This is a genomic window from Peribacillus sp. FSL R5-0717, from assembly GCF_038002945.1.
Taxonomy (GTDB): Bacteria; Bacillota; Bacilli; order Bacillales; family DSM-1321; genus Peribacillus; species Peribacillus frigoritolerans.
Genome location: NZ_JBBOOF010000001.1, coordinates 2652887 through 2875000, shown reverse-complemented (window position 1 = coordinate 2875000; position 222114 = coordinate 2652887). Strand labels below are relative to the sequence as shown.

198 protein-coding genes, 31 tRNA genes, 16 rRNA genes, 1 pseudogene, 1 riboswitch and 2 other annotated features (2 of these 249 only partly in view) are annotated in these 222114 nt (G+C 42.6%); of the genes and pseudogenes, 31 read left to right on the top strand and 215 right to left on the bottom strand.

Going from position 1 to position 222114, the window contains the following annotated elements:
- From NYE65_RS14140 to NYE65_RS14080, 13 genes are all read right to left on the bottom strand, one after another.
- Positions 1 to 1545: ribosomal RNA gene (locus NYE65_RS14140) — 16S ribosomal RNA — on the bottom strand (it extends 6 nt beyond the left edge of the window).
- A 95-nt stretch (positions 1546 to 1640) separates the two neighbouring features.
- Positions 1641 to 1714: transfer RNA gene (locus NYE65_RS14135), tRNA-Gly, on the bottom strand.
- Between the two features lie 33 nt (positions 1715 to 1747).
- Positions 1748 to 1824, bottom strand: a tRNA-Pro gene (locus NYE65_RS14130).
- A 7-nt stretch (positions 1825 to 1831) separates the two neighbouring features.
- Positions 1832 to 1908: transfer RNA gene (locus NYE65_RS14125), tRNA-Arg, on the bottom strand.
- Positions 1909 to 1926: 18 nt separating this feature from the next.
- Positions 1927 to 2012: transfer RNA gene (locus tag NYE65_RS14120), tRNA-Leu, on the bottom strand.
- Between the two features lie 59 nt (positions 2013 to 2071).
- A tRNA-Leu gene (locus NYE65_RS14115) sits at positions 2072 to 2153 on the bottom strand.
- A gap of 9 nt (positions 2154 to 2162) precedes the next feature.
- Positions 2163 to 2238 (bottom strand) — tRNA-Lys (locus tag NYE65_RS14110).
- Positions 2239 to 2248: 10 nt separating this feature from the next.
- Positions 2249 to 2323 (bottom strand) — tRNA-Gln (locus NYE65_RS14105).
- Positions 2324 to 2404: 81 nt separating this feature from the next.
- Positions 2405 to 2480: transfer RNA gene (locus NYE65_RS14100), tRNA-Asp, on the bottom strand.
- A gap of 25 nt (positions 2481 to 2505) precedes the next feature.
- Positions 2506 to 2577: transfer RNA gene (locus NYE65_RS14095), tRNA-Glu, on the bottom strand.
- A 20-nt stretch (positions 2578 to 2597) separates the two neighbouring features.
- Positions 2598 to 2688 (bottom strand) — tRNA-Ser (locus NYE65_RS14090).
- A 7-nt stretch (positions 2689 to 2695) separates the two neighbouring features.
- Positions 2696 to 2770 (bottom strand) — tRNA-Asn (locus NYE65_RS14085).
- 132 nt (positions 2771 to 2902) lie between these two features.
- Complete coding sequence (locus NYE65_RS14080; RefSeq protein ID WP_328175692.1) at positions 2903 to 3382, bottom strand: SprT family protein; 480 nt, start codon at positions 3380 to 3382, stop codon at positions 2903 to 2905.
- A gap of 83 nt (positions 3383 to 3465) precedes the next feature.
- Here NYE65_RS14080 and cmpA point away from each other — a divergent pair, with 83 nt between their 5' ends.
- The gene (gene cmpA / locus NYE65_RS14075) at positions 3466 to 3585 is read left to right on the top strand and encodes a cortex morphogenetic protein CmpA (RefSeq protein ID WP_089364909.1); all 120 of its coding nucleotides are present in this window, start codon (positions 3466 to 3468) and stop codon (positions 3583 to 3585) included.
- A gap of 74 nt (positions 3586 to 3659) precedes the next feature.
- On the opposite strand, the gene NYE65_RS14070 is transcribed toward cmpA, so the two are convergent.
- The 14 genes from NYE65_RS14070 to acpS all read right to left on the bottom strand — a co-directional run bounded on the left by NYE65_RS14070 (position 3660) and on the right by acpS (position 15004).
- Entirely contained in the window at positions 3660 to 5843 is a 2184-nt protein-coding gene (locus NYE65_RS14070) for a Tex family protein (RefSeq protein WP_340861089.1), read from the bottom strand.
- Positions 5844 to 5935: 92 nt separating this feature from the next.
- Entirely contained in the window at positions 5936 to 6547 is a 612-nt protein-coding gene (locus tag NYE65_RS14065) for a PP2C family serine/threonine-protein phosphatase (RefSeq protein WP_222620049.1), read from the bottom strand.
- Positions 6544 to 7332, bottom strand: a complete 789-nt coding sequence (sigB, locus tag NYE65_RS14060) for an RNA polymerase sigma factor SigB (protein WP_034306363.1) — start codon at positions 7330 to 7332, stop codon at positions 6544 to 6546. Before sigB ends, NYE65_RS14065 begins: the two co-directional genes overlap by 4 nt.
- On the bottom strand, positions 7310 to 7783 hold the full coding sequence (rsbW, locus tag NYE65_RS14055) for an anti-sigma B factor RsbW (protein WP_034306366.1): 474 nt from the start codon (positions 7781 to 7783) through the stop codon (positions 7310 to 7312). Before rsbW ends, sigB begins: the two co-directional genes overlap by 23 nt.
- The gene (locus NYE65_RS14050) at positions 7780 to 8112 is read right to left on the bottom strand and encodes an anti-sigma factor antagonist (RefSeq protein WP_034306369.1); all 333 of its coding nucleotides are present in this window, start codon (positions 8110 to 8112) and stop codon (positions 7780 to 7782) included. Before NYE65_RS14050 ends, rsbW begins: the two co-directional genes overlap by 4 nt.
- Positions 8113 to 8171: 59 nt before the next feature.
- Positions 8172 to 9182, bottom strand: a complete 1011-nt coding sequence (locus tag NYE65_RS14045; protein WP_034306371.1) for a PP2C family protein-serine/threonine phosphatase — start codon at positions 9180 to 9182, stop codon at positions 8172 to 8174.
- 9 nt (positions 9183 to 9191) lie between these two features.
- A complete protein-coding gene (locus NYE65_RS14040; protein WP_048682056.1) occupies positions 9192 to 9593 on the bottom strand; it encodes an anti-sigma regulatory factor in 402 nt (133 codons plus the stop codon).
- Positions 9594 to 9596: 3 nt separating this feature from the next.
- Positions 9597 to 9953: an STAS domain-containing protein gene (locus NYE65_RS14035; protein ID WP_048682053.1), complete on the bottom strand. Its 357-nt coding sequence runs from the start codon at positions 9951 to 9953 to the stop codon at positions 9597 to 9599.
- Positions 9954 to 9955: 2 nt separating this feature from the next.
- Positions 9956 to 10783: an RsbT co-antagonist protein RsbRA gene (locus NYE65_RS14030; protein ID WP_048682050.1), complete on the bottom strand. Its 828-nt coding sequence runs from the start codon at positions 10781 to 10783 to the stop codon at positions 9956 to 9958.
- Between the two features lie 416 nt (positions 10784 to 11199).
- On the bottom strand, positions 11200 to 11550 hold the full coding sequence (locus NYE65_RS14025) for a type II toxin-antitoxin system PemK/MazF family toxin (protein ID WP_034306610.1): 351 nt from the start codon (positions 11548 to 11550) through the stop codon (positions 11200 to 11202).
- Between the two features lie 7 nt (positions 11551 to 11557).
- Complete coding sequence (locus NYE65_RS14020) at positions 11558 to 11839, bottom strand: CopG family ribbon-helix-helix protein (RefSeq protein WP_034306380.1); 282 nt, start codon at positions 11837 to 11839, stop codon at positions 11558 to 11560.
- A 160-nt stretch (positions 11840 to 11999) separates the two neighbouring features.
- Entirely contained in the window at positions 12000 to 13187 is a 1188-nt protein-coding gene (alr, locus tag NYE65_RS14015) for an alanine racemase (RefSeq protein WP_340861088.1), read from the bottom strand.
- Positions 13188 to 13406: 219 nt separating this feature from the next.
- Positions 13407 to 14411, bottom strand: coding sequence for a LolA family protein (locus tag NYE65_RS14010; protein WP_053537120.1), 1005 nt, complete (start codon positions 14409 to 14411; stop codon positions 13407 to 13409).
- A gap of 242 nt (positions 14412 to 14653) precedes the next feature.
- Positions 14654 to 15004 (bottom strand): holo-ACP synthase, encoded by a 351-nt coding sequence (acpS, locus tag NYE65_RS14005; RefSeq protein WP_034306384.1) that lies wholly within the window; start codon positions 15002 to 15004, stop codon positions 14654 to 14656.
- A 109-nt stretch (positions 15005 to 15113) separates the two neighbouring features.
- Between acpS and NYE65_RS14000 the strand changes: the two genes are divergently transcribed.
- Complete coding sequence (locus NYE65_RS14000) at positions 15114 to 15704, top strand: rhomboid family intramembrane serine protease (protein WP_328175695.1); 591 nt, start codon at positions 15114 to 15116, stop codon at positions 15702 to 15704.
- Between the two features lie 26 nt (positions 15705 to 15730).
- Here NYE65_RS14000 and NYE65_RS13995 read toward each other — a convergent pair whose 3' ends face one another.
- The 3 genes from NYE65_RS13995 to NYE65_RS13985 form a co-directional block, all read right to left on the bottom strand.
- Positions 15731 to 17194: a PH domain-containing protein gene (locus NYE65_RS13995; protein ID WP_340861087.1), complete on the bottom strand. Its 1464-nt coding sequence runs from the start codon at positions 17192 to 17194 to the stop codon at positions 15731 to 15733.
- The gene (locus NYE65_RS13990; RefSeq protein ID WP_445670450.1) at positions 17187 to 17660 is read right to left on the bottom strand and encodes a PH domain-containing protein; all 474 of its coding nucleotides are present in this window, start codon (positions 17658 to 17660) and stop codon (positions 17187 to 17189) included. Before NYE65_RS13990 ends, NYE65_RS13995 begins: the two co-directional genes overlap by 8 nt.
- Positions 17661 to 17871: 211 nt before the next feature.
- Complete coding sequence (locus NYE65_RS13985) at positions 17872 to 19371, bottom strand: DEAD/DEAH box helicase (RefSeq protein WP_309078786.1); 1500 nt, start codon at positions 19369 to 19371, stop codon at positions 17872 to 17874.
- 1231 nt (positions 19372 to 20602) lie between these two features.
- Here NYE65_RS13985 and NYE65_RS13980 point away from each other — a divergent pair.
- On the top strand, positions 20603 to 21754 hold the full coding sequence (locus tag NYE65_RS13980; protein WP_340861085.1) for a PP2C family protein-serine/threonine phosphatase: 1152 nt from the start codon (positions 20603 to 20605) through the stop codon (positions 21752 to 21754).
- Positions 21755 to 21805: 51 nt separating this feature from the next.
- Here the strand turns inward: NYE65_RS13980 and NYE65_RS13975 are convergent, their stop codons facing one another.
- The 3 genes from NYE65_RS13975 to NYE65_RS13965 all read right to left on the bottom strand — a co-directional run bounded on the left by NYE65_RS13975 (position 21806) and on the right by NYE65_RS13965 (position 25770).
- Positions 21806 to 23188 (bottom strand): UDP-N-acetylmuramoyl-tripeptide--D-alanyl-D-alanine ligase, encoded by a 1383-nt coding sequence (locus tag NYE65_RS13975; protein WP_098864638.1) that lies wholly within the window; start codon positions 23186 to 23188, stop codon positions 21806 to 21808.
- 152 nt (positions 23189 to 23340) lie between these two features.
- Positions 23341 to 24423, bottom strand: a complete 1083-nt coding sequence (locus NYE65_RS13970) for a D-alanine--D-alanine ligase (protein WP_191930799.1) — start codon at positions 24421 to 24423, stop codon at positions 23341 to 23343.
- Positions 24424 to 24987: 564 nt separating this feature from the next.
- Positions 24988 to 25770 (bottom strand): hypothetical protein, encoded by a 783-nt coding sequence (locus NYE65_RS13965; RefSeq protein WP_034306401.1) that lies wholly within the window; start codon positions 25768 to 25770, stop codon positions 24988 to 24990.
- A 341-nt stretch (positions 25771 to 26111) separates the two neighbouring features.
- On the opposite strand from NYE65_RS13965, the gene NYE65_RS13960 reads away from it, so the two are divergent.
- Positions 26112 to 26273 carry a hypothetical protein gene (locus NYE65_RS13960; protein ID WP_340861084.1) on the top strand — a complete coding sequence of 54 codons (162 nt, stop codon included), beginning with the start codon at positions 26112 to 26114 and terminating at the stop codon, positions 26271 to 26273.
- A gap of 69 nt (positions 26274 to 26342) precedes the next feature.
- Here the strand turns inward: NYE65_RS13960 and NYE65_RS13955 are convergent, their stop codons facing one another.
- The 5 genes from NYE65_RS13955 to NYE65_RS13935 form a co-directional block, all read right to left on the bottom strand.
- Entirely contained in the window at positions 26343 to 27602 is a 1260-nt protein-coding gene (locus tag NYE65_RS13955) for a cation:dicarboxylate symporter family transporter (protein WP_264640037.1), read from the bottom strand.
- Positions 27603 to 27774: 172 nt separating this feature from the next.
- A riboswitch (cyclic di-AMP (ydaO/yuaA leader) is annotated at positions 27775 to 27922 on the bottom strand.
- Between the two features lie 199 nt (positions 27923 to 28121).
- Entirely contained in the window at positions 28122 to 29381 is a 1260-nt protein-coding gene (locus NYE65_RS13950; RefSeq protein ID WP_340861083.1) for an efflux RND transporter periplasmic adaptor subunit, read from the bottom strand.
- Between the two features lie 14 nt (positions 29382 to 29395).
- Entirely contained in the window at positions 29396 to 30058 is a 663-nt protein-coding gene (locus NYE65_RS13945; protein WP_034306409.1) for a hypothetical protein, read from the bottom strand.
- Between the two features lie 128 nt (positions 30059 to 30186).
- Positions 30187 to 31080: a YegS/Rv2252/BmrU family lipid kinase gene (locus tag NYE65_RS13940; RefSeq protein WP_340861082.1), complete on the bottom strand. Its 894-nt coding sequence runs from the start codon at positions 31078 to 31080 to the stop codon at positions 30187 to 30189.
- A gap of 131 nt (positions 31081 to 31211) precedes the next feature.
- Positions 31212 to 32090: a TetR/AcrR family transcriptional regulator gene (locus NYE65_RS13935; RefSeq protein ID WP_340861081.1), complete on the bottom strand. Its 879-nt coding sequence runs from the start codon at positions 32088 to 32090 to the stop codon at positions 31212 to 31214.
- A gap of 189 nt (positions 32091 to 32279) precedes the next feature.
- On the opposite strand from NYE65_RS13935, the gene NYE65_RS13930 reads away from it, so the two are divergent.
- On the top strand, positions 32280 to 35411 hold the full coding sequence (locus tag NYE65_RS13930; RefSeq protein ID WP_340861080.1) for an efflux RND transporter permease subunit: 3132 nt from the start codon (positions 32280 to 32282) through the stop codon (positions 35409 to 35411).
- Positions 35412 to 35625: 214 nt separating this feature from the next.
- On the opposite strand, the gene NYE65_RS13925 is transcribed toward NYE65_RS13930, so the two are convergent.
- The 4 genes from NYE65_RS13925 to NYE65_RS13910 all read right to left on the bottom strand — a co-directional run bounded on the left by NYE65_RS13925 (position 35626) and on the right by NYE65_RS13910 (position 41561).
- A complete protein-coding gene (locus NYE65_RS13925; RefSeq protein ID WP_340861079.1) occupies positions 35626 to 36465 on the bottom strand; it encodes a tyrosine-type recombinase/integrase in 840 nt (279 codons plus the stop codon).
- 256 nt (positions 36466 to 36721) lie between these two features.
- Positions 36722 to 36837: ribosomal RNA gene (rrf, locus tag NYE65_RS13920) — 5S ribosomal RNA — on the bottom strand.
- Positions 36838 to 36901: 64 nt separating this feature from the next.
- Positions 36902 to 39834, bottom strand: a 23S ribosomal RNA gene (locus tag NYE65_RS13915).
- 176 nt (positions 39835 to 40010) lie between these two features.
- Positions 40011 to 41561, bottom strand: a 16S ribosomal RNA gene (locus NYE65_RS13910).
- Positions 41562 to 42116: 555 nt separating this feature from the next.
- Between NYE65_RS13910 and NYE65_RS27245 the strand changes: the two genes are divergently transcribed.
- Positions 42117 to 42254 (top strand): DUF3951 domain-containing protein, encoded by a 138-nt coding sequence (locus NYE65_RS27245; protein ID WP_363929317.1) that lies wholly within the window; start codon positions 42117 to 42119, stop codon positions 42252 to 42254.
- Between the two features lie 185 nt (positions 42255 to 42439).
- Here the strand turns inward: NYE65_RS27245 and rrf (NYE65_RS13905) are convergent.
- From rrf (NYE65_RS13905) to NYE65_RS13895, 3 genes are all read right to left on the bottom strand, one after another.
- Positions 42440 to 42555 (bottom strand): 5S ribosomal RNA (gene rrf / locus NYE65_RS13905).
- Between the two features lie 64 nt (positions 42556 to 42619).
- Positions 42620 to 45552 (bottom strand): 23S ribosomal RNA (locus NYE65_RS13900).
- A gap of 176 nt (positions 45553 to 45728) precedes the next feature.
- Positions 45729 to 47279 (bottom strand): 16S ribosomal RNA (locus NYE65_RS13895).
- Together the 16S, 23S and 5S rRNA genes form the textbook arrangement of a ribosomal RNA operon.
- Positions 47280 to 47902: 623 nt before the next feature.
- On the opposite strand from NYE65_RS13895, the gene NYE65_RS13890 reads away from it, so the two are divergent.
- Both NYE65_RS13890 and NYE65_RS13885 read left to right on the top strand, forming a co-directional pair.
- Complete coding sequence (locus NYE65_RS13890; RefSeq protein WP_340861078.1) at positions 47903 to 48661, top strand: alpha/beta hydrolase; 759 nt, start codon at positions 47903 to 47905, stop codon at positions 48659 to 48661.
- A gap of 79 nt (positions 48662 to 48740) precedes the next feature.
- Complete coding sequence (locus tag NYE65_RS13885) at positions 48741 to 48911, top strand: CsbD family protein (RefSeq protein WP_096340795.1); 171 nt, start codon at positions 48741 to 48743, stop codon at positions 48909 to 48911.
- A 111-nt stretch (positions 48912 to 49022) separates the two neighbouring features.
- Here the strand turns inward: NYE65_RS13885 and NYE65_RS13880 are convergent, their stop codons facing one another.
- From NYE65_RS13880 to NYE65_RS13860, 5 genes are all read right to left on the bottom strand, one after another.
- Entirely contained in the window at positions 49023 to 50165 is a 1143-nt protein-coding gene (locus NYE65_RS13880; RefSeq protein ID WP_328177948.1) for a PP2C family protein-serine/threonine phosphatase, read from the bottom strand.
- A 278-nt stretch (positions 50166 to 50443) separates the two neighbouring features.
- On the bottom strand, positions 50444 to 51277 hold the full coding sequence (locus NYE65_RS13875) for a CheR family methyltransferase (RefSeq protein ID WP_340861077.1): 834 nt from the start codon (positions 51275 to 51277) through the stop codon (positions 50444 to 50446).
- 32 nt (positions 51278 to 51309) lie between these two features.
- Positions 51310 to 54111 carry a response regulator gene (locus NYE65_RS13870; protein ID WP_340861076.1) on the bottom strand — a complete coding sequence of 934 codons (2802 nt, stop codon included), beginning with the start codon at positions 54109 to 54111 and terminating at the stop codon, positions 51310 to 51312.
- Positions 54112 to 54397: 286 nt separating this feature from the next.
- Entirely contained in the window at positions 54398 to 55696 is a 1299-nt protein-coding gene (locus NYE65_RS13865) for a hemolysin family protein (protein WP_340861075.1), read from the bottom strand.
- Between the two features lie 196 nt (positions 55697 to 55892).
- Positions 55893 to 56348, bottom strand: coding sequence for a MerR family transcriptional regulator (locus tag NYE65_RS13860; protein ID WP_328177945.1), 456 nt, complete (start codon positions 56346 to 56348; stop codon positions 55893 to 55895).
- A gap of 583 nt (positions 56349 to 56931) precedes the next feature.
- On the opposite strand from NYE65_RS13860, the gene NYE65_RS13855 reads away from it, so the two are divergent.
- Positions 56932 to 57357 carry a DUF4395 domain-containing protein gene (locus NYE65_RS13855; protein WP_340861074.1) on the top strand — a complete coding sequence of 142 codons (426 nt, stop codon included), beginning with the start codon at positions 56932 to 56934 and terminating at the stop codon, positions 57355 to 57357.
- Between the two features lie 42 nt (positions 57358 to 57399).
- Here the strand turns inward: NYE65_RS13855 and NYE65_RS13850 are convergent, their stop codons facing one another.
- The 4 genes from NYE65_RS13850 to NYE65_RS13835 form a co-directional block, all read right to left on the bottom strand.
- Complete coding sequence (locus NYE65_RS13850) at positions 57400 to 59154, bottom strand: FTR1 family protein (RefSeq protein ID WP_340861073.1); 1755 nt, start codon at positions 59152 to 59154, stop codon at positions 57400 to 57402.
- Positions 59155 to 59240: 86 nt separating this feature from the next.
- Positions 59241 to 60527: an iron uptake transporter deferrochelatase/peroxidase subunit gene (gene efeB, locus NYE65_RS13845; protein ID WP_063574503.1), complete on the bottom strand. Its 1287-nt coding sequence runs from the start codon at positions 60525 to 60527 to the stop codon at positions 59241 to 59243.
- Positions 60528 to 61373, bottom strand: coding sequence for an iron uptake system protein EfeO (gene efeO / locus NYE65_RS13840; protein WP_340861072.1), 846 nt, complete (start codon positions 61371 to 61373; stop codon positions 60528 to 60530).
- A gap of 188 nt (positions 61374 to 61561) precedes the next feature.
- Entirely contained in the window at positions 61562 to 62041 is a 480-nt protein-coding gene (locus NYE65_RS13835; protein WP_328177942.1) for a MarR family winged helix-turn-helix transcriptional regulator, read from the bottom strand.
- Between the two features lie 130 nt (positions 62042 to 62171).
- Between NYE65_RS13835 and NYE65_RS13830 the strand changes: the two genes are divergently transcribed.
- Both NYE65_RS13830 and NYE65_RS13825 read left to right on the top strand, forming a co-directional pair.
- A complete protein-coding gene (locus NYE65_RS13830; RefSeq protein ID WP_340861071.1) occupies positions 62172 to 63686 on the top strand; it encodes an MDR family MFS transporter in 1515 nt (504 codons plus the stop codon).
- A 139-nt stretch (positions 63687 to 63825) separates the two neighbouring features.
- A complete protein-coding gene (locus tag NYE65_RS13825; protein ID WP_340861070.1) occupies positions 63826 to 64524 on the top strand; it encodes an SGNH/GDSL hydrolase family protein in 699 nt (232 codons plus the stop codon).
- Between the two features lie 34 nt (positions 64525 to 64558).
- Here NYE65_RS13825 and def read toward each other — a convergent pair whose 3' ends face one another.
- Positions 64559 to 65137 (bottom strand): peptide deformylase, encoded by a 579-nt coding sequence (gene def, locus NYE65_RS13820; RefSeq protein WP_048688779.1) that lies wholly within the window; start codon positions 65135 to 65137, stop codon positions 64559 to 64561.
- A 250-nt stretch (positions 65138 to 65387) separates the two neighbouring features.
- Here def and NYE65_RS13815 point away from each other — a divergent pair, with 250 nt between their 5' ends.
- Positions 65388 to 67121, top strand: a complete 1734-nt coding sequence (locus NYE65_RS13815) for an AAA family ATPase (RefSeq protein WP_340861069.1) — start codon at positions 65388 to 65390, stop codon at positions 67119 to 67121.
- Positions 67122 to 67262: 141 nt separating this feature from the next.
- Here NYE65_RS13815 and NYE65_RS13810 read toward each other — a convergent pair whose 3' ends face one another.
- The gene (locus NYE65_RS13810) at positions 67263 to 68693 is read right to left on the bottom strand and encodes a DHA2 family efflux MFS transporter permease subunit (protein WP_340861068.1); all 1431 of its coding nucleotides are present in this window, start codon (positions 68691 to 68693) and stop codon (positions 67263 to 67265) included.
- Positions 68694 to 69139: 446 nt separating this feature from the next.
- On the bottom strand, positions 69140 to 71050 hold the full coding sequence (gene nagE, locus NYE65_RS13805; RefSeq protein WP_328177937.1) for an N-acetylglucosamine-specific PTS transporter subunit IIBC: 1911 nt from the start codon (positions 71048 to 71050) through the stop codon (positions 69140 to 69142).
- A gap of 305 nt (positions 71051 to 71355) precedes the next feature.
- Here nagE and nagA point away from each other — a divergent pair, with 305 nt between their 5' ends.
- The 4 genes from nagA to NYE65_RS13785 all read left to right on the top strand — a co-directional run bounded on the left by nagA (position 71356) and on the right by NYE65_RS13785 (position 74791).
- Positions 71356 to 72534, top strand: coding sequence for an N-acetylglucosamine-6-phosphate deacetylase (nagA, locus tag NYE65_RS13800; RefSeq protein ID WP_328177936.1), 1179 nt, complete (start codon positions 71356 to 71358; stop codon positions 72532 to 72534).
- Entirely contained in the window at positions 72534 to 73268 is a 735-nt protein-coding gene (gene nagB / locus NYE65_RS13795; RefSeq protein WP_034304857.1) for a glucosamine-6-phosphate deaminase, read from the top strand. Before nagA ends, nagB begins: the two co-directional genes overlap by 1 nt.
- A gap of 14 nt (positions 73269 to 73282) precedes the next feature.
- A complete protein-coding gene (locus NYE65_RS13790) occupies positions 73283 to 74005 on the top strand; it encodes a GntR family transcriptional regulator (RefSeq protein ID WP_034304859.1) in 723 nt (240 codons plus the stop codon).
- A gap of 63 nt (positions 74006 to 74068) precedes the next feature.
- Positions 74069 to 74791 (top strand): SIS domain-containing protein, encoded by a 723-nt coding sequence (locus tag NYE65_RS13785; RefSeq protein ID WP_034304861.1) that lies wholly within the window; start codon positions 74069 to 74071, stop codon positions 74789 to 74791.
- 671 nt (positions 74792 to 75462) lie between these two features.
- Here the strand turns inward: NYE65_RS13785 and NYE65_RS13780 are convergent.
- Both NYE65_RS13780 and NYE65_RS13775 read right to left on the bottom strand, forming a co-directional pair.
- Positions 75463 to 78579 (bottom strand): MMPL family transporter, encoded by a 3117-nt coding sequence (locus tag NYE65_RS13780; protein WP_340861067.1) that lies wholly within the window; start codon positions 78577 to 78579, stop codon positions 75463 to 75465.
- Positions 78576 to 79043 (bottom strand): MarR family winged helix-turn-helix transcriptional regulator, encoded by a 468-nt coding sequence (locus NYE65_RS13775; RefSeq protein ID WP_340861066.1) that lies wholly within the window; start codon positions 79041 to 79043, stop codon positions 78576 to 78578. The genes NYE65_RS13780 and NYE65_RS13775 overlap by 4 nt, the downstream gene beginning before the upstream one ends.
- 169 nt (positions 79044 to 79212) lie before the next feature.
- On the opposite strand from NYE65_RS13775, the gene NYE65_RS13770 reads away from it, so the two are divergent.
- Complete coding sequence (locus NYE65_RS13770; RefSeq protein WP_057276337.1) at positions 79213 to 79737, top strand: hypothetical protein; 525 nt, start codon at positions 79213 to 79215, stop codon at positions 79735 to 79737.
- A gap of 355 nt (positions 79738 to 80092) precedes the next feature.
- Here the strand turns inward: NYE65_RS13770 and NYE65_RS13765 are convergent, their stop codons facing one another.
- The 10 genes from NYE65_RS13765 to NYE65_RS13720 form a co-directional block, all read right to left on the bottom strand.
- Positions 80093 to 80983 carry a peptidylprolyl isomerase gene (locus tag NYE65_RS13765; protein ID WP_340861065.1) on the bottom strand — a complete coding sequence of 297 codons (891 nt, stop codon included), beginning with the start codon at positions 80981 to 80983 and terminating at the stop codon, positions 80093 to 80095.
- A 319-nt stretch (positions 80984 to 81302) separates the two neighbouring features.
- Positions 81303 to 82376, bottom strand: coding sequence for an ABC transporter substrate-binding protein (locus NYE65_RS13760; protein ID WP_328177931.1), 1074 nt, complete (start codon positions 82374 to 82376; stop codon positions 81303 to 81305).
- Positions 82373 to 83176 carry an ABC transporter permease gene (locus tag NYE65_RS13755; protein WP_340861064.1) on the bottom strand — a complete coding sequence of 268 codons (804 nt, stop codon included), beginning with the start codon at positions 83174 to 83176 and terminating at the stop codon, positions 82373 to 82375. Before NYE65_RS13755 ends, NYE65_RS13760 begins: the two co-directional genes overlap by 4 nt.
- Before the next feature lies 1 nt (position 83177).
- The gene (locus NYE65_RS13750; protein WP_340861063.1) at positions 83178 to 83981 is read right to left on the bottom strand and encodes an ABC transporter permease; all 804 of its coding nucleotides are present in this window, start codon (positions 83979 to 83981) and stop codon (positions 83178 to 83180) included.
- Complete coding sequence (locus NYE65_RS13745; protein ID WP_034304875.1) at positions 83971 to 85080, bottom strand: ABC transporter ATP-binding protein; 1110 nt, start codon at positions 85078 to 85080, stop codon at positions 83971 to 83973. The genes NYE65_RS13750 and NYE65_RS13745 overlap by 11 nt, the downstream gene beginning before the upstream one ends.
- Positions 85081 to 85141: 61 nt before the next feature.
- The gene (locus NYE65_RS13740; RefSeq protein WP_328177929.1) at positions 85142 to 85684 is read right to left on the bottom strand and encodes a helix-turn-helix domain-containing protein; all 543 of its coding nucleotides are present in this window, start codon (positions 85682 to 85684) and stop codon (positions 85142 to 85144) included.
- Between the two features lie 170 nt (positions 85685 to 85854).
- Complete coding sequence (locus tag NYE65_RS13735; RefSeq protein ID WP_340861062.1) at positions 85855 to 87240, bottom strand: protoporphyrinogen oxidase; 1386 nt, start codon at positions 87238 to 87240, stop codon at positions 85855 to 85857.
- Positions 87241 to 87418: 178 nt separating this feature from the next.
- Positions 87419 to 87931, bottom strand: coding sequence for a GNAT family N-acetyltransferase (locus NYE65_RS13730; RefSeq protein ID WP_057276340.1), 513 nt, complete (start codon positions 87929 to 87931; stop codon positions 87419 to 87421).
- A gap of 120 nt (positions 87932 to 88051) precedes the next feature.
- Complete coding sequence (locus NYE65_RS13725) at positions 88052 to 90085, bottom strand: Na+/H+ antiporter (RefSeq protein ID WP_098185300.1); 2034 nt, start codon at positions 90083 to 90085, stop codon at positions 88052 to 88054.
- A 234-nt stretch (positions 90086 to 90319) separates the two neighbouring features.
- A complete protein-coding gene (locus tag NYE65_RS13720) occupies positions 90320 to 91210 on the bottom strand; it encodes a diacylglycerol/lipid kinase family protein (RefSeq protein WP_340861061.1) in 891 nt (296 codons plus the stop codon).
- Between the two features lie 476 nt (positions 91211 to 91686).
- Between NYE65_RS13720 and yhfH (NYE65_RS13715) the strand changes: the two genes are divergently transcribed.
- From yhfH (NYE65_RS13715) to yhfH (NYE65_RS13695), 5 genes are read left to right on the top strand one after another with little or no spacing between them, the layout of a single operon-like run.
- On the top strand, positions 91687 to 91821 hold the full coding sequence (gene yhfH, locus NYE65_RS13715) for a protein YhfH (protein WP_258249957.1): 135 nt from the start codon (positions 91687 to 91689) through the stop codon (positions 91819 to 91821).
- Positions 91822 to 91864: 43 nt separating this feature from the next.
- Positions 91865 to 92002: a protein YhfH gene (gene yhfH / locus NYE65_RS13710; RefSeq protein WP_082162914.1), complete on the top strand. Its 138-nt coding sequence runs from the start codon at positions 91865 to 91867 to the stop codon at positions 92000 to 92002.
- A gap of 29 nt (positions 92003 to 92031) precedes the next feature.
- Positions 92032 to 92169, top strand: a complete 138-nt coding sequence (gene yhfH, locus NYE65_RS13705) for a protein YhfH (RefSeq protein WP_082196596.1) — start codon at positions 92032 to 92034, stop codon at positions 92167 to 92169.
- A gap of 25 nt (positions 92170 to 92194) precedes the next feature.
- Positions 92195 to 92332, top strand: coding sequence for a protein YhfH (gene yhfH / locus NYE65_RS13700; protein WP_340861060.1), 138 nt, complete (start codon positions 92195 to 92197; stop codon positions 92330 to 92332).
- A 28-nt stretch (positions 92333 to 92360) separates the two neighbouring features.
- Positions 92361 to 92501: a protein YhfH gene (yhfH, locus tag NYE65_RS13695; RefSeq protein WP_082201098.1), complete on the top strand. Its 141-nt coding sequence runs from the start codon at positions 92361 to 92363 to the stop codon at positions 92499 to 92501.
- Between the two features lie 127 nt (positions 92502 to 92628).
- On the opposite strand, the gene NYE65_RS13690 is transcribed toward yhfH (NYE65_RS13695), so the two are convergent.
- The 15 genes from NYE65_RS13690 to NYE65_RS13620 form a co-directional block, all read right to left on the bottom strand.
- Positions 92629 to 94263, bottom strand: a complete 1635-nt coding sequence (locus tag NYE65_RS13690) for a PucR family transcriptional regulator (RefSeq protein WP_328177925.1) — start codon at positions 94261 to 94263, stop codon at positions 92629 to 92631.
- Between the two features lie 157 nt (positions 94264 to 94420).
- Positions 94421 to 94639: a hypothetical protein gene (locus tag NYE65_RS13685; protein ID WP_034304894.1), complete on the bottom strand. Its 219-nt coding sequence runs from the start codon at positions 94637 to 94639 to the stop codon at positions 94421 to 94423.
- A 16-nt stretch (positions 94640 to 94655) separates the two neighbouring features.
- Positions 94656 to 96140, bottom strand: coding sequence for an NCS1 family transporter (locus tag NYE65_RS13680; RefSeq protein ID WP_340861059.1), 1485 nt, complete (start codon positions 96138 to 96140; stop codon positions 94656 to 94658).
- 41 nt (positions 96141 to 96181) lie between these two features.
- Positions 96182 to 97600, bottom strand: coding sequence for a dihydropyrimidinase (gene hydA / locus NYE65_RS13675; protein ID WP_340861058.1), 1419 nt, complete (start codon positions 97598 to 97600; stop codon positions 96182 to 96184).
- Between the two features lie 14 nt (positions 97601 to 97614).
- Positions 97615 to 98901: an NAD-dependent dihydropyrimidine dehydrogenase subunit PreA gene (gene preA / locus NYE65_RS13670; RefSeq protein WP_328177923.1), complete on the bottom strand. Its 1287-nt coding sequence runs from the start codon at positions 98899 to 98901 to the stop codon at positions 97615 to 97617.
- A 27-nt stretch (positions 98902 to 98928) separates the two neighbouring features.
- Complete coding sequence (locus NYE65_RS13665; RefSeq protein ID WP_445670449.1) at positions 98929 to 100287, bottom strand: NAD(P)-dependent oxidoreductase; 1359 nt, start codon at positions 100285 to 100287, stop codon at positions 98929 to 98931.
- Between the two features lie 712 nt (positions 100288 to 100999).
- Positions 101000 to 102265 (bottom strand): GTPase HflX, encoded by a 1266-nt coding sequence (gene hflX, locus NYE65_RS13660; RefSeq protein ID WP_034304908.1) that lies wholly within the window; start codon positions 102263 to 102265, stop codon positions 101000 to 101002.
- A gap of 271 nt (positions 102266 to 102536) precedes the next feature.
- Positions 102537 to 104660 carry a heavy metal translocating P-type ATPase gene (locus NYE65_RS13655; protein ID WP_340861056.1) on the bottom strand — a complete coding sequence of 708 codons (2124 nt, stop codon included), beginning with the start codon at positions 104658 to 104660 and terminating at the stop codon, positions 102537 to 102539.
- Positions 104653 to 105024: an ArsR/SmtB family transcription factor gene (locus NYE65_RS13650; protein WP_230134312.1), complete on the bottom strand. Its 372-nt coding sequence runs from the start codon at positions 105022 to 105024 to the stop codon at positions 104653 to 104655. Before NYE65_RS13650 ends, NYE65_RS13655 begins: the two co-directional genes overlap by 8 nt.
- Before the next feature lie 476 nt (positions 105025 to 105500).
- A complete protein-coding gene (locus NYE65_RS13645) occupies positions 105501 to 105701 on the bottom strand; it encodes a cold-shock protein (RefSeq protein WP_034304915.1) in 201 nt (66 codons plus the stop codon).
- 564 nt (positions 105702 to 106265) lie between these two features.
- On the bottom strand, positions 106266 to 106646 hold the full coding sequence (locus NYE65_RS13640; protein ID WP_340861055.1) for a hypothetical protein: 381 nt from the start codon (positions 106644 to 106646) through the stop codon (positions 106266 to 106268).
- A gap of 36 nt (positions 106647 to 106682) precedes the next feature.
- On the bottom strand, positions 106683 to 106856 hold the full coding sequence (locus NYE65_RS13635; protein ID WP_340861054.1) for a methyl-accepting chemotaxis protein: 174 nt from the start codon (positions 106854 to 106856) through the stop codon (positions 106683 to 106685).
- Complete coding sequence (locus tag NYE65_RS13630) at positions 106853 to 107659, bottom strand: methyl-accepting chemotaxis protein (protein WP_340861053.1); 807 nt, start codon at positions 107657 to 107659, stop codon at positions 106853 to 106855. The genes NYE65_RS13635 and NYE65_RS13630 overlap by 4 nt, the downstream gene beginning before the upstream one ends.
- Positions 107643 to 107948: a hypothetical protein gene (locus NYE65_RS13625; protein WP_340861052.1), complete on the bottom strand. Its 306-nt coding sequence runs from the start codon at positions 107946 to 107948 to the stop codon at positions 107643 to 107645. The genes NYE65_RS13630 and NYE65_RS13625 overlap by 17 nt, the downstream gene beginning before the upstream one ends.
- 13 nt (positions 107949 to 107961) lie before the next feature.
- Positions 107962 to 109131, bottom strand: coding sequence for an ATP-grasp domain-containing protein (locus tag NYE65_RS13620; protein ID WP_340861051.1), 1170 nt, complete (start codon positions 109129 to 109131; stop codon positions 107962 to 107964).
- A gap of 354 nt (positions 109132 to 109485) precedes the next feature.
- Between NYE65_RS13620 and NYE65_RS13615 the strand changes: the two genes are divergently transcribed.
- Genes NYE65_RS13615 through NYE65_RS13605 form a run of 3 tightly spaced genes read left to right on the top strand, consistent with a single transcriptional unit; the run spans position 109486 to position 112972 of the window.
- Entirely contained in the window at positions 109486 to 111243 is a 1758-nt protein-coding gene (locus NYE65_RS13615; protein WP_340861050.1) for an ABC transporter ATP-binding protein, read from the top strand.
- 23 nt (positions 111244 to 111266) lie between these two features.
- On the top strand, positions 111267 to 111941 hold the full coding sequence (locus NYE65_RS13610; protein WP_340861049.1) for a response regulator transcription factor: 675 nt from the start codon (positions 111267 to 111269) through the stop codon (positions 111939 to 111941).
- Complete coding sequence (locus NYE65_RS13605; RefSeq protein ID WP_340861048.1) at positions 111938 to 112972, top strand: sensor histidine kinase; 1035 nt, start codon at positions 111938 to 111940, stop codon at positions 112970 to 112972. The genes NYE65_RS13610 and NYE65_RS13605 overlap by 4 nt, the downstream gene beginning before the upstream one ends.
- A 111-nt stretch (positions 112973 to 113083) precedes the next feature.
- Here the strand turns inward: NYE65_RS13605 and NYE65_RS13600 are convergent, their stop codons facing one another.
- The 7 genes from NYE65_RS13600 to sigW form a co-directional block, all read right to left on the bottom strand.
- Complete coding sequence (locus tag NYE65_RS13600; protein WP_340861047.1) at positions 113084 to 113455, bottom strand: iron chaperone; 372 nt, start codon at positions 113453 to 113455, stop codon at positions 113084 to 113086.
- A 311-nt stretch (positions 113456 to 113766) separates the two neighbouring features.
- On the bottom strand, positions 113767 to 115569 hold the full coding sequence (glmS, locus tag NYE65_RS13595) for a glutamine--fructose-6-phosphate transaminase (isomerizing) (RefSeq protein ID WP_034304927.1): 1803 nt from the start codon (positions 115567 to 115569) through the stop codon (positions 113767 to 113769).
- 466 nt (positions 115570 to 116035) lie between these two features.
- The gene (glmM, locus tag NYE65_RS13590; protein WP_063574534.1) at positions 116036 to 117385 is read right to left on the bottom strand and encodes a phosphoglucosamine mutase; all 1350 of its coding nucleotides are present in this window, start codon (positions 117383 to 117385) and stop codon (positions 116036 to 116038) included.
- Between the two features lie 56 nt (positions 117386 to 117441).
- Complete coding sequence (locus tag NYE65_RS13585) at positions 117442 to 118809, bottom strand: CdaR family protein (RefSeq protein WP_340861046.1); 1368 nt, start codon at positions 118807 to 118809, stop codon at positions 117442 to 117444.
- The gene (gene cdaA / locus NYE65_RS13580; RefSeq protein ID WP_034304935.1) at positions 118802 to 119626 is read right to left on the bottom strand and encodes a diadenylate cyclase CdaA; all 825 of its coding nucleotides are present in this window, start codon (positions 119624 to 119626) and stop codon (positions 118802 to 118804) included. Before cdaA ends, NYE65_RS13585 begins: the two co-directional genes overlap by 8 nt.
- 220 nt (positions 119627 to 119846) lie before the next feature.
- Positions 119847 to 120470, bottom strand: a complete 624-nt coding sequence (locus NYE65_RS13575; protein ID WP_264640007.1) for an anti-sigma factor family protein — start codon at positions 120468 to 120470, stop codon at positions 119847 to 119849.
- Between the two features lie 16 nt (positions 120471 to 120486).
- Positions 120487 to 121050 (bottom strand): RNA polymerase sigma factor SigW, encoded by a 564-nt coding sequence (gene sigW, locus NYE65_RS13570; protein WP_048685727.1) that lies wholly within the window; start codon positions 121048 to 121050, stop codon positions 120487 to 120489.
- A gap of 172 nt (positions 121051 to 121222) precedes the next feature.
- Between sigW and NYE65_RS13565 the strand changes: the two genes are divergently transcribed.
- A complete protein-coding gene (locus NYE65_RS13565) occupies positions 121223 to 121408 on the top strand; it encodes an aspartyl-phosphate phosphatase Spo0E family protein (RefSeq protein ID WP_034304941.1) in 186 nt (61 codons plus the stop codon).
- A 137-nt stretch (positions 121409 to 121545) separates the two neighbouring features.
- Here the strand turns inward: NYE65_RS13565 and rocF are convergent, their stop codons facing one another.
- The 14 genes from rocF to NYE65_RS13495 form a co-directional block, all read right to left on the bottom strand.
- Positions 121546 to 122448: an arginase gene (gene rocF, locus NYE65_RS13560; RefSeq protein WP_057276360.1), complete on the bottom strand. Its 903-nt coding sequence runs from the start codon at positions 122446 to 122448 to the stop codon at positions 121546 to 121548.
- Positions 122449 to 122656: 208 nt separating this feature from the next.
- Positions 122657 to 122732, bottom strand: a tRNA-Ala gene (locus tag NYE65_RS13555).
- Between the two features lie 21 nt (positions 122733 to 122753).
- A tRNA-Gly gene (locus NYE65_RS13550) sits at positions 122754 to 122825 on the bottom strand.
- A gap of 3 nt (positions 122826 to 122828) precedes the next feature.
- Positions 122829 to 122903 (bottom strand) — tRNA-Gln (locus NYE65_RS13545).
- Between the two features lie 104 nt (positions 122904 to 123007).
- Positions 123008 to 123091: transfer RNA gene (locus NYE65_RS13540), tRNA-Tyr, on the bottom strand.
- A gap of 18 nt (positions 123092 to 123109) precedes the next feature.
- Positions 123110 to 123185 (bottom strand) — tRNA-Thr (locus tag NYE65_RS13535).
- Between the two features lie 15 nt (positions 123186 to 123200).
- A tRNA-Val gene (locus NYE65_RS13530) sits at positions 123201 to 123276 on the bottom strand.
- A gap of 17 nt (positions 123277 to 123293) precedes the next feature.
- A tRNA-Glu gene (locus tag NYE65_RS13525) sits at positions 123294 to 123368 on the bottom strand.
- Between the two features lie 32 nt (positions 123369 to 123400).
- Positions 123401 to 123473 (bottom strand) — tRNA-Thr (locus tag NYE65_RS13520).
- 3 nt (positions 123474 to 123476) lie between these two features.
- Positions 123477 to 123551 (bottom strand) — tRNA-Asn (locus tag NYE65_RS13515).
- Positions 123552 to 123595: 44 nt separating this feature from the next.
- Positions 123596 to 123711, bottom strand: a 5S ribosomal RNA gene (gene rrf, locus NYE65_RS13510).
- A 72-nt stretch (positions 123712 to 123783) separates the two neighbouring features.
- A 23S ribosomal RNA gene (locus NYE65_RS13505) occupies positions 123784 to 126716 on the bottom strand.
- A gap of 175 nt (positions 126717 to 126891) precedes the next feature.
- Positions 126892 to 128442: ribosomal RNA gene (locus tag NYE65_RS13500) — 16S ribosomal RNA — on the bottom strand.
- 278 nt (positions 128443 to 128720) lie between these two features.
- A complete protein-coding gene (locus tag NYE65_RS13495) occupies positions 128721 to 128957 on the bottom strand; it encodes a hypothetical protein (protein ID WP_048677931.1) in 237 nt (78 codons plus the stop codon).
- Between the two features lie 132 nt (positions 128958 to 129089).
- Between NYE65_RS13495 and pdaB the strand changes: the two genes are divergently transcribed.
- Positions 129090 to 129842 (top strand): polysaccharide deacetylase family sporulation protein PdaB, encoded by a 753-nt coding sequence (gene pdaB / locus NYE65_RS13490; protein ID WP_034304945.1) that lies wholly within the window; start codon positions 129090 to 129092, stop codon positions 129840 to 129842.
- 93 nt (positions 129843 to 129935) lie between these two features.
- On the opposite strand, the gene NYE65_RS13485 is transcribed toward pdaB, so the two are convergent.
- A complete protein-coding gene (locus NYE65_RS13485; protein WP_340861045.1) occupies positions 129936 to 130616 on the bottom strand; it encodes a KinB-signaling pathway activation protein in 681 nt (226 codons plus the stop codon).
- A gap of 137 nt (positions 130617 to 130753) precedes the next feature.
- Here NYE65_RS13485 and gerD point away from each other — a divergent pair, with 137 nt between their 5' ends.
- On the top strand, positions 130754 to 131314 hold the full coding sequence (gerD, locus tag NYE65_RS13480; protein ID WP_034304948.1) for a spore germination lipoprotein GerD: 561 nt from the start codon (positions 130754 to 130756) through the stop codon (positions 131312 to 131314).
- A gap of 45 nt (positions 131315 to 131359) precedes the next feature.
- Here the strand turns inward: gerD and NYE65_RS13475 are convergent, their stop codons facing one another.
- The 5 genes from NYE65_RS13475 to NYE65_RS13455 form a co-directional block, all read right to left on the bottom strand.
- On the bottom strand, positions 131360 to 132418 hold the full coding sequence (locus NYE65_RS13475; protein ID WP_328178430.1) for an Mrp/NBP35 family ATP-binding protein: 1059 nt from the start codon (positions 132416 to 132418) through the stop codon (positions 131360 to 131362).
- A gap of 139 nt (positions 132419 to 132557) precedes the next feature.
- Positions 132558 to 133274: an N-acetylmuramoyl-L-alanine amidase CwlD gene (cwlD, locus tag NYE65_RS13470; RefSeq protein WP_034304950.1), complete on the bottom strand. Its 717-nt coding sequence runs from the start codon at positions 133272 to 133274 to the stop codon at positions 132558 to 132560.
- A gap of 82 nt (positions 133275 to 133356) precedes the next feature.
- On the bottom strand, positions 133357 to 133782 hold the full coding sequence (locus NYE65_RS13465; protein WP_034304952.1) for a DUF2521 family protein: 426 nt from the start codon (positions 133780 to 133782) through the stop codon (positions 133357 to 133359).
- Between the two features lie 543 nt (positions 133783 to 134325).
- Positions 134326 to 134856, bottom strand: coding sequence for an ECF transporter S component (locus tag NYE65_RS13460; RefSeq protein WP_328178429.1), 531 nt, complete (start codon positions 134854 to 134856; stop codon positions 134326 to 134328).
- Positions 134857 to 135152: 296 nt separating this feature from the next.
- Positions 135153 to 135701 (bottom strand): TetR/AcrR family transcriptional regulator, encoded by a 549-nt coding sequence (locus NYE65_RS13455; RefSeq protein WP_340861044.1) that lies wholly within the window; start codon positions 135699 to 135701, stop codon positions 135153 to 135155.
- Between the two features lie 169 nt (positions 135702 to 135870).
- On the opposite strand from NYE65_RS13455, the gene NYE65_RS13450 reads away from it, so the two are divergent.
- On the top strand, positions 135871 to 137328 hold the full coding sequence (locus NYE65_RS13450; protein WP_340861043.1) for a DHA2 family efflux MFS transporter permease subunit: 1458 nt from the start codon (positions 135871 to 135873) through the stop codon (positions 137326 to 137328).
- A 63-nt stretch (positions 137329 to 137391) separates the two neighbouring features.
- Here the strand turns inward: NYE65_RS13450 and rpsI are convergent, their stop codons facing one another.
- The 98 genes and pseudogenes from rpsI to spoIIE all read right to left on the bottom strand — a co-directional run bounded on the left by rpsI (position 137392) and on the right by spoIIE (position 219215).
- A complete protein-coding gene (rpsI, locus tag NYE65_RS13445) occupies positions 137392 to 137784 on the bottom strand; it encodes a 30S ribosomal protein S9 (protein ID WP_034304957.1) in 393 nt (130 codons plus the stop codon).
- 20 nt (positions 137785 to 137804) lie between these two features.
- On the bottom strand, positions 137805 to 138242 hold the full coding sequence (gene rplM, locus NYE65_RS13440; protein ID WP_034304960.1) for a 50S ribosomal protein L13: 438 nt from the start codon (positions 138240 to 138242) through the stop codon (positions 137805 to 137807).
- A gap of 267 nt (positions 138243 to 138509) precedes the next feature.
- Positions 138510 to 139250 carry a tRNA pseudouridine(38-40) synthase TruA gene (gene truA / locus NYE65_RS13435; protein ID WP_340861042.1) on the bottom strand — a complete coding sequence of 247 codons (741 nt, stop codon included), beginning with the start codon at positions 139248 to 139250 and terminating at the stop codon, positions 138510 to 138512.
- Positions 139251 to 139264: 14 nt separating this feature from the next.
- Positions 139265 to 140062: an energy-coupling factor transporter transmembrane component T family protein gene (locus NYE65_RS13430; protein ID WP_268592673.1), complete on the bottom strand. Its 798-nt coding sequence runs from the start codon at positions 140060 to 140062 to the stop codon at positions 139265 to 139267.
- The gene (locus NYE65_RS13425) at positions 140062 to 140928 is read right to left on the bottom strand and encodes an energy-coupling factor ABC transporter ATP-binding protein (protein WP_053537046.1); all 867 of its coding nucleotides are present in this window, start codon (positions 140926 to 140928) and stop codon (positions 140062 to 140064) included. Before NYE65_RS13425 ends, NYE65_RS13430 begins: the two co-directional genes overlap by 1 nt.
- Positions 140904 to 141743 carry an energy-coupling factor ABC transporter ATP-binding protein gene (locus NYE65_RS13420; protein ID WP_034304970.1) on the bottom strand — a complete coding sequence of 280 codons (840 nt, stop codon included), beginning with the start codon at positions 141741 to 141743 and terminating at the stop codon, positions 140904 to 140906. The genes NYE65_RS13425 and NYE65_RS13420 overlap by 25 nt, the downstream gene beginning before the upstream one ends.
- Before the next feature lie 365 nt (positions 141744 to 142108).
- Complete coding sequence (gene rplQ / locus NYE65_RS13415) at positions 142109 to 142471, bottom strand: 50S ribosomal protein L17 (RefSeq protein WP_034304973.1); 363 nt, start codon at positions 142469 to 142471, stop codon at positions 142109 to 142111.
- Between the two features lie 83 nt (positions 142472 to 142554).
- Positions 142555 to 143499, bottom strand: coding sequence for a DNA-directed RNA polymerase subunit alpha (locus tag NYE65_RS13410; RefSeq protein WP_034304976.1), 945 nt, complete (start codon positions 143497 to 143499; stop codon positions 142555 to 142557).
- A 177-nt stretch (positions 143500 to 143676) separates the two neighbouring features.
- Positions 143677 to 144066 carry a 30S ribosomal protein S11 gene (gene rpsK / locus NYE65_RS13405; protein WP_028390438.1) on the bottom strand — a complete coding sequence of 130 codons (390 nt, stop codon included), beginning with the start codon at positions 144064 to 144066 and terminating at the stop codon, positions 143677 to 143679.
- A 22-nt stretch (positions 144067 to 144088) separates the two neighbouring features.
- Positions 144089 to 144454 carry a 30S ribosomal protein S13 gene (gene rpsM, locus NYE65_RS13400; RefSeq protein WP_034304978.1) on the bottom strand — a complete coding sequence of 122 codons (366 nt, stop codon included), beginning with the start codon at positions 144452 to 144454 and terminating at the stop codon, positions 144089 to 144091.
- 22 nt (positions 144455 to 144476) lie between these two features.
- Complete coding sequence (gene rpmJ / locus NYE65_RS13395) at positions 144477 to 144590, bottom strand: 50S ribosomal protein L36 (RefSeq protein ID WP_003156543.1); 114 nt, start codon at positions 144588 to 144590, stop codon at positions 144477 to 144479.
- Positions 144591 to 144630: 40 nt separating this feature from the next.
- Positions 144631 to 144849 carry a translation initiation factor IF-1 gene (gene infA / locus NYE65_RS13390; protein WP_028390440.1) on the bottom strand — a complete coding sequence of 73 codons (219 nt, stop codon included), beginning with the start codon at positions 144847 to 144849 and terminating at the stop codon, positions 144631 to 144633.
- A gap of 42 nt (positions 144850 to 144891) precedes the next feature.
- Positions 144892 to 145343 (bottom strand): annotated as a pseudogene (locus NYE65_RS13385) (M24 family metallopeptidase); the annotation flags it as partial.
- A gap of 71 nt (positions 145344 to 145414) precedes the next feature.
- The gene (locus NYE65_RS13380) at positions 145415 to 146068 is read right to left on the bottom strand and encodes an adenylate kinase (protein WP_048677894.1); all 654 of its coding nucleotides are present in this window, start codon (positions 146066 to 146068) and stop codon (positions 145415 to 145417) included.
- Between the two features lie 58 nt (positions 146069 to 146126).
- Positions 146127 to 147422, bottom strand: a complete 1296-nt coding sequence (gene secY, locus NYE65_RS13375; protein ID WP_034304981.1) for a preprotein translocase subunit SecY — start codon at positions 147420 to 147422, stop codon at positions 146127 to 146129.
- Positions 147422 to 147862, bottom strand: coding sequence for a 50S ribosomal protein L15 (rplO, locus tag NYE65_RS13370; protein ID WP_034304982.1), 441 nt, complete (start codon positions 147860 to 147862; stop codon positions 147422 to 147424). Before rplO ends, secY begins: the two co-directional genes overlap by 1 nt.
- A 32-nt stretch (positions 147863 to 147894) precedes the next feature.
- Positions 147895 to 148077, bottom strand: a complete 183-nt coding sequence (gene rpmD / locus NYE65_RS13365) for a 50S ribosomal protein L30 (protein WP_034304984.1) — start codon at positions 148075 to 148077, stop codon at positions 147895 to 147897.
- A gap of 16 nt (positions 148078 to 148093) precedes the next feature.
- Complete coding sequence (gene rpsE, locus NYE65_RS13360; protein WP_034304987.1) at positions 148094 to 148594, bottom strand: 30S ribosomal protein S5; 501 nt, start codon at positions 148592 to 148594, stop codon at positions 148094 to 148096.
- A gap of 22 nt (positions 148595 to 148616) precedes the next feature.
- A complete protein-coding gene (rplR, locus tag NYE65_RS13355; protein WP_034304989.1) occupies positions 148617 to 148979 on the bottom strand; it encodes a 50S ribosomal protein L18 in 363 nt (120 codons plus the stop codon).
- A gap of 32 nt (positions 148980 to 149011) precedes the next feature.
- Positions 149012 to 149548, bottom strand: a complete 537-nt coding sequence (rplF, locus tag NYE65_RS13350) for a 50S ribosomal protein L6 (protein WP_048677892.1) — start codon at positions 149546 to 149548, stop codon at positions 149012 to 149014.
- A gap of 30 nt (positions 149549 to 149578) precedes the next feature.
- Complete coding sequence (gene rpsH, locus NYE65_RS13345) at positions 149579 to 149977, bottom strand: 30S ribosomal protein S8 (RefSeq protein ID WP_034304995.1); 399 nt, start codon at positions 149975 to 149977, stop codon at positions 149579 to 149581.
- Positions 149978 to 150007: 30 nt separating this feature from the next.
- On the bottom strand, positions 150008 to 150193 hold the full coding sequence (locus NYE65_RS13340; RefSeq protein ID WP_034304998.1) for a type Z 30S ribosomal protein S14: 186 nt from the start codon (positions 150191 to 150193) through the stop codon (positions 150008 to 150010).
- Positions 150194 to 150218: 25 nt separating this feature from the next.
- A complete protein-coding gene (gene rplE, locus NYE65_RS13335; protein ID WP_048677889.1) occupies positions 150219 to 150758 on the bottom strand; it encodes a 50S ribosomal protein L5 in 540 nt (179 codons plus the stop codon).
- Between the two features lie 29 nt (positions 150759 to 150787).
- Positions 150788 to 151099: a 50S ribosomal protein L24 gene (gene rplX / locus NYE65_RS13330; RefSeq protein WP_034305002.1), complete on the bottom strand. Its 312-nt coding sequence runs from the start codon at positions 151097 to 151099 to the stop codon at positions 150788 to 150790.
- A gap of 43 nt (positions 151100 to 151142) precedes the next feature.
- Positions 151143 to 151511 (bottom strand): 50S ribosomal protein L14, encoded by a 369-nt coding sequence (gene rplN / locus NYE65_RS13325; protein WP_034305005.1) that lies wholly within the window; start codon positions 151509 to 151511, stop codon positions 151143 to 151145.
- A gap of 41 nt (positions 151512 to 151552) precedes the next feature.
- Entirely contained in the window at positions 151553 to 151816 is a 264-nt protein-coding gene (rpsQ, locus tag NYE65_RS13320; RefSeq protein WP_048677887.1) for a 30S ribosomal protein S17, read from the bottom strand.
- A gap of 18 nt (positions 151817 to 151834) precedes the next feature.
- Positions 151835 to 152038: a 50S ribosomal protein L29 gene (gene rpmC / locus NYE65_RS13315; RefSeq protein WP_034305010.1), complete on the bottom strand. Its 204-nt coding sequence runs from the start codon at positions 152036 to 152038 to the stop codon at positions 151835 to 151837.
- The gene (gene rplP / locus NYE65_RS13310; protein ID WP_034305012.1) at positions 152028 to 152462 is read right to left on the bottom strand and encodes a 50S ribosomal protein L16; all 435 of its coding nucleotides are present in this window, start codon (positions 152460 to 152462) and stop codon (positions 152028 to 152030) included. The genes rpmC and rplP overlap by 11 nt, the downstream gene beginning before the upstream one ends.
- A 1-nt stretch (position 152463) precedes the next feature.
- On the bottom strand, positions 152464 to 153120 hold the full coding sequence (gene rpsC / locus NYE65_RS13305; protein WP_034305014.1) for a 30S ribosomal protein S3: 657 nt from the start codon (positions 153118 to 153120) through the stop codon (positions 152464 to 152466).
- Positions 153121 to 153123: 3 nt separating this feature from the next.
- Positions 153124 to 153465 (bottom strand): 50S ribosomal protein L22, encoded by a 342-nt coding sequence (rplV, locus tag NYE65_RS13300; protein ID WP_034305017.1) that lies wholly within the window; start codon positions 153463 to 153465, stop codon positions 153124 to 153126.
- 17 nt (positions 153466 to 153482) lie between these two features.
- Complete coding sequence (gene rpsS / locus NYE65_RS13295; RefSeq protein WP_034305018.1) at positions 153483 to 153761, bottom strand: 30S ribosomal protein S19; 279 nt, start codon at positions 153759 to 153761, stop codon at positions 153483 to 153485.
- A 60-nt stretch (positions 153762 to 153821) separates the two neighbouring features.
- A complete protein-coding gene (gene rplB / locus NYE65_RS13290) occupies positions 153822 to 154652 on the bottom strand; it encodes a 50S ribosomal protein L2 (protein ID WP_034305021.1) in 831 nt (276 codons plus the stop codon).
- A 26-nt stretch (positions 154653 to 154678) separates the two neighbouring features.
- The gene (gene rplW / locus NYE65_RS13285) at positions 154679 to 154963 is read right to left on the bottom strand and encodes a 50S ribosomal protein L23 (protein ID WP_034305023.1); all 285 of its coding nucleotides are present in this window, start codon (positions 154961 to 154963) and stop codon (positions 154679 to 154681) included.
- Positions 154963 to 155586, bottom strand: coding sequence for a 50S ribosomal protein L4 (gene rplD, locus NYE65_RS13280; RefSeq protein WP_034305025.1), 624 nt, complete (start codon positions 155584 to 155586; stop codon positions 154963 to 154965). The genes rplW and rplD overlap by 1 nt, the downstream gene beginning before the upstream one ends.
- Before the next feature lie 25 nt (positions 155587 to 155611).
- Positions 155612 to 156241, bottom strand: coding sequence for a 50S ribosomal protein L3 (gene rplC, locus NYE65_RS13275; protein ID WP_048677885.1), 630 nt, complete (start codon positions 156239 to 156241; stop codon positions 155612 to 155614).
- A 40-nt stretch (positions 156242 to 156281) separates the two neighbouring features.
- Complete coding sequence (gene rpsJ / locus NYE65_RS13270; protein ID WP_019244375.1) at positions 156282 to 156590, bottom strand: 30S ribosomal protein S10; 309 nt, start codon at positions 156588 to 156590, stop codon at positions 156282 to 156284.
- A gap of 409 nt (positions 156591 to 156999) precedes the next feature.
- A complete protein-coding gene (gene tuf, locus NYE65_RS13265) occupies positions 157000 to 158187 on the bottom strand; it encodes an elongation factor Tu (protein ID WP_048677883.1) in 1188 nt (395 codons plus the stop codon).
- Positions 158188 to 158308: 121 nt separating this feature from the next.
- Positions 158309 to 160387 (bottom strand): elongation factor G, encoded by a 2079-nt coding sequence (gene fusA / locus NYE65_RS13260; protein ID WP_048677880.1) that lies wholly within the window; start codon positions 160385 to 160387, stop codon positions 158309 to 158311.
- Between the two features lie 44 nt (positions 160388 to 160431).
- The gene (gene rpsG / locus NYE65_RS13255) at positions 160432 to 160902 is read right to left on the bottom strand and encodes a 30S ribosomal protein S7 (protein ID WP_048677878.1); all 471 of its coding nucleotides are present in this window, start codon (positions 160900 to 160902) and stop codon (positions 160432 to 160434) included.
- A 41-nt stretch (positions 160903 to 160943) separates the two neighbouring features.
- Positions 160944 to 161366, bottom strand: coding sequence for a 30S ribosomal protein S12 (gene rpsL / locus NYE65_RS13250; protein WP_034305038.1), 423 nt, complete (start codon positions 161364 to 161366; stop codon positions 160944 to 160946).
- A gap of 104 nt (positions 161367 to 161470) precedes the next feature.
- Positions 161471 to 161719: a 50S ribosomal protein L7ae-like protein gene (locus NYE65_RS13245; RefSeq protein ID WP_034305040.1), complete on the bottom strand. Its 249-nt coding sequence runs from the start codon at positions 161717 to 161719 to the stop codon at positions 161471 to 161473.
- A 296-nt stretch (positions 161720 to 162015) separates the two neighbouring features.
- The gene (gene rpoC, locus NYE65_RS13240; RefSeq protein WP_053537043.1) at positions 162016 to 165612 is read right to left on the bottom strand and encodes a DNA-directed RNA polymerase subunit beta'; all 3597 of its coding nucleotides are present in this window, start codon (positions 165610 to 165612) and stop codon (positions 162016 to 162018) included.
- Between the two features lie 185 nt (positions 165613 to 165797).
- Entirely contained in the window at positions 165798 to 169367 is a 3570-nt protein-coding gene (gene rpoB, locus NYE65_RS13235; RefSeq protein WP_048677874.1) for a DNA-directed RNA polymerase subunit beta, read from the bottom strand.
- A gap of 238 nt (positions 169368 to 169605) precedes the next feature.
- On the bottom strand, positions 169606 to 170211 hold the full coding sequence (locus NYE65_RS13230; protein ID WP_063577540.1) for a class I SAM-dependent methyltransferase: 606 nt from the start codon (positions 170209 to 170211) through the stop codon (positions 169606 to 169608).
- Between the two features lie 195 nt (positions 170212 to 170406).
- The gene (gene rplL, locus NYE65_RS13225) at positions 170407 to 170766 is read right to left on the bottom strand and encodes a 50S ribosomal protein L7/L12 (protein WP_048677872.1); all 360 of its coding nucleotides are present in this window, start codon (positions 170764 to 170766) and stop codon (positions 170407 to 170409) included.
- Between the two features lie 62 nt (positions 170767 to 170828).
- Positions 170829 to 171329 carry a 50S ribosomal protein L10 gene (rplJ, locus tag NYE65_RS13220; RefSeq protein WP_048677870.1) on the bottom strand — a complete coding sequence of 167 codons (501 nt, stop codon included), beginning with the start codon at positions 171327 to 171329 and terminating at the stop codon, positions 170829 to 170831.
- 39 nt (positions 171330 to 171368) lie between these two features.
- Positions 171369 to 171519 (bottom strand) — a sequence feature (ribosomal protein L10 leader region).
- Between the two features lie 50 nt (positions 171520 to 171569).
- Positions 171570 to 172262, bottom strand: a complete 693-nt coding sequence (rplA, locus tag NYE65_RS13215) for a 50S ribosomal protein L1 (protein WP_048677868.1) — start codon at positions 172260 to 172262, stop codon at positions 171570 to 171572.
- A 104-nt stretch (positions 172263 to 172366) separates the two neighbouring features.
- Entirely contained in the window at positions 172367 to 172792 is a 426-nt protein-coding gene (gene rplK, locus NYE65_RS13210; protein ID WP_034305057.1) for a 50S ribosomal protein L11, read from the bottom strand.
- Between the two features lie 174 nt (positions 172793 to 172966).
- Positions 172967 to 173500 (bottom strand): transcription termination/antitermination protein NusG, encoded by a 534-nt coding sequence (gene nusG / locus NYE65_RS13205; protein ID WP_048677866.1) that lies wholly within the window; start codon positions 173498 to 173500, stop codon positions 172967 to 172969.
- Between the two features lie 258 nt (positions 173501 to 173758).
- Positions 173759 to 173941, bottom strand: a complete 183-nt coding sequence (gene secE, locus NYE65_RS13200; protein ID WP_034305062.1) for a preprotein translocase subunit SecE — start codon at positions 173939 to 173941, stop codon at positions 173759 to 173761.
- Positions 173942 to 173991: 50 nt separating this feature from the next.
- The gene (gene rpmG, locus NYE65_RS13195) at positions 173992 to 174141 is read right to left on the bottom strand and encodes a 50S ribosomal protein L33 (protein WP_072273931.1); all 150 of its coding nucleotides are present in this window, start codon (positions 174139 to 174141) and stop codon (positions 173992 to 173994) included.
- Positions 174142 to 174334: 193 nt separating this feature from the next.
- Positions 174335 to 174967: an RNA polymerase sporulation sigma factor SigH gene (sigH, locus tag NYE65_RS13190; protein ID WP_094246690.1), complete on the bottom strand. Its 633-nt coding sequence runs from the start codon at positions 174965 to 174967 to the stop codon at positions 174335 to 174337.
- A gap of 85 nt (positions 174968 to 175052) precedes the next feature.
- The gene (locus NYE65_RS13185) at positions 175053 to 175562 is read right to left on the bottom strand and encodes an NYN domain-containing protein (protein WP_034305067.1); all 510 of its coding nucleotides are present in this window, start codon (positions 175560 to 175562) and stop codon (positions 175053 to 175055) included.
- Between the two features lie 4 nt (positions 175563 to 175566).
- Positions 175567 to 176310, bottom strand: coding sequence for a 23S rRNA (guanosine(2251)-2'-O)-methyltransferase RlmB (rlmB, locus tag NYE65_RS13180; RefSeq protein ID WP_034305069.1), 744 nt, complete (start codon positions 176308 to 176310; stop codon positions 175567 to 175569).
- Positions 176307 to 176729, bottom strand: coding sequence for a Mini-ribonuclease 3 (locus tag NYE65_RS13175; RefSeq protein WP_034305071.1), 423 nt, complete (start codon positions 176727 to 176729; stop codon positions 176307 to 176309). Before NYE65_RS13175 ends, rlmB begins: the two co-directional genes overlap by 4 nt.
- A 3-nt stretch (positions 176730 to 176732) precedes the next feature.
- The gene (gene cysS / locus NYE65_RS13170) at positions 176733 to 178130 is read right to left on the bottom strand and encodes a cysteine--tRNA ligase (RefSeq protein WP_328178426.1); all 1398 of its coding nucleotides are present in this window, start codon (positions 178128 to 178130) and stop codon (positions 176733 to 176735) included.
- Between the two features lies 1 nt (position 178131).
- A complete protein-coding gene (gene cysE, locus NYE65_RS13165; protein WP_034305073.1) occupies positions 178132 to 178782 on the bottom strand; it encodes a serine O-acetyltransferase in 651 nt (216 codons plus the stop codon).
- An 85-nt stretch (positions 178783 to 178867) separates the two neighbouring features.
- Positions 178868 to 179117: a binding site (T-box leader), on the bottom strand.
- Positions 179118 to 179159: 42 nt separating this feature from the next.
- Complete coding sequence (gene gltX, locus NYE65_RS13160) at positions 179160 to 180617, bottom strand: glutamate--tRNA ligase (protein WP_340861041.1); 1458 nt, start codon at positions 180615 to 180617, stop codon at positions 179160 to 179162.
- Between the two features lie 89 nt (positions 180618 to 180706).
- On the bottom strand, positions 180707 to 181186 hold the full coding sequence (gene ispF / locus NYE65_RS13155) for a 2-C-methyl-D-erythritol 2,4-cyclodiphosphate synthase (protein WP_057276469.1): 480 nt from the start codon (positions 181184 to 181186) through the stop codon (positions 180707 to 180709).
- A gap of 14 nt (positions 181187 to 181200) precedes the next feature.
- On the bottom strand, positions 181201 to 181890 hold the full coding sequence (ispD, locus tag NYE65_RS13150) for a 2-C-methyl-D-erythritol 4-phosphate cytidylyltransferase (RefSeq protein ID WP_098865953.1): 690 nt from the start codon (positions 181888 to 181890) through the stop codon (positions 181201 to 181203).
- A gap of 21 nt (positions 181891 to 181911) precedes the next feature.
- The gene (locus tag NYE65_RS13145; protein WP_328178424.1) at positions 181912 to 183009 is read right to left on the bottom strand and encodes a PIN/TRAM domain-containing protein; all 1098 of its coding nucleotides are present in this window, start codon (positions 183007 to 183009) and stop codon (positions 181912 to 181914) included.
- 224 nt (positions 183010 to 183233) lie between these two features.
- Entirely contained in the window at positions 183234 to 184307 is a 1074-nt protein-coding gene (gene disA, locus NYE65_RS13140; RefSeq protein WP_034305085.1) for a DNA integrity scanning diadenylate cyclase DisA, read from the bottom strand.
- Positions 184308 to 184309: 2 nt separating this feature from the next.
- Positions 184310 to 185698 carry a DNA repair protein RadA gene (radA, locus tag NYE65_RS13135; RefSeq protein ID WP_053537036.1) on the bottom strand — a complete coding sequence of 463 codons (1389 nt, stop codon included), beginning with the start codon at positions 185696 to 185698 and terminating at the stop codon, positions 184310 to 184312.
- Positions 185699 to 185896: 198 nt separating this feature from the next.
- A complete protein-coding gene (gene clpC, locus NYE65_RS13130) occupies positions 185897 to 188338 on the bottom strand; it encodes an ATP-dependent protease ATP-binding subunit ClpC (protein ID WP_034305090.1) in 2442 nt (813 codons plus the stop codon).
- Between the two features lie 130 nt (positions 188339 to 188468).
- Complete coding sequence (locus tag NYE65_RS13125) at positions 188469 to 189545, bottom strand: protein arginine kinase (RefSeq protein WP_034305092.1); 1077 nt, start codon at positions 189543 to 189545, stop codon at positions 188469 to 188471.
- Positions 189542 to 190093 (bottom strand): UvrB/UvrC motif-containing protein, encoded by a 552-nt coding sequence (locus NYE65_RS13120; RefSeq protein WP_340861040.1) that lies wholly within the window; start codon positions 190091 to 190093, stop codon positions 189542 to 189544. Before NYE65_RS13120 ends, NYE65_RS13125 begins: the two co-directional genes overlap by 4 nt.
- A 21-nt stretch (positions 190094 to 190114) precedes the next feature.
- A complete protein-coding gene (locus NYE65_RS13115) occupies positions 190115 to 190576 on the bottom strand; it encodes a CtsR family transcriptional regulator (RefSeq protein WP_034305095.1) in 462 nt (153 codons plus the stop codon).
- A 360-nt stretch (positions 190577 to 190936) separates the two neighbouring features.
- Positions 190937 to 191052, bottom strand: a 5S ribosomal RNA gene (rrf, locus tag NYE65_RS13110).
- Positions 191053 to 191116: 64 nt separating this feature from the next.
- Positions 191117 to 194049, bottom strand: a 23S ribosomal RNA gene (locus NYE65_RS13105).
- A 176-nt stretch (positions 194050 to 194225) separates the two neighbouring features.
- Positions 194226 to 195776: ribosomal RNA gene (locus NYE65_RS13100) — 16S ribosomal RNA — on the bottom strand.
- A gap of 158 nt (positions 195777 to 195934) precedes the next feature.
- Positions 195935 to 196010 (bottom strand) — tRNA-Ala (locus NYE65_RS13095).
- Positions 196011 to 196021: 11 nt separating this feature from the next.
- Positions 196022 to 196098: transfer RNA gene (locus tag NYE65_RS13090), tRNA-Pro, on the bottom strand.
- Between the two features lie 8 nt (positions 196099 to 196106).
- A tRNA-Arg gene (locus NYE65_RS13085) sits at positions 196107 to 196183 on the bottom strand.
- Positions 196184 to 196192: 9 nt separating this feature from the next.
- A tRNA-Leu gene (locus tag NYE65_RS13080) sits at positions 196193 to 196281 on the bottom strand.
- Positions 196282 to 196293: 12 nt separating this feature from the next.
- A tRNA-Gly gene (locus NYE65_RS13075) sits at positions 196294 to 196368 on the bottom strand.
- 5 nt (positions 196369 to 196373) lie between these two features.
- Positions 196374 to 196455, bottom strand: a tRNA-Leu gene (locus NYE65_RS13070).
- 9 nt (positions 196456 to 196464) lie between these two features.
- A tRNA-Lys gene (locus tag NYE65_RS13065) sits at positions 196465 to 196540 on the bottom strand.
- A gap of 42 nt (positions 196541 to 196582) precedes the next feature.
- Positions 196583 to 196658: transfer RNA gene (locus NYE65_RS13060), tRNA-Thr, on the bottom strand.
- Positions 196659 to 196669: 11 nt separating this feature from the next.
- Positions 196670 to 196745 (bottom strand) — tRNA-Val (locus tag NYE65_RS13055).
- Between the two features lie 10 nt (positions 196746 to 196755).
- Positions 196756 to 196871, bottom strand: a 5S ribosomal RNA gene (gene rrf / locus NYE65_RS13050).
- A gap of 64 nt (positions 196872 to 196935) precedes the next feature.
- Positions 196936 to 199868 (bottom strand): 23S ribosomal RNA (locus tag NYE65_RS13045).
- 176 nt (positions 199869 to 200044) lie between these two features.
- Positions 200045 to 201595, bottom strand: a 16S ribosomal RNA gene (locus tag NYE65_RS13040).
- Between the two features lie 423 nt (positions 201596 to 202018).
- The gene (gene lysS / locus NYE65_RS13035) at positions 202019 to 203518 is read right to left on the bottom strand and encodes a lysine--tRNA ligase (protein WP_268592865.1); all 1500 of its coding nucleotides are present in this window, start codon (positions 203516 to 203518) and stop codon (positions 202019 to 202021) included.
- Positions 203519 to 203706: 188 nt separating this feature from the next.
- Positions 203707 to 204705 (bottom strand): tRNA dihydrouridine synthase DusB, encoded by a 999-nt coding sequence (dusB, locus tag NYE65_RS13030; RefSeq protein WP_340861039.1) that lies wholly within the window; start codon positions 204703 to 204705, stop codon positions 203707 to 203709.
- Positions 204706 to 204729: 24 nt separating this feature from the next.
- Positions 204730 to 204942 (bottom strand): helix-turn-helix domain-containing protein, encoded by a 213-nt coding sequence (locus NYE65_RS13025; protein WP_328178535.1) that lies wholly within the window; start codon positions 204940 to 204942, stop codon positions 204730 to 204732.
- Positions 204894 to 205421, bottom strand: a complete 528-nt coding sequence (folK, locus tag NYE65_RS13020; protein WP_034316285.1) for a 2-amino-4-hydroxy-6-hydroxymethyldihydropteridine diphosphokinase — start codon at positions 205419 to 205421, stop codon at positions 204894 to 204896. The genes NYE65_RS13025 and folK overlap by 49 nt, the downstream gene beginning before the upstream one ends.
- Positions 205422 to 205423: 2 nt before the next feature.
- Positions 205424 to 205783 (bottom strand): dihydroneopterin aldolase, encoded by a 360-nt coding sequence (gene folB / locus NYE65_RS13015; protein ID WP_095679957.1) that lies wholly within the window; start codon positions 205781 to 205783, stop codon positions 205424 to 205426.
- Between the two features lies 1 nt (position 205784).
- The gene (gene folP, locus NYE65_RS13010) at positions 205785 to 206621 is read right to left on the bottom strand and encodes a dihydropteroate synthase (protein ID WP_340861038.1); all 837 of its coding nucleotides are present in this window, start codon (positions 206619 to 206621) and stop codon (positions 205785 to 205787) included.
- Between the two features lie 163 nt (positions 206622 to 206784).
- Positions 206785 to 207711, bottom strand: a complete 927-nt coding sequence (gene cysK / locus NYE65_RS13005; protein WP_034316291.1) for a cysteine synthase A — start codon at positions 207709 to 207711, stop codon at positions 206785 to 206787.
- Positions 207712 to 207841: 130 nt separating this feature from the next.
- On the bottom strand, positions 207842 to 208738 hold the full coding sequence (locus NYE65_RS13000; RefSeq protein WP_340861037.1) for a peptidyl-prolyl cis-trans isomerase: 897 nt from the start codon (positions 208736 to 208738) through the stop codon (positions 207842 to 207844).
- Positions 208739 to 208756: 18 nt separating this feature from the next.
- Entirely contained in the window at positions 208757 to 209638 is an 882-nt protein-coding gene (gene hslO / locus NYE65_RS12995) for an Hsp33 family molecular chaperone HslO (protein ID WP_034316295.1), read from the bottom strand.
- A 26-nt stretch (positions 209639 to 209664) separates the two neighbouring features.
- On the bottom strand, positions 209665 to 210444 hold the full coding sequence (locus NYE65_RS12990; RefSeq protein WP_034316297.1) for a type III pantothenate kinase: 780 nt from the start codon (positions 210442 to 210444) through the stop codon (positions 209665 to 209667).
- Positions 210445 to 210609: 165 nt separating this feature from the next.
- Positions 210610 to 212670: an ATP-dependent zinc metalloprotease FtsH gene (gene ftsH, locus NYE65_RS12985; protein WP_340861036.1), complete on the bottom strand. Its 2061-nt coding sequence runs from the start codon at positions 212668 to 212670 to the stop codon at positions 210610 to 210612.
- A 117-nt stretch (positions 212671 to 212787) separates the two neighbouring features.
- A complete protein-coding gene (hpt, locus tag NYE65_RS12980) occupies positions 212788 to 213327 on the bottom strand; it encodes a hypoxanthine phosphoribosyltransferase (protein WP_034316382.1) in 540 nt (179 codons plus the stop codon).
- Positions 213328 to 213359: 32 nt separating this feature from the next.
- On the bottom strand, positions 213360 to 214754 hold the full coding sequence (tilS, locus tag NYE65_RS12975; protein ID WP_340861035.1) for a tRNA lysidine(34) synthetase TilS: 1395 nt from the start codon (positions 214752 to 214754) through the stop codon (positions 213360 to 213362).
- Between the two features lie 93 nt (positions 214755 to 214847).
- On the bottom strand, positions 214848 to 215846 hold the full coding sequence (locus NYE65_RS12970) for a protein kinase domain-containing protein (protein ID WP_445670414.1): 999 nt from the start codon (positions 215844 to 215846) through the stop codon (positions 214848 to 214850).
- Entirely contained in the window at positions 215812 to 216549 is a 738-nt protein-coding gene (locus NYE65_RS12965) for a VWA domain-containing protein (RefSeq protein ID WP_034316300.1), read from the bottom strand. Before NYE65_RS12965 ends, NYE65_RS12970 begins: the two co-directional genes overlap by 35 nt.
- A gap of 191 nt (positions 216550 to 216740) precedes the next feature.
- Positions 216741 to 219215: a stage II sporulation protein E gene (gene spoIIE, locus NYE65_RS12960; protein ID WP_057276507.1), complete on the bottom strand. Its 2475-nt coding sequence runs from the start codon at positions 219213 to 219215 to the stop codon at positions 216741 to 216743.
- A 327-nt stretch (positions 219216 to 219542) separates the two neighbouring features.
- Here spoIIE and NYE65_RS12955 point away from each other — a divergent pair.
- Both NYE65_RS12955 and NYE65_RS12950 read left to right on the top strand, forming a co-directional pair.
- Positions 219543 to 219616: transfer RNA gene (locus NYE65_RS12955), tRNA-Met, on the top strand.
- Positions 219617 to 219636: 20 nt separating this feature from the next.
- Positions 219637 to 219708: transfer RNA gene (locus NYE65_RS12950), tRNA-Glu, on the top strand.
- 166 nt (positions 219709 to 219874) lie between these two features.
- On the opposite strand, the gene NYE65_RS12945 is transcribed toward NYE65_RS12950, so the two are convergent.
- The 6 genes from NYE65_RS12945 to mazG form a co-directional block, all read right to left on the bottom strand.
- Positions 219875 to 220330, bottom strand: coding sequence for a S1 domain-containing RNA-binding protein (locus NYE65_RS12945; RefSeq protein WP_034316303.1), 456 nt, complete (start codon positions 220328 to 220330; stop codon positions 219875 to 219877).
- 81 nt (positions 220331 to 220411) lie between these two features.
- A complete protein-coding gene (locus NYE65_RS12940) occupies positions 220412 to 220798 on the bottom strand; it encodes an FtsB family cell division protein (RefSeq protein ID WP_034316305.1) in 387 nt (128 codons plus the stop codon).
- Positions 220799 to 220811: 13 nt separating this feature from the next.
- Positions 220812 to 221444, bottom strand: coding sequence for a spore cortex biosynthesis protein YabQ (gene yabQ, locus NYE65_RS12935; RefSeq protein WP_057276506.1), 633 nt, complete (start codon positions 221442 to 221444; stop codon positions 220812 to 220814).
- Positions 221441 to 221749 carry a sporulation protein YabP gene (gene yabP / locus NYE65_RS12930; RefSeq protein WP_034316308.1) on the bottom strand — a complete coding sequence of 103 codons (309 nt, stop codon included), beginning with the start codon at positions 221747 to 221749 and terminating at the stop codon, positions 221441 to 221443. Before yabP ends, yabQ begins: the two co-directional genes overlap by 4 nt.
- Positions 221750 to 221825: 76 nt before the next feature.
- A complete protein-coding gene (locus tag NYE65_RS12925; RefSeq protein ID WP_034316386.1) occupies positions 221826 to 222089 on the bottom strand; it encodes an RNA-binding S4 domain-containing protein in 264 nt (87 codons plus the stop codon).
- Between the two features lie 23 nt (positions 222090 to 222112).
- Positions 222113 to 222114: a 2-nt sliver of a nucleoside triphosphate pyrophosphohydrolase gene (gene mazG / locus NYE65_RS12920; RefSeq protein WP_340861034.1), read on the bottom strand. The gene runs 1471 nt beyond the window's last position; just 2 of its 1473 coding nucleotides fall inside the window; its start codon lies off the right edge, out of view; its stop codon straddles the right edge of the window (only 2 of its three bases are visible, at positions 222113 to 222114).

The following is a 222114-nucleotide window of genomic DNA, read 5'->3' as shown; positions in this document are numbered from 1 at the left end:
GGTGATCCAGCCGCACCTTCCGATACGGCTACCTTGTTACGACTTCACCCCAATCATCTGTCCCACCTTAGGCGGCTGGCTCCATGAAGGTTACCTCACCGACTTCGGGTGTTACAAACTCTCGTGGTGTGACGGGCGGTGTGTACAAGGCCCGGGAACGTATTCACCGCGGCATGCTGATCCGCGATTACTAGCGATTCCGGCTTCATGCAGGCGAGTTGCAGCCTGCAATCCGAACTGAGAATGGCTTTATGGGATTCGCTTACCTTCGCAGGTTTGCAGCCCTTTGTACCATCCATTGTAGCACGTGTGTAGCCCAGGTCATAAGGGGCATGATGATTTGACGTCATCCCCACCTTCCTCCGGTTTGTCACCGGCAGTCACCTTAGAGTGCCCAACTGAATGCTGGCAACTAAGATCAAGGGTTGCGCTCGTTGCGGGACTTAACCCAACATCTCACGACACGAGCTGACGACAACCATGCACCACCTGTCACTCTGTCCCCCGAAGGGGAAAGCCCTATCTCTAGGGTTGTCAGAGGATGTCAAGACCTGGTAAGGTTCTTCGCGTTGCTTCGAATTAAACCACATGCTCCACCGCTTGTGCGGGCCCCCGTCAATTCCTTTGAGTTTCAGCCTTGCGGCCGTACTCCCCAGGCGGAGTGCTTAATGCGTTAGCTGCAGCACTAAAGGGCGGAAACCCTCTAACACTTAGCACTCATCGTTTACGGCGTGGACTACCAGGGTATCTAATCCTGTTTGCTCCCCACGCTTTCGCGCCTCAGTGTCAGTTACAGACCAGAAAGTCGCCTTCGCCACTGGTGTTCCTCCAAATCTCTACGCATTTCACCGCTACACTTGGAATTCCACTTTCCTCTTCTGCACTCAAGTTCCCCAGTTTCCAATGACCCTCCACGGTTGAGCCGTGGGCTTTCACATCAGACTTAAGGAACCACCTGCGCGCGCTTTACGCCCAATAATTCCGGACAACGCTTGCCACCTACGTATTACCGCGGCTGCTGGCACGTAGTTAGCCGTGGCTTTCTGGTTAGGTACCGTCAAGGTACCAGCAGTTACTCTGGTACTTGTTCTTCCCTAACAACAGAACTTTACGACCCGAAGGCCTTCTTCGTTCACGCGGCGTTGCTCCGTCAGACTTTCGTCCATTGCGGAAGATTCCCTACTGCTGCCTCCCGTAGGAGTCTGGGCCGTGTCTCAGTCCCAGTGTGGCCGATCACCCTCTCAGGTCGGCTACGCATCGTCGCCTTGGTGAGCCATTACCTCACCAACTAGCTAATGCGCCGCGGGCCCATCTATAAGTGACAGCGTAAACCGTCTTTCCATCTTCTCTCATGCGAGAAAAGAACGTATCCGGTATTAGCTCCGGTTTCCCGAAGTTATCCCAGTCTTATAGGCAGGTTGCCCACGTGTTACTCACCCGTCCGCCGCTAATCTCAGGGAGCAAGCTCCCGTCGATTCGCTCGACTTGCATGTATTAGGCACGCCGCCAGCGTTCGTCCTGAGCCAGGATCAAACTCTCCGAAGAAATGTTTGACTTGCTCATTTGCTTTTTTGATAGTGTGTGCTCACTTAAAATTTAACGTTGGCGCTTTGTTTTGTTCAGTTTTCAAAGAGCAATAATGGAGCGGGTGAAGAGAATCGAACTCTCATCATCAGCTTGGAAGGCTGAGGTTTTACCACTAAACTACACCCGCATTTAATTTTAAAGTATTTTCAGAAAGAAAGAATGGTCGGGAAGACAGGATTCGAACCTGCGACCCCTTGGTCCCAAACCAAGTGCTCTACCAAGCTGAGCTACTTCCCGTAAAATATGGTGCGCCCGGCGGGAGTCGAACCTACAACCTTCTGATTCGTAGTCAGATGCTCTATCCAATTGAGCTACGGGCGCTAATTTCTATGATGTTATTGGTGCGGCCGAGAGGAGTCGAACCTCCACGGGGTTTCCCCCACTAGGCCCTCAACCTAGCGCGTCTGCCATTCCGCCACGACCGCGAAAGCGACTTTGTAAGTTTAACACCTTTTCAACTTGATGTCAAGAAGAAAAATATCAGTGCGGGTGAAGGGACTTGAACCCCCACGCCTTGCGGCGCCAGATCCTAAGTCTGGTGCGTCTGCCAATTCCGCCACACCCGCGAAAATAAATGGTGAGCCATGAAGGATTCGAACCTTCGACCCTCTGATTAAAAGTCAGATGCTCTACCAACTGAGCTAATGGCTCTAAATAAAAATGGCTGGGCTAGAAGGGATCGAACCTTCGCATGACGGAATCAAAATCCGTTGCCTTACCGCTTGGCTATAGCCCAATATTTAAACACTAATTAACAACCAGGATAATATTATATCACGATAATATTTATTTGGCAAGTGTTTTTTTAAGAAAAAAATGGCGGTCCCGACGGGAATCGAACCCGCGATCTCCTGCGTGACAGGCAGGCATGTTAACCGCTACACCACGGGACCAGTATTTTTATTTTGTATAAGAAAGTGACCCATACGGGATTCGAACCCGTGTTACCGCCGTGAAAGGGCGGTGTCTTAACCGCTTGACCAATGGGCCTTGATATAAAAATATGTAACTGGCGGAGAAGGAGGGATTTGAACCCTCGCGCCGCTTACGCGACCTACACCCTTAGCAGGGGCGCCTCTTCAGCCTCTTGAGTACTTCCCCAAAAAAATGGCTCCGCAGGTAGGACTCGAACCTACGACCGTTCGGTTAACAGCCGAATGCTCTACCACTGAGCTACTGCGGAATAATGAAAATTGGGTTCCTTTTTCACGCTCAAGGACCTTAGTGTTTGTCGTTAAGGACAAGTTGTTATCTTGTCGACTCTTATGATTATAAAGAGGTTGCAACCTAAAGTCAAGAGTTCTTTTGTGTTTTTTTATTTTTTTGTTTTTTGCTCCTTAAACCCTTGGTAAATCAATGTTCCACGACATTTACCACAAACGAAACGGGTAGTGTCGATTCGTTTTTTTCTTATATATACCTGCTGACAGTCTTCACATTTATATTGAATTATATTCATCTTTTTCTTTAATTGGTTAGATGGCAGCGGCTCGCAAAATCTCGGTGCCCCCACTTTTTTGAGTAAATGCTTAAAGTCCGCATCACGATGCTGGTACCCCTTCTTCTCGATGTGTAGATGGTAATGGCACAATTCATGCTTAATGATTCCAATCATTTCTTCCACACCGCGTTCATCAAGATACTTCTTATTTATTTCTATATTGTGTGAACGGAGCAAGTATCGTCCTCCTGTTGTCCGGAGACGCGGATTAAAACTCGCTTGGTGTCTAAAGACCTTTTTAAAGTCTTTCAACGAAATTTCTTCTACTAGTTTTTGCAATTGACGATTATCCATTTCCCCCTCCCTTTCCTTGGTAACATGACAACCCATTATAACATAGACTAATAATACAATAGGAAACTAAGGGAGGAAAAGCTATGCCTAATTGGTTCCAGAATCAAATCCGCAAAGCCTTTTATGAAAAGGATTATTATCAAGTGAAGATGTTGAATCAATGCTGGTTTTTTTATCAAAAGAAAGAAAGTCTCAGATTATAGATTCGACATTGTTCCAAATATAAATACATCATTTCAAAAAAACCCCTTCTAATATAGAAGGAGCTTACCTTAGGCTAGTTTTGATCCTTTGGCTCGAGCATCGTTAAAGATACCCTTTGCTTTTGGGAGTCAACTAGTTCGACCCAGACTGTGACAACATCCCCAACGGCAACTACATCCAATGGGTGCTTTACAAACCGGTTGCTCAGTTTAGAAATATGCACCAGTCCATCCTGTTTAACACCGATGTCCACAAAGGCACCAAAATCCACAACATTCCTCACTGTACCTTGTAACTCCATCCCAGTTTGCAGATCCTCCATTTTTAGTACATCCTGCTTAAGCAGCGGTTTTGATAACTCATCCCGAGGATCTCTTCCCGGTTTCATCAAATCATCAATGATATCTTTGATCGTAATTTCCCCAATTTCCAATTCATTGACCAAATCAGCAGGATTTAGCTTACCTAACTCTTCATTCAGTGCATCACTGCCTAAATCCTCAGATGTGAAACCCATTTTCTTCAATAATTTATTCACGGCACTGTAGTTCTCAGGATGTATCGCGGTTTGATCTAAAGGTTCATCTCCATTAATGATACGTAAGAATCCTATACATTGTTCATATGTTTTGGCACCAAGCCGGGGAATCTTCTTTAATTCCTTCCTGCTTTGAAATTTCCCTTCCACTTCCCTTTTCTTCACGATATTTTGAGCAACCGATTTTGATAAACCAGCTACATATTGTAAGAGAGACGATGAAGCGGTATTGACATTAACACCCACCTGGTTAACAGCTGTTTCCACTACAAAGGTGAGGGATTCCGTTAACTTTTTCTGAGACACATCATGTTGATACTGGCCTACCCCCACAGATTGCGGATCAATTTTAACAAGTTCAGCAAGGGGATCTTGAAGCCTTCTGCCTATCGAAACTGCGCTTCTCTGTTCAACTTGAAGATCCGGAAACTCTTCACGTGCTATATCTGAAGCTGAATACACACTGGCTCCCGCTTCATTAACAATGATATATGAAATGTTCCCTTTCACTTCTTTTAAAATATCTGCAATGAATTGCTCTGATTCACGTGATGCCGTTCCATTGCCGATTGCCACGATCTCAACCGAGAACCGCTGAAGTATATCGATCGTTTTTTCACGGGCAGCATGAAGTTTCGCAGCAGGAGGATGCGGATAGATTACACTGATATCAAGTACCTTTCCGGTTTCATCAATGACAGCGAGCTTACAGCCAGTCCTATATGCCGGATCTAAAGCGAGGACCACTTTTCCTTTAAGCGGAGGCTGCAAGAGCAGGTTCCGGAGGTTTTCAGAGAAAATGTGGATAGCTTGATCCTCCGCTTTTTCCGTCAGCTCTTTTCTGATCTCCCGCTCTACAGAAGGCATGATTAAACGCTTAAGTCCATCCTCTATCGCAGATTTAAGTACAACTTGGGCTTCAGATTTGTTATTTTTAATGATTTTACGTTCCAGATGACCAACGATGACTTCAGTCCGGGGCTGAATGGAGATTCGCAAAACCTCTTCCTTTTCACCTCTATTCAGCGCCAACACCCGATGAGGTACGATTCTTTGAACCGGCTCCTCATACTCATAGTACATTTCGAAGATTTTTTTCTCGTCCTTCTCTTCATTTTTCACAGTTGAAATCACTTTTCCAGCTTTGAAAATTTCGGCCCTTATCCACTTCCTTAATTCTGCATCATCGGAAATATGTTCAGCTATGATGTCCTGCGCACCTGCAATAGCCTCTTCAATAGAAGGAACTTCTTTTTCTCCCGATATGAATTCGGCTGCTTTTTCGCTGACTCGAGGATGCATTTGACATTCCAAAAGCCAATTGGCCAGTGGTTCAAGCCCCTTTTCTTTAGCAACTGTCGCTTTCGTTCTCCTTTTTTGTTTGAATGGCCTGTATAAATCCTCGACTTCCTGCAGTTTTGTTGCCTTTTCGATTTGTTTTGTTAATTCTTCCGTCAATTTCCCCTGTTCACCAATTGAACGAGTAACTTCCGCTTTCCTCTGGCCAAGGTTTTCTAGATAATTCCATCTTTCCATAATGGAACGAATCTGCACTTCATCAAGTGAACCCGTCATTTCTTTTCTATACCGTGCAATAAAAGGGACAGTATTGCCCTCTTGCAGCATCTGTATGACGTTTTGAACTTGATGATTTTTCAAAGTCAGCTCATTGGATATTTGTTTTATCAATTCTTTTAATGTATCTTCTACAACGATCATTTTGTTTACCTCCAACCTTTTGCTCTAATATATATAGTCTAGCAAATGAGCGATGAAGTTGCGAATTCCATACAAAAAAGCTCACTTCCGAATTATGGCGAAAGTAAGCTTCCTAAAATGAAAGTTGTATCATCTGCAGTTAATGGACTGCTTTTTAATATGCATTGGGCGTTCTTATCGATAGGGACCAGCCTTTTTAAAAAAGACTTAGCTCCCTTAAGTTCCAAACCATCGGAATGAAGAATGAATTTAGCATTTGGTTCATATTTGTATCTTTGCGTCCTGTATTTTTGTTTCCTGCCGGATAAATACCCTGTAACAGGTAAAGGGTAAACGAGTTTATCGTCGTTTGGATTATACAGGAAAAAGCGAATATTGCCCACTGAACTGTATACAAATTCATTCTTATCATAAAAGATTTTCAAAATGGAAACGGCTGCCCCCCGTTTATCGACTAAAACTTGATTGCACACTGCCATTAGTGCTTCCACATCCAACTCATGATTACGTTTAACTTCCTCGATGACGGCATGGGAGGAATCGTATGCATTTTTCCCGCTGCCTAGCCCATCTGCCAGGACACATACAAAGTATTCTTCCGTATGAAGAAAAAAGTAATCATCACCACAGTAAACCATCCCGTTTTTAGACGATTGTGAGACAAGGACTTCTATTTTTTCTCCCCTTAGAATATCTTTGATCACTGAATTAACTCCGAGTTTTCAGCATTAATGGCTTCTTGAAGTTTCTTGATCGCGCGGCGTTGGAGCCTTGACACATGCATTTGGGAAATCCCAAGCTTATCGCCAGCTTCTTTCTGGCTTAAATTCTCTAAATAAGTATGTTGAATGATCATCTTTTCACGGTCACTCAGCACATGAAGCACCTTTTCAAGCACAAGACGCTGATTGACCTTTTCAAAACCTTCATCGACATTTCCGAATATATCAAGCAATGTGACAGTGCCGCCATCAGAATCCGCCTCAATAGAATGATCCACGGATAAAGCTTGATAGCTTTTTCCCATTTCCATCGCCTCTAAAACTTCTTCCTCGGTCACGCCAATACTATCGGCTATTTCATCTATTCTTGGTGAACGGTGCAGAGTTGTCGTTAACTCCTCGACAGTCACCCTGATTTTCGGACCTAGTTCCTTAATTCTCCTTGGCACATGGACACTCCATGTTTTGTCACGAAGGAACCTTTTGATTTCCCCGATAATAGTGGGGACGGCAAATGCCTCAAAGCTCTTACCGAAAGATTCATCATATCGTCGAATGGCACCTAATAGACCAATCATGCCGACTTGGGAGATATCCTCCTGAAATGATTTCCCTTTCGCATACTTACGGGAGATTGTTTCAACCAAACTTTTATAATGGATGACGAGATTACTCTGCGCTTCTTCATCTTGATTCTGCTGGTAAGCTCTGATCCATTCATTTACCTGTTCTCTTTGTGCCTGATTAGGTTGAGACTGTTTTTGCATCCATCTCCACCTGCTCTCCTTCTAAAAACTTAGTCATAAATACAGTAACCCCATCATGCTGATGAATTTTTACATCATCCATCAGAGTTTCAATAAGGTAAAGACCCAAGCCTCCTTCTCTCAAAAGTTCGACTTTTTGTCCATTTTCGTATGGACCTAGCCCTTGACGAACCTCCTCGAAATTACAGCTCTTACCACTATCGGAAACCATGACCTCCAAACGGTCAGGATAAAGGCCGAAACTTACTTTCACTTCACCTTTTTCAGAATCCTTGTATGCATGCTGTACCGCATTTGTACAAGCCTCACTGGTAGCGATTTTCAAATCCTCTATTTCATCATACGCAAATCCCATCCGGCTTCCAATTCCAGAAAGCGTTAAACGAATGACACCGATGAATTCTGGTTTTGCAGGTATTTTCATTTCGATGTAATCATATACTTGACTCATTCTAACCCACCCTCTGTACCACTTTTTATATCAATGATATCTGCAAGACCTGTTATATCAAATAAACGTCGTAACCTTTCCGATAATCCAACTAACGTGAACTCGCCATTATGTGCCCTAACACTTTTAAAAGCACCGACAAATACCCCAAGTCCCGTACTATCCATATACGAAACTTCAGTTAAATCAATAGTAATCGAAACATTTTCCTGCTCTGAAATTGGAAATAGTGATTCTCTTAGTTTCGGCGCAGTATAAGCATCGATTTCACCTTTTAGTTTTACATTAAATTCAGTATTCAATTCATTAACATCTACTGTTATATTCATCCTTGACCCACCTCTTCAAATCCTCTTCATTCCTATATCTATACCCAGCAGTAACAATGCTAAACATTTGATTTTAAAATTATTAATGTAAAATCATCCCTCAGTTGGAAGTTCTGCATTTTCTCCAATTGTTTATATATATTATTCACCATTTCCTGGGCTTGCAAATGCATATTTTTTTTAATCAAACCAATAAGCGTTTCTCTTTCTATGAACCCATCATTCGTGCGGCACTCCGTTACTCCGTCAGATAATAGAATGATCATGTCGCCACGATTCACCGTTTTTTCATATTGGCGATACCTTGTTTTTTTATCAACGCCAAGCAACAAGCCCTTTGCATCCAAATCGCTAAAAGTACCTGTAGCTGCGTCATAGTAAAATCCAGGTTCATGTCCGGCTGAAGCATAGGAAAATTGCCTGTCATGCGGATCATATAAACCATAGAACATGGTTATGAACATGCTTGGATCAACATTATGCTCCACAACCCGGTTCAAGCTCTCAAGTACACTTTTCGGTTCATGACGATGCTCCGGAAGACTGTCCATCGCATATTTGATCATCGACATGCACAGCGCAGCAGGGATCCCTTTTCCTATGACATCGGCTATCCCAACACCTATACGCTCATTTTCATCCTGGACGAAGTGATAGTAATCCCCGTTCATCTGCCTCGCAGGAACACTGATCGCCCCAATTTCAAGAGCTTTGATATCAGGTATTTCCGTTTCCAAAAGAGTATGTTGAACGTTTGCCGCTATCTCGATTTCCGTTTTCAATTCCTGCTGTTGATGTCTGAGGCTTTGATGTTCACGGTATGCAATGCCGTAGCCCATCATGACTTCTAGCAGAAAATCGAAAGAATCCAATACTTTTCCCGGTAATTCCGGGTAAAGTTCCATTAAGTTATTTTTATGCATACTTATGATTTCTTCTGGAGATATATTGTATTTGATATGTAGGCGGCTAATCTTCTGCCCTTGATAGAGTGCCTGCTCATTTTGGTCTTTAAGATAAGTAGAAAGCGCCTCATGATACTTTTTCTCCATGTTCTCCCTAATATCCATAGTCCCCCCCTAACGGAGCCATTTCGTCGCGATAATCTTAGTCCCTTCACCTGGTATCGATTCAATATCAAAGTCATCCATTAAACGTTTGGCTCCAGGAAGGCCTGCCCCCAGCCCCCCTGAGGTGGTATATCCATCTTCCATGACTCTGCGGATATCCTCAATTCCCGGCCCTTGGTCTTCTGCAATGATTTTCAATCCTGACTTCCCATTTATATTTAGCTTTTCTATGCTAACACTGCCTTGTCCAGCATATAGGTATATGTTTCGGGCCAATTCGCTAATGGCCGTTGTGATTCTGGCCTGGTCTACAGTACCGAACCCCAACTCTTTAGCGACATTTCTTCCGAGCTGCCTTGCAGCTACGATGTCCCATTCATTTATGATTTTTACGCAGGATTGGAACTCCATTCTTTAATCCCCCAATTCCTGTTGTAATTTCTCCAGGCCTTTCTCTAAGTCTAATGCTGTCAGAACATCATCGAGACTAATTCCTAGTTCAATCAATGTTATGGCAACAGCAGGCTGGATTCCCGTAATTACAACTTTGGCCCCCATAAGCTTAGACATGCTAAAGACATCGCCTAATACCTTTGCGATAAAAGAATCAATAAAATCTATTGAGGTAATATCTATAACAACGCCATTCGCGCTTGTTTCATGAATCTTATGCAGTAAATCCTCTTGAAATTGAAGAGCTGTCACATCATCCAATTCCCACTGTATAGAGACTAACAAGCAGTCATAAAGCTTTAATATCGGAATCCTCATACTTATCCCTCCACCTTTACGATCTTACGGCTCGTTAATTCCAACGCAACTTCTATCCCTTTTTTCAACGTATTTTTTGTAATCACTTCATTTAAATTAATGCCAAGATTAACGATGGTTTGAGCTATTTCAGGGCGGATGCCGCATAGTATACATTTGGCGCCCACTAATCGGACTGCTTCCGCTGCTTGAATGATATGGTGGGCAACCATGGTATCCACGACCGGCACGCCCGTAATATCAATAAGAACGACTTCAGATCTATGCTTAACCACGCCAGTCAACAGGTTTTCCATTATCTGTTTGGCACGTTCCGTATCAATCGTACCAATCAGCGGCATTACCGTAATTCCTTCCAATACAGGAATGAGCGGTGCCGAAAGTTCTTGCAACGCTATTTTTTGCATGGAAACGGTTCTTTCCCAAGTTTGAGTATATATATTGACTATTTCATTATTTATCGGTGTCGCCCATTTATCCAAATGGTTAACGAGATTGACTTGATTATCAGGAGTAACGAGACCCTTTTCCACCATCCCATTAATGACAATTAACGTGAACTTATGAAGTCCTTCATTGACGAAAGTAAGAGGCCATCCCAATTGGACGACTTTCTCGGCAAAATCTGAAAGCTTCAATGTGAATTCCTTGTTTTTACTATCAACGTTCGTGATGATCATATCTATAAATTCACTGCTCGTTTGCGTGAACATTCGATCTGAGACAACTTTAATTAATCTTTCGTCCGTACTTTCCTTCATGATGCCCATCCACTCAGTAAGGATGTAATCTTGATTTTGCTTAATAAAATCGTAAACCAATTGATTCATAATATCCTCCCATTCTAACACAATTGCTATGTTTCCCTGTCCACGTCACAAGGATGTTAACTAACTGTAATGTTATTTCCATTTGGATTTCCTTCGAGTTTCTCCACTGCACTTTTGCTTTTTTTAGGTATTTACAACATAACTACATACCCGAAATTCAGGTAAGAAAAACATAAATTAATGAAAAGTTAGGGAGATACCATAAAAAACAATGACATTCCATCCAATATCTAACTGTATAATGTTTTTATTCGTCAAATTTTTCATATTTCCTCCCTGTTTACTTTTTGGACACATGTTTATGTTATTTCATAAAAAAAAAACACGATTCCCACAGTACAGGAATCGTGCCATCTAAATAATATCAAGAATGATTTGTATTATAATAACGCCCGGTTTAACGGGAAAAATTTTCTTTAAAACTCAATGAGGCCTAAACTTATTTGCAAAGCTTCATTGACTTTTTGCATCATCGGTTCGTCAAGATGCGTAATTTTATCAGTTAAACGCTGCTTATCGATTGTCCGGATCTGTTCTAATAAAATGACGGAATCCCGTTCGAATCCGTACTTTTTTGCATTAATCTCAACATGTGTAGGCAATTTCGCTTTTTGAATTTGAGCTGTAATGGCTGCCACGATCACAGTCGGACTAAAGCGATTACCAATATCGTTTTGTAAAATTAGTACCGGACGGGTTCCACCCTGCTCTGAACCGACTACCGGGGAAAGGTCTGCGAAGTATACGTCACCACGCTTAACAACAATCAATGGCTCAGCCTCCGCTAACTAATCGTTCAACGCAATGACCAGCCTCGAATTCAGCCTGGAAGGCTTCAGAAGCAATCGTTAAATTAATGGCCGCCATTTCAATATAACCGCGTTTCATCGATTCACGAAACTCTTTCTTTTTACGTTCGCGAAGATACATTTTTGTGGCACGATAAATAAATTCACTGCGATTCACATTTTCCTCACTCGCATACCCGTCTAACTCTGTTAAAAAATTTTGAGGTAATCGAATTAATATCTCTCTTGTTGCGCTGGATTCAGACACAAACATACACCTCCACCATCACTACACACCTTTATTATATATCCTTTTCAATATTACCATTAAAATGCCTATCTGCAAAGAGTATATTCTATTCTCAATCCTATTATCAGCATAATAAAGGAAATCTTATTCACAATCTTAGGATTTTTTTACAATCCGCTCATTCCAAAATGAAGTTGCGTATATGATTCACCTGATTGTCTTTCAAATATATGCGGGGCACTCTTGCTCCTATCATGCATGTCACCTCATAGTTGATCGTTTCCAGTTTTTCCGCTATCTCATCGACAGTAATCGATTCATCCCCATCATTCCCGATTAATGTGACCACAGTTCCTACAGGGTATGGTCCAGGCAGCTTAATCATGCATTGATCCATGCAAATCCTTCCGACTATGGGCACTCTTTTTCCATCCACAAGAACTTCCTGACCTTGCAGCTTACGGATCCAGCCGTCAGCATATCCGATTGGCAAAGTTCCAATCCATTCATCACCTTCAGCCGTATAAGTCGCTCCATAGCTAACGCTTTCACCCTTAGCAAGCTGTTTAACCGCGACCATCTCCGTTCTCAATGATATAGCCTGTTTTAATGGAAATGGCAATATCGGCTTCATCTCCATGGAAGGACTCAAACCATACATGGAAATCCCCATTCTTACTGCATTCCATTCTGAATCGGTGAACCTTAAAGAAGCTGCACTATTGGCTGCATGAACATATTCCGGCTTTCCCGTCAATTCGGAAAGCATCCCTTTAAAAAAGGCAAGCTGCTTTTCATATAAGTCTGTCTTCATTTCATCCGCAGTCGCGAAATGAGTGAATATCCCTTGGAAATTGAAACAAGTTTCCCTCTTAAGCAAACTTTCCATTTTCATGAGTTGACCTTTATCTCGAATGCCGATCCTCCCCATGCCGCTATCCACTTTTACATGGACTTGCAAAACTTGTCCCGGTTTCAACAAATCCTTTGCCTTCTCCAACCATGCTTCATCGAAAACCGTCACGGAAATCCCATGCTCGGCAGCAAGCGCTGCACTTTCAGGCCTAGAAGCCCCAAGGACAAGAATCGGAGCCAATATACCTTTATTCCGTAAGGCAAGAGCCTCATCCAAAAAAGCTACACTTAAAAAATCCGCCCCCGCATCAAGCGCCGTTTTAGCCACTTCATAGTCCCCGTGGCCATAAGCATTGGCTTTGACGACAGCGAAAAGACTAACGCCCTTTTTCAGACTTTTTTTCATTGAAGAGATATTTTCAAAAATATTATCCAAATTTACTTCTGTCCACGTATCTCGATGAAATACTTTCGTTTCCAAGACCTTTTCCTTCTTTCCTATACTCACCATAAGATTCTTCCCAGTAGCGAAGTTTTCGTTTCATTATAGGACCATTCTATAACCAACCGCTAGAAAGATAAAGTGCTTTTTCACCTTGATCCTCATTTCCCGGCTGCCAGCCTAAATCAAATAATGGGTTAAAAAAGGTCAACAAGCCGCTTCCCCGCCTATCCTTCCCAGAAGAAAACCTTCGTAAGGAGACGGGAAAAATCAGCTTGTTATGTAATCCTATTTGACTGGATCTTCCCCAACCGAACGGGCGACTTCTATCATCTCTTCCTGTGACAAATCCTTTGATGCTAGCATGTAATCGACACCTTCAAAAGTCCATGCAATCGTATTTCCCGTCATGGCCCCGACAGTATAACCCAAATCAACAGGTTCTCCATTCACATTCGTCGAAACGGAAGTTTGGACTACCTCAGCTTTTTCCTGAACTAATGTAAAACTTTTTGTACCCTCATAGGTCAAAACGACACGTTCTCCCTTTTCCGTCGTAATTTCTTTTTCTTCCGTTAAATTCATATCGCCAATATTTTCAGGGTATTTCACTGCAAACCCCTCATTTTGGACTTCTGCCATAACGGGAGCTTCAAGTTGGGCACTTGTCATGTTTTTCTTCATGTCAAATGAATCTTTATCAAAACTCGTATCGAATTTTACTTTTGAGAATTCAACAAGAACCAAAGCGGTCCTATCAGGGTCCATGACTTTTACACTGACTGGGGATAAATCCTTTTTGTTTATAGTAATCTCTTGATATGGCAACATTTTATTGTTTTGGTAGCGCGTTTTCGTTTCAAAGACATAGTGTTTATCCGTTTCTTTATATGTCGCACTTTTATCTTCCGTAATGTCTTTCACCAACGACTCGAACAAATAGGCCTGACTGCTGTTCTCCGGCCACTCGCTTTGAAATTTAAAACTTTTATTCAAAGCAGGCGTCAAAACGTATACACCATCATCATTTTTCAAAATCATCTGGCTTTGATCTTTCTCTTCATTTTTCAGATTCACGCGGTAAAAAGAAGGGTCCTTATGCCAAATCTCCACATTATACACTTGAGGTTCCGTCCCCATCTTTAATGTCATCTTCGCGTTAGCTTTATATCCTTTCATTTCACCAAGCTTCTCATTCAATTCACTCACTACGTCACTCTGCGATTTTTGGCCGCAAGCAGAAAGAGCAAGCAAGAGCATGATCCCTGCAAAAAGCATTACCATCTTCTTCATCTTTTCAACCCCTTTTTGTCATTTGAACGTAAAAGGGAGAGGAAAAGGCAGGATCCGGACATTGGCTCGACTGATGTCTTAAATTCCTCAGTATTTTAGACAGGACCATTTCTCGATCCGGCTAAAAACTTTTCGAGAGCACCTACTCTGCCATGTACCTTTTACCGGGCCTTGTCTCCCTATAGCACTAAATGTATATGAGACAACCTTAAGGTTTATGACCCGATTGGACAAAACTCCACTCACCCTTCAATTACGACTTGAGCAACCGCATAATCCCTGCTATGGCTAATCGAAAGGTGGACCCCTTTAGAAAACGGCTTTGAAATCACCGGCTTTCCTTTATCATCCGAGATGATTTCAATATCCAAAAAGGATAAGTGTTTACCGATCCCTGTACCGTTCGCTTTTGAAAAAGCCTCCTTTGCCGCAAAACGGCCAGCAAAATACTCGACCTTCCTTCTTCCATTTAACTTTTCGAAAATCAAGATTTCACTTTCCGTCAATATACGCTCCTTTAAACGGGGTTGCCGATTAATCAATGTTTCCATTCTATCCAACTCAGTAATGTCCACGCCTATACCTTTAATCACTTTGACACCTCTTCTATTAATTTAATAAGTTGCATATCATTAGGAGGACTCTTTTACCTGAAAATGATAATATTGTATCTAATTAAAAAACGATATATAGGAGGAATTTATGTTTACAAGAACAGAAAGCTTCCGCGAATATGCAAATTCTTATCGAGCTGTAACTGTACTCATACTCATTATGATGCTTGTATTCGTTCTCGTCCTTTTCCCCGCATTTCCCGGCAATTTACTCTTTTATTATGGCACAGGTGTGAATTTATACATCGCTGATGGACAATGGTGGCGTTTGATCACCCCCATCTTTCTACATAGCACGTTTACACATTTACTGTTTAATGGATTCTCACTTGCCATCTTTGGTCCATTCCTGGAGAAATTACTTGGGGCCTTCAAGTTTTCAATCTTCTTTTTATCGACAGGGATCCTTGCCAATATCGCAACCTTCCTGATTAACCCACTGACATATAACCACGTAGGTGCTAGCGGAGCAATTTTTGGTTTACTCGGATTCTTTCTATACCTTGTACTGTTCAATAAAACCAATTTTACTAACAACGAAAGAAATACAGTATATACATTGACCGGAATTGCCATTATCATGACTTTCATCCAGCCGCAGATCAACGTTGTCGGACATTTGGCTGGAATGGCAACCGGCTTTTTAACAGCTCCATTATTCTTAAGAAAAAAATGGTAGGCCAAACAGCCGACTCTTCCTTTCAATCATTGGGAGTCGACTGCTTTTTTAGGTGAATACCAAGATTTAATTATTAGGCAATCCTTTTCTTCCACATCAGCAACCATACCGACCCGGGAGGTAATTCCTGATTTAATCGATGCTGTAATGGTGGCTAATTCTTTTCGATTCTGAAACCAGCTTTTTTTATATGTGATTGATTGAATTCTGCTTCTCTGCATGATCAATGTTTGCTTCGAGAAAAAACGGCTGCTCAATAGCAATAAATTCCCTTCTATGCTCCAACCTGCATCTCTATATTGCATGTATGCCCAAAAAATCGCCAACGGTACAAGCAAGAAGGACAGATAACCCCAAGGTCTGAAAAACCATACCAAGGCACCGATGATCGGGATAAGGTATAGAAACTTTCGAAACACATACCTGGAAAGTGCACGCTTGGGTATTGGTTTCATCTCCGTATCCGTTTCATAAACCGGTAAAATTTCCAGGATTTTTCCCTGTAAATGCTTCTTTCTGATTAAAGGGAACAGCATGATGGAAAGACTTTCTTTATCTTCCATGCTCCCTCCCGCATATTCAATATAAACCGTCGCCAATCCCAATGGCTTTCGAATTAAATTCTCCATGATCCGGATACCTTGAATTTTATGGATAGGGATTGTCAGTCGTCTTTTCTCGAGAAGCCCCCTGGAAATAACGATCTCCTCATCCGTTTTTATCACGGTAAAGGAAGCGTATTTAATTACCATACTTAATGTGGCCAGTACATAAACCGCCAATAAAGCCACAAGGGCAAACAAGGTCAGAATGAAGGTCCCCATTTCAATAAAATCTTCATAATCCTTAAATATTCTCTGAAAAGGTATCATTTCATCGAACTGTGAAATAAAAGCGACTGCCCCGGATAGGAAAACACCTACCGCTCCCGAAGTGGCAGCCATAGCGAATAACTGCGGCAGCGTCTGCTTAAAAACGGAAGATGATTTTGCAACAATTTCATTATCCGCGACTTCATCTTTATCCCTATCAAATGGGTTATACGCATTTTTTTCCTCACTTATATAAGCATTGATTCGATCCGCATCACTTTTCCTTATGGCTGATAATACGGCATCCGCCTGAGACCCGCCTGCCGTTTCAATATTCAGCTTCACCAGGCTGAATACCCTCTGGATGATGCCCTCTGATATATCTATGCTATGAATCCGATCAAACTTTATATACCGTTTCTTCCTTACGAATACCCCGGACTCAATTCTGAATTCTCCATCTTCTATCCGATATGTAAAGCGTAACCATTGCAAGAATGCATTCCCTATAATCAAAAGTATAATAATGGCAATGACCAGCGGTTGTATCCATCCGGGAATTCCTTCATTCTTCCCAGGAATGACGACCACTAATAAAAAAGGGATGACTAACTCCTTAATCGATTTAATGATGTTAAGCAATACAGCTATGGGGTGAAGCCTTTTAGGATCAGACATCTTCTTCCTCCACACTTGCCATTCTCGAAATATAATGCCGCAATTCATCCGCCTCTGCAAGGTCCAAGGCAGGGATAACATGAAGAGTCGCTGCAGTGGAAATTTCAACGGAGGCTAAATCGTATTTTCTTAATAATGGCCCTTGCTTCGTTTCAACATGCTGAACCCTTATCATGGGTATGAGTGTTCTTTTAATGATGAAAATACCACTTTGGATATCAATTTCAGTATTTCTTACTTCGTAACGCCACCTCTTCCATTTAACCGACGGAATCAGAAAGATGGCCAGATAGGATTGAATTGTCGAAAATAGGACCAACACGCCAATCACCCAATATGTCCAATCAAAAATGATTGTAAGCACGAGTACGGCGATGCTTATAATCCAGGTTATTGAACAGCTTATAAGACCACTGATTTTCCATACGGTTAAGGCCTTATTCGATATACGATTTTCAGGTTCCATGTGCTTCTCCTCTTCCGGACAGGTAATGCTAATTGAATCATCATCATCCATCCTTGCTTTCATCCATTATACTATATTTAAATACTGGAAATTAACCCCTTTTCAAACAATAGCTGGAGCATTCCATCCAAAAACCGCGGATACCTTTCATGAAGAAGTTGGAGATGCACATAAAAAAATGCCGCTCAAATGAGCGGCATTCCCAATTCAATTAAATCTTATTAGTTTTTTCTCTTTTTTGGCTCGTGCTGCGGTTTCCGTAACCATTCGATTTACGGTTCGTGCTTGGGCGTTTCCCTGATCCGCTGCCGTAATCTTTTCTGCCTGAAGAACTGCGGCCATTGCGCTGTCTGTTGCCAGAAGATCCGCTTCCTCCGCGATTGCGACGCATTGGAGATGGAGATTCTTCCGTTAACTTGATAGGCGTTTGATCCGGTTCTTTTGTCATTGATTTAAGCATGGCTGCAACTAAATCCGCTGCGCTATGTTTTTGCAATAACTCTTCCGCTTGACCAAGATATAAAGTTAAATCCTCATTCTCGATTGTATTAAGGATTTTTTCCGTTACTGCTTTTTGTTGACCTTCCAACGCTTCAGTTAACGTAGGAGTCTTAAGTTTCTCCATACGTTTTTTCGTTGTATGTTCAACTGCATGCAGTTGACCTCTTTCTCTTGGTGTTACAAACGTAATGGCTATACCATGTTTACCCGCACGTCCTGTACGTCCAATACGGTGAACGTAGCTTTCCGGATCTTGAGGGATATCAAAGTTGTATACGTGAGTAACGCCGGAAATATCAAGTCCACGTGCAGCAACGTCAGTAGCAACGAGCACATCGATGCTGCGGTCTTTGAACTTTTTCAATACAGAAAGGCGTTTTGCCTGGCTAAGGTCACCATGAATGCCTTCAGCCATATAACCGCGGATATTCAATGCAGATGCCAATTCATCTACACGGCGTTTCGTACGTCCGAAGACGATCGCAAGATCCGGTGTTTGAATATCGAAAAGGCGTGCAAGTGTATCGAATTTTTCACTTTCTTTTAACTCCAAGTAATATTGTTCGATACGATCCACTGTCATTTCTTTTGCTTTTACACGTACAAGAACAGGTTCCCGCATGAATCTTTCGGCAATTTTACGGATCGGATCAGGCATTGTAGCTGAGAAAAGCAATGTTTGCCTTTCGTCAGGAACCGTTGAAAGGATCAATTCGATATCCTCAATGAATCCCATGTTAAGCATTTCATCCGCTTCATCAAGAACTACAGTGTGAACTCCGCCTAATTTAATATTTTTACGTTTGATATGGTCTAAAAGACGACCAGGCGTACCAACGATAATATGTGGTTTTTTCTTTAAAGCACGGATTTGACGGTCGATGTCTTGTCCACCATAAACTGCAAGTACACGAGCGCGTTTTCCGTAACCAAGCTTGAAAAGTTCCTCGGAAACTTGAATCGCAAGCTCACGTGTAGGTGCGATGACGATCCCTTGCACGTTTTCGTTATTGATATCGATGTTTTCCATCAATGGAATACCGAATGCTGCTGTTTTACCTGTTCCTGTTTGCGCTTGACCGATTATATCTTTACCTTCAAGTGCTAGAGGTATCGTTTGGGATTGAATCGGGCTCGCTTCCTCAAATCCCATTTTTTCTATTGATTTCATGGACGTTCTATCTAATCCTAATTCGCTAAACAATGTCAATGTTTTCGTACTCCTTTTTATATCGTAAATTTACACGTGCATTCATGGATCATGCACAGATGTTTTAGTTCAAATCCTCATCATCATGACGGATGTTCTTCTTTATCTCTTAATAAAAAGTTTATCATTATCACCTAAAAGTATGTCTGCCTTTTAGTTCAAATGAACTCAATATGATTTTTTAAAAAGGAAATATACCAGTACGGACATTCACTGGCATTTTTAATTTCGCGCACGTGTAAACTTATCATTAACCTACGCTCATCTTTTTAAAAGTACATGTAACCAAAATTAAATTCAATATGGAAAATTAAAAGTAGCATAAACGGTGTTTGACCGTTTTATTCAGGTGAGGGCTGCTGCACCTATTATTCATCAAACTTAAAAAGGCTGGATGAACAAAACTTGACGAGAGCCAAGATTCTTATACAAAACAGGCCCGGTGCGTTGAGGATTTGCAGAAGTGGAAAAGCGCTAAAAATGCGGCTTGATTCCCTAATAGCTACTAAAGCCGCCAAGAGATGCAGCTTTTATATATGACCAGACGCGCGGCCTATTTAATCTAAAATAATCTCAAGAATGAACTCATGAAACATGTAAGAACATACAATTTTGTTGCCTCAACCTGATTAATTTAAATAATCATCAATGATAAGACATTTAAACTCATACTCATATTACCATTTTCAAACTGTTAATGCAATAAAGGATATCGCCCCATTCAGAGTTACTAAAACTTTAGATCGTTTTAAAAACGGTTAAATTGGATATCTCCACCTGATAATTGTGCAGCTGATTTATTCAACAGAATTACCTTAGTTACTATAACCTATCATGCGTAAGTGGATTCAGACTGCAAACGACAGTTGGCTTAAGGAATCCAGTTGGGAGGATTTCAGTAACCTATTCCTGTTTTAAAATAACGGTTCGGGATAGACCATTCCAAACCACTAACTATATTCATGTGAATTTTTCACAAAACGAACATCCATTTATATATGATATGAGTTTAAATCAAATAGTTTCAACAAACCTTTTTCAAGAAAAATTAAATCTAACGATAACCCCCTTCCACGATTACCCCCGTTGGAGGAAAGGGCTTATCACGAATGAATTTCCAGGTATATGGGATCATTCATTTTTCGAAAATTTCATCTTTTTTTGTAAAAATTATAGTAAATTAGTCTAAATGCAGTATGATTGACCTATCAACAAATCAACGGGGGGTTATATGAACATATTCACAATAGATGTTCCTTTATGTAAGGATTTTGGTCGAATCTTAAAGAAAATGAACAAGAAAGTCACTTTTTTGGAGGATCCACTCAATCAAAGTCATCTATTCGAAGATTCATCGGACTTAATGAAATCATTATTTATTTTGCCTTTGCACATATCAACAGATTCTTGGCAGCAAACTTCTTTATTTGCCTTAGCTGAATCTCACGAAATCCCTATCTTATTCATTTACAAACGCACTTTAGGAATGGAGCCCCCTCAGGCCTTACCGGAAAAGACCTTTTATGAAACCATGGCAGTCCCTGCCGATTCAGTAGAAGTCCGGATTAAATTAAAGTCACTCAAAAACATCAGCATGCAATTGTTTTCGGCAAAAATGAAGGGGCAAGAGCTTGAAAAGATACACCAAAAATCAGCAAGGAGCCTGCGAATTGCAAAGGGGATTCAACTTTCAAGTTTACCTTTGTCGATCAATAATGATGATATAGAGGTCAAAGGCCTTTTTCAGCCTTCGAGTGAGCTTTCTGGGGATTTATTTTACTGGGCGGAGGTCGGCGACAGGATATATGGCTTCATCATGATCGATGTATTTGGAAAAGGTATTCACACAGCACTTATAAACATGTCCATAAGGACTTTGATGCCCGACCTTATCAAACGGGTAAAAGACCCCATTTACATAACAGAGGAACTGGGCAAACATATTCGGGACCTATTTCAAGGAGTTAATCGGGAAAACAAAAAACATGCTCGTATTACAGCCTTCATCGCATACGTGAATACAAAGGATCGACTCATCGAATATGTGAACTACGGACTTCCTTCGGCCTTTTTGTATTCCCCATGCACCAATCAAATTCTCAACTTAAACGAAGGGGCCACCCCAAGCGGACTGATCCCCGAATTGCCCATAAAAAAAATAGTCTTTCACTATGAACCAGGAAGCCGTTTCATCATCTATACAGACGGACTGTCTAAAACGCCCACACCTTCCGCCATTGACCGATCTGACAATATCGAGAGGGAATTCATTGAAAATGTCCATCTCGATACAAATGACCTTCTTCAGGAGCTATTGGTCTCAAGGATGAGGCATTCAGTGATTAACGATGACATCTGCATTATAGCCGGGACACTGTTTTAAAGACAATAAAAGAGGCCGTTTCAATAAAAGAAACGGCCTTTTCTTTATTTTTTATTTTTGTAGAGCTTGAACTACTTCCTCCAGCTTCATGCCCCTGGAAGCTTTAACAAGTATGATGTCATTTTCCTGTGTGGACGACTTAAGTTCCTCTATAAGCTCCTGCTTATCTTGAAAAGGGCGAACCTGCTCCGATGAAAAAGACTTGCTCGCTCCCTTGGCAATAAACTCGGCTAAAGGTCCATATGTGAAAATCTTATCAATCCGCTCATTGGAAATCAATTCACCAATTTTCGTATGAAAGTCTTTTTCCTGCGGCCCTAACTCCAACATATCTCCCAATACAAGGATCTTATTCTCGAATCCAGATAAGCCCTCAACCAACTCCACTGCCGCCTTGACTGAAGTTGGACTGGCATTATATGCATCATTGATGATTTTCTGCCCTTTTGCGCCTTCAACCAATTCCATCCTCATATTAGTCAACTGAATGGTCGATAGGCCTTTACGGATCGAAGAATCATCCACATTGAATTCTTTAGCAACCAAGATGGCCGCCAACGCATTAAGAACATTATGATGACCTAACACAGGTATCTCATAACCGATCTCCTTATCACCGCTTGCGATTGTAAACGTGGTACTGTCCGCCCCTTGGCTAATGGCCTGTGGATATAAATCATTTTCTTCCGTACGTCCAAAAGATATTACGTTTAAATCAGGAAAATCCTTTTTGATCCGATTGCGAAGCAATGGTTCATCACCATGATATATCAGCGTTCCATCTTTCGCCAAACCTTCGACAATTTCCAACTTCGCATTCGCGATTTCCTCGCGTGATCCTAAATCCAATAAGTGTGATTCACCGATATTGGTAATGATCGCTACATCAGGCTTTGCCATTTTGGATAAGAACTCGATTTCACCGCGGCTGCTCATCCCCATTTCCAAAACAGCCGCTTCCGTATCCTGTGCCATAGAAAGTATCGTTAGCGGCAAACCTAAATGATTATTGAAGTTTCCATTGGTTTTATGAACCTTATAGGCAGTGGCCAGCAGCGCAGCGGTCATATCTTTCGTAGTGGTCTTACCATTGCTCCCTGTTATCCCAATGACTTTTATATTCAACTCCTGGCGGTAAGAACGCGCCAATTGCTGAAGTGCTTTCTCAGTGTTTTCGACAATGATTATCGGTAAATCATCAGGAGGATTCGGAACATCCCTTTGCCAAAAGGAAGCTGCAGCCCCTTGCGCTAAAGCCTGCTTGACATACTCATGGCCGTCAACCTTCTCTCCCTTAAGCGGAATGAACAAACATCCTTCCTTAACCGTTCTTGAATCGATGGTAACCCCATTAATTCCTTTGGACTGGAATGGACTGATATCATTCAATCCCTCTGCCATTTCATGTACTTGTTTTAACGTTCTCTTTATCATTTTGTTCCTCCTACATTCATCGAACCGTTAATCGCTCTCCGTTAACCAAACGAAGCAGAAACCAGTTTAAATCGCACCGGTTCCTGCTGATTGGAATCCATCAAATCAAGGCATGATGGATTGTGGAGTTTACTGATACTTTACCTGCATGATCAAACTGTATATTTGATTTGTTGTTTTTCCTGATGACGTTCCAAGGCAAGTTTCACGAGTGTTTCAATTAACGCTGGATAGTCGACACCTGTGTGCTTCCACAATAACGGAAACATGCTGAAAGGAGTAAACCCAGGCATTGTATTCACTTCATTAATATAGATTTGCCCCTCATGCGTCAAGAAGAAATCTGCGCGGACCAATCCAGAGCAATCCAATGACTTAAAGGCAGTAATGGCCATTTCGGATAAAGCTGCATACTCGCTTTCCGTTATCTCCGCCGGAATGACCATCGCTGAATTACCGTCTACATATTTTGCTGAATAATCATAGAAGGCAAAATCTTTCTTAGGGATGATTTCGCCTGCCACTGAACAAGACGGTTCATCATTACCAAGAATACCAAACTCGAGTTCACGAGCAATGACCCCTTCTTCAATGATGATCTTCCGATCGAATTGAAAAGCTTCCGCTACCGCTTTTTCCAGTTCATCAGCATCATTACATTTGCTGATACCGACACTTGAACCTAAATTGGCAGGTTTGACAAAACAAGGGTACCCCAATTCATCCGCTACCTTTTTGATGGCACTTTCAGTATTCTTCTCCCATTCGGAACGAATGAACCAAGTGTATTTCACTTGAGGAAGTCCTGCCTGGGCAAAAATGTTTTTCATGATGACCTTATCCATTCCTGCTGAAGAAGCTAAAACGCCATTCCCTACATAAGGAAGGTTCAACAGTTCCAGCATCCCTTGTACGGTTCCATCTTCTCCATTCGGTCCGTGAAGCAATGGGAAAATTACGTCATACCCTGTTGATTCACTATTTTCATCAGTTGAATGTGCTTGCAAGGCAAGAGGCGAGCTCGATTTTTCCGGTGAAAATGTCAAAGCCTCCACGTTCTCGGCAGGACCTGTTAACTTTGGTCCATTAATCCATGAACCATCTTTTGTTATGTAAATCGGATATATATCAAACTTTGCTAAATCGAGAGCTTTAATGACCGCTAAAGCCGTCTGCATAGAAACCTCATGCTCCGCAGATTTTCCACCATAAAGCAAACCAAGTTTAGTTTTCATGAGTTATTACCCTCCAATATTCTTTTAACCATGTTCATTGTATCACTTTACACTAAAACGGATAAAGCGAAACTTCCATCATTGAGGCTTTTCCAATGATTACTATTTTGCAAAACACAGAATAAAACTGCCATATCCTGTGGCAACTCCTGTGCTAGCACATCCTGTGTGGCGCAATCGGGCATTTACAGGCTGTTGGCTCACCACATTTCTTTTTCATTACATTTATCATCAGGCCTCCTTACAGCCTGTTAATGCGGGGTAAAGCGAAACTTCCATCATTGTGGCTTTTCCAATGATGGTTAGTTGAGCCAATCGGGCATTTACAGGCTGTTGGCTCACCACATTTCTTTTTCATTACATTTATCATCAGGCCTCCTTACAGCCTGTTAATGCGGGGTAAAGCGAAACTTCCATTATTGTGGCTTTTACAATGATTACTATTTTGCAAAACACAGAATAAAACTGCCATATCCTGTGAACACCTCTACGTTTCCCTCTCTTATCTTTTATGCATGAGACGGTAAGTCTTACACCTAAAAAGTTCAAAGACTTCAAATAAAATCAGGAGGATGGTGTATTTTTAATAACACTTTCCCAAATCTTCTCTTTTCGATTGAAGATAATAAATGCATCGGGCTCCTTACTATCTCTATCCGAAAAGGAATCATGCATTTCATCCATGTTTAAATAATCCCCTACGACCCATGCCGGTATCTCAATTTTCGTTCTAGTATACTTAACATCCCGAAAGGAAAAAACGAGCCCCTCTGCCAGAATATGAGCCAAGGAAACGATGATTTCTGCAGGAATCGCCGTCAGCTCTTTTTTCTTTCTGATTCCAAGCCACGTCCTCTCTACTTTTAACGGCTCCAGCTTTAGCGGAATCAGACTTCCTAACATCATATAATATGTCGAAAGAGAACGAAAATAAATTTTATTGAACCAGCCATCATCCTGGGCCAGGTACACAAATTGGTTATTCAATTTACGGAAAAACGGGGGATCAAGATGGGTTTTGGCGTGTCCTAAATATAATAGTTCCGCTATTTCCCTTCCATCCAATTCATCCAGCCCTTCCGCTTCTTCAAAATCAATCCAACAGAAATCTCCATATGCCCGGACATTTTCTTTAACGAGCTTCGCAATAGCTTCAGATGAAGCGCTCTCAAGCAGGACATTCAAATTGTATTCCCCACCATCGAATTGATGTTTCAATAATAAAATCGAATCCAATGTATACGGAAGCGAATTGACGAATTCACGAAAATTGAGTCCATTAAAAAGGACAAACCGTTCGGAAGCCTGCATATACATGTATAAGATATCATTACTTTCATTCTTCATAACCTGATCCCCTCCGAGCTCTCAATCAATAATGTTATTTTATCAAACTTTTGGAGTTTCACGTAAGTTATATAACCCCAATATTAATCATCATCATCTGTATCAGGTAAATAACATGAATCAAAGTCCATATTAACCAATAGGAAAAAATATAGGGATTTGAAGAATGGATCATAAATTGTTTTATCACTCATTAACTCGTTTCATAGGGCCGCTTCCCTATTTGCTTATGTATCCCAAACTCAAAATGACCGACATTAGCTTTGAAAACAAATCAACTGTATTTTAAAGCCTGAAGGTAGTTTCATTTCACAACACATGACCTTCTGGGCCGAGAGGAAATGATTTGGTTTTGGGGTAAACAAGATGAAAGGCTTTATGAATTTGGGGGTATTTTGACATCCGGGAAGACACGTCAAGAAGGTTGTTTCCTCCATAAAACAATTCAACTTGAAGTGCTTGAGTATCTGAAGGAAGCAGAGTTTACAGTCATCGAGAAATAAGAAAGCGCTATTTCATTCAAAAAATAAATAAAAAAATCCAGAGTGACATTTCACTCTGGATTTTTTGTATTAAGAAACTTGTTCTAGTTCTTTTTTGGAAGGAGGGTTGAATTGACCTTCCCATTTAGAGATAACGATTGCCGCAAGTGAATTACCGATAACGTTTACCACTGTACGTCCCATATCAAGAATACGGTCGATACCGGCAATAAATGCTAGACCTTCAATAGGAATACCGACAGTTCCCAATGTCGCTAAAAGAACTACGAAAGATACACCTGGTACACCCGCAATCCCCTTGGAAGTGATCATCAACACTAGCATCAGCGTAATTTGCTCATACGCGCTTAAATCGATTCCATACATTTGAGCGATGAAGATAGCTGCTAACGCTTGGTATAATGTAGAACCATCAAGGTTAAAGGAGTATCCAGTCGGAATAACAAATGTAGCAATATGTTTCGGACATCCCGCTTTCTCCATTTTTTCCATGATTTTCGGAAGAACCGCTTCTGAACTTGCAGTAGAGAAAGCAAGAACCAATTCTTCTTTCAGAAGTTTAATCAAAGTAAAGATATTGAATCCTACAAACTTTGCAATAAGACCCAGAATGACAATTACAAAGAAGATCATTGTTCCGTAAACAGAAAGCGCTAACTTTCCTAACGGAATCAAAGATTCCAAGCCGAACTTGGAGATAGTCACACCGATTAGTGCAAATACACCGATAGGAGCGAATTTCATGACCATGTTAGTTAGGTAGAACATTCCTTCTGCTACACCTTGGAAGAAGCGGAATACCGGTTTACCCTTTTCACCGATGGCCGCAATACTTAGTCCAAACAACACGGAGAAGAAAATGATCGCTAGCATATCGCCTTCTACCATGGCTTTAACTGGATTGGATGGCACGATGTGTACAAGTGTATCTACGAACGATTCATGCTGCTTAGTTTCTGCTGTATCAACATATGTGGAGATATCAGTTTGTTCCAGGTTATTCATATTCACACCAGCACCAGGCTGGATGATATTCGCTGAAATTAAACCAACAGCAATCGCTATCATAGTTACGACAACAAAGTATGATAATGATTTAGCACCTAGTTTTCCTACCGCTTTTAAGTCACCTACACCGGCAACTGCAACGATAAGGCTGGATACGATGATCGGCACTACGATCATTTTAATCATTCGTAGGAAAATGTCTCCGAATGGCTGTAAAAAGTTTTGGGCCGACTCATTACCATAAAAAATGGCACCAACGATAATCCCTAGAATTAAACCAATGAAAATTTGGCTAGCTAAACTTAGTTTGAATTTCTTCATTTACTTTCCTCACCTTCCATAAAGTCTTTGATGCAAAAACATTTTTGTCTCGGTAAGGGAAACAAGATACTAATAAAAGAAAGTAATTTTTCTTTTTTTGAAAAACTCTGTCTTTACGCCGAAAAAAAAGACACTTCATGTGTCGATTTCTTATAGGCGTGAATATTCACACATGTTCCCTTGAAGACGCTGACGAGGTTAGCTGTCGGGTTAGGATTGGAAACACAAAAAGCCCTTTCATTTCTGAATTCACCCCTAGCGGATAAAATCCACAAAAATGGGTCCCCCGTTCTTGGAATAAGATTAAGCGAGTTAACTTATAATAAAATATTATACTAAAAATGATAATCTGTAAATATTTATTCGCATCCGTTCTAGAAAAAGGTCTTTGAATATGTCTGAATATTCTGTATTAATAGCTATTCTATCTATAATTACGCTTCCCGATTTTTAATCACTTAAGTTATATTGATATAATTAATAAATAATTTGACATCACCTCTCTTGTGAAAAAAGCGGTTATTTTTCCAGAATGCCAAGTAACAGGTATCTTACTTTTTCCCTAGAGGTGAATTTTTTATAAGTTCCAGCTTTCACTTTTTCAAATTGAATCGGGGTAATAAAATAAGAATGGTTCTTCACTGCCACATTCGGCATCAGGAGGATGACGTCACCTACAGACGGTCCCTTTATGATTTCCTGCTTCCCTTCAGCCTTAAGACCTTTTGTAATGTAATGTTTATCCACATGGCCTTTATTCGTCAACTTGTAAATATAAGGATGCTTTTGGTATTGTACCGCCTCTATCGGTATGGAGGGTACACCGGCTTTCTCATTGGTTATTACAGTAAGATTCACTTTCGATCCCACCAACAGAGGTTCCGTTTCTTCGCCTTCCGGTTCGATTAAAGCCTGAAATGGAAATCTGTTATCTTTTTTTAATGATGGCTCTTCAGCGGGATAGGAATGGATACGGCCTATCGTCCCTTTCAATGCCTTTTTTGAATCAGAGGAACTTGCTTTTATAGTCATGCCCACTTCAGCCTTTTTCATTTCCTCTCCGGAGAAATACCCTTCAATTGCCATGTTTGTCGAAACGATGGATATAATGGGATTATCAAGGTTTTTATTGATATTTTTAACGATACCATCAGCCTCGCTCGTCGTCACAATTGCACTGGACTGCTCCTCAATCGAACTTAATTTAGCGTCAAGCATTTTCACTTTTTCATCCAACCTGTTTTTTTCTAGTTCCTGCTTGTACATTTCTTGCTCAATGTTACTTTTAATAAGATCTGAAGAGCTTGTCGTTATATCAATATTCAAGTTTTTTTCCACCGATTCATCAATTGCCGCTTCAGGTTCACTGGTCACGTTCCCCTGATAAGACCTCAACTTCCCTATGTATTCCTCAATCCCTGCCATTTCCCCCTCAGCTGCCGTTTTCTCCGCTTCCAAACTCGCTTTAAGCGCATCAAGTTCGGTCGCCGTATACTCAAACAACGAGGAGCCAGCCGTAACCGAATCGCCTTCTTTTACAAGGAATTTCTTAAAATCATTTTTCTTGGCATCAAAATAGATATCATACTCTTCTACTGGTTTAATTACCCCATTTGTTTGAATAGTATCCGTAATTGTATCTTTTTTTACCTTAGTCCAGTTTTCAACGAAAACCGTCCGCTCCACTTTGCTTTCTTTTTTTTCAATAAGGTATAAGTTAACGGTTATTAACACTATCGACGCAATGGAGACCGCCGCTATTTTCCAGTTACCGCTCATTCATTTCACCCGCTTTATACAAATACGCCTACTTGGATGTATCCTAAAAAGGCTTTAACAAACCATGTGGCCAAATAGAATAGAACAATCATTAAAAGGACCAAATAATTATTACGTTCTGTAAATTCCTTTAAATAAAAATATTGCAGAGCAATAATGAGAAATTGAAAAATGGTAATTTCACTGAAAAAGTGAATGAAATAATCACTTCTGAGAAAATACTGACTGATGATCCCCAATGAAAAAGGATTGGCATCGCTGCCTATATCCATTAAAACGAATAAGGGAATCAATAATGTTTTTTCCACTAATTGCAGGCCAAAAAGAATCATTTGAACGATAACTAATTTTATATAGGGGATATCAGTAACGATCCAAAAGAATAGAGCTGCTAAAAATATGTATATGGAAGGGTGGATTATTCCTGTTATTATATTGCCGCTCAAAATCAGCAACTTTGCTGCTTCGAATTCATTGGCGCTCATCTTCGTGATTTCTTTGGAAAATGATTCTGAACCAATGCCAAAATATCCCCCAACGGCGAATACTATAAGACTAAGAAAATATATAAATATTAATTTCAATCCAAGCTTTGTGACTGCCTCTGCATTTTGCAGCTGATAACGACTCCGATAAGGCTGTAAAATGCCCTTTAACAATCCGACCTGGTACACCATAATTGGTCCTCCTGCAAAAAATGATATATCATCATACATTTTATCCTATTTTGGGAACAATTGCAGAAATAAGGAATGAATATACAAAAAAAACACATAAGCCTTTCCCTTTAAATAGAATCCCCACATTAATTTGGTGTTAATACCGACAAATGGTGGGCAAGGACTTTAATGCGTGAAGGAGTTTGCCTATAGTTCTCTCCATCCATATCCACATCAAGCGGCCTCTTGGATTCAATAGTCAAGGTACCTGCTTGTAAATAAGTCACCCCAGAGTCAGAACTCATATTTTGAGTCCATGAACGTTTCATCGCTATTATTTCTAAAAATGCACCAAGGCTTGCATTTTCCAAGATGGCAACGCCAAAGAGCCCTTCGTCTGGTCTAATCATGGGAAAGGGCAATAAATTAGTGCCGATAAAACAACCATTCAAGACCAAAACCATAACTGCTTCCCCTTCAATGAAATCCCCATCATATTCCACTTTATAAGGAAAGGGAGCACTCTCACCAATTATCCTTACAGCGCTTAATAAATATCCTATCTTTCCGAACCTGCTTTTTTCCTGCTCATCAATATTATTTGAAGCATCTGAAATAAGCCCAACTCCCCAGAAATTGGAAAAATAATCATTATTGGACTTACCAATATCAATTGGACGAACCTTACCGTTTATTAATGCTTCCGCAGCTTGACGAACATTTTGAGGAATCTTTAATGTCCTGGCGAAGTCATTGCAAGTCCCTCCAGGTAAAATCCCAAACAACGGCCGCCTCTGAAGGGGTGAAAGGCCATTTACACACTCATGTACCGTTCCATCTCCTCCCAATACGAAAACTACATCCATTTCTTCACCATATTCCAAACAATAACGGCATGCATCGCCTTTTTGCTTTGTTTGTAGAATGAGAAACTCATCAATATGTGGAGCTAATACCGGAAGACACCCTCCTAGATTCCTTTTGAGTTTATCATTCCCTGCATTTTTATTATAAATCAGCATTCCCTTTTTCCATCGCATGATTCCAGCCCCCATATTATTGAAAGAATTGTCTTCTTCCCATCACTTTTTACTTTTTCCTAAATCTCCGTTTTTAAATCTCATTAAAAATTTAAATGAAAAAGAGGCTTTCGCCCCTTTCAGTAAAGTCTTCATATATTCAGCAAATAATCCTTCATCAATAAGATAAGCTTTGAACACAAGGGGCTTCTTTTTTCATTTTTTTCCAAAAATAACAAAAGACTTTCCAAGATGATTGAGCTTGGCCTAACCTTTGAAAATTCTTCTTGGAGTGCCTTTAAAGCTTCCGTAATTTTACCTGTTTCCATTCCCTCTTCTTTACGTGTTTCCACTTCCAGCATCCTGGCGATAATCGAATGGATTTCTTCTTTTGGGCTCATATCCCGCATCGAGCAACCTGGTAGGGGAAATTGTTTCAATAATGGATCTTCCATGTTCTCCAGACTTGTGACAATGGAATCCATCCGGTTCAATATGAAGCTAGGTAACAATTCTACATCGAAAGCATTTTGTTTCCTGATCAATATTCCGATATATCCTTTGAAAAGCGAATCTAAAATAATGGTGCAATCGGGCAGAAGATCAGATGAAAGTCCCGGGTATAACTCAATGATTTTACGCTTGAACCAAATCAAGCCCTCTTCATGGATATAATGTAAAAATCCATCTAGTTCCTTGCTGATATGAACCATTTGTTCCTGCATCATCATTTGAATCAAGTTGGTATTTCCCGTCATATGCTCAATGTGAACAGTGATCTGCCTCATGAATTTGTCTTTACTGGACAATGAAGCATCGAGTTCAAGATCAAGTAATGAGTCTGTCAACGCTTCATAATAAAATTTAAAAATGGAGACTAGTAATTCCTCCTTCGATTTAAAATAATTATAAAAGGACCCTTTTGCTATCCCGCATTTTTCAACAATTTCCTGAACCGAAGTTGCATGATAGCCTTTCTCCGCGAAAAGCTCCACAGACTTATCTATGATCATCTTATTTTTTTCTTTCATCAAATTCATCCTATCTCTTAAAATTGTCCACTGGTGACCAACGGGTCACATCCTCCAAATTGTATCCCAAAACCCTTGAAATCACAACGTTAGCACTAACGGATATTATCTATTGCAATCATAATCCATATACTATATATTTGAGTTTGTGACCGACTGGTCACAATTTTATGTATGGAGGGTACAAGCTTGAATTCAATAATTAAATTTTCATTAAAGAATAAATTGGCAATCTGGTTGCTTACCATCATCATCGTTGCAGCTGGTTTATACTCCGGTTTAAACATGAAACAAGAAACCATACCAAGTATCTCCACTCCTTTAATAAGCATCTCCACTGTTTATCCTGGAGCTGCACCTGAAGAAGTAGCAGATAAGCTCACAGACCAGATTGAGCTAAAAGTAACAAATTTGCCAGGAGTCGAATTAGTCAGTTCTTCGTCCATGGCCAATGCCTCTTCCATCCAATTACAATATGATTATGATACGGATATGGATGATGCAGTAAAAGAAGTGAAAGAAGCTTTAGAGAAATTGGAACTGCCAGAGGGAGTAGATGACCCGAGCGTATCTAAATTAGAATTAAACGCTTTTCCTGTCGTCGCACTCAGTGTAACAGATAAGGCTTCTGATTTACCAGCCCTTACAAAAAATGTCGAAGAAGTGTTAGTGCCTAAACTTGAAGGAATTGACGGCGTGACATCCGTATCCATTTCCGGACAGCAAGTAAATGAAGGAAGCCTTGTATTTGACCAGGACAAGATGGCTCAATACGGGCTCGATGAAGAAACCGTAAAGAAGGTTATCCAGGCTGCAAACGTCAGTATGCCACTTGGCATATATAACTTTGATGATAAAGAGAAAACGATCGTTGTGGATGGAAACATTTCCACATTAAAGGACCTGAAAAATATAAAGATACCTTTAACCGGCGGCCCGAAAACAGGAGCGCCAGCACAAACTGGACAGGAAACCAATCAATTATCTCCTGAAATGGAAACAGGTCCTGCCCAACTGCAAAATGTGAAATTATCAGATATTGCCGATGTTAAAATTACCGGTAAGGCTGAATCGATTTCAAGAACAAACGGTAGCGAATCGATTGGAATCCAGGTTACAAGATCACCTGATGCCGATACAGTTGCAATCGTCGATGAAGTAAATGAAGAAGCATCGAATTTCAAAGAAGAGTTTAATGGGGTAAGTGTACACACTACTCTCGATCAAGCTAAACCGATTAAAGATTCCGTTGAAACCATGATCAGCAAGGCACTCTTCGGCTGTCTGTTTGCCGTCATTGTTATCATGCTGTTCCTTAGGAACTTTAAAACGACTCTCATTTCCGTCATTTCGATTCCATTATCCCTGTTAGCAGCCCTTTTAGTGCTTAAACAAATGGATATTTCATTGAATGTCATGACACTTGGGGCCATGACCGTTGCGATTGGCCGAGTCGTCGATGACTCCATTGTCGTCATAGAAAATATTTATAGAAGAATGGCTTTAAAAGGCGAACAATTAAAAGGCGGCGAATTAATACGATCCGCCACTAAGGAAATGTTCATCCCCATCCTTTCATCGACAATCGTTACTGTAGCCGTATACCTGCCTTTAGCAAGCGTTACAGGGCCTGTCGGGGAACTATTCACGCCATTCGCCTTAACAATGGTGTTTGCATTAGTCGCTTCATTAATAATCGCCATCACACTTGTTCCGGCAATGGCAGACTCTTTATTTAAAAAGGGACTATCTAAAAAAGAATTAAAATCACATGAAGAAAAACCAAGCAAACTATCAGCATTCTATCGAAAATCACTGGATTGGTCATTAAACCATAAACTAATCACTTTCGGCACAGCCATTGTATTATTAGTTGGCAGTTTATTCCTAATCCCAAGCATCGGTGTAAGCTTCATGCCTGCAGATGAAGAAAAAACGATCATCGTCACTTACACTCCCGCACCTGGAGAGTTAAAAGAGGATATTGAAAAGCAAACAGAAAAAGTGGAAAAATACTTCATGGATAAAGACGATGTGAAGACCGTTCAATACACACTTGGCGAAAGCATGATGGGCGGAGGCATGATGGGCGGCTCGAGTAACTCGGCTCTCTTCTATGTACTCTATGACGAAGACACCGAAAATTTTGGGGACAAAAAAGAAACCGTCATAAAAGAATTAACTGAACTTGATTCACCTGGAACATGGAAACAACAAGATTTCACATCAACATCAAGCAACGAGACCACTCTGTTTGTTTACGGAAATACACAAAAGGATATTGAACCGGTAATTGATGATATTCAAAATATCATGAAGAAAAATAAAGATTTAAAAGATGTTGATACAAGTCTTTTAGATGCTTATGAGCAATACACTCTAGTTGCAGACCAAGAAAAGCTAAGCGACCTTGGACTGACAGCTGCACAAATTGGCATGTCCATCGCCAATACGAATAAGGATGATGCTTTAACTACCATTAAGAAAGATGGAGAAGAAGTCAAAGTATATGTCGAGACAAAAGAAACGACATTCGAAGACAAAAAAGATCTAGAGAATACGAAAATTTCTTCTCCAATGGGAATGGAAATCCCATTGAAAGAGCTTGTTAAAATCGAAGAAGGCAAAGCTTCCGATACAATCAGCCGCCGCGATGGAAAAATTTATGCCGACGTGTCTGCAACAATCAAATCGGATGATGTGGCAGCAGTGACAGCTGAGGTACAGAAGGAAGTTGATAAATTAGATCTTCCTGCAAGCATCTCTATAGACTACGGCGGAGTGACGGAAGATATCCAAGAATCATTCACTCAACTTGGTATTGCTATGTTAGCGGCAGTTGCTATCGTATACTTTGTCCTAGTGGTTACTTTCCATGGTGGTTTAGCACCAATAGCCATTCTCTTCTCCTTACCATTTACGGTAATCGGGGCATTGGCAGGGCTATTCATTGCAGGTGAGACCATCAGCGTTTCGGCAATGATGGGTGTCCTGATGCTTATAGGTATCGTCGTGACCAATGCCATCGTATTAGTGGACCGTGTTATCAAGAATGAAGAATCCGGGCTATCTACCCGGGAATCTTTACTCGAGGCAGGATCCACCCGTCTACGCCCTATCCTGATGACTGCCCTTGCCACAATCGGCGCTTTAATACCTTTGGCAATCGGTGCGGAAGGCAGTGGATTAATATCACAAGGTTTGGGAATTACCGTTATCGGCGGACTGGTGAGTTCTACATTGCTAACACTTGTAATAGTGCCGGTAGTATATGAATTTATAATGAAAATAGGTAAAAAGAAGAAAAAAACAGTTAAGTAACGAAAAAAAAGAAGAGGGGATTCCTTATTTCAGGTATCCCCTCTTTTTTGATTCAACAATTCATCAATATGTTCGGTCCTTTTGACTGAACTATATTCCTCTTCTTTCAACCTCCCATCTCTAAAGACAAAACGTCCTATTCGTCATTTCCAAGGAATCTGTTTGTTTAAACAAAAAAAGGAAAGATCTCTCTTCCCTTTTTCATTTCTTTATATTAGTGTTTCGTGAAAGTTTGATCTATCGCATTTGCCAGATCCAGCGATTTTTCTTTTAGATAACGCTTCGTTACGTTTAAATCTTTATGACCGGCAAGCTTTGATATCGTTTGTATATCTATTCCATTATCCACTAACCTTTGACAAAAAGTATGTCGCAGTTTATGCGGATGCACATTGTATTTTTTCAATATATATTGAACTGACCTCGGAGTGATCCTTTGATTATAGCTTGAGATGAATAACGGATCTGCTTTTTCTTTTAAAGAAAAAAGATAATTTTGTACATGTTGAATTGCCGATATCGTAAGGGGTACGGATCTGTCGATTTCACCTTTTGCGTTCCGGACAAGTATATAATTCCGATCTGTTTCCATGATGACGTCACGGCCATTTAAGTCACATAATTCGGAGACACGAATTCCAGTATGTAACAAAAGGTAGACGATGGCAATGTTCCTTAGATTCCCTTCTGCTTCTATATCTCTTAACAGTATCTGCTGCTCATCGAGGCTTAAAGTTTCAGGTACCTCAAGCTTGTGCTCCTTAACTTTACGTTCCACAGAAAGCATCACTTGCGGTTTACCTAAAAATTTAAAGAAGACATTTAATGCGATATAGTGTTTTTCGATTGTCCCTGGGCTTTTCTTGCAATTTTCTAAATTATCAAGATAACCCTGAACATCTTCAGAATGGATCTCCATCAATATCTTTTGTGTCTGGTCACAAAACTGTGAAAGGACACCAGTATACGTTTTGATCGTATTAGCTGATTTGCCTTGGTCTCTCAACCATTCAGCAAACGAAAAAATCATTTCATCTTTAGCAGAGGTATCCATCGGCTATTCCCCCAATGACAGTTTCAGAACTATGTTAAGTTTAACATATATCCCTACAGAAACGAAGAATTCTGTCCCTTTGTCTTAAACTGATATGGATAAGACAGATAGCTATAGAAATTCAGATGCATTAATAGTATGTCCTACCATTTATCCTGCATATAACTTTCTTTATGGTCTATAACAGGTTTAAATAATAAGCACTGAAGATAACGAGCTCAAAAAAGACCAGCCGGATGGCTGGTCTTTTCAAATGGCTTGGCGGCGTCCTACTCTCACAGGGGGAAACCCCCAACTACCATCGGCGCTGAAGAGCTTAACTGCCGTGTTCGGAATGGGAACGGGTGTGACCTCTTCGCTATCGCCACCAAACATAAAAGGAACGTTGTTCCTTCAAAACTAGATAATAAGAAGGTATTTCATTTTTTAAAAAGCGTTGGTTAAGTCCTCGATCTATTAGTATCAGTCAGCTCCACATGTCACCATGCTTCCACCTCTGACCTATCAACCTGATCATCTTTCAGGGATCTTACTAGCTTGCGCCATGGGAAATCTCATCTTGAGGGGGGCTTCATGCTTAGATGCTTTCAGCACTTATCCCGTCCGCACGTAGCTACCCAGCTATGCCTTTGGCAAGACAACTGGTACACCAGCGGTGCGTCCATCCCGGTCCTCTCGTACTAAGGACAGCTCCTCTCAAATTTCCTGCGCCCGCGACGGATAGGGACCGAACTGTCTCACGACGTTCTGAACCCAGCTCGCGTACCGCTTTAATGGGCGAACAGCCCAACCCTTGGGACCGACTACAGCCCCAGGATGCGATGAGCCGACATCGAGGTGCCAAACCTCCCCGTCGATGTGGACTCTTGGGGGAGATAAGCCTGTTATCCCCGGGGTAGCTTTTATCCGTTGAGCGATGGCCCTTCCATGCGGAACCACCGGATCACTAAGCCCGACTTTCGTCCCTGCTCGACTTGTAGGTCTCGCAGTCAAGCTCCCTTGTGCCTTTACACTCTACGAATGATTTCCAACCATTCTGAGGGAACCTTTGGGCGCCTCCGTTACTCTTTAGGAGGCGACCGCCCCAGTCAAACTGCCCACCTGACACTGTCTCCCACCCCGATAAGGGGCGCGGGTTAGAATTTCAATACAGCCAGGGTAGTATCCCACCAACGCCTCCACCGAAGCTGGCGCTCCGGCTTCTCAGGCTCCTACCTATCCTGTACAAGCTGTACCAAAATTCAATATCAGGCTGCAGTAAAGCTCCACGGGGTCTTTCCGTCCTGTCGCGGGTAACCTGCATCTTCACAGGTACTATAATTTCACCGAGTCTCTCGTTGAGACAGTGCCCAGATCGTTACACCTTTCGTGCGGGTCGGAACTTACCCGACAAGGAATTTCGCTACCTTAGGACCGTTATAGTTACGGCCGCCGTTTACTGGGGCTTCGGTTCAAAGCTTCGCTTGCGCTAACCTCTCCCCTTAACCTTCCAGCACCGGGCAGGTGTCAGCCCCTATACTTCGCCTTGCGGCTTCGCAGAGACCTGTGTTTTTGCTAAACAGTCGCCTGGGCCTATTCACTGCGGCTTTTCTGGGCTATTCACCCTAAAAAGCACCCCTTCTCCCGAAGTTACGGGGTCATTTTGCCGAGTTCCTTAACGAGAGTTCTCTCGCACACCTTAGGATTCTCTCCTCGCCTACCTGTGTCGGTTTGCGGTACGGGCACCTTACATCTCACTAGAGGCTTTTCTTGGCAGCGTGGAATCAGGAACTTCGGTACTATATTTCCCTCGCCATCACAGCTCCGCCTTAATGGAAACGGGATTTGCCTCGTTTCCGGCCTAACTGCTTGGACGCGCATATCCAACAGCGCGCTTACCCTATCCTTCTGCGTCCCCCCATCGTTCAAACGATGTATAGGTGGTACAGGAATATCAACCTGTTGTCCATCGCCTACGCCTTTCGGCCTCGGCTTAGGTCCCGACTAACCCTGAGCGGACGAGCCTTCCTCAGGAAACCTTAGGCATTCGGTGGAAGGGATTCTCACCCTTCTTTCGCTACTCATACCGGCATTCTCACTTCTAAGCGCTCCACCAGTCCTTCCGGTCTGACTTCAACGCCCTTAGAACGCTCTCCTACCATCGACACCATACGGTGTCAATCCACAGCTTCGGTGATACGTTTAGCCCCGGTACATTTTCGGCGCGGAGTCACTCGACCAGTGAGCTATTACGCACTCTTTAAATGGTGGCTGCTTCTAAGCCAACATCCTGGTTGTCTAAGCAACTCCACATCCTTTTCCACTTAACGTATACTTTGGGACCTTAGCTGGTGGTCTGGGCTGTTTCCCTTTCGACTACGGATCTTATCACTCGCAGTCTGACTCCCAAGAATAAGTATTTGGCATTCGGAGTTTGACTGAATTCGGTAACCCGTTGGGGGCCCCTAGTCCAATCAGTGCTCTACCTCCAATACTCTCATCTTGAGGCTAGCCCTAAAGCTATTTCGGAGAGAACCAGCTATCTCCAGGTTCGATTGGAATTTCTCCGCTACCCACACCTCATCCCCGCACTTTTCAACGTGCGTGGGTTCGGGCCTCCATTCAGTGTTACCTGAACTTCACCCTGGACATGGGTAGATCACCTGGTTTCGGGTCTACGACCTCATACTCATTCGCCCTATTCAGACTCGCTTTCGCTGCGGCTCCGTCTCATCAACTTAACCTCGCATGAAATCGTAACTCGCCGGTTCATTCTACAAAAGGCACGCCATTACCCATTAACGGGCTTTGACTACTTGTAGGCACACGGTTTCAGGATCTATTTCACTCCCCTTCCGGGGTGCTTTTCACCTTTCCCTCACGGTACTGGTTCACTATCGGTCACTAGGGAGTATTTAGCCTTGGGAGATGGTCCTCCCTGCTTCCGACGGGATTTCTCGTGTCCCGCCGTACTCAGGATCCACTCAGGAGGGAACGAAGTTTCAACTACAGGGTTTTTACCTTCTTCGACGGACCTTTCCAGGTCGCTTCATTTACCCCGTTCCTTTGTAACTCCATGTTGAGTGTCCTACAACCCCAAGAGGCAAGCCTCTTGGTTTGGGCTAATTCCGTTTCGCTCGCCGCTACTCAGGAAATCGCGTTTGCTTTCTCTTCCTCCGGGTACTTAGATGTTTCAGTTCCCCGGGTCTGCCTTCAGTACCCTATGTATTCAGGTAAAGATACTGTTCCATTACGAACAGTGGGTTTCCCCATTCGGAAATCTCCGGATCAAAGCTTACTTACAGCTCCCCGAAGCATATCGGTGTTAGTCCCGTCCTTCATCGGCTCCTAGTGCCAAGGCATCCACCGTGCGCCCTTTCTAACTTAACCGTTAAAAAAGATCTTACAGATGCTTTGAAAAAAATTAATTGCCTTCTATCTATTATCTAGTTTTCAAGGAACAAAGCAGAAAGAATCCATCACATCGTGATGTTTGTCTTTCCTATTTGAATGAATTACTCATTCAAAACTGAACAAAACAAAAGCGCTCTCGTAATTATCCTTAGAAAGGAGGTGATCCAGCCGCACCTTCCGATACGGCTACCTTGTTACGACTTCACCCCAATCATCTGTCCCACCTTAGGCGGCTGGCTCCATGAAGGTTACCTCACCGACTTCGGGTGTTACAAACTCTCGTGGTGTGACGGGCGGTGTGTACAAGGCCCGGGAACGTATTCACCGCGGCATGCTGATCCGCGATTACTAGCGATTCCGGCTTCATGCAGGCGAGTTGCAGCCTGCAATCCGAACTGAGAATGGCTTTATGGGATTCGCTTACCTTCGCAGGTTTGCAGCCCTTTGTACCATCCATTGTAGCACGTGTGTAGCCCAGGTCATAAGGGGCATGATGATTTGACGTCATCCCCACCTTCCTCCGGTTTGTCACCGGCAGTCACCTTAGAGTGCCCAACTGAATGCTGGCAACTAAGATCAAGGGTTGCGCTCGTTGCGGGACTTAACCCAACATCTCACGACACGAGCTGACGACAACCATGCACCACCTGTCACTCTGTCCCCCGAAGGGGAAAGCCCTATCTCTAGGGTTGTCAGAGGATGTCAAGACCTGGTAAGGTTCTTCGCGTTGCTTCGAATTAAACCACATGCTCCACCGCTTGTGCGGGCCCCCGTCAATTCCTTTGAGTTTCAGCCTTGCGGCCGTACTCCCCAGGCGGAGTGCTTAATGCGTTAGCTGCAGCACTAAAGGGCGGAAACCCTCTAACACTTAGCACTCATCGTTTACGGCGTGGACTACCAGGGTATCTAATCCTGTTTGCTCCCCACGCTTTCGCGCCTCAGTGTCAGTTACAGACCAGAAAGTCGCCTTCGCCACTGGTGTTCCTCCAAATCTCTACGCATTTCACCGCTACACTTGGAATTCCACTTTCCTCTTCTGCACTCAAGTTCCCCAGTTTCCAATGACCCTCCACGGTTGAGCCGTGGGCTTTCACATCAGACTTAAGGAACCACCTGCGCGCGCTTTACGCCCAATAATTCCGGACAACGCTTGCCACCTACGTATTACCGCGGCTGCTGGCACGTAGTTAGCCGTGGCTTTCTGGTTAGGTACCGTCAAGGTACCAGCAGTTACTCTGGTACTTGTTCTTCCCTAACAACAGAACTTTACGACCCGAAGGCCTTCTTCGTTCACGCGGCGTTGCTCCGTCAGACTTTCGTCCATTGCGGAAGATTCCCTACTGCTGCCTCCCGTAGGAGTCTGGGCCGTGTCTCAGTCCCAGTGTGGCCGATCACCCTCTCAGGTCGGCTACGCATCGTCGCCTTGGTGAGCCATTACCTCACCAACTAGCTAATGCGCCGCGGGCCCATCTATAAGTGACAGCGTAAACCGTCTTTCCATCTTCTCTCATGCGAGAAAAGAACGTATCCGGTATTAGCTCCGGTTTCCCGAAGTTATCCCAGTCTTATAGGCAGGTTGCCCACGTGTTACTCACCCGTCCGCCGCTAATCTCAGGGAGCAAGCTCCCATCGATTCGCTCGACTTGCATGTATTAGGCACGCCGCCAGCGTTCGTCCTGAGCCAGGATCAAACTCTCCGAAGAAATGTTTGACTTGCTCATTTGCTTTTTTGATAGTGTGTGCTCACTTAAAATTTAACGTTGGCGCTTTGTTTTGTTCAGTTTTCAAAGAGCAATCTCCACAATCGTTCTTTCGAACGGCTGTTTATTCATCATAACATCTTATTGATTAGTTGTCAACTTCTACGAAGTTTTTAACTTATTTTAAATCGCTGTGTTTTTCAGCGACCATTTCATCTTATCATTTTCATAGTAAGAAGTCAATAGTTATTATTTCTTTCAGCAATCAGCCAAAAGCGATGATGTTTTTGCGTTTGTCTTAGTTGGTGCTTATTTATATTAATCCTTTCCCACCATTAAGTCAACACATTTCACAATAAATAATTCTTTTTCTTAAAGTTAGGTGAAGAATGCTTCAAGATCCTTTTTACTAGTTGGACAGATCTGAAGGTATCCCTGCAAAACCTTAATGATTTTTATTTTTTGCGCTGTTTTCGTAAAGATCGTTGTTTTGAACAAAGGGATAGTAGGGGATATAGTGAGATGAAGTAGTAAGCAATCTTTTTAAGGAGTAATTAAATGGCATATGCTTATAGTCCATTTGTTATTACTGTAATATGCTTTGTTTGTTATCGGCTGATTAAAAAGAAATCAGCACCTTCAAATAGATACACACCTTATGATGACATCACAATGGAAATTAAAGATGACATATAAAACCGTTACAGGATACTACAAATCACCACATTCAATATGAAGAGAAATCGAATAACGACAAGACCATTTAAACAGCCTTTAATTATGTGTGCAAGAAAGCGGCACTGTATGCGAAAAAAGATGGCTGTTTCCATGACCTTATGAACACAAAAAAAGATCAGCCCGATGGCTGATCTTTTTAAATGGCTTGGCGGCGTCCTACTCTCACAGGGGGAAACCCCCAACTACCATCGGCGCTGACGAGCTTAACTGCCGTGTTCGGAATGGGAACGGGTGTGACCTCTTCGCTATCGCCACCAAACATAAAAGGAACGTTGTTCCTTCAAAACTAGATAATAAGAAGGTATTTCATTTTTTAAAAAGCGTTGGTTAAGTCCTCGATCTATTAGTATCAGTCAGCTCCACATGTCACCATGCTTCCACCTCTGACCTATCAACCTGATCATCTTTCAGGGATCTTACTAGCTTGCGCCATGGGAAATCTCATCTTGAGGGGGGCTTCATGCTTAGATGCTTTCAGCACTTATCCCGTCCGCACGTAGCTACCCAGCTATGCCTTTGGCAAGACAACTGGTACACCAGCGGTGCGTCCATCCCGGTCCTCTCGTACTAAGGACAGCTCCTCTCAAATTTCCTGCGCCCGCGACGGATAGGGACCGAACTGTCTCACGACGTTCTGAACCCAGCTCGCGTACCGCTTTAATGGGCGAACAGCCCAACCCTTGGGACCGACTACAGCCCCAGGATGCGATGAGCCGACATCGAGGTGCCAAACCTCCCCGTCGATGTGGACTCTTGGGGGAGATAAGCCTGTTATCCCCGGGGTAGCTTTTATCCGTTGAGCGATGGCCCTTCCATGCGGAACCACCGGATCACTAAGCCCGACTTTCGTCCCTGCTCGACTTGTAGGTCTCGCAGTCAAGCTCCCTTGTGCCTTTACACTCTACGAATGATTTCCAACCATTCTGAGGGAACCTTTGGGCGCCTCCGTTACTCTTTAGGAGGCGACCGCCCCAGTCAAACTGCCCACCTGACACTGTCTCCCACCCCGATAAGGGGCGCGGGTTAGAATTTCAATACAGCCAGGGTAGTATCCCACCAACGCCTCCACCGAAGCTGGCGCTCCGGCTTCTCAGGCTCCTACCTATCCTGTACAAGCTGTACCAAAATTCAATATCAGGCTGCAGTAAAGCTCCACGGGGTCTTTCCGTCCTGTCGCGGGTAACCTGCATCTTCACAGGTACTATAATTTCACCGAGTCTCTCGTTGAGACAGTGCCCAGATCGTTACACCTTTCGTGCGGGTCGGAACTTACCCGACAAGGAATTTCGCTACCTTAGGACCGTTATAGTTACGGCCGCCGTTTACTGGGGCTTCGGTTCAAAGCTTCGCTTGCGCTAACCTCTCCCCTTAACCTTCCAGCACCGGGCAGGTGTCAGCCCCTATACTTCGCCTTGCGGCTTCGCAGAGACCTGTGTTTTTGCTAAACAGTCGCCTGGGCCTATTCACTGCGGCTTTTCTGGGCTATTCACCCTAAAAAGCACCCCTTCTCCCGAAGTTACGGGGTCATTTTGCCGAGTTCCTTAACGAGAGTTCTCTCGCACACCTTAGGATTCTCTCCTCGCCTACCTGTGTCGGTTTGCGGTACGGGCACCTTACATCTCACTAGAGGCTTTTCTTGGCAGCGTGGAATCAGGAACTTCGGTACTATATTTCCCTCGCCATCACAGCTCCGCCTTAATGGAAACGGGATTTGCCTCGTTTCCGGCCTAACTGCTTGGACGCGCATATCCAACAGCGCGCTTACCCTATCCTTCTGCGTCCCCCCATCGTTCAAACGATGTATAGGTGGTACAGGAATATCAACCTGTTGTCCATCGCCTACGCCTTTCGGCCTCGGCTTAGGTCCCGACTAACCCTGAGCGGACGAGCCTTCCTCAGGAAACCTTAGGCATTCGGTGGAAGGGATTCTCACCCTTCTTTCGCTACTCATACCGGCATTCTCACTTCTAAGCGCTCCACCAGTCCTTCCGGTCTGACTTCAACGCCCTTAGAACGCTCTCCTACCATCGACACCATACGGTGTCAATCCACAGCTTCGGTGATACGTTTAGCCCCGGTACATTTTCGGCGCGGAGTCACTCGACCAGTGAGCTATTACGCACTCTTTAAATGGTGGCTGCTTCTAAGCCAACATCCTGGTTGTCTAAGCAACTCCACATCCTTTTCCACTTAACGTATACTTTGGGACCTTAGCTGGTGGTCTGGGCTGTTTCCCTTTCGACTACGGATCTTATCACTCGCAGTCTGACTCCCAAGAATAAGTATTTGGCATTCGGAGTTTGACTGAATTCGGTAACCCGTTGGGGGCCCCTAGTCCAATCAGTGCTCTACCTCCAATACTCTCATCTTGAGGCTAGCCCTAAAGCTATTTCGGAGAGAACCAGCTATCTCCAGGTTCGATTGGAATTTCTCCGCTACCCACACCTCATCCCCGCACTTTTCAACGTGCGTGGGTTCGGGCCTCCATTCAGTGTTACCTGAACTTCACCCTGGACATGGGTAGATCACCTGGTTTCGGGTCTACGACCTCATACTCATTCGCCCTATTCAGACTCGCTTTCGCTGCGGCTCCGTCTCATCAACTTAACCTCGCATGAAATCGTAACTCGCCGGTTCATTCTACAAAAGGCACGCCATTACCCATTAACGGGCTTTGACTACTTGTAGGCACACGGTTTCAGGATCTATTTCACTCCCCTTCCGGGGTGCTTTTCACCTTTCCCTCACGGTACTGGTTCACTATCGGTCACTAGGGAGTATTTAGCCTTGGGAGATGGTCCTCCCTGCTTCCGACGGGATTTCTCGTGTCCCGCCGTACTCAGGATCCACTCAGGAGGGAACGAAGTTTCAACTACAGGGTTTTTACCTTCTTCGACGGACCTTTCCAGGTCGCTTCATTTACCCCGTTCCTTTGTAACTCCATGTTGAGTGTCCTACAACCCCAAGAGGCAAGCCTCTTGGTTTGGGCTAATTCCGTTTCGCTCGCCGCTACTCAGGAAATCGCGTTTGCTTTCTCTTCCTCCGGGTACTTAGATGTTTCAGTTCCCCGGGTCTGCCTTCAGTACCCTATGTATTCAGGTAAAGATACTGTTCCATTACGAACAGTGGGTTTCCCCATTCGGAAATCTCCGGATCAAAGCTTACTTACAGCTCCCCGAAGCATATCGGTGTTAGTCCCGTCCTTCATCGGCTCCTAGTGCCAAGGCATCCACCGTGCGCCCTTTCTAACTTAACCGTTAAAAAAGATCTTACAGATGCTTTGAAAAAAATTAATTGCCTTCTATCTATTATCTAGTTTTCAAGGAACAAAGCAGAAAGAATCCATCACATCGTGATGTTTGTCTTTCCTATTTGAATGAATTACTCATTCAAAACTGAACAAAACAAAAGCGCTCTCGTAATTATCCTTAGAAAGGAGGTGATCCAGCCGCACCTTCCGATACGGCTACCTTGTTACGACTTCACCCCAATCATCTGTCCCACCTTAGGCGGCTGGCTCCATGAAGGTTACCTCACCGACTTCGGGTGTTACAAACTCTCGTGGTGTGACGGGCGGTGTGTACAAGGCCCGGGAACGTATTCACCGCGGCATGCTGATCCGCGATTACTAGCGATTCCGGCTTCATGCAGGCGAGTTGCAGCCTGCAATCCGAACTGAGAATGGCTTTATGGGATTCGCTTACCTTCGCAGGTTTGCAGCCCTTTGTACCATCCATTGTAGCACGTGTGTAGCCCAGGTCATAAGGGGCATGATGATTTGACGTCATCCCCACCTTCCTCCGGTTTGTCACCGGCAGTCACCTTAGAGTGCCCAACTGAATGCTGGCAACTAAGATCAAGGGTTGCGCTCGTTGCGGGACTTAACCCAACATCTCACGACACGAGCTGACGACAACCATGCACCACCTGTCACTCTGTCCCCCGAAGGGGAAAGCCCTATCTCTAGGGTTGTCAGAGGATGTCAAGACCTGGTAAGGTTCTTCGCGTTGCTTCGAATTAAACCACATGCTCCACCGCTTGTGCGGGCCCCCGTCAATTCCTTTGAGTTTCAGCCTTGCGGCCGTACTCCCCAGGCGGAGTGCTTAATGCGTTAGCTGCAGCACTAAAGGGCGGAAACCCTCTAACACTTAGCACTCATCGTTTACGGCGTGGACTACCAGGGTATCTAATCCTGTTTGCTCCCCACGCTTTCGCGCCTCAGTGTCAGTTACAGACCAGAAAGTCGCCTTCGCCACTGGTGTTCCTCCAAATCTCTACGCATTTCACCGCTACACTTGGAATTCCACTTTCCTCTTCTGCACTCAAGTTCCCCAGTTTCCAATGACCCTCCACGGTTGAGCCGTGGGCTTTCACATCAGACTTAAGGAACCACCTGCGCGCGCTTTACGCCCAATAATTCCGGACAACGCTTGCCACCTACGTATTACCGCGGCTGCTGGCACGTAGTTAGCCGTGGCTTTCTGGTTAGGTACCGTCAAGGTACCAGCAGTTACTCTGGTACTTGTTCTTCCCTAACAACAGAACTTTACGACCCGAAGGCCTTCTTCGTTCACGCGGCGTTGCTCCGTCAGACTTTCGTCCATTGCGGAAGATTCCCTACTGCTGCCTCCCGTAGGAGTCTGGGCCGTGTCTCAGTCCCAGTGTGGCCGATCACCCTCTCAGGTCGGCTACGCATCGTCGCCTTGGTGAGCCATTACCTCACCAACTAGCTAATGCGCCGCGGGCCCATCTATAAGTGACAGCGTAAACCGTCTTTCCATCTTCTCTCATGCGAGAAAAGAACGTATCCGGTATTAGCTCCGGTTTCCCGAAGTTATCCCAGTCTTATAGGCAGGTTGCCCACGTGTTACTCACCCGTCCGCCGCTAATCTCAGGGAGCAAGCTCCCATCGATTCGCTCGACTTGCATGTATTAGGCACGCCGCCAGCGTTCGTCCTGAGCCAGGATCAAACTCTCCGAAGAAATGTTTGACTTGCTCATTTGCTTTTTTGATAGTGTGTGCTCACTTAAAATTTAACGTTGGCGCTTTGTTTTGTTCAGTTTTCAAAGAGCAATCTCCACAATCGTTCTTTCGAACGGCTGTTTATTCATCATAACATCTTATTGATTAGTTGTCAACTTCTACGAAGTTTTTAACTTATTTTAAATCGCTGTGTTTTTCAGCGACCATTTCATCTTATCATTTTCATAGTAAGAAGTCAATAGTTATTATTTCTTTCAGCAACCTGCCAAAAGCAATGAAGTTTTTTGCATGTCTTAGTTGGTGCTTATTTATATTAATCCCATTTCACTTTAAAGTCAATGCTTTTTCTCCATTTCTTATATTTATATATTACCGGTGATTAGCATCTTCAGTTTATCAACAATTTCAAGACAGCACTTATATAATAGAAAGACGAAAATGACCTGATAATTATCTTTATATCCTTTTGATGCTCTTAATAATAGTGAAGTTTTGGAACATAACCAAGTTGACTTCATAATTTTCATTATGCTATTATATAACCAAGTAAAATAATCGGAATAGTTAATTTTATTAAAACCTTCTATTAACAAAACTTAGCTAAATCAAAGGAGATGGGAATATGACAGCAGCAATGGTAATACCAGGTGCGGAATCTTTTTTCTTACCCGGCAATTCTATCGGCATCCTTATTTGCCATGGTTTTAACGGAACGCCACAAAGCGTAAGGTATTTAGGTGAAAAATTTGCCGCCAAAGGCTTTACTGTCTTCGCTCCTCGACTGGCAGGCCACGGAACGGATGAATATGAAATGGAAACAAGTCATTATCAGGAATGGATACAAGATGTTGAAATGGCTTATGCAAAATTAAAGCGAACCTGCACCCATGTTTTCGCCATCGGACAATCTATGGGAGGCGCCCTTGTTCTCGATTTAGCGACAAAATTGGCTTGTGATGGAATTCTTACTATCAACGCCGCTCTCCAAGTTCCTGAATATGAAAGATATCGTAACCAATCGGTTCCACGCTTCATTCCCGAAGGCAAGCCTGACATAAAAGACGATATACCTAAAGAAATCACATATGACCAAGTTCCGTCAAAAGCGATTAATCAATTGCTTGATATAATGAAACATACCAGCCAAAAACTAATAGACGTTTCGTGCCCGATTCTTATCTTCCATTCACCAGAAGACCACGTTGTACCGGACTCGTGTTCCTATCAGATTTACGATACTGTCATGTCCGGTGATAAAGAGATGGTGCGCCTTGAAAATTCATATCATGTGGCGTCGTTGGATCATGACAAAGATCATATCATTGAACATTCCTATCAGTTCGTTCAAAGGTTAAGTAAAAGGGAAATAATCGCTTCTTAAAACTCCTATCTCCATAAATCAGGTTTACCCATTCACTTCATGGGTAAATACAGTATATAAAGAAAAAGGAGGTAACATAATGAGCGGTTTATCAGACAAAGTAAAGAGTGCTGTAAATAAAGTTAAAGGTGAAACGAAAGACCAAGTCGGAAACGCGAAAAATGATCCTCACTTACAAGCAGAAGGTAAAGTCGATAAATTAAAAGGCAATCTCCAAGATGGCATTAGTAAATTGAAAAATGACCGTTAATTGCAAATAGCTGAATACAGGAATCACTCTCTTAACGAACATTCTCATTTCATATAAAAGTGACCCCCCTTTTATAGAGAAGAGGCGGCAGATGATCTGCCGCCTCCTTCTTCAATTCGCTTGAATAACCACAACACACATATCATCAGGTTGATCTTGCTGCATTTCAGGTGACATCAAAAAATCGATAGGGGGAGATTCTTTACAATCAAACCATCTTGTCGAGACCACTTCTTTTATTTGGTCGAGCCCTTCCGTCCCTTCTCGATCTATTGCTTCCATGACTCCATCCGTAAATAGCATAAGCTGAATCTTCTCTTCATAATGAATCACGGATTTCTCTATTTTCATCTCGGTGAAGAAACCAACAGGACATGTCCCTTTTGAAAGGGAGACCACTTTTCCATCGTCCATTAAAGCAAATCCAGGAGGATGTCCGGCATTTACATATTCCACTGTCTTTTGCTCTGTATCAATGATCATATAAATAGCGGTAAAATAATAATGCACTTGATTATCATCTTTATTAAGGGTACTCATCCAGCGATTCATTTCATTTATTACTGACACTGGGTCCGAATGGGTCCTGATGGCATCCCTCAATACGGAGGATATGAACATACACACAAGTGAGGCGGATATGCCATGCCCCATCATATCCAACAGGATGATCCCATACCGATTTTCATCAATGCGGTGCCAATAGTACATATCCCCTGCTAATTTATTCGCAGGTAAGTATGATGCCCTTATAGTTAAGTGGTCATTTATAATGGGTTCACTTAATAAGCTGCTTTGAACCTGCATGGAAAGATCCAATTCATTGCGGATTTTTTCATCCTGCATTTTATGCCAATCTTTTTCATATTTAAGTCTTAACCCCACACGAATCCTCGCAAGTAAATCTATTTTATTGATGGGCTTCATTATATAATCAATTCCGCCAACATCAAGTGCCTCGGCCACCTTGTTTGAATCTTCAAGGGCGGTCACAAAAATGACGGGAATATCTCTAAGGTGAGGAATACTTTGAAGTCTCCTGCACGCCTCTATCCCATCGATCTCCGGCATCATGATATCAAGCAGAATGATATCAACTGAAGTCTCTTTAGGTTGCGGACTATCCACCTGTAAATATTCAAACATCTCAACAGCTGAAGTTAATGATAGAAAATCCGTATAGCCAGCTCGTTTTAGAATTTTCTCTATAACGAAAAGGTTAACCTGGTTATCATCTACGATTAAAATCGTCATTCTTTCATTCCCCTTTTGGCTTATATCGAGCGGCAACATTTATCTTTTTTATATGGAACAGTACTTATATAAAGCTCCCTTAACAGGGATTTTTCCATTATATTATAACGAAGTTCAGTCTCTTTTAATAATAATAAACTGCAGTCGAGATTCTGCATGGAGACCAACTCATTATATATACCCCTTCTTATGATGCCTTAAACATAGTGAAGCAAAAAAAATGAAAAATAATTTAATCAAAAAAGAAAGAGTCCGCATAAATGCGAACTCTTTCTTTTTTACAGTTTCCGATAAATCCGTTCCTTTGAATCAAAGTCCTCATAATCCTGCGAAAAGGATGAGGTATGAAGAGTTTCCTTGCTGCCGACCGCAAGGAAGCCATCTTTACAAAGACTGTCATAAAACAACTGATTAACATAGGTCTGTAATTCACCGGTAAAATAAATCATCACATTCCGGCACATGATGATATGGAACTCATTGAACGAACCATCAGTAACTAAATTATGCTGGAAAAACACAATGTTTTTAAGGAGACCCGAATCAAGATAAGCATTTTGATAATCGGTTGTATAATACTCCGAAAATTCCTGGTTACCTCCAGCTTGCAGATAGTTTTTCGTATAAGACTGCATTCTATTTAAAGGTAATATCCCTTTTTCCGCATGACGGAGGACTTCATCATTCATATCAGTGGCATAAATCCTCGCCTTATCATAAAGTCCCTCCTCCTTGAGGATGATCGCCATGGAAAAGGCTTCTTCACCGGTTGAACATCCCGCATGCCAAATTCTGATTTCAGGAAGTTTTTTCAGGAGCGGTACAATATTTAAACGAAAGGCTTTAAAGAAATCCGGATCGCGAAACATTTCAGTGACATTTATTGAAAAATCTCTCAATAGCTTCTCGACATACCCTTTTTCATATAAAACCATTTCAATCATTCCGCTAATCCTGCGAACATGGTCCAGCCTCATTCTATTTTCAACTCTTCTTTTTATTGAAGAACGCATATATTTACGAAAGTCAAAGCCAGAAACGGAATAAATGGCCTCTAGCAATAATTCGATTTCTAAATCTTCTCTTTCTTCAATCGTTAAAGTATCCTTCATGAAAATCCTTCCTCACCCATACTATCAATCAATCAATTAGTCAGCCATACTCTTAGGACTGATAGCAGCTGATCCAATTTTAATGGTTTGCTGACATAATCGGAAGCGCCGGCCTTCAGGCATTTTTCCCTATCGCCTTTCATCGCTTTCGCAGTTAACGCGATGATTGGAAGATCCTCGAATTTACTTTGCTCGCGAATTCTGGTCATCGTTTCGTAACCGTCCATACCCGGCATCATGATATCCATCAATATAACATCTATATTGTTACCTTTTTCAAGGAGTTCCAAACATTCAAAGCCGTTTTCAGCTGTAAGAATTTCCATCCCCTCATGCTTCAGCGCATTTTTCAGGGCAAATATATTGCGGTGATCATCATCGACGACCAGTACTGTTTTATTGCAGAAAGGTTTGGCCTTATCCCGATCTTCTTCATCCATCATACCTGCATCCGGTTCTCCCTGATCGCCAAAAGGCGCGGCAGAATCATCGTGGTTAGCTGCTGCCACTTCCGGAGAAGCAGCTATTGCTTCGTCGACATTTTTGAAGCCCTCTGGCATGCTTGGAATAAAGAAAGTAAAGGTACTGCCTTGCCCTTCTTCACTATCTACAATGACCCAGCCTCCCAGAAGTTTGGCAAACTCCCGGCAAATCGATAGCCCAAGTCCTGTACCGCCATATTTTCTCATTGTAGCTCCGTCACCTTGCTGGAATGCTTCAAAGATAAGCTTTTGCTTCTCTTTTGATATTCCGATGCCAGTATCCGTCACCTTAATTTCAACCCAATTGCTCGCTCCTTTTGTCTGTATCCATTGTGCTACATTTTCTTCATCAGCTTTTTTGATTTGGACAGAAACAGAACCTTTTTCCGTGAATTTAAATGCATTGGATAGCAGGTTTTTCAAAATTTGCTGGAAGCGCTGTTCATCCGTAAAGAAAATATCCGGAACGTTTTTACTTTTTTCGATTATAAAGTCAATATTCTTTTTCTTCGCTACATGATCGAAGTTACGGTGCAATAACTCAGGAAGCTCACTCAGATTCATTTCATCAAAGACCACTTCAAGCTTTCCGACTTCAACTTTTGATAAATCCAAAATGTCATTGATCAACGTTAATAAGTCTTGACCTGATGAATTAATGACACGAGCGAATTCCTGTTGCTCTTCATTTAATTTACTATCATTAGGATCTGAAAGCATTTCCGATAAAATCAGGATACTATTGAGCGGTGTCCGCAATTCATGGGACATATTTGCCATGAATTCCGATTTATATTTTGAGCTTAACTTCAATTCTTCCGCTTGTTTTTCAAGATTCAGTTTAGCGACTTGAAGCTCTTTCGATTTTTCTTCCGTTTCACGATTTCTCTCTTCCAATTGTTCATTGATCATACGCAACTCTTCAGCCTGTGTTTGCAGTTCCTCCGATTGGGCTTGCATTTCCTCTGACTGTGATTGCAATTCTTCCGATTGAGCCTGTAACTCTTCAGTCTGTGCCTGTGATTCTTTCAATAAACGCTCTATTTCCATCCGGCCCTCAACATTATTGATCGTGATGCCCAGAGTATCAAGAACCTGGTTCAGGAACGTTTTTTGCAGCTTCGTAAAGGCCTCCAAACTCGCCAGTTCAACCATCGCCACCACTTCATCCTCAAAAATGACTGGCGCAATGACAATGCTTTTCGGGTTGACTTCCCCCAATCCTGTCGTAACCAATTGGAAATCCTCAGGGATATCTTCGATGACTTTGGATTTCTTTTCAAGGGCGCATTGACCGATCAAACCTTCGCCAAGACGGAATTCACGCCTGCCTGAATCTTCGCCATCTCCAGCAAAGCTGGCAAGCTTCACAAAGCGCATATCCACACCCTCACCCCGTTTGACGTAAAAAGCTCCAATTGAAGCTCCCATCATCGGTGCAAGTCTTGTAATGAACCGGTCAGCTAGGACTTCCACATCAACAATGCGCTGATACATGGTAGCTATATCTGCCACACGGGTCTGAATCCAGTTCTGTTCACTGATCTTTTCAGTGAAATCTTTTTCTTTTTGGTTATAGATTTCAAGCGATTCCGCCATATCATTGAACGATTTCGCTATATCCCCAATTTCATCAGTGGTCCGAACCGGAATTCTTGGAATGACCGACAAATTTTTAAAATCGATATTTTTGATGACCTTCGTAATCGATTGCAGATCTTTCGATGTGCTCCGAATCATCCAAACAACCGTTACGGAAATGACCAAAATGCTGAGAATAACCGCAAAAATTACAAAACCGATCATATCTTCATAGGTTTGTTTCGAATTACTTAAGGTATCTTTCATGACACCTTCTTGGTAATCCTTAAATTCATCCATCGTACTGATGACTTTCGTTCGTTTTTCCCTTTGGTCATCCATCAGGCTTGAAAGATTATCAGAAGAGTTTCCCGATTTTATCTTTTGGATGAGCTCAGCCTCCGTTATGGAGTAAGAAGCATATTGGGTCTCGAACTCTTTCAATAGCTGCTTCGCTTTCGCCTTATTTAACGAACCTGATAACCCGGCAATTTTTGATTCAATCAGATTATGATTTTTATTGATGATTTCGAGGCTCTCTGCTCTTTCTTCTTTATTTGCATCATTAGCTGCAAACAAAATCTCACGGTCCGACCTAGAAAAAAGCTGACGGATTTCCATCGAAGCTTGAACCTTTTCATAGCGATTTTCAACTATTTCAGTCATGCTGCTCTTTAAATTGTTCAGCGTAATCATCATGAATGAAAGTAAAATAGCCAAGAAAAGCAAGATCAAACCAAATCCCAACATTTGCTTTTTCTTAAAACCCATTTTCCCGCCCACCTTCAATACTTATTTATACCAGCCCGAAATAGCGGCATTGCAAAATACCAGAACTCACCTTATATTCTTTCAAATGATATATAGATAGTTTCATTGTTCAAAATCAATTTTAACATTTTCCAAGCTAAAATGGTTACCTACACTATCATTTTACATGAATTCCTTTTCCAATTAAGTAACAGTCTGCCTTACCATTGTCATAAACACCCAAATGAATGGTTCGTACAAAATAAAAGCCGAAAGTTTTCACTTTCGGCTTTTGGTGTGATCCTGTTTATATAATCTTCTTCACTTCAACATATAAAACATGGTGGCCGTCCATTTCCTTTACAGTAAATTCATATCCGGCGTATTCAATTCTATCTCCGACAGCAATTTCAAATCTGCCTGTCAGGAACCATCCACCCAATGTATCGATATCTTCCTCCGGCAAATCGATCGCAAGGGTATCATTGACATCTTCAACCAATGTTTTAGCATCGAATACATAATGCCCTTCATCAATTTTTTGAATGAGCGGACGTTCATCCTGATCAAATTCATCACGGATTTCCCCGACGATTTCTTCAAGGATGTCTTCAACCGTTACAAGACCAGCTGTTCCGCCATATTCATCGGTCAAAACTGCCATATGGATCCTTTCCTTCTGCATTTTTAGCAGCAGATCATGAATGGCGATCGTTTCAAGAACACGGATGATGGGTGTTACAAAGGAATCCACCGTTAAAGCCGTTACATTATCTTCTGTAATCGTCGCTGTATAAAGGCGTTTGATATTGACCATTCCCACGACATTGTCTTTATCACCTTCTATGACCGGATACCTTGTGTACTGTTCTTCCTGAATCAGTTCAACAACTTCCAATAATGGCATGCCTTTTTCGATAACGGTCATTTCCGTACGCGGAACCATGATTTCATTGGCAATGCGCTCATCAAATTCAAATATTTGATTGACATATTTGTATTCCGATTGGTTGATCTCACCGCTTTTATAGCTTTCCGATAAAATGATGCGCAGCTCTTCTTCGGAATGGGCCATTTCGGACTCGGAAGCAGGCTTTAATCCGAACATGCCCGTCAGGAGACGTGCAGAACCATTCAGTAACCAAATGAATGGGTACAAAATGCGGTAAAAGAGAATTAATGGCTTTGCAAATAGCAAGGTTACCTCTTCTGCCTTTTGAATCGCAACTGTTTTCGGTGCGAGTTCGCCGACTACAACATGAAGGAATGTCACGGAACCGAACGCGATCAGGAACGAGATGATGTGACTTACAGATTCCTCTAATCCCCATTTAGTGAACAATGGTTTTAAGATTGCCTCGACCGTCGGTTCACCCAACACCCCTAAACCTAAGGCTGTTACTGTAATCCCCAATTGACAGGCAGATAAATACTCATCGATATGCGATGTCACTTTCTTGGCTGCGAGGGCATTTCTATGCCCTTCTTCAATTAATTGATTGATCCGGGAACTTCTGACTTTCACGATTGCAAATTCCGAGGCAACGAAAAATGCGGTTAATGCTATTAATGCAGCTACTGCCAATAATTTTATAAAAATCTCCAATATGTGCGGGTTCTCCATATAGTTCCAATCCTACTGTTCTTCGGATTAGACATATATGGCTTAATCCCAAGCACCTCCTGTATAAATGGTTATTTTCGTTTAATAAGCATTTTTGCCTTATAACATGAACCAAAACCATTTAGCCTATATCGTTACTATGCACCTTTGTGCATAAAACTATAGAGATAAATTTTAATCATACGAGCAACACTAGTAATGATTGGATCAAGGCCATGCTTTCACGGGATATCTGTTTTTTTAGAAGAAGCTCACTTTTTCCGTCCTTTTCAATCAAGCTGATGAATTCCTGAAGTTCTTCGTTCAGGCCATCCATTTTATTCTTGAGCTGAAGACCTTTTGCCTCAATTACTGATGCGGCTTCCTTATCCTTTTTAAGTATTTCTTTAATATCTTCCAATGAAAAATTTTCTCTTTTGTATCCTTCGATACGGCGGAGCCTTTCAAGTTCACCGACTGAATAATAACGGTAATTAGAGGCGGAACGTTCTGCTTTAAGCAAGCCAAGATTCGTATAATAATCTACGGTTCGTTTCGTAACATTCGCCATTTCCGCCAACTCGCCAATTTTTAAAGTCTCGTTCCCAACATAGCCCCTCCTAACCGTCACGTTATGGTTTAGACAAATCTTCATGACGTTTTATTCTATTCTATAATCGTACATTATTTTAATTGAAATGAAAAATATTTATTATGCTCTTTACCCCTTATTGGAAAAATAAAAACCGATTAATTGAATAATCGGTTCATTTTTTGAGAGTGTATAGAGTATGAACGCTGATTGGTTTTCCGCGGTCGGTCCGGGAGCCTCGAACAACCGCTCCAATCAACTTTGTTTTAAAATTAAGATGGAACCCTTTTTATCTACAAACTCAAACCGATTAATGGTTTAGTTTATGATCTATTCCAGTGGAGTTTATTTTTTGTTTTAACTGAGAGTTGATTGCTCAGTATCTTAGGACCGCACTGGCATAGGGAAGAATGCTTTAGCTTTTTTATTGGTGTTCCACATGTTTCACAAACTTTTGCTACCATTTATACTGTCCTCCTAACTTTTGTTTTATGATAAATATATTATACTACTTCCATAATGATAATCAATACTAAATTAAAATAATTATAAATAAGGACACCTTTTATTTTATTAACCTTTCTCTTCACAAGTGATTAAAATAAGGATAAAATATAATAAAACACATAAGGAAGGTTGGTATTATATGACGAGTGAAATTCGTTCCATTCCCCGTCCCTTAGTACGTACAAATCAATGGGTCATTTTGTTAAGCGCAGCCACCGCCTTATTGACGGGACAAATATGGATATTAGCCATTCCTTTAACAGCGGGGCTTTTGGGTCTTCTCTTTAATTTCAATCCAGTGATGCGTCTGGCAAAGCTCTTTCTTAAAAAGAAACCGTCCGATTATATTCCTGAAGATTATTCACAGCAACTATTCAACCAGGCAATAGCAGTCGTTTGCTTAGGACTTGGATTCACTTCTTTTTTGCTTGGTTGGAATGTTACCGGTTATATATTTACCTTGATGGTCGGAGTGGCTTCACTCATAGCCATTCTTGGATTCTGCATCGGCTGCTTCATCCTTTATCAATGGAAGCAATATTCCTATCGCCGATCACTACGCTAATAGCACACATAAATGGGACTGACATTCGTCAGTCCCATTTTATTATTCGGTTGCACGTAAGGAATTACTCTTTTTGACCCAAATGGCGGCCAATGCAATCAGCAATAATAATACAGCTTGCGGCACCAGCGTTTCCATTGTTGGATAAAGACCTATCGTTTCTGCAAATGGGAAGGAGCTGATCGTATTTGTCTGTATCACTTGAGAAACCTGAAGTGAGTGGATGGAGACTCCAAGAATCTTGAAAGCCAAGGCATATATGAGTATCGTTGCCACTTTAAAGAATAGGGTCATCGGTAATTTCACACTGTACCGCAGCATGATGAAACCAATTACCACTAAAATGAGGAAGGCAAGGAAAATCCCGCTCAGCAGCTGCTTTAATTCCATATAAGGAGCCATTCCAGCATAAAAGATAATCGTCTCGGCACCTTCACGGAAGATGGATAGAAAACTGATTAAAGCGAAAGAGATGATGCTCCCCGTCGCAATGGCTTGGTTCATTTGCTTGCTGATATATCGGTTCCATGCATGGACGTTCGATTTACTATGAAGCCAAAGACCAATTGTCAACATCATCAATACGGCTATTATCCCAGTGATTCCCTCAATATATTCCCGGCTTGAAGCAGCCGTGATCTGAGAGAAAACGATATTGATTATGACCGCCAATATGGAACTGGCAACTAACCCCGCACCAACTCCTGTCCAAATCCATTTTTGTTTGTCCGCTTGCCCGATTTTCTTTAGGAAAGACAGCAATGTAGCTACAATCAAGAGTGCTTCCAATCCTTCACGTAAAAGGATCAGAGCTGCATCCCATGTTGTATAACCCGTATCCTCAATTAAAGGGAGTAACCTTGTGTTTAAATTGGTTACGATTCCCTTTGCTTCATCCGCCTTTACATTTTTCGATTGCAATAGGCTGATTGCGGTCGGGACCTTCGTTTCCATATCGCTGTAAAGTTTGCTGTCCCTTGTGGAAACCTCCCCTTCTACATTAGGCCAAATTGTTAAGATTTCATTTAGCTTATCAACGGCAGAATCGATTTCATCCTTTTCAATATCCGTTGCACTTCCTTGTAAAAGTTGTGTTACATCCCCAAGTGAATAGGTGTTCTTCTGGCTTCCTACTTCAACTTTACCAGCAAGGAAATCCTCGATTAAACCCTTCAATTCAGTTAGACTTTTTTGGGCTTTTTCCGGATCAGGTGGGTCTTGGGTAATCGCTATCCGCACAAAGGCCATTTTCGTTTCGAACTCACCATATGTAGCAACACTTTTCTCCCTGACAATGACCTCTGCATCGGTCCATTGATTCAGGAGATTGGTATATTGAACTTTAGCTTGATCAAAGTCACCTTCAGTTATCAAAGCCTCCAACTTATCTATTAATGGAAGTATCGCTTGTAACCGTTCTTTATAGTCAGTCTTGTCAACAGGGTTTTCGTTTGTATCATAAATAACAAGCGTACTTGATAATGCCGATAATCGCTTTTTGATTTCATCTGTGGAGGCTCGGTCGCTCACAGCACGTTTTACTGCGGATAGCTTCTCGTCGACTTTCCTCGCACTTTCGCTGTCCGTTTTTATCGTTTTCCAATCTTGCTCGAATCGCTCGATATTTTTCGATACTTCCTCAAGGTCGCCTGATTTCACCTTCATTAAACTATCGCCAATATAAACAAAGAGCTGATCATGGTTTTCACCCGCCGAAACCATCTTAATATCAGTCGAAAGAAATAAAAGACTGACGACTAAAACAAATATTCCACTCTTCCATCTAGAAACGGTCATAGTGGTCCCTCCTTATTCATGAACTAAAATCGCCAACTGGATAATATCCATGCTGGCGATTTTCACATCCTCATTTGAAATGATATTTATCCAAAAAGGGAATCCCCGATATAGCCACCCTTTTTCACACCTGGTAAACAAGCGAACATGGCACTGCCCCTGTGTACGATATATTCGTTGAGCTTATCATTCTTTGCCAGTCGCTCTTGTATCGGTATGAATTGTTTACTTGGGTTTCGCTGAAAACAAATGAATAGCAAGCCTGCATTGAAGCTCCCTGTTTTGGGATCCATTCCATCTGCATATGAATATGGACGCCGCAATATCTTTGCTTTTCCGTCCCCTCTGGAGAGACTTACATGTGAATCTTCTGGAATGATCCGGTTTCCATTTGGGTCTTTAGCTTCGAGATCCACGGTATCGAACTCATTTTTCATTCCTAGTGGAGCTCCACTGTCGCGATGACGGCCAAACGTATTTTCTTGTTCTTTCAAAATAGTCCGGTCCCAAACTTCAATGTACATCTGGATTCGCCGCACCACCATATAACTGCCTCCAACAAGCCAGTCAGGACCGTCCTCGCCCTTCACCCAAACATGCTCATTCATTTCATTATTATCATTCGTATCCGGATTGACGGTCCCATCCTTAAACCCGAAAAGGTTACGTGGTGTCGTTTTTTGTGAATCGGCTTGCTTAGTCCGTTGAAAACCTGTTTGTGCCCAATGAATGATCGCTTTCCCTCTGCCGATCCTCACTAAGTTCCGGACGGCATGGAAAGCCACTTGAAGATCATCTGCACATGCTTGAATACAAATATCCCCACCGCTCCATTCTTCTTCTAAAGCATCTAAAGGGAATTGGGGCAGGTCCTTTAATTCAGCAGGTCTTTTTGATTTCAAACCAAATCGATCTTTGCCATCCTTCGAAAACAGGGTCGGACCCACTCCAAAAGTGATCGTTAAATTGGAAGGTGATAATTCTTTCGCTTCCCCCGTATCCTTTGGGGGCATATTCGTATTAAGTGATGTATCACCAATCAAATTCCCCGCTGTCATCTGAGCCGCAGCCTCTGTCCAATCCTTGAATAACTGGATTAAGTCTGATCTTTTATCCGTGGTTACTTCCAATGACGCGAAGTAAAGGTTATCTTGCGCTTCAGTGGTGATACCAGCTTGATGTGCTCCATAAAAAGGTACAATATCCTTAGTTTGTCCCTTCGCCTTTTGTTCAGAAAGTGTCAGCAGCCCGCCAAATCCGGATGCTCCTATCACGACTCCGATTCCACCCACTCCTGCCGTTTTCAGCATGTTACGACGACTCACCTTTTTTGTAAAAAGTCCGGTTTCATCTTTCGGCGTATGTTCTTTCAATTAAGATTCCTCCGTTACAATCCCTATTTGCGAAAGTGGTTCAGCCAATGCATCAATTGCTTGACTTAACTCTTTGACTTCAGATTCCTTTAAATCCGTATATGAGATGTATCCATCCCCTTCTTTATGCTTTTCAAGCAAGTCGTATACACCGTCAAAACGTTGTTGGATTTCCGCAGCAAGCTTCGCATCCTTTTCTTTCAGCGCTGGAGTAAGCAGTTCATAGATCTTCTCTGCACCTTCAACATTAGCCACGAAATCATATAAATCAGTATGGGAGTATCGGTCCTCTTCTCCTGTCACTTTACTTGTTGAAACTTCATTCAATAAATCCACCGCACCCGTGATCAACAAATCGGGTGTAACCTCAACCGTTTCAACTTTGGCCCGAAGCAAATTGACATCACTCATTAATTGATCTGCAAACTTTTCGTATCCTTTCGTTGTATTTTCTTGCCATAACCCCATTTCAATCCTATGGTAACCGCCCCATTCTTCATCTTTGACATCCCCTTTACGCGCATCTATTTTGGGATCAAGATCGCCAAAAACTTCAGCGATGGGTTCCGCTCTTTCATAATGCATCCGTGCTGGTGCGTATAATTCCTTCGCCTTTTCAATATCACCGGCAGATACGGCAGTGGTGAATTCTTCCGTTGCGTTTACGAACTCTTCTATTTCACCAATGGCATATTCCCGGTACTCGCTAGATACACCATCAAGCTTACTCGCACTCACTTCTTTGGCATTATCACCTGCCGGCTTGACTTCTTCCTTTTCCTGCGCACAGCCAAATAATAGGCTGGTTGATAGTAAGACCGCTAATGACGCCTTTGCTTTTTTCATAGTGTATTCTCCCTTTGAAATGATTTGTAGATTCATATTAACAGATAATGAAAATCATTATCAATATATATTTTAATGGAAACAGACATTGTTCATTCTCTTCCAAAATATTTAACTCTATCCTTTTTCCTTACGCAGGATAAGTAGCTCCCAGCTGGCTAAAAATAAAAAGGCAGCCTACATATCAGCTACCTTTGACGCTCACTCATTAACTTGTCATTTTCTTTATCCATGATTTTTGTGATTTCCTCAACAAATTGATTGATCAATATTAGCTCTTGCTCATTATAAGCTGAGCATAATTCTTTTGTGGCCATGGAGAGCGATTGATAGTGCGATTTAATTTGTTCCTGCCTTTCCGGTATCGGCATAATCATGACCTTTCTTCCGTCCAATTGATCTCGTTCCCTTTTAACATAACCCGATTTCTCAAGGCGATTGATCAGTGCCGTAACCGAACCCGTGCTCAATCCTGTAATTTTGGATAATTCACCAGCGGTAATCGGTCCTGTTTCATTCAATATTTCAGCACTCTTTAAGTCCGTATGGGACACCCCTATTTTCTGGGCCATATTTTGTTGAAATAAAACGGATCTCATTCCATACCGCTGCAATCTGTGTGTTAAACTCTCTAACAGAGCTGAATTAAACCTATTATCGCTTGACATAAAATGCCACCCCTTTTACACTTGAATTTATCTTGATTATCAAGATAAATGTTTTGTTTCATCTTAACGTTTACCCTTCAACCATGTAAAGGAAAATTCATGAGCTGGTTGATATGAAGGAGGAAAATAAATGAACGTTCAAAAAAAACAAAAATTCATTGTTGCCGGTTTACTACTGGGTATCCTGATGTCAGCAATGGATAATACGATTGTTGCGACTGCGATGGGAACGATCGTTTCTGATTTAGGCGGATTTGATAAGTTTGTATGGGTGACATCTGCCTATATGGTCGCCACGATGGCAAGTATGCCGATATTCGGTAAGCTTTCGGATATGTATGGAAGAAAGAGGTTTTTTATTTTCGGACTTATAGTCTTTTTGATTGGTTCCGCATTATGCGGCATGGCTCAGAGCATAGTGCAGTTAAGTATCTTCCGTGCAATCCAAGGGATTGGCGGAGGCGCCTTGATGCCTATTGCCTTTACGATTATTTTTGATATTTTCCCACCTGAAAAACGGGGAAAATTAACTGGCCTTTTCGGTGCTGTATTTGGGGCATCAAGCGTATTGGGACCACTTTTAGGTGCTTATATTACTGAATACTCCAGCTGGCACTGGATTTTCTACGTCAATGTTCCGATTGGAATCATTTCTTTATTTTTCATCTGGAATTATTACAAGGAGTCACCCAACACCCAGGAGCAAAAAATTGATTGGGGTGGCGCAGCAACTCTCGTCATAGCCGTTATCAGCTTAATGTTCGCTCTTGAACTAGGCGGGGAGTATGGTTGGAGTTCCTCTCCCATCATAGGCCTGTTTGCCAGTTTTGCGGTTTTCTTCGTTTCATTTTTCTTTTTCGAAAAAAGAGCAAAAGATCCAATCATTTCATTATGGCTGTTTAAAAGGCGATTATTTGCTTCTTCTCAAATTTTAGCCATTCTTTATGGCGGTACATTCATTATTTTAACCGTCTATATCCCGATTTTCGTGCAGGCAGTTTACGGTGGTTCCGCAACAAATGCCGGACTGATCCTAACTCCCATGATGCTTGGTTCTGTATTCGGCAGTGCAATTGGCGGGATATTCAATACAAAGACAAGCTTTCGCAACTTAATGACGATTTCCGTCATCTGTTATTTTGCAGGTATGCTTCTATTAGGGACCATCACCCCTGATACCAGCAGGACTTTATTAACTTTGTACATGATTCTGACTGGATTTGGCATGGGCTTTTCTTTCTCCCTTTTGCCTATTGCGTCCATTCACAACTTGGAACCTAGATTCAGAGGGTCGGCCAATTCAACAAACTCATTCCTCCGTTCATTTGGGATGACACTCGGTGTAACGATTTATGGAGCGATTCAGACCAATGTATTCCAAAGTAAAATGACGGATGCATTTAAAGGAATGCAAGGAGGTCCGAATACAGCCGGCTTGATGGAGGACCCACGCCAGCTCTTCCAATCGGATGCACGTGCCGAGATTCCGGACTTTATCCTGGATAAAATCGTTCATGCGATGTCCGATTCGATTTCATTCATCTTCACCTTGGCCCTCATTCCGATCGGTCTTGCTGCCATCACTGTTTTCTTCATGGGAAAAACAAGGGTGGAAACACCTTCAAAAAAGGAATCCTTACAATAAACAAAAAGCGCTGCACTCCCAGCGCTTTTTGTATTTTCATCTCCCTTCTATAAAGGAGGTGAAGATTGCCGAAATATCATTCCACTACTAAAATATAAGTAACACGTTCACATACCGAGGTGAGAAGTTTGAAGATCGTATGTTTTGGAGACCCAGAGGCATCTCTTATGTTAGGGGGCGCCTTCGCATCATTAAAGAAAATTATCCAAACTCTTTAGCTAAGCTAACAGAATCTTTGCCATTCGTCGAAGTTTTGAATAAAGGGGTTTTCAATGATAACTCCGACCTGTTGGTTAGCCGGATCGAGAAAGACGTCATGTCGGAAAATCCCGATATCGTATTAATAGAGGTCGGTGGAAATGACTGTAACTTCCATTGGGACGAAGTAGCCAAGAATCCAGAAGGTGACCATGAGCCCATCGTTCCAATCGAACGCTACATGGAAAATGTCACACAACTTGTCAAGCAGGTTCAGGACAAGCATATAACCCCTTTCCTTTTAACTCTTCCGCCACTGGACTCTGCCAGATATTACAGATCCAGATCCATCGCCGATAAGTTCGGTCATTCAATCGGGCATTTCGTTTCCCATGTCGGAGGTATTGAACATTGGCATGGGATGTATAATCGCCAATTGAAAAGCCTTGCAGAGGAACTAAAGGTGCCTTTGATCGACGTCCGTTCCCATATTAAATCCTCCGGTGACTTGGGTCCCTTGATTAGCGATGATGGCATCCACCTCACTTCAGAAGGATACCAGCAAATGAGCCTGGCCATTTTCAGTGATTTGCTGAAGCATATGGAAGAAAATCTGTTTCCTAAAGCCATAAAACGGTAAAAAGGCAAAGCATGGCGCTTTGCCTTTTTGGGTTTCACAGACTTTTCACTTCCACGTTTTCCGGAAGCTTGAAAGGGTTTTCGGTATTGATCCGGTCATAAAACATCATCCCGTTCAAATGATCTAGCTCATGTTGAAACACGATTGCAGCAAACCCCTTCAGCCGCATCTCTATTTCCTCACCATTACCGTCCAAAGCTTTGATTTTAACCCGTTCATAACGCGGTACATATCCTTTAATATCACGGTCGACAGAAAGGCAGCCTTCACTTTGCGGTAAATAGATCATTGTGGCCGAGTGGCTGATGATTTTCGGATTCACAAGGGCATATTCAAACAGCTTCCCCTTTTCGTCGGGGAAATACATGACGAACATGCGTTTATTCAAGCCTATCTGATTGGCAGACAACCCAACTCCTTCACGCAAGTTAAACTTCTTTTGGAGTTTTGGATCCTGACTGTTTTTCAGGTATTGCATCATGCATTCCAGCGTTTCACGATCTTCATCCGAAATCGGCAGGCTAACTTCATCCGTTACCTGGCGCAGAATGGGATCCCCTTCTCTAACGATATCCTTCATCGTAATCATATAGTCTTTTATAAATTTACTCATAGAACTTCACACTCTTCTACCATTTTATTTTTTCATGACTTAGACCATTTCACTTTAGCATTTCGCATTTAAAAAGTCTAATATCCCGGATAGATTAAATATTTCTAAATTCCGGACTCTTTAAACTCTCATACATAAGTGTTATTTCTTTCCTTTAACATTATTTACCTTTAATTTAAGGTACAAAGACCTATAGATTACATGTTTAAAAATTTTATACTGAATATATATACTTAAAGGAGATGAAAAATTGAACTCGAACTCTAAATTAGTTTCGAAATTGCTGCCGTTCCTTACGGCTCTCATTGTGATAATTGCTGGAATCAGTTGGTATGCTGTTACTAAGTCAAAGGATATGGTCATTCCTTTTTCATCGGTGGAAAAAACGATTAAAGCCCAAAATGGAGCTCTTGTCACCATTGAAGAAAAAAGAAATGGCACTCTTCACATCTCCACACCAGATGGAGAATACGTTTCAAGTATTCCTCCCAACAGTCAAATGATCAATAAACTTGTCGAAACTTATAACGTTCAATATTCTTTTTCATCAACTAATAAATCAGCATTATGGATTTTAGGCGGGTTAATGGCAGCCCTCGTCACAACCGGTGTCATTATACAGAAAAAATCAAAGGGCGGATTGCGGATCGGCAGCAAAAAACAAAGCCTTTCCACCCCAAAACCCCTGCCAGAGATAACTTTGGATGATGTAGGCGGTTTGCAATCCGAAATCAAACAGGAGATCCTTCAGACACTTACTACACTAAAGGAACCTGAACGTTCAGCTAAAATTGGAATTAAGCCGCCTCAAGGCATTTTATTATACGGCCCTCCTGGAACGGGGAAAACGCTGCTTGCACAGGCAATTGCAAAAGAGCTTGGTGCAAACTTCTTCTCAACGAGCGGTTCAGCCTTCAACGAAATGTTTGTTGGAGTCGGTGCAGCCCGTGTCCGCAGCCTTTTCCAAAATGCACGTAAACAATCGCCAGCTGTCATTTTCATCGATGAAGTGGATGCATTGGCTGGTAAAAGGAAACCCCACGGCGGGGAAGAAGGCGAAAAAACGTTAACCGAACTGCTTGTCCAATTGGATGGGGGCCATCCAAATGAAGGCATTTTATTCATTGCAGCGACCAACCGGAAAGATATGCTCGATGAGGCATTTCTACGTCCGGGCAGGATCGATTTCTCTTTCCAAGTCCCACTTCCGGATACACAAGGAAGAAAGGAAATCATCGATATCCATACGAAGGGAAAGCGTCTAGCGACAGATGTCCTGGCTTCCCTGGATGAGTTGGCTGAAAGTACATCCGGTTTCTCCGGCGCTGACTTAAGCTCCCTGTTCGATACTGCCTCACGTCATGCCCTGAGGAATGAACAGGATATGATTCGTAAACAGGATCTTGATTACGCGATTGACCGTACGATACTTGGAGCGACATCACGTACTTTGAATGATGCGGATACGAAGCGGCGTGTGGCCATTCATGAAAGTGGACATGCCCTGATTGCTGCTTTGACAAAGCCTGGCTCCGTTAGAAAGGCGACCATCATTCCGCGTGGGGAAGCCCTTGGATATGTAGCGCCGATACCAAAAGAGCTCCATCTGGCAACAGCCAGTGAATTGCTCGATCAAGTCAAAATGATTTTGGCAGGCGGCGTGGCGGAAAGAATGTATCTAGGGGAACATAGCATAGGTGTAGGCGGAGATGTACAGCAGGCGAAACATCTGCTGGAACAAATGGTCGATACCGGAATGCTTCAAGATGGATTCACCCTCACCTTCAATAAAGGTGAGAAGGAGCAAAAGATGCAGGAACTATTCACGAAAGCGATTCAGGAAACGGAAATGTTGATTGACTCGAATCGCCTACAGTATGAAGAGCTCGTTGAAGAGTTATTGAAAAAAGAGACACTTGAGGGATCTGAAGTTCAGCGTATCGTTGACGCTTCGGAAATAACCGGTATATGCTCGAATGCATAACGTGTTTAAAAGACTAGAGCCTGTTCGAATCGAACAGGATCTTTTTTATATACGGCAGTGAGCCGCAAGCCAATCTTTAATTAATATCATGTATGCAGTGCAGTCCCTTTACAGCTAGAAAAATGAAAGTGAGGTCACTGGTTATCCGCTGCTCACCTGTTTTACATCTAGGGATTTAGCCATATGCTGTTTCGGTATCTTGGCCTTAAAATCATCCTTTTTCAAACGCATCGCAAATAATAAGGCTATGACGAGCAAAGCCACAGAACCTAGGAAAGCAAATTCATAGGATATTAAATTAACATGGTGCTCCCCATTCGTTCCTATCGAGCTAGTGCCCACTTCCCCCAGAATGCTTGCTAGGATGGCTACACCAATGGCAGAGCCAATCCGGTTTTGGACATTGAACAATGTGGCCGCCATTCCCATCGAAGCAGAGTTGATATTGGTGAAAGTGGAAAACTGTACGGCCACAACAGTATGTCCCAAACAGATACCGACACTAAATAATAAGGCACGAAGGAACCAGGGGTTGGCTGTCGGCCCGACAATGCTGATTAATGTATAAATGATGATTGTACCAAGCAGCCCTATCCGGATCACCTGAAGTATGCCCAGTTTCTTCGTAGTCCAAGGCATCATCCGGGAGGCCACCATCAAACCTATAGCTTCCGGGAAAGTGGTCAGCCCGCTTTCTAAAGCAGAAGCATGAAGCGAACTTTGATACATTAACGGGAACACGAAGAGCATCCCCAATAAGCCCGCCATTGAAAATAATGAAATGATGCCCAATGTCCGAAACAATCGATCGGATAATAAACGCAAATCAAGCATCGGTTCGTTCACTCGCAGCTCCAATAAAATAAATGAGAGAACAAGAACTGCACCGATAATTCCTGTATACATGATAACGGGGGAACCCCATCCTTTAGATGGCCCTATGCTCATTGCATACATCAGCATGGAAAAGCCTGCAGCTGACAATAAGAATCCTGGAATGTCCAATCTGCCAGCAGTTGATTCTTTATTTTCTTTTAAAAACCATACACCGAATATCAGGACCATAATTCCGAAAGGGACATTTATATAAAATGCCCAACGCCAAGACAGCTGCTCCGCAAGGAATCCGCCAACAATCGGACCAATAGCTGGTGCGAATGCTATGGGAAGCACAAGGGAACGGGACACCTTTGGGCGTTCTTCAACAGAGAACGTTCTAAATAATATGGCCATTCCAACTGGTGTCAGGATCCCGCCTCCTGCCCCCTGCAAAACCCTGAACAAATTCAAGGTTTGAAGATTATTAGCGAATCCGCATAAAAAGGAGGCTGCCGTAAAGACACCCAATGCCATCAAGAAGATTTTCTTGGTTCCAAAACGATCCCCAAGCCAACCAGCTACCGGAAGGAATACCGCCAGGCTTACTAAATATCCAACATTAATGCCACTGGCTGAAGAGGGATCAAGGTTAAATTCACTACTGATCGTTGGCAGGATTACATTGACAATCGTCCCGTCCATCGAAACCATGAACATCGCTATGACATAAACGATGCTAACTACTATTTTCATAATTTTTTCAAATTCTTGATAGTGAATGTTTATTAGCAATCTCCTAGCGCAACTAATAATGATAATCATTATCAATCATAATCTGCAGGTAATGATATATATTTATAACTTACTGGTCAAGTGCCTTCCGTGGATTTACTGAGAAAGTCCTATTTCTTACCAGTCACATTTCTCTTCAAAGCACCAAACCAACACCTCCAACTCCTCAGGTATGGTTTCCATCTGAATTTTATAACATAGTTGATTGGAACGAGACTCCTGCGGGAAAAGCGCGTCTAGGGGGACCCCGTAGGTTCAAGCCGAGAAGGCTCCTCGACCGCCCGCGGAAAGCGAGTGCCTGGAATGGAAATCAACATCCAAATTGTACAAGCCATAAAAAAACTGCAGGCAAACTCACTTTTAAAGTCTAAAGGGATGTCGACAAGTCGACATCCCTTTTTACAAATTTATAGTTTTTCCAACTGGATGATATCTGGTGTATTTTGTTTCTGGATCCCTGACTTTTGCAACTTCACTGCCGTTCCTTCAGGTAAGTTAGTGAATATAATAGGAGTGACCGTTGATGGTGCATTCCGTTTAATGAAGTCTAAATCAATTTCCAAAAGAGGTGTTCCCTTTGTTATTCTTTGACCTTCTTGAACAAGAGCTCTAAACCCTTCTCCGTTTAATTTAACTGTATCCAAACCAACATGGATCAGAATTTCCAGACCATTATCCATTTTCAATCCCAGTGCATGATTTGTCGGGAAGATACTTAGCACTTCCCCATCGATTGGAGATACTAGTTTTCCGTTGACTGGCTCGATAGCAAAGCCATCCCCCATCATTTTCATGGCAAACACTTGATCGGGAACTTGTTCTATCGGTATAATGGTTCCTTCAATTGGAAGGACAAAGTCATTTGCACCCAAAGCTTGGTTTTCCTCTACTATATCCTCTGCCACTTGTGCAGATGGACTTGTTTTCACTTGGCTTGGGTCGACTCCATCCTTGACAAGCTGTTTCATTGCATTTGCAACGAATTCAACATTCGTTCCAACAATGACCTGTACACTCGATTTATTCAACTTCATGACACCGCGGGCACCATGCCGTTTTAAGGCTGCTTCATTCACATTTCCTGAATCGGCCACTTGTAAACGCAAGCGTGTTGCACAGTTATCAATTAGCTTTATATTCTCTTTACCGCCAAGATCTTGAATGAAAAGCGATCCCATATCGGTATATTTATCCCCTGTTTTCACAATAGTTTCTTCTTCCACTTCTTCCTCATCGTCTTCACGGCCAGGTGTTTTTAAATCCATGATCTTGATGACAAAATAGAAAATCACGAAGTAAACTGCCGCGTATACCAATCCAATCGGGATTAACCATAGCGGTTTTTGCGCAATACCAAAGTTCAAGAAATAATCAATGGCTCCTGCGGAGAATCCAAACCCATGATGGATATCCAATATAACAGCAAGTGCCAGAGAGACCCCGGTTAAAAGGGCATGTATTACATATAACACCGGTGCGATGAACATGAAAAGAAATTCAATCGGTTCAGTGATTCCTGTAAGGAAAGAAGTGAAAGCCAATCCAACAAGCATCCCCGTCACCAATTTACGTTTCTCTTTCTTAGCAGCTGCAATCATTGCTAATGCCGCAGCTGGAAGACCGAACATCATGATCGGGAAAAAGCCGGTCATGAAGGGTCCAGCAGACGGGTCCCCTGCGAAGAAACGATTTATATCACCTGTCGCTCCATTGTACTCACCAAAGACGAACCAAACCATACTATTCAAAACATGATGCAATCCTACTGGAAGCAATAAGCGATTCAATACGCCGAATACGCCAGCACCCAATGCCCCTGCACCTGTAATCCAGTCACCGACACTATTTATTACATCTTGAATCGGAGGCCACACAAAACCGAATATTCCCGCAAGTATGATCATCGCAAGCGAAGTGATGATCGGGACGAATCGTTTCCCTGAAAAGAATCCAAGCCATTCAGGGAGTCTTATGTCGGAGTATCTATTATATAGAAGAGCGGCAACTATCCCCGATATAATACCGCCTAAAACAGCCATGTTGATTTCTTTATCAATCGCTTGTGTACCATTCGTTAATACAAAGTATCCAACAAGGCCTGATAATGCCGCAGCGCCACTTCCATCTTTGGATAATCCAATCGCTATTCCCAAGGCGAACAATATCGCAAGGTTATCGAATATCGCCTTTCCAGCTGCGGCAATAAAGGCAATATCAAGTAAATCCGGTTGCCCTAAACGAAGCAATAACGCGGCTGCTGGTAAAACGGCAATCGGTAACATTAAAGCTTTCCCAATCTTTTGTAAAAAATTTAACATCGAACTCATCTCCCTTGTACCTAACTTCTTTGATCAACAACAAGATGTATTAAGCGTTTTCATTTTATCAATATAATAACTTTTCTTTGGGATTATACTAGCACAGAAAATATATAGATGTCTATACCAATTTACTTGTAAATATACTATATTCTTCGAAAACATAGTAAAAATATCATTTTTGTTCTTGATACTCCCTAACTGGTCTAGACAACTTTTAATAAAAACGATAAAATGAGGGCAAAATATATGAGACCATTTCATGACTCATTCATTAAGTTTTACTTTCATAAAGGAGATTATGTATGAAAACATTCATTATTAATAATCTGATGGTTCACAGCGAAAAGGAAACATACAAAAATGGCTACATTAAAGTCGTGGATGGAAAAATTGCCGAAGTTGGTCCAGCCAGCCAATACAAACAGGACGATGATGCCAAGGTGATTACTCTTTCACCGGATTATCAGGTAATTCCCGGTGCCATCGACATTCATATTCACGGAGCATCCAATTCCGATGCAATGGATGCCACACATGACGCATTATCCACAATGGCAAAGACCCTTCCTAAAGAAGGAACCACCAGCTTTCTGGCCACTACAATGACCCAATCCACCCAAGCCATTGAATCAGCACTTCTTAATGCTGGTAAATATATCGAAAATCAAACTCAGGAAAATGCTGAAATAGTTGGAGTTCATTTAGAAGGTCCTTTCATTTCACCGGCCCGTAAAGGAGCACAGCCTGAGGATTATATCGTTGACCCTGATGTCACTCTATTTAAAAGATGGCAGGAAATGGCCGAAAATCAGATCAAGCTTGTAACGCTTGCTCCTGAACAACCGAACGGATTAGATCTTGCCGCCCACTTAAGGGGAACTGGCGTCGTCGCCTCCATCGGCCATTCAGATGCAACATATGACCAAATAGATGAAGCAATCCAGGCAGGGACTACCCACGTTACACATCTTTATAATGGGATGCGTGGACTCCATCACCGCGAACCTGGCGTTTTGGGAGCTGCTTATCTTCGAGATGAGCTATATGTTGAACTTATTGCTGACGGCATTCACTGCAGGCCGGAAATGATCAAGCTCGCATATGACCAAATTACCAGCGAACGAATGATACTGATAACGGACTCACTTCGTGCCAAATGGCTTGAAAAGGGAACCTATGATTTAGGTGGTCAGCCTGTTAATGTTGACGAAACGAAAGCAACGCTTTCAGACGGCACACTAGCCGGCAGTATATTGAAAATGAACGATGCCATCAAGAACACAATGGAATATACCGGCTGTTCCATGACTGACATTATAAAAATGACTGCGGAAAACCCTGCCAAACAACTTCGGATTTTTGACAGAAAAGGAAGCATCCAAGTCGGCAAAGACGCAGATCTTGTAATATTGAATGACCGCTTGGACGTTGAAATGACTTTCTGCAGAGGAAATTTAGCTTTTAAAAAGGAGAATGTATAATGAATATCATACAAGTGCAGGACTACACGGAAATGAGCCGGACAGCCGCAGAAATAGTGATCGGAAAAGTCAAAGGAAATCCGAATATCAAATTGGGCCTTGCAACAGGCGGCACCCCTAAAGGAATGTACGATAATTTGATTGAAGATCACGTGCGTAATCATACTTCATATGAACATGTAACATCTTTTAACCTTGACGAGTATATCGGCTTAAAACCAAATGATCCAAACAGTTACCATTTTTATATGGATGATTCCTTATTCACTCACATCAATATAAATAAAGAGCGTACTCACCTGCCTAATGGCACAGCCGATGACACGAATGGAGAATGTCAACGGTATGACGAAATGATTGATTCCGTGGGGGGGATCGATCTTCAGATACTTGGCATTGGCCAAAATGGCCATATTGGTTTTAATGAACCTGGAACTTCCTTCACATCCGGTACACATGTCGTGACACTTGAAGATTCGACGCGCCAAGCGAATGCACGTTATTTCGACTCCATAGACGAAGTTCCGACACATGCCGTTACGATGGGCATTTCAACAATCATGAAAAGCAAAGAAATTCTGCTGCTGATTTCTGGTGAAGAAAAAGCCGAAACACTGAAGAAATTGATACACGGTGACATTTCAGAGGAATTTCCTGCATCTATCCTAAAAAAACATAATAGTGTTACAATTATCGCAGACCAAAAAGCGTTATCCGGAGTGATAATACCCTAAAGGAGCGAAAGTCGATGATTGATAAAAACTCACCTCTTCCGATTTATTTTCAAATCGAAGAACAAATAAAAAGAAAAATAGAAAACGGTGAGTTCCAAGCGCACGATGCCCTTCCATCTGAACGTGAATATGCCGAGCAATTCGAAATTAGCCGGATGACCGTCCGCCAAGCCATAAATAATTTGGTGAATGACGGATACTTATACCGTCAGAAAGGAAGGGGAACCTTTGTCGCCGATAAGAAATTGGAGCAGCAGCTCAATGGGCTGACCAGTTTTACCGAGGACATGAAGGCCAGGGGATTAAACCCAAGCAGCAAGCTGCTGAGCTTTGAAATCATTCCGGCTGATAAGAAGATTGCCAGTGAATTGCACATTTCCCTTTATGCTCCCGTTTATGAAATAAAACGCATTCGGTTGGCTGATGATGTTCCAATGGCGCTCGAGACCGTGTACATGTCTGCCAATTTAATTAAAGGATTAACGGAAGAAATCATTAACCTTTCCCTTTACCAATATGTGGAGAACTACGTCAAACTAAAGATAGACTATGCTTCACAAACGTTGGAATCATCGATTGCTTCTGAATTGGAAGTGACCCATTTAGCAATTCCAAAGCACTCACCCATATTATTCATTCAAAGGAATACGTTCTTAATAGACGGAACTCCCCTTGAATATGTTAAATCGGCTTATCGTGCGGACAGGTATAAGTTCACTATCAACATAAGCAGATAAAATGGAATATTTTCATCACTATAGTCTTTTAATTGCCAAAGGTAATCGGAGGGTGTCACATATATGAACTCATACTTTGAAGAAGTGCAGGCTTTACTCACAATTGTGGGAGAACAGGAAAAGCAATCAATTAAGGAATCTGTGAAACATATCTCAAAAGCAGTCATGTCGGATGGGATCATCCATTTATTCGGAAGCGGACACTCCCACATTTTGACCGAAGAGGTATTCTACCGGGCTGGTGGGTTAGCCGCAATTCGTCCAATTTTCGTTGAAGATCTAATGCTTTTTAAAGGAGCTTCAAGATCATCCCAACTTGAACGCCAAAATGACCTATCAGAGAAATTCATGCATGATGAAGATATCCGTCCTGGTGATGTTTGTATTGTCATTTCGTCATCCGGCGTAAATCCCGTTCCGATAGATGTAGCCACTATCGCAAAAGAAAAAGGGGCATTCGTTATTGGACTAACATCACCGGAGTATGCAAAAAGTTGTTCTTCACGGCATAAACAGAAGCATTATCTCCACGATGTCGTTGATTTGGTCATAGACAATCATATTGCCAAAGGTGACACATTACTGAAATCAAATAATATACCTTTTGGTTCCGGATCGACCGTGGTCGGGGCCGTTCTCCTCAATATGGTTTTCACGCAAGTCATCCAAACGATTATTGAATCAGGGGAAACCCCTCCCGTATTCCTAAGCAGTAATATCGAAGGGGCAGATGAACACAATCAAAAGATCATCGCCAAATATAAAACAAGAATCCCCCAATTATGAAATGGAATACATATTTTTTTGTTTCGGAAGTTTATTTCTTACTGTAGGCAAACTCCATCGAGTTGGTCTACAGTTTTTTTGAGAGTTTGGAAGTTGAGCGTTGAATTCCACTGCAGGCACTCGCTTTCCGCAGGCGGTCTGGGGTCCCGGGGAGCCTCCTCGGCGTTTGCGCCTGCCTGCGGTGTCTCCCCTGCACTCGTATTCCCGCAGGAGTCTCGCACCTTCCGTTCCAGTCAACGGAGTTTTAGTAATTAGACAGAACTCCATGGGCCAACAATCTTTCTGCAACTTTTATTGAAACGCTTTTCCATCCCCTCTTAACTAAAAGTTTCATTTAACGAATGAGTGCAGGGCATGTATTTGTTGATTCCACACATTCGTTTCATGCACCAGCAGACCATAACAGATTTGTGTTGTAGACGATAGTAACACCGATTGAGAAAATTGTTAAACCTGAAGCTGTTGAAGATGCAGCTTACAAAACCAGTACGCCTGATTATCTGTATGATGGAACTTATGATTGTCATTCTTCCCCCACCGGGCGAGCTTTTAAATCCATTTCCCATTTTATAATCATTCAAAAAGGGTTTCGGAATTGGAGCATTCCGAAACCCTTTTGTCTACAGTCTGGAGGCATCCGAATGGAGGCCTTCTTTATTTTATATTCCCTTTTATTCCTTATTTTTTAAAAACGGCCACCAATTCGCGTTTCCAAACGTTGCAACCATCACTGGAATAAACAATGGCAAGATGACAAACGCATATAAAGCAAGCCCCACCAATATTAATGTGGCTATCTCCAAGAGCGATAAAACGCCTGCTGGCATCATGGCAGCAAAGGTTCCGCCCAGAATGACAGCCGCCGAGATGATCACTGTTCCCATTTTTCTCATGGACAGCAACATCGCTTCCTTGACCGGCTTATCTTTCCACTCGTTAAAGCGATCCATCAAGAAAATGCTATAGTCAATGCCAAGAGCAATCAAGATGACGAAGGCAAAGAAAGGAACTGCCCAGCCGATGCCGGCATACCCGAGAATATTTACAAAAATCAACTCTGTAATGGCTGCCGCTGTATAATAAGTCAAAACGAGCGACACAATCAAATAGACAGGCATGATCAAGGATCGCAGCATGAAAAAGAGAATGATTGCAATACCTGACAGCATCAAAACGACCGTCCTTGAGAAATCCTTCCCAGACATCATGCCCAAGTCATGATGTGTACTTGTGATTCCCCCTATCGCCACCTGCGCGTTTTCAAGCTTTGTATCTTTCGTTACTCTTTCAACGGTTGCCTCAATCGAATCAATTTGCTCGATTGCATCATTGGAATAAGGATTCGCCTTGAATACCACATCCATGGTCATGGTTTTACCATCTTCAGATAAATACGCATTCAATGCTTCCCCGAATTCTTCGCTTTCCACTACTTCTTTGGGAATGTACATGCCTGTTACCGTTTTATCCGTTTTTGCCAGCCCTGATAAATAACCCTGTGCGGACGATAGTCCATCATGGACTTCATTCAGACCATCCGCACTTTCATTTAAGCCCTCAGTCAAATCAGTAAGCTGCCCGCCCAGGCTTGAAAAACCATTTAGGAGTTCTTGCTGCCCATTACTTAAGCTAGTAAGGCCTCCTTTAAATCCTGACAGATTATTTATGACTTCCCCCTGACCATTAGCCATGGTGCTTAGACCCTTTTGTAAATTGTCAACGCCTGAAATCAATTGGTTCAGGCCCTCCCCAAGAGAATTTTGACCCTTTACGATTTCTTCCATATTTTCATTCGCCGTATTCAAACCGCCGGACACTGAACCAAGATTCCTATTGAGCTCTGAAAGGCCTGCTGCCATGGGCTCCAAGCCACCCTGTGCCCCATGCACTGTTTGCTTGATCGTTTGATAGGACTGATCAGCCTGTAATTCTGGATGAGTGGCTTCCATTTGCTCAAAAGAAGGATTTAAACCGGCAAGGCTTTGTGATACACCCGTAAGGTTAGTTTGGATTTCTTTATATTGACCTGTGAGCTCACTTAACCCATTAGCTGATTGTTTATAGCCTTCGAGAAGCTGTCCGCTTCCGGTGGCGAGCTTATCCAAGTTTGCCTTGACCTCATTCAATCCGTTTTTTATGTCCCCGGTTCCTGAAGACCCATCACGAATGCCTGCTTCAATGCTTGTTAACGCCTTCTCCACCTGACCTACGCCGCTCTTTAATTCATTGGTCCCGGATATGAGTCCCCCTATTCCGTCCGTCGCTTGCTTCAATCGCGGTCCTGAATCGGAAAGCTCACTGCCTGCCGTTTTCAATCCATCGCTGATTTGTTTAATCCCTTCATTTCCTTCCCCGATTCCCTTTTCCAAGGTTTCGGCCTGGTTCGCTACAAATAAATCCTTAATCGGTTCACCTGTCGGGCGGGTCATGGATCGAACTACATCGACTTCATCCACCTTGACTACTTCCTGGCTGATTTTTTCAGCAAGTGCGACGTACTCTTCCGAATCCATGCGTTCGTCATTCTTTATGACAATCTGTGTTGGCATCGATTGTCCCGGTCCGAATTCATCGGAAATGATATTAAATGCCATGATGGAAGGAACATCATCCCCCGCTTCTTCAAGTGAGTTATATGAAATCTTCCCATCATACATAAACAAAAAAGGAACACAGACGATTGCAACAATCAGCAGCGCCAACAATGGGCGGTACAAGGAGAAGTTACCGAGAATTCCCCATAGTTTACTTTCACTATGCTCAAGTTTCCCTTTTGCCGGCCAGAATAGCTTTTTGCCAAGAACCGCCATGAAAAATGGAACGATCGTATAAAGGGCGATCATTAAAATGAAGACCCCTATGGCAACAGCCGCCGCAGATTGATAGAGCTTAAAAGTAGAAAAACCGATTGCCGCAAAACCAATCATTACGGTCAGCCCACTGAAGAAGATAGTCTTACCGGCAGTTCGGTACGTCTCAACGATCGCTTCAGGCAAGGACTCCTGTGACGATAGCTCCTCCTTGAAACGACTAAGCAGCAGGATGCAATAATCAGTCCCGATCCCAAATAAAATACCTACCAGGAATATTTGGGTGTAAGACGAAATCGGAAAGTCCCATTTATCCACCAGGAATGAGACGATGGATTGTGAGCATAAATAAGTGAAACCTACCGTTACCAACGGAATGATCGGTGCCACCACTGAACGGAAGACTATCAGCAATACAGCCAGAATGAAGACCACCGTGATGCCTTCAGTTTTCTTCAGCCCCTCTTGGGAATTGGCATTAAGATCTTCATCGATCATCCAGCTGCTTGTATAATAATGCTCGACATCCACTTGTTCCAACTCTTTATAAAGGGCATCGATCACTTCCTTAGCTTCCCGGTCCCCCTTGACCATCGTGATGGATGTCAAAACCGTTGATTCATTCTCCGAGACCAACTGACCTTTTAGCGAGGGCTCTTTAAAATGAGTCATGACCTCTTTAATGCCAAGCTCCGCTTTATTCTTTTCAAGCTTTTGGATCGCTGCCTCGATCTCTTTCAATTCCGGGGAAGTCAGCTTCTTATCACCATGAAATACGAGAGCCACTTGTGACTCATCCTTATCCTGGATCTCTTTCATTAGCTCATTGGCCATCCCAGAGGAATACTCTGCCGGTACATCCAGCTGGCCCTTATTCCGGACAAGCTCCGCCATATTCGGTGCCGCAAACAATAAACCTGCCGTAATGGCAACCCAAGCGATAATGACCAGCCATCTTCCCTTTATGATCCTCCTCATTTATATTCCTCCCATTCCTCATTCTTCATTTGAATGAAAATTTGTGAAAGCTTCTCATATGTATCAAGGAATTTAACAATCTCTTCATAATCGAATTTCGTCATGATGCTCTCTACCAATTTATGAATCTTATTTTCCGTTTCCTTTAACAACGATTCCCCCTCTTTGGAAAGCTTCAAATGGAAGACCCTTCGGTCAACCTGGTCCTGTTCCCGTTCTATCAATCCTTTGCCTTCCAGCCTGTTGATGTTGGACGTGACGGCACTCTTATTAATATAAAAGGCATCACTGATTTCCGTCGATGTACACAACTGCTGTTGTTGAATGAACCGTAAAGTATAGTATTGTTCGTTCGTCAGCACATCACAAATCTGATCTTTTATTAAAAGCTCCCCCATCTTATTGACATAGAAAGAAACCTTCATATATCGATCAATCAATCCAGAAACTTTTTCATTCGTCATCGTTGCACCTCTCAAAAAGTAGTTCAGTCATTTAACTATATGTAGAGTACTATTGTTTTATTTATCATGTCAATCCCATGATAGTTTATTATTTCCAGTTTAACTTATGGTAAATAAGGGAAAACCCAAAATAAGAAAACAATCTACTATTCTAAAGGAGGAAATATAAATGACTCAAACAACTATCGAAACTCAAACGAATAGCAAACTTTTAAAAGGGATTCTAATCGGGGGGCTTGTCGGCGGTGCATTGACCTTGCTCGACTCCAACACGAGAAATAAAGTAAAGCGATCTGCCATCCTTTTAAAAGACAACTCCATGAATATGATTGAACAGGTCAAGGAAAATCCCGGCGAAATGAAGGAACAGATGGTATCAGGAGTCAAAGGGGCAACGGAGACGATTAAAGAGGCAATCAATGACGTTGAAACACTATATGAAACCGTCAATGAAGACGTGGTGGGTAAAGTATCCGAAGTAAAGGATATCTCCACTGATGCCCTTGGTACAGCGAAGGACGCAACAAGTGAATTAAAAGACATCAGTTCAAAAGTGGTCGTTGCCGGTAAACAGCTGAAAGAAACGCCAGCACAATCATTGAAATCAAATAATGATAAAGGTGAAAAAGAGAGTGATGAAATCGTTAAAAAATCAGGATTATCCAATCAAAAATCCATCTCATCCAACTTCTAATATATAAAAAAGCTGAGGCATTATGCCTCAGCTTTTTTTGTAGAGAAAATGGGCCCGGAAAATGTGCGTTTCATCAAATGAAGTTCCCGAACAACCAAAACAACACCTTCAACTAAATAGGGATGGTTTTATCTAAATTTAAAAACAGAGTTGATTGGAGTCAAAGGTACGAGACTCCTGCGGGAAAAGCGCGTCTAAGGGAGACCCCGCAGGCGCATGCCGAGGAGGCTCCACGACCGCCCGCGGAAAGCGAGTGCCTGAAGCGGAAATCAACATCCAAACCGTACAAGCCATAATAAAAGCTGAGGCATTTTGCCTCAGCTTCTTTGTTTCGGAATATCCTTCACTTGATACCTTAGTTAGAGTCCTCCAATTTATTCGTTATATCATGGTCTTTTTTCACTTCGGCTAACCAAACTGGATATTCCTCTTGTAATCTTTCAGAAAGAAGCGTTTCTTTAATTACTTCTTTACTGTCTTCTAAATTAGCTTTTTTTGCTTCCTTCTTACCGGTTACTTTTATGATATGGTACCCATATTCGGTTTTGACTGGATCACTGACTTTATTTATATCAAGATCAAAGGCAACATCTTCAAACTCTTCCACCATATCACCTTTTCCAAAATACCCCAGGCTCCCACCGTTATCCGCCGTTTCAGTATCAGTGGAATATTCAGCTGCCAACTTAGCAAAATCACCGCCTGCCGCAAGTTCTTTCGCAACCTTTTTAGCCGTTTTTTCGTCTTCGACTAAAATATGACTAGCTTCCACTTGTTCCGCTTGAGCAAATGTATCTTTATTATCTTCAAAATACGTACTGATTTCATCGTCCGTTACAGTAATTCTCGGTTCGACCAATTTTTTCGTTTGCAGGTAAACCACGATGTCCTTTTTTAAAGCATCCATTGAAGAACCGCTTGCTTCCAATTGTTCTTTTAACGACTTTTCATCACCATAGGACTCCACCATAACATCGATTTCTTTCTGGATTTCTTCATCCTTAATTTTGATTCCTGCTTTTTCCGCTTCCAATTCCACCAATTTATTCGTAATTAACAGGTCTAAAGTATCTGCTCCGTACCCTGCAACAAGCGCGTCATACAGCTCATCCTCATTGATTTTCTCGCCATCGATACTCGCAATTGTCTTATCCATGGACGAAATCATCGCAAATGCCATGATCCCGGCAATGATTAAAATGCCCCCTGCCCAAATATATGCCTTCGTGCTTTTTAATAGTTTCATGAATAGTCTCCCTTAAGTTTTCTATTATGATAGCTTGTAAATATTAATTAATCCTTAAGACTTTAACTTAACCTTCAATATGTATGAACTCTATCATTATACTAACATACTTATATCTCTGCAGATATTTTAAAGCATTTCATTCTGTTATGGATTTACATTAAATTTTGGATGATTATAACAAAAAACAGTATTATACCGTTATATCATCTTGATATATAGGTAACAGAGTGTAATTCGGCTTTCACTCGTAAGTTTCGAGCAAACGAAAAAGCATGGTGTACGGAGTGAATTCCTACACCATGCTTTATTTATTTTGTTATTTACGATGCATCTTGAATTCAAGGAAGAGTTCATTGTAACGGGCCAAATTTTTCTTCCCAAGGTTTTCGTACACTTCCAGTTTCTTCGTCAGTTCAGGTGATGGATAGAAACGTTCATCCTTAACCACTTCTTCAGGCATATATTTAAGTGCTTCTTTATTAGGTGTCGAGTAACTTACATATTCAGCATTTTGAGCTGCAACTTTCGGGTCCAGCATGAAGTTGATGAACTGGTGGGCCGCATCGACATTTTTCGTTGTTTTCGGGATGACCATATTATCAAACCATAAATTGGACCCCTCTTTTGGAACAACGTATTCGAGATCTTCATTTTCAGCCATGATTTCAGAAGCAACTCCCGACCAAACAAGGCCAATCGCCGCCTCCTGGGCTTCCAATAGCATGCGGCTTTCATCTCCCACTATCGCTTTAATATTCGGGGTGAGGGCATCAAGTTTGGTTTTTGCCTCTTGAAGGTGTTCTTCATCTGTATCATTCAATGAATAATTCAAAGAGTTCAGACCCATACCCATCACTTCTCTAGCGCCATCCGTCAAAAGGATTTCATTTTTTAAATCTTTATCCCATAAATCCGCCCAGGCCGTTATTTTTTTGCCACCGAGCATCTTGGAATTGTAAACAATTCCAACCGTTCCCCAGAAGTACGGGACGGAATATTTATTCTCCGGATCGAATGGCAGATCGATGAATCGCTCATCGATATTTTTCAAATTCGGAAGCTTGGAATGATCCAAGGGAACCAGCAAGTCTTCTTGCCTCATCTTATCGATCATATACTCAGACGGAATGGCAATATCATAAGTGGTACCGCCCTGTTCAATTTTAGTCATCATGGCCTCATTCGAATCGAACGTCTCATAAATGACCTTTATACCTGTTTCTTCTTCAAAACGTTCGATTAGATCCGTATCGATGTAATCGCCCCAATTATAGATGGTAAGCGTATTGCTGCTCGTAAATCCCTGCGCTGAATTCAATCTTGAAATCGCATATAACAGCAAAGCGGATACGAGGGAAATGAGCAAAAACATTTGGAGAAGCCTTTTCATCGTTTCCCCCCCATTCCCGTTTGCCTAACACGTTGAGTTATAAAGTAATAGACGACAACCAACAGCAGTGTCACGACGAACAGCAGTGTCGATAGTGCATTGATATTCAATGAAATTCCACGGCGGGCCAATGAATAGATTTCCACGGAAAGAGTGGAGAAACCATTACCGGTCACAAAGAACGTTACCGCAAAATCATCAAGTGAATAAGTCAATGCCATAAAAAAACCAGCAAAGATACCTGGCAAGATGTATGGAAGGATGACTTTCGTCAATACATCCCACCGGCTTGCCCCTAAATCTCGGGCGGCATCAATTAAAGTAGGGCTCATTTCCTGAAGTTTCGGAAGGACCAGCAGCACAACGATTGGGATACTGAAGGCGACATGTGACAACAGTACCGAGTAGAATCCAAGCTTGATCCCGGCCATTGTGAATAAAATCAGGAAGGAAGCACCGATGATCACATCGGGACTGACAATCAATACATTATTCAATGACAATACCGTATTCTTAGCTTTACTGCTCGTAAAGGAGCGAATTCCAATTGCCCCTATTACCCCGATGATCGTTGCGATCAGTGCAGATAATAAAGCTATCACAAGTGTATTCAATACAATGATCAACAGCCTCGTATCTTGGAACAGCTCCTTGTACCACTCCATCGTGAACCCTTTAAAGTCATACATCGTTCCACCGCTGTTAAAAGAGTAAAAGACTAAAAAGAAAATCGGTCCATAGAGAATGAGAAAAATCAAAACGAGAAACGCTTTTGATATTGGTGATAATTTATTGCCCAATTTACACACCCTGCTTTCGGTTACCCGTTACAAACATAATCAGGAACATTATAATAATCAAAAATACCGCGATCGTGGAACCCATTCCCCAATCCTGTGTTACAAGGAAATGCTGCTCGATAGCAGTACCAAGCGTAATGACTCGGTTACCGGCAATCAATCTTGTAAGCATGAACAATGAAAGTGCTGGGATGAAGACTACTTGGCATCCCGTCTTTACCCCATCTAACGTCAATGGAAAAATGACACGGCGGAATGTCATCCATCGGGACGCTCCCAAGTCATTGGCCGCATCCAAAAGGGTGGGATTCATTTCATCAAGCGCATTGAATATCGGTAAAATCATAAACGGGATGAAAATATAAACCGAAACGAATATGAAGCTGAAATCCGTAAAGAGAATCTGCTGCTTTCCGATTCCTACCGCCTCAAGAAATCCATTCGCCACACCATACGTGCCAAAAATCCCAATGAAGGCATAAGCCTTCAAAAGTAAATTAATCCAGGAAGGCACGATAATCAGCAAAAGCCACAACTTCTTATGCTTGGTTTTCGTTAACAAATAGGCTGTCGGGTAAGCGACTAAAAGGGATATTCCCGTAATCAGGAATGCATACCAAAATGAGCTTATTGTCATTTTTAAATATACTGGCGTAAAGAACTTTTGATAGTTAATCAATGATAAATTGCCTTCAATGTCAAAGAAGGAATAGTAAAGGATTAACAAAATGGGTGCGATCACGAATAAAGCAATCCATAAGACATAGGGTATGAAGTAAATATTACGGGATATTTTATTCTTCATGACTTTCCCCATCATGATACGCTTCCAGACGCTTATCGAATTCTTCTTCAGTTTCACCCAATCGCATGACATGGATCGACTCCGGTTCGAAATAAAGACCTATTTCATCTCCGACTGCCACTTTTTTCGTTGATTGAACAAGCCATTCATTTCCATCATGGTCATAACAGCTGATTTCATAATGAACACCGCGAAATAGCTGGGAGTCCACCCGAACTTGCAGTTTTCCGCGATCGACGGAAGTAATCTCTAAATCTTCCGGGCGGATGACAATATCGACAGCTTCATTACTGTTCAATCCTTGGTCAACACACTCGAACTGCCTGCCGACGAATTCCACGAGGTAATCTTCAATCATTTTTCCTTTTACAATATTGGACTCACCGATGAAATCGGCAACGAATCGATTCAGCGGTTCATCATAAATATCCGTAGGGGTCCCGCTTTGCTGGATTTTCCCTTTGTTAAGGACAAAAATCTCATCTGACATCGCTAATGCTTCCTCTTGGTCATGAGTGACGAAGATAAACGTGATTCCCAGCCTCTGTTGCAGCTCCCGCAATTCATATTGCATTTCTGTACGCAATTTCAGATCGAGGGCAGATAGCGGTTCATCCAGGAGGATGACTTCAGGTTCATTAACAATAGCCCTCGCAATCGCTACCCGTTGCCGCTGACCGCCGGACATTTCCCTGATCTCCCGTTTTTCATACCCCTCCAAATTAACAAAGCTGAGGGCTTCCTTCACCTTGATTTCCACTTCCGAATTCTTCATTTTTTTGATCCGAAGACCAAATGCTACATTTTCAAACACATTTAAATGCGGAAACAGTGCATAATCTTGAAATACCGTATTCACTTGCCTTTTATTGGCTGGCACATCATTGATCTTTTTCCCTTCAAAGTAAATATCACCTTTGGAAGCTTCCGTAAATCCGGCAATCAAACGTAGGATCGTGGTCTTCCCACATCCGGAAGGACCCAATAGCGTATAGAACTTCCCTCTCTCGATTTCAAAACTAACATTATCGAGAACCACCGTTTCATCATCAAATTGCTTCGTAACCTGATCGAAGCGTATTATATTCCCATTTGCCATAGCTTCTTCCCTCTCTCCATTCCCTTACTCATCAATCTTCAACGATTGCATTTTTTGAATTCTATAAGTATGATTCCGTCACCACGAGTAATAACTCGGACGGACCTTCAAAATCATTGATGATTTGATGTTCATCTGAAGCATGAAAATAAATCGATTCCCCTGCCTTGACGAAATACGTATGTGTCCCTAGCTTTACAATGACTCTTCCGCTTAATACATACCCGAATGTTTCCGACAAGGATGGTTCAAATTGTTTGAACTCCCCTTTTTCATGGAGAGTCAGGCGAATAGGTTCCATTTCCTTTTCATTCGATTCAGGCACGAGCCACTGAATTTGGTATCCCCGTTCTTCATCGATGAAAAATGTTTGTGCTTCTTCTTCATACACTACTTTTTGGACTTGATCCTCATCATCGAAGAACTGTTTCGGCTTGCAGCCGAGTACTTCTAAAATATTGAAAAGAGTTTCAATCGAAGGGGAACTAAGATCCCTTTCCAACTGTGAAATATACCCTTTGCTTAAATCCGTTCTTTCGCCCAATTCTTCCTGGGTCAATCCTTTTTTCAAGCGAAGGTTCTTTATTTTTTTTCCAATTTGCATTCCATAACCCTCAATCGGTTTACTTATAGTAAACACACAGTAGATAAAGTTTTATATAAGTAAACTTTCAGTTTAATTTTACCAATATCATTATACAGGAAATGCCGGAAACTTCAAACGGAATTTCCGGCATTGATAAAAAAAAGGACTGCCGCCTGGCAGTCCCCCTTTTACAACTTCAGACATATCTCTTCCGCTTTCTTTTCCCCATCAGCAATACAATCCGGGATTCCGACTCCATTGTATGAACAGCCCGCAAGTAAAACATTCGGATAATTCTCGGAGATTTTCGCCTCCAGTGATTGAACGATTTGAGGATGTTTAATATGGTAGTTCGGCATATTTTCATGCCATTTCGTCACTTCACTCGTAATTGGATTCCCAGAAATGCTTAGACTGTTCATAATATCGTGTAAAGCCACAGAGATCAATTCCTGTTTTGTAAGGGACTGTAATCGTTCATAGTCCGGACTAGAGCTTTTATAAAAAAGCCTTACCAAAAGCTGACTGTTTTCAGAAGTATGCTCCCATTTCCGGCTTGTCCAGGTGCATGCATTACAGATCAAATCACTATTATCGCCTGCAATGAAACCTGTCCCGTCTTTAGGAAGCATGCTGTCCGGGATATCGAATCCAAGATAAACGCTAATCATCGAACTATTGATCAAGCCGTTGAAATCCTCATCCAACTCCCGATCCCCCAATAATTTCTGGGCAATTGTATGCGGTGTACTCAATACGATAAAGTCCGTTTCCAGCGTTTCACCGTTTGCCAATGTAATGATGTACGCCTCATCATTTCTTCCGATTTTATCTACACTGACCCCTTTTAATATCTCGACCATATCGAGGCTTTTCTCTATTCTTTCTACCAATGTTGATAAGCCATTTTTAAACGAAAGGAACTTCTTATTTCCCTTGCTTTTGTATTTCTGCTTATTTTCCGATAGACCTCGTATTATACTGCCATATTCATTTTTATAATCCAGCATCTCTGGCAGTGTTTTGGCAATGGTCAATTCATTTAATTTTCCTGAGTATACACCTGATAGGACAGGCGATATCTGCTTTTGCACCAATTCCTTGCCTAAGAAACTTTCAAGAAATAATCCGATGGAGTCATTCTTCGTAAATGTCTCATTTTTTGTGTAGAAATCCTTTAAGGCGTCGACCTTACCTTGGGCGGAAACCAAATCACTTTTGGCCAGTGACTCCAGGCTCATTGGTATTCCGAATAGGGCATCTTCGGGGATTCCCTTCAACATCCCATCTGTATGAATGAATGATTTTCCCGTCGCATTATAGACGACTTGGTCCTCCAGGTTCAATTCTTTAAGAAATGGCTGTATATTCTGTTTCCTGGCGACGATCGAATCGGCACCCGCTTCAATTTTAAAAGGACCATCGTGCACAGTCCTTATTTTACCGCCTAGTTCCTCATTTCCTTCTATTAATATTAATCGTACGGAGAGACTCCTCGCTTTAACTGTCTTTTGTAAATAATACATGGTTGATAAACCGGTAATGCCTCCACCTACAACTACGACTGTTTTCATTAGGACTACACCTCGATTAAGATTTTGCAATAAGTAAAGTGTACCATAAGGCAGCGGCATTATTAAAAGCAGCCCTTCTAAAATCTTCGGTTACATAACGAAACCTGTAACAAATTGGACAAAAAAGACTTCCCCTTTTGGAAAAGTCCATTAGCCAATTTCATTTGTTATTCCTCCCTTATTCGATATCCTTGTTCCCCATATCCAATCTATATTCCATTATCTCCATCAACCCGCTTCTGCCTTCCTTCTGAATGCCTGTATCCTGAAACCCCGATTTCGCATAAAGCGTTTTTGCGTTCACGTTCATGAAGTCCACTGCCAGAATGATTGAATCCTTGTTTGGAAAAATCCCTTTTGCGAATTCCGGAAGGATTTGCAAGGCTTTCTTTCCAATCCCTTTTCCCTGATGTTTTTGATCAACAAGGAATCCCCGGAGTAAAATCGCTTTTTTATCGCTGGTGAAAGGGTCGGTGTTTTCGCCAATGTGTAAAACGAAAAAGCCAACTGGGATACCATCGGCCAATATTACGAAAGGGTGCCTGTCGCAATCTTCCCGGCAATATTTTAGTGACTCTTCCGGCAGAGCTGAAAAAGGAGTTTGTGTATTCGGTAAATAAAACTGGGAAAGCTGGTGAAGGTGTTCCGGTATATAAGGCGTTAAAGTTATGGTCTCGATTTCCTTTTCCATTAAGCACACTCTCTTTCATCAATTATTGAATACAATAATGATTCGATGCCCTGTCCGATATTCCCTTCACAAACCGTAAGGAGCACTGCCGAATATATCGACAGTGCTCCTTCTGTATAATCAATGTGTATTTTCATTGATAGTGAGTGCTTCCCGTAAATTGATTTGCTGGCGGAGTATGTTGGCAACATCACGGGAGATTTGTCGTTTTTCAAACATATCCTGCACTTCGTCCCGTTCTGCCTGGATCGCTTTATAGAACAGCTCCCTTTCATACTCAACCATTTTACTCGGGGTACTGCCTCTGTTCTCACGTTTGCATTTTAAAATCAACACTTTATACTCGTCTATGATCATCGAGGATGTCTTATGATTATCGGCTGTAATTCCGGCCTGTATCTCTTGGATGGCGGCTTTATACATCCTGATTTTAAGATCCCTGACCTTTTCCAATCTCTTAAGATTGATTTTTCTTATTTCACTTTTATTAGGGAAAAATAATTTTAAAACCCTCAGCATACTTCTCCTGAACAGCGTTACTGACCTAAAAAAACGGAACTTCAGTCGATTTGTTACGGCACCTTCCATACGCTGGATATATTCCTTGCATATATACGCCGTCTCCCGGTCCACTTTTTCATCCTTAATGAGTTTATCCAGGAATCTTTGCTCTGCTTCAAGGGCCTTGAAGCGAAGATCCTTCTCTTCTTCCCTTAATGCGGCCGGTTCTTTCTCCTGTTCTACATAGGACAGTTCATTGATCTTGGTACAATACCTGGAAATGATCGACAAAGCCGCTTCTCGGTTTTCATCTGTCATTTGGGACTCAATCACCCGTATAGCGGCTTGATGTGAGTGGATGGCAGCAGCTTTCGTTCTGTCAGCCTGCTTATCCACCACTTCCTCTTCTTCCGACCGTGCCACGATTGGCAGAAATACACTCGCAACAATCAGTGTCAGCAATATGACACCTGCTGCAATGAAAATGATTAATGAACGCTCAGGAAAAGGACTTCCATCTGCCAACACATATGGAATCGAGAACGAACCCGCTAACGTTACAGCTCCGCGAACTCCGGAAATGGTAATTATCCCGGCCGCTTTGAAGTCCGGTTTTTGGGCTCCCGCTTTTTTCGTCATCCAGCCAATCGACCAGGCAGCCGTAAGCCAAATGAATCGTAAAGCGAAAAGGAAAAGTGTAATGATCACGATATAAAGGATCACTTGTCCATTATTGAAGGCTGGATCTTGAAAGATCGTTTTCGCAACGCTTGGGATTTGCAAGCCAAGCAAAACGAATACAAGACCATTCAATACATATAAAATGACGGACCATGTACTCTTTGAAACGACTTGAAGTTCCACTGTTGGTGAAATTTCCCGATCTCGTTCAATGGCATGGACAATTCCCCCAGCCACGACTGCCAAAATCCCAGAAAGGTGGAAATGTTCCACAGCGAGGAAAATAATAAAAGGAGTCAGGATTTGGATAAGCATATGCATCGTGACATCTTCCATCCCTAAACGGCGAAGAAATACACGAAGCCTGATAATGATGAAAGCTAGTATGGCTCCACCAACAAACCCACCAATTGCAATCCATATGAAACTGAAGGTTGCGTCGACTAAGGAGAAAACACCAGTGACTGTAGCTGCAACGGCAAACTTAAAGGCGACTAAACCTGAGGCATCATTCATCAGCCCTTCGCCTTCGAGAAGGTGCATGATGCTCTTAGGCAATTTGACCCGACTCGCCAAAGCGCTTACTGCCACTACATCCGTAGGTGACAAAATGGCCGCCAAAGCGAATGCTGCCGGCAATGGTATCGAAGGGATCATCCAATTAATTAAATACCCGCCTGCCCAAACCGTTATGAATACGAGGCCCAGTGCAAGCATCAGAATGGGTGCTCTCAACTTCCATAGTGCTGTTCGGGGTACATTTTTGCCATCATTGAACAATAGGGGTGCGATGAATAATAGCAAAAATAATTCCGTCTCCATCTCAACATGCATACCCAGGGGTAAAAGTGCCAATATGACACCAAGTGCTATTTGTATTAATGGTACAGGTATAAAGGGTATAAAATGGTTAATTACATTAGACACTCCTATCAATATAAGAAGGGCTAATATAACAAGAAAAAACTCCATACGAACATCAAACTTCCTCTCTCATCTATAATCATAAATATAAGCGTAACATATTTATACCCAGTCAATCATGCATTAACTATTCTAACCTGGAATCCTTCTGAATAATGATACCTTTTATCAAAAGCGAAGAAGCTTACGTTGTGTACGATGAACACCCGCAAAGAAAAAAGCTGATTGGCTAAACCATGATCAGCTTTTCCAACATGATGAATGAAATGGGAACTAATCGAATCATTTAGTTCCCGGGACGAATAGACGAAGATGTTTATGCAGTACATTTGCCTGGAAAGGAAGAAGAATGCCTTCATCGCCATCGATATTGACTGCAAGTTCCTCTGACGTGGTTAAATGGAGCTTGGATGTTTTAATATATTCGACTTCGTCATTCCCCATGATCTCCCCCCTGATCAAACTGGGAATGATCTTGACGATGAGAGGAAGAGATAAATCCTTAATGATGAATGTGTGCAGCTTTCCATCATTCACTTCCGCCTCTGGTGCAAGTTGTTCAAAACCGCCGACGGAGTTAGTCATGGTTGCAATTAGTAAATGAGCCTCCCCCATCCACTTCCCGTGATCATGTTCAACCGTTAAAGGAAACGGAGTCTTTTTAATGATCGCTTTTGCTCCTTCAATGAAATAGGCAAAAGACCCAAGACGGGTTTTTTGTTCAACGGAAACATTATAGGTGGCCTCCGCGATTGCCCCTACCGCCAACACATTCATGAAGTAACGTTCATTGACCTTTCCTATGTCCGATTCCTTAATATGCATATCCTTCAAGGTCTCGATGGCTACATTGGGATTCAGTGGTATTCCCAAAGACCTGGCGAAATCATTGATGGTTCCTAGTGGAATGATACCGAAGATAGGCCGATGCTGCTGCTCGCCCAAGCCATTCACTATCTCGTTCACCGTTCCATCACCACCCATGGAAATGACAGCATCGAATCTTTCTGCACAGGCCTCCTTTGCAAAACCCGTCGCATCGCCCTCTCCTTCCGTTTTACGAACGCATACCTCATCAAAAAGTTCCCCTAGTGCCTTTTCTGCTTTCGGCAAAATCTTCCCTGCCTTTTCCTTGCCTGAAGATGGATTGACGATAATCATCGCTTTCGACATATGCTACCTCCCATTATTGTACTTCTACTAGCAAGTTACCTCTTTACTGAAGTATTAAAACCATCCAGACAGGAACTTACATATAAATCGCTGCCGTTTGGATATTGCTGACATTTTAGAACAAGTTCTTTTATGTTACATCGACTGTGAGGCATTCAATGATCACCCAACCTCCTGTTTCCCATCTGTTATATTAATGCCCCACTCAACACATTGAAAATTGTTTGTCCGTTTCACTCCCTGATTGTTTTTTCGTTTTATAAAAAGCATTATTTCTTTCATTTCCTACTTGCCGTGGAGAAAAATAAAAAAATATACAGATGATAAATCCCATTCCAATAGGGTTTTCACACTATGGGTGAAAAAAATTTCAAATTTTCTGTAAAATACCTATACATTTTCCAGATTCGGGTATATACTGTATTATAACAACAAGCAAACAACAAAAACTGTACTACAAGGAGGGGGAGCGAGACATGCAAGCAAATCAATCAGATTTACTCATAATCGATTCATTTAAACATTGCCCGGAATGTGGTGAAACACATGTGGACCATTCAAATTCCTATCTGATGGAATGCGATCGCTGCCTTTCCAAACGTGAAGAATAAAGCGGCCGGAAAATATATCTAACATTAAAAGGAGGAAATCATCATGCAAATGAAAAAATCCATTGAGTTTTTTAACAATATCCCTGCTAAACATTGCCCTGAGTGCGGTGACCATATTATCGAGCATGCTGAATCCTACTTAATGGAATGTGACCGCTGCCTTTCCAGACGCGAAGACTGATTAAACCGAATCTAAAAGGAGGAACCATCATGCAAACTATAAATCCACTGGAATTCTTCAGGACACTGCCGCCTAAACAATGTACGGAGTGCGGAACCCATATCACTGAACAAGCTGAATCTTACTTGATGGAATGTGACCACTGCCTTTCCAAACGCGAAGACTGAAACCAAATCATAAGGAGGAATCATCATGCAAACCAAAAAACCACTGGAATTCTTCAGGACACTGCCGCCTAAACAATGTTCGGAATGCGGGACCCATATCATTGAACAAGCTGAATCCTATCTCTTGGAATGTGACCGCTGCCTTTCCAAACACGAAGACTGATTAAACCAAATCATAAGGAGGAATCACCATGCAAACCAAAAACCCATTGGAATTCTTCAGGACACTGCCGCCTAAACAATGTTCGGAATGCGGGACCCATATCATTGAACAAGCTGAATCCTACCTCTTGGAATGTGACCGCTGCCTTTCCAAAAAAGATGAATATTAATAAAAGATGCTGACATCAAGGTGCTATATAGGCCATTTTGATGTCAGCATTAACCTTGTTATCTGCCTCCCTTTCCTTGCATTCAAAAAAGGATGTCCCCTGGACACCCTTCAGTCTTACTATCTTTTCATCTCCCAATATATTTATCTACATACTTCCCGCTGATCTTCCTGCTGCTGTATTGTAAGAAGTCCAATGCAAAAATCATGAATTCAAGGCCCAGACGCTTATCGGAACGCATAAAATCAGAACCTAGCAGTTTCTCCAATTTTTCAAGCCTATGATATAACGTTTGCCGGACAATGAATAATTGTTTTGATGTTTCCTGTTTAGAACCGTTACAGGCAAGGTATGTCTTCAGGGTAGGCATTAGCTCTCCATTGTTTTGCTTGTCGTATTCAATGACAGGACCTAAATATTCATATACCGTTTCCTCCAGATTTCCATGCTTATTTATGAGTGAAATCATGCGATGCATATGTAAGTCCTGATAAAAGAAGCTCCTGTCATCCTCTGGCAATGTATCCTGAAGCAGCAACGTCTCACGGGCCGTTTCATAACTTTTATAAATCTCACTTAACCTGTGAACATGCTTACCAAAACCAATCGAAAGCAGCCCCATACGATTACGCCCGCTTACATCCATTTTCATGATTCGATCCAGCGCGTTTGTAACCCTTGATTTCCAATCTTCGGATGAACGATTATCACCTAAAATAAAAACAAGATGCTGATGTATTTCCATGGAAAATATCTGAAAGCCGTACTGTTCAAAAACAGTTCTAAACATTATCTTAAAATAGGTTCCATCTAATTTTGCGGAATTTTTATTATACTTTGGGTGTTGTTTGCAAATGCAAACAATTCCGCCATCCAACTGCATTTTCGGATCAATATAGGAAAGCCTTTCCCGGATCGCTTCGTCACTATATTCACCTTCAATCCAATTTGTAAGCCATATACTTTCTTCCGACATTTTCTTTTCTTCTATATATAACTCCCTTAATAGATGCTGTGCCAATGCGGTAGCCGTTCGATCCAAGATCAATGAATCAAAATCAGTCAACTCCCTGCCGTTGCTGCTGATGAGCAGTTCCGCATAATTTTCGCCAAGCACTTGTATCGGCTGTCCAAGAACGGTTTTATCCAATTTACGCTTCTCTTCATATATGTCCGCTACCATTTGATAGGTTGTTTTTTTCTTTATTTTTGGAATGCTGGCTATATCATTTTCATTAAAGATAAGAATAACCTGTACATTTAAATAGCTGTGGAGAAATTTTAGAATTGGTTCATAATGGTCAATTTCGAGGAGATTTTTATTTAACTGCTGTGAGTAGTTTTCTAAGTTGGAGATCATCTGATATTGTTTATTGATGATAAGGGAATGTATATCCTGCGTGATTTCCACGAAAGGGACTTCTTCATGAAATAGGATGATAGGGAATTGCCGTTCATTAGCGAGATCGATGGCACATTGCGGCACTGCCATGGTGTTGGCGCCAATCTCTATACAGAGTCCAGCTGCATCGCATTCTATTAACTGTCTTAAGCAGGATAGAAATGTGTCATCGCAGTCTTTCCACCCTAAACCGGTAGTCAGTATCAGTTCGTTTCCATTTAACAAATGGCTGATTTGCGTGACTTCCATGCAGTGGACCCACTTCACTTGACGTTTTATCCCACTGCTGCCTGCAATTATATCCGTCAGATTAAAATGCTTGCGTGTTAGAATTTCCTCGATTGTAATCGATGTATTCATCCAGCCACATCCTTTTATAAAACTGCTTTAAAATCTATTATAAACGGACACCCCTTAAATCTCCAGACACTTGTCAGAAAATCTAACGTCAAAATTCTACAAAAAACTCGAACAAAAAGGACCCATTCGTGAGGAATAGGCCCGGTCCGTAACTTACTCAATTCAATTTTTTTTTGAAAAGCAATGTAGAGAAGTATTTCCTACCTTCCGGGGTTTTGATGTTCAATTGCTTCCATTCCTGCTTCGTTCCTTCAATCAGTTCAAAATCGAGAAAAGCTCCACTTAAACTTTCGGAAACCCGGGTGATTCGATATCCTCTTTCAAGCAAAAAATCGATTTGTTCCCTTTCTAAGCGATACTCTTGATATTCGGACATTTCCATTCCCCCTTTTTCAAACGTTCTTCTTGCCGGTCGAAGCCGTAAAAACCATCTCTACCTCAAGTTCTGGACCTTTTCCGATTATCCAATCCCTTCCAACTGAAATTCCTAAATATTTCTCATCGCTCGGATCGATGATTTCAGCTTGTTCATATCGCTTGAACCACCAATACTTAGCTAATATAAAATAACTAGCACCGCCGAGAAGAAAACCGATAATAAACGAATAATTTGATAAAACCGTGGCACCGATTCCTCCAATCACCCAAGAAATGATTCCTGCCCAATTCACTCCATTCAAGTACTTATACTGGCCTTCACTTTCATAAAGTTCTTGTACATTCACTCTCCGTTTACGAAGGAAATAGTAATCCGCTACCAGGATGCCGACAATGGATGCCAGGATTCCACCTATTATTAATAAAACTTCTATGATGATGCCGAACAGGCTCCATGGCTGAACTACTATCCCAATAACCCCCGCTACAACGACTCCCGCCCAAAATGGCATTTTAGGGCCCATGACATTGGAGAAAATGGTAGCTGCGGGAATGACATTGGCCGTAGTATTCGTCGACCATTGAGCAAATACGATCATGATCAAAAGGACGCCGAGGGCAATTCCGCTTGCTGATCCCTGTATGGCAACTACAGGGTCATAATTGGAAACAGCCATATAAGAAACCGCTCCGATAATCACCATGAACGTCTGGGTGATGGGATAGGTGATAATATTCCCAATTATTTGCCCCTTATTGCGTTTGAACCAATTTTTTTCATTTTTTGGTGCCTTTATATAGCGGGAAAGCGTCGGCATATCTGCAGTCAATGTGCCCCAAAATCCCATATTTGCCATAATGACGACCATGAAAGCCGTTGCGGCGGCCCCGCCAGTGACCGGACTTTCAATCCAGGACCATACCTCCCTTCCTTGGGCCACAGCCTGATCGGATAGGGTGAAATACATCCATCCAGAAATTAGAATGATGACGGGCGCCGCCAAGTCGGCGAATCGTTCAATCGACTTTATTCCCATTGCCGTGTTGACTAATTGTAAAACGGCAAAAACGAGGAAGCAGATAAACCAATTATCAAAGTCAAAAAGAGTTGTAAAGATAGCGTTCATTGCAGTGGCTCCAAAGTAAGTATTGAGGCCGAACCAGCATGACGCTACAAAACCGCGCACAACCGAAGGGATGTGGGTGCCAATCGTACCGAACGGCGCCCTCATATAGACTGGAAATGATATTCCATGTTCAACACCGATATCCCCTGTCATTGTCATCAAAAAGCCGAGAACCACACAGGCAATGACCGTTGCAAGAACGACCCAGCCTAAGGATAAACTTTGAACACCGTTCCCACCGATCGCGAAGGCAGCCAATACTACAGCCATGCCAACCCAAATGAACCCAAATCCGGCTGCACTTATGTTTTTCTCACTATGAGGTATAGGCAGCAAATCGGGAGACTTTAAATAATCTTTCTTCTCACTCATAAAAATCCCCCTAATTTAATTTGCAAGATTCCTTACCGAAGTCAGACTGTAAGCTTTTTCCCGGTATCCGGCTTCAACGCCGAATTATATTTTGCCCGTTTCAAGAATTGGCCTTTTCCAGCTTCGCCCACAAATTGTTTGTCTTTAATGACGAATTGACCTCTCGATAAAACGGAAACCGGCTCACCCGTAATTTCCATACCCTCAAACGCATTATAATCCACCGCCATGTGATGAGTATCTGCAGAAATGGCCCTTTCAACCTTCGGGTCAAAAATGACAATATCAGCATCCGAGCCTACGGCAATCGTCCCTTTCTTAGGGAATAATCCAAATAGTTTGGCAGCACGTGTAGAGGTCATGTCGACGAATTGATTCAAGGTAATGCGCTCTTTCATGACCCCTTCAGAAAAGAGGATACTCATGCGGTCCTCTATCGTTGGGCCGCCGTTCGGTATTTTCGTGAAATCTTCACGTCCAAGTTCCTTCTGTCCCTTAAAGTCAAAAGAGCATTGATCGGAGCCGATCGTTTGCAGCTGCCCCGTTTTCAAAGCATTCCATAGCACTTCCTGGTTTTTCTTCTCCCTTAACGGCGGGGACCATACATACTTAGATCCTTCAAAATGGGGCTTTTCAAGATAAGACTGGTCAAGAACCAAATATTGCGGACAAGTCTCACCCCAAATATCCACCCCTTTATTCCTTGCCTCAGTGATCTTTTCAATCGCATCTTCACAGGTGACATGAACGACATAGAGCTGGCCATTTGCCATTTCCGTCAGTTTAGCTGCACGTCCAGTTGCTTCCCCTTCAAGCTCCGGAGGCCTTGTTAATGCATGGTAAATTGGATCAGTGTTCCCTTCGGCAAGCGCCTGCTTTGTAAGATAATCGATGACATCACCATTTTCAGCATGAACCATAACAAGTGCGCCAAGTTCCTTTGCTTGCAACAAAGTGCGGTATAGCGTGGCATCATCAGCTTGAAAAACATTCTTGTAAGCCATGAATACTTTAAAGGACGAAATCCCTTCATTATCGATGATACTTGGCAACTCAGCCAATACTTCATCATTAATCTCACTGATCATTAAATGAAAACCATAATCTATGGCCGCCTTTTCATTGGCCTTTTCATGCCATGTTTCAATTGCTTTCTTTAAAGGCACCCCTTTTTCGGTCAGGCAAAAATCGATGATCGTTGTCGTGCCTCCATATGCAGCAGCGATTGTACCTGTTTCATAATCATCCTTTGTCGTTGTCCCGCCAAACGGCATATCGAGATGGGTATGCGGATCTATGCCCCCCGGAAAAATATATGCGCCTTTTGCATCAATGATTTCAGCCCCCTCAGCCGACAGGTCCTTGCCAATCATGGCAATCTTCTCATTTTCAATCAATATATCCGCTTGATACGTATCTAAAGCCGTTGCAATCGTTCCATTTTTAATGATTTTCTTCATATTCGACCCCTCCATCATTTTACGAAATCAACACTTTCACTGCTTATGCCCCCAAGGAACGATTGGCGTTCATTCCACGTCATTGGCGGCAATTCATTTGTCAATTCGATCATATCGATCGCCCCATCGGCCGGACAGACGATCGAGCAAAGATTACAGCCTACGCAATCATCTTCGCGCACTCTCAAAAATGAGCTGCCTGACGTGTCCTTTAACATATCTATACATTGATGCGATGTATCTTCACACGCAATATGGCATTTATTGCAGTTAATGCACACATCATTATTAATGCGCGCAACGACCTTATAATTAAGATCTAAGTTCCCCCAGTCGGAATAGCGCGGTACGGACTTACCGACAATATCCATTACGGAGGATATCCCTTTTTCATCAAGATAATTGGACAGTCCATCGATCAAGTCTTCAACTATTCTAAAACCGTGATGCATGGCAGCTGTGCAAATTTGCACTCCAGTCGAACCCATCAGCAAAAATTCCACCGTATCCTGCCAATTTGAAATGCCGCCAATTCCCGAAATGGGAACATTGATCATTTTATTCCTTGCACACTCTGCCACCATATTCAAAGCAATCGGCTTCACAGCTGGACCGCAATACCCTCCGTGAGCACCCTTGCCGCCTACATGGGGAATCGTATTCCATGAATGGATATCCACTCCTGCCAAGCTGTTGATCGTATTGATCATGCTTATTGCATCCGCACCGCCGCGCACCGCCGCTTCAGCCGTAACCGTAATGTCGGTTATATTGGGTGTAAGCTTGACGATGACGGGCTTGGATGCAGCTTCCTTCGCCCAGTATGTTTGCTTTTCAACCAGTTCTGGAACCTGTCCCGAAGCAGCTCCCATCCCACGCTCAGCCATACCGTGCGGGCAGCCAAAGTTCAACTCGTAACCATCGACCCCTACATCTTCTATGCGCTTGATGATCTCATGCCACTTTTCCTGTTGTGGCTCCACCATCACCGATGCAATGATTGCATGATCAGGGAATCTCTTCTTCGTTTCATATATTTCCTTCAGATTCACTTCCAGCGGACGGTCCGTTATCAATTCTATATTGTTGAACCCGGCAACTCTTTGTCCATTAAAACTGACCGCTGCAAAACGTGATGAGACATTCAGGATGGGGTCACCCAATGTCTTCCAAACAGCTCCTCCCCAGCCAGCTTCAAATGCACGCTGAACTTGATAACCCGAATTAGTAGGTGGTGCTGAAGCAAGCCAAAAAGGATTGGGAGATTTAATACCTGCAAGATCAATTGATAAATCAGCCATGATAAGCCTCCTATTTTTCATAGTTATTTAAGCAATATCCACCGCTCCGCCCATCAAAATCGAATCAATTTCATAGGCTGTCTTTTTCCCTTGCTGGGCAGCTGAAACAACCATTGCCTCACCTTGGCCTTTTCCGAAGATCACGTCACCGCACGCAAAGATCTTTTCATTCGATGTCCTGTAGGAATCACCCTCCAATGTCACGACGCCATCATCATGTTGAATGCCGAACTGTTCAATCAATCCTATATACCTGGATTGGCCTATGGCACGAATGACGCCATCGACCGGAATGACGAACTCTGATCCGGTAATTTGGACTGGACGGCGCCGGCCATCTTCACCTGCCTCGCTAAGCACCATTTTTACGCACTCGATACCAGTTACCTGACCGCTTTCATCCGATAGGATCCTGGAGGGGGCAGTCAGCCAGTGAAAACCGACACCTTCTTGTTTGGCAAACTCATACTCAAAATCATAGGCAGTCATTTCCTTTTGGGTACGACGATAAATAATGCTCACCTGTTCGGCGCCCAGGCGAATAGAACAGGTCGCGGCATCGATCGCCGTGTTTCCAGCCCCAATCACCGCCATCTTCTTCCCAATGAATTTATCAGTGATTGTCCCTGTTTTCGTTGTCTTTACGAAATCGATTGCATCATAAACTTCAGCTAAATCCTCCCCTTCAATCCCAAGCTTAGGAACATCGGACATGCCTATCGCTAAAATGACCGCATCATGGTCGGCAGTCAGCTGATTTGCGGAAACATCCACCCCGACCCGTGTATTCGTTTTAATATCAACATCCAAACTCTTTACTTGTTCGACTTCCCAATAAGAAATGCTCTGAGGTAAACGGAACGATACAATTCCGTAAGTATTTAATCCGCCTGGATTCTTTTCAGCTTCGAAAATGGTTACACTGTAGCCAAGCAAGGCTAACTCCCTTGCTGCAGACAAACCCGCCGGACCGCTTCCTACAATGGCAACTTTTTTGCCATTCTTCTTCCCGGCCTTGAATAGGGCTTGTTTATTTTGGATGGCCCAATCTGTGGAATAACGCTGGAGATTGCCGATCATGATCGGCTTTGTAGAATGGTTCAGGACACATGCCCCCTCACATAACTCTTCAGTCGGACATACCCGCGCACAGCTGGCACCGACAGGATTGGCCGTCATGATTGTCTTGGCCGACCCTTTAAAATTACCTGAAGCTATCTTCTTGATAAAACCGGGAATATCTATTCCGGTCGGACAGGCTTGGATACATGGGGCATCATAGCAGTATAAACATCGATTCGATTCTTCCAAAGCTTCCCTTGGGGATAATCCCCTCTCCGCTTCCTGAAAGTTAATCTCTAGACCACCTTTTAACGGGCTCGTCATACTCATCCACTATTTCTCCTTCCAAACATTTATTTTTGAAAAATAAAAAGGGAGGAATTGCGTGCATTCTCTCTACTGTCCTCATATTTAAACGATTGAAAGCATTGCCAACATGGTTTCCATCCATTTAATCACCTAACAAGTCATGGCGATTTCCCAGCCAAGAATCTCTCATTTTGTTTATTATTTTCTCTCTCATTCTCTCACTGGCCACGCCCGGTCCCTGTTTCCTTCAAACACAAAAAGCCCCCCCTACTAATCTTAAAAACTCAAATCCTGATTATAAATCAGAGAATTGAGTATTCTTTATTCTATAATGTTGAAAAGCAAGTTACATTATACAAAGTGTAAAGTATTTCCAGGCACTAAATTTGCAATATGTAATATCCATGTTATATTTCCTAACAATAAGTGATAAGCCTCGTCATTTTTCTACATCCAAACTTACTTTTCATCATACTTACTGATATTTTTGGCTGATTTGTTCCGATTACCTGCTTATCAACACTTTGTCCACATAAAAAAAAGCCCAGAAACGAAAATTCTTGGTTTCCTGGGTCTTTTCACATTTATCCACAACTTATTCACATATTATATGGTGTTATTCTCTTTGTTTTTGCAGAACAGAGGCACTTCACCAAAAGTTATCCACATTAACGAATCGAATTTTCCACTTATCAACAACCCATTAAAAATTTATTAACAAGCAGGTTCATTCCGGATGTATAACGTATCGTTTATATTTCTCATAATCCGTTTTCTTGCACTCAAGCTTTATTCGATAACCGATTGCCTCATATTCTGTTTCCGTTATGTGACCATTTTCATTGAAATAAGAAACCAGCTGCCCTTGGTCAAATGGAATCAGCATTTCACAGTGGGTATAGTCGACAAAAATATGCTTGCGAATTTGATTTATCAATTCCTCGATGCCAACTTTGTTTTTTGCTGACATATATACAGAGCCACGATTCACCTGAGGGATATCCAAATCAGTAAGGTCCGCTTTATTATACGCAAAGATCGTCGGAATCCCTTTAATGCCTATATCGTTTAAAGTCTTTTCCGTTATCTCTATTTGCTGCTCATGATTAGGATTGGAAAAATCGACAACATGGATCAACAGATCCGCTTCTACCACTTCTTCCAATGTGGATCGGAATGCCTTCACTAGATGATGCGGCAATTTAGACACAAATCCCACCGTATCCGTCAATAAGAATTCCTTTTTATCCGGCAGCGGAATGTTTCGGACGGACGTCTCAAGCGTAGCGAACAGCATATCCTTCTCCAACACCTGCTTTTCGGCAGTTGGATGGAACATCTCAATCAGTGCATTCATGATCGAAGATTTACCTGCATTGGTATAACCGACTAAGGATACGACTGGGATGGCATTCTTTTTCCGCTGTTTCCTCTGCGTTTGCCTGTGTGCAACAAGGTCTTCCAGTTCTTTATTCAAAACACTTATATTTTCCTCGATCCTCCTGCGGTCAAGCTCTAACTGCTTTTCACCTGCTCCTTTGTTTGTACCGACCCCGCCGCTCTGACGCCCTAGTGACTCCCTTAAACCAACGAGACGCGGGAGCATATACTGCAGCTTTGCCACTTCTACCTGAAGCTGTGCTTCCTTCGTTTTCGCCCGATGCGCAAAAATATCCAGAATCAAGATTGTCCGGTCAATCACCTTGCAATCCATGTCCCTCTCAAGATTACGAAGTTGCGAAGGGGAGAGCTGGTCATTAAAAATGACGACATTAGCTTCTTTATGCTCAACGAGATTTTTCACTTCCTCGATCTTCCCGGTACCGATAAAATGTGATGAGTTCACCCGATGCAAATTTTGTGTGATGGTCCCTGCAACCTCTACCTCACATGCTTCCGTTAAATTGGCCAATTCCTCCATCGAATACTCAAAATCCTTTGAACCGTTGAGATTGACTCCAACCAAAATTGCCCTCTGCTGTAATTCCATCATTTCAAATCCCTTCCGTACATACCTTACTCCCTATATTATACTTAAACAAACTGTCATGCTGCCTAAAAGCGAGCCACATTGTAGCATACCAGGCATCGCTTGCATAAAGGTTGCTGCCCTTAGCAAAGTGTTTTTATTGGACTTCCTTTTACTTTCAACAAAAAATATGACGACCGACTATTTTTTTCAAAGTTTCACATGAAACAATTGGAAAGCTCAAAATAAAAGCTCCCTGGTGCACCTTAAGATGCACCAGGGAGCCCATATTATTCTATTCTTTTATTCTCAATAACCTAAGACTGTTCAATGTAACTAATAGCGTCGCACCCATGTCGGCAAAAATCGCCATCCAAAGTGTTAACCAGCCCGGCGCTATCAATAATAAGGCCAGGACTTTAATCACCAATGAGAACGTGATGTTCTGCTTAATGATTTTTAATGTTTTGCGGCTTAAGCGGATTGTATAAGGCAGCTTCGATAAGTCATCACCCATCAAGGCAATATCGGCTGTTTCAAGGGCCGTATCCGTGCCCGCACCGCCCATTGCGATTCCTACCGTGGAAGCTGCCAAGGCCGGAGCATCATTGACACCATCTCCTACCATGGCCACTCGATCGTATTTTTGTTTCCATCGTTTGATGATGGTCAATTTATCCTGCGGCAATAGCTCCGCCTCAATCTCATGAACGCCAGCTGCCGCTCCAATCGCATTTGCCGTTCCGATATTATCGCCAGTCAGCATGATCATTTTTTCAATGCCCAAAGCATGCAGTTTCCGAATGGCTTCCCTACTGCTTTCCCTTATTTCATCAGACACCGCGATGAGTGCCAGGAGCTTCACTTGATCGCCAAGCACCATCACCGTTTTCCCTGTATTTTGATAGCCACTGATTAATTTAAGCACATCATCAGAGAAAACGAAACCTGCCTCTTCCACAAAAAGGTGGGGTTTACCAATGTAATAGATTTCTTGATTGATTTTCCCTTTTATCCCTTTACCGGTGATCGCAGTGAAATCCTCTACCAATAAAGAATGATAGTCCACGCCGTAGGTTTCCGCCTTTTGAAGAATGGCCGTGGCAAGGGGATGCTGTGATCTGCTTTCTAAAGCAGCGGCGATGGCCAGCACGTCCTGTTCATTCAACACATCAGATAACACTTTGAAATCGGTCACCTCAGGTACGCCCTTTGTTAAAGTACCCGTTTTATCAAACGCGATTGCCTTTAAGGCTCCAGCTTCCTCCAAATGGACCCCGCCTTTAATCAGCACACCGTGTTTCGCAGCATTTCCGATTGCTGTCACGATGGCGATGGGCGTGGAAATGACCAAAGCACAAGGACAGCCGACAACCAGTACAGCCAATCCCCGATAAATCCATTCACTCCAATCCCCGTTCATCACGATCGGGGGTAATACCGCAATGGCCAGGGCAATGAGCATGATGGCCGGCGTATAAAATTTCGCGAATTTATCCACGAAGGCTTGGGAAGGAGCCTTTTCGGCCTGTGCTTCTTCAACAAGGTGGATGATTTTTGCGATCGTCGTATCCTCGACCCGCTTCGTGACCTCCACTTCGAGCAGCCCTTCACCATTTAGGGTTCCGGCAAATACTTCACCCTCAACCGTTTTAAAAACCGGCTCGGATTCACCAGTAATGGCTGCTTGATTAAGTGTCGAGGCGCCCTTCATGATCCGGCCATCCATTGCAAGCTTTTGACCAGGTTTAACGATCATGATGTCGCCCACTTCAACCTCATCAACAGCAACCATCATTTCATGATGCCCTCTAATGATCAAAGCTTCTTTAGGTGCGATGTTCATTAATGATTCGATGGAATTACGCGCCTTATCCATCGAATATTTTTCTAATGCTTCACTTATCGCAAATAGAATGACGACGGTCGCGCCCTCGCCCCATTCACCAAGCACGGCCGCCCCGATGATGGCAACCGTCATAAGGGTGTGCATATCAAAGCGAAGCCTTACAAGGTTTTTCAAACCATTGACAAATAATGAATATCCTCCAACTACGATTGCAGCTGCATAACCGATTACCGGCATGATGCTTCCATCAGCATATCGCTTATCCAATATCCAGCTGACCAGCAATATGATAACCGAAAACACCACTTTAATATTTTCTTTTTGCTTCCAAAATGGTTCCTTTTGAGTTGCCTGTTCCTGTTCACCGCGGATCTTCAGGTTATCGAAAGCTCCCGCCTTTTCAATCTGTTCAATGGTCGCGCTGCCCTGTACCGATATCTTCGAGGCGCCAAAGTTGATTTTGGCATCCTTCACACCCTCTAGTTCACGGACATTGTTCTCGAACTTAGCCGCACAATTCGTGCAGGATAGACCCTGGATACGATATGTTTTCATTGGGGATTCAGCCATCGACCCTTACCTCCTGCTGATGTTCTAATGCAATGAGAATCAATTGCTTAATATGGTGATCATCCAAAGAATAAAAAGCCAACTTACCTTCTTTTCGATATTTTACGATTGCATGTTTATAAAGGGTACGAAGATGGTGTGACGTCGTCGCCATCGAAGCACCAATGATATTGGCAAGATCGCACACACACAATTCCTCGTCCGTACAGAGCGCATAAGCTATCTTCGCCCTATTTTCATCGCCTATAACCTTAAACAGCTTCGACATGCTGGATATATCCACCTGGGCCATTTCCCCTTGAATGCGATTGACCTTCACTTCATCATGCAGGTGAACATCACATATATCTTTCAGTTCCGTCATCTTCTCACACCTCTCATTCAAATCTTTGTTTGATTATAATATAACATAATTCCCTGAATATTCAAATCCATATTTGAATGTATAAGAATCTTTTCCCCTTCCCAAAGAAATTAATGAAAATGCTCATATGTTTTTATATGTGGGCCATCGTTTTTTTGTTTCCCTTTTTGCTAACAAAAAGGTCATGCTGCCCTCTTCCCTGATCTTCAGCAAAAAAAAGAAGGGACAAATTCCTTTACGTCCCTTCAATCAATGATTTCAGTAATTACCTATCGTTACCTTGATACGTATAATATATTTAATTTAGTATTTTATAGAAAAACTATGATATACTTAGTCAAACCTTTTTAAGCGTTTTACTTTACTTGTACCATTTACCCTGCTTATCGTTTAGCAGGGTTTTTTGTCATGTATTTTCACAAAACAAAAAAAAGACGGACCCTTTAAAAAGGATCCGTCTTTTTTTGTTATCGAAATTATGCTTTTTGAACGTTAGAAGCTTGAGGTCCGCGTTGACCTTGTTCTACTTCAAAAGTAACTTCTTGGCCTTCGTCTAAAGATTTGAAACCTTCGCTTTGGATAGCTGAGAAATGTACGAATACGTCGTCTCCGTTTTCGCGTTCGATGAATCCAAAACCTTTTTCTGCGTTAAACCATTTTACTTTACCTTGTTCCATTGTTGTTGCCTCCTAGTGCATCTAAGCACAATGTATTACTATCCTTGCTCTAAGTCATCATCGAAAACGAAAAGTAGTACTTTTAGTATCCTTAGTACCGAACAAAAATAATTAAGACTAAGCATAACATTAAATGGTAGCGATTGCAAATAGTTTGGGGAAACTTTTTTCCAGCAATTTTTAATACTCTCTAAATTCTATAAAAAAAGCAGTAATGAAAGTGACTCTATCTATTACACATGAACTCTTACATACATACATACATTCATCCAAACAAAAACCTCTCGTTTACTAATTTAAAGAGGTTTCATAGTGTAGATAAACTCGATATTTTCTACATTTTTTTGAGGGGGTGTAAAACGGAACGTTGATTTCCCCTCCGGGCGGTCCTCCCTCGACGCGCTTAGCGCTGTGGGGTCTCCCTTGGACCCGCTTTCCCGCAGGAGTCTCGAACACCCGCTCCAATCAACTATGTTTAAAAACTCAGATAGAACCCATTTTGTCTCCAAAAACCTCCCGTAAACAAAATTAAGAAAGGTCTTTGTAGATGTTTACATCAAATATTTATTTTTCCGTAATGAACTTTTCCACCATTTCTTCTAAAATCGCCGATTCTTTTGCTAAATCTTCATTTTGTTCCTTCAATCCAGCCATTATGGTACTTTGTTGAATGGCAGCTGCCGAGATTTGCTCCGTTGTTGCGACTCCTTCTTCGGAAATCGCCGCAATTTCCTGTATGGATGCCAGGCTTTCATCCGAAGACTCATTGATTTTTTTCGAATGGGCGGCCAATTGTTCTGTGCCTTTCAGCAATTTCTCTACGGATTCGAATATCTTATTGAAAATCTCGCCATTGTTTTCCACTAAGGAAACACCATTTAGTATATCCTGAAAACTCTCATCATTATTTTGGATGACTTTGGCTGTTTGTTCATTAATCCGCATGATCGATTCTGAAATGATATCGGTGGATTCATCGGTTTACACAGCCAATTTTTGCACCTCTTGAGCGACTACGGCAAAACCTCTGCCAGCATCACCCGCCCGTGCCGCTTCTATGGCTGCATTCAGGGACAGCAGGTTCGTTTGGGAAGCAACCACCCTTATTAAGCCAATCACTTCATTTATCTTCACTACATCCTCTTCCAGGCTCACAAATTGGCTTTATTCGCTTGGCCGTTTTCCATGATTTTATCCATCTGGCTCGTTACATCTTGCACTTGTTTACTCCCTTGTTCAGCAAGTGTATTTGCATGCATCGTAAATTCATTCATTTCATTCGTTTGCTCGTTCATTAAACGGATCGTATCCGTTAAGTCACTGATCATATTGGAAATCCGGTCAATATGATGGGCACGTTCTTCCGAAGCCTTTGCTTCTTCCGTTGTCCCCGTCACTATCTGGCCATAGGATTCCACCATCTCTTCAAAGGATTTCTGAATGGAAACTGTCGTTTGATTCATCGTTTGTGCGTGTTCACGGACATTCTGGATAATATGGGACAAACTTAATCTCATATCTTCGAATCCATTTGACAAATCGCCAATCTCATCCTCTCTGCCAACGGGAATCGATTTACTTAAGTCCCCTTTTGCCATTTCATTCGTGTAACCAACTAGTTCATTGACGGGTCCCGAGATCTTTTTCCCGATGACAACGGCGCATAGCACACCCAATATAACAGCACTTGCAAGAAATAAGATATTATAGAATATCATTGTGCTTTTCAATTCATCAATGAAGCTTGCATCCATATCGATTCCGACAATCGCGTCCGTTCCTTCGATTGGCGTAAAGTACGACTTATGTGTTCCCCACTTATCTTTATATATTTCACTCAAGACGTCTTCGCTTGCATTTATCGATTTTGCCTGTTCCGGTGTGAAGGGGGATTCCACCATATAGTCATCGCTGCCGCTCAAGGCTACAATCATGTCGGCATCATTCAACATAAACATATTCAATTCCCTTTTTATCTTCAACAAAGGCATCCAGTTTCCGCTTAATCTCTTCGCCCCGTTCAGAAGCCTTGTTTATCAAAGTGGGATTGAGGCTCGCTGCTAAACTGTGGGCATTTTCAGAAAGGCGATCATCGAATTGCGGAAGGACATTCCCATTGATCATTTTATTAGTAATATAGGAAAAGCAAAGGCCCATGGCCCCTGCGAAAATCACGAAAGGAATAATGTAAAACAAGAATAGTTTTGCCACTAGAGATTTTTTAGGATTCAGCTTTGAAAATCTCATTTCCATGCCCCCCTTAGTTGAAAACCAGGTGTTTTATAGTCAAATATGGTATTAAATCCAAATGAAGCAATTGGAGATTTTCATTCAAATCCTCACTTCTATAAAAGATGATGGCCACGCTCCGGTCATTTTGAAAAGGAAGCTGCCTATATTCCAACACATGTTCGAATTCATGACGAAGTCCATCATGATCAATACGTGCAACATCTTCCGGATTTATTTCAAGTGGAACCTCTGCAAAGAAAAAGCTATATATTCGATCGTCCATCTCTTCCAACATTCGATTCCAATCGGGTTTCGTTCCTGAAAAATAATGTTCATACATATTCATTCCATAGGCATGGTAACCTAGATCCGTTGTACCCGCCCCAGCAAAACGCAGGGGATTGATTTCGATGGGTATCACCCGGCTTCCCTTTTTGCGGATTTCAAAGTGTACAGGATAATTCCTAAGCGGAAGGACCGTTTGGATATTCTTCATGAACTTCAGTGCATCATGATAGATTTCATCAATGGCCAACTTCGAAGTATAATAAATTCGATCGGAAGTATCGTAATCATCCTTGAATGATCGTTTGAAGACATTCAAAATGACCGGTTCACCATCTTGATTGTAATAACCATCAATGGCATACTCTTCACCCTGAATCCACTCTTCTATCAAAACGGTCTGGGATCCGACCACTTCTGAATCATATAATCCACCCGAATGAAGTAAATCCGCTTTAAGCTGGTTCACGGCTATATCCCAATCCTGTTCATTCTTGACTTTGTGCACACCTACACTGGAATAGCCAATATTGGGTTTGATAACTACCGGAAACGGTATTTGATTTATATCCAGCTCACTTATCATGGATAAATCGATATCTTGGAAATAGAAATCAGGATATAAAGATTTCGTCAAATTTCGCACCTGGCTCTTATCCTTCAATAACTTTGACCAAATGTATTCATTGCTATCCGGTTGAAAATGCCCTAGTAGTGTTATGCCATTTTCAGAGTTTGTAAGAATTCTTTTGTCCATATCCATGGACTTGAAAAATTCTGTATCCTTTTGAATGTTTAGCTTTTCTGATGTTAATGTGTCTCCCCATTGACCTTGTTCCAATACTGGGATTTGCTGTTCCTCTAACACCTTTAGAAGAATTGGCGACATAATCGACTCATTCAAAATAATCATTTTTTCCACCTAACTTGTACTGTTTTTTGTATCTCCATATTTAATCGGTTAAAACCGGTAAGTTTTTAGCTTATATAGGTATTTATTATTTAAAATCAAGATATCACTATATCTTTTTACCTATCAGTCATAAACTTGAGATCCTTACACATATTCCTTACCGTTAACCATCGAATATTTAATTTCCTTGTATCTTCATAAAAAAAAGCAAACACTATTTTAAGTGTCCGCCATATTTTTGCAAATTTATCATTCAGAAAAGGTTCACCAAAATTTTCGTGGAATAACTAAGACTCGTTCATATTTAATTCATAACTTCTTTATATACTTCTCTGTAATGAAAATAGAGAAAGGATGTATTTACATATGTCAGAAGCAAAAAAACAAAAAGGATGGCGCCAGTTCGTTCGATTGGTTCAACAAACGAAGCCTTCCAAACTAATGATAGGGATTGCATTAGCATTAAGCCTAGGCACAACAGGTGTAGCTTTATTAGTCCCATTATTCACAAAAAATCTAATCAATGATTTTTCAGTCAGTTCACTAAACGCTGAAAGAATCACACTTCTCGTTGTTGCCATCATTGTTCAAGCATTGGCCAGTGGATTTTCCATCTATTTATTAAATCGGATCGGTCAATCCGTAGTGGCAGGTATCCGCGATCAACTATGGAAAAAATTACTTGTATTGCCCGTGAGTTATTTTGATGATCATCCATCGGGGGAAACAGTCAGCCGAATGACAAATGATACAACTGTAGTGAAGGGATTAATCTCTGAACATCTCTCTAATTTCGTTACAGGAATCATTTCCATCGTAGGTTCCATGATCGTGTTATTCGTACTGGATTGGAAAATGACATTATTGATGTTCACTGCAATTCCGCTCTCTGTTTTGATATTAATGCCGTTAGGGAAAAAAATGCACAAAATATCAAAAGGGATGCAGGACGAGACAGCAAGCTTCACCGCAGTCCTTCAGCAGGTTCTAACGGAAATACGTCTTGTTAAAGCATCAAATGCAGAAGCTTTGGAATATCAAAATGGCCAAAAAGGAATCCAGAAATTATTTCAATTCGGATTGAAAGAGGCAAAAATCCAAGCGTTGATTGCGCCGCTAATGAGTTTTGTCATGATGGCATTACTGGTCCTGATTTTAGGTTATGGGGGAATGCGTGTTTCTTCAGGAGCACTGACTGCTGGGGCTTTAGTTGCTTTCATCATGTATCTTTTCCAAATAATCATGCCAATGGCTCAATTGGCCAGTTTCTTTACACAATTCCAAAAAGCAACGGGTGCAACAGAGCGCATCATTTCCATTCTGGATTCTGTGGAGGAAGAAGATGCGAAGCAGCCCGTTCAAAATATGAGTCAATCCATCAGCGTGGATCACCTGAACTATAGTTACAATAATGGAGAACAGGTACTTAAAGATATAAGCTTTAACGTTGAGGCCGGTAAGGTCACTGCAATAGTCGGCCCAAGCGGCAGCGGAAAAACGACCCTTTTTTCATTATTCGAGCGTTTCTACAAACCACAGGAAGGATCCATATCCATAGGCGGGACATCCATAAATGATTTCACACTGCTTTCATGGAGAAGCCAGATTGGATATGTTTCACAAGAAAGCCCGATTGTATCCGGTACAATTCGAGATAATATTTGTTATGGCATCAATCGGGATATAACAGATGATGAATTAAATCAAGTGGCTAAAATGGCGTATGCAGATCAATTCATTTCTGAGCTTCCGAACGGATATGATACAGAGGTCGGTGAAAGGGGCATGAAATTATCAGGCGGTCAAAGACAAAGAATTGCAATCGCCCGTGCATTTTTAAGAAACCCGAAAATATTAATGCTGGATGAGGCTACCTCCAGCCTGGACAGCAAATCAGAAAAAGTGGTTCAACAGGCATTAAATCACTTAATGAAAGGAAGAACAACAATAGTCATCGCCCACCGCCTATCGACCGTTATCGGTTCGGATCAAATCATCTTTCTTGAAAAAGGGAAAATAACAGGCAGCGGAACACATAAAGAGCTATATAATACGCACTCATTATATCGCGAATTTGCTGAACAGCAGTTGCACAAGCTTGAACTAGCCTAATTCGCCGAAAGGAAAGAAGAAGGATGACAAAAATATTGATAGTCGATGATGATGCACATATTCGCGAACTTATAAACCTGTTGTTAAGAAAAGAAGGCTTTAATCTATATGAAGCGTCAGATGGAATGCAAGCATTGAAAGTAATGGAAAAAGTGAAAATCGATTTGGCAGTCATCGATATAATGATGCCTAACATGGATGGATGGCAATTATGCAAAGAGTTACGGGAATTTAGTGATATCCCCATTTTAATGCTGACTGCAAAAGGGGAAACAACGCAAAAAGTAAAAGGATTCGGGCTTGGGGCAGATGATTATCTTGTAAAGCCATTTGAACCGATCGAATTGGTTCTTAGAATAAAGGCATTATTAAAACGGTATAAAATCACTATTTCACAAACATTAAATATCGGCGAATTAAAGATGAATCGTAACACGCATGAAATGTCATTCAAAGAACAGGAATATACGATTCCATTAAAAGAATTCGAATTGCTGTTTAAATTAGCAAGCTATCCTGGAAAAACTTTTTCCAGGGAAGATCTTATCGAAGACATTTGGGGCTATGATTATGAAGGTGATGAACGAACTGTCGATGTTCATATAAAAAGAGTGAGGGAACGGTTTCCTGAATCGGAATTCCCCTTCCGGATTAAAACGATTTGGGGATTGGGCTACCGTTTGGAGATAACGAGATGAGAGGCAATCGATTTTTCAAACAAATGCTTGGCATGCTGTTTTTTGTAACGTTTATTTCAATTTCCTTTTCCGCCGGGTACTATATCATTGAGCTTTTGCCCTTAAGGTTAACCAATTATGTTCGGTATCTGGCTACAATCGTGACAAGCATCGCAATCATGATATTAATTGGTCACCTTATCCATGCTATCCATCATAATAAACGGGTAAATATTTACCTAGAAATCATAGATGCCTTAAGGAAAATAGCAAATGGCGATTATAATGTACAACTGGATTTTAATATGGACAAGAGAAACGAAATGACCGATATCATTAACCACTTCAATCACATGGCCAAACAATTGAAGCAAATGGAAGAAATGCGGCAGGAGTTCATCTCTAACGTCTCACATGAAATACAGTCGCCCCTTACCTCCATTGTAGGATTTGCCCAAGCACTTCAATTTAATAAGCTGACAATCGAAGAACGAAATCATTATCTTCATATAATAGAGACAGAGAGCAGGAGATTATCCAAATTAAGTGATAACCTTCTAAAGCTTACATCCCTTGAATCCGAGCATCATCCTTTTGAAAGGACAGATTTCCGGCTGGATCAGCAAATACGGACCATTATTTTGGCTTGTGAACCCGCTTGGTTGGACAAAGAACTCGAATTGGACATAGCCTTGGAAAAGATTCCAATAGTGGCAGACCAGGATTTGATGAGCCAAGTATGGACAAATTTAATACACAATAGCATCAAATTCACCCGCCATCGCGGAAAGATCACGATTCGATTACAACAGATTGATAGCCTGGCATCCATAACGATATCCGACAATGGAATCGGCATTTCCGAAACCGACCAGTTCCATATATTCGAGCGATTCTATAAAGCCGACCTGGCAAGGGAACGCTCAAAAAGCGGCAGCGGTTTAGGACTATCCATCGTGAAAAAGATTATAGAGATGCATGAAGGGAACATATCCGTGAAAAGCGAACTCGAAAAGGGAACGACCTTCACCATTCTGCTTCCTATTTCGTAAAAGATTTTGTCATTTTGAAGTTTATTCAAAATCATAGGTAATAAAAAAACAGCTACAATGGCAGCTGTTTTTTTATAATCTATTTGTTGGTTTTCACCCTTAATAATTTTATTATTTTCGCCAAAAAGTTGAACAGTCTGCTTTATCAAAAATATTATACTCAATCATTTTCTCAAGTAATGAGTAATCAACCGGACTGTCCCACTTGATGCGTACCAACTGCTTGGTGTGATCATAGCCAGCCTGCACGATTACATCAGAGAAGTGATCGATCCCTGCCTTTTCAGGAGCAACAGCCAAATGATGTTTGGCTACGCTAAAGCCAATAATATATGTGTCATGATCGGTAAACATAGGCTGATTCCACGCAATCTTCGGCATTAGATTTGGAAATTTCCTAGTTACCCAAGCCAGGACTTCTTCCGTTCGTTCCCTATGTTGCGGGTTATCCATATTCGCTAAAAATTCTGCAAAGACTTCCATGCTATTCTCTCCTAAATAAAAAAATTTTATGAAGAATTCATTTTCAACATCACCTAAATTTAATGCCAATATGGGTTTCTTTCAATATGCACCATAGGAATATCATTACATTCTTCTAATGGATGCCATGACTACCTACTGATGGATTTGATAGATTTCATTACACTGCACACCGATTCATATTACCTCAGTCTTCTAATCCCTTGAGAGGTTCTCGTTGTTTTAAACATAAAAAATACCCCTTTGGCTAATCATAGCCAAAGGGGTAAAGCTTCGCAACTTTTTATAATCTACATTGCATTCATTCCAACTTACTCAACCGTTACACTTTTCGCGAGATTACGCGGTTTATCCACGTCACATTCGCGGTGCAAGGCTGCGTAGTAGGCAATGAGCTGCAGCGGGATAACAGAGATAAGGGGTGTTAATAGTTCATTCACTTCCGGGATGACGAAACGGTCATCCTCTTCTTCCAGACCCTTCATGGAAATGATGCAAGGGTTGGCGCCACGGGCAACCACTTCCTTCACATTACCACGGATGCTTAGGTTGACGCCTGCTTGAGTAGCAAGGGCTATGACAGGTGTACCTTCTTCAATCAAGGCAATCGTTCCATGTTTAAGCTCTCCGCCAGCAAAGCCTTCCGCCTGGATGTAAGAAATCTCCTTCAGCTTAAGTGCCCCTTCAAGTACAACATAGTAGTCAAGGGAACGGCCGATGAAGAAGCAGTTTCTCGTAACGGACAAATATTCACGGGCGATGTCTTCCATCTCTTCTTTCGAATCACATAGTGCTTCCATAGCCGTCGCAACGATTCCAAGCTCTTTTACAAGGTCGAAACCGTACTCCATGTTACGGAATTGGCCAGTTACATTCGCCAAGATGGATAAGACTGCCACTTGGGCTGTGTAGGCCTTTGTAGAGGCTACGGCAATTTCAGGACCTGCATGCAGCAAGAGCGTATAATCCGCTTCACGTGACAATGTAGAGCCAGGTACGTTCGTGATGGTCAGGGCTTTATGACCAAGCGCTTTGATGGACACTAACACGGCACGGCTATCTGCAGTTTCACCACTTTGTGAAATGAAGATGAATAGCGGTTTTTTCGATAATAACGGCATATTGTAAGTGAATTCCGATGCCACATGGACCTCAACCGGAATTTCAGTCATTTTTTCGATGAATTGCTTACCAATCAACCCTGCATGATAGCTAGTTCCGCAAGCGATGATATAAATACGGTCAGCCTCACTTACGGCTTCAGTAATGTTATAGTCGATTGCAAGTTTACCTTCTTCATTTTGGTATGCTTGAATGATTTTACGTATTACGGCTGGCTGCTCGTCGACTTCCTTGAGCATATAGTGAGGATACGTACCTTTTTCAATATCACTTGCATCCAGTTCAGCCGTGTAAGGAGCACGCATGACTTCTTCGTTGGAAAGGTTCTTGATCGTTACCTTTTCATTTGTCACGATAACCATTTCCTTATCCATCAGTTCAAGGAATTGATCTGTGACTTGCAGCATCGCCATTGCATCCGAAGCGACAACGTTAAAGTCTTTTCCGACACCGATCAGCAGCGGGCTTTTATTTTTGGCGACTAAGATGGTTTCATCATTTTCAGCATCCAATAGGGCAATGGCATATGAACCCTCTAATAGAGTGAGTGTTTGACGGAACGCCTCTTCCACTTCCATACCCTCGTTCACGAACTTCTCTATGAGTTGAACGATGACTTCCGTATCCGTTTCACTTTTAAAGGCAACATCCTTCAAATATTCACGTTTTAGAATCGCATAGTTTTCAATGACACCATTATGAACTAAAGTCAATCGACCTGAATTACTTTGGTGAGGATGGGCATTTTCACGGCTTGGCACACCATGTGTAGCCCAGCGCGTATGTCCAATTCCGGTATGCGCCATAGTATTTTCATCCACGGCTGCTCGTAAGTCCGCTATTCTTCCCTTTTCCTTAAAGATTGTCACTCCTGCTTCATTTCTCACAGCAATCCCTGAAGAGTCATAACCGCGGTATTCAAGTTTTTCAAGACCTTTTAATAAAATTTCCTTTGCATCGTTAAGTCCAATATATCCAACAATTCCACACATAATTTCTGTTCCTCCAACCGATTCGAGGGAACAGGAATGCACGGGGGCATCCCTGCCCCCTCATCTCTGATATATATTTTTATAAAGGAAATGCCCTAAAGCACTTTTTCCCATTGTGCATTTCCGACCCTTTGTGCAGTAAGTTGCCCTACTGTTTTAAGATTGGAATTACTGCGGCTGTGCACTTCAGCCGGGAGGTATCCGCCGATCATTCGATAAACCTCCTCCTCGTCAACTAAGTCATTTCTCGTCCAGACTCAGTTCAGGCGCTTTTGTGAATCCATTCTCTCCTTGCCTACCCTCCTTTTTAAAACCAACCATTTTTAGAAAATGAGTTGTAAATCAGGATAATCATACCTTAAACAAGGGACATAGGTCAATTCTTAATTACCTTTACCAACAAAAAAGACTTCTTTATAAAAATATGCATAAAAGGAAATTTCGTTCCTTTTATGCATAGGATTAGTTATTCGTTCATTCCCATTTCCGCTCTTACAACTGCGACGATGCGCTCTACATAATTAGTGCATTCCTCAGCTGTCGGTGCTTCAGCCATAACACGGACTAGAGGTTCAGTACCGGATGGTCTCACCAAAATGCGGCCGTTTCCGTTCATTTCCCCTTCGACTGCCTTGATGACTTCCTGTACCTTTTCATTATCTGTTACTGCGTGTTTATCGGTAACTCTGACATTGACCAGCGTTTGTGGATATTTCTTCATCTCGCCAGCGAGCTCGGATAAGGTTTTTTGGGTGTCGCTCATGATGTTCACAAGCTGCAAGCCCGTCAATAAGCCATCTCCTGTCGTGTTATAGTCCAGGAAGATGATATGTCCGGATTGCTCTCCGCCAAGGTTATAGCCGCCTTTACGCATCTCCTCGACCACATAGCGATCCCCCACTGCCGTCTGGGCGCTTTGTATACCATGCTCTTCAAGACCTTTATAAAAACCAAGGTTGCTCATGATCGTAGAAACCACTGTTCCCTGTTTCAAACGGTTATTATCTTTCAAGTATTTCGCACAGATATACATGATTTGGTCGCCGTCCACTATATTTCCTTTTTCATCTATTGCAATGACGCGGTCTCCGTCGCCATCAAATGCAAGCCCAACATCCGCACCTTTTTCTTTTAAGAATTCAGCAAGTGCCTCAGGGTGGGTGGAACCTACCTTATCATTAATGTTCAAGCCATTGGGCGATGCCCCCATTGTAGAGATGTCTGCATCAAGATCTGCAAACAAATGCATGGCCAAGGCAGATGTAGCCCCATGTGCACAATCAAGAGCAACATGAATGCCTGTAAAATCTTCATCCACTGATTGTTTCAAATACTGGAGATACTTTTGCCCTCCTTCGAAATAATCGTTCAAATGGCCTAAATCTCCGCCAACCGGGCGTGGAAGCTCATCCTTTTCCTTATCTAATAGTGCTTCAATTTCCGCTTCTTGATCATCGGATAACTTAAATCCATCCGGTCCAAAGAATTTAATGCCATTATCCGCTACCGGATTATGCGAAGCGGAGATCATGACACCTGCTTCAGCACTTAAGGCCTTTGTTAAATAGGCTACTCCCGGTGTCGAAATGACACCCAGGCGCATCACTTCAGCCCCAATGGATAAAAGACCTGCAACAAGCGCACCTTCCAGCATTTCACCTGAAATACGAGTATCGCGCCCTATAAGCACTTTGGGTTTTTCTGTATTTCTAGTAAGAACGTAGCCACCAAAACGGCCTAGTTTAAATGCCAACTCCGGTGTTAACTCGCTATTCGCTATACCCCTTACTCCGTCTGTTCCAAAATATTTACCCATCTTTATCGCTCCTTCTTCGAATCGTTACTGAATTTAATGATGATGTTAAAGGAAGGTCATGTCTCTTCGTCTTTTTGTGTGATGGTGACCGAAACCGTTTTAGAATCCAGTTCCCATTCCACTCCCTCAGGCACTGTTACCGCCAGATCCACATCATGCGTACCTTCATCTAAATTACTCACATCTACTGTAAGATTAATGTCGTCTTTAGTTATTTTCTTCAAATCATCCGCCTCACCAAGCAAAGTGATGCTGGTTACATCGGATTCCAATTCAGCATCTTGGTCATCCTGTATGCCCACAGGAACTATTTGTATATTGTTGAAAGTTTTGGACTCAATGGCAGCCGGTTCATCTTCTTCTTCTGGTTCTGGTTTTTCTTCGACTACTTGTTCTTCTTGTTTTTGTTCGTTTTCTGGTTCTTCCTCTTCCACGACTGGCTCTGCATTCTCTTCATCTACATCAACTTTTTCTGTACGAATCTTGACCTGCGCCTTACCCAAGGACATTTTTTGTACACTATCCGGTTTATTAAGATCGAGTTCCAGTTCTGTATCACCATCAATTTTCGAGATATTTACAGGAAGATTTATTTCATCTATTTTCTCCAGGCTCGTTTCCGAACCAAATAAGGTGACCTCTTTTGGATCGACACTTATACTCGTGATCCTGATTCCATCCTTTGCCTTGCCTGTTTGCTTCGGTGCTATCGACACCGTCTTGGAAGGAATACTCACTTTTAAGGAAACGGCAACAGAAGATGGCTCGATTGTCACATCCAGCTTATTCAAATCCCTGTCCAAGGCTTTAACGGTTGCCTTGCTGTTCACCGTTTCGTTAAGTCCCTTACTTATTTCAAGGTTTGCCTTTACATAGGAAATTTGTTCAATTGCATCTTTAGCACCCGTTATTTTAACAGTTTTCGGGCTGACTGTTGGCTGACCGGCTGTATACCCCTCTTCAAGTAAAGAGCTGTTATACTCGGCCTCAACGGAGAATTCCTTCGTCACCCGTTCCTGCACGTTGACCTCCGCATATTCCGGATCGATCGTCGCCACTAACTTTTCATTCAAATCACTTATTTTAAATGTGACAGTTCTGTCCCCCATTGAGATTGCAGGATCAGAAAGGTCAACATACACTTTAAAATCCCTTTGGTTTTTCGCATTAATCAATAGGCTTTTTGCTCCCTTAAGAGTAACATCAACTGTTTCAGGCACCCCGCTCACCACTAGATTCTCACGGTCATAGTACACTTCAACCGGTACATTTTCGATGGTCTCCGTACTGATTTCAGGGGCAGTCGATAAACCAAGGGATTTTTTATCCGACTCCATCTCAAAGTTAATGGAAATGAACAAAAGTGCTGCCAAGGCAAAAGCTACGATTCTCATAAACCAAGCGCTATTGGTGAATTTATCCATTCTTTTTCCCCCTCCAGTTAAAGATGCTTGAGGAAGTTGATTTGATATTTTCCACTACCAGTTCACTTGTAAGCATGGCCCTAAATGATTCTTGATTCAAATCCCGGTAAAGTTCACCGTTTTTAGTGACGGATATTCCTCCCGTTTCTTCTGATACGACAATCGTCAGACTATCCGTAACTTCACTCATGCCTATGGCTGCCCTATGCCGTGTGCCAAGTTCCTTTGATATGAATGGACTCTCCGATAATGGCAAATAGCAAGCGGCAGCTGCCACCTGGTTATTTTGTAAAATAACTGCACCATCATGGAGCGGCGTATTAGGGATGAAGATATTAATGAGCAGTTCTGAAGAAATATAGGATTTCAGGGGTATCCCCGTTTCAACATAATCTCCCAGCTCCGTACCTTTTTCTATCGTAATCAAGGCACCAATCCGCCTTTTTGCCATATAGGTGGACGCCTTTAGGATTTCCTCGACTAAACGCTCTTGCTGATTCTCTTCTGGAACGGTGCCCCTTGCAAAGAGCTTCCCGCGTCCTAATTGTTCAAGTGCCCTTCTCAGTTCAGGTTGAAAAATGACGAGAATTGCCAATACTCCCCAATTCATGACTTGTGCCATTAACCATCCGAGTGTATTGAAACCAAACAGGTTGCTTAAGCTTTTTACAATGACAATTACAAAAATTCCTTTTAGCAGCTGAATAGCCTTCGTGCCTCGAATAATAGTTAACAATTTATATATCACAAACCATACAAGGAGAATATCAATGAAATTTACTACATAGTCCCAAACAGTCAAATTGGTTAAAGACATGTTGTTTCCTCCAGTCAGTATTACTCCAAATACCAATAACAATCTTTATTTACAATAACCTTAATAGTATACCATTTTTTAAATGATTCATCTAAAAACTAGTGTGAGAAATTTACACAGGAAAAAAGAACCATTAAAAATGGTTCACCTACCTTTAAAAAATAAAGCTGGGCGAAGTCATCGTAAATCAAAAACGATGCCCCTGCCCAGCTTCTATTCCTTATTCCTTTTTCTCCTCTTTGGCAGGAACCAACGAGGTTGCAGTGTCCTTCACTTTATACCACATCCACTCAAAAGCTTGGTCAATAACATGGATGCTTCCAGTCACATTACCTGCTTTAGACATATACTTATGCCCATTTATGACTGTCACATCTCCCTCTACTTCACCATCTATTTGAATATTACCATTTTGAACTACCACATTTCCCTTGATTGTCTCACCCTCAGGCACAATAACCGTTTCACCTTCGACCACTAAGTTAGGCTGCTTTGAAACTGAAAAATGTTCGTCCTGATTATAAGTGGAAAAAACAGATCCTGTCATCAATATGATGAACATCGCTGCCGCTGTCATGAAAGGATGGCTTTTGAACCAACGTTTGGCACCTGTTGTTTTCGTTTCCTTTGGCAATTGAGCCATAACCCTCGCTGTAAAATCATCCGGGGCCTTTATATGGGAAGTGCTTTGTACAAGAGCGACCGCCTTTTTCATTTCATGAAAGTAATCCCGGCATTCAGCACAGTCATGCAAGTGCTCCCGTAAAACTTCTTTATGCTCCGGTTTGATGTCCTCATCTAAATAATCATGCATATATTCAATGATTTCCTCATGGCAGTTCATTTTTCTCACCTTCTTTTTATAAATGGCGTAGTTGTTTACGCAAGGCTTCGCGACCGCGATGTATCCTCGTCTTAACCGTACCGACCGGCAAATCGAGTATCTCACTGATTTCCTTTAGAGATAACTCTTCAATATACTTCAATACGATTACCGATCGGTATTTCTCGGGCAATTTCATTATTTCCACTTGAATGGTTTCCTGCAGTTCTAATGATTCAACCTCTTCCTCGGGTTTCGCCATATCCGATGCAATTTGGGAATACATATTCAATCCCTCTGTTCCTGCCACCTCTGCATCCAGATAGTAGTCCGGTTTTTTCTTGCGAAGCCGGTCAATACAAAGATTGGTCGCAATCCGATATAACCATGTAGAAAATTTCATTGTTATATTGAAACTTCGAATGTTCACGTAGGCCCTTACAAAGGCCTCTTGAGCCAAATCTTCTGCTTCTTGCCTGTTTCCGAGCATCCTGAAACATATTTGGAAAACTTTGTCCTTGTAAATTTCGACAATTTCCCCAAAGGCATTATGGTCTCCTTTTAATACTTGATTAATTCTCTCTTTAATGAGTGCATCCATTTTCCGGTATTACCCCCGCTCATGCGGCTATACGATTACTACGAATCGTAAGCTGAAAGGTTTCAAAAATTTAATACATTAATTTTAACAAAGTTTTACATTTTATGTTTAAGAAAAAAAAAACAGGGCTATATAGTAAGAAATTGTAAAATCCAAAGGAGTGATTCTCTATATGAGTACTGAACAAATTTTAGACCATATTGAACAATGCAGACAGAAAATGATGTTTTTGGCTTCCCGTTCTTCCATGGTGGATAATGAAGTTATTGAAGTTAGCAGCAAACTGGATTCTTTAATCATTCAATACATCCATTTAACTAAAAACGGAGATCTCATGGACAGACGTGCTCTCAAGTGAATATGGATAGAAGATTGCTACCATTTATCTATAGATATGTTTCTGTTACATACACCCTGGTAAATAAACCTACGTCTTCTAGCATATAAAAAACAGTAACCCATTACAAGCCGGTTACTGTTTCTTTTAATTATTAGTTATAATAATTTTTCTCCAAATAGCGAACCCATTAAGGCCACGGCAACGATTGCCGTTTTATTTCGCTCATCTAAAATGGGATTCACTTCAACGAATTCAGCGGATGTAATCAAGTTGGATTCCGCAAGCATTTCCATGGCCAAATGACTTTCCCGATAACTTATACCACCAATCACCGGGGTCCCGACTCCGGGTGCATCTGCTGGGTCCACTCCATCCAAATCCAGTGAAAGGTGGACGCCATCCGTTCTTTCCCTTAAATAATCAATGCATTCTTCCATGACCCGTGTCATTCCCAACCGGTCGATCTCATGCATCGTGAATACTTTAATCCCTTTCTCACGGATAAGTTCCTTTTCCCCTTCATCCAATGACCTCGCTCCAATGATTACGATGTTTTCCGGTTTCACTTTTGGAGCAAAACCATGTATATTGATCAGGTCCGGATGGCCAATCCCAATACTGACAGCCAAGGGCATCCCGTGTATATTTCCTGATGGTGAAGTATCTTCCGTATTTAAATCGCCATGTGCATCGTACCAAATCACACCTAGATTCTCATAGTGCTTTGCGACTCCTGCCAGTGTGCCTATCGCTATTGAATGGTCTCCTCCCAATACAAGCGGAAAGGAACCTTCTTCTATTATTTCATCAACTCTTGTAGCTAACTGGGTGTTACCTTTTGCTACAAGCTGTAAGTTTTTTAAATTTGTCCCGGGCTCATCTGCATTTTCAGGACGCCCTACAATTATATCCCCTAAATCCTCTACTTCTATATTCAACTTTTCAAGACGCTCGACAATCTCTGCGCAGCGGATGGCACTAGGTCCCATATCCACCCCTCGCCTTGCTTGACCAAGGTCCATGGGCAATCCGATGACGGAAATTTTCTGAATAGACATACAATTCCCCCTTTCCACCATTTTATATCGTATATGCCAATTGGTTCAACTCGACATTTCCATGTATAAAGATGCACGTTTTCCGATAACATATGTTTTTTGTGAAAAAATATCTTTCTGGGGATTAGTTTACCCAACTATGCCTTAAACAAAAAAAAGCCTTAAACCATTTTTGGCTTAAGACGTAAGTTTTGGTGTATGTAGTTGATGGTGGAGCCTAGCGGGATCGAACCGCTGACCTCCTGCGTGCAAGGCAGGCGCTCTCCCAGCTGAGCTAAGGCCCCTAAGGAATTTAAAATATATTAAGCGGAAGACGGGATTCGAACCCGCGACCCCAACCTTGGCAAGGTTGTATTCTACCACTGAACTACTTCCGCAAATGGCTGGGCTAGAAGGGATCGAACCTTCGCATGACGGAATCAAAATCCGTTGCCTTACCGCTTGGCTATAGCCCAATATATAATATGCAATGATTAATGTACAACAAAATAAAAAGGTGGTAATCATATATTTCCCCAATACAGAGAATATATAACTGATCCACAGGATTTTATTAAAATGGTGGAGGGGGGCAGATTCGAACTGCCGAACCCGAAGGAGCGGATTTACAGTCCGCCGCGTTTAGCCACTTCGCTACCCCTCCGCAATATATGGTTGTAAATGGTGCCGGCAAGAGGACTTGAACCCCCAACCTACTGATTACAAGTCAGTTGCTCTACCAGTTGAGCTACACCGGCAAGTAAAGAATAAAATGGTGGAGGATGACGGGATCGAACCGCCGACCCTCTGCTTGTAAGGCAGATGCTCTCCCAGCTGAGCTAATCCTCCGGATTAATGATTTAAAATGGTGACCCGTACGGGATTCGAACCCGTGTTACCGCCGTGAAAGGGCGGTGTCTTAACCGCTTGACCAACGGGCCGAACTGTTTTTTGGTTCATAGATAGATTGGGAAGCTCCCAAGCGGATTCGAACCGCTGACCTCTTCCTTACCATGGAAGTGCTCTACCTACTGAGCTATGGAAGCATATGGCTCCGCAGGTAGGACTCGAACCTACGACCGTTCGGTTAACAGCCGAATGCTCTACCACTGAGCTACTGCGGAATAATATAATGTTTCCTAAAACCCATTAAAGATTTAAATGAACAGCCTGGCAACGTCCTACTCTCACAGGGGGAAACCCCCAACTACCATCGGCGCTGAAGAACTTAACTTCCGTGTTCGGAATGGGAACGGGTGTGACCTCTTCGCCATCATTGCCAGACTATATTCATTTTTGAAGAATTCATTCCTTCAAAACTAGATAATAAGAAGGTATTTCATTTTTTTAAAAGCGTTGGTTAAGTCCTCGATCTATTAGTATCAGTCAGCTCCACATGTCACCATGCTTCCACCTCTGACCTATCAACCTGATCATCTTTCAGGGATCTTACTAGCTTGCGCCATGGGAAATCTCATCTTGAGGGGGGCTTCATGCTTAGATGCTTTCAGCACTTATCCCGTCCGCACGTAGCTACCCAGCTATGCCTTTGGCAAGACAACTGGTACACCAGCGGTGCGTCCATCCCGGTCCTCTCGTACTAAGGACAGCTCCTCTCAAATTTCCTGCGCCCGCGACGGATAGGGACCGAACTGTCTCACGACGTTCTGAACCCAGCTCGCGTACCGCTTTAATGGGCGAACAGCCCAACCCTTGGGACCGACTACAGCCCCAGGATGCGATGAGCCGACATCGAGGTGCCAAACCTCCCCGTCGATGTGGACTCTTGGGGGAGATAAGCCTGTTATCCCCGGGGTAGCTTTTATCCGTTGAGCGATGGCCCTTCCATGCGGAACCACCGGATCACTAAGCCCGACTTTCGTCCCTGCTCGACTTGTAGGTCTCGCAGTCAAGCTCCCTTGTGCCTTTACACTCTACGAATGATTTCCAACCATTCTGAGGGAACCTTTGGGCGCCTCCGTTACTCTTTAGGAGGCGACCGCCCCAGTCAAACTGCCCACCTGACACTGTCTCCCACCCCGATAAGGGGCGCGGGTTAGAATTTCAATACAGCCAGGGTAGTATCCCACCAACGCCTCCACCGAAGCTGGCGCTCCGGCTTCTCAGGCTCCTACCTATCCTGTACAAGCTGTACCAAAATTCAATATCAGGCTGCAGTAAAGCTCCACGGGGTCTTTCCGTCCTGTCGCGGGTAACCTGCATCTTCACAGGTACTATAATTTCACCGAGTCTCTCGTTGAGACAGTGCCCAGATCGTTACACCTTTCGTGCGGGTCGGAACTTACCCGACAAGGAATTTCGCTACCTTAGGACCGTTATAGTTACGGCCGCCGTTTACTGGGGCTTCGGTTCAAAGCTTCGCTTGCGCTAACCTCTCCCCTTAACCTTCCAGCACCGGGCAGGTGTCAGCCCCTATACTTCGCCTTGCGGCTTCGCAGAGACCTGTGTTTTTGCTAAACAGTCGCCTGGGCCTATTCACTGCGGCTTTTCTGGGCTATTCACCCTAAAAAGCACCCCTTCTCCCGAAGTTACGGGGTCATTTTGCCGAGTTCCTTAACGAGAGTTCTCTCGCACACCTTAGGATTCTCTCCTCGCCTACCTGTGTCGGTTTGCGGTACGGGCACCTTACATCTCACTAGAGGCTTTTCTTGGCAGCGTGGAATCAGGAACTTCGGTACTATATTTCCCTCGCCATCACAGCTCCGCCTTAATGGAAACGGGATTTGCCTCGTTTCCGGCCTAACTGCTTGGACGCGCATATCCAACAGCGCGCTTACCCTATCCTTCTGCGTCCCCCCATCGTTCAAACGATGTATAGGTGGTACAGGAATATCAACCTGTTGTCCATCGCCTACGCCTTTCGGCCTCGGCTTAGGTCCCGACTAACCCTGAGCGGACGAGCCTTCCTCAGGAAACCTTAGGCATTCGGTGGAAGGGATTCTCACCCTTCTTTCGCTACTCATACCGGCATTCTCACTTCTAAGCGCTCCACCAGTCCTTCCGGTCTGACTTCAACGCCCTTAGAACGCTCTCCTACCATCGACACCATACGGTGTCAATCCACAGCTTCGGTGATACGTTTAGCCCCGGTACATTTTCGGCGCGGAGTCACTCGACCAGTGAGCTATTACGCACTCTTTAAATGGTGGCTGCTTCTAAGCCAACATCCTGGTTGTCTAAGCAACTCCACATCCTTTTCCACTTAACGTATACTTTGGGACCTTAGCTGGTGGTCTGGGCTGTTTCCCTTTCGACTACGGATCTTATCACTCGCAGTCTGACTCCCAAGAATAAGTATTTGGCATTCGGAGTTTGACTGAATTCGGTAACCCGTTGGGGGCCCCTAGTCCAATCAGTGCTCTACCTCCAATACTCTCATCTTGAGGCTAGCCCTAAAGCTATTTCGGAGAGAACCAGCTATCTCCAGGTTCGATTGGAATTTCTCCGCTACCCACACCTCATCCCCGCACTTTTCAACGTGCGTGGGTTCGGGCCTCCATTCAGTGTTACCTGAACTTCACCCTGGACATGGGTAGATCACCTGGTTTCGGGTCTACGACCTCATACTCATTCGCCCTATTCAGACTCGCTTTCGCTGCGGCTCCGTCTCATCAACTTAACCTCGCATGAAATCGTAACTCGCCGGTTCATTCTACAAAAGGCACGCCATTACCCATTAACGGGCTTTGACTACTTGTAGGCACACGGTTTCAGGATCTATTTCACTCCCCTTCCGGGGTGCTTTTCACCTTTCCCTCACGGTACTGGTTCACTATCGGTCACTAGGGAGTATTTAGCCTTGGGAGATGGTCCTCCCTGCTTCCGACGGGATTTCTCGTGTCCCGCCGTACTCAGGATCCACTCAGGAGGGAACGAAGTTTCAACTACAGGGTTTTTACCTTCTTCGACGGACCTTTCCAGGTCGCTTCATTTACCCCGTTCCTTTGTAACTCCATGTTGAGTGTCCTACAACCCCAAGAGGCAAGCCTCTTGGTTTGGGCTAATTCCGTTTCGCTCGCCGCTACTCAGGAAATCGCGTTTGCTTTCTCTTCCTCCGGGTACTTAGATGTTTCAGTTCCCCGGGTCTGCCTTCAGTACCCTATGTATTCAGGTAAAGATACTGTTCCATTACGAACAGTGGGTTTCCCCATTCGGAAATCTCCGGATCAAAGCTTACTTACAGCTCCCCGAAGCATATCGGTGTTAGTCCCGTCCTTCATCGGCTCCTAGTGCCAAGGCATCCACCGTGCGCCCTTTCTAACTTAACCGTTAAAAAAGATCTTACAGATGCTTTGAAAAAAATTAATTGCCTTCTATCTATTATCTAGTTTTCAAGGAACAAAGCAGAAAGAATCCATCACATCGTGATGTTCGTCTTCCTATTTGAATGAATTACTCATTCAAAACTGAACAAAACAAAAGCGCTCTCGTAATTATCCTTAGAAAGGAGGTGATCCAGCCGCACCTTCCGATACGGCTACCTTGTTACGACTTCACCCCAATCATCTGTCCCACCTTAGGCGGCTGGCTCCATGAAGGTTACCTCACCGACTTCGGGTGTTACAAACTCTCGTGGTGTGACGGGCGGTGTGTACAAGGCCCGGGAACGTATTCACCGCGGCATGCTGATCCGCGATTACTAGCGATTCCGGCTTCATGCAGGCGAGTTGCAGCCTGCAATCCGAACTGAGAATGGCTTTATGGGATTCGCTTACCTTCGCAGGTTTGCAGCCCTTTGTACCATCCATTGTAGCACGTGTGTAGCCCAGGTCATAAGGGGCATGATGATTTGACGTCATCCCCACCTTCCTCCGGTTTGTCACCGGCAGTCACCTTAGAGTGCCCAACTGAATGCTGGCAACTAAGATCAAGGGTTGCGCTCGTTGCGGGACTTAACCCAACATCTCACGACACGAGCTGACGACAACCATGCACCACCTGTCACTCTGTCCCCCGAAGGGGAAAGCCCTATCTCTAGGGTTGTCAGAGGATGTCAAGACCTGGTAAGGTTCTTCGCGTTGCTTCGAATTAAACCACATGCTCCACCGCTTGTGCGGGCCCCCGTCAATTCCTTTGAGTTTCAGCCTTGCGGCCGTACTCCCCAGGCGGAGTGCTTAATGCGTTAGCTGCAGCACTAAAGGGCGGAAACCCTCTAACACTTAGCACTCATCGTTTACGGCGTGGACTACCAGGGTATCTAATCCTGTTTGCTCCCCACGCTTTCGCGCCTCAGTGTCAGTTACAGACCAGAAAGTCGCCTTCGCCACTGGTGTTCCTCCAAATCTCTACGCATTTCACCGCTACACTTGGAATTCCACTTTCCTCTTCTGCACTCAAGTTCCCCAGTTTCCAATGACCCTCCACGGTTGAGCCGTGGGCTTTCACATCAGACTTAAGGAACCACCTGCGCGCGCTTTACGCCCAATAATTCCGGACAACGCTTGCCACCTACGTATTACCGCGGCTGCTGGCACGTAGTTAGCCGTGGCTTTCTGGTTAGGTACCGTCAAGGTACCAGCAGTTACTCTGGTACTTGTTCTTCCCTAACAACAGAACTTTACGACCCGAAGGCCTTCTTCGTTCACGCGGCGTTGCTCCGTCAGACTTTCGTCCATTGCGGAAGATTCCCTACTGCTGCCTCCCGTAGGAGTCTGGGCCGTGTCTCAGTCCCAGTGTGGCCGATCACCCTCTCAGGTCGGCTACGCATCGTCGCCTTGGTGAGCCATTACCTCACCAACTAGCTAATGCGCCGCGGGCCCATCTATAAGTGACAGCGTAAACCGTCTTTCCATCTTCTCTCATGCGAGAAAAGAACGTATCCGGTATTAGCTCCGGTTTCCCGAAGTTATCCCAGTCTTATAGGCAGGTTGCCCACGTGTTACTCACCCGTCCGCCGCTAATCTCAGGGAGCAAGCTCCCGTCGATTCGCTCGACTTGCATGTATTAGGCACGCCGCCAGCGTTCGTCCTGAGCCAGGATCAAACTCTCCGAAGAAATGTTTGACTTGCTCATTTGCTTTTTTGATAGTGTGTGCTCACTTAAAATTTAACGTTGGCGCTTTGTTTTGTTCAGTTTTCAAAGAGCAATTTGTTCGCCGTCTCTCTTAGCGACTTTAATATCTTAACATCTTATTACCACTTCGTCAATAACTTTTTTTAAAAAAGTTTTTATCATTCTTTTTCAAATGCTTTGACGTTGCAGCAACTTTTATAATATACCAGCGTATAAATCAATAGTCAATAGGTTTTTTGAATTTAATTCATTTTTAAATTTCATGACTGATTCCACTTGGATAAATTCGATTTCCCCTTCATATACATTAGGATTTCCTCCTCGGTGCTCACCCTTTTAAACAGCCTGAAAAGGATGTTATATTTCTCGTTTATTGCCCTTTTGACTATGTGGTCGATTCTGTCATCCTGCAAATCGAATAGTATTTCATCCATCTCTCTTTTTAAAAGGTACTCCAATTCCATTTTTTCTTTGTCATTGATCAATAAACCGAGCATGGTTCACACCTCCATCAGACATCTTTCCCCATTCCCATCAATTTTATGAATTTTCAACCCGTTTTTTTGCATAACAATAATCCTCGCGCATAAATTTGAAGACAAGAGTACTTTGGACAAGGGGATGGATTAATGAAATTTTTCATGGTGCTTCAAGCCAAGAACATCAAGTATTATTCGTTAATTTTGCTTACCGCACTTTTTACCGCTTGGTTTCTTTTTGTACAAAACATTCTTCATGCCCCCGTTTTTTCAACGGAAGATGGGCCGAAAGCGGTTTATAAAGGGGAAAAGAATGTTGCGATCACGTTCAATATTGGCTGGGGTGATGAGAAAGCCGCTCCGATAATAGAGACATTAAAAAGAGAAAAGATTAAATCGGCCACTTTTTTCCTTTCGGGATCCTGGGCAGAACGCCACCCTGACATAGTAGCTGAAATTGTGAAAGAAGGATATGAAATCGGCATGCTTGGTTACGATTATAAGGATTATACCGAAATGGAAGATCAAGAAATCATCCGGGATATTTCTAAAGCCCAGGAAGCATTTAAAAAACTTAATGTAAAGAATATAGAACTTTTACGCGCTCCCACCGGCCACTTTGATAAACGACTCTTGAAGATCAGTGAGAAATTCGGATATACCGTTGTCCATTGGAGCATCGATTCGAAGGATTGGACCAATCCAGGTGTGGATCGGATCATACAGAACATCACCAAGGCCCAAAAAGGTGATATCATTTTATTACATGCTTCAGACTCAGCAAAACAAACGAATAAAGCATTACCGGAGTTATTAAGTGAACTTCGATCAAAAAATTTAAACTTCGTTAACGTTTCAGAGATGATTTCCAATTCCTCGGCAAGCAGTGAGGAAGTCCGCTAACTTAAAAAACTGCGTACTAATGGTCTTCCTGAACCTTTAGTACGCAGTTTTTCTGTTTTGACTTCTTTATGTAAGGTCCGGCCAACATATTGGTTAGCTGCCTTTACCTAATTGACCGGCTTTCATCTTTCCCTTTGCTGGAGTTTGCTTACGCTCTCTTCTATCGGCCAATTCCTTTTGTGAAATTTCAATCAATTTGCCAAGGACCAATAATTGATAAGCATTGCAGACTAGCAATGGAAACAGCATGAAGTAAAGCCAGCCTTCATCATTGGTTTTCAGGACAGGTACCCACTCCAATACCGTGACCACGACCATGAAAAACAAGGCCGGTATGAAAGACTGTTTATTCGTTTGTTTCATTTTGAAATAAGCTGTAATAAGCCCTGCGGCCAATACAACCAATGCTAACACGATATACGAACTGATTCCCTCGCCTGAACCAAAGCTAAGATATCGCAGGTAAACAAGATCGAATACAACAAAAAGAATGAGTACAAGTTGAACGGCATTCCATAAGGAAGCGCTTTTAAATATCCCCAGACCAAAACGATGTATTGTTAAATAGGCAAAAAAGCCGGCTTGGCTTATGACACTGAAAATTAATCCAACACCGAATAACCAAATAAAAGTTGATAGGATGGCACTGACTTCAAAAGAAGAAAAATAAGGCTTAAACTCACTCCATCGAGCCAAGAACCCTACAACTCCGCCAGTTAAGCCACCTATAAGCAATGTTGTTAAAAACAATTTAACTAAATTACGGCTGTTCATTGTTTTCCTCCATACATTTCTATTTCATATCCTTAATTGTACCAACCAAATTTGGAAAAATCCACTTATTCCACCAAGGAATAATATCGCCGATTGGAACCATATTAACAGTAAGAAGGATGAAAGGGGCCCTGCGTATGAGAGTGGGAGTTGCTTTGCTTTTCACGTCATTCTTACTCGTTTGTTCCGGTTGTGCTCAAAATGGGGCAGGCGGAGAAAAAATGGAGTACGAAGAGACAAAGAAAATGGTCGTTGATATCTTGAAGACAGATGATGGAAAAAAGGCCATCCAGGATATCATTACTGATGATAAAACGAAAGCTGAACTCATTATGGATTCGGATGCCATTAAGAAATCCATTGAAGATATGGTCACTTCAGATAAAGGGAAGGAATTTTGGAAAAAGACATTCAATGATCCTGAATTTGCTTCCGCTTATGCTAAAGCATTAGAAGACGAACATAAAAAGGTATTGAAGGACTTAACTGCTGATCCTCAGTATCGTGGAATGCTCATGGAAATAATGAAAGAACCGGATATGGAAAAAGAAATGAATAAATTATTAAAAACCAAGGAAATGCGATCGGTCTATAAAGAGCTGATCATCGAGACCATGGAAAGCCCTCTCGTCCAAGCGAAAATGCAAGAGAAATTGGATAAAGCAGCCACAAAGGCGGCCGAGAAGGAGAAAAAGTAAAAAGAATGAAAAAAGGCTGATTCCCAATCGGAATCAGCCTTCTTTTTATTGCAGTTTTTCAATGACCTTTTTAGCAATATCTTCGTAAATCCTGCCAAGCCTATGGTCCGCTGCGTAAATGGATGGAGCAAAGTCCTCTTCGTTCCAATCTGGCTGTTGCAGGGGAAGTTGACCTAAAACTTCTGTACGAAGCTCTTCTGCAAGCTTCTTTCCGCCGCCTTTTCCGAATACATATTCCTTTTCACCGGTCGTTTTACTTTCGAAAAATGACATATTCTCTATGACACCAATGACTTCGTGTTCTGTCTTGATGGCCATGGCACCAGCTCTTGCAGCAACGAAGGCTGCAGTCGGATGCGGTGTCGTAACAATGATTTCTTTACATGAAGGGAGCATCGTATGCACGTCCAATGCAACATCGCCTGTACCCGGCGGTAAGTCAAGGACCAAATAGTCCAAATCTCCCCATTCCACTTCATTAAAGAAACTGTTAAGCATTTTACCCAGCATTGGCCCTCTCCAGATGATCGGCGCGTTATCCTCTACAAAAAAGCCCATTGAGATAACTTGAACGCCAAACCGTTCTACAGGAATGATTTTTTCCCCGCGAACAACCGGTCGTTTTGTTATCCCCATCATATCAGGTACGCTGAATCCGTAAATATCGGCATCAACCAGTCCGACCTTTTTGCCTAGACGAGCAAGTGAAGTGGCAAAATTCACTGAGATCGTAGATTTTCCCACTCCGCCTTTACCACTGGCGATCGCGATGAATTGAGTCTTACTGTTAGGTCCAAGCAAACCTTGGTCCGTCTCACCCTGGGGAATGCTTTCACGATGCTTGGCTAATTCCTCTTCTGAAAGTTCCGTGAAACGGATGCCTACCGATTCCGCTCCGTTCGTTTTCAGCAAGTCCACAACTTCGGATTGCATTTGCATTTGCTCGGCAGTCCCCGTTTTCGCAATCGCAAGTTTAACGCTTACATGATTCTTTTCAGGTTTTATTTTGATTTCTATAATTCCATTTGTCTCTTCAAGGTTTTTATGTAGAAAAGGGTCTTTAAGATCCTTTAATAAATTCAGTACTTTCTCTTCTGTTAACAAGTCGAGCACCCCTTTGAATTTTATTTTCCCATTTTTCAGTATAACATATTACCGAAAGAAAACTTATTATCTGCCTTGTATGCTGGGCCAGATTATTTCCCCATGATAAAAAGGCCTTGTACCTTACAAGACCCCGACATCACTCGTCATCCGATAGTTTTTCTTCTGTGAAGTACCGTAAAATCCCCATATAAATTGAACTGGCAATCTTTTCCTGGTATTTATCGCTGATAAGGCGTTCCCTTTCCTCAGAATTGGAAAGAAAGCCAATTTCCACAAGCGCTCCTGGTTTCTTAGCATAATTCATCAAATACACATGATTGATCGTTCTTGCATCACGCTTTGTATTTTCCAGGTTTCTGATGATTTCAGTCTGAATGAATTTAGCCACCTGTTCATTCTCCTCAAACCTGCTTGTATAAAAGGTTTGGGCACCTTTCGATGACGCCGATGGAAAAGAGTTCAGATGAATGCTTAAGAATAAGTCCGCTTCCGAATCATTGATCATTTTAACCCGATTCCGTAAGTCCTCCTGTTTTCGCTGCCGGATCCCCTTTGTATTACCCTGTGCAAGATCCTCATCCTTCTCACGGGTCATGATGACAAGTGCACCTTGTTCCTGCAAATAGTCCCTGACCTTTAATGAAACGGAAAGGGCAATTTCCTTTTCCATTATCTCTTGTACATTTGCCCCGCCGTCCATTCCCCCGTGACCTGCATCAAGAATGATGACCTTCCCTGCCAACGGAAGGTTCCAGGAGTCCCAAGAATCATCTTCTACGAATTTAAAAGTCACAATTAAAAAAAGGACAAACAACCCCATTGCGATTCCTGTATATTTCAGCTTTCTGCGCATGACCGTTCCCCTTCCATGATCTCTCTACTAAAAAGTATGGGACAAACCATGGAATTAGAACAAGGAATGGGATTTTGCCTTCTTAATGCAGTTTCATTTTATATCGTTTCTCTCCAGTCTTAAAACCGTCCAGCCACCAATCGCCTACAAATCCTTCACAACAATAAAACAATCCTTCATCGAAAGCGTTATTCGCTGTAACTTCCCGCCAATACAAAATGAAGTTAAAAAGAGTATCGACCAAAAACTTCTCTTCCTTCCAGCACCTGGACCTGACATCATCTTCCGACTCCCCATAATAGCCAAACTTACTATAGTTCGCTCCTAATAAATAAGCTTCGATGGCAACATCGAAGTAGCCTTCCTCCAAAACATCCATCAAATCCTGACCGAAGTAACGCTGAATCCTCCCCTTCATATCCTCGATAGAAAGTTCCCTGAGCAACCTGCGTTCGAACTTCAATTGCCTTTCCCTTTGCATCTCCTGTAAACCTAATATCACAGCCATAATTCACCTCCGGGGCAATTCCCCATTTCCCAAAATTATTTCCCAAGACATAATTTAGTTTTAGCGTTCTATTTTGAACCATTCATTTATTCCATTGGCAAAAAATAATGAGGATAGGTTCAACAGGTAATTCAAATGCCTTTCATATGCTATCTTCCATAAGAAGCTGAAAAGGACAGCCCAAACATTTCGGATGATATTTACTCGCAGAAAAAATTGATACTATCACCCGTAACCCGTAAATTCAGGATGCTACCCGAGGCGGACCTTGCGACTTGGGCAGCTCACTGTGCATGATCACACCTGATTATTCATGTCGTGTTCTTACTTAAATTCAAGCAAGCTTTGTGATCTATCGATAAAAAGGACATCCGTGGTAAACGGATGTCCTTTTCTAACATGATATTACATTTTATAATAGCGAATTTATTTAAATACATACCCACTTAGCAGGATGAACTGCCAGAGGTTCATAAAGCACAGTACAATATCCAGTCGCTGGTGCTACACAAAGTTGGAATGGCTTCCTATATTCGTTTCACTTTAAATCTCTCCAGCCCTTTTCTTTAATCGGCCAGCTAGAGGCACGACGATTATTCCGGCTATTACGACCTGCATTACGTTTCCGGGGATGGAGCCGAATGGCTGGATCCAGTTACCGTAAAGGATAACTTCAGTAAAATAATAGCCCACGATTTTTATGATCAATGCAACGGCAACGGCCAAAGTGTATACAAGTTCTCTTTTGCCCGGTACCTTTTCGGATATAAGGCCGGCTAGAAAGCCCATTGCTCCGACGATGACGAATGTAAATGGTGCCCATGCTGCCCAACCAGAGAATAGATCGAAGAAGGCCATACCGAAGGCGCCTGCTATCGCCCCTGTTTTTTTGCCATATACCAAGGCTGCTATAAAAAGGGGAACATTGCCCAAATGGACCAGGCCGCCGTTACCCATTATTGGGAGCTTGATGTTAATGAACATTGTCGCTACAAGGGTTAACGCAATGAATAGTGCATTGATGACCAAGGCTTTTGTTTTAGTTGTTTCAATCGGTGAGTATGTTGAATTCATATGAAGTCCTCTTTCTTTTTTTAAGTATTATCATACTCCTAAACAGAGACTTAATAAATATCGATTTTACAAATAATTCTGTATTCCACAACTAAACTCAAGTGTAAACAAATGGTACCTGCCATCCCCAACATCCAAAGCACCCTCCCCACGGCGTTAAATCGTTTTGTGGGCTGGAGGCTGGGAAGGATTTATATCATGACGCAGAAGAGTTCATGGAGCGTGATGTGGGTCATATTATACCCGGTCATTAAAAGGACTTAATGAAATTCAAATTCATTCTAACGGATTAAGAATCATTGCACTCTGTACATTAAATAAATTTGATTGGCAATATAATCCGAACTAAAATGAAGCCCCTTTCTTAACCACCATATTATAATGCCTACCAATGAGGCCGTTTTAATGTCAATATCAACATAATCAGTAGGTAAATCCTTCTTGGTATTCTTCCTTCTTATTTCTACTAATTGCTTTAATAATGAAAACAATTGTTCTTCAAACTGATTCGTTTTAAATAAAATAAGTAAATAATTTCGATGGATATATAAATAATCAAGCAATTGTGTTAGCTGTTGTTTTTCCGATAGGTCTTTAGCATGTATTAAAGCAAATATTTTCTCAGATAGCTCATTTAGAATCTCATCGGTGATTTGCGTTAATAAATCTTGAATATCCTGATAATGCAGGTAAAATGTTGTCCGATTCAGCCCTGCTTTGGCTGCGATTTCCCGTACCGTTAAATTCGAAATAATGGGGTCCTCGCATAAGAGAGCAATGACAGCGTCTTTAAACATTTCCCTTGAGCGAATTGTACGAGGATCTTCTTTTTTAGGTATAGACATTTTAATCTCCTTTATAGATTTTCTCTAACTTTCTCAACAGCATATATTTCTATGTCGATTAGTGAACATTTTCAAGAAAACTGTTCATGGTAAGTAACATATATTTTTGTTACCATCGATTTTATCGACACGGTGTTGAGAATGCAAGTCAAAAATGAAGGGGTTTACGATGGACATTACTGAAAGAAATAAAAAAATTTTATTAATTGTACTGATTGCCGGCTGTTTTTTATCAACATTAAATCAGACTTTATTAAATGTTGCATTGAGTGGATTAATGGAAGTATTTGATGTAACGGCTGCAACTGTACAATGGTTATCTACAGGGTTTATGCTAGTGAACGGTGTTTTAGTGCCAATCACTGCCTTTTTAATGCAACGGTTTACAACAAGGCAGCTTTTTATTAGCTCGATGTTCTTTTTGTTCATCGGTTCTGTACTTTGCGCATGTGCAGGGAATTTTGGCGTGCTGTTAACGGGCAGAATGATTCAAGCAATCGGTGCCGGGATTATTATACCTCTAATGATGACGGTTATTTTATATTTATATCCTAGCGAAAAGCGCGGAAGCATCATGGGGACAATCGGCTTTGCGATAATTTTTGCCCCGGCCATAGCCCCGACCTTATCTGGTTTTATCATGGAATATGTTTCATGGAGATGGCTATTCATTGGGTTAATCCCATTCTTACTAATCGTCATCGTTCTAGCGTTCAAATATTTAATGAATGTTGCAGAGACAACAAAAGCAAAATTGGATGCCACAAGTGTCATTTTATCAACGATTGGTTTCGGCTGTATATTATTTGGATTTAGTAGCGCAGGAAGCAAGGGATGGGATGATCCCGTTATCATCACTGCAATAATCGTCGGAATGATCGTGTCGACTCTATTCTGTTTACGTCAAATGAAATCGAGCGACCCACTATTAAATTTAACTGTATTCAAGTATAAAGTTTTCACGCTTACATCCTTCATCAATGTACTAATTACGATGATCATGTATGCGGATTTAATCCTTTTACCAATCTTCTTGCAAAATGGACGAGGTTTTACAGCATTTGAAGCAGGTTTACTGCTATTACCCGGAGCTGTGATTAATGCCTTCTTATCCCCTGTCACAGGTAAAATGTTTGATAAATACGGTCCTAAACCACTCTTTATTACAGGTTTGGTATTCATCATTGTTGCGATGTGGGGAGTCATAGATATAAGCGAATCAACGACGTATATCTATATCATGATTCGTACCATAATATTACGAATTGGTTTGAGCTTCATTACCATGCCATTAAATACAGCAGGGTTGAATGCTTTACCAAGAGAATTGAGTTCCCATGGTTCAGCTGTAAATAATACCATTCGCCAATTGTCAGGCGCCATCGGAACAGCAGTTATCATCACGGTATATACAACGCAGGCAACATCACATGCCTCTGAGCTATCAATGGAAAATGAAAACATTACAGCTATACGACTAGAGGCATCAGCTTCCATCCTTGGCTCAAGTGATGCCTATGTTTTCATGCTAGCCTTATCTTTTGTGGCATTAATAATTACATGCTTCATGCCGAAAAAAGCCACAATCAAAAAAAGTGAAGGTGAATCTCAAAACCAAGATTGTTAATATTTCGGTCAAAAAAAGACCCCCAACCAATATGGTTGAGAGCCTTTCGAAACGGTAATAGAATTAACGTTTTGAGAACTGAGGTGCACGACGTGCGCCTTTAAGACCGTATTTTTTACGTTCTTTCATACGTGGGTCACGAGTTAGTAAACCAGCAGTTTTAAGAGATGGACGGTATTCTGGATCAACTTGTAGCAATGCACGAGCGATACCGTGACGGATTGCTCCAGCTTGACCAGTATATCCACCACCGCTAACGTTTACTAGAACGTCGTAATTTCCAGTAGTTTCTGTTGCAACTAGTGGTTGGTTAACAACTTCACGTAATGCTGCAAAAGGAATATATTCATTGATGTCACGACCGTTAATAACGATGCGACCTTCGCCTGGTACTAAACGTACTCGAGCTACTGAGCTCTTACGGCGACCAGTACCATAATATTGAACTTGTGCCAAGATAGTAACCTCCTTAGTAATTATCCGCGTAATTCGTATACTTCTGGTTGTTGAGCAGCGTGTGGGTGCTCAGCTCCAGCGTATACGTGTAATTTTTTGTAGATTTGACGACCAAGAGAATTCTTTGGAAGCATACCTTTGATAGCAAGTTCAAGCATTCTCTCAGGGTAGTTTGTACGCATTTCAAGAGCAGTTCTAGTTTTAAGACCGCCTGGATGCATAGTGTGACGGTAATAAATTTTGTCAGTCAATTTTTTACCAGTCAAATGGATTTTTTCAACATTGATAAGAATTACATGATCACCAGTGTCAATGTTCGGTGTAAAAGTTGGTTTATGTTTACCACGTAAGATGGATGCTACTTCAGTAGAAAGGCGACCCAAAGTTTTGCCTTCAGCGTCAATCACATACCATTTACGTTCTACTTCATTAGCTTTCGCCATAAATGTCGTACGCATGGTTAACCTCCTAAAAAACTTTTTAATTTTTTATATTTATTTTCAATCACAATAAACTTCCGGGGCTTATCGTGGGATTAAAATACATACCATATTATATTAACTTCTCCCAGATTCATTGTCAAGGGAATGTTACACTAGGATAAGTTGTCTATAAAACACTCTCTGCAACTCCAGGAAAAGCTCAGTATCGCATCAAACCGCTCCATTACTGATTTCAGCCCATTACCCATTTGTAAAAAAACTGGTATCACTTTGAAAATATTTTTATTTGTAAAATACTTTCCATAAATACAAGCCTTGGGCAGGGGCTGTTTTCCCTGCAAAGCTGCGGTCCTTCTTGTCCAAAATCCCTCTCATATCATGGGGTGACATCTTGCCGCTGCCGACATCCAGGAGCGTCCCAACCAAGATACGCACCATATTATATAAAAAGCCTTCGCCAACGAAGCGGAAAACCAGGTAATCATCGCTCTCTTCAAAATCCATTTCTTTTATGGTTCGAACTTTATCGACCACTTCCGTTTTTGCCGAACAAAAACTTGTAAAGTCATGTGTCCCTATCAAATAGGAGATTGCTTCCCTCATCGCCTTCACATTTAAAGGGTATGGATAATGATAGGCGTAATTCCGCTTAAACGGATCCCGCAGGTTCGAACGGGCTACGATATAACGGTACTCTTTCCCAGTAGTATGGAACCTCGCATGAAAATCGTCAGGCACGATATCGACTTCCAGAGCGATGATATCGGTCGGAAGAAGCGCGCTGAACGCCTTTATCCAATTTTCAGTAGGGAATGTAAGGGGCGACTCAAAGTGAAGTACCTGCCCCTTTGCATGGACCCCTGAGTCTGTCCTGCCTGAAGCAGTCACTTTTATAATTGTGCCTTTATGCATTTGGGCCAAGACTGCCTCGAATTCACTTTGTATGGTGCGTTTCTCAGGCTGCACCTGATAGCCAGCAAAATCCGTGCCGTCATAAGCGATCACACATTTATATTTTGGCATAGTTCTCTTCCTTATTATGAACGTAATAAAAATAACATGACCGTTAGAACACCTATTGAGACCATCAAAAGACTATCACTCGTCTTCCAGTTCAATTGGCGATATTTCGTGCGGCCTTCCCCGCCACGGTATCCTCTTGATTCCATGGCAGTTGCCAATTCCTCGGCCCGTTTGAACGAACTGACAAATAAAGGAACCAGCAGAGGTACAATCGATTTAACCCTGTCCTTTATCGGGCCAGATGAAAAGTCAACGCCCCTTGCAGTTTGGGCCTTCATGATTTTTTCCGTTTCCTCCATTAGCGTCGGGATGAATCGAAGGGCAATGGACATCATCAATGCCAGTTCATGTACAGGCATCTTCCACTTTTTCAAAGGTCCCAACAGCTCTTCCATCCCGTCTGTAATGGATATCGGGGATGTCGTCAAAGTTAAAAGTGACGTAACAAGGATTAGTAAAGTAAATCTAATGGATATGAAAAAACCTTGAATCAAACCGCCTTCATAGATTTCAAACCAACCGTATTCAAAAAGCAATTCCCCTTCCTTCGTAAACAATATATGGAGAAGGAATGTAAATACGATCAAGAAAAAGATTGGCTTCAACCCATTATAAAGATAGCGAAGCGGTATTTTGGAAAGACTGATCATAAGGATGGTGAATACAGCAAGCAAACCGTAAGAAACGACATTATTCGCCAAAAAGACGACACAAACAAACAGGAACACGAGGAGCAGTTTAGCCCTTGGGTCCATCTTGTGCATCAATGAATTTGCAGGGACATAACGCCCGATAATCATTTTATCCAGCATCAGCGGTTCCCCCGTTTCATGGCTTTATCTATTTCTATCGCTAAATCACCGATATTAAGACATGGATGATCAAATCGAACACCAAGTTCCTTCTGGAGCTTTAGCTGAAAGCGGACCGTATCAGGAACATCCAGGCCTAGCTCCATTAATTGTTCCGGCTCTGAGAAAATTTCCTGGGGGGTTCCTTTTTTGAACACCGTACCCTTATGCATGATGATGATGTCATCCGCGTACTTGGCTGCATCCTCCATGCTATGGGTCACCAGAATCGTTGAAATGCCCCTTGCTTTATGCAGATCATAAAACATATCCATGATTTCTTTGCGTCCTCGCGGATCCAGTCCCGCTGTGGGCTCATCAAGGACCAATACTTCCGGTTCCATGGCAAGTACCCCAGCGATGGCCACCCGTCGCATTTGTCCGCCGGATAAGTCGAATGGAGACTTTTCAAGAACTTCCTCATTCAATCCGACTTGCGCGATGGCTTTCCTGGCCAGTTTCTTTGCATCGATTTCAGAAACGCCAAAATTCATAGGACCGAAACATATATCCTTTTCAACCGTTTCATCAAATAACTGATGTTCCGGAAACTGAAAAACAATTCCGACCTTTTGTCTTATTGGCCGCAAAGCCTTTTCTTTTCTTCCTGCTTCAATCGTCCGATCCCCAATGAAAACCCGACCCTTCGTCGGTTTTAAAAGAGCATTCAAATGCTGCAGTAGAGTGGATTTCCCGGACCCTGTATGCCCGATGATTGCGGTATAGGTTCCCGGCTCCATTGAAATATTGACATCATGAAGGGCTAGATGTTCAAAAGGAGTATTCACCTGATAGCGGTATTCTACATCATCGAGTGTAATTCGCATAAATCCTTCACCAACTCTTCCTCTGTCAAATGCCCATCAACTACACGAACACCATTTTTTTGTAACTCCTTGGTTAGTTTCACTGAAAAGGGAATATCCAGACCAAGAGCAATCAATTCTTCCTCTAACTCAAAAATATCCTGAGGCGAACCTTCACGATATAACCGACCTTGGTTCATGACTATCATTCGATCAGCTTTCGCAGCTTCCTCAAGATCATGGGTGATTGATATGACAGTGATCTCGTTTTCCTGTTTTAATTCCCTAACTGTTTCAAGCACTTCTTCACGGCCTCTTGGGTCAAGCATGGAGGTTGCTTCATCTAAGATGATTATGTCTGGCTGCAAGGCTATTACACCTGCAATGGCCACTCTTTGCTTTTGACCGCCGGATAGATGGTGCGGCTCTTGATTAAGAAAGGCATTCATCTTAACCTTATTTAACGCACCATGAACACGCTCCACCATAACCTGCTGAGAAACACCGGCGTTTTCTAAACCAAAAGCCACATCATCCTGAACTGTAGTGCCTACAAATTGATTATCTGGGTTTTGAAAAACCATGCCAATTTTCTGGCGTACATCCCAAACGGATTCTTCTGTCAAAAGTTGATCATTAATCGTAATGGTACCTGAGTTAGCGAACTGAAGGCCATTCAATAACTTCGCTAATGTCGACTTGCCAGAACCATTATGTCCGACAATCGCTAGCCACTCCCCTTGATGAATATCAAAAGAAACATCATCCAAGGCGTTTCGAGACTGACCCTCATATTTAAAAACAATATTATTTAAAGAAACCAGCTTCTTCACCATGTGGCCCTCCTCATCCTCGACTGCACTCGCCTAAACTAAGCTCTGCTCACTCAATATAAATATAGTAGTTTTTCCTTCTGAAAATATAAAAAAACGCTGCACCCCTTCCACCGAAAGAATTTTCGGTAAATTAAGAGCAGCTAACAGCGGGCCTGTTACGAAAAACAGGTTATCTTATAATCGCTTATCAAAAGCGGGAAGGGATGCTTGAGCTAGACGTGAAGGCTCCCTGCTGATACAGGTTCCGCCAGCCATCGTAACACTCAATGCGAATTTCTAAAATACAGAATTTCTATTTAAAAAAAGAAAAAGGGCATAGAACAAGTGAGTATATTCATTTGTCCCGCCCTTTTTCATCGTTGTTATTAAACTAATTCAATAACCACGACTGGTGCACCGTCACCGCGGCGTGGACCAACTTTCATGATACGAGTGTATCCACCTTGACGTTCTTCATAACGTGGAGCCACGTCACTGAATAGTTTTTGAAGGGCATCTGTGCCATTCTCAGCGTCAGCGATTTCGTTACGGATGAAAGATGCAGCTTGACGGCGTGCATGCAAGTCACCACGTTTACCAAGAGTGATCATTTTATCTACTACAGAACGTAATTCTTTTGCACGTGCTTCAGTAGTTTCAATGCGCTCATGGATAATAAGATCCGTAGCTAAATCACGAAGTAATGCTTTACGTTGTGCGCTAGTGCGTCCTAACTTTCTGTAACCCATTAGAGATTCCCTCCTTTGTTGAAGTTCTATATTGTGTGTCAATAACAAGGCTCACAACATAATGGATTGATTCCGCCATGTTATCAGTCGTCTTTACGAAGACCTAAGCCTAATTCTTCTAGTTTCGCTTTCACTTCTTCAAGTGATTTACGACCTAGATTACGTACTTTCATCATATCTTCTTCCGTTTTATGAGCTAGCTCTTGAACGGTATTGATTCCAGCACGTTTCAAGCAGTTGTAAGAACGAACAGAAAGGTCTAATTCTTCGATCGTCATCTCAAGAACTTTTTCTTTTTGATCTTCTTCTTTTTCAACCATGATTTCAGCATTTTGAGCTTCATCGGTTAAACCAACAAAGATATTTAAATGCTCTGTTAAAATCTTAGCTCCAAGTGCTACCGCTTCTTGCGGACCAGTACTGCCATCAGTCCAAACATCAAACGTTAACTTGTCAAAGTTAGACAACTGTCCAACACGTGTATTTTCAACTTGGAAAGATACGCGTGAAACCGGAGTGTAAAGAGCATCGATTGGAATTACACCAATTGGCTGGTCTTCTCTCTTGTTTTGAACAGCAGGAGTGTAGCCGCGGCCGCGACGTGCAGATAAACGCATACGCATATGACCGTTTTTACCAATTGTAGCAATATATAAATCCGGATTAAGAATTTCTACATCACTATCATGAGTGATATCAGCAGCCGTGATGACTCCGTCACCCTGAACGTCAATTTCCAGCGTCTTCTCTTCATCAGAGTAAATCTTAAGAGCTAGTTTTTTCACATTAAGAATGATAGATGTTACATCTTCCACGACGCCTTCAATTGTTGAGAACTCATGTAGCACTCCATCAATTTGTATAGCTGTGACAGCAGCACCTGGGAGTGAGGATAAAAGAATACGACGTAAGGAGTTACCCAATGTAGTACCATACCCACGCTCTAGTGGCTCTACGACGAATTTACCGTACTTGGTATCGTCGTTGATTTCAACCGTTTCGATTTTTGGTTTTTCTATTTCGATCATCAATAAACCCTCCTTCAAAACGTCAAAACCCCGGCAAGTAAACAAAGTCACTTAAACCGAAATTCCCCATGTATACGTTCCCGCTGTGCGCAACAACTGAAAATTAATCCTCTGTAAGAACGCAAACTCAGTATTATATCCCATTATTGACAGGAATACAAAATCTATACAGAAAAATTAAACACGGCGACGTTTTGGTGGACGGCATCCGTTATGTGGAACTGGAGTTACATCTTTAATTGCAGTTACTTCTAGGCCAGCAGCTTGAAGTGCACGAATGGCAGCCTCACGTCCAGCACCAGGTCCTTTAACTGTAACTTCAAGAGTTTTCATACCATGTTCAATTGATGTTTTAGCAGCTGTTTCAGCAGCCATTTGTGCAGCAAATGGAGTGGATTTACGAGATCCACGGAATCCTAGAGCTCCAGCACTTGACCAAGAAATAGCATTACCATGAGAGTCAGTGATCGTAACGATAGTGTTATTGAATGTTGAACGAATATGTGCAATACCAGTTTCTATATTCTTTTTCACACGACGTTTACGTGTATTAGTTTTACGTGCCATGAAAAGTAACCTCCTTTACTAATTATTTTTTCTTGTTAGCTACAGTACGACGAGGTCCTTTACGCGTACGAGCATTGTTTTTTGTATTTTGACCGCGAACAGGAAGACCACGACGGTGACGTAAACCACGGTAAGAACCGATTTCCATTAAACGTTTGATGTTTAGGGAGATTTCACGACGAAGGTCGCCTTCTACTTTAAGCTTGTCAATGATATCACGAATTTTGTTCAATTCGTCTTCCGTTAAGTCACGAACGCGAGTTTCTTCAGAAACGCCTGCTTCTGCAAGAATCTTGATCGCTGTTTGTTTTCCAATACCATATATATATGTTAATGAGATAACAATACGTTTGTCACGGGGAATATCTACTCCAGCAATACGTGCCATGCTTGAGTGCACCTCCTTCTATTTAGCCTTGTTTTTGTTTATGTTTAGGGTTTTCGCAAATAACCATTACTTTACCTTTTCTGCGGATAACTTTACACTTTTCGCAGATTGGTTTGACTGATGGTCTGACTTTCATTGCTATCTAACCTCCTTATACAGATCGGAGCGTAACCGGATTATTTGAACCGGTATGTGATTCTGCCGCGAGTTAGATCATACGGGGAAAGCTCAACCGTAACTTTATCTCCAGGCAAAATGCGAATAAAGTGCATACGAATTTTACCGGATACATGAGCTAAAACAGTATGACCATTTTCTAATTCTACCTTAAACATTGCATTTGGCAAAGTCTCTTGTACTGTGCCTTCTACTTCAATTACATCATCTTTCGCCATTAAAGTGATTCTCCCTTCTCTATGCGTGAACCTATTAAAGGTGCACATCTTTCCGTCAACATTACTACAGTCCAATTATCCTCAAAAGTCTTACAATTCTGCATCAAGTATTCACCATTTTGTAGAACCAGGCTTTAACTGAGGACCTTTATCAGTTGGACCGAAATGAGGATTTTATGGGTCCTCATGTAAGTCTTGACCGATTCCGTGACCGACATACTCTCGAAATAGAGAAGCAATTAGTCTCGACATAGGTTTGAATAGCATGGGAGATGTTTGAAAGGCGCACGCCTGACATAGCTTCTTTCAACCCTCTATATCACGACTCTTTAGGAATCCCAATAGAGTCACTGCATTTCTTCATCAATTTTGCCGACCGGATATGTCCATGAAGATCACTTAGAAAGTAATCGCCCAATTCAGGGAATACCAAGTACAAGAACCTGATTAATAAATGTGCGAATGCTCTCGCGAAATCCATTATACCCTTTGTATTATAGGAATGCACCAAGTTTAACTAGTAAGTTATAAAAATGGTATGAATTTCATAAATCAATACATATGATTAATTTTGTAAAGCACCAAGCAACACATCGATATCTTCAAATACCTTATTAATATCTTGCTGTCCGTTAATGTTGACCAAGTAACCTTTGTCTCCGTAGAAATCAAGAAGTGGCTTGGTTTGTTTCAAATTCACATCTAAGCGATTTTGAACCGTTTCAGCATTATCGTCGGCACGTTGATATAATTCTCCGCCGCAGCGGTCGCATACATCATCTTTAGCAGGAGGATTGAATACAAGATGGTATGTCGCACCACATGATTTGCAAATACGACGTCCTGTCAATCTTTCCATTAAGATGCTTTTATCAACATCGATATTAATGACAAAATTCATATTGCGATCTAAATCAGTTAGAATGCTTTCAAGTGCCTCTGCCTGTGCCACAGTACGTGGAAATCCATCAAGCAAAAATCCTCTTAGGCAGTCTTCCTTGCTTAAACGCTCACGTACGATGCCAATGGTAACTTCATCAGGTACCAATTCGCCTTTGTCCATGAATGATTTCGCCTTTAGACCTAGGTCTGTTCCATCTTTGATAGCTGTTCGGAACATATCTCCAGTAGAGATATGAGGGATATTATATTTTTCTACGATTTGTTCAGCTTGAGTGCCTTTACCAGCACCCGGCAGACCCATTAACACTAGATTCAATTTTCTTCCCCCTCAAACTCTATAATGGGTAAAGGGAACAAGCCGTTCCCAAAACTCATTACTTTATAAAGCCTTTATAGTGTCTCTTCACAAGTTGTGATTCCAGCTGCTTCATCGTATCAAGGGCAACCCCGACTACGATCAGCAAACTGGTACCACCAATCTGTGCAGATTGAGGTAGATCAGCAAGCTTAATGAAAAATACCGGTAAAACGGCAATGATGGCCAAGAATATCGAGCCTACAAACGTCAAACGGTATAAAACACGTGTTAAATATTCTTGTGTACTCTTACCTGGACGAATCCCCGGCACATAGCCACCTTGCTTTTTCAAATTCTCAGCCATTTGTTCAGGATTAACCTGAATGAAAGCATAAAAATACGCAAAAGCAATGATAAGAGCAACATATATGATCATACCAATTGGTTTGGTGTAATCAAGATTTGTTGATATCCAGCTAGTCACGCTGTTCTTTCCAAAGAAAGAAGCGATTGTAGTGGGAGTAATAATAAATGCCATTGCAAAGATTACCGGAATAACCCCCGCAGCATTTACTTTCAATGGTAAATGAGTAGACTGGCCACCCATTTGCGTACGACCTACCGCAGCACGTTTCGCATACTGAATAGGAATTTTACGTAATGCCTGCTGAATGAAGATAACAGCAACCACGATTGCTAATACTGCTAAAACTATGAGGATAATCGTTATGATTCGTAAGAATAATTGATCACCGGCATTTTCAAATTGCTGTGCGTAAATCTGATTTGCCGTAGTAGGCAAACTAGCTACGATACCAGCAAAGATAATGATGGAAATCCCATTACCCACACCCTTAGCAGTGATCAGCTCCCCTAACCACAAAAGAAAAGCTGTTCCTGCCGTTAAGACAGTCGCAATAAGCAAGTATGTTGCAATTCCAGGATTTTCAATCAACTGTCCACCTGACATATTATTGAACCCATAGGACATTCCAACTGCTTGGATAAATCCTAGGATAATAGTGAAGTAACGAGTGAATTGCGCTAATTTACGGCGCCCTGCTTCCCCTTGTTTAGACCATTCAGTGAACTTAGGAACAACATCCATCTGTAGCAGCTGAACGATGATGGATGCCGTGATGTACGGCATGATACCCATCGCTAAAATGGAAAAATTTTGCAGTGCCCCGCCGCCAAAGGTATTTAAAAGCCCGATGACGCTCAGCTGGTCCTGTTCAGCGAGAAAATCGGCATTCACATGCGGTACAGGTATAAATGTACCGATGCGATAGACGATTAACATTAGAAGGGTAAAAATAATCTTATTCCTTATTTCACCCACGCGCATAAAATTGGAGATCGTGCGAAACATTAGATCACCTCTGTATTACCGCCAGCAGCTTCGATAGCTTCTTTAGCAGTAGACGAGAATTTGTGAGCTTTAACAGTAAGCTTTTTCTCAATGCTTCCTTTGGCAAGAATCTTGATTCCTGCTTTTTCTTTACTTACAACGCCAGTCTCAAGTAGAAGAGCTGGTGTTACTTCAGTACCGTCTTCGAAAAGATTTAACGTATCAAGGTTCACGATAGCATAGTCTTTACGGTTGATGTTGGTAAATCCACGTTTAGGTAAACGTCTGAATAGTGGAGTTTGACCCCCTTCAAATCCAAGACGCACACCGCCGCCGGAGCGAGCGTTTTGTCCTTTGTGTCCTTTACCTGCTGTTTTACCGTTACCAGATCCAATACCGCGACCTTTACGTTTACGTTCTTTACGAGAACCTTCTGCAGCTTTTAACTCATGAAGTTTCATGTTGGCACCTCCTTGTTAAGTTAAAAATTATTTTATTGTTCTTTTACAGTAACAAGATGAGCAACTTTGGTAATCATACCGCGAATCGCAGGGTTATCTTCTTGAACAACCGTTTGATGCATTTTGCGTAAACCCAAAGTGTTAACTGTAACACGTTGATCTTCAGGACGACCAATCAAGCTGCGAGTGAGGGTGATTTCTAATTTATTAGCCATAATTCGATTTCCCTCCTTATCCTAACAGTTCTTGTACTGATTTTCCACGTAACTTAGCTACGTCTTCAGCACGTTTCAATTGCTTCAATCCTTCAATTGTTGCGCGAACCATATTAATAGGTGTATTAGTACCTAGTGATTTAGACAAGATATCGCTAACTCCGCCTAATTCAAGTACCGCACGAACAGGACCACCAGCAATTACTCCTGTACCTTCAGAAGCTGGTTTCAAAAGAATGTGACCTGCGCCATAGCGACCGTTCACAAGGTGAGGAATAGTAGTACCAACCATTGGTACAGTAATTAGATTTTTCTTAGCATCCTCAATAGCTTTACGGATAGCATCCGGAACTTCTTGAGCTTTACCAGTACCAAATCCAACATGACCATTTTTATCACCAACAACAACTAGTGCAGTGAAACGGAAACGACGTCCGCCTTTAACAACTTTAGCTACACGATTTACTGTAACTACGCGTTCTTCAAGTTCTAATTTATTAGGATCAATGCTACGCATCTGTTATGTCCCTCCTTATCCATTAAAATTCTAAGCCGTTTTCACGAGCAGCGTCAGCCAATGCTTTAACACGACCATGGAAGAGGTAACCACCGCGGTCAAAAACCACAGCTTTGAAACCTTTTTCAACAGCACGTTTCGCAATAAGTTCGCCAACTTTTTGAGCTGCTTCAGCATTGCTACCTGCTTCGATACCGATCTCTTTATCAAGAGTTGAAGCACTTGCCAATGTTACGCCTTTTGCATCGTCAATTAATTGTGCGTAAATGTGTTTGTTTGAACGAAACACATTTAAACGAGGACGAGCTTCTGTTCCAGAAAGCTTAGCACGTACACGCGCATGTCTTTTCTGACGAGTAGCATTTTTATCAAGCTTCGTAATCATTTACGTCACTCCTTTCGTTTACTTATGCGGCATTACTTACCTGTTTTACCTTCTTTACGACGAACGAATTCGCCTTCGTAACGGATACCTTTACCTTTATACGGTTCAGGCGGGCGAACATCACGGATATTAGCTGCTAGAGCTCCTACACGTTCTTTGCTTGCACCTTTTACGATTACTTTTGTATTAGAAGGAACTTCGACTTCAACGCCAGCTTCTGGCTCTATTTCTACAGGGTGGGAATATCCTACGTTAAGGATAAGCTTGTTACCTTGCTTTTGTGCACGGTACCCAACCCCAATAAGTTCAAGTGATTTTACGAAACCTGTTGATACACCTTCAATCATGTTAGAGATAAGCGCGCGAGTAGTACCGTGTAAAGAACGGTGAGTCTTCTCGTCAGACGGGCGTGTTACAGTTAACACGTTCTCTTCAACAACGATTGAAAGGTCAGGACTGAATGATCTAGATAATTCACCTTTAGGTCCTTTAACAGTTACTTCACTTCCAGTAACAGTAACTGTTACGCCTGCAGGGATTTCAATAGGTTTTTTACCTATACGAGACATAATGTGCACCTCCATTCTTGTGAAAATGTATTACCAAACGTATGCTAAAACTTCTCCGCCAACTTGTTTAGAGCGAGCTTCTTTGTCTGTTAAAACTCCGTGAGAAGTAGAAACAATTGCGATACCTAAACCGTTAAGAACGCGTGGTACCTCTCCAGTTTTTGCATATACACGCAAACCAGGTTTGCTGATACGTTTTAGACCAGTGATAACACGTTCGTTGTTTGCACCGTATTTTAAGAAGATACGGATGATACCTTGTTTGTTGTCTTCGATTAATTCAAAGTCACGTACGAAGCCTTCACTTTTTAAGATCTCAGCAATTTCCTTTTTGATCTTTGAAGCAGGAACTTCCAGTTTTTCGTGACGAACCATATTCGCATTACGGATGCGAGTAAGCATATCTGCAATAGGATCTGTCATGACCATTATATTTTACCTCCTTCCCAAACTCGGGTTTTACCAGCTAGCTTTTTTAACGCCAGGAATTTGTCCTTTATATGCAAGTTCGCGGAAACAAATACGACAAAGTTTAAATTTACGTAATACAGAATGTGGACGTCCGCAACGTTCGCAACGTGTATATTCTTGTACTTTAAACTTCTGTTCGCGTTTTTGCTTTACGATCATAGACTTTTTAGCCACGATTTCGCCTCCCTTTATTTAGAGATTACTTTTGGAACGGCATTCCAACTTGAGTAAGTAGTTCACGAGCTTCTTCGTCAGTGTTGGCAGTCGTTACGATAACGATGTCCATACCACGAACTTTGCTCACTTTATCGTAATCAATCTCAGGGAAGATAAGTTGTTCTTTAACGCCTAATGTATAGTTTCCACGTCCGTCAAAGGATTTCTTTGAAACGCCGCGGAAATCACGTACACGCGGTAAAGATACAGATACTAGCTTATCAAGGAATTGATACATACGCTCACCACGTAATGTAACTTTCGCTCCGATAGGCATACCTTCACGCAAACGGAAGCCTGCGATTGATTTTTTTGCTTTTGTTATAACTGGTTTTTGACCAGTGATCAATGTAAGTTCTTCAACAGCTGTATCTAAAGCTTTCGAGTTAGAAACTGCGTCACCCACACCCATGTTAATAACGATTTTCTCAATGTTTGGTACTTGCATTACTGATTGATAGTTGAATTTACCCATCAATGACGGTGTAATTTCACTTTTGAATTTTTCTTTAAGGCGGCTCATTGCTTAGTGTACCTCCCTTCATTTATGACTTATTTATCTAAAGATTCACCTGATATTTTAGCTACGCGTACTTTTTTACCATTTTCGATCTTATATCCAACACGAGTCGGTTTACCTGATTTAGGATCAAGTGGCATTACATTGGATACGTGAATAGCAGCTTCTTTACTGATAATTCCACCTTGTGGATTAAGTTGAGATGGCTTTGAATGCTTTTTCACGATGTTAATTCCTTCAACAAGTACACGATTTTGTTTCGGATATGCAGAAAGAATTGTTCCTTGTTTGCCTTTGTCCTTACCAGAGATGACTACGACTTTGTCACCTTTTTTAACATGCATTAGCTTGGCACCTCCTTGAAAGGCTTTATACAAATTTTACATATTATAGAACTTCTGGAGCAAGAGAAACGATCTTCATGAAACTATTGTCACGTAATTCACGAGCAACAGGTCCAAAAATACGTGTTCCACGTGGGCTCTTATCGTCACGGATAATTACACATGCGTTTTCATCGAAACGAATGTAAGAACCGTCAGGACGACGCATACCACGTTTTGTACGGACAACAACAGCCTTAACGACTTCACCTTTTTTAACAACGCCTCCTGGTGTTGCCTGTTTAACTGTACAAACGATGATATCACCGATGTTTGCAGTCTTACGGCCTGAACCACCTAGGACTTTAATTGTTAGCACTTCACGAGCACCTGAATTGTCAGCGACTTTTAAACGAGATTCTTGTTGAATCATGTACGGTACCTCCCTTCGGAATTAGCTTAATCCGAACTAGATTAAATGATTACTGCTTTTTCTACTACTTCTACAAGACGGAAGCGTTTTGTAGCTGAAAGTGGACGAGTTTCCATGATACGTACTACGTCGCCTGCTTTAGCTTCGTTTAGCTCGTCATGAGCTTTAAACTTTTTAGAATATTTCACGCGTTTACCGTATAAAGAATGCTTTTTATAGGTCTCTACAACAACTGTAACTGTTTTATCCATTTTGTCGGATACTACGCGTCCAGTGTAGATTTTGCGTTGGTTGCGTTCGCTCATTCTGCAAACCTCCATTCATTATCGATTAGTGACACCGATTTCTCTTTGACGAACAACTGTTTTCATACGAGCAATCGATTTGCGAACTTCACGGATGCGAGCTGTATTTTCAAGTTGTCCAGTAGCTAACTGGAAACGAAGATTAAATAGTTCTTCTTTAAGAGATTTTAGTTTTTGTTCAATTTCAGCAGTGGTTAGATCTTTGATTTCATTAGCTTTCATTTGTTTCACCACCAATTTCCTCTCTTTTTACAAACTTGCATTTGATTGGAAGTTTGTGTGCTGCAAGGCGCAATGCTTCTCTTGCCACCTCTTCAGATACACCAGAGATTTCAAACATAACTTTGCCCGGTTTAACAACTGCTACCCATCCTTCAGGAGCACCTTTACCGGAACCCATCCGTACTTCAAGCGGCTTAGCTGTGTAAGGTTTGCTTGGGAAGATTTTGATCCAAACTTTCCCTCCACGTTTCATATAACGAGTCATCGCAATACGAGCTGCTTCGATTTGACGGTTCGTGATCCAGGAAGCTTCTTGAGCTTGAAGTCCAAATTCTCCGAAGTGAACTTCAGTGCCGCCCTTAGCCATCCCTCTCATCTTACCGCGGTGTTCACGACGGTATTTTACGCGTTTTGGCAATAACATATTATTTTCCTCCTTCCTCAGATTTCTTCTTAGTAGGAAGAACTTCTCCACGGTAGATCCAAACTTTCACGCCTAGCTTACCGTAAGTAGTATCTGCTTCAGCATGAGCATAGTCTATGTCTGCACGAAGTGTGTGAAGTGGAACTGTTCCTTCGCTGTAATGTTCAGCACGAGCAATATCAGCACCGCCAAGACGACCAGAAACTTGAGTTTTGATTCCTTTTGCTCCAGAACGCATAGTACGTTGGATAGCTTGCTTTTGAGCACGACGGAATGAAACACGGTTTTCTAATTGACGAGCGATGTTTTCTGCAACCAATTTTGCGTCAAGATCTGCTCTTTTAATTTCGATGATATTGATATGAACTCTTTTGCCAGTCAACTGGTTCAAAGCTTTACGAAGTGCTTCGACCTCAGTACCGCCTTTACCGATAACCATTCCTGGTTTAGCAGTGTGGACAGATACATTGATACGGTTAGCTGCACGCTCGATTTCAACTTTTGAAACAGAAGCATCATTTAGACGTTTCGCGATATATTCACGAACTTTGATGTCTTCATGCAAAAGAACTGCGTAGTCTTTATCAGCGTACCATTTGGATTCCCAGTCACGGATTATCCCGATACGCATACCGATTGGATTTACCTTTTGACCCACAGATTACCCCTCCTTCTTTTCTGATACAACGATTGTAATATGACTAGTACGTTTGTTAATTGCACTCGCACGACCTTGAGCGCGAGGACGGAAACGTTTTAATGTTGGTCCTTCATTAACGTATGCTTCTGAAACGACTAGGTTATTAATATCCATTTCGTAGTTATGTTCTGCATTTGCGATAGCAGATTTCAGAATTTTTTCTACGACTGGAGAAGCAGATTTTGGTGTTAAGCGAAGAATCGCTACTGCTTCACCTACTTGTTTTCCTCGAATTAAATCTGCGACTAAACGCACTTTACGAGGAGCAATACGAACTGTTTTAGCGACAGCTTTAGCTTGCATGAGATGCCCTCCTCTCATTAACGTCTTGTTTTCTTGTCATCACTTGCGTGACCTTTATAAGTGCGTGTAGGCGCGAATTCGCCTAGTTTGTGACCTACCATATCTTCTGTTACATAAACCGGCACGTGCTTACGACCGTCATAAACGGCGATTGTGTGTCCGATGAATTGCGGGAAGATTGTTGAGCGACGAGACCAAGTTTTTACTACCTGTTTCTTGTCAGCTTCATTTAATTTTTCAACTTTTACCAATAAATGATCATCAACAAAAGGCCCTTTTTTTAAGCTACGACCCATGCGAGTACCTCCCTTCGTGACTGTTCTACGGTTCTATTTATGAACCGTAGCTCAATCCCGTTATTTTTTACGACGACGTACGATAAATTTATCGGATTTATTTTTCTTCTTACGAGTTTTGAATCCAAGAGTAGGTTTACCCCATGGAGACATTGGTGATTTACGTCCGATTGGCGCTTTACCTTCACCACCACCGTGTGGGTGATCATTCGGGTTCATTACAGATCCACGAACTGTTGGGCGTTTACCTAACCAACGGTTACGGCCAGCTTTACCAATGTTGATAAGTTCATGTTGTTCATTACCGACTTGACCGATTGAAGCACGGCAAGTAGCAAGAATCATACGAACCTCACCTGAGTTTAAACGTACAAGTACATAACGGCCTTCTTTACCAAGTACTTGAGCAGATGTACCTGCTGAACGGACTAATTGTCCACCTTTTCCTGGTTTAAGCTCGATGTTATGAATTACTGTACCAACTGGGATGTTAATTAGAGGTAGTGCGTTACCCACTTTGATGTCAGCTTCTGGACCTGACATAACTTCCAAACCTACTTCTAGGTTTTTCGGAGCTAGGATATAACGTTTTTCTCCATCAACGTAATTAATTAATGCAATGTTTGCAGAACGATTTGGATCGTACTCAATAGTAGCAACGCGTCCTGGTATACCATCTTTATTCCGTTTGAAATCGATGATACGGTATTGACGCTTGTGGCCGCCACCTTGATGACGAACTGTTAACTTACCTTGGTTATTACGGCCGCCTTTGCTGTGTAAAGGAGCAAGTAATGATTTTTCCGGTTTGTCTGTAGTGATCTCAGCAAAATCGGAAGTTGTCATATTACGTCGACCGTTAGAGGTAGGTTTATACTTCTTAATCGCCATTTGTATTTCCCTCCTTCTCTAATGAATTAAGCCTCGAATAGCTCGATTTCTTTGCTGTCAGCAGTTAATTTAACAATAGCTTTACGGCGCTTGTTAGTATAGCCTGCATGTTTGCCCATGCGTTTGAATTTACCTTTGTAGTTCATGATGTTTACTTTCTCAACTTTAACGCCGAAAATTTCTTGAACAGCATCTTTAACTTGAGTTTTATTAGCTCTAACATCAACTTCAAAAGTATATTTCTTTTCAGCCATTATGTCTGAAGAGCGTTCAGTGATTACGGGGCGCTTAATGATATCGCGTGCATCCATTATGCAAGCACCTCCTCTACTTTTTCGACAGCTGATTTAGTCAAGATCAATTTGTTGTGTGAAACAACATCAAGAACATTAAGACCATCAGCTTCAACTACAGTAACACCAGGGATGTTACGTGCAGAAAGAGCAACTTTCTCATCTAAACCGTCAGTAACCACTAACGTTTTAGTATCTACAGAAAGGTTTTTAAGTACCGCTACAAACTCTTTTGTTTTTGGAGCTTCGAAAGACAAGCTTTCAAGTACCAAAATGTTCTCTTCCAATGCCTTTGCAGACAATGCAGATTTAATAGCTAAACGACGTACCTTTTTAGGTAGCTTGTAAGCGTAAGATCTTGGAGTTGGTCCAAAAACAACGCCACCGCCACGCCATTGTGGAGAACGGATAGAACCTTGACGCGCACGTCCAGTTCCTTTTTGTTTCCAAGGTTTACGTCCACCGCCTGCAACTTCAGAACGGTTTTTAACTTTATGAGTTCCTTGACGTAAGGAAGCTCGTTGCATGATGATTGCTTCAAATAATACGTGATTATTAGGTTCGATACCAAAGATGGATTCATTTAGTTCGATGTCGCCAACTTGTGAACCTGTTTGGTTGAACAATGTAACTTTTGGCATTCTATTGCTCCTCCTTTCTCAGAAATTACTTTGCTTTAACAGCAGATTTAACTTTGATCAATGCTTTTCTAGCACCAGGTACATTACCTTTGATCAATAGTAGGTTACGTTCAACATCAACTTTAACGATAGCTAAGTTTTGAACAGTGATTTGATCTCCACCCATACGTCCTGGTAAAAGTTTACCTTTGAATACGCGGTTAGGAGCTACAGGACCCATTGAACCTGGGCGACGGTGGTAACGAGAACCATGAGACATAGGTCCGCGAGATTGTCCATGACGCTTGATAGAGCCTTGGAAACCTTTACCTTTTGAAATTCCTGATACATCTACTAAATCGCCTTCAGCGAAAATACTAACATTGACTTCTTGACCGATCTCATATTCAGTAAGATCCGTTCCGCGGAATTCGCGAATGAAGCGCTTAGGAGTAGTATTTGCTTTTTCAACATGGCCCTTTTCAGGTTTGTTAGAAAGCTTTTCACGTTTGTTTTCAAAACCAACTTGAACTGCTTCATAGCCATCAGTTTCAACAGTTTTCTTTTGAAGAACCACGTTATTAGCAGCTTCGATAACTGTTACCGGAATAAGTTCACCGTTTTCAGCAAAAACTTGAGTCATACCGATTTTTCTTCCTAAGATTCCTTTGGTCATAAGTCACACCTCCTAGAGTAATTGTTCATATTTATATGAATTATAATTTGATTTCAATGTCAACGCCTGATGGTAAATCTAAACGCATCAATGAGTCAACTGTTTGTGGAGTTGGGTTAACGATGTCGATTAGACGTTTATGCGTACGCATTTCGAATTGTTCACGAGAATCTTTGTATTTATGAACCGCACGTAGGATCGTGTATACCGATCTTTCAGTAGGTAATGGAATCGGACCAGATACAGCCGCACCAGAACGTTTTGCAGTTTCAACAATTTTCTCAGCAGATTGATCAAGGATTCTGTGATCATATGCTTTTAAACGGATACGAATTTTTTGTTTTGCCATAATTTTCCCTCCTTTTCGCCTATTTTAAAATAGACCTTCTCAATGGAAATTTCCCACACACTCGCCATGGCAAAGCGGCCGGGTGTGTCAGCAACCTTCCATATCATCGCAGTCAAAGACCAACATTGTCTATTATACATATAACACAAGTGAAATGCAAGTCAAACTTATATTTTTCTTGTGCAACACACTTTTATTATTATACATACTATCACAAGTATTTACAAGTACATTCTACGAGGTCTTTCGTATCCATTTTCTTCATTTGTAATTATCAAGAAACCCATTAAGTAAACTCCAGTTATTATAGAAGAAAGTATGAATATTCTTTACAAATAAAAAAGAAGCAGATGGCGTCCCATCTGCTTCTTCCGGAAGGCGTCCCTTCCAATATTGTTTTATCAATCAATTATTCTTGGATTGTAGCAACTACGCCAGCGCCTACAGTACGTCCACCCTCACGGATAGAGAATTTAGTACCTTCTTCGATAGCGATTGGAGCGATAAGTTCTACAGTCATTTCGATGTTATCTCCAGGCATAACCATTTCTACGCCTTCAGGAAGGTTACAAATACCAGTTACGTCAGTTGTACGGAAGTAGAACTGAGGACGGTAGTTTGTAAAGAATGGAGTGTGACGTCCACCTTCTTCTTTAGAAAGAACATAAACTTCAGCTTTGAACTTAGTGTGTGGAGTGATAGTGCTTGGTTTAGCAAGAACTTGTCCACGTTGGATATCTTCACGGGATACACCACGAAGAAGTGCACCGATGTTGTCACCAGCTTCAGCATAGTCAAGAAGTTTACGGAACATTTCAACACCAGTTACAGTTGTTGGTTTAGACTCTTCGTTGAAACCGATGATGTCAACAACGTCACCGACTTTAACTTGTCCACGCTCAACACGACCAGTTGCAACTGTTCCACGACCAGTGATTGAGAATACATCCTCAACTGGCATCATGAATGGCTTGTCAGTGTCACGAGTTGGTTCTGGGATGTACTCGTCAACAGCTGTCATTAATTCATGAATTTTTTCTTCCCAAGCAGCGTCTCCTTGAAGAGCTTTTAGGGCAGATCCTTTGATAACTGGAATGTCATCGCCAGGGAATTCATATTCAGATAGTAGATCACGGATTTCCATTTCTACTAATTCAAGAAGTTCTTCGTCATCTACCATGTCGCATTTGTTCATGAATACTACTAGGTATGGTACACCTACTTGACGAGAAAGAAGGATGTGCTCACGAGTTTGTGGCATTGGGCCATCAGCAGCAGATACTACTAGGATTCCGCCGTCCATTTGTGCAGCACCTGTGATCATGTTTTTAACATAGTCAGCATGTCCTGGGCAGTCAACGTGTGCATAGTGACGAGTAGCTGTTTCGTACTCAACGTGTGCAGTAGAGATTGTGATACCACGTTCTCTTTCTTCTGGAGCACCATCGATTTGGTCATAAGCGCGAGCTTCAGCTCCACCAGATTTAGCAAGTACAGTTGTGATTGCAGCAGTTAGAGTTGTTTTACCATGGTCAACGTGACCAATTGTTCCAACGTTAACGTGCGGTTTTGAACGATCAAATTTAGCTTTTCCCATTAGGAATTCCTCCTTAAAATTATAAATAAAAAATTAAGTATATAGGGGCTGTGAAAGAAGACTAATTCTTCCATCACAGCTTACATAAGATAGTTATACTTTAATAAGAGATGAAAATCAATTATTCACCTTTATTTTTTTTGATGATTTCTTCAGAAATGCTCTTAGGTACTTCTTCATAATGATCGAAGTGCATAGAGAATGTTCCGCGTCCTTGAGTGTTAGAACGTAAAGATGTAGCATATCCGAACATTTCAGATAGTGGAACCATCGCTTTAACCATTTGCGTGTTACCGCGAGCTTCCATACCTTCTACACGACCACGACGAGATGTGATATCTCCCATGATGTCGCCTAGGTAATCTTCTGGAATAACTACTTCCACTTTCATGATCGGTTCAAGGATGACAGGACTACATTTAGATGCTGCATTTTTAAGTGCCATAGATGCAGCGATTTTAAATGCCATTTCGTTGGAGTCAACGTCATGGTAAGATCCGTCGAATAATTTAGCTTTGATGTCGACTAGTGGGTAACCAGCAAGTACACCACGGTCAAGTGAATCAACTAATCCAGCTTGTACAGCAGGGATATATTCACGTGGTACTACACCACCGACGATAGCATTTTCAAATTCGAATCCTTTACCTTCTTCGTTAGGACCAAATTCGATCCATACGTGTCCGAATTGTCCACGACCACCAGATTGGCGAACGAATTTACCTTCAACTTTAGCTGAACCACGGAAAGTTTCACGGTATGCTACTTGAGGAGCACCAACGTTTGCTTCCACTTTGAATTCGCGACGCATACGGTCAACAAGGATGTCCAAGTGAAGCTCACCCATACCAGCGATGATCGTTTGACCAGTTTCTTGGTCAGTATGCGCACGGAATGTTGGATCTTCGTCTTGAAGCTTTTGTAAAGCTTGAGACATTTTGTCTTGGTCTGCTTTTGATTTCGGCTCAACTGATAGAGAGATAACTGGCTCTGGGAATACCATGGACTCAAGAATTACTTGGTTCTTGTCATCACATAGAGTATCTCCAGTTGTAGTATCTTTCAAGCCAACGGCTGCTGCGATATCTCCTGCATATACAGTAGAAATTTCTTCACGGCTGTTTGCGTGCATTTGAAGGATACGTCCAATACGCTCACGTTTTCCTTTAGTTGAGTTGATTACATATGATCCTGATTCTAGTGTACCAGAGTACACACGGAAGAATGTAAGTTTACCAACGTAAGGGTCAGTCATAACTTTAAACGCTAAAGCAGAGAACGGTTCAGAATCATCTGAATGACGTTCAACTTCATCTTCTGAATCCGGTAATGTACCTTTGATAGCTGGTACATCCAATGGAGAAGGAAGGAAGTCGATAACGTTATCAAGCATTAATTGAACACCTTTGTTTTTGAAAGCCGATCCGCAGATAACTGGGAAGAATTCAACATTAACGGTTGCTGTACGGATGGCTGCTTTTAATTCAGCAATGCTGATTTCTTCGCCGCCAAGGTATTTTTCCATTAAGTCTTCATTAACTTCTGCTACTGCTTCAATTAACTTTTCACGGTATTCTTCAGCTAATTCCCGGTGTTCTTCAGGAATTTCACCGATAGTGATATCAGTTCCTAGGTCATTACCGTAGAAATGAGTTTTCATTTCAATTAGGTCAATGATTGCAGAGAATTGATCCTCTGCTCCGATTGGTAACTGAACTGGGTGAGCATTAGCTTGTAAACGATCGTGGATAGTTCCAACTGAATACAAGAAGTCTGCACCGATTTTGTCCATTTTATTTACGAATACGACACGTGGTACACCGTAAGTTGTAGCTTGGCGCCAAACCGTTTCAGTTTGAGGCTCAACTCCTGATTGGGCATCAAGTACAGCTACAGCTCCATCAAGTACGCGCAAAGAACGTTCAACTTCAACTGTGAAGTCTACGTGTCCCGGTGTATCGATGATGTTTACACGGTGACCTTTCCACTGCGCAGTTGTTGCAGCGGAAGTGATCGTGATTCCGCGTTCTTGTTCCTGTTCCATCCAGTCCATTTGTGAAGCACCTTCGTGCGTTTCACCAATTTTGTGAATTTTACCAGTGTAATATAGAACACGTTCTGTTGTTGTCGTTTTACCAGCATCGATGTGAGCCATGATACCGATATTACGAGTGTTTGCTAAGGAGAACTCTCTTGCCATTTGTCTTTCTCCTTCCTTCTATAAGGATTTTATAGTGTTTAATCTTACCAGCGATAATGTGCGAAAGCTTTGTTGGCTTCAGCCATTTTGTGTGTATCTTCACGTTTCTTAACTGCTGCTCCAGTATTGTTGGCAGCATCCATGATTTCATAAGCTAAACGCTCTTCCATCGTTTTTTCTCCACGAAGGCGAGAGTAGTTTACTAACCAACGAAGTCCTAGAGTCGATTTACGGTCTGGACGCACCTCAACTGGTACTTGGTAGTTAGCTCCACCCACACGGCGTGCTTTTACTTCTAGTACAGGCATGATGTTTTTAAGTGCTTGATCGAAAACTTCGATCGGCTCATTGCCAGTACGTTCTTTGATTAAATCAAATGCAGAGTAAAGAATTTTTTGTGATTTACCTCTTTGTCCATCAACCATTAATTTGTTGATTAAGCGAGTCACAAGTTTTGAATTATATATTGGATCTGGTAATACGTCTCTTTTCGTTACAGGTCCTTTACGAGGCATTATATTTCCTCCTTTCAAGAAAGTTCAATTTTGGATTTAGTTTATTTTTTTGCTGCTTTCGGACGCTTAGTACCGTATTTAGAACGGCCTTGCATACGATTGTTAACTCCAGCTGTATCAAGAGCACCACGTACGATATGGTAACGTACCCCTGGTAAATCTTTTACACGTCCGCCACGGATAAGAACCACGCTGTGTTCTTGTAGGTTGTGACCGATACCTGGGATATAAGCTGTTACCTCGATACCGTTTGTTAGACGTACACGCGCATATTTACGTAACGCGGAGTTTGGTTTTTTCGGTGTCATAGTACCCACACGAGTGCAAACACCACGTTTTTGCGGAGATGATACGTTAGTTTGTGCTTTTTTAAAGCTGTTGTAGCCTTTGTTAAGTGCTGGAGATTTTGAATTAACCTCTTTAGACTCGCGTCCTTTACGCACTAATTGATTAATAGTAGGCATTACATTTTTCCTCCCTTCACGTTTTCATTTCTAGTACCACACATCCAGGTGGTTCATAAATGGGTAAAAACAAAGTCTTTGCAAATATTATTGCAAAAACATTTTTACTTTTTAATGGCAACAGTTGCTGCTCCGACATCAATACCACATGCTTTGCCAAGCATTCTCATCGAATCAACATATGTGATAGGAACATCCAATTCTTTGGCGGTCTCAACGACACGCCCAGTCAAGTATATATCTGCATCATCAGCGATGATAACTTCTTGAATTAAATTGTTTTTAAGAGCTCTAACTGCTTGCTTCGTCCCTATAATCACTGACTTTGCCTGTATTACTTTTTCATAAGACATGGTCCATATCCTCCAAAGTTACAGGGTAACATAGGAGCACCTTTGCTATAGTATCATTATAAGTCGGATACTGTCAACTTCTTTCAAAGAAATAATTCAAGCAAAAGGTTTTCCTTACATAATTCTATTAAGATTTTCAATTTGCCCAAACGGAAATTATCAGATTCTCATAGGCTTTTCAGCCGGCCATGAGCAATAAGAGAGACCAGCTCAATAAATTCTGATCCTTCATCTCCTCCAATAGGAAACGGGAGTGTGGTTTTCAGGTTTAAATTATTGAGCTGGTCCTTTTTCCATTAATCCACTGTTACTGTATCGGCACTTTCGTCAACAACGACAGGGTTTGCTTTTCTGTATCTAAGCATTCCCGTTCCTGCAGGGACAAGTTTACCGATGATGACATTTTCTTTAAGCCCAAGCAATTCATCACGTTTTCCTTTTATTGCTGCATCAGTCAAGACCCTAGTTGTTTCTTGGAATGACGCGGCGGACAAGAAGGAATCCGTTTCAAGAGATGCTTTTGTGATACCTAGCAATACAGGACGTCCTGTAGCAGGTAATTTGTTGGTCAGCAATGCATCAGTGTTTGCAGTAGTGAACTGGTTGACATCCAATAATGTTCCTGGAAGCACTTCAGTTTCACCTGCATCAAGCACGCGGACTTTACGCATCATTTGTCTAACCATTACCTCGATGTGCTTATCACCGATTTCAACACCTTGCATCCGGTATACTTTTTGAACTTCATGAAGCAGGTATTCCTGAACAGTAAGCACGTCTGTAACCTTCAGCAATTCTTTCGGATCGATGGAACCCTCTGTCAACTCTTCACCGCGACGGACAGGTGTATCAACAGTTACTCTTAAACGTGCTGTGTACGGCGCAGTATATGTGCGTGATTCAACAGCACCTTGAACAACGATTTCCTGTTGTTTATCCCGAATTTCATTGATGGAAACAATCGTTCCTTCAATTTCGGAAATGACAGCTTGACCTTTAGGATTTCTCGCTTCAAATATTTCTTGGATACGAGGAAGACCTTGAGTGATATCGTCCCCAGCAACCCCACCTGTATGGAATGTACGCATCGTCAACTGTGTACCAGGTTCTCCGATTGATTGAGCGGCAATGATACCGACTGCTTCGCCCACTTCAACTTCTTGACCGGTAGCCAAGTTGCGTCCATAACATTTTTTACATACACCATGGCTGGTGTTACATGTAAAGGCAGAACGGATCCATGCCGTTTCGATTCCAAGTGATTCAATATAGTTAGCAAGATCTTCAGTAATAAGATCGTTTTCAGCCACGATTACTTCATTTGTTTCTGGATGTCTGATCGCTTTTCTTGCATAACGGCCAACTAGACGCTCTTCAAGATGCTCAATTATTTCAGTACCCTCTCTCAAGGCTGAAATTTTCAAGCCGCGGTCCGTTCCACAATCGTCATCACGGATGATGACATCTTGGGCAACGTCAACAAGTCGACGGGTAAGGTAACCGGAATCGGCCGTTTTAAGCGCTGTATCGGCAAGACCTTTACGCGCACCATGTGTAGAGATGAAGTACTCCAACACGGTTAAACCTTCACGGAAACTTGATTTGATCGGTAATTCAATGATACGTCCAGCCGGGTTGGCCATCAAACCACGCATACCAGCAAGCTGCGTAAAGTTGGAAGCATTACCACGGGCACCGGAATCACTCATCATGAAGATTGGGTTGCGTCGGTCCAGGGAGTCCATAAGTTTGGACTGAATGGTATCCTTGGCAGCACTCCAAATCGAAATGACGCGATCATAACGCTCATCCTCAGTAATAAGACCGCGTCTGAATTGTTTCAAGACGTTATCCACTTTGGTTTGAGCCTCAGTAATGATTTCTTGTTTTTCTTTTAAAACGACAATATCAGCCACACCAACGGTAATACCAGCTTTTGTCGAATATTTGAATCCAAGATCTTTCATCCGGTCAAGCATTTTGGATGTTTCGGTAATTTTAAAGCGTTTAAAGACTTCCGCGATGATATTTCCAAGAATTTTCTTCTTGAAAGGATCGATAGCAGGTTGGGACTTAATCAATTCAGGGATATTAGCGCCCTTTTCCACAAAATATTTCTCTGGAGTTTTGGTTTCCAGATTATAACGTGTCGGTTCGTTAATATACGGGAATGATTTAGGTAAAATTTCATTGAAGATCAATTTTCCAACAGTCGTAATTAGAAGTTGGCCGTTTTGTTCTTCAGTGAATGTTTCATTATTTAGTGACGATGCATGTACGGCACAACGGGAATGTAAGTGTACATATCCGTTTTGGTATGCAAGTAATGCTTCACTTGTATCTTTAAAGATCATACCCTCACCGATAGCGCCTTCTCTTTCCAGCGTTAAGTAATAGTTACCTAATACCATATCTTGAGAAGGTGTAACGACAGGTTTACCATCTTTAGGGTTCAAAATGTTCTGTGCTGCAAGCATAAGCATGCGTGCTTCGGCTTGTGCTTCAGAAGATAGAGGAACGTGGACCGCCATTTGGTCACCGTCAAAGTCAGCGTTGTAAGCTGTACATACGAGCGGATGCAAACGAATTGCGCGACCTTCAACCAACGTTGGTTCAAATGCTTGGATCCCAAGTCTATGAAGAGTCGGTGCACGGTTCAATAGTACTGGGTGTTCTCTAATAACTTCTTCTAGGACATCCCATATTTCAGGAGATAAACGTTCAATTTTGCGCTTAGCGGATTTGATGTTATGCGCCAGACCTCTTTGAACAAGCTCCTTCATTACGAATGGTTTGAATAATTCAATCGCCATTTCTTTCGGAAGACCACATTGGTACATCTTTAAGTTTGGTCCGACTACGATAACGGAACGGCCAGAGTAATCAACACGTTTACCAAGAAGGTTTTGACGGAAACGACCTTGTTTACCTTTTAACATGTGAGATAAAGATTTTAACGGACGGTTACCTGGTCCAGTTACCGGACGGCCACGACGGCCATTATCGATAAGAGCATCAACGGCTTCTTGCAGCATACGCTTCTCATTTTGAACAATAATGCTTGGTGCTCCAAGGTCCAGTAATCTTTTCAACCGATTATTACGGTTGATAACACGGCGATATAAATCATTTAAATCAGATGTGGCAAAACGTCCTCCATCAAGTTGAACCATAGGACGAAGCTCCGGTGGAATGACCGGAAGCACGTCAAGGATCATCCATGAAGGCTCATTTCCGGAGTTACGGAATGCTTCAAGCACTTCCAAGCGTTTGATTGCACGGGTTCTGCGTTGTCCTTGGGCTGTTTTAAGCTCCTCTTTCAACGACTCTACTTCCTTTTCCGTATCAATATCTTGTAAAAGTTTTTTAATAGCTTCCGCACCCATGGCAGCTTGGAATTTCTTACCGTATTTTTCACGGTATGTACGATATTCCTTTTCAGAAAGAAGCTGTTTCTTTTCTAAAGTCGTATCGCCCGTTTCAGTTACTACGTAAGATGCAAAGTAAATAACTTCTTCCAAAGCCCGTGGAGACATATCAAGAACAAGTCCCATACGGCTAGGAATTCCTTTAAAATACCATATGTGTGAAACTGGTGCTGCCAGCTCAATATGACCCATACGCTCACGACGCACCTTAGCACGGGTGACTTCAACGCCACAACGGTCACAGACTACGCCTTTATAACGAACACGTTTATATTTTCCGCAATGACATTCCCAGTCCTTTTGAGGTCCAAAAATTCTCTCACAGAATAAACCGTCTTTTTCTGGCTTTAACGTACGATAGTTGATTGTTTCTGGTTTTTTAACTTCTCCATGGGACCAAGAACGAATCTTGTCTGGTGAAGCAAGACCAATTTTCATATACTCAAAATTATTAACGTCTAACAAGGGGCCTACCTCCCTTTTAATCTCCAGGTTTAACCCTTGATTGCCGTCACGTTATGAGGCAATCTTACACCGGATGATGGTTGATTGAATCAATAAGGCTCTAACAAGGCAGCATGATTTTCTAATGAACATCTCGCTGCCAGTCAGAGCAGGTAATATATAACTGGATATGTTTATATTTAATTTTATTCTTTGACAGGTGCCCCTACTTCGGAAGCAACCATATCTTTAGTTTCTGAATCAAGGCTTAATTTGTCTGCTTGGTTGGCTTCATCTTCATCTTCCAAATCACGCATTTCGATTTCACGATCTTCGGCATTGAGGATTTTAACATCCAATCCTAAACTTTGAAGCTCCTTAATCAATACTTTGAATGACTCAGGAACGCCTGGTTCAGGGACATTTTCACCTTTGACAATCGCTTCGTACGTTTTAACACGACCCACGACATCATCTGATTTAACGGTTAGGATTTCTTGTAATGTATAAGCGGCACCATAAGCTTCAAGTGCCCATACTTCCATCTCACCGAAACGCTGTCCACCAAATTGCGCTTTACCACCAAGTGGCTGCTGCGTAACAAGGGAGTAAGGTCCAGTTGAACGTGCATGAAGTTTATCATCGACCATATGCGCCAGTTTGATCATGTACATGACACCAACTGATACACGGTTATCGAATGCTTCACCTGAACGGCCATCATAAAGGACAGTTTTTGCATCACGGGACATCCCGGCTTCTTCAATCGTACCCCAAACGTCTTCCTCAGTGGCACCATCGAATACAGGAGATGCTACATGAATGCCAAGTGCGCGTGCAGCCATACCCAAGTGTAGCTCCAAAACCTGACCGATGTTCATACGTGAAGGTACACCCAATGGGTTTAACATGATGTCGACTGGAGTGCCGTCCGGTAGATAAGGCATATCTTCTTCAGGAAGGATCCTGGAGATTACCCCTTTGTTACCATGTCGTCCGGCCATTTTATCGCCTTCATGGATTTTACGTTTTTGAACGATATATACACGTGCGAGTTGGTTTACACCAGGAGGCAGTTCATCGCCGTCTTCTCTGTTAAATACTTTAACATCAAGAACGATTCCTCCGCCGCCGTGAGGTACACGAAGTGATGTATCCCTTACTTCACGTGCTTTTTCACCGAAGATTGCATGTAATAGACGTTCCTCAGCAGTCAGTTCCGTTACACCTTTAGGCGTGACTTTACCAACGAGAAGGTCTCCGTCTTTCACTTCAGCACCCACACGGATAATTCCGCGCTCATCAAGATTACGAAGCGCATCTTCCCCTACGTTAGGGATATCACGGGTGATTTCTTCAGGCCCTAATTTTGTATCGCGTGATTCAGATTCATATTCTTCAATATGAATGGAAGTGTACACATCATCTTTAACCAATCGTTCACTCATGATGATTGCATCTTCATAGTTATATCCATCCCATGTCATGAAGGCTACCAATACGTTACGTCCAAGTGCCAACTCACCTTTTTCCATTGAAGGACCATCAGCAAGAATCTCACCTTTTACGACATTGTCGCCAACACTTACGATAGGGCGTTGATTATAGCACGTTCCTTGGTTGGAACGAATGAATTTTAATAGACGATATTTATCAAGATTTCCTTTTACTTGCTGCCCGTCTACTTCACTTACCCTACGTACCCATACTTCACGTGATTCAACGTGCTCTACGATACCAGGGTGTTTACAGATTACGGCAGCACCGGAGTCTTTCGCTGAAACATACTCCATTCCCGTTCCTACCCGAGGGGCTTCCGGTTGAAGCAAAGGAACTGCTTGACGTTGCATGTTCGCTCCCATAAGGGCACGGTTGGAGTCATCGTTTTCCAAGAAAGGAATACATGCAGTCGCGGCAGATACAACCTGTTTAGGAGATACATCCATGTAATCTACGCGGTCACGCGGAACAACGGTATTTTCACCGCGGAAACGTGCAACAACATCGTTATCAAGGAATGAGCCGTCATCCGACAGTCGTACATTCGCTTGGGCAACTACATAGTTATCTTCCTCATCAGCTGTTAAGTAATCGATTTGGCTTGTAATTTTACCTGTTTCAGGGTCCACACGGCGGTATGGTGTTTCAATGAAGCCATATGGGTTAACCTTTGCAAAACTGGATAACGAGTTAATCAAACCAATATTCGGTCCCTCAGGCGTTTCAATCGGACACATGCGGCCATAGTGGGAATAATGAACGTCACGTACTTCAAAGCCAGCACGCTCACGTGTCAGACCACCAGGTCCCAATGCAGATAGACGACGTTTATGCGTCAACTCAGCCAACGGGTTCGTTTGATCCATGAACTGGGAAAGCTGTGAACTTCCAAAGAACTCTTTAATGGATGCAATGACCGGGCGAATGTTGATTAGTTGTTGTGGAGTGATTGTGTTCGTATCCTGAATGGACATTCTTTCACGGACAACACGCTCCATACGGGATAAACCAATTCTGAATTGGTTTTGCAGCAATTCACCAACGGAACGCAGACGACGGTTACCTAAATGGTCAATGTCATCCGTGATTCCCACACCATGCAATAAATTAAAGAAATAACTGATGGAAGAAATGATATCAGCCGGTGTAATGTTTTTGACCTGGTCGGTCACATAAGCATTACCGATGATATTGATCACTTTTTCGCCTTCAGCATCGTTTGGTGCAAACACTTTAATAGGCTGAAGAAGAGTTTCTTCCTCTACTACACCACCTGATGGATGGAATGTTTTGAATCCTATTCCACCTTCGATATGAGGCAGAATCCTATCAAGAGTCCGGCGATCAAGCATTGTACCTTTTTCAACAATGATTTCTCCCGTTTCAGGATCAATCAAAGTCTCTGCAATACGTTGTCCGAATAAACGGTTCTTAATATGCAGTTTTTTGTTTATTTTATAACGGCCTACATTAGCTAAATCATAACGTTTCGGATCAAAAAAGCGTGATACTAAAAGACTTTTCGCGTTTTCGACAGTAGGCGGTTCACCTGGGCGTAGACGCTCATAGATTTCTAGTAATGCTTTTTCCACACTCTCGGTGTTATCCTTTTCAAGAGTGTTGCGAAGGTATTCGTTGTCACCGATCAAATCGATGATTTCTTGATCTGTTCCGAATCCAAGGGCACGCATCAATACCGTGATCGGTAATTTCCTGGTGCGGTCGATTCGAACATACACAACATCCTTGGCGTCTGTTTCGTATTCGAGCCATGCACCACGGTTAGGAATAACGGTCGCAGAGAACCCAAGCTTACCGTTTTTATCCATTTTCCCATTGTAGTAAACACTCGGTGAGCGCACTAATTGGGATACAATTACCCGTTCAGCACCATTGATGACAAATGTACCTGTTTCAGTCATCAGCGGGAAGTCGCCCATAAATACATCTTGGTCTTTTACTTCCCCTGTTTCTTTGTTAACAAGGCGCACTTTCACACGAAGTGGTGCAGAATACGTAACATCGCGTTCTTTTGTTTCTTCCACAGAATACTTCGGCTCAGCTAAGCTGTAATCGATGAATTCTAACGATAAATTACCTGTAAAATCCTCAATAGGAGAAATATCCTGGAACATTTCCTTTAAACCTACATCTAGAAACCATTGATAAGAAGCTGTTTGAATTTCAATCAGATTCGGAAGGTCCAAAACCTCACTGATTCTTGCATAACTTCTACGTTGGCGGTGTCGTCCATACTGAACAAGTTGACCTGTCAACTGATTCACCCCTTAAATCAAGCGTTATAAGGATCCATTTGCCTCGGAAAAGGAATCATTTCCATAGACAAAAAGAAAATGGTTTTTATTTTAAAAACCACTATTTCTCATAAAACGAACTATTATTTATATATTTTTCCCATATTATCCATTGATTATACACCAATGGTATAAAAATTGCATAGTTACGGAATTATATATATGCATTTTATAATACTAACATAGCGAAAATTTAGAGTCAAACCTTTTTGGATAATAGTATATAGTAACCTTTTTTCTTAACAGGCACTTCAACATTTCCAAATAATTGCTCCATTTTATCCATTGCGGATGGAGCCCCTTGTTTTTTTTGAATGACAACCCATAATTCTCCACCAGCTACCAAACTGCGATAGCTTTCTTCTAAAATTTCGTGGACTACACTTTTACCCGCGCGAATGGGAGGGTTCGTAAGAATCGCAGCGAATTGATTGGAGGCAACTTTGTCAAAACGATCGCTTTCGTAAATCTTCACATTTGCGATCCCATTAGAAGCAGCATTCTCTTTTGACAATTCAACTGCCCGGCTATTTATATCAATCATTTCTATCGTTCTATCGGGATAAGCTGCCGCAATCGATATTCCGATCGGTCCATACCCGCAACCAACATCGAGAATATTTCCTTCCACAGCTTCACTAAGGTTGAAACTTTCAACCAAAAGACGCGATCCGAAATCAACTTCCTTTTTCGAAAAAACACCATTATCACTTTTGAAGCGAAATGTACGTCCCTTTAATGTGAAATCCCAAAATTTCGGATTGCTTACGACATCCGGTTTATGTGAGTAGTAATGCTCTGTCAGAGTCATCTCCCCCTATCAGAAAGGAATATTGAAGATTTAATGAGAGAAGAGAATTGAAGAATGGATGCTTGCACGCCGGAATGTCCCAGTAACGATATCCCCGTTACCAAACCATTAACGGCCAGTTCCCGTCATTTCTTTAAAAATGAAGAAAAAAAGCCCGCCAATGATAGCGAGCTTTTTGTTTATGCAAGATTACTTAACTTCAACGCCAGCTCCAACTTCTTCAAGTTTAGCTTTGATTTCTTCAGCTTCTTCTTTAGAAGCGCCTTCTTTGATTGCTTTTGGAGTGTTGTCAACAAGTTCTTTTGCTTCTTTAAGTCCAAGACCTGTAACTTCACGTACAGCTTTGATAACTTTGATTTTTTGATCTCCAGCAGATGTAAGAACTACATCAAACTCAGTTTTTTCTTCAGCAGCAGCGCCACCAGCAGCAGCTACAGCTACAGGTGCAGCAGCAGTTACGCCAAATTCTTCTTCGATTGCTTTTACAAGGTCGTTTAATTCTAAAACAGTCATGTTTTTAACTGCTTCAATGATTTGATCTTTAGTCATTTTTATTTCCTCCTCGAAATGGTTGGTTTTTTTTGAATCAGCAGGCTAAATAAGCGGTTAGCTTACGCGCCTTGTTCTTCTTTTTGCTCTGCAACAGCTTTTGTAGCAAGAGCAAGTCCGCGCATAGGTGCTTGTAGCACGCTGAGTAGCATTGAAAGTAGGCCTTCGCGTGAAGGTAGTTCTGCAAGAGCTTTAATTTCTTCAGCAGTTGCAACATTTCCTTCGATAACTCCAGCTTTGATTTCTAACGCTTCATGTTTTTTCGCAAAATCGTTAAGGATTTTTGCTGGCGCAATAACATCTTCAGTTGAGAATGCAATTGCGTTTGGACCTGTTAATGATTCGTTCAAAGCGCTAAGCTCAGCACTTTCAGCAGCACGGCGAGTCATAGAGTTTTTGTAAACTTTAAACTCAACGCCAGCTTCACGAAGTTGCTTACGAAGTTCTGTTACTTCAGCAACAGTCAATCCACGGTAGTCAACAACTACTGTTGATTGGCTTGAAGTTAACTTTTCAGAAATCTCAGCAACGATTTTTTGCTTTTGTTCAATAATTGCGTTCATCCTTACACCTCCTGTAGATTTGCTTGAAAACATTTATACCGTTTCAAAGAAAAAGCCTTCATCTCTATTGCAGACATGAAGGCAGTAATTTCAAAAGTCATAGTCAAGGACTATTATTATCGAATTACCTCGGCAGGGAATTAAGCTCGTAATGAGCACCTACTGTCTACGGTACAAATAGTATTCATTTATTCACAACAAAACTTATTATAACAATAATAGTTTTGGTATGTCAATTATTTATTTGAAAGAAGAAGGATCAACTTTCACGCCAGGGCCCATTGTAGTTGTTACAGAAACGTTTTTCATGTAAGTTCCTTTAGCAGCCGCAGGTTTAACTTTCAATAATGTATCATAGATAGTAGTGAAGTTTTCCACTAGTTTAGCATCTTCGAAAGATACTTTACCGATTGGAGCATGGATGTTACCAGCTTTATCTACGCGGTATTCAACTTTACCAGCTTTGATTTCATTAACAGCTTTCGTTACATCGAAAGTTACTGTGCCAGTTTTAGGGTTAGGCATTAAACCTTTAGGTCCTAATACACGGCCAAGTTTACCAACTTCACCCATCATGTCTGGAGTCGCAACGATTACATCGAATTCGAACCATCCTTGTTGGATTTTGTTGATGTAGTCAGATTCGCCAACGTAGTCAGCACCAGCAGCTTCCGCTTCTTTTGCTTTTTCGCCTTTTGCGAATACTAATACGCGTTGAGTTTTACCAGTACCATTCGGAAGAACAACAGCTCCACGAATTTGTTGGTCAGCTTTCTTAGGGTCTACGCCTAAACGGAAAGCAACTTCAACAGTCGCATCGAATTTTGCGAAGTTTGCTTTTTTAGCAACTTCGATTGCTTCAGTTACAGCATAAGCCTTAGAAACTTCTACAAGCTTAGCTGCTTCAAGATACTTTTTACCTTTTTTCGCCATGATATAAATCCTCCTAAATTGTGGTTTTAACGGAATGACCTCCCACGAATAAAGGTTGCGAGTATCAATCGCAACCCCGTAGAAACAAATAGCAATTACATGGATTAGTCTTCGATGACAATACCCATGCTGCGAGCAGTACCTTCAACCATACGCATTGCAGCTTCAACGCTTGCAGCGTTTAGGTCAGGCATTTTAGTTTCAGCAATCTCGCGCACTTGATCACGCTTGACTGTAGCAACTTTATTACGGTTAGGTTCACCAGAACCAGACTCGATGCCAGCTACTTTCTTAAGCAATACTGCAGCCGGTGGAGTTTTTGTAATGAATGTAAATGAACGGTCTTCAAATACCGTGATTTCAACAGGAATAATTAGACCAGCTTGATCTGCTGTACGAGCGTTGAACTCCTTACAGAATCCCATGATGTTTACACCAGCTTGACCTAATGCAGGACCGACTGGCGGTGCCGGATTCGCTTTACCAGCAGGAATTTGCAATTTAACCATTTTAATTACTTTTTTAGCCACGAGACACACCTCCTTATAAGTCCGTGATGTGGTAATAGGGTAATACCCTCCCACTCATCTTGAATTCTTTATATATTAATAAAGAATGCTTGTATCGTTGAGGCCTAAAAATTGAAACATACTGACCTTTGAAATTTTACCACTTTCAAAAGGTAATTTCAAGTTTTTTTCCGTTTATAATTTTTCCACTTGATTAAAATCAAGTTCTACCGGTGTATCACGGCCGAACATATTGACTAGGACCCTTACTTTCCCTTTGTCTTTATCAAGTTCTTCAATCGGTCCTGCAAAAGTTGCAAATGGTCCTTCTTTAACTTGAACCGTATCACCGATTTCAAAATCAACTTCGATTTTGCTTTCATCTACGCCCATACGTTTAAGAACGACTTCAATTTCCTCCGGAAGCAATGCAGTCGGTTTTGACCCAGCTCCAGATGAACCCACGAAACCTGTTACCCCAGGCGTATTACGGACAACATACCATGAATCATCCGTCATGATGATCTCAACCAACACATAACCTGGAAACACTTTCTTTTTGGTCACTTTCTTTTTGCCATCTTTCACTTCTGTTTCTTCTTCTTCTGGAACTACAACGCGAAAGATCTTGTCTTCCATCCCCATAGTTTCAACACGTTTTTCCAAGTTAGCTTTAACCTTGTTCTCATAACCTGAATAGGTGTGAACTACATACCAATTCTTTTCCATGTGTTAGGACTTTAACGTCCTTCCCTCCCTGCAATCGATCATTTTCTTTATTAATCTTTATCTTTGAACGTTTTAGCCAAAAAATCATACAGGCGTCATCCCGAACTTAACTAGAATATATTGTGATGAATCGTATTACAGCAGCACTCGTTTTTGAACTTCTTCACTTATTAAAAAAGACAAATTAAAAAACCCGTTTCCGGGCTTTTCTGCTGACACATATTATTCTATCACTATTATACCTTATTTTCGAATCTCTTATTCAATAACTAAGCGAATTAATTCGGAAATACCCAAATCGACCACTGTAAAGAATAAAGCCATAAATACTACAGTCGTTACCACCACGATTGTATATTTGGTAAGCTCCTTGCGTTTCGGCCAGCTTACCTTTTGCATTTCGCGAGCGACTCCGCTGAAAAATTCGGTAAAACGTTTCATGAATGTACCTCCAAGCATTAGAAGCTTCTGTCAATCTATTTATAAAACGGTTATTTCGTTTCTTTGTGAATCGAGTGTGAGTTGCACGTACTGCAAAATTTCTTGATTTCCAGCCGTTCGCCGCTTGTCGATTGTTTGCTCTCATAACTATAATTTCTTGAACCGCAATCGTTGCAGGCAAGAACTATTTTTTTTCGCATTAGATACACCTATCCTATCTACTATATCCATAAAACCTTATCACGACTGTTTTTTATTGTCAATATCAAAGCGGGTTCCACCCATTATGGACAACGTAAATCAAAACTTCGGCTTGCATCTAAAAATCTTAGTGAATAAAAAACTTCCATGTGGAGAAGGGACAGATGAAATTAAGCGGAAAAAGCGGAGGGATTATAAACTGATTTCCCTTACTTCCAGATAGCGCTCGAGCTTTCTTTTCACCCGCTGAAGGGCGTTGTCGATTGACTTAACATGCCGGTTCAACTCTTCCGAAATTTCTTGGTAGGTTTGTCCATCCAGGTAAAGAGCTAACACTTTTCTCTCAAGATCACTCAGGAGCTCGGCCATCTTTAATTCGATATCGTCAAACTCTTCTTGGTTGATGATCAGTTCTTCCGGGTCCAAAACCTTCGTACCCGATATGATATCCATTAGAGTTCGGTCCGATTCCTCATCATAAATTGGCTTGTCCAGGGAAACATAGGAATTGAGCGGAATATGTTTTTGACGTGTTGCTGTTTTGATAGCTGTAATGATCTGCCTCGTAATGCATAGTTCTGCAAATGCTTTAAAAGAAGATAACTTATCCCCTTTAAAATCACGGACGGCTTTATATAAACCAATCATACCTTCTTGCACGATGTCTTCCTTATCGGCACCAATCAAGAAATAAGTCCTTGCCTTCGCTCTTACAAAATTACGATACTTTTGGATCAAATAATCAAGCGCTTCACTGTCTCCAGTGTGCACCAACCCTATCAATTCATCATCCTCAAACTGAAGATACTTTTCGTTCAGCTTCATTCCGAATTTGAGACCCACATTATATCCCCCTGACCTGACTCAGATAGAAATATTATACAGCAGGTAAATTTTACCCGTCAATGGTTCAAATTTTCCCCCGGCGCCATTTTTCGAAAATTTCTGCCACTTCTTCACTTAAAGGAATTTTAGCAACGGGTCTTATCGTTGTTGTTTTTCTTACATCTTTCTTGATTTCGCCTTGAATTTCTTCCATTTCAATTAGCAGTTCACGAGCGGATTTCCTTAGGGCCCCTTGGCCAAAGATCACCCACTGTTCCGTGAAGTCAGAGGTTGCCACTTGAATTTGCGTTTTGACATTATTCAGTTCGATGGCCATCTTTTCTATTCTTTCATCCGCAGTTTCATTTTCTTTTGTAAAAATTACGTCAACTTTGTGATTTTTGAATATGCGGGCAATTCCCTGAACATATTGAGCATCAAATACGACAATTACACGGTATCCGGTAAATGCTTGATATTCCGCCATCATTTCTATCAATCGGTCCCTTGCAGCAGCAAGATCCCGTTCTTTTAATTCTCTCAGTTCCGGCCAAGCTCCAATAATGTTATAACCGTCCACCAACAGAATGTTCATTTCGTCATTGCCCTAGGGGATTTCTTTTTCTATAAACCTCATACATCAATAAACCGGCTGCTACCGATGCATTTAACGAAGTTACTTTTCCTGCCATTGGAAGACGGATGAGAAAATCACATTTTTCCTTCATTAACCGGGCCATGCCTTTTCCTTCGCTGCCGATAACAAGTCCGATAGGCATCTTTCCGTCCATGTTACGGTAATCATCGCTGCCTTTCGCATCGGTACCGACTATCCATACCCCTCGCTCTTTCAATTCTTCCACCGCTCTTGCCAAATTTGTAACGCGAGCTACAGGAATATACTCGATTGCACCAGTCGAAGCTTTAGCCACTGTTGCCGTCAAGCCCACCGCTCTTCTTTTCGGAATGATGATTCCATGGGCCCCGACTGCATCGGCCGTCCTCATGATCGAACCTAAATTATGCGGATCTTCAACCTCATCAAGGATCATGAAAAAAGGTGCTTCGTCCCGTTCAGCCGCTTTTGCGAATAAGTCATCCAGCTCCACATATTCATACGCGGCCACTTGTGCGATAACGCCTTGATGGATGCCTTCTACCATTTGGTCAATTTTTTTCTTCGGTACGATTTGCACGAGAACCTTCTTTTCCTTCGCGAGACCGATAAGTGGTTGCATCGAGCCTTTTTGCGAGCCCTCGGCTATCCAAATTTTATTAACTTCCCGTTCGGAGCGAAGTGCTTCCAATACGGGGTTTCTGCCAATGATATATTCTTCGCTCATGGGTTACTCCCCTTTTCTTCTTCAATGTATTCAATGGATTTTTTGATGAGTTCTTCCATTCTTTCTATTCGACCGGATAAATACAAAAATCCCATAAGAGCCTCGAAGGCTGTACTGTAGCGATACGTTTGCACATCTGTATTCTTCGGTACCGTACCGGATTTCGCATTTCGGCCGCGCCGAACGACAGCGGATTCCTCTTCCGATAGCCAATCTGACTCCAGAAAGAAGTGGATGATTTTATTTTGCGCTTTAGCAGCTACAAAAGATGTAGCTTTTTTGTGAAGTAGATTGGGCTTGACCGCCCCTTTTTGAATGAGGTGATGCCGTATATACGTTTCGTATACAGCATCACCTATATATGCTAAAGCAAGACTGTTCAGCATTTTTGCATCTACCTTACTATCGTAATGAAGCATTAATTACCCTCTTTTCCATCTTGTACCTTGAGGGGTATCCTCTAATATGATATTCATGTTTTTCAAGCGATCGCGAATTTCATCAGATAATCCAAAATTGCGGTCTTTCCGCGCTTGAATCCTTTGCTGTATCAACCCTTCAATTTCTTCATCCAGAAGCCCCTCTTCTTCAAGGGACAAACCGAGGACAGAAAATAAGGTGTTGAATTTATCAAGGAAAGCATCAATTACTTCCTTGTCTGTGTTTTTCTCCATCAAGTAATAATTTGCCTGTTTGGAAAGTTCAAAAAGCATGGATATTGCATTAGCTGTGTTGAAATCATCGTCCATTTCCCTAATGAATTGTTCATGTAAATCATTCAGCTTCTCCAACCAAACATCATTATTCTCAGTCAATCCGTCACTTACTTGAAGGCGATGCTTTAAATTTTGATATGATGTCCTTAAGCGTTCAAGGGACGCTTTTACATTTTCAAGCACTTCTTCACTATAATTGATCGGATGACGGTAATGTACTGATAACATGAAGAAGCGTAATACTTGTGGATCATGCTTCTGAATGATGTCATGCACAAGGACGAAATTGCCTAAGGACTTAGACATTTTTTCATTCTCAATATTTATATACCCATTATGCATCCAATAATTCGCAAAGGTCTTACCCGTCAATGCTTCGGATTGTGCAATTTCATTTTCATGATGCGGGAATGCCAGATCTTGACCTCCTGCATGAATATCGATGGTATCCCCCAAATACTTTTTGACCATTGCGGAGCATTCGATATGCCAGCCAGGACGCCCCTTACCCCATGGGCTCTCCCATGATATTTCATCATCCTTAGCCGCTTTCCAAAGGGCAAAATCAAGGGCATCTTGTTTTTTCTCCCCTATTTCAATACGTGCCCCCACTCGAAGCTCATCGATGGACTGATGTGAAAGCTTGCCATATCCCTCAAACTTACGAGTGCGGTAGTACACATCCCCTTCCGATTCATAAGCGAATCCTTTCTCGATTAACGCCGAGATGAATTCAATGATTGCATCCATGTTCTCCATTACGGTCGGGTGAGCATCCGCTTTTTTGCAGCCCAATGCCGACACGTCTTCAAAATACGCCTTGATGAAACGTTCCGATATGGTCGGGACATCTTCCCCCAATTCTTTTGCCGCGCGAATCAGCTTATCATCCACATCCGTGAAGTTCGAAACGAATTGCACATCATATCCACGGTAATCCAAATACCTACGAACGGTATCGAATACGATTGCCGGTCTTGCATTGCCAATATGAATGTAATTATAGACAGTGGGTCCGCATACATACATCTTCACCTTTCCCTCTTCAATCGGGACGAAGGTTTCCTTATTTCTTGTTGCTGTGTTATATATTTTAATCGCCATATTATAAACTCCTTTCTTCCTGCTTCTGTTCGGCCAACCTTGCTCTTAAGGCTCTGATTTCACTATCCAATTCCTTAAAGCGATCAGCGATTGGATCAGGAAGATCACAATGATTTAGGTCTTTATTGATTTTGATGCCATCTTGAATGACCACTTTACCTGGAATGCCCACCACTGTAGAATTAGGTGGCACTTCCTTTAGAACGACCGATCCCGCACCGATTTTCGAGTTTTCCCCAACAGTGATGGAACCCAGCACTTTTGCTCCTGTAGCTATCAAAACATTATCCTTTATCGTAGGATGACGTTTTCCCTTTTCTTTTCCGGTCCCCCCAAGTGTTACACCTTGAAAGACGGATACATTGTCGCCAATTTCACAAGTTTCGCCAATGACAATCCCCATTCCATGGTCAATGAAGAAACGGCGGCCAATCGTAGCCCCTGGATGAATTTCGATTCCGGTAAAAAATCGGCTGATTTGAGATATGCTTCTCGCCAGGAAAAAGAATTTCCTCTTAAATAGTGCATGAGCCATCCTATGACTCCAAATAGCATGTAAACCCGCGTACGTCAATATGACTTCCAAATAGCTGCGCGCAGCAGGATCTTGATCAAAAACCACTTCGATATCTTCTTTAAACATCTTTAACAAAATGATTCCCCCCTATGTTCCGTCCTTTTCCAACATCCCCTTTTGAAGCTTTTAAAGCATATAAAAAAGCGTCTCTGTCCAAATAGACAGAGACGCTTGAAGCGCGGTTCCACTCTGTTTGGAATGTACGAACCAGGTAAAGCTTTTTCCTGTTTTTTTCATCCCCAACTTTAATCCCTGTAACGGAGGACATTCCGCCTGTGCCTACTATAGGTTAGTTCAGCAAAGGACTCAAGGGTGCATTTCAGAAAACGAGAGGCCTGAACCACTTTCAGCAGGTTATGGTTCTCTCTAAAAAGCTTCGTTTACTTACTTCTCCCCATCTACGCGTTCTTTTGTAAGATTATTAAATACTATATTACATTTTCGACAAATTGTTAATATAAAATACTCTGAATACGCTGTTTAATTTTTTCTTTGCCCAGTAATGAAATTGCCTTAGGCAAGTCAGGACCATGTGTTTGACCCGTGACGGCAGCCCTTATCGGCATGAATAATTTTTTCCCTTTATGCCCTGTGCTTTTTTGTACGGCTTTAATCGACTTCTTGATTTCATCCGCATTAAATTCTTCAAGCCCTTCGATCTCCTGAAGGAAAGCTTTCATGACTTCCGGTACCTGTTCTTCAGCCAGCACTTCCTTAGCTTCTTGCTCGAACTCGACCTCATCCTTGAAAAACAGTTCAGAAAGCTCGACTATTTCCGCTCCATAGCTCATCTGCTCTTGAAAAAGTGAAACAAGCCCATGTACCCACTCTTCTTCTTCGGCGGTCAGTGTCTCTGAAACCTTCCCGGCTTTAATTAAGTGAGGCAATGACAATTCCACTGCACGATTGGCGTCCAATTGCTTGACATATTGGTTATTCATCCATGTAAGCTTTTGCTTATCGAAAAGTGCAGGTGATTTAGACAGACGGTCAGCATCGAAAAGATTAATGAATTCTTCCTTCGTGAAAATCTCTTCCTCCCCGACCGGAGACCATCCTAGTAATGTAATGAAATTGAATAAAGCTTCAGGTACATAACCAAGCTCTTCATATTGCTCAATGAATTGGATGATCGACTCATCACGTTTACTCAGTTTCTTCCTGCTTTCGTTTACAATCAGCGTCATATGTCCGAATACCGGCGGTTCCCAGCCGAAAGCTTCATAAATCATCAATTGTTTTGGAGTATTGGAGATATGATCATCACCGCGAAGGACATGGGAAATCTTCATCAAGTGATCATCGACGGCCACCGCAAAGTTATAGGTTGGAATGCCATCCTTTTTAACGATGACAAAATCACCAAAGCCATCCGTTTCAAATGAAACCTCATCCTTGACCATATCTTTGAAAGTAAGGACCTTCCCAGCTGGAACGGCAAAGCGAATGCTCGGTTTTCTTCCTTGTGCCACTAATTCCGCTTGCTCTTCCTCAGTTAAATGCTTGCACTTCCCGGAATATTTTGGCGTTTCATTGCGTTCGACCTGTCCTTCACGCTCTGCTTCAAGCTCTTCTTCCGTACAATAGCATTTATATGCTAAACCCTTATCCAAAAGCTCTTGATACAATTCCTGATAAAGGTCGTTCCTTTCGGATTGACGATATGGACCGTATTCACCGCCAACATCAACACCTTCATCCCAATCCATGCCAAGCCATTTCAAATATTTAAGCTGACTTTCCTCTCCGCCTTCAATATTTCTCTTTTGGTCGGTATCTTCAATACGGATGATGAATTTCCCGCCCTTATTTCGTGCGTATAAATAATTAAATAAAGCAGTCCGTGCATTACCAATATGTAAATGTCCAGTCGGACTCGGTGCATAGCGAACTCGAATATCGCTGCTCATGATATATATAGACCTCCCAGTCGTTCTATTCTATTGTTTATATTATCATTTAAATACTTTGGGATAAAGGCATCCACTCTAAAAACGATTTAGTTTGATTTGACCAATAAAACAACAGCCTGTGCAGCGATTCCTTCGCCCCTGCCTGTAAATCCAAGTTTCTCCGTTGTGGTCGCCTTTACATTAATCCTGTCTATCGAGGAATCTAAAAGTTCTGCAATCCTGCCTCGCATTTCCTCGATATACGGTGCCATTTTCGGGCTTTGTGCAATGATTGTACAATCCGCATTGCCTAGGGAATATCCTTCTTTTTTTACGATCGCCCAAATATACTGCAGCAGTTTTGCCGAATCGGCATCTTTAAATTCAGGGTCGGTATCCGGAAAATGCTTACCGATATCCCCTGCACCAATTGCCCCCAAGCAGGCATCGGCAACAGTATGCAGAAGGACATCCGCATCCGAATGACCCAGCAGTCCTTTCTCATACGGAATCGTAATCCCGCCAATTATCAAAGGCCTGCCTTCCACAAGCTGATGAACGTCATATCCTTGTCCTATTCTAAACATATCATTCTCCCCAATCATCGTTTTCCATGTTGTTGTTTATGTAAAATCGCTTCTGCAAAATAAAGGTCTTCCTGAGTCGTAATTTTAATATTATCATAATTGCCCTCAATAATAACTACCTGTTCATTGATCCGCTCTAGTAAACTTGCATCGTCCGTCCCTAAAAATTCTTCAGCTTCCGCCTGTTCATACGCACTTTTTAATATGGATACACGAAAAGCTTGTGGAGTTTGCACCGCCCACAAGCTTGATCGTTCCACTGTTTCCAATACCTTTTTGTTTGCCGCTTTTTTAATCGTATCCTTAACGGGCACTGCAATTACGGCACCTCCATGAAGGGAGGCAGCAGTAGTCAATTCACTGATTTGCCCTAGGGTAATAAAAGGGCGGGCACCGTCATGAACCAGGACGATGTCTTCTTCTGCATGTTGCAGTCCATTATAAACGCTTTGTTGGCGCTCCTTGCCACCCATGACCAGTTTCTTGACCTTTTTAAGCCCATTCGCTGCTATCAATTGATTGAAATAATCCTTTTCTGCCGGGTTTATCGAAAGGATAATCCCTCGACAGTCAGGATCTTCTTCGAAGACACGCAGTGTATAAACAATGATCGGGATACCAGATAGTTCAATAAAAAGTTTATTCTTGCCCGCTTTCATTCTTTTGCCTTGTCCAGCTGCAGGTATCACTACTTCATAAAACATAACGGTTTCTCCTACTCTTCTTTATAATGCTTTTTCTAATAGTTTCGGTTTAGCGAATATCATCCGGCCTGCAGAGGTTTGCAATACACTTGTGACAAGTACATCGATCCGTTTCCCGATATGGTCACGGCCACCCTCGACAACGATCATGGTGCCATCGTCCAAATAAGCGATGCCCTGGTTCTGCTCTTTCCCGTCCTTTATGACCTGAACGTTCATCTCTTCCCCAGGAAGTACAACAGGTTTTACGGCATTGGCCAGGTCATTGATATTAAGTACCGCCACATTTTGAAACTCGCATACTTTGTTTAAATTGAAATCATTGGTAACGACCATTCCGCCCGATATTTTGGCAAGCTTCACCAGTTTACTGTCGACTTCTTGAATGTCTTCAAAATCCCCCTCGTACATCTCCACTTTAATCGGCAGGTCTTTTTGAATCCGATTCAAGATATCCAAACCGCGCCTTCCACGATTCCTTTTCAATGCATCAGATGAATCGGCAATGTGCTGCAATTCGTTTAATACGAATTGAGGAATGACTATGGTACCCTCCAGAAAGCCTGTCTGACAAATATCCGCAATTCTGCCATCAATGATGACGCTTGTATCAAGAATCTTCAGGCGCTTGCTATCCCCCTCTTCATCCTCTTCGCTTGCTTCACCATCCGTGTTCTTTTTCTTATTGCTTTTCGTGAATAAACTCAATAGCTCATCACGTTTTTTAAAGCCCACCTGAAAACCAAGATATCCAAATAAAAGCGTAAGGATGATAGGAACCACTGTATTCAAAATGGGAACCTTGATGGCACTGAATGCGGATCCAACCAAGAAAGCTGCCAGCAATCCAACTAAAAGACCTACGCTGCCAAAGATTATATCCGTAATCGGTATCTTTACAAGCTGTTCCTCCAGCCATTTCATAAAGTAGATCACATGATCTACTGCCCAAAAAGTTATAAGATAAAAGATAATGGCACCCAACAGTACACTTACATAAGGATTGTTTAATAAAGCAATATCGTCTGCATGTAAAACAGTTAATAATTCCGGAATAAGCAACATACCAAGTGTTCCGCCGACTATTAAGAAGCATGCTTGTATAATGCGTTTTAACATCCCTTTCACCTCCTTCTACTCATTATTGACCAATAAAATAAAATGAAACCTTGAAAATTCGTTTTCACTATATACATTAAATTCACTTAAGGAATAGTGGATTTACAAATATGAATTCTTCTCTTTTTCGTAATATTAGCCTAGCACCCCGAGTTTTGAGTGTCAAAAATAAACACCAATCAATTTCAAGCCCGTTCAGGAGTTTTTTAAAAGCCGGCTGCACCTTACATCCTTCTATTTGTGACCAGCTGATTTTTCAAAATTCGGAGTCCTTCTTTAATTTTATTTGCCCGGACTTCACCTATGCCCTCCACATCGTCAAGGTTTTCAACCGTAGCTTTATTGACTTCACTAAAGCTTCCGAACTGTTTCACTAAATTTTCGATGATCAAACCCGGCAAGCGTGGGATTTTATGAAGAATACGGTAACCACGGGGATGTACTGACTCATCAAGATGAATGTATCCATGATAGCCCAGCACCTTAAGAAGAATGCTTTCATCCAGTTTTTCCTGCATGGCCAACTCTTGAAGCCTAAAAATGATTTCCTCGGGATTTTCATCATTACTGGAGGTATAATCCTTGATAAGCCATTTCCCTTCCGTTTCGATATCTGCCAGGATTTCATTCATTTGCAAACGGATCAGCCTTCCTTCCGTCCCAAGCTCATTAAGGTACGTCAGCAGCTCCGCCTTGATCCTGAGCACCATCACATAACGGTGAAATACCTGCAAAAGATCGGCATAGGTCACGATTTCCTCAAACTCGAGCGCTCCTAAAACCGATATGCTCTGCTGCAGGACCACCTTGTATTTTTCCAAGGTCTGGATGGCTAAATTAGCCTTGGCAAGTATGACTCCTATATCTTTAAGGGCATACCGGAAATTGCCCTGATATAAAGTGATGACATTCCGGCGTTGTGAGATTGCGATGACCAACGACTTGGTCTCCCTAGCCACCCGTTCCGCTGTCCTATGCCTCATTCCCGTTTCAGTGGAAGGTGTACTGTTATCAGGCACTAATTGGGCATTTGCAAAAATGATCTTATCGGCGGTTTCATTTAAAATGATGGCCCCGTCCATCTTCGCCAACTCATATAATGTACTGGGGGTACAGCTGCAGTTGATTTCGAAGCCGCCATCCACGATCGTTCGCACCTTCTCATTATATCCGGCCACTATCAAACCGCCCGTGTTTGCCCTCAGGACATTTTCAATACCCTCCCGAAGCGGGGTACCCGGTGCTACGATTTGCAGAATTTCCAATTTTGTTTTCTCATACCCTTTTTTATCTGTCATGCTTAACCCCCTAACGATTGTTTAAGAGCCTCCGAAACCGATGAAACACCAATGATCTTAATACCTTTCGGCGCGGTCCACCCTCCTATATTATTAGCCGGTATGATAACCCGCTCAAACCCTAATTTCGCTGCTTCCTGCACCCTTTGTTCAATTCGTGACACCCTTCTCACTTCACCAGTCAGCCCCACTTCACCAATGATGCAATCGGCAGGGTTTGTTGGTTTATCACGGAAGCTTGATGCAATGCTTATTGCGACAGCGAGGTCAATTGCCGGTTCATCCAGCTTGACACCGCCAGCAACCTTTAAATACGCATCTTGGTTTTGGAGCAGCAAGCCCACTCTCTTTTCCAGGACAGCCATTAAAAGCGAAACTCGATTGTGGTCAATTCCCGTGGCCATCCGCCTCGGATTGCCAAAACTCGTAGGAGAAATCAATGCTTGAATTTCAACAAGCACCGGCCTTGTGCCCTCCATGGATGCGACGACTGTGGACCCTGAAGCTCCTTGCGACCGTTCTTCAAGGAAAATTTCCGATGGATTTGCCACCTCTTCCAATCCATGTTCCTTCATTTCAAAAATACCCATCTCATTCGTCGAACCAAAGCGATTTTTAACCGCACGTATAATTCGATATGTATGGTGTCTTTCCCCTTCAAAATATAATACGGTGTCAACCATGTGCTCAAGCAGCCGTGGTCCCGCAATGGCCCCTTCTTTTGTAACGTGACCGACGATAAAAATCGCAATCCCGTTCGTTTTAGCAATGCGCATGAGTGAGGCTGTGCATTCCCTCACTTGTGAAACGCTTCCCGGGGCAGATGTAACCTCAGAATGGTAAACCGTTTGAATCGAGTCAATTATGACCAAATCCGGTTTAACGTCTGTAATTGCCTGTTGGATATAGTCCATATCGGTTTCAGAATAAACGAATAGATTTTCCGACATGGTCCCAAGCCGGTCCGCTCTCAATTTGGTTTGCTTGACTGATTCTTCACCTGATATATAAAGCACTTTTTTCTGTTTATGCGCCAATTGGGATGATACCTGTAGAAGCAGGGTGGACTTACCGATACCCGGGTCCCCTCCGATCAATACAAGTGATCCCTGTACGATCCCGCCCCCAAGAGCACGATTCAATTCCATTAGATCCGTCTTAATGCGTGGTTCTTTTTCTGACTGAATGGTCGTTATGGGTGCTGCCTTCTCCCGTTCCCCGGAAACTCTAACCTCTGAATGGGTAAAAGCGCCTTTTCTTGCAGGTTTAACGATTTCGGTTTCCTCGACCATTTTGTTCCATTCACCGCAGCCTGGGCATTTCCCCATCCATTTCGCGGACTCATACCCACAAGACTGACACATAAATTTTGTTTTCTTTTTTACAGCCATAAATTACTCCTCTTCCTTTGGAAAAAATATCTATATTAAGGATATTATATCTCTGTTTTATTTAAACCTTCTTAAGGCTAAGTTTTTTTAAAAAAATATTCACTTTGCTTGTCCCGTTTATACTCATATCTACCTATAGATAAAAAACAGAGGTACACTGCAAAAGAATCTGCGTGTACCTCGAAGTTTAGGATCAGGTTATTCACTTACATTAACAGGCTCGCCTTGTCGGATTGCAAACTCATTATTCACGACATCCATTACGACCGTTTGCCCTTTTTTCACGTTGCCTTTAAGCAACTCTTCGGATAGATAGTCTTCTACATGCTTCTGAAGCGCCCTGCGGATTGGCCTTGCCCCATATTCCGGATCAAAACCTTCCGTGGCAATTTTTTCTCTAGCCGCATCTGTCAGCTCCAAGTATATCTCCTGTTCTTTCAAACGGGTAGTAAGCTGATTTGACATTAATGTAACGATTTGTTTCAAATGATCCTTCTCTAATGAGTGGAACACGATAGTTTCATCAATACGATTCAGGAATTCCGGACGGAATGCACGTTTGAGTTCTTCCATCACTTTCCCTTTCATATTTTTATAGTCCTGCCCGGTATCCTGGATGTTAAAGCCGACATACTTATCAGTTTTCAAGGCAGACGCCCCTACATTCGATGTCATGATCAGAATGGTATTCCTGAAATCGACAGTACGCCCCTTGGAATCTGTCAGTCTTCCGTCTTCCAACACTTGAAGAAGAATATTGAAGACATCCGGATGCGCCTTTTCTATTTCATCAAGCAGAACGACGGAGTATGGTTTCCTCCGCACTTTTTCCGTTAACTGACCGCCTTCTTCGTACCCAACATATCCTGGAGGTGATCCAACAAGACGTGAAGTCGAGTGTTTCTCCATATATTCGGACATATCGATGCGGATCATGGCATCTTCATCACCAAAAATGGATTCAGCCAAAGCACGGGCTAGCTCGGTTTTACCGACCCCTGTTGGTCCCAGGAAGATGAATGAACCAATTGGACGCTTAGGGTCTTTCAAACCTGCCCTTGCACGTCGTACTGCTTTAGAAACCGCAATGACGGCCTCTTCCTGCCCAATTACACGATCATGGAGGATTGACTCCATATTAAGCAGTTTGTCTGACTCCGTTTGCGCCAATTTAGTGACCGGCACTCCCGTCCAGCTGGATACGACGTGTGCAATGTCATCCACAGTCACTTCACTGTTTTCCTGCCCTTGTTTTTCTTTCCAAGTTTTTTTCGTTTCTTCCAATTGTTCTCTTAAGCGTTGTTCTGTATCGCGAAGCGAAGCAGCTTTTTCAAATTCCTGACTCTGAACGGAAGCATCCTTTTCCTTGCGAACATCATCTAGTTTCACTTCAAGTTCCTTTAGGTTAGGTGGCGTTGTGTATGAGCGCAGCCTAACTTTGGAACCAGCTTCATCAATCAAGTCAATCGCTTTATCAGGTAAAAAGCGATCGGAAATATAACGGTCTGATAATTTGACTGCAGCATCAATCGCTTCGTCAGTGATCGATACGCGGTGATGTGCCTCATAACGGTCACGAAGACCTTTGAGAATTTGGATGGATTCCTCAATTGTCGGCTCATCGACTTGGATTGGCTGGAAGCGACGTTCAAGGGCAGCATCCTTTTCAATATACTTACGGTACTCATCCAAAGTTGTAGCACCGATACATTGTAATTCACCACGGGCCAATGATGGTTTAAGGATATTGGAGGCATCGATGGCACCTTCTGCACCACCTGCACCAATCAATGTATGCAATTCATCGATGAATAGGATGATATTACCCGCCTGACGTATTTCATCCATGACTTTCTTCAACCGGTCCTCAAATTCACCCCGGTATTTAGTGCCAGCCACAACAGTACCCATATCAAGTGTCATGACGCGTTTATCACGTAAAATCTCAGGTACCTCGTTATTGATAATCTGTTGGGCAAGCCCTTCAGCAATGGCTGTTTTACCAACGCCAGGTTCACCGATCAATACTGGGTTATTTTTTGTACGACGGCTTAATACCTCAATGACACGCTGTATTTCCTTACTTCTACCGATAACCGGATCCAAGCTTCCTTCCCTTGCAATCGCCGTTAAATCACGGGCAAGGCCATCTAATGTCGGCGTGCTTGCATTTGCAGCGGCTGAACCTTGATGACCACCTGATTCATTGCTGCCCAAAAGTTGTAATACTTGTTGTCGGGCTTTATTTAAACTTACTCCCAGATTATTCAATACGCGGGCAGCGACACCTTCCCCTTCTCGTATAAGACCTAGAAGGACATGCTCTGTCCCAACATATGAGTGACCTAATTTTCTTGCTTCATCCATGGAAAGCTCAATGACCTTCTTGGCTCTTGGGGTATAATGTATCGTTTGAGCCGTATCCTGTCCACGGCCAATTAAATTTTCCACTTCTTTCTGAATCTTCTCCGGACCCAATCCAAGAGCATATAACGCTTTGGCTGCAATACCATCACCCTCTCGGACCAGGCCCAGTAAAATATGTTCCGTGCCAATATTATTATGACCTAAACGGATTGCTTCTTCTTGGGCTAATGCTAATACTTTCTGGGCTCTTTCAGTAAAACGACCAAACATCATAGGGAATTCCTCCTTAAGAATTTTCGTTTTGAATAAAATTGCTGGCAATTCTCTAAGTAATGGCAGAAGCTTATTCTTGCTCCATATCTATTACATGAAATTTAATTCTCCCTAAAGGGGTCAATAACCTCTATGAGGAGGAAGATTCCGTGAAATTTAAGCGTTCCCGGATGAGTGCTGCTCTACGGATATCCCTTTCATGGGGTCTTAAAGGGCCGCCTGCGTACTTTTGTAAAAATCCCGACTGCGTCAAAATCATCAATTCATTTAGAATGCTTTTGGAAATACTCTTTATATACCCAAGATCTATCCCTAATCTAACATCTGAGATACATGTAGCTGCTTCCTTTGTCTCGATTATTCGAGCATTGGACAAAACCCCATATGAACGGAAAATTCTATCTTCTAATTGTATGTGGGAAGTCCTCGCTAATGCATCCCTCGCTGACCGTTCCTGGGCTATGATTTGTTGCACTACACTCGTTAGATCTTCAACGATATCCCTTTCCGATTTTCCAAGAGTGATTTGATTGGAAATTTGAAAAATATTCCCCAACGCTTGACTGCCCTCTCCATAAATCCCTCGAACCACCAACCCCAATTGGTTGATAGCCGGTATGATATTATTCATCTGCTGTGTAAGGACCAGACCCGGCAGATGCATCATGACTGAAGCCCTTAACCCTGTTCCCACATTAGTCGGACAACTAGTCAGGTATCCTCTTTCCTCATCATATGCATAGTCTATGGATTCTTCAATCCAATCGTCAAGAACATTTGCAATCTTTAAGGTTTCCTTTAGCTGCAACCCCGACATTAAACATTGAATACGAAGATGGTCCTCTTCGTTTATCATGATACTTATTTCTTCATTTTCCGAAAGGAGACACGCGCTTTTCGCTGAATCTTCAACTAAATGAGGACTGATTAAATGTTTTTCAACCAGAACGCGCTTTTCCAGTGGCTGCAATTGGTCAATCTCTAATAGCTCCAATTTCCCAATCTCTGGCGTTACTTCCTCTTCGATTCTTTTTTTAATCAATTCAATGATTTTATTAGCTTCTTCGTTCGAAAAGGAGGTTGGGAAGGTAAAGTCTTTGAAATTCCTGGCCAGCCGAATCCGCGAACTCAATACAATATCGATTTCCGGACCTTCGGCACTCATCCAGGAACTCAAGGCGTTTTCTACAAACTTTTCCAAGCTCATAATTCCTCGCCTCCCTCTTGTGCTTCATACCTTTTTTCAAGGGAACGAACCTTATCTCTTACTTCTGCCGCCTTCTCAAACTCCTCTTGATCAATGTGGACCTTTAAAACTTCTTTCAAATCCAAAATTTGCTTTCGAAGATATATGGCGCCGCCAATCCTTTTTGGAATTTTCCCTATGTGTGCTGTATTGCCGCTATGAACCCTCTTTAAAATGGGATTTAACTGTTCATTGAACGTTTTATAACATTCGGCACAGCCAAACTTGCCAATATGGACAAATTCTTTATAAGATCGATGACAATGCGGGCAGCGCCTCTCTTCCGTTTTCGGAAATGCATTTGCCTTTGTCTGTTGAATATTCGACTCCATATTCAACAATCCTGCTAAAAAATTATTTATTGAAAAACCAGGTCCACCTGCCTCCATGAACATTTCACCTTTTTCCTGAGCACATTTCTCACAAATCATGACTTCAGTCTTTTTTCCATTGATGATTTTGGTGAAGTGCAGGGTAGCAGGCCTTTGATGACATTCTTGGCAAATCAACGTTCATCACCTCTGCCAGTTTCATTTATATTTTAAAGTAGTAAGCATCGCTGTTAAAATTCTTGCCCTAAGCTCATCGCGGTCAGGCAGGTCGATATAAATCACCGATCTATCTATGACGCTCATCATAATCTTTGCTTCTCTTTCATTAATGACGTCTTCATTCATCAGCCGTGAAATTACTCCTTCAGCCATCGATTGAGTTACCCTGGAACCAATAAGCGATAATAAGTGGTTGATAAGTTGCACGGAATCCTGTGATTCCACTTTCATGATGCGTATATAACCGCCGCCTCCACGCTTACTCTCTACAACATAACCTCTCTCGATGGTAAACCTGGTATTTATTACGTAATTGATTTGAGAAGGAACACACTGAAATTTATCCGCTATTTCACTTCTTTTTATCTCCAAGATATCTTTTTGACTTATTTCAAGTACTTGCTTCAAATAAGTTTCGATAACATCAGATATGTTTCTCACTCAGCCTCCTCCATTCTGACTTTGACTATATTTGACTATTATTATACAAGGAATAATGCATTTTGCAACTTAAACGCATTTTCTTTCTGTAATATCCATTTTCTCCAAATTATATGTAGTTACATACCCCATTGAACATTAAAGTTGAAATATCTTATATAAATACCCTATATAAATGGATGTAAAACCTGAAATTTTTCTTCTCCTTAAGAATTCTGCCCCATTTCCCCAGCTCATCCATTCCTCCTCATGATATGGCAACCAATTCAAATAAGGCCAGCCCGTACTGTCCCTGAAAACGGAAAAATTTTTTAATTACAAACAAAAAAAGACCAGCCGGATGGCTGATCTTTTTAAATGGCTTGGCGGCGTCCTACTCTCACAGGGGGAAACCCCCAACTACCATCGGCGCTGAAGAGCTTAACTGCCGTGTTCGGAATGGGAACGGGTGTGACCTCTTCGCTATCGCCACCAAACATAAAAGGAACGTTGTTCCTTCAAAACTAGATAATAAGAAGGTATTTCATTTTTTTAAAAGCGTTGGTTAAGTCCTCGATCTATTAGTATCAGTCAGCTCCACATGTCACCATGCTTCCACCTCTGACCTATCAACCTGATCATCTTTCAGGGATCTTACTAGCTTGCGCCATGGGAAATCTCATCTTGAGGGGGGCTTCATGCTTAGATGCTTTCAGCACTTATCCCGTCCGCACGTAGCTACCCAGCTATGCCTTTGGCAAGACAACTGGTACACCAGCGGTGCGTCCATCCCGGTCCTCTCGTACTAAGGACAGCTCCTCTCAAATTTCCTGCGCCCGCGACGGATAGGGACCGAACTGTCTCACGACGTTCTGAACCCAGCTCGCGTACCGCTTTAATGGGCGAACAGCCCAACCCTTGGGACCGACTACAGCCCCAGGATGCGATGAGCCGACATCGAGGTGCCAAACCTCCCCGTCGATGTGGACTCTTGGGGGAGATAAGCCTGTTATCCCCGGGGTAGCTTTTATCCGTTGAGCGATGGCCCTTCCATGCGGAACCACCGGATCACTAAGCCCGACTTTCGTCCCTGCTCGACTTGTAGGTCTCGCAGTCAAGCTCCCTTGTGCCTTTACACTCTACGAATGATTTCCAACCATTCTGAGGGAACCTTTGGGCGCCTCCGTTACTCTTTAGGAGGCGACCGCCCCAGTCAAACTGCCCACCTGACACTGTCTCCCACCCCGATAAGGGGCGCGGGTTAGAATTTCAATACAGCCAGGGTAGTATCCCACCAACGCCTCCACCGAAGCTGGCGCTCCGGCTTCTCAGGCTCCTACCTATCCTGTACAAGCTGTACCAAAATTCAATATCAGGCTGCAGTAAAGCTCCACGGGGTCTTTCCGTCCTGTCGCGGGTAACCTGCATCTTCACAGGTACTATAATTTCACCGAGTCTCTCGTTGAGACAGTGCCCAGATCGTTACACCTTTCGTGCGGGTCGGAACTTACCCGACAAGGAATTTCGCTACCTTAGGACCGTTATAGTTACGGCCGCCGTTTACTGGGGCTTCGGTTCAAAGCTTCGCTTGCGCTAACCTCTCCCCTTAACCTTCCAGCACCGGGCAGGTGTCAGCCCCTATACTTCGCCTTGCGGCTTCGCAGAGACCTGTGTTTTTGCTAAACAGTCGCCTGGGCCTATTCACTGCGGCTTTTCTGGGCTATTCACCCTAAAAAGCACCCCTTCTCCCGAAGTTACGGGGTCATTTTGCCGAGTTCCTTAACGAGAGTTCTCTCGCACACCTTAGGATTCTCTCCTCGCCTACCTGTGTCGGTTTGCGGTACGGGCACCTTACATCTCACTAGAGGCTTTTCTTGGCAGCGTGGAATCAGGAACTTCGGTACTATATTTCCCTCGCCATCACAGCTCCGCCTTAATGGAAACGGGATTTGCCTCGTTTCCGGCCTAACTGCTTGGACGCGCATATCCAACAGCGCGCTTACCCTATCCTTCTGCGTCCCCCCATCGTTCAAACGATGTATAGGTGGTACAGGAATATCAACCTGTTGTCCATCGCCTACGCCTTTCGGCCTCGGCTTAGGTCCCGACTAACCCTGAGCGGACGAGCCTTCCTCAGGAAACCTTAGGCATTCGGTGGAAGGGATTCTCACCCTTCTTTCGCTACTCATACCGGCATTCTCACTTCTAAGCGCTCCACCAGTCCTTCCGGTCTGACTTCAACGCCCTTAGAACGCTCTCCTACCATCGACACCATACGGTGTCAATCCACAGCTTCGGTGATACGTTTAGCCCCGGTACATTTTCGGCGCGGAGTCACTCGACCAGTGAGCTATTACGCACTCTTTAAATGGTGGCTGCTTCTAAGCCAACATCCTGGTTGTCTAAGCAACTCCACATCCTTTTCCACTTAACGTATACTTTGGGACCTTAGCTGGTGGTCTGGGCTGTTTCCCTTTCGACTACGGATCTTATCACTCGCAGTCTGACTCCCAAGAATAAGTATTTGGCATTCGGAGTTTGACTGAATTCGGTAACCCGTTGGGGGCCCCTAGTCCAATCAGTGCTCTACCTCCAATACTCTCATCTTGAGGCTAGCCCTAAAGCTATTTCGGAGAGAACCAGCTATCTCCAGGTTCGATTGGAATTTCTCCGCTACCCACACCTCATCCCCGCACTTTTCAACGTGCGTGGGTTCGGGCCTCCATTCAGTGTTACCTGAACTTCACCCTGGACATGGGTAGATCACCTGGTTTCGGGTCTACGACCTCATACTCATTCGCCCTATTCAGACTCGCTTTCGCTGCGGCTCCGTCTCATCAACTTAACCTCGCATGAAATCGTAACTCGCCGGTTCATTCTACAAAAGGCACGCCATTACCCATTAACGGGCTTTGACTACTTGTAGGCACACGGTTTCAGGATCTATTTCACTCCCCTTCCGGGGTGCTTTTCACCTTTCCCTCACGGTACTGGTTCACTATCGGTCACTAGGGAGTATTTAGCCTTGGGAGATGGTCCTCCCTGCTTCCGACGGGATTTCTCGTGTCCCGCCGTACTCAGGATCCACTCAGGAGGGAACGAAGTTTCAACTACAGGGTTTTTACCTTCTTCGACGGACCTTTCCAGGTCGCTTCATTTACCCCGTTCCTTTGTAACTCCATGTTGAGTGTCCTACAACCCCAAGAGGCAAGCCTCTTGGTTTGGGCTAATTCCGTTTCGCTCGCCGCTACTCAGGAAATCGCGTTTGCTTTCTCTTCCTCCGGGTACTTAGATGTTTCAGTTCCCCGGGTCTGCCTTCAGTACCCTATGTATTCAGGTAAAGATACTGTTCCATTACGAACAGTGGGTTTCCCCATTCGGAAATCTCCGGATCAAAGCTTACTTACAGCTCCCCGAAGCATATCGGTGTTAGTCCCGTCCTTCATCGGCTCCTAGTGCCAAGGCATCCACCGTGCGCCCTTTCTAACTTAACCGTTAAAAAAGATCTTACAGATGCTTTGAAAAAAATTAATTGCCTTCTATCTATTATCTAGTTTTCAAGGAACAAAGCAGAAAGAATCCATCACATCGTGACGTTCGTCTTTCCTATTTGAATGAATTACTCATTCAAAACTGAACAAAACAAAAGCGCTCTCGTAATTATCCTTAGAAAGGAGGTGATCCAGCCGCACCTTCCGATACGGCTACCTTGTTACGACTTCACCCCAATCATCTGTCCCACCTTAGGCGGCTGGCTCCATGAAGGTTACCTCACCGACTTCGGGTGTTACAAACTCTCGTGGTGTGACGGGCGGTGTGTACAAGGCCCGGGAACGTATTCACCGCGGCATGCTGATCCGCGATTACTAGCGATTCCGGCTTCATGCAGGCGAGTTGCAGCCTGCAATCCGAACTGAGAATGGCTTTATGGGATTCGCTTACCTTCGCAGGTTTGCAGCCCTTTGTACCATCCATTGTAGCACGTGTGTAGCCCAGGTCATAAGGGGCATGATGATTTGACGTCATCCCCACCTTCCTCCGGTTTGTCACCGGCAGTCACCTTAGAGTGCCCAACTGAATGCTGGCAACTAAGATCAAGGGTTGCGCTCGTTGCGGGACTTAACCCAACATCTCACGACACGAGCTGACGACAACCATGCACCACCTGTCACTCTGTCCCCCGAAGGGGAAAGCCCTATCTCTAGGGTTGTCAGAGGATGTCAAGACCTGGTAAGGTTCTTCGCGTTGCTTCGAATTAAACCACATGCTCCACCGCTTGTGCGGGCCCCCGTCAATTCCTTTGAGTTTCAGCCTTGCGGCCGTACTCCCCAGGCGGAGTGCTTAATGCGTTAGCTGCAGCACTAAAGGGCGGAAACCCTCTAACACTTAGCACTCATCGTTTACGGCGTGGACTACCAGGGTATCTAATCCTGTTTGCTCCCCACGCTTTCGCGCCTCAGTGTCAGTTACAGACCAGAAAGTCGCCTTCGCCACTGGTGTTCCTCCAAATCTCTACGCATTTCACCGCTACACTTGGAATTCCACTTTCCTCTTCTGCACTCAAGTTCCCCAGTTTCCAATGACCCTCCACGGTTGAGCCGTGGGCTTTCACATCAGACTTAAGGAACCACCTGCGCGCGCTTTACGCCCAATAATTCCGGACAACGCTTGCCACCTACGTATTACCGCGGCTGCTGGCACGTAGTTAGCCGTGGCTTTCTGGTTAGGTACCGTCAAGGTACCAGCAGTTACTCTGGTACTTGTTCTTCCCTAACAACAGAACTTTACGACCCGAAGGCCTTCTTCGTTCACGCGGCGTTGCTCCGTCAGACTTTCGTCCATTGCGGAAGATTCCCTACTGCTGCCTCCCGTAGGAGTCTGGGCCGTGTCTCAGTCCCAGTGTGGCCGATCACCCTCTCAGGTCGGCTACGCATCGTCGCCTTGGTGAGCCATTACCTCACCAACTAGCTAATGCGCCGCGGGCCCATCTATAAGTGACAGCGTAAACCGTCTTTCCATCTTCTCTCATGCGAGAAAAGAACGTATCCGGTATTAGCTCCGGTTTCCCGAAGTTATCCCAGTCTTATAGGCAGGTTGCCCACGTGTTACTCACCCGTCCGCCGCTAATCTCAGGGAGCAAGCTCCCATCGATTCGCTCGACTTGCATGTATTAGGCACGCCGCCAGCGTTCGTCCTGAGCCAGGATCAAACTCTCCGAAGAAATGTTTGACTTGCTCATTTGCTTTTTTGATAGTGTGTGCTCACTTAAAATTTAACGTTGGCGCTTTGTTTTGTTCAGTTTTCAAAGAGCAATTTGACTCTTCTTAAAGAATCAACTTTCATATCATAACAGAGCCAAATCGGCTTGTCAAGTTTTTTTGGTGGAGCCTAGCGGGATCGAACCGCTGACCTCCTGCGTGCAAGGCAGGCGCTCTCCCAGCTGAGCTAAGGCCCCAAAAAAAATAATGGTCGGGAAGACAGGATTCGAACCTGCGACCCCTTGGTCCCAAACCAAGTGCTCTACCAAGCTGAGCTACTTCCCGAAAAAATATGGTGCGCCCGGCGGGAGTCGAACCTACAACCTTCTGATTCGTAGTCAGATGCTCTATCCAATTGAGCTACGGGCGCATATTAAGATGGTGCCGAGGACCGGAATCGAACCGGTACGGTAGTCACCTACCGCAGGATTTTAAGTCCTGTGCGTCTGCCAGTTCCGCCACCCCGGCATAAATAAATAGTGGAGCGGAAGACGGGATTCGAACCCGCGACCCCAACCTTGGCAAGGTTGTATTCTACCACTGAACTACTTCCGCGAACATGCGGGTGAAGGGACTTGAACCCCCACGCCTTGCGGCGCCAGATCCTAAGTCTGGTGCGTCTGCCAATTCCGCCACACCCGCATAATAAAATGGTGAGCCATGAAGGATTCGAACCTTCGACCCTCTGATTAAAAGTCAGATGCTCTACCAACTGAGCTAATGGCTCATATAAACTATTTATATATGCAATATCAAGCTTGTATGAAAATGGTGCCGGCAAGAGGACTTGAACCCCCAACCTACTGATTACAAGTCAGTTGCTCTACCAGTTGAGCTACACCGGCAAGTGTAAAAATGGTGGAGGATGACGGGATCGAACCGCCGACCCTCTGCTTGTAAGGCAGATGCTCTCCCAGCTGAGCTAATCCTCCATATATAACTGCTTGGCGGCGTCCTACTCTCACAGGGGGAAACCCCCAACTACCATCGGCGCTGAAGAGCTTAACTGCCGTGTTCGGAATGGGAACGGGTGTGACCTCTTCGCTATCGCCACCAAACATAAAAGGAACGTTGTTCCTTCAAAACTAGATAATAAGAAGGTATTTCATTTTTTTAAAAACGTTGGTTAAGTCCTCGATCTATTAGTATCAGTCAGCTCCACATGTCACCATGCTTCCACCTCTGACCTATCAACCTGATCATCTTTCAGGGATCTTACTAGCTTGCGCCATGGGAAATCTCATCTTGAGGGGGGCTTCATGCTTAGATGCTTTCAGCACTTATCCCGTCCGCACGTAGCTACCCAGCTATGCCTTTGGCAAGACAACTGGTACACCAGCGGTGCGTCCATCCCGGTCCTCTCGTACTAAGGACAGCTCCTCTCAAATTTCCTGCGCCCGCGACGGATAGGGACCGAACTGTCTCACGACGTTCTGAACCCAGCTCGCGTACCGCTTTAATGGGCGAACAGCCCAACCCTTGGGACCGACTACAGCCCCAGGATGCGATGAGCCGACATCGAGGTGCCAAACCTCCCCGTCGATGTGGACTCTTGGGGGAGATAAGCCTGTTATCCCCGGGGTAGCTTTTATCCGTTGAGCGATGGCCCTTCCATGCGGAACCACCGGATCACTAAGCCCGACTTTCGTCCCTGCTCGACTTGTAGGTCTCGCAGTCAAGCTCCCTTGTGCCTTTACACTCTACGAATGATTTCCAACCATTCTGAGGGAACCTTTGGGCGCCTCCGTTACTCTTTAGGAGGCGACCGCCCCAGTCAAACTGCCCACCTGACACTGTCTCCCACCCCGATAAGGGGCGCGGGTTAGAATTTCAATACAGCCAGGGTAGTATCCCACCAACGCCTCCACCGAAGCTGGCGCTCCGGCTTCTCAGGCTCCTACCTATCCTGTACAAGCTGTACCAAAATTCAATATCAGGCTGCAGTAAAGCTCCACGGGGTCTTTCCGTCCTGTCGCGGGTAACCTGCATCTTCACAGGTACTATAATTTCACCGAGTCTCTCGTTGAGACAGTGCCCAGATCGTTACACCTTTCGTGCGGGTCGGAACTTACCCGACAAGGAATTTCGCTACCTTAGGACCGTTATAGTTACGGCCGCCGTTTACTGGGGCTTCGGTTCAAAGCTTCGCTTGCGCTAACCTCTCCCCTTAACCTTCCAGCACCGGGCAGGTGTCAGCCCCTATACTTCGCCTTGCGGCTTCGCAGAGACCTGTGTTTTTGCTAAACAGTCGCCTGGGCCTATTCACTGCGGCTTTTCTGGGCTATTCACCCTAAAAAGCACCCCTTCTCCCGAAGTTACGGGGTCATTTTGCCGAGTTCCTTAACGAGAGTTCTCTCGCACACCTTAGGATTCTCTCCTCGCCTACCTGTGTCGGTTTGCGGTACGGGCACCTTACATCTCACTAGAGGCTTTTCTTGGCAGCGTGGAATCAGGAACTTCGGTACTATATTTCCCTCGCCATCACAGCTCCGCCTTAATGGAAACGGGATTTGCCTCGTTTCCGGCCTAACTGCTTGGACGCGCATATCCAACAGCGCGCTTACCCTATCCTTCTGCGTCCCCCCATCGTTCAAACGATGTATAGGTGGTACAGGAATATCAACCTGTTGTCCATCGCCTACGCCTTTCGGCCTCGGCTTAGGTCCCGACTAACCCTGAGCGGACGAGCCTTCCTCAGGAAACCTTAGGCATTCGGTGGAAGGGATTCTCACCCTTCTTTCGCTACTCATACCGGCATTCTCACTTCTAAGCGCTCCACCAGTCCTTCCGGTCTGACTTCAACGCCCTTAGAACGCTCTCCTACCATCGACACCATACGGTGTCAATCCACAGCTTCGGTGATACGTTTAGCCCCGGTACATTTTCGGCGCGGAGTCACTCGACCAGTGAGCTATTACGCACTCTTTAAATGGTGGCTGCTTCTAAGCCAACATCCTGGTTGTCTAAGCAACTCCACATCCTTTTCCACTTAACGTATACTTTGGGACCTTAGCTGGTGGTCTGGGCTGTTTCCCTTTCGACTACGGATCTTATCACTCGCAGTCTGACTCCCAAGAATAAGTATTTGGCATTCGGAGTTTGACTGAATTCGGTAACCCGTTGGGGGCCCCTAGTCCAATCAGTGCTCTACCTCCAATACTCTCATCTTGAGGCTAGCCCTAAAGCTATTTCGGAGAGAACCAGCTATCTCCAGGTTCGATTGGAATTTCTCCGCTACCCACACCTCATCCCCGCACTTTTCAACGTGCGTGGGTTCGGGCCTCCATTCAGTGTTACCTGAACTTCACCCTGGACATGGGTAGATCACCTGGTTTCGGGTCTACGACCTCATACTCATTCGCCCTATTCAGACTCGCTTTCGCTGCGGCTCCGTCTCATCAACTTAACCTCGCATGAAATCGTAACTCGCCGGTTCATTCTACAAAAGGCACGCCATTACCCATTAACGGGCTTTGACTACTTGTAGGCACACGGTTTCAGGATCTATTTCACTCCCCTTCCGGGGTGCTTTTCACCTTTCCCTCACGGTACTGGTTCACTATCGGTCACTAGGGAGTATTTAGCCTTGGGAGATGGTCCTCCCTGCTTCCGACGGGATTTCTCGTGTCCCGCCGTACTCAGGATCCACTCAGGAGGGAACGAAGTTTCAACTACAGGGTTTTTACCTTCTTCGACGGACCTTTCCAGGTCGCTTCATTTACCCCGTTCCTTTGTAACTCCATGTTGAGTGTCCTACAACCCCAAGAGGCAAGCCTCTTGGTTTGGGCTAATTCCGTTTCGCTCGCCGCTACTCAGGAAATCGCGTTTGCTTTCTCTTCCTCCGGGTACTTAGATGTTTCAGTTCCCCGGGTCTGCCTTCAGTACCCTATGTATTCAGGTAAAGATACTGTTCCATTACGAACAGTGGGTTTCCCCATTCGGAAATCTCCGGATCAAAGCTTACTTACAGCTCCCCGAAGCATATCGGTGTTAGTCCCGTCCTTCATCGGCTCCTAGTGCCAAGGCATCCACCGTGCGCCCTTTCTAACTTAACCGTTAAAAAAGATCTTACAGATGCTTTGAAAAAAATTAATTGCCTTCTATCTATTATCTAGTTTTCAAGGAACAAAGCAGAAAGAATCCATCACATCGTGACGTTCGTCTTTCCTATTTGAATGAATTACTCATTCAAAACTGAACAAAACAAAAGCGCTCTCGTAATTATCCTTAGAAAGGAGGTGATCCAGCCGCACCTTCCGATACGGCTACCTTGTTACGACTTCACCCCAATCATCTGTCCCACCTTAGGCGGCTGGCTCCATGAAGGTTACCTCACCGACTTCGGGTGTTACAAACTCTCGTGGTGTGACGGGCGGTGTGTACAAGGCCCGGGAACGTATTCACCGCGGCATGCTGATCCGCGATTACTAGCGATTCCGGCTTCATGCAGGCGAGTTGCAGCCTGCAATCCGAACTGAGAATGGCTTTATGGGATTCGCTTACCTTCGCAGGTTTGCAGCCCTTTGTACCATCCATTGTAGCACGTGTGTAGCCCAGGTCATAAGGGGCATGATGATTTGACGTCATCCCCACCTTCCTCCGGTTTGTCACCGGCAGTCACCTTAGAGTGCCCAACTGAATGCTGGCAACTAAGATCAAGGGTTGCGCTCGTTGCGGGACTTAACCCAACATCTCACGACACGAGCTGACGACAACCATGCACCACCTGTCACTCTGTCCCCCGAAGGGGAAAGCCCTATCTCTAGGGTTGTCAGAGGATGTCAAGACCTGGTAAGGTTCTTCGCGTTGCTTCGAATTAAACCACATGCTCCACCGCTTGTGCGGGCCCCCGTCAATTCCTTTGAGTTTCAGCCTTGCGGCCGTACTCCCCAGGCGGAGTGCTTAATGCGTTAGCTGCAGCACTAAAGGGCGGAAACCCTCTAACACTTAGCACTCATCGTTTACGGCGTGGACTACCAGGGTATCTAATCCTGTTTGCTCCCCACGCTTTCGCGCCTCAGTGTCAGTTACAGACCAGAAAGTCGCCTTCGCCACTGGTGTTCCTCCAAATCTCTACGCATTTCACCGCTACACTTGGAATTCCACTTTCCTCTTCTGCACTCAAGTTCCCCAGTTTCCAATGACCCTCCACGGTTGAGCCGTGGGCTTTCACATCAGACTTAAGGAACCACCTGCGCGCGCTTTACGCCCAATAATTCCGGACAACGCTTGCCACCTACGTATTACCGCGGCTGCTGGCACGTAGTTAGCCGTGGCTTTCTGGTTAGGTACCGTCAAGGTACCAGCAGTTACTCTGGTACTTGTTCTTCCCTAACAACAGAACTTTACGACCCGAAGGCCTTCTTCGTTCACGCGGCGTTGCTCCGTCAGACTTTCGTCCATTGCGGAAGATTCCCTACTGCTGCCTCCCGTAGGAGTCTGGGCCGTGTCTCAGTCCCAGTGTGGCCGATCACCCTCTCAGGTCGGCTACGCATCGTCGCCTTGGTGAGCCATTACCTCACCAACTAGCTAATGCGCCGCGGGCCCATCTATAAGTGACAGCGTAAACCGTCTTTCCATCTTCTCTCATGCGAGAAAAGAACGTATCCGGTATTAGCTCCGGTTTCCCGAAGTTATCCCAGTCTTATAGGCAGGTTGCCCACGTGTTACTCACCCGTCCGCCGCTAATCTCAGGGAGCAAGCTCCCATCGATTCGCTCGACTTGCATGTATTAGGCACGCCGCCAGCGTTCGTCCTGAGCCAGGATCAAACTCTCCGAAGAAATGTTTGACTTGCTCATTTGCTTTTTTGATAGTGTGTGCTCACTTAAAATTTAACGTTGGCGCTTTGTTTTGTTCAGTTTTCAAAGAGCAATGTCTTTCGGAACAGCTTATTTATAATAACATTTTCATTACTGCAAGTCAACAACTTTTTTAAAACTTTTTAAAGTTTGTAATCTGTTTGCAACTCGTTCGTAACGACAGATATAAATATAACACCATTACGTTAACTGTGCAATACCTTTTATAAAGTTTTTTTGAGATAATGTTGTTTTTCTTTTAAACCCTAGAATCCACTCTATTGAAAGGCATGAAATTATAATTAAAAAACAAAAACCGAATTGGACTTACCAGGATCAGGAGCTACGCCCATGATCCCAGCCATCCGAATTCGGCCCTGCAATCAAAACTCATTTTGCTTATATTTAGCGATGTCTCATTAAAGGGAATAACAGGACGTCACGTATGGAAGGAGAATTGGTCAATAGCATAACCAAACGGTCAACACCAATTCCAAGTCCGCCAGTCGGCGGCATTCCATATTCTAACGCCTCCAAGAAATCTTCATCCATTTCATGAGCTTCATCATTACCTTGCTCTCGTTCTTTCAATTGAGCTTCAAAGCGTTGACGTTGATCAATAGGATCATTAAGTTCAGTGAAGGCATTTGCGTGCTCCCTACCTACTATGAATAACTCAAAACGATCTGTGAAACGGGAATCTTCCGGATTTTTCTTTGCTAAAGGAGAGATTTCCACTGGATGCCCATAGATGAATGTAGGTTGAATTAACTTATCTTCGACCTTTTGTTCAAAGAATTCATTTACGATATGGCCGAACTCCATGGATTCCTTAACTTCAATCCCATTTTCTTTAGCAAGCTGCTGGGCTTCTTCTTTACTCATTTCAGTCCAGAAGTCCACACCGGTATATTCTTTTACAGCGTCAACCATGTGAAGTCGTTTCCATTCCGGTTTTAACTCAATCTCATACTCCCCATACTGGATGGTAGTCGTCCCAAGAACTTCTTGAGCTATATGGGCAATCAAGTTTTCCGTTAAGCTCATGATATCTTGGTAATCCGCATAGGCCTCGTATAATTCAATCAATGTGAATTCAGGATTGTGCCTTGTGGACACCCCTTCATTTCTGAAAACCCGGCCAATTTCATAAACTTTCTCCAATCCGCCAACGATCAAGCGTTTTAGATGAAGTTCAATGGCAATCCTTAAATTCAAAGGCATATCCAAAGCATTATGGTGAGTAAGGAAAGGTCGTGCAGCAGCTCCACCAGCAACAGAGTGCAATAGCGGCGTCTCCACTTCAAGGTATCCATGATCATCCAAATACCTTCTCATGGCTTGTACAATGCGACTGCGCATGATCAACGTATTTTTGCTTTCTTCATTCGTAATTAAATCGACATAGCGTTTCCTGTAACGCTCTTCAACATCCTTCAAGCCATGAAATTTATCAGGCAACGGACGAAGCGCTTTAGCAAGGAACACATATTCTTTAGCTTTAATGGAAAGTTCCCCGACTTTCGTTTTGAAGATAACGCCAGTTACCCCTACAAGATCACCAAGATCCGTTTGGTTGAAAATTTGGTAAGAATCTTCCCCTATGTTATCCAAACGGACGTAGATCTGGATTTGGCCGCTAATATCCTGGATATGGGCAAATCCCGCTTTTCCTTTTCCGCGCTTCGTCATGACACGGCCAGCGATCGTAACTTCAATTTCTTTTTCTTCAAGTTCTTCTTTTTCTAATTCACCATAAGCACTGATTAACTCTTGAGTGTTATGTGTGCGCTCGAATCTGCTCCCGAAAGGGTCTAGTCCATTATCCATCATCGCTTGCATTTTATCGCGTCTTACCTGCAGTTGGTCATTCAATTCTTCATGACTCACGAAAATCATCTCCATCTTTATTAATAAATGCCTTATATAATTAATCAGAAATTCTTTTGCATACATATTTATTCTTACATAAAGTAAAGGAATTCAACAGCTTTTTATCATAAAACATTGTTTATGTACATATAAAAACTGCCAGGATTACTGGCAGTTTAAGATAAGCGTATTATAGGAAAATAGGAAGGTAATGTCAAACATCAGACCATTTGGATATTTTGTTGCTTCGCTTCAATATCATCAACAAGTCCATAGAGAAGCTTCACAACATCTTCCCTTGTTTCACAATCATTAATTCCTTTGCGTGCCGTAGCATTCCCTTTAACACCCTTTAAATACCAAGAAGCATGCTTACGCATTTCACGAACGGCGACATTTTCATTTTTCAACGCAATCAGACGATCCATATGAAGCACGCAAACATCCATCTTTTCACGAACTGAAGGCTCATCCATCAGTTGACCGGTTTCAAGATATTTTACAGTCCGGTAAATCATCCACGGGTTACCTAGAGCTGCACGGCCGATCATGACTCCATCAACACCCGTTTCCTTCAGCATTCTTTCCGCATCCTGTGGAGTTCCCACATCACCGTTACCGATAAGGGGAATATTAATTGATTTCTTCACTTCACGGATGATGTCCCAGTTAGCTTTTCCTTCATACATTTGAACACGTGTTCTGCCATGCATGGAAACAGCTTTACCACCTGCGCGTTCAACAGCCTGAGCATTTTGAATCGCAAAAACGTGTTCATCATCCCAGCCTATGCGCATTTTTACCGTTACCGGCTTTTCAACAGCATCAACCACCGCTGAAACCATCTCATAAATTTTGTTTGGATCGAGAAGCCACTTCGCACCCGCATCACATTTAGTGATTTTAGGGACAGGGCAGCCCATGTTGATATCAATGATGTCAGCAGTTGTATTTTTATCTACAAATTGCGCAGCCTCAACCAAAGATTTCTTCTCACCGCCAAAGATTTGCAAACTTAACGGCTTTTCTCTTTCATCTATATAAAGCATATTCATCGTTCTAGCATTTTTAAGAACGATTCCCTTGTCACTGACCATCTCCGCACAAACAAGACCAGCACCAAATTCCTTGACAGTCAAGCGGAATGCCGAGTTACAGACTCCCGCCATCGGGGCCAGCACTACCTGGTTCTTCATTTCTATATCGCCTATTCTTAACACGTTGTGCCCCCCTATAACATTCTTTCATTTATCATCAGGTGGCTGAAGCTCCTCAATGGAAATATGAAGAATTTCCGCCACTTCCAGTAAAAATGCTTCTGAAGGGTTACGGTTCCCTCGTTCAACTTCTCCCAGCAAGGAAACGGAAACACCTATCTCCCTCGCAAACCCTTCCTGGGTATAACCCTTTAACTTTCGAAAAGCGCGAATACGCCTTCCCCATTTTTCACCTTCCATAATCGAACTCCTTCTTTATCCGAAATCTGTTCAAGCAGGTCGCTCAAAGGTGCACGCATTTGCGGAAGTGATATATCTGGGTCCACTTCCATTAAAGGCACGATAACAAAAGCCCTCTCGCGCATACGAGGGTGCGGGACTGAAAGAATCTCTGTCTCAATATTTTCATGATTATATAACAAAATGTCAAGGTCTAAAGTACGAGGACCCCACCTAATTTCCCTTTTTCTCCCTAAATCCTGTTCAATTTTCATACAAGCGTGAAGTAATTGTTCGGGTTCTAAATCGGTTTTCACTTTAAGGACAGCATTTAAAAAACAGTCCTGGTCTTCATATCCTATCGGATCCGTTTCATATAAAGAGGAGCATGACACCAATTTGATATGCGGGCTTTCAGACAATAATTGGAAAGCCTTTCGGAATGTTTCAAGGCGATCACCTAAGTTCGACCCTATTGAAAGGTAAGCAATATTTCTCACTATCAGCGTCCCCTTACAATCTCTATAGCAACCGAATCATAGTGACCTGCTATTGGAGGATCTGGTTTATAAACCTTGACGGTGCATGTCTCGATGGAAGAATATTTATTAAGCAATTCAGAGGCGATTTTTTCAGCGACAGCTTCCACTAACTTAAAAGGTTTTCCCTCAACAACATTTTTACACACCTCATATAACTCGCCATAGTTGATTGAATCTTCAAGGTTGTCACTCTTTCCTGCCTTGGCTAAATCAGTCTGGACGATTAAATCCACTTTAAATCGCTGACCAAGCTTCGTTTCTTCCGGAAAAACTCCATGATAACCGTAAAACTCCATTTTATTCACATATATCTTATCCATATCATTCACCTTTTCCTAATAGAGCATCCATCATCTTTGCAGTCCGTGCCATTTCCTTCACATCATGTACGCGAACCATTTGACAGCCTTGTTGAATGCCATGACAGATTGTGGCGGCCGTTCCTTCCATTCGCTCACTAGGCGGCAGGTCCAGAACATGTCCAATCATGGATTTTCTTGATGTGGCTAACAGAACTGGATAACCTAACGATACCAGCTTATCAAGATTCCTCATCATTTCTAAATTTAACTTTAAATCTTTCGCAAAGCCAATTCCTGGATCGAGTATGATGTTTTCATCCTTGACACCTGCATCCTTCACCAACATGATGCTTTCGAATAAATCTTGAAGTACATCCCGAACAAAATGTCCATATTCCATATTACCCCTGTTATGCATCAAGATGATCGGCACCTTATATTCCCCAGCAACCTTCGGCATCAAGGAATCGGCTTTACCTCCCCAAATGTCATTTAATATATGGGCTCCTGCTTTTACCGCCGCTTCCGCCACTCTTGATTTATACGTATCGACCGATATTGGAACCTCAATATTACGGGATATGGCCTCTATAATCGGGGCGACTCTCTCTATTTCCTCTTCCTCCGATATCCTCTCATAATTAGGTCGGGTGGACTCTCCGCCTACATCCAATATATCCGCTCCATCGTTGACCATCCGTTCGGCATGCTTCAAAGCAGCATCTATCCGATTATATTTCCCGCCATCCGAAAAGGAGTCCGGCGTAACATTCAAAATCCCCATAATTAAGGTTTTATTGCTGTAATCCAAATCAAATGAACCGCACTTTATTTTTGACGCTCCAGCTAATGACATCCAACGTTCTCCTTCACTTAAAGAAATCTATATATACGAGTTTACCCATTTACACAGGCATAGTGCAAGCTCCATGAAGATTCGGAACACTTCTGCAAACATTTCTGCAAAAAGAAAAGCAAAGCCCCTAAGGAACTTCGCTTCTCATTTTTAGTGTCTTGTCTTACTCAAAGTTATATAATGGCGTACTTAAGTAGCGTTCACCATTACTTGGTATGATGGCAAGTACCTTTTTGCCTTTTCCCAGTTTGTCAGCCACTTTAATGGCAGCTGCGATTGCACCTCCAGAAGAAATTCCGCCAAGGATTCCTTCTTCTTTTGCTGCGCGGCGTGCATAATCAAAAGATTCCTCTGTATTGACTTGAATGATTTCGTCATAGAGATCTGTATTCAATATAGTTGGTATGAAGCCTGCTCCGATTCCTTGGATTTTATGAGGTCCTGGAGTTCCTCCCGATAATACTGGGGAATCCGCAGGTTCAACAGCGTAAATTTTAATGTCAGGGAACTTCTCACGCAGGACTTCACCGGCACCTGTAATGGTTCCGCCAGTACCGATACCGGCAACGAATGCATCCAGACCTTCATCTCCAAAGGCTTCAACGATTTCAGGGCCTGTAGTGTTCCGATGTACTTCAGGGTTGGCTTCGTTTTCGAATTGCTGTGGAATGAAGTAACCTTTTTCTTTAGAAAGCTCAGTCGCCTTTGCGATTGCACCCTTCATTCCTTCAGGCCCAGGAGTAAGAACTAATTCTGCTCCATAAGCGCGAAGCAAGTTACGGCGTTCCAAGCTCATCGTCTCCGGCATAACCAGAATTGATTTATAGCCCTTTGCCGCAGCTACCATCGCCAGGCCTATTCCAGTATTTCCGCTTGTAGGTTCAATGATCGTATCACCTGGCTTAAGGGTACCATTTTTTTCTGCCGCTTCGATCATCGCAAGGGCGATACGGTCTTTTACACTGCTGCCTGGGTTAAAATACTCAAGTTTCAAATAAATATCTGCACTGTTTTCATTTTGAAGCTTGTTTAACTTAACAATAGGTGTTTGTCCAATTAAATCGATTACAGAATTAGCTATACGTGCCATTTTCTCCACTCCCTTATCATTTCAATACCGAGTATGTTTATTGGTTTTATAATTTTAAAGTTACCAGTTTTAATAGTTCATTGTCAATGATTATATACTATATTCTAAATTTTCTCACACAACCATTGACCTACTTTTCTTCCTTCAATCCATAAAACCATTCTACATCAAATTCGTCCCAGAAAATTTTCCCTGAGACCGGTGCCTGAATCTGTTCAAGAGCTATTTGGCGGCGAATCTTGTCTTTAACTTCGTCATATTCATATTGCTTGCCCTCTATTCTTTCATGCAGGTAGAGAACGGCCCAGCCATCCTCCGTTTTGATTGCATCACTCCACTTTTTAACCTTCAATTTCTCGGCAGCGGTAATGTATTCCTTGGATACTTGCTCGTTATCCTGTGATATATAACCCATATCGCCCCCTTGATTGGCAGTAAATTCATCAAGGGACTTTTCCATCGCCAAGACTTCAAAGGAGACACCTTTCTCCAGTTCACGTATGACTTGGTCTGCCTGCTTTTTTGTAGACGTGGTAATATGGGAAATATGGAAAGCAGTAGGGATTCTATAGATATCCTTATTATTATCATAATAATTCCGCATTTCCGTTTTGGAAACCGAAACGTCCTTGGTGAGGAGCTTCTCGAGGAGGAGACTCGACTGAATTTCCTGCCTCAATTGATCGTTACTTTTATTAAGGTTCTGACCGGCAGTCCCATACATCGTTTTCATCATTTTAAGTTCCCGATCTAGCTCTTCATCCGAAATTTTCACTTTGTATTTTTCAGCTGCCTGTTTCACTACCTCTTTATCGACCATTTCCTCAAGTACATCTTCCCCATATCTTTTTTCGAGCTCATTCATCCATGCGTCCCGGGAAATATCCTTCGACCCGACCTTCGCGGCCGTTTCTTCCCCAATGACGGTTTTTGAAATGATTAGTGGTTTTATGACAAAGATAATGATAGTCAATAGGTTCAACAAGGCAAGGCCAGCAATAATTGCCCGAAGCTTGTGTTTTGGCAAACCCTTATCCCCCGTACATTATTTTTTGGTTTCCGCTTCCAGTTCCTCAAGTTGTTCCTTAGAGAATTGGTAGGTCTGATTACAAAAATGACAATGCGCCTCCGCTTGTCCGTCTGTCTCTATAATATCCCGAATCTCAGCCTGCCCCAGGCTGATCAATGCATTCGCAATTCTTTCCCTTGAACATTGACAGGAGAACTGGACATCCACTTTTTCTAATATATTCACATTGCCCTCACCTAAAATTTCGGTTAGGATTTCTTCAGGAGTCATGCCGTTTTGAATCATCTTGGAAACTGGAGTAATCGTGCTTAGTCTTTTTTCGATTTTGGAAATCGTATCATCGGATGTACCCGGCATCAACTGAATGATAAATCCGCCCGCTGCAAGGATTGAATTATCCGGATTCACCAGGACCCCAACCCCCACTGATGAAGGCACCTGTTCGGAAGTAACAAAGTAATAAGTGAAATCTTCACCCAGTTCTCCAGATACAAGCGGTACTTGCCCTGAAAAGTAATCACGAAGACCAATATCTTTCACAACAGTCAACAATCCATCGGTACCCACCGCTTTCCTGACATCCAGCTTACCTTGCTCATTCAAATCAAAATGGGTTTGCGGATGAGTGACATATCCGCGGACTTCTCCCTTTGCATTGCTGTCGACCAGGATGGATCCAATCGGACCACCACCCTCGATTTTAATCGTCAGCTTTTCTTCACCTTTTAACATTCCACCCATCATAACGCCTGCCGTCATAGCCCGTCCAAGGGCAGCCGAAGCAGTGGGCCATGTATAATGGCGTCGCTGAGCTTCTCCTACGGTGTCTGTTGTTGAAACAGCATATGCACGAACCTGTCCTTCATAACCTAACGCCTTTATTAGATAATCCTTCATTTATATTGCTCCTTTCATGCTTTGTGTTACTTCTTCACTTGCTCACGATTACGTTTATAAATCAGCTGCAAACCCTTCAAGGTCAAAAATGGCTCCACAACGTCAATAACAGTAGACTCATTAGCAATTAAGGTAGCCAGTCCGCCTGTCGCTATTACCGTTGGTTCTAGATTACTTTGCGCTTTAATTCGATTAACGATTCCTTCTACCTGCCCAACATACCCATACAAAATGCCAGCCTGCATGGCGGACACCGTATTTTTCCCAATAATCCCTTCCGGACGGCTGATTTCTATTCTCGGAAGTTTGGCTGCCTTTGAATAAAGTGCCTCGGTAGAAATATTTATACCCGGGGCAATGGCTCCTCCCATGTATTGTTTATCCTCATTTATGTAGCAATATGTAGTTGCCGTACCAAAATCCACGATAATGAGAGGGCTTCCATATTCCTGAATGCCAGCAACAGCATTAACGATTCGGTCCGCTCCCACCTCACGGGGATTTTCGTATTTAATATTCAATCCAGTTTTTATTCCAGGTCCAACTATAAGCGGTTTAATTCCAAAGTATTTTTTGCACATGCGTTCAAGCGCAAACATAATTGGCGGAACTACCGAAGAAATAATGATTCCATCAAATTGATCAAACGCAAGACTTTCATGCTGCAGCAAAGACTTTATGATCATTCCATACTCATCTTCTGTCTTGTGACGATTAGTCTCAATTCGCCAATGATATTTTAAAATATCTTCATCGTATACGCCTAATACGGTATTCGTATTCCCAACATCCAATACAAAAATCATCGTTTCATCACTCCGGTAAATTATTCTCCAACATCATACCACACTGTTATTTCCCACGCTATTAGTCGCACTTTTCGGAAGGATCCCAGGAACTTTATCATAATTAATTTAAGAGTTAAGAAAAGGGTATTTCCGAGGCGGAAATACCCTTTTGAATTTAGTCGATTAAGACTTTTTATTGTCGTCTTCGTTCGGGAAGGAAAGCGGCTGATCTTGAGGTGCACCTTCTTTGATTGGAGGAGTACTCAATCCTTCCTCCGTTATTTCAAGGTCCTCAGGTCCTCTTTTATCCAATGGATCTAATAGGGCCTCTTTTTCTTCCTTCTTCTTATTGATGTTCACCTTGACATTCTCATCATTGGTTAAATTCCCATTCAGGGCTGTATAATCCCGATCTGGCAATTTACCATTATGGAATAAACCTTTGATTTGTTCCGCATCAAGTGTTTCCACTTCAAGCAGGGTTTTTGCAACCAAATCAAGTTTTTCACGATTTTCAGTAAGGATTTTCTTACATCTTTCGTAAGCTTCCTTGATGATACGTTGAATTTCAAGATCGATTTCATATGCTATTGCATCTGAATAGTTTTGATCATTGTTGAAATCGCGGCCTAGGAAGACCTGACCTTGAGAATTACCGAATTGAAGCGGTCCGAGCTTACTCATTCCATATTCCATAACCATGCTACGAGCTATGCCCGTTGCACGCTGGAAGTCGTTATGCGCACCGGTACTCACTTCTCCGAATGTAACTTCTTCGGCTACACGGCCACCCAATAGTCCTACGATTTTATCTTTTAGCTCAGGTTCCGTCATGAAGAAACGATCTTCTTTCGGCAGCATAACTGCATAACCGCCGGCTTGACCACGAGGGACAATCGTAACTTTATGAACGACTTCGGCATCATCCAGAACCAGCCCAATAATGGTATGGCCTGCTTCATGCCACGCTACGATATTTCTTTCCTTTTTGGAAATGACACGGTTTTTCTTGGCAGGTCCGGCAATAACGCGATCCGAAGCTTCATCCAAATCGGACATGTCAATCTTCTTCTTATCCTGACGGGCAGCAACAAGCGCCGCTTCATTCAGTAAGTTTTCAAGATCTGCACCAGAAAATCCTGGAGTACGCTGAGCGATCGCTTTCAAATCGACTGTTTCTGCTAATGGTTTATTGCGTGCATGCACTTTCAGCACTTCTTCACGGCCCTTAACATCAGGGCGGCCTACCGTTATTTGACGGTCAAAACGTCCCGGACGCAATAATGCCGGATCCAATACATCAGCACGGTTAGTCGCAGCGATGATGATGATTCCTTCATTACCACCGAAACCATCCATTTCTACCAGTAATTGGTTCAATGTCTGTTCACGTTCATCGTGACCGCCACCTAGACCTGCGCCACGTTGACGACCGACTGCATCAATTTCATCAATGAAGATGATACATGGTGCATTCTTCTTAGCATTTTCAAACAAATCACGAACACGGGATGCACCGACACCCACAAACATTTCAACAAAATCAGAACCACTGATTGAGAAGAAAGGAGTTCCGGCTTCACCAGCTACTGCTCGTGCAAGTAAAGTTTTACCTGTACCAGGAGGCCCGACTAAAAGTACCCCTTTAGGAATACGGGCTCCAAGCTCGGCATATTTGCGAGGATCTTTCAAGAATTCAACGACCTCGACAAGTTCCTGCTTTTCTTCGTCCGCCCCGGCAACATCATTGAAGCGAACTTTTTTCTTATCATCATTATACAATTTCGCCTTACTTTTCCCGAAGTTCATGACGCGGCCACCACCGCCGCCCTGAGCTTGGTTAAGTAAAAAGAAGAAGAGGATAAAAATGATTACAAATGGAATGATGGAAGTGAAAAATGTCACCCAGCCACTTGTTTTTTCTGGAGGTTCCACAGTGATGATGTCCTTATCCAACTTGGTTACGGCATCATTTATCCGACTTTGCGAATATTCACTGAAAGGCACGTACGTCACAAAGAATTTATTTTCCTCATAACCTTTGAGCTTTCCTGTGATTTCAAATACACTGCTTTCGGGCTGCATCGTCAGTGCAGTAACGTCCCCATTCTCCAAATGCTTATAGAATTCATCTTGGGTCATTTTCTCCGTTGGTTCATTGTTATTATTAAAAATGCTTACAATCCCAATGATGACCAAAAAGATCAGTAAATAAAATATGGTATTACGGAAGATCCGATTCATCCCTTACCTCCTCCCACGGGTAAACAAACTATAGTAAATACTATCATATAAAATTAATGAATTACAATAATTTAACACCGCTGTTTTTATCTGGTCTTCCCTTTCAAACAGGTACGATTAATTCGAGTAAATTTCAGGCTTCAATATGCCAATATACGGGAGATTACGATACTTTTCCGCAAAATCAAGACCATATCCGACAACAAATGCATCCGGAACGATGAACCCGGCATAGTCCGGAGTGATATCCACTTTCCTGCCTGTTGGTTTATCCAATAAGGTAACGATTTTAATTGATTTTGCTTTTCGATAACGGAAAAGTTCCGCAAGATAGCTAAGAGTCAAACCGCTGTCGATAATATCTTCGATGATTAAAATATCCCGGCCCTCAACCGATGTATCAAGGTCCTTGATGATTTTCACTTCACCGGACGATACAGTGGAGTTACCATAGCTCGAAACATCCATAAAGTCCATTTCAAGATGTGTATCCACACGTTTCAGTAAATCTGACATAAATGGCATGGCGCCTTTCAGCACTCCGATGGCCAACGGGAACTTACCTTGGTAATCAGCTTCTAGCTGCGCACCCAATTCCCTTATTTTCAATTGAAGTTCTTCCTCTGATATTAAAACTTTTTCAATGTCGTTTTGCATGGTCATTGTAATTAATTGCCCCCCATGAAGAATTAAGCTTTTTTATATTCTAAGTAAATTAAAGATTTTTCATCAGAAATTATATCCGGCTCAACATTCGACTTCTTTAAACCGGGCAGCCAAATCGCCGTTCCCGTTTGATCGATGATGACCGGCCACACATTTCTTTCTAGCATCGGGATCTTTTCATTAATAAAAATATCCTTTAACTTTTTAGTTCCACCTAATCCCTTGACGGCCATCCGTTCGCCTTCATTCCTGGTTCGGACTGTAAGCGGAAACTGAACAGCTGATTCGGGAAGAATAAAAGAATGATTTCCCCTAAGTACCGGAATTTCTTCTTTTATATAGTGCGCTTTAATCTTATATCCATTCGGAAGAATAGTCTCACCGGGAATTTGTAATTTTAGGGAATATTCACGGCTTTTTTGCCGAAAAAATCTAAACATGCAAGTTTGATATGATTTTTCCGCAATAAGGCCCTCCGGAAGATGCAATTCTGCAGATGGTTGAGGATTCAAAAACAAAACTAAAAGTTGGTCAATATGTAATGCCGAAAGCGATGAAGGTCTCTCCAAATAAAGATAGTTTAATATTAGTTGAATCGCCCTTCTTTGTAAAGGTTTAGGCATCGCGAGAACCTTATCAATCTGAATAACCGCTTGATCTTTATCCTGCTGGATCCAAACCTCGGACATTTTGCTTGAAACCAGGTTCAAAAAAAACTCTTCATCTTCATATAGCTCTTCACTGAATCGTTGAAAATGCTCATGAACCTTTCTATTTTCTTTCTTTAAAAACGGAAGAACTTCATGTCTAAAACGATTTCTTGCATAGACACCCGTTTCATTGCTCGGATCAAACCTTGGTTCAATATCATGAAGGCCCGCATATTCGATTATTTGACTTTTCGTGATTTCAAGAAAAGGCCTAATCAGATTCCCTGTATGAAAACGTCTCTTTATAGGAATACCCGCTCTTGCCTTGCCTGTCGCCCCTCTTGTTAAACGCATGAGCATCGTTTCTATTTGATCATCTCCATGATGCCCCAGGACAAGCGTGGAGGCTTGATGCTTATCCATCACTTCCTCATAGAAAGCAAAACGCAGCTTTCTTGACGTTATTTGTGAACTTTCCCCCGTCTGTTCCATCCGGGCAGGAACATCGATCCTTTTTCCTTCAAATTTAATGCCCCACCGTTCACAAATATGCTCGACATATTTATAATCCCCATAGGATTCTTCACCACGAAACATATGGTCAACACTTGCTACGATCATCTCGTAATGAAAAAGAGGTTGAATTTCCTTAAGGATATGGAGAAGCACCAGCGAGTCCGGTCCTCCGGAAACACCTATTAGCAACTTCGAGTTTTCCTTAATCAATTCGTTTCTATAAATGGTGCTCAGAACTTTTTCCTTTAACATACAATCTTCCTTCTTTATGGACAGGCATTAGTTTTATACGATTGAATCATGAAATGGTTTCAACCATTTCATGGCATTCACCTAATAACTATATCATAACAACTGTTCATATATGTAAAGAACATAGAGCATCGATATGATGGCAACCAGCAAAAACGTTTCAAAAAAACCGCCGCTTTTCTTTTTTGATTGGTTTTGGGACCTTCTTGCTTGTCTTGTTGAAGGCTGCACGGTTTGCTGCTGACCCGTCGCTGTCTGGTTCGGGCCCTTTTTCTTCGAATGATTTTGCTTACTTAGCACCGTTACCAGATCCTCCCGCATTTGGATGGCTGAGTCATACTGTCCGCGGAGCGCATTATCCAATATCTTTCTGTATGGATGCAATTCCTTTTTCTGCTTAATTAAGTCGTTAAGCTGTTTATACCCCTCCCCTTTCTTCTGGAAACGTCCGGGATAGGCAGAATTGATTATAATCATTGCTACAGCGAACAAGTCATATTGCGGATCGGCCTTTCTTGATCCAAGTCCCCAGTACCCCCTGTCAAAAAACTCGGTGAATTCTTTAACAGACCGCCCGATCAAGGTGGTTCCGCCAACATCCACGCACCGTACCTTATAGGCTGGTGATGTCACGATCAAATTCTCGGGTTTCAAATCACCGAACACCCAGCCATTGGAATGCAAGGCAGACAAGCTTGTTAAGAGCTGAAGCATCAAGACTCCAATCCATGACGACCCTTTCTTATCAATGAAACGCAAAAAATCGTGTCCATGGATATATTCCATGACATAAAAAGGGAGCTGCTTTCCTGTTTTCATGAAATCATCCGCTTCCAAAAAGGAAGGTCCAAGGGTAGACCCCTGGACCTTTGAAAAGGATTTTAGGATATTCATCTCCGAAATAATGGACGTCCCATTATCACTGAGCTTTAAAGCATAATGACGATTTCCGCTTTCAACCAAATAAACGATCCCGTTCGCTCCACAGCCCAATTCCTTAATTATTTTGTACTGGTTTTTATTCCATTTTCCAGTGACCAAACTGCCAGGCAGAAGTTTACATTGATTCCTCAAAGTATTGTTCATCATCATGTGATAACAATCCCCTCAATGAACGTTTTTTATTGAAATGAGTTAAAGCTTCACGAATGGCTGGACCTGTCGGAGTGAGTCCCCCTGTACTGAGCTTAGGAAAAGTTGCCGTCAAGGCTTCGAGGTTTGGGGTCCAATCCAGCAACTTTTCAACGTCATTTCTTTTCCCAGGAAATACGAATACGGAAAAACGGCTGTCACCCATCCTTGCATTCATACTAAGGGAAAGATCTAATAAGGAATCTTTTACTGTAGGCAGTTTATGTTTCATGCTTGCACTGGTATCAACAAGAATCAGTACTTCGAGCTTGCTTGTTTCCCCAAGCTCATCGACCACCTCCATCACTTCTCCCCGTTTATCCGGCGGAAGATCCTCCATCGTTTTTGAGTCTCCGAGTATTTGTTGAAGTTCGCGATTGATAACTCCCTGTATCGTTTGAGTCATCGCCTTTTGTGTCACCATCTGGACGGTTTGGGACAACTGCTGCGAATAGACTACTTGACTTACGCCACCTCCTGAACCAGCAATCTTCTCGATTTCCTTAAGTCCCTTTTCATCTATCACATCATTTTCCATTACACCTATGACATTGATGGTAATGCCTTGCTCCCTTGCTAATTCAGCCATGGCAGACGGCTCCTCACCATGATTTGAACATCCGTCGGTTATAAGCAAAATCTGTCTTAATGTTCCTGCTTTCATGTTTTGCTCTCCCTTCCTATCAATTTGTTACCATAATTGACTAAAAAAGGGGAAATTATACGCAAAGGACATTACATCAAGTCATATCATGGAGCGGAATGATTGAAAAGAGTTCATCCCTTTACCTTTTATCCTTCTTCCATTTACACCACCTCATTTTGGGTTTTATTTATTTTATATATAAACGGCCCCTACTGGGCCTTTTTACGTTTTGGGGAAACGGGAATGGATGCCCATTTCGGTGTGTTATGCTTAATTTTCGATGTTACCACTGTCATGTCATCATCTATGATGCCTTTCGTTCGGATGACCTCTTCCAATATTAAATCAGAGATTTCCTGCGGATCGTCAGTTTCCATTTCCTTGATTTTTCGTTTTAGCCAGAACTCGATATTTTCGACATGTGAGGGGCCATCGAACACTCCATCGCTCATCATGATTAATATATCCCCTGCCTTCAGCTCTTCTGATACTACATCAACATCGAAATCCTGGATGATCCCCATAGGGAGGTTACTTGATTCAATTTTTATTATCCTATCCCCCCTTTTAATGAAACTCGGTATCGAACAGATTTTTAAAAACTTAGCCTTTGCGTCCTGAAGATCAATCATTGCCAAATCAAGAGTCGAAAATATTTCATCGGTAGTGCGTAGAGATAATACGGAGTTTACGGATTTAATGGCTATTTTTTCTTCTATTCCCGATTGTAAAAATTTTTGTAGCAGCTTCAATGTTTCTGTACTTTCAAAATGGGCCCTTTCCCCATTTCCCATTCCATCACTAATGGCTATTGCGAATTTGCCGCAGCCAATTTCCATGGTCGTAAAACTATCTCCTGATACAAGCCCTCCCCCCTTGGCAGCATGAGCCACACCCGTTTCGACCGTGAATTTTTTTGCTGACCTAAATATCACCTCACATTGCCCGCTTGGATACGTTGCACACTCTTCTGAATGAACGACTATCGTTTCCCCTAAAATGTCTGAAAGCATAGGTGCAATCAATTTTTCACATTCCCCTCTGCCCTGGCAGTATGGGACACTCATCTCTATATCAACATTTCCTTGTTCTAGACTGTATATTTCCACATGACCTATGTGCAGGCCAAAATCCTGGATGGCTTCCAAAATGGATTCTTCATGTACATGATGATTCTTCCTTTCCCTTTGAATTTCTTTTGCAAAATCATCCATTACTGCCGAAACGCCCCGCAGTTGATCCGCCACTAGCTTCCGACTTTCCTTCACCTGCCTTTTTAATTTTTGGTTAGCTTCAAAATAAGTAAGCTCCTGTGATATCGCCCCAATCACCTGAGGCCCGCGACTGCAATATTTCCCCCATTCTTTTGAAGTTTTTTGGGGGAGCTGACCATTATTTTCACTTAATTGAAGCATGATTTCCTGCATGCCGTCATAGGTTGTATTAAAGTTCTTGGACCAGCATTGTTCCTTTTTAAAACAAAGCTGGCACGTCTTTTCCGTTACATTACTTAAGAAGTAGTCGAATTCTTTCTCATCTTCCTCCAATCTTCCCCTTTCATCCACTTGGGAAAAGCTATTAGAGAGCGCCTCAAATACATGTGAGAATTGCTCCACCCTTTGAGCGGTGACATCCCTCACTTTTCGGGCATACTGCTGCTGTTCATCAGAATTCTCGACTGTTCCCGGTATATGTTTCGCTATTTTGTTGATGATGGATGACGGTGTCAATATAAATAGGGCCACAGCTATAAGTGATTCATAAAGGGTCACCATAATATTATTGGTGCCCTCACCATATAAACCTATCAGTAATGTAGCAATCAAGAGGCCGCTGGCAACTCCTATCTTCCTTCCCTCCTTCAACAGTCCGCCCAGAAGCCCTGAAAATGCGAGAAGGCTCATCTGATATAGACTGGCAATACTCGCCAAGCTGAATATCAATCCAGTAACTACACCTACAGTGGAGCCTATGGCGGCCCCTCCCGCCAGCCCGAAGAGGAGGACCAGGTATCGCGAGAATATATGGTCGAGTGATAAATCGTATATCATCCAGCCGATGGTTCCGGTCATCACCGAAGCAAGCAAGATGATGATGCTGACAATTTCCTCCGTCTTTAATGATTGGGACTTTGTCCTAACGGTCAGCATCGGGATGGACTGTATGAAGATTAAAGTTAAAATCATCGCGAGTCCCGCCTCTACTCCTATCATCATCAAGTCGTACAGCTGAATCGTTCGAAATACCAGATATTGCTCGGCCAGGTTGACCAGGAATAGTGAAGCGAAGACGTACATCGACATCGTCTTGAATTGTCCTTCCACGGCGGGCTTCTTGATCTTATGAAATAACAGGAGCAGGAACGCCGATGCAAAGATGACTAAACTATTCGAATAGTGAACGGTCAACCCACCTGCAATCAATCCGAATAAAGCCAGTGGAGCCCTATCACGTCTCATGAGAAAAACGGCTGCGAAAAACGGAAGTCCAAATGGTGCCAGCTGCGAAAGAATTAAAGCCCTTCCTAATAAAAAACCGATGATTGCTAAAGAGATACCTTTTTTTATGAATATGTCTTCACTCTTCATTTGCAGTTGTTGGATCCAATTGATGGCCCCTGCCTTCGCTTCTTTTAACTGAACATCTCCAAGAGGTTCCATCATAGGTCTTTCCACTTTTTCCATTTCAACACCCCATTCGTATTAGTGATTTTTATTATAAAGAGGGCTTGTCTATTTTTTTGTCAGAATTTTATAAGCGGATAAGAAAAACGTTCGACGAAATTCTTCTTGAATAATCATTTGTATACAGGTTTTTGTGCCATTTTTCCCAATACAGAAACGGGTGTTCTTTTTTTTTTGAAGAAAAGCAAAGTTTTTAGGTTATTTTTGCGGAAAATAACCCGAATAAATAATCAGGAAATGGAAACCGACAAACTTTAATATTTTTGTTGACATTTTTTCTTCACGAATGTAAGATATAACTTGTGCTTCAGTAGCACTTACCATTATGGCGGCGTAGCTCAGCTGGCTAGAGCGTACGGTTCATACCCGTGAGGTCGGGGGTTCGATCCCCTCTGCCGCTATCTTTTATCATGAAACTTTTGGCCCGTTGGTCAAGCGGTTAAGACACCGCCCTTTCACGGCGGTAACACGGGTTCGAATCCCGTACGGGTCATCAAATACCAAAAGCGCCTCTGCACACTTATATCAGTAAGTGTACAGAGGCGCTTTTTTCATGTCGTACTATAATAAAAGAAGACAAGCCGGCAAGCTTGCCTTTATCTACACTATGAATAATTTCACAGGAAAAGTTGCTAAACTATTATTTTTCAGCAGCAGTTTTATCCGCGTCTTCCTCCTCGACCTCCCCGTTTCGTTTCGGTGCTACGTTTTAGGGTCGTTAAGCGGTCTTCGCTATCTTTTAAGAATTTAGCCATTTTTTGCTCAAAGTTTTCTTTCGGTTGGAAACCATTGCCTTTCGAGCGGAAGTCTTTGGAACGGCTGTCATTCCCTCTACCTTGGCGCGGACGTGGTGTGTATGCAGGTTTTTGCTCAACTTCAGGACGGTCTATCGCTTTTTTTATGGACAAGCCAATCTTGCCATCTTTAACGTTGATGACTTTCACCTCAACTGTATCGCCCACTTTTAAATGATCATTGATATCCTTGACATAGTTATCAGCCACTTCACTGATATGGACAAGACCGGTTGAACCTTGAGGTAGCTCTACAAATGCACCAAAATTAGTTATGCCTGTTACTTTACCTTGTAACTTGCTGCCTACTTCGATTGACATAAAAAAAATGTTCCTCCTTAGAAATGTTAAAAAAATCTCTTCACCCTATATTATAACGAAAGTAAAAAAACAGTGTCAATATTAGTCACTATCTTCCTTCCCTTTTGGAAGGGTAAAAATGATCTCACCTTTTTCAGACAAGAAATAATCCCGTCTTGCTATTTTTGCTATATAGTCGTCATCATTAAGCTTTACGATTTCTTCTTTAAGAAGGGTCTCGTCTTTTTTCAATTCAGCTAACTTTCCCTTCAATTCTTGCTTTTGCTGAACTTTCTCATCCAGTGCAACATTTTGCGTTATGAGGGTGGAAACGGCAAAAATCAAAAAGACAGCGGCGAAAACTGAGTAAAGGGTTAATCTACGCATTAGACCACGCTTCTTTTTTTCTACGGTTTGTACTTTTTTCTCTTGTTGAGCGACGTAGGGATTTTCTATTTTTGCCACTTTCCTTTTACGCAGGCTACTCATTTTTTATCGCTCCTCATTTCTTTTTATTTCTCCATCCATTTAGCGTTCTAAATATAGAATTCTTTATTTTCAATAAAATCCCTTTTCCTTTATTATAAAACTTCCCGACGTTTTTCGTAACAAAAACCGGCAATAAATTCCATATATAAGTCAGAATCCATTTTAATGGTCTCCAGAATATATTCAAAATAAAGAGAAGTATTTTCCCCGCCCATTTTAATAAGGCCAAAACGAACTTACCTATCCCGATGATGATGGCTAATATGGATACTATTACCCATTTTATCGGTAGAAATATCAGCATGTGAACCGAATTCGCTATAAATCTCGCCAACTTTATCACAAGTATTATCAAAAACTCCAAAAAACGTTGATAGAATCCTTTGAAAAGTGCTTGATAAGCTGAAAAACCGCATAATAAGGCCAAAAATAAATAGAGGCGAAACTCTCCCTCATTCACTAAAAACAAAACATAAAAAATAAGGAGACCCTGAATGATCCAGAAAAGGAAGTCATGGATGAATACAATCCACCTTTTCCTTTCTGAACGATTCAGGAACCGGCTATACGTATCCAGGGCAGCTCCAAAGCCACTGCCCATGCCTATCATCGCAAGCAACGTATAAAATTGGATCGTTAAGGTCATTTGAACAACTTGCCAAAGAATCCTTTAGCTTTCTCCCCTGATTGCTCATCTAAATAAACAAGGTCGAAAATCTTTCCCTTAATGGAAACGATGCCTTTATCAACATCCAAATTCTTCATTTGCAAGTTTTGGCCCCGGATAGATAAGAATCCCATTGACGTTTCGAGCAGAAACTCTTCATTATCAAAGCTTTCGACTTGTTTGACACCGGTAATATCAAGTAAACGGCGGCCTTTCATCGTTACATCATGCTCTTGGGTCGTTCCCTTTGTGTAACCAGCATTCGGATCAATATATTGGCTCATTTTATCATCCCTCACAGTACCACTGATTTTGTACAAGTGTATGTCCGTAAGAGTGGAATTAGAACCAAGCCTGTCCTTACTCCTCCGCTAGCTTTTCTTCCTTTACGATGGTATACATATCTGCAGCCGCTTCTTTTTTCGTCGTTTCTTGAATTTTATCGACACGTACCGTAACAAGCTTTTGACCGAATCTTACTGTCAGCTCATCGCCATCTTTTACATTCGAACTTGCTTTGGCCTGTTGTCCGTTAATCGTGATTCTCCCTTTATCCGCAACTTCTTTCGCAAGTGTGCGGCGCTTGATCAACCTTGAAACCTTTAGGAATTTATCCAATCTCATCGACATTCAAATCTCTCCCTTAATT

Excerpts from the sequence above, each read along its gene's own strand:
- NYE65_RS14080 (WP_328175692.1), bottom strand. The coding sequence starts at position 3,382 with ATGGATAATCGTCAATTGCAAAAACTAGTAGAAGAAATTTCGTTGAAA.
- cmpA (WP_089364909.1), top strand. The coding sequence starts at position 3,466 with ATGCCTAATTGGTTCCAGAATCAAATCCGCAAAGCCTTTTATGAAAAG.
- NYE65_RS14070 (WP_340861089.1), bottom strand. The coding sequence starts at position 5,843 with ATGATCGTTGTAGAAGATACATTAAAAGAATTGATAAAACAAATATCC.
- sigB (WP_034306363.1), bottom strand. The coding sequence starts at position 7,332 with ATGCAAAAACAGTCTCAACCTAATCAGGCACAAAGAGAACAGGTAAAT.
- rsbW (WP_034306366.1), bottom strand. The coding sequence starts at position 7,783 with ATGAGTCAAGTATATGATTACATCGAAATGAAAATACCTGCAAAACCA.
- NYE65_RS14050 (WP_034306369.1), bottom strand. The coding sequence starts at position 8,112 with ATGAATATAACAGTAGATGTTAATGAATTGAATACTGAATTTAATGTA.
- NYE65_RS14045 (WP_034306371.1), bottom strand. The coding sequence starts at position 9,182 with ATGGATATTAGGGAGAACATGGAGAAAAAGTATCATGAGGCGCTTTCT.
- NYE65_RS14040 (WP_048682056.1), bottom strand. The coding sequence starts at position 9,593 with ATGGAGTTCCAATCCTGCGTAAAAATCATAAATGAATGGGACATCGTA.
- NYE65_RS14035 (WP_048682053.1), bottom strand. The coding sequence starts at position 9,953 with ATGAGGATTCCGATATTAAAGCTTTATGACTGCTTGTTAGTCTCTATA.
- NYE65_RS14030 (WP_048682050.1), bottom strand. The coding sequence starts at position 10,783 with ATGAATCAATTGGTTTACGATTTTATTAAGCAAAATCAAGATTACATC.
- alr (WP_340861088.1), bottom strand. The coding sequence starts at position 13,187 with ATGGTGAGTATAGGAAAGAAGGAAAAGGTCTTGGAAACGAAAGTATTT.
- NYE65_RS14010 (WP_053537120.1), bottom strand. The coding sequence starts at position 14,411 with ATGAAGAAGATGGTAATGCTTTTTGCAGGGATCATGCTCTTGCTTGCT.
- NYE65_RS14000 (WP_328175695.1), top strand. The coding sequence starts at position 15,114 with ATGTTTACAAGAACAGAAAGCTTCCGCGAATATGCAAATTCTTATCGA.
- NYE65_RS13995 (WP_340861087.1), bottom strand. The coding sequence starts at position 17,194 with ATGTCTGATCCTAAAAGGCTTCACCCCATAGCTGTATTGCTTAACATC.
- NYE65_RS13990 (WP_445670450.1), bottom strand. The coding sequence starts at position 17,660 with ATGGAACCTGAAAATCGTATATCGAATAAGGCCTTAACCGTATGGAAA.
- NYE65_RS13980 (WP_340861085.1), top strand. The coding sequence starts at position 20,603 with ATGAACATATTCACAATAGATGTTCCTTTATGTAAGGATTTTGGTCGA.
- NYE65_RS13975 (WP_098864638.1), bottom strand. The coding sequence starts at position 23,188 with ATGATAAAGAGAACGTTAAAACAAGTACATGAAATGGCAGAGGGATTG.
- NYE65_RS13970 (WP_191930799.1), bottom strand. The coding sequence starts at position 24,423 with ATGAAAACTAAACTTGGTTTGCTTTATGGTGGAAAATCTGCGGAGCAT.
- NYE65_RS13965 (WP_034306401.1), bottom strand. The coding sequence starts at position 25,770 with ATGAAGAATGAAAGTAATGATATCTTATACATGTATATGCAGGCTTCC.
- NYE65_RS13960 (WP_340861084.1), top strand. The coding sequence starts at position 26,112 with ATGATTTGGTTTTGGGGTAAACAAGATGAAAGGCTTTATGAATTTGGG.
- NYE65_RS13955 (WP_264640037.1), bottom strand. The coding sequence starts at position 27,602 with ATGAAGAAATTCAAACTAAGTTTAGCTAGCCAAATTTTCATTGGTTTA.
- NYE65_RS13950 (WP_340861083.1), bottom strand. The coding sequence starts at position 29,381 with ATGAGCGGTAACTGGAAAATAGCGGCGGTCTCCATTGCGTCGATAGTG.
- NYE65_RS13945 (WP_034306409.1), bottom strand. The coding sequence starts at position 30,058 with ATGGTGTACCAGGTCGGATTGTTAAAGGGCATTTTACAGCCTTATCGG.
- NYE65_RS13940 (WP_340861082.1), bottom strand. The coding sequence starts at position 31,080 with ATGCGATGGAAAAAGGGAATGCTGATTTATAATAAAAATGCAGGGAAT.
- NYE65_RS13935 (WP_340861081.1), bottom strand. The coding sequence starts at position 32,090 with ATGAAAGAAAAAAATAAGATGATCATAGATAAGTCTGTGGAGCTTTTC.
- NYE65_RS13925 (WP_340861079.1), bottom strand. The coding sequence starts at position 36,465 with ATGGATACCTCTGCTAAAGATGAAATGATTTTTTCGTTTGCTGAATGG.
- NYE65_RS27245 (WP_363929317.1), top strand. The coding sequence starts at position 42,117 with ATGGCATATGCTTATAGTCCATTTGTTATTACTGTAATATGCTTTGTT.
- NYE65_RS13890 (WP_340861078.1), top strand. The coding sequence starts at position 47,903 with ATGACAGCAGCAATGGTAATACCAGGTGCGGAATCTTTTTTCTTACCC.
- NYE65_RS13885 (WP_096340795.1), top strand. The coding sequence starts at position 48,741 with ATGAGCGGTTTATCAGACAAAGTAAAGAGTGCTGTAAATAAAGTTAAA.
- NYE65_RS13880 (WP_328177948.1), bottom strand. The coding sequence starts at position 50,165 with ATGACGATTTTAATCGTAGATGATAACCAGGTTAACCTTTTCGTTATA.
- NYE65_RS13875 (WP_340861077.1), bottom strand. The coding sequence starts at position 51,277 with ATGAAGGATACTTTAACGATTGAAGAAAGAGAAGATTTAGAAATCGAA.
- NYE65_RS13870 (WP_340861076.1), bottom strand. The coding sequence starts at position 54,111 with ATGGGTTTTAAGAAAAAGCAAATGTTGGGATTTGGTTTGATCTTGCTT.
- NYE65_RS13860 (WP_328177945.1), bottom strand. The coding sequence starts at position 56,348 with ATGAAGATTTGTCTAAACCATAACGTGACGGTTAGGAGGGGCTATGTT.
- NYE65_RS13855 (WP_340861074.1), top strand. The coding sequence starts at position 56,932 with ATGACGAGTGAAATTCGTTCCATTCCCCGTCCCTTAGTACGTACAAAT.
- NYE65_RS13850 (WP_340861073.1), bottom strand. The coding sequence starts at position 59,154 with ATGACCGTTTCTAGATGGAAGAGTGGAATATTTGTTTTAGTCGTCAGT.
- efeO (WP_340861072.1), bottom strand. The coding sequence starts at position 61,373 with ATGAAAAAAGCAAAGGCGTCATTAGCGGTCTTACTATCAACCAGCCTA.
- NYE65_RS13835 (WP_328177942.1), bottom strand. The coding sequence starts at position 62,041 with ATGTCAAGCGATAATAGGTTTAATTCAGCTCTGTTAGAGAGTTTAACA.
- NYE65_RS13830 (WP_340861071.1), top strand. The coding sequence starts at position 62,172 with ATGAACGTTCAAAAAAAACAAAAATTCATTGTTGCCGGTTTACTACTG.
- NYE65_RS13825 (WP_340861070.1), top strand. The coding sequence starts at position 63,826 with ATGTTTTGGAGACCCAGAGGCATCTCTTATGTTAGGGGGCGCCTTCGC.
- def (WP_048688779.1), bottom strand. The coding sequence starts at position 65,137 with ATGAGTAAATTTATAAAAGACTATATGATTACGATGAAGGATATCGTT.
- NYE65_RS13810 (WP_340861068.1), bottom strand. The coding sequence starts at position 68,693 with ATGAAAATAGTAGTTAGCATCGTTTATGTCATAGCGATGTTCATGGTT.
- nagE (WP_328177937.1), bottom strand. The coding sequence starts at position 71,050 with ATGTTAAATTTTTTACAAAAGATTGGGAAAGCTTTAATGTTACCGATT.
- nagA (WP_328177936.1), top strand. The coding sequence starts at position 71,356 with ATGAAAACATTCATTATTAATAATCTGATGGTTCACAGCGAAAAGGAA.
- nagB (WP_034304857.1), top strand. The coding sequence starts at position 72,534 with ATGAATATCATACAAGTGCAGGACTACACGGAAATGAGCCGGACAGCC.
- NYE65_RS13790 (WP_034304859.1), top strand. The coding sequence starts at position 73,283 with ATGATTGATAAAAACTCACCTCTTCCGATTTATTTTCAAATCGAAGAA.
- NYE65_RS13785 (WP_034304861.1), top strand. The coding sequence starts at position 74,069 with ATGAACTCATACTTTGAAGAAGTGCAGGCTTTACTCACAATTGTGGGA.
- NYE65_RS13780 (WP_340861067.1), bottom strand. The coding sequence starts at position 78,579 with ATGAGGAGGATCATAAAGGGAAGATGGCTGGTCATTATCGCTTGGGTT.
- NYE65_RS13775 (WP_340861066.1), bottom strand. The coding sequence starts at position 79,043 with ATGACGAATGAAAAAGTTTCTGGATTGATTGATCGATATATGAAGGTT.
- NYE65_RS13770 (WP_057276337.1), top strand. The coding sequence starts at position 79,213 with ATGACTCAAACAACTATCGAAACTCAAACGAATAGCAAACTTTTAAAA.
- NYE65_RS13765 (WP_340861065.1), bottom strand. The coding sequence starts at position 80,983 with ATGAAACTATTAAAAAGCACGAAGGCATATATTTGGGCAGGGGGCATT.
- NYE65_RS13760 (WP_328177931.1), bottom strand. The coding sequence starts at position 82,376 with ATGAAAAGGCTTCTCCAAATGTTTTTGCTCATTTCCCTCGTATCCGCT.
- NYE65_RS13750 (WP_340861063.1), bottom strand. The coding sequence starts at position 83,981 with ATGAAGAATAAAATATCCCGTAATATTTACTTCATACCCTATGTCTTA.
- NYE65_RS13745 (WP_034304875.1), bottom strand. The coding sequence starts at position 85,080 with ATGGCAAATGGGAATATAATACGCTTCGATCAGGTTACGAAGCAATTT.
- NYE65_RS13740 (WP_328177929.1), bottom strand. The coding sequence starts at position 85,684 with ATGCAAATTGGAAAAAAAATAAAGAACCTTCGCTTGAAAAAAGGATTG.
- NYE65_RS13735 (WP_340861062.1), bottom strand. The coding sequence starts at position 87,240 with ATGAAAACAGTCGTAGTTGTAGGTGGAGGCATTACCGGTTTATCAACC.
- NYE65_RS13730 (WP_057276340.1), bottom strand. The coding sequence starts at position 87,931 with ATGGAAAAGGAAATCGAGACCATAACTTTAACGCCTTATATACCGGAA.
- NYE65_RS13725 (WP_098185300.1), bottom strand. The coding sequence starts at position 90,085 with ATGGAGTTTTTTCTTGTTATATTAGCCCTTCTTATATTGATAGGAGTG.
- NYE65_RS13720 (WP_340861061.1), bottom strand. The coding sequence starts at position 91,210 with ATGTCGAAAGCGATGATTATCGTCAATCCATCTTCAGGCAAGGAAAAG.
- yhfH (WP_258249957.1), top strand. The coding sequence starts at position 91,687 with ATGCAAGCAAATCAATCAGATTTACTCATAATCGATTCATTTAAACAT.
- yhfH (WP_082162914.1), top strand. The coding sequence starts at position 91,865 with ATGCAAATGAAAAAATCCATTGAGTTTTTTAACAATATCCCTGCTAAA.
- yhfH (WP_082196596.1), top strand. The coding sequence starts at position 92,032 with ATGCAAACTATAAATCCACTGGAATTCTTCAGGACACTGCCGCCTAAA.
- yhfH (WP_340861060.1), top strand. The coding sequence starts at position 92,195 with ATGCAAACCAAAAAACCACTGGAATTCTTCAGGACACTGCCGCCTAAA.
- yhfH (WP_082201098.1), top strand. The coding sequence starts at position 92,361 with ATGCAAACCAAAAACCCATTGGAATTCTTCAGGACACTGCCGCCTAAA.
- NYE65_RS13690 (WP_328177925.1), bottom strand. The coding sequence starts at position 94,263 with ATGAATACATCGATTACAATCGAGGAAATTCTAACACGCAAGCATTTT.
- NYE65_RS13685 (WP_034304894.1), bottom strand. The coding sequence starts at position 94,639 with ATGTCCGAATATCAAGAGTATCGCTTAGAAAGGGAACAAATCGATTTT.
- NYE65_RS13680 (WP_340861059.1), bottom strand. The coding sequence starts at position 96,140 with ATGAGTGAGAAGAAAGATTATTTAAAGTCTCCCGATTTGCTGCCTATA.
- hydA (WP_340861058.1), bottom strand. The coding sequence starts at position 97,600 with ATGAAGAAAATCATTAAAAATGGAACGATTGCAACGGCTTTAGATACG.
- preA (WP_328177923.1), bottom strand. The coding sequence starts at position 98,901 with ATGGCTGATTTATCAATTGATCTTGCAGGTATTAAATCTCCCAATCCT.
- NYE65_RS13665 (WP_445670449.1), bottom strand. The coding sequence starts at position 100,287 with ATGACGAGCCCGTTAAAAGGTGGTCTAGAGATTAACTTTCAGGAAGCG.
- hflX (WP_034304908.1), bottom strand. The coding sequence starts at position 102,265 with ATGATGGAATTACAGCAGAGGGCAATTTTGGTTGGAGTCAATCTCAAC.
- NYE65_RS13655 (WP_340861056.1), bottom strand. The coding sequence starts at position 104,660 with ATGGCTGAATCCCCAATGAAAACATATCGTATCCAGGGTCTATCCTGC.
- NYE65_RS13650 (WP_230134312.1), bottom strand. The coding sequence starts at position 105,024 with ATGACGGAACTGAAAGATATATGTGATGTTCACCTGCATGATGAAGTG.
- NYE65_RS13645 (WP_034304915.1), bottom strand. The coding sequence starts at position 105,701 with ATGGAACAAGGTAAAGTAAAATGGTTTAACGCAGAAAAAGGTTTTGGA.
- NYE65_RS13640 (WP_340861055.1), bottom strand. The coding sequence starts at position 106,646 with ATGCGGATTAATGAACAAACAGCCAAAGTCATCCAAAATAATGATGAG.
- NYE65_RS13630 (WP_340861053.1), bottom strand. The coding sequence starts at position 107,659 with ATGTTTATGTTGAATGATGCCGACATGATTGTAGCCTTGAGCGGCAGC.
- NYE65_RS13625 (WP_340861052.1), bottom strand. The coding sequence starts at position 107,948 with ATGAGATTTTCAAAGCTGAATCCTAAAAAATCTCTAGTGGCAAAACTA.
- NYE65_RS13620 (WP_340861051.1), bottom strand. The coding sequence starts at position 109,131 with ATGATTATTTTGAATGAGTCGATTATGTCGCCAATTCTTCTAAAGGTG.
- NYE65_RS13615 (WP_340861050.1), top strand. The coding sequence starts at position 109,486 with ATGTATTTACATATGTCAGAAGCAAAAAAACAAAAAGGATGGCGCCAG.
- NYE65_RS13610 (WP_340861049.1), top strand. The coding sequence starts at position 111,267 with ATGACAAAAATATTGATAGTCGATGATGATGCACATATTCGCGAACTT.
- NYE65_RS13605 (WP_340861048.1), top strand. The coding sequence starts at position 111,938 with ATGAGAGGCAATCGATTTTTCAAACAAATGCTTGGCATGCTGTTTTTT.
- NYE65_RS13600 (WP_340861047.1), bottom strand. The coding sequence starts at position 113,455 with ATGGAAGTCTTTGCAGAATTTTTAGCGAATATGGATAACCCGCAACAT.
- glmS (WP_034304927.1), bottom strand. The coding sequence starts at position 115,569 with ATGTGTGGAATTGTTGGATATATTGGACTTAACGATGCAAAGGAAATT.
- glmM (WP_063574534.1), bottom strand. The coding sequence starts at position 117,385 with ATGGGTAAATATTTTGGAACAGACGGAGTAAGGGGTATAGCGAATAGC.
- NYE65_RS13585 (WP_340861046.1), bottom strand. The coding sequence starts at position 118,809 with ATGGATAAATTCACCAATAGCGCTTGGTTTATGAGAATCGTAGCTTTT.
- cdaA (WP_034304935.1), bottom strand. The coding sequence starts at position 119,626 with ATGTCTTTAACCAATTTGACTGTTTGGGACTATGTAGTAAATTTCATT.
- NYE65_RS13575 (WP_264640007.1), bottom strand. The coding sequence starts at position 120,470 with ATGAACTGCCATGAGGAAATCATTGAATATATGCATGATTATTTAGAT.
- sigW (WP_048685727.1), bottom strand. The coding sequence starts at position 121,050 with ATGGATGCACTCATTAAAGAGAGAATTAATCAAGTATTAAAAGGAGAC.
- NYE65_RS13565 (WP_034304941.1), top strand. The coding sequence starts at position 121,223 with ATGAGTACTGAACAAATTTTAGACCATATTGAACAATGCAGACAGAAA.
- rocF (WP_057276360.1), bottom strand. The coding sequence starts at position 122,448 with ATGTCTATTCAGAAAATTTCCGTCATCGGATTGCCCATGGACCTTGGT.
- NYE65_RS13495 (WP_048677931.1), bottom strand. The coding sequence starts at position 128,957 with ATGCTCGGTTTATTGATCAATGACAAAGAAAAAATGGAATTGGAGTAC.
- pdaB (WP_034304945.1), top strand. The coding sequence starts at position 129,090 with ATGAAATTTTTCATGGTGCTTCAAGCCAAGAACATCAAGTATTATTCG.
- NYE65_RS13485 (WP_340861045.1), bottom strand. The coding sequence starts at position 130,616 with ATGAACAGCCGTAATTTAGTTAAATTGTTTTTAACAACATTGCTTATA.
- gerD (WP_034304948.1), top strand. The coding sequence starts at position 130,754 with ATGAGAGTGGGAGTTGCTTTGCTTTTCACGTCATTCTTACTCGTTTGT.
- cwlD (WP_034304950.1), bottom strand. The coding sequence starts at position 133,274 with ATGCGCAGAAAGCTGAAATATACAGGAATCGCAATGGGGTTGTTTGTC.
- NYE65_RS13465 (WP_034304952.1), bottom strand. The coding sequence starts at position 133,782 with ATGGCTGTGATATTAGGTTTACAGGAGATGCAAAGGGAAAGGCAATTG.
- NYE65_RS13460 (WP_328178429.1), bottom strand. The coding sequence starts at position 134,856 with ATGAATTCAACATACTCACCGATTGAAACAACTAAAACAAAAGCCTTG.
- NYE65_RS13455 (WP_340861044.1), bottom strand. The coding sequence starts at position 135,701 with ATGTCTATACCTAAAAAAGAAGATCCTCGTACAATTCGCTCAAGGGAA.
- NYE65_RS13450 (WP_340861043.1), top strand. The coding sequence starts at position 135,871 with ATGGACATTACTGAAAGAAATAAAAAAATTTTATTAATTGTACTGATT.
- rplM (WP_034304960.1), bottom strand. The coding sequence starts at position 138,242 with ATGCGTACGACATTTATGGCGAAAGCTAATGAAGTAGAACGTAAATGG.
- truA (WP_340861042.1), bottom strand. The coding sequence starts at position 139,250 with ATGCCAAAATATAAATGTGTGATCGCTTATGACGGCACGGATTTTGCT.
- NYE65_RS13430 (WP_268592673.1), bottom strand. The coding sequence starts at position 140,062 with ATGCTGGATAAAATGATTATCGGGCGTTATGTCCCTGCAAATTCATTG.
- NYE65_RS13425 (WP_053537046.1), bottom strand. The coding sequence starts at position 140,928 with ATGCGAATTACACTCGATGATGTAGAATACCGCTATCAGGTGAATACT.
- NYE65_RS13420 (WP_034304970.1), bottom strand. The coding sequence starts at position 141,743 with ATGGTGAAGAAGCTGGTTTCTTTAAATAATATTGTTTTTAAATATGAG.
- rplQ (WP_034304973.1), bottom strand. The coding sequence starts at position 142,471 with ATGGGTTACAGAAAGTTAGGACGCACTAGCGCACAACGTAAAGCATTA.
- NYE65_RS13410 (WP_034304976.1), bottom strand. The coding sequence starts at position 143,499 with ATGATCGAAATAGAAAAACCAAAAATCGAAACGGTTGAAATCAACGAC.
- rpsK (WP_028390438.1), bottom strand. The coding sequence starts at position 144,066 with ATGGCACGTAAAACTAATACACGTAAACGTCGTGTGAAAAAGAATATA.
- rpsM (WP_034304978.1), bottom strand. The coding sequence starts at position 144,454 with ATGGCACGTATTGCTGGAGTAGATATTCCCCGTGACAAACGTATTGTT.
- rpmJ (WP_003156543.1), bottom strand. The coding sequence starts at position 144,590 with ATGAAAGTCAGACCATCAGTCAAACCAATCTGCGAAAAGTGTAAAGTT.
- infA (WP_028390440.1), bottom strand. The coding sequence starts at position 144,849 with ATGGCGAAAGATGATGTAATTGAAGTAGAAGGCACAGTACAAGAGACT.
- secY (WP_034304981.1), bottom strand. The coding sequence starts at position 147,422 with ATGTTTCGCACGATCTCCAATTTTATGCGCGTGGGTGAAATAAGGAAT.
- rplO (WP_034304982.1), bottom strand. The coding sequence starts at position 147,862 with ATGAAACTTCATGAGTTAAAAGCTGCAGAAGGTTCTCGTAAAGAACGT.
- rpmD (WP_034304984.1), bottom strand. The coding sequence starts at position 148,077 with ATGGCTAATAAATTAGAAATCACCCTCACTCGCAGCTTGATTGGTCGT.
- rpsE (WP_034304987.1), bottom strand. The coding sequence starts at position 148,594 with ATGCGTAGCATTGATCCTAATAAATTAGAACTTGAAGAACGCGTAGTT.
- rplR (WP_034304989.1), bottom strand. The coding sequence starts at position 148,979 with ATGATTACGAAGCTTGATAAAAATGCTACTCGTCAGAAAAGACATGCG.
- rplF (WP_048677892.1), bottom strand. The coding sequence starts at position 149,548 with ATGTCTCGTATAGGTAAAAAACCTATTGAAATCCCTGCAGGCGTAACA.
- rpsH (WP_034304995.1), bottom strand. The coding sequence starts at position 149,977 with ATGGTCATGACAGATCCTATTGCAGATATGCTTACTCGCATCCGTAAT.
- rplE (WP_048677889.1), bottom strand. The coding sequence starts at position 150,758 with ATGAGCCGCCTTAAAGAAAAATTCAAAAGTGAAATTACACCGTCATTG.
- rplX (WP_034305002.1), bottom strand. The coding sequence starts at position 151,099 with ATGCATGTTAAAAAAGGTGACAAAGTCGTAGTCATCTCTGGTAAGGAC.
- rplN (WP_034305005.1), bottom strand. The coding sequence starts at position 151,511 with ATGATTCAACAAGAATCTCGTTTAAAAGTCGCTGACAATTCAGGTGCT.
- rpsQ (WP_048677887.1), bottom strand. The coding sequence starts at position 151,816 with ATGAGCGAACGCAACCAACGCAAAATCTACACTGGACGCGTAGTATCC.
- rpmC (WP_034305010.1), bottom strand. The coding sequence starts at position 152,038 with ATGAAAGCTAATGAAATCAAAGATCTAACCACTGCTGAAATTGAACAA.
- rplP (WP_034305012.1), bottom strand. The coding sequence starts at position 152,462 with ATGTTATTGCCAAAACGCGTAAAATACCGTCGTGAACACCGCGGTAAG.
- rplV (WP_034305017.1), bottom strand. The coding sequence starts at position 153,465 with ATGCAAGCTAAAGCTGTCGCTAAAACAGTTCGTATTGCTCCTCGTAAA.
- rpsS (WP_034305018.1), bottom strand. The coding sequence starts at position 153,761 with ATGGGTCGTAGCTTAAAAAAAGGGCCTTTTGTTGATGATCATTTATTG.
- rplB (WP_034305021.1), bottom strand. The coding sequence starts at position 154,652 with ATGGCGATTAAGAAGTATAAACCTACCTCTAACGGTCGACGTAATATG.
- rplW (WP_034305023.1), bottom strand. The coding sequence starts at position 154,963 with ATGGATGCACGCGATATCATTAAGCGCCCCGTAATCACTGAACGCTCT.
- rplD (WP_034305025.1), bottom strand. The coding sequence starts at position 155,586 with ATGCCAAAAGTTACATTGTTCAACCAAACAGGTTCACAAGTTGGCGAC.
- rplC (WP_048677885.1), bottom strand. The coding sequence starts at position 156,241 with ATGACCAAAGGAATCTTAGGAAGAAAAATCGGTATGACTCAAGTTTTT.
- rpsJ (WP_019244375.1), bottom strand. The coding sequence starts at position 156,590 with ATGGCAAAACAAAAAATTCGTATCCGTTTAAAAGCATATGATCACAGA.
- tuf (WP_048677883.1), bottom strand. The coding sequence starts at position 158,187 with ATGGGAAAAGCTAAATTTGATCGTTCAAAACCGCACGTTAACGTTGGA.
- fusA (WP_048677880.1), bottom strand. The coding sequence starts at position 160,387 with ATGGCAAGAGAGTTCTCCTTAGCAAACACTCGTAATATCGGTATCATG.
- rpsG (WP_048677878.1), bottom strand. The coding sequence starts at position 160,902 with ATGCCTCGTAAAGGACCTGTAACGAAAAGAGACGTATTACCAGATCCA.
- rpsL (WP_034305038.1), bottom strand. The coding sequence starts at position 161,366 with ATGCCTACTATTAATCAATTAGTGCGTAAAGGACGCGAGTCTAAAGAG.
- NYE65_RS13245 (WP_034305040.1), bottom strand. The coding sequence starts at position 161,719 with ATGTCTTATGAAAAAGTAATACAGGCAAAGTCAGTGATTATAGGGACG.
- rplL (WP_048677872.1), bottom strand. The coding sequence starts at position 170,766 with ATGACTAAAGATCAAATCATTGAAGCAGTTAAAAACATGACTGTTTTA.
- rplJ (WP_048677870.1), bottom strand. The coding sequence starts at position 171,329 with ATGAACGCAATTATTGAACAAAAGCAAAAAATCGTTGCTGAGATTTCT.
- rplA (WP_048677868.1), bottom strand. The coding sequence starts at position 172,262 with ATGGCGAAAAAAGGTAAAAAGTATCTTGAAGCAGCTAAGCTTGTAGAA.
- nusG (WP_048677866.1), bottom strand. The coding sequence starts at position 173,500 with ATGGAAAAGAATTGGTATGTAGTTCACACCTATTCAGGTTATGAGAAC.
- secE (WP_034305062.1), bottom strand. The coding sequence starts at position 173,941 with ATGAAACGTTTTACCGAATTTTTCAGCGGAGTCGCTCGCGAAATGCAA.
- rpmG (WP_072273931.1), bottom strand. The coding sequence starts at position 174,141 with ATGCGAAAAAAAATAGTTCTTGCCTGCAACGATTGCGGTTCAAGAAAT.
- sigH (WP_094246690.1), bottom strand. The coding sequence starts at position 174,967 with ATGAAGCTGAACGAAAAGTATCTTCAGTTTGAGGATGATGAATTGATA.
- NYE65_RS13185 (WP_034305067.1), bottom strand. The coding sequence starts at position 175,562 with ATGAACATTCTGTTGGTGGACGGTTATAACATTATTGGAGCTTGGCCG.
- rlmB (WP_034305069.1), bottom strand. The coding sequence starts at position 176,310 with ATGAGCGAAGAATATATCATTGGCAGAAACCCCGTATTGGAAGCACTT.
- NYE65_RS13175 (WP_034305071.1), bottom strand. The coding sequence starts at position 176,729 with ATGCTTCATTACGATAGTAAGGTAGATGCAAAAATGCTGAACAGTCTT.
- cysS (WP_328178426.1), bottom strand. The coding sequence starts at position 178,130 with ATGGCGATTAAAATATATAACACAGCAACAAGAAATAAGGAAACCTTC.
- gltX (WP_340861041.1), bottom strand. The coding sequence starts at position 180,617 with ATGAGCAGCGATATTCGAGTTCGCTATGCACCGAGTCCGACTGGACAT.
- ispF (WP_057276469.1), bottom strand. The coding sequence starts at position 181,186 with ATGTTTAGAATAGGACAAGGATATGACGTTCATCAGCTTGTGGAAGGC.
- ispD (WP_098865953.1), bottom strand. The coding sequence starts at position 181,890 with ATGTTTTATGAAGTAGTGATACCTGCAGCTGGACAAGGCAAAAGAATG.
- NYE65_RS13145 (WP_328178424.1), bottom strand. The coding sequence starts at position 183,009 with ATGTTAAAACGCATTATACAAGCATGCTTCTTAATAGTCGGCGGAACA.
- disA (WP_034305085.1), bottom strand. The coding sequence starts at position 184,307 with ATGACAGATAAAAAAGGGTATGAGAAAACAAAATTGGAAATTCTGCAA.
- radA (WP_053537036.1), bottom strand. The coding sequence starts at position 185,698 with ATGGCTGTAAAAAAGAAAACAAAATTTATGTGTCAGTCTTGTGGGTAT.
- clpC (WP_034305090.1), bottom strand. The coding sequence starts at position 188,338 with ATGATGTTTGGTCGTTTTACTGAAAGAGCCCAGAAAGTATTAGCATTA.
- NYE65_RS13125 (WP_034305092.1), bottom strand. The coding sequence starts at position 189,545 with ATGAGCTTGGAAAAGTTTGTAGAAAACGCCTTGAGTTCCTGGATGAGT.
- lysS (WP_268592865.1), bottom strand. The coding sequence starts at position 203,518 with ATGGAGATGATTTTCGTGAGTCATGAAGAATTGAATGACCAACTGCAG.
- NYE65_RS13025 (WP_328178535.1), bottom strand. The coding sequence starts at position 204,942 with ATGGAAGGTGAAAAATGGGGAAGGCGTATTCGCGCTTTTCGAAAGTTA.
- folB (WP_095679957.1), bottom strand. The coding sequence starts at position 205,783 with ATGGATAAGATATATGTGAATAAAATGGAGTTTTACGGTTATCATGGA.
- folP (WP_340861038.1), bottom strand. The coding sequence starts at position 206,621 with ATGTCATTAGCTGGAGCGTCAAAAATAAAGTGCGGTTCATTTGATTTG.
- cysK (WP_034316291.1), bottom strand. The coding sequence starts at position 207,711 with ATGGCACGTATAGCTAATTCTGTAATCGATTTAATTGGACAAACACCT.
- hslO (WP_034316295.1), bottom strand. The coding sequence starts at position 209,638 with ATGAAGGATTATCTAATAAAGGCGTTAGGTTATGAAGGACAGGTTCGT.
- NYE65_RS12990 (WP_034316297.1), bottom strand. The coding sequence starts at position 210,444 with ATGATTTTTGTATTGGATGTTGGGAATACGAATACCGTATTAGGCGTA.
- ftsH (WP_340861036.1), bottom strand. The coding sequence starts at position 212,670 with ATGAATCGGATCTTCCGTAATACCATATTTTATTTACTGATCTTTTTG.
- hpt (WP_034316382.1), bottom strand. The coding sequence starts at position 213,327 with ATGCAAAACGACATTGAAAAAGTTTTAATATCAGAGGAAGAACTTCAA.
- tilS (WP_340861035.1), bottom strand. The coding sequence starts at position 214,754 with ATGTTAAAGGAAAAAGTTCTGAGCACCATTTATAGAAACGAATTGATT.
- NYE65_RS12970 (WP_445670414.1), bottom strand. The coding sequence starts at position 215,846 with ATGATGATGAACAATACTTTGAGGAATCAATGTAAACTTCTGCCTGGC.
- NYE65_RS12965 (WP_034316300.1), bottom strand. The coding sequence starts at position 216,549 with ATGAAAGCAGGAACATTAAGACAGATTTTGCTTATAACCGACGGATGT.
- spoIIE (WP_057276507.1), bottom strand. The coding sequence starts at position 219,215 with ATGGAAAAAGTGGAAAGACCTATGATGGAACCTCTTGGAGATGTTCAG.
- NYE65_RS12945 (WP_034316303.1), bottom strand. The coding sequence starts at position 220,330 with ATGTCAATCGAAGTAGGCAGCAAGTTACAAGGTAAAGTAACAGGCATA.
- NYE65_RS12940 (WP_034316305.1), bottom strand. The coding sequence starts at position 220,798 with ATGAGTAGCCTGCGTAAAAGGAAAGTGGCAAAAATAGAAAATCCCTAC.
- yabQ (WP_057276506.1), bottom strand. The coding sequence starts at position 221,444 with ATGACCTTAACGATCCAATTTTATACGTTGCTTGCGATGATAGGCATG.
- yabP (WP_034316308.1), bottom strand. The coding sequence starts at position 221,749 with ATGAGCCAATATATTGATCCGAATGCTGGTTACACAAAGGGAACGACC.
- NYE65_RS12925 (WP_034316386.1), bottom strand. The coding sequence starts at position 222,089 with ATGAGATTGGATAAATTCCTAAAGGTTTCAAGGTTGATCAAGCGCCGC.